251 protein-coding genes, 9 tRNA genes, 1 rRNA gene, 2 pseudogenes and 1 CRISPR repeat array (1 of these 264 cut by a window edge) are annotated in these 230,686 nt (G+C 40.8%); of the genes and pseudogenes, 154 read left to right on the top strand and 109 right to left on the bottom strand.

What is annotated here, in order from left to right; all coding sequences use genetic code 11:
- The 4 genes in view from metG to QW284_01300 are tightly spaced (at most 44 nt apart) and all read right to left on the bottom strand, a layout consistent with a single transcriptional unit that may run on beyond the window.
- Window positions 1–150, bottom strand: the 5' portion of a protein-coding gene (metG, locus tag QW284_01315; protein MEM0338313.1) for a methionine--tRNA ligase subunit beta. It extends 201 nt beyond the left edge of the window; the window shows 150 of its 351 coding nt (coding positions 1–150); the start codon lies at window positions 148–150; the stop codon falls past the left edge of the window.
- A gap of 44 nt (window positions 151–194) precedes the next feature.
- Complete coding sequence (locus tag QW284_01310; protein MEM0338312.1) at window positions 195–932, bottom strand: hypothetical protein; 738 nt, start codon at window positions 930–932, stop codon at window positions 195–197.
- A 13-nt stretch (window positions 933–945) separates the two neighbouring features.
- Entirely contained in the window at window positions 946–1,509 is a 564-nt protein-coding gene (locus QW284_01305) for a hypothetical protein (protein ID MEM0338311.1), read from the bottom strand.
- A gap of 18 nt (window positions 1,510–1,527) precedes the next feature.
- The gene (locus QW284_01300) at window positions 1,528–3,600 is read right to left on the bottom strand and encodes a phosphoadenosine phosphosulfate reductase family protein (GenBank protein MEM0338310.1); all 2,073 of its coding nucleotides are present in this window, start codon (window positions 3,598–3,600) and stop codon (window positions 1,528–1,530) included.
- A 128-nt stretch (window positions 3,601–3,728) separates the two neighbouring features.
- On the opposite strand from QW284_01300, the gene QW284_01295 reads away from it, so the two are divergent.
- On the top strand, window positions 3,729–4,550 hold the full coding sequence (locus tag QW284_01295; protein ID MEM0338309.1) for a class I SAM-dependent methyltransferase: 822 nt from the start codon (window positions 3,729–3,731) through the stop codon (window positions 4,548–4,550).
- A 121-nt stretch (window positions 4,551–4,671) separates the two neighbouring features.
- Entirely contained in the window at window positions 4,672–5,799 is a 1,128-nt protein-coding gene (locus QW284_01290) for a GTP-binding protein (protein ID MEM0338308.1), read from the top strand.
- Here the strand turns inward: QW284_01290 and QW284_01285 are convergent.
- Complete coding sequence (locus tag QW284_01285) at window positions 5,730–6,149, bottom strand: hypothetical protein (GenBank protein MEM0338307.1); 420 nt, start codon at window positions 6,147–6,149, stop codon at window positions 5,730–5,732. The genes QW284_01290 and QW284_01285 overlap by 70 nt on opposite strands.
- Before the next feature lie 175 nt (window positions 6,150–6,324).
- Between QW284_01285 and QW284_01280 the strand changes: the two genes are divergently transcribed.
- Window positions 6,325–6,437, top strand: a tRNA-Pro gene (locus QW284_01280).
- A 6-nt stretch (window positions 6,438–6,443) separates the two neighbouring features.
- Here QW284_01280 and QW284_01275 read toward each other — a convergent pair.
- Window positions 6,444–7,439 (bottom strand): hypothetical protein, encoded by a 996-nt coding sequence (locus QW284_01275; protein ID MEM0338306.1) that lies wholly within the window; start codon window positions 7,437–7,439, stop codon window positions 6,444–6,446.
- Window positions 7,440–7,520: 81 nt separating this feature from the next.
- Between QW284_01275 and QW284_01270 the strand changes: the two genes are divergently transcribed.
- Both QW284_01270 and QW284_01265 read left to right on the top strand, forming a co-directional pair.
- Window positions 7,521–8,048: transfer RNA gene (locus tag QW284_01270), tRNA-Asp, on the top strand.
- A 91-nt stretch (window positions 8,049–8,139) separates the two neighbouring features.
- Complete coding sequence (locus tag QW284_01265) at window positions 8,140–8,934, top strand: hypothetical protein (GenBank protein MEM0338305.1); 795 nt, start codon at window positions 8,140–8,142, stop codon at window positions 8,932–8,934.
- A gap of 121 nt (window positions 8,935–9,055) precedes the next feature.
- On the opposite strand, the gene QW284_01260 is transcribed toward QW284_01265, so the two are convergent.
- Window positions 9,056–9,946: a cation diffusion facilitator family transporter gene (locus QW284_01260; GenBank protein ID MEM0338304.1), complete on the bottom strand. Its 891-nt coding sequence runs from the start codon at window positions 9,944–9,946 to the stop codon at window positions 9,056–9,058.
- A 169-nt stretch (window positions 9,947–10,115) separates the two neighbouring features.
- Between QW284_01260 and QW284_01255 the strand changes: the two genes are divergently transcribed.
- From QW284_01255 to QW284_01245, 3 genes are all read left to right on the top strand, one after another.
- Entirely contained in the window at window positions 10,116–11,324 is a 1,209-nt protein-coding gene (locus QW284_01255) for an FprA family A-type flavoprotein (protein ID MEM0338303.1), read from the top strand.
- Window positions 11,325–11,440: 116 nt separating this feature from the next.
- Window positions 11,441–11,761, top strand: coding sequence for a hypothetical protein (locus QW284_01250; protein ID MEM0338302.1), 321 nt, complete (start codon window positions 11,441–11,443; stop codon window positions 11,759–11,761).
- Complete coding sequence (locus tag QW284_01245; protein MEM0338301.1) at window positions 11,754–12,209, top strand: Lrp/AsnC family transcriptional regulator; 456 nt, start codon at window positions 11,754–11,756, stop codon at window positions 12,207–12,209. The genes QW284_01250 and QW284_01245 overlap by 8 nt, the downstream gene beginning before the upstream one ends.
- Here the strand turns inward: QW284_01245 and QW284_01240 are convergent.
- The 4 genes from QW284_01240 to QW284_01225 form a co-directional block, all read right to left on the bottom strand.
- Window positions 12,206–12,778: a hypothetical protein gene (locus tag QW284_01240; GenBank protein ID MEM0338300.1), complete on the bottom strand. Its 573-nt coding sequence runs from the start codon at window positions 12,776–12,778 to the stop codon at window positions 12,206–12,208. The genes QW284_01245 and QW284_01240 overlap by 4 nt on opposite strands.
- Before the next feature lie 57 nt (window positions 12,779–12,835).
- A complete protein-coding gene (locus QW284_01235; GenBank protein MEM0338299.1) occupies window positions 12,836–15,943 on the bottom strand; it encodes a DEAD/DEAH box helicase in 3,108 nt (1,035 codons plus the stop codon).
- Between the two features lie 62 nt (window positions 15,944–16,005).
- Window positions 16,006–16,455: an Lrp/AsnC family transcriptional regulator gene (locus QW284_01230; protein ID MEM0338298.1), complete on the bottom strand. Its 450-nt coding sequence runs from the start codon at window positions 16,453–16,455 to the stop codon at window positions 16,006–16,008.
- A gap of 221 nt (window positions 16,456–16,676) precedes the next feature.
- The gene (locus QW284_01225) at window positions 16,677–16,994 is read right to left on the bottom strand and encodes a hypothetical protein (GenBank protein ID MEM0338297.1); all 318 of its coding nucleotides are present in this window, start codon (window positions 16,992–16,994) and stop codon (window positions 16,677–16,679) included.
- A gap of 73 nt (window positions 16,995–17,067) precedes the next feature.
- On the opposite strand from QW284_01225, the gene QW284_01220 reads away from it, so the two are divergent.
- A complete protein-coding gene (locus tag QW284_01220; GenBank protein ID MEM0338296.1) occupies window positions 17,068–17,403 on the top strand; it encodes a hypothetical protein in 336 nt (111 codons plus the stop codon).
- 10 nt (window positions 17,404–17,413) lie between these two features.
- Entirely contained in the window at window positions 17,414–17,818 is a 405-nt protein-coding gene (locus tag QW284_01215) for a hypothetical protein (protein MEM0338295.1), read from the top strand.
- Here QW284_01215 and QW284_01210 read toward each other — a convergent pair.
- Entirely contained in the window at window positions 17,813–19,360 is a 1,548-nt protein-coding gene (locus tag QW284_01210; GenBank protein MEM0338294.1) for an SLC13 family permease, read from the bottom strand. The genes QW284_01215 and QW284_01210 overlap by 6 nt on opposite strands.
- Window positions 19,361–19,467: 107 nt before the next feature.
- On the opposite strand from QW284_01210, the gene QW284_01205 reads away from it, so the two are divergent.
- The 3 genes from QW284_01205 (at window position 19,468) to QW284_01195 (ending at window position 22,900) form a co-directional block, all read left to right on the top strand.
- The gene (locus tag QW284_01205) at window positions 19,468–21,642 is read left to right on the top strand and encodes a DEAD/DEAH box helicase (protein ID MEM0338293.1); all 2,175 of its coding nucleotides are present in this window, start codon (window positions 19,468–19,470) and stop codon (window positions 21,640–21,642) included.
- A gap of 87 nt (window positions 21,643–21,729) precedes the next feature.
- Window positions 21,730–22,665, top strand: coding sequence for a DUF362 domain-containing protein (locus tag QW284_01200; GenBank protein MEM0338292.1), 936 nt, complete (start codon window positions 21,730–21,732; stop codon window positions 22,663–22,665).
- Window positions 22,666–22,669: 4 nt separating this feature from the next.
- Entirely contained in the window at window positions 22,670–22,900 is a 231-nt protein-coding gene (locus tag QW284_01195; GenBank protein ID MEM0338291.1) for a 4Fe-4S binding protein, read from the top strand.
- A 62-nt stretch (window positions 22,901–22,962) separates the two neighbouring features.
- Here QW284_01195 and QW284_01190 read toward each other — a convergent pair whose 3' ends face one another.
- The gene (locus QW284_01190; protein ID MEM0338290.1) at window positions 22,963–23,253 is read right to left on the bottom strand and encodes a hypothetical protein; all 291 of its coding nucleotides are present in this window, start codon (window positions 23,251–23,253) and stop codon (window positions 22,963–22,965) included.
- 165 nt (window positions 23,254–23,418) lie between these two features.
- Here QW284_01190 and QW284_01185 point away from each other — a divergent pair, with 165 nt between their 5' ends.
- From QW284_01185 to hisI, 9 genes are read left to right on the top strand one after another with little or no spacing between them, the layout of a single operon-like run.
- Complete coding sequence (locus QW284_01185) at window positions 23,419–24,432, top strand: aminotransferase class I/II-fold pyridoxal phosphate-dependent enzyme (protein ID MEM0338289.1); 1,014 nt, start codon at window positions 23,419–23,421, stop codon at window positions 24,430–24,432.
- A complete protein-coding gene (gene hisG, locus QW284_01180; GenBank protein MEM0338288.1) occupies window positions 24,429–25,295 on the top strand; it encodes an ATP phosphoribosyltransferase in 867 nt (288 codons plus the stop codon). Before QW284_01185 ends, hisG begins: the two co-directional genes overlap by 4 nt.
- Window positions 25,292–25,987, top strand: coding sequence for a 1-(5-phosphoribosyl)-5-((5-phosphoribosylamino)methylideneamino)imidazole-4-carboxamide isomerase (hisA, locus tag QW284_01175; GenBank protein MEM0338287.1), 696 nt, complete (start codon window positions 25,292–25,294; stop codon window positions 25,985–25,987). Before hisG ends, hisA begins: the two co-directional genes overlap by 4 nt.
- The gene (gene hisBd / locus QW284_01170) at window positions 25,980–26,564 is read left to right on the top strand and encodes an imidazoleglycerol-phosphate dehydratase (GenBank protein ID MEM0338286.1); all 585 of its coding nucleotides are present in this window, start codon (window positions 25,980–25,982) and stop codon (window positions 26,562–26,564) included. Before hisA ends, hisBd begins: the two co-directional genes overlap by 8 nt.
- Window positions 26,561–27,313 carry an imidazole glycerol phosphate synthase subunit HisF gene (hisF, locus tag QW284_01165; GenBank protein ID MEM0338285.1) on the top strand — a complete coding sequence of 251 codons (753 nt, stop codon included), beginning with the start codon at window positions 26,561–26,563 and terminating at the stop codon, window positions 27,311–27,313. Before hisBd ends, hisF begins: the two co-directional genes overlap by 4 nt.
- A complete protein-coding gene (gene hisD / locus QW284_01160; protein MEM0338284.1) occupies window positions 27,310–28,518 on the top strand; it encodes a histidinol dehydrogenase in 1,209 nt (402 codons plus the stop codon). The genes hisF and hisD overlap by 4 nt, the downstream gene beginning before the upstream one ends.
- Window positions 28,502–28,786, top strand: a complete 285-nt coding sequence (gene hisE / locus QW284_01155; GenBank protein ID MEM0338283.1) for a phosphoribosyl-ATP diphosphatase — start codon at window positions 28,502–28,504, stop codon at window positions 28,784–28,786. Before hisD ends, hisE begins: the two co-directional genes overlap by 17 nt.
- A complete protein-coding gene (hisH, locus tag QW284_01150) occupies window positions 28,783–29,391 on the top strand; it encodes an imidazole glycerol phosphate synthase subunit HisH (GenBank protein ID MEM0338282.1) in 609 nt (202 codons plus the stop codon). Before hisE ends, hisH begins: the two co-directional genes overlap by 4 nt.
- Entirely contained in the window at window positions 29,388–29,744 is a 357-nt protein-coding gene (hisI, locus tag QW284_01145) for a phosphoribosyl-AMP cyclohydrolase (GenBank protein MEM0338281.1), read from the top strand. Before hisH ends, hisI begins: the two co-directional genes overlap by 4 nt.
- 5 nt (window positions 29,745–29,749) lie before the next feature.
- Here hisI and QW284_01140 read toward each other — a convergent pair whose 3' ends face one another.
- A complete protein-coding gene (locus QW284_01140; protein MEM0338280.1) occupies window positions 29,750–30,766 on the bottom strand; it encodes an isocitrate/isopropylmalate dehydrogenase family protein in 1,017 nt (338 codons plus the stop codon).
- A gap of 3 nt (window positions 30,767–30,769) precedes the next feature.
- Window positions 30,770–31,948, bottom strand: a complete 1,179-nt coding sequence (locus tag QW284_01135) for a 2-isopropylmalate synthase (protein MEM0338279.1) — start codon at window positions 31,946–31,948, stop codon at window positions 30,770–30,772.
- 276 nt (window positions 31,949–32,224) lie between these two features.
- Here QW284_01135 and QW284_01130 point away from each other — a divergent pair, with 276 nt between their 5' ends.
- The 5 genes and pseudogenes from QW284_01130 (at window position 32,225) to ilvD (ending at window position 38,572) form a co-directional block, all read left to right on the top strand.
- Complete coding sequence (locus QW284_01130) at window positions 32,225–33,955, top strand: acetolactate synthase large subunit (protein MEM0338278.1); 1,731 nt, start codon at window positions 32,225–32,227, stop codon at window positions 33,953–33,955.
- On the top strand, window positions 33,933–34,289 hold the full coding sequence (locus tag QW284_01125; protein ID MEM0338277.1) for a hypothetical protein: 357 nt from the start codon (window positions 33,933–33,935) through the stop codon (window positions 34,287–34,289). The genes QW284_01130 and QW284_01125 overlap by 23 nt, the downstream gene beginning before the upstream one ends.
- Window positions 34,282–35,271, top strand: coding sequence for a ketol-acid reductoisomerase (gene ilvC, locus QW284_01120; GenBank protein MEM0338276.1), 990 nt, complete (start codon window positions 34,282–34,284; stop codon window positions 35,269–35,271). The genes QW284_01125 and ilvC overlap by 8 nt, the downstream gene beginning before the upstream one ends.
- A gap of 105 nt (window positions 35,272–35,376) precedes the next feature.
- Window positions 35,377–36,924: pseudogene (gene cimA, locus QW284_01115) on the top strand (citramalate synthase).
- The gene (gene ilvD / locus QW284_01110) at window positions 36,914–38,572 is read left to right on the top strand and encodes a dihydroxy-acid dehydratase (protein MEM0338275.1); all 1,659 of its coding nucleotides are present in this window, start codon (window positions 36,914–36,916) and stop codon (window positions 38,570–38,572) included. The pseudogene cimA and the gene ilvD overlap by 11 nt, the downstream one beginning before the upstream one ends.
- On the opposite strand, the gene QW284_01105 is transcribed toward ilvD, so the two are convergent.
- Window positions 38,562–39,200: a hypothetical protein gene (locus tag QW284_01105; GenBank protein MEM0338274.1), complete on the bottom strand. Its 639-nt coding sequence runs from the start codon at window positions 39,198–39,200 to the stop codon at window positions 38,562–38,564. The two genes, ilvD and QW284_01105, sit on opposite strands and share 11 nt — an antisense overlap.
- Before the next feature lie 98 nt (window positions 39,201–39,298).
- On the opposite strand from QW284_01105, the gene QW284_01100 reads away from it, so the two are divergent.
- The gene (locus tag QW284_01100) at window positions 39,299–40,153 is read left to right on the top strand and encodes a D-aminoacyl-tRNA deacylase (protein ID MEM0338273.1); all 855 of its coding nucleotides are present in this window, start codon (window positions 39,299–39,301) and stop codon (window positions 40,151–40,153) included.
- A 3-nt stretch (window positions 40,154–40,156) separates the two neighbouring features.
- On the opposite strand, the gene QW284_01095 is transcribed toward QW284_01100, so the two are convergent.
- Window positions 40,157–41,437, bottom strand: a complete 1,281-nt coding sequence (locus QW284_01095) for an MBL fold metallo-hydrolase (protein MEM0338272.1) — start codon at window positions 41,435–41,437, stop codon at window positions 40,157–40,159.
- Between the two features lie 99 nt (window positions 41,438–41,536).
- Here QW284_01095 and QW284_01090 point away from each other — a divergent pair, with 99 nt between their 5' ends.
- The gene (locus QW284_01090) at window positions 41,537–41,944 is read left to right on the top strand and encodes a nascent polypeptide-associated complex protein (protein MEM0338271.1); all 408 of its coding nucleotides are present in this window, start codon (window positions 41,537–41,539) and stop codon (window positions 41,942–41,944) included.
- Here QW284_01090 and QW284_01085 read toward each other — a convergent pair.
- On the bottom strand, window positions 41,941–42,276 hold the full coding sequence (locus tag QW284_01085; GenBank protein MEM0338270.1) for a hypothetical protein: 336 nt from the start codon (window positions 42,274–42,276) through the stop codon (window positions 41,941–41,943). The two genes, QW284_01090 and QW284_01085, sit on opposite strands and share 4 nt — an antisense overlap.
- A gap of 50 nt (window positions 42,277–42,326) precedes the next feature.
- Here QW284_01085 and QW284_01080 point away from each other — a divergent pair, with 50 nt between their 5' ends.
- The 4 genes from QW284_01080 to QW284_01065 all read left to right on the top strand — a co-directional run bounded on the left by QW284_01080 (window position 42,327) and on the right by QW284_01065 (window position 45,691).
- On the top strand, window positions 42,327–42,911 hold the full coding sequence (locus QW284_01080; GenBank protein MEM0338269.1) for a stage II sporulation protein M: 585 nt from the start codon (window positions 42,327–42,329) through the stop codon (window positions 42,909–42,911).
- Window positions 42,912–42,913: 2 nt separating this feature from the next.
- Window positions 42,914–43,741, top strand: coding sequence for an SAM-dependent chlorinase/fluorinase (locus tag QW284_01075; protein ID MEM0338268.1), 828 nt, complete (start codon window positions 42,914–42,916; stop codon window positions 43,739–43,741).
- A gap of 252 nt (window positions 43,742–43,993) precedes the next feature.
- On the top strand, window positions 43,994–44,485 hold the full coding sequence (locus QW284_01070) for a GIY-YIG nuclease family protein (GenBank protein MEM0338267.1): 492 nt from the start codon (window positions 43,994–43,996) through the stop codon (window positions 44,483–44,485).
- Window positions 44,486–44,683: 198 nt separating this feature from the next.
- Entirely contained in the window at window positions 44,684–45,691 is a 1,008-nt protein-coding gene (locus QW284_01065) for an ATP-binding protein (protein MEM0338266.1), read from the top strand.
- Window positions 45,692–45,743: 52 nt separating this feature from the next.
- Here the strand turns inward: QW284_01065 and QW284_01060 are convergent, their stop codons facing one another.
- Window positions 45,744–46,928 carry a hypothetical protein gene (locus QW284_01060; GenBank protein ID MEM0338265.1) on the bottom strand — a complete coding sequence of 395 codons (1,185 nt, stop codon included), beginning with the start codon at window positions 46,926–46,928 and terminating at the stop codon, window positions 45,744–45,746.
- 13 nt (window positions 46,929–46,941) lie between these two features.
- Here QW284_01060 and QW284_01055 point away from each other — a divergent pair, with 13 nt between their 5' ends.
- The 3 genes from QW284_01055 to QW284_01045 all read left to right on the top strand — a co-directional run bounded on the left by QW284_01055 (window position 46,942) and on the right by QW284_01045 (window position 49,949).
- Window positions 46,942–47,493 (top strand): HEPN domain-containing protein, encoded by a 552-nt coding sequence (locus tag QW284_01055; GenBank protein MEM0338264.1) that lies wholly within the window; start codon window positions 46,942–46,944, stop codon window positions 47,491–47,493.
- Entirely contained in the window at window positions 47,490–47,837 is a 348-nt protein-coding gene (locus QW284_01050) for a nucleotidyltransferase domain-containing protein (protein ID MEM0338263.1), read from the top strand. Before QW284_01055 ends, QW284_01050 begins: the two co-directional genes overlap by 4 nt.
- A 1,845-nt stretch (window positions 47,838–49,682) precedes the next feature.
- Window positions 49,683–49,949 carry a uroporphyrinogen decarboxylase family protein gene (locus QW284_01045; protein ID MEM0338262.1) on the top strand — a complete coding sequence of 89 codons (267 nt, stop codon included), beginning with the start codon at window positions 49,683–49,685 and terminating at the stop codon, window positions 49,947–49,949.
- 116 nt (window positions 49,950–50,065) lie between these two features.
- Here the strand turns inward: QW284_01045 and QW284_01040 are convergent, their stop codons facing one another.
- The 5 genes from QW284_01040 to QW284_01020 form a co-directional block, all read right to left on the bottom strand.
- Window positions 50,066–51,289 carry an MFS transporter gene (locus QW284_01040; protein MEM0338261.1) on the bottom strand — a complete coding sequence of 408 codons (1,224 nt, stop codon included), beginning with the start codon at window positions 51,287–51,289 and terminating at the stop codon, window positions 50,066–50,068.
- A gap of 769 nt (window positions 51,290–52,058) precedes the next feature.
- Window positions 52,059–52,352 (bottom strand): hypothetical protein, encoded by a 294-nt coding sequence (locus QW284_01035; protein ID MEM0338260.1) that lies wholly within the window; start codon window positions 52,350–52,352, stop codon window positions 52,059–52,061.
- A 102-nt stretch (window positions 52,353–52,454) separates the two neighbouring features.
- A complete protein-coding gene (locus QW284_01030; GenBank protein MEM0338259.1) occupies window positions 52,455–53,138 on the bottom strand; it encodes a hypothetical protein in 684 nt (227 codons plus the stop codon).
- Window positions 53,139–53,328: 190 nt separating this feature from the next.
- Window positions 53,329–53,709: an ATPase domain-containing protein gene (locus QW284_01025; protein MEM0338258.1), complete on the bottom strand. Its 381-nt coding sequence runs from the start codon at window positions 53,707–53,709 to the stop codon at window positions 53,329–53,331.
- Window positions 53,699–53,836 carry a hypothetical protein gene (locus QW284_01020; protein ID MEM0338257.1) on the bottom strand — a complete coding sequence of 46 codons (138 nt, stop codon included), beginning with the start codon at window positions 53,834–53,836 and terminating at the stop codon, window positions 53,699–53,701. Before QW284_01020 ends, QW284_01025 begins: the two co-directional genes overlap by 11 nt.
- A 168-nt stretch (window positions 53,837–54,004) precedes the next feature.
- Between QW284_01020 and QW284_01015 the strand changes: the two genes are divergently transcribed.
- Window positions 54,005–54,415, top strand: coding sequence for a hypothetical protein (locus QW284_01015; GenBank protein MEM0338256.1), 411 nt, complete (start codon window positions 54,005–54,007; stop codon window positions 54,413–54,415).
- A 410-nt stretch (window positions 54,416–54,825) separates the two neighbouring features.
- Here the strand turns inward: QW284_01015 and QW284_01010 are convergent, their stop codons facing one another.
- The 4 genes from QW284_01010 to QW284_00995 all read right to left on the bottom strand — a co-directional run bounded on the left by QW284_01010 (window position 54,826) and on the right by QW284_00995 (window position 57,294).
- Window positions 54,826–55,665, bottom strand: coding sequence for a hypothetical protein (locus QW284_01010; GenBank protein ID MEM0338255.1), 840 nt, complete (start codon window positions 55,663–55,665; stop codon window positions 54,826–54,828).
- Between the two features lie 566 nt (window positions 55,666–56,231).
- Window positions 56,232–56,432, bottom strand: a complete 201-nt coding sequence (locus QW284_01005) for a hypothetical protein (GenBank protein MEM0338254.1) — start codon at window positions 56,430–56,432, stop codon at window positions 56,232–56,234.
- Window positions 56,433–56,578: 146 nt separating this feature from the next.
- A complete protein-coding gene (locus QW284_01000) occupies window positions 56,579–56,932 on the bottom strand; it encodes a nucleotidyltransferase domain-containing protein (GenBank protein MEM0338253.1) in 354 nt (117 codons plus the stop codon).
- Window positions 56,908–57,294, bottom strand: a complete 387-nt coding sequence (locus QW284_00995) for a HEPN domain-containing protein (GenBank protein MEM0338252.1) — start codon at window positions 57,292–57,294, stop codon at window positions 56,908–56,910. The genes QW284_01000 and QW284_00995 overlap by 25 nt, the downstream gene beginning before the upstream one ends.
- Before the next feature lie 587 nt (window positions 57,295–57,881).
- Here QW284_00995 and QW284_00990 point away from each other — a divergent pair.
- On the top strand, window positions 57,882–58,007 hold the full coding sequence (locus QW284_00990; GenBank protein MEM0338251.1) for a hypothetical protein: 126 nt from the start codon (window positions 57,882–57,884) through the stop codon (window positions 58,005–58,007).
- Window positions 58,008–58,263: 256 nt separating this feature from the next.
- Window positions 58,264–58,461 (top strand): PIN domain-containing protein, encoded by a 198-nt coding sequence (locus QW284_00985; GenBank protein MEM0338250.1) that lies wholly within the window; start codon window positions 58,264–58,266, stop codon window positions 58,459–58,461.
- A 607-nt stretch (window positions 58,462–59,068) separates the two neighbouring features.
- Here the strand turns inward: QW284_00985 and QW284_00980 are convergent.
- The 5 genes from QW284_00980 to radA all read right to left on the bottom strand — a co-directional run bounded on the left by QW284_00980 (window position 59,069) and on the right by radA (window position 62,429).
- Window positions 59,069–59,143, bottom strand: a tRNA-Arg gene (locus QW284_00980).
- 124 nt (window positions 59,144–59,267) lie between these two features.
- On the bottom strand, window positions 59,268–59,900 hold the full coding sequence (locus QW284_00975; protein MEM0338249.1) for a mechanosensitive ion channel: 633 nt from the start codon (window positions 59,898–59,900) through the stop codon (window positions 59,268–59,270).
- Window positions 59,901–60,074: 174 nt separating this feature from the next.
- On the bottom strand, window positions 60,075–60,575 hold the full coding sequence (locus QW284_00970) for an HIT domain-containing protein (protein ID MEM0338248.1): 501 nt from the start codon (window positions 60,573–60,575) through the stop codon (window positions 60,075–60,077).
- Window positions 60,576–60,653: 78 nt separating this feature from the next.
- Window positions 60,654–61,406, bottom strand: coding sequence for a hypothetical protein (locus QW284_00965; protein ID MEM0338247.1), 753 nt, complete (start codon window positions 61,404–61,406; stop codon window positions 60,654–60,656).
- A gap of 66 nt (window positions 61,407–61,472) precedes the next feature.
- Window positions 61,473–62,429 carry a DNA repair and recombination protein RadA gene (gene radA / locus QW284_00960; GenBank protein MEM0338246.1) on the bottom strand — a complete coding sequence of 319 codons (957 nt, stop codon included), beginning with the start codon at window positions 62,427–62,429 and terminating at the stop codon, window positions 61,473–61,475.
- Between the two features lie 156 nt (window positions 62,430–62,585).
- Between radA and QW284_00955 the strand changes: the two genes are divergently transcribed.
- The 3 genes from QW284_00955 (at window position 62,586) to QW284_00945 (ending at window position 66,266) form a co-directional block, all read left to right on the top strand.
- Complete coding sequence (locus tag QW284_00955; protein MEM0338245.1) at window positions 62,586–64,448, top strand: threonine--tRNA ligase; 1,863 nt, start codon at window positions 62,586–62,588, stop codon at window positions 64,446–64,448.
- 98 nt (window positions 64,449–64,546) lie between these two features.
- Window positions 64,547–65,563, top strand: coding sequence for a mevalonate kinase (gene mvk, locus QW284_00950; protein MEM0338244.1), 1,017 nt, complete (start codon window positions 64,547–64,549; stop codon window positions 65,561–65,563).
- Window positions 65,564–65,567: 4 nt separating this feature from the next.
- Window positions 65,568–66,266: a restriction endonuclease gene (locus QW284_00945; protein MEM0338243.1), complete on the top strand. Its 699-nt coding sequence runs from the start codon at window positions 65,568–65,570 to the stop codon at window positions 66,264–66,266.
- 3 nt (window positions 66,267–66,269) lie between these two features.
- Here QW284_00945 and amrB read toward each other — a convergent pair whose 3' ends face one another.
- The 5 genes from amrB to QW284_00920 all read right to left on the bottom strand — a co-directional run bounded on the left by amrB (window position 66,270) and on the right by QW284_00920 (window position 70,402).
- Window positions 66,270–67,178, bottom strand: coding sequence for an AmmeMemoRadiSam system protein B (amrB, locus tag QW284_00940; GenBank protein ID MEM0338242.1), 909 nt, complete (start codon window positions 67,176–67,178; stop codon window positions 66,270–66,272).
- Between the two features lie 17 nt (window positions 67,179–67,195).
- Complete coding sequence (locus tag QW284_00935; GenBank protein ID MEM0338241.1) at window positions 67,196–68,011, bottom strand: aldo/keto reductase; 816 nt, start codon at window positions 68,009–68,011, stop codon at window positions 67,196–67,198.
- 37 nt (window positions 68,012–68,048) lie between these two features.
- Window positions 68,049–68,294, bottom strand: a complete 246-nt coding sequence (locus QW284_00930) for a hypothetical protein (protein MEM0338240.1) — start codon at window positions 68,292–68,294, stop codon at window positions 68,049–68,051.
- Window positions 68,295–68,299: 5 nt separating this feature from the next.
- Window positions 68,300–69,190: a hypothetical protein gene (locus QW284_00925; protein ID MEM0338239.1), complete on the bottom strand. Its 891-nt coding sequence runs from the start codon at window positions 69,188–69,190 to the stop codon at window positions 68,300–68,302.
- A gap of 195 nt (window positions 69,191–69,385) precedes the next feature.
- Window positions 69,386–70,402: a hypothetical protein gene (locus tag QW284_00920; protein MEM0338238.1), complete on the bottom strand. Its 1,017-nt coding sequence runs from the start codon at window positions 70,400–70,402 to the stop codon at window positions 69,386–69,388.
- A gap of 64 nt (window positions 70,403–70,466) precedes the next feature.
- Between QW284_00920 and QW284_00915 the strand changes: the two genes are divergently transcribed.
- Window positions 70,467–70,820, top strand: a complete 354-nt coding sequence (locus tag QW284_00915; GenBank protein MEM0338237.1) for a hypothetical protein — start codon at window positions 70,467–70,469, stop codon at window positions 70,818–70,820.
- A gap of 160 nt (window positions 70,821–70,980) precedes the next feature.
- On the top strand, window positions 70,981–71,514 hold the full coding sequence (locus tag QW284_00910) for a cob(I)yrinic acid a,c-diamide adenosyltransferase (GenBank protein ID MEM0338236.1): 534 nt from the start codon (window positions 70,981–70,983) through the stop codon (window positions 71,512–71,514).
- A 50-nt stretch (window positions 71,515–71,564) separates the two neighbouring features.
- On the opposite strand, the gene QW284_00905 is transcribed toward QW284_00910, so the two are convergent.
- The 4 genes from QW284_00905 to QW284_00890 form a co-directional block, all read right to left on the bottom strand.
- Window positions 71,565–72,398, bottom strand: a complete 834-nt coding sequence (locus tag QW284_00905) for a geranylgeranylglycerol-phosphate geranylgeranyltransferase (GenBank protein MEM0338235.1) — start codon at window positions 72,396–72,398, stop codon at window positions 71,565–71,567.
- A 75-nt stretch (window positions 72,399–72,473) separates the two neighbouring features.
- Window positions 72,474–73,826 carry an NAD(P)/FAD-dependent oxidoreductase gene (locus tag QW284_00900; GenBank protein ID MEM0338234.1) on the bottom strand — a complete coding sequence of 451 codons (1,353 nt, stop codon included), beginning with the start codon at window positions 73,824–73,826 and terminating at the stop codon, window positions 72,474–72,476.
- Between the two features lie 85 nt (window positions 73,827–73,911).
- Entirely contained in the window at window positions 73,912–74,946 is a 1,035-nt protein-coding gene (locus tag QW284_00895) for an RsmB/NOP family class I SAM-dependent RNA methyltransferase (GenBank protein MEM0338233.1), read from the bottom strand.
- 121 nt (window positions 74,947–75,067) lie between these two features.
- A complete protein-coding gene (locus QW284_00890; GenBank protein ID MEM0338232.1) occupies window positions 75,068–76,675 on the bottom strand; it encodes a CTP synthase in 1,608 nt (535 codons plus the stop codon).
- A 286-nt stretch (window positions 76,676–76,961) separates the two neighbouring features.
- On the opposite strand from QW284_00890, the gene QW284_00885 reads away from it, so the two are divergent.
- Entirely contained in the window at window positions 76,962–77,252 is a 291-nt protein-coding gene (locus QW284_00885; protein ID MEM0338231.1) for a hypothetical protein, read from the top strand.
- A 27-nt stretch (window positions 77,253–77,279) separates the two neighbouring features.
- Here the strand turns inward: QW284_00885 and QW284_00880 are convergent, their stop codons facing one another.
- Together QW284_00880 and QW284_00875 are read right to left on the bottom strand one after the other, a co-directional pair.
- A complete protein-coding gene (locus tag QW284_00880; protein ID MEM0338230.1) occupies window positions 77,280–78,716 on the bottom strand; it encodes an ATP-binding protein in 1,437 nt (478 codons plus the stop codon).
- A 53-nt stretch (window positions 78,717–78,769) separates the two neighbouring features.
- A complete protein-coding gene (locus QW284_00875; GenBank protein ID MEM0338229.1) occupies window positions 78,770–79,030 on the bottom strand; it encodes an RNA repair domain-containing protein in 261 nt (86 codons plus the stop codon).
- 192 nt (window positions 79,031–79,222) lie between these two features.
- Between QW284_00875 and QW284_00870 the strand changes: the two genes are divergently transcribed.
- Together QW284_00870 and QW284_00865 are read left to right on the top strand one after the other, a co-directional pair.
- A complete protein-coding gene (locus tag QW284_00870) occupies window positions 79,223–81,193 on the top strand; it encodes an aldehyde ferredoxin oxidoreductase N-terminal domain-containing protein (GenBank protein ID MEM0338228.1) in 1,971 nt (656 codons plus the stop codon).
- 155 nt (window positions 81,194–81,348) lie between these two features.
- On the top strand, window positions 81,349–81,771 hold the full coding sequence (locus QW284_00865) for an ArsR family transcriptional regulator (GenBank protein MEM0338227.1): 423 nt from the start codon (window positions 81,349–81,351) through the stop codon (window positions 81,769–81,771).
- Window positions 81,772–81,806: 35 nt separating this feature from the next.
- Here QW284_00865 and QW284_00860 read toward each other — a convergent pair whose 3' ends face one another.
- Window positions 81,807–81,989: a chromatin protein Cren7 gene (locus QW284_00860; protein MEM0338226.1), complete on the bottom strand. Its 183-nt coding sequence runs from the start codon at window positions 81,987–81,989 to the stop codon at window positions 81,807–81,809.
- A 99-nt stretch (window positions 81,990–82,088) separates the two neighbouring features.
- Here QW284_00860 and thpR point away from each other — a divergent pair, with 99 nt between their 5' ends.
- Both thpR and cca read left to right on the top strand, forming a co-directional pair.
- Window positions 82,089–82,667 carry an RNA 2',3'-cyclic phosphodiesterase gene (gene thpR / locus QW284_00855; protein MEM0338225.1) on the top strand — a complete coding sequence of 193 codons (579 nt, stop codon included), beginning with the start codon at window positions 82,089–82,091 and terminating at the stop codon, window positions 82,665–82,667.
- A 19-nt stretch (window positions 82,668–82,686) separates the two neighbouring features.
- Entirely contained in the window at window positions 82,687–84,075 is a 1,389-nt protein-coding gene (gene cca / locus QW284_00850) for a CCA tRNA nucleotidyltransferase (protein MEM0338224.1), read from the top strand.
- A 27-nt stretch (window positions 84,076–84,102) separates the two neighbouring features.
- On the opposite strand, the gene QW284_00845 is transcribed toward cca, so the two are convergent.
- The 5 genes from QW284_00845 to QW284_00825 all read right to left on the bottom strand — a co-directional run bounded on the left by QW284_00845 (window position 84,103) and on the right by QW284_00825 (window position 87,634).
- The gene (locus tag QW284_00845) at window positions 84,103–84,294 is read right to left on the bottom strand and encodes a hypothetical protein (GenBank protein MEM0338223.1); all 192 of its coding nucleotides are present in this window, start codon (window positions 84,292–84,294) and stop codon (window positions 84,103–84,105) included.
- A gap of 219 nt (window positions 84,295–84,513) precedes the next feature.
- Window positions 84,514–84,609 (bottom strand) — tRNA-Pro (locus tag QW284_00840).
- Between the two features lie 57 nt (window positions 84,610–84,666).
- Window positions 84,667–84,933, bottom strand: a complete 267-nt coding sequence (locus QW284_00835; GenBank protein MEM0338222.1) for a hypothetical protein — start codon at window positions 84,931–84,933, stop codon at window positions 84,667–84,669.
- A 124-nt stretch (window positions 84,934–85,057) separates the two neighbouring features.
- Window positions 85,058–87,124 carry a minichromosome maintenance protein MCM gene (locus QW284_00830; GenBank protein MEM0338221.1) on the bottom strand — a complete coding sequence of 689 codons (2,067 nt, stop codon included), beginning with the start codon at window positions 87,122–87,124 and terminating at the stop codon, window positions 85,058–85,060.
- 6 nt (window positions 87,125–87,130) lie between these two features.
- Window positions 87,131–87,634 carry a hypothetical protein gene (locus QW284_00825; GenBank protein ID MEM0338220.1) on the bottom strand — a complete coding sequence of 168 codons (504 nt, stop codon included), beginning with the start codon at window positions 87,632–87,634 and terminating at the stop codon, window positions 87,131–87,133.
- A gap of 190 nt (window positions 87,635–87,824) precedes the next feature.
- Here QW284_00825 and QW284_00820 point away from each other — a divergent pair, with 190 nt between their 5' ends.
- On the top strand, window positions 87,825–88,796 hold the full coding sequence (locus tag QW284_00820; GenBank protein MEM0338219.1) for a replication factor C small subunit: 972 nt from the start codon (window positions 87,825–87,827) through the stop codon (window positions 88,794–88,796).
- A gap of 26 nt (window positions 88,797–88,822) precedes the next feature.
- A complete protein-coding gene (locus tag QW284_00815; GenBank protein ID MEM0338218.1) occupies window positions 88,823–90,244 on the top strand; it encodes a replication factor C large subunit in 1,422 nt (473 codons plus the stop codon).
- A gap of 22 nt (window positions 90,245–90,266) precedes the next feature.
- On the opposite strand, the gene QW284_00810 is transcribed toward QW284_00815, so the two are convergent.
- Both QW284_00810 and QW284_00805 read right to left on the bottom strand, forming a co-directional pair.
- Window positions 90,267–90,566, bottom strand: a complete 300-nt coding sequence (locus QW284_00810) for a hypothetical protein (GenBank protein ID MEM0338217.1) — start codon at window positions 90,564–90,566, stop codon at window positions 90,267–90,269.
- A 41-nt stretch (window positions 90,567–90,607) separates the two neighbouring features.
- Window positions 90,608–91,849, bottom strand: coding sequence for an ORC1-type DNA replication protein (locus QW284_00805; GenBank protein ID MEM0338216.1), 1,242 nt, complete (start codon window positions 91,847–91,849; stop codon window positions 90,608–90,610).
- A 348-nt stretch (window positions 91,850–92,197) separates the two neighbouring features.
- Between QW284_00805 and psmA the strand changes: the two genes are divergently transcribed.
- The 13 genes from psmA to QW284_00740 all read left to right on the top strand — a co-directional run bounded on the left by psmA (window position 92,198) and on the right by QW284_00740 (window position 102,971).
- Complete coding sequence (gene psmA, locus QW284_00800) at window positions 92,198–92,929, top strand: archaeal proteasome endopeptidase complex subunit alpha (protein ID MEM0338215.1); 732 nt, start codon at window positions 92,198–92,200, stop codon at window positions 92,927–92,929.
- Complete coding sequence (locus tag QW284_00795; GenBank protein MEM0338214.1) at window positions 92,926–93,624, top strand: ribosome assembly factor SBDS; 699 nt, start codon at window positions 92,926–92,928, stop codon at window positions 93,622–93,624. Before psmA ends, QW284_00795 begins: the two co-directional genes overlap by 4 nt.
- Complete coding sequence (gene rrp4 / locus QW284_00790; GenBank protein MEM0338213.1) at window positions 93,614–94,357, top strand: exosome complex RNA-binding protein Rrp4; 744 nt, start codon at window positions 93,614–93,616, stop codon at window positions 94,355–94,357. Before QW284_00795 ends, rrp4 begins: the two co-directional genes overlap by 11 nt.
- A complete protein-coding gene (gene rrp41, locus QW284_00785; GenBank protein MEM0338212.1) occupies window positions 94,347–95,072 on the top strand; it encodes an exosome complex exonuclease Rrp41 in 726 nt (241 codons plus the stop codon). The genes rrp4 and rrp41 overlap by 11 nt, the downstream gene beginning before the upstream one ends.
- Before the next feature lie 15 nt (window positions 95,073–95,087).
- Window positions 95,088–95,915 (top strand): exosome complex protein Rrp42, encoded by an 828-nt coding sequence (gene rrp42 / locus QW284_00780; GenBank protein ID MEM0338211.1) that lies wholly within the window; start codon window positions 95,088–95,090, stop codon window positions 95,913–95,915.
- Between the two features lie 81 nt (window positions 95,916–95,996).
- On the top strand, window positions 95,997–96,227 hold the full coding sequence (locus QW284_00775; GenBank protein MEM0338210.1) for a 50S ribosomal protein L37ae: 231 nt from the start codon (window positions 95,997–95,999) through the stop codon (window positions 96,225–96,227).
- 35 nt (window positions 96,228–96,262) lie between these two features.
- Complete coding sequence (locus QW284_00770; GenBank protein MEM0338209.1) at window positions 96,263–96,817, top strand: hypothetical protein; 555 nt, start codon at window positions 96,263–96,265, stop codon at window positions 96,815–96,817.
- Between the two features lie 735 nt (window positions 96,818–97,552).
- Window positions 97,553–97,912 carry a prefoldin subunit beta gene (locus QW284_00765; protein MEM0338208.1) on the top strand — a complete coding sequence of 120 codons (360 nt, stop codon included), beginning with the start codon at window positions 97,553–97,555 and terminating at the stop codon, window positions 97,910–97,912.
- A 43-nt stretch (window positions 97,913–97,955) separates the two neighbouring features.
- Window positions 97,956–98,306, top strand: a complete 351-nt coding sequence (locus tag QW284_00760) for a DUF3194 domain-containing protein (GenBank protein ID MEM0338207.1) — start codon at window positions 97,956–97,958, stop codon at window positions 98,304–98,306.
- Window positions 98,254–99,315, top strand: coding sequence for a DHH family phosphoesterase (locus tag QW284_00755; protein ID MEM0338206.1), 1,062 nt, complete (start codon window positions 98,254–98,256; stop codon window positions 99,313–99,315). Before QW284_00760 ends, QW284_00755 begins: the two co-directional genes overlap by 53 nt.
- A gap of 11 nt (window positions 99,316–99,326) precedes the next feature.
- Window positions 99,327–100,049 (top strand): ERCC4 domain-containing protein, encoded by a 723-nt coding sequence (locus QW284_00750; protein MEM0338205.1) that lies wholly within the window; start codon window positions 99,327–99,329, stop codon window positions 100,047–100,049.
- A 114-nt stretch (window positions 100,050–100,163) separates the two neighbouring features.
- Complete coding sequence (locus tag QW284_00745) at window positions 100,164–102,380, top strand: elongation factor EF-2 (protein ID MEM0338204.1); 2,217 nt, start codon at window positions 100,164–100,166, stop codon at window positions 102,378–102,380.
- 496 nt (window positions 102,381–102,876) lie between these two features.
- Window positions 102,877–102,971, top strand: a tRNA-Lys gene (locus QW284_00740).
- A 13-nt stretch (window positions 102,972–102,984) separates the two neighbouring features.
- Here QW284_00740 and QW284_00735 read toward each other — a convergent pair.
- The 3 genes from QW284_00735 to QW284_00725 all read right to left on the bottom strand — a co-directional run bounded on the left by QW284_00735 (window position 102,985) and on the right by QW284_00725 (window position 105,710).
- Window positions 102,985–104,292, bottom strand: coding sequence for a hydroxymethylglutaryl-CoA reductase, degradative (locus tag QW284_00735; GenBank protein ID MEM0338203.1), 1,308 nt, complete (start codon window positions 104,290–104,292; stop codon window positions 102,985–102,987).
- 88 nt (window positions 104,293–104,380) lie between these two features.
- Entirely contained in the window at window positions 104,381–105,022 is a 642-nt protein-coding gene (locus QW284_00730) for a DUF4443 domain-containing protein (protein MEM0338202.1), read from the bottom strand.
- 217 nt (window positions 105,023–105,239) lie between these two features.
- Window positions 105,240–105,710 (bottom strand): hypothetical protein, encoded by a 471-nt coding sequence (locus QW284_00725; GenBank protein ID MEM0338201.1) that lies wholly within the window; start codon window positions 105,708–105,710, stop codon window positions 105,240–105,242.
- Between the two features lie 136 nt (window positions 105,711–105,846).
- On the opposite strand from QW284_00725, the gene QW284_00720 reads away from it, so the two are divergent.
- Together QW284_00720 and QW284_00715 are read left to right on the top strand one after the other, a co-directional pair.
- Window positions 105,847–106,746, top strand: coding sequence for an RIO1 family regulatory kinase/ATPase (locus QW284_00720; GenBank protein ID MEM0338200.1), 900 nt, complete (start codon window positions 105,847–105,849; stop codon window positions 106,744–106,746).
- Window positions 106,747–107,366: 620 nt separating this feature from the next.
- The gene (locus QW284_00715; GenBank protein MEM0338199.1) at window positions 107,367–109,352 is read left to right on the top strand and encodes a DUF460 domain-containing protein; all 1,986 of its coding nucleotides are present in this window, start codon (window positions 107,367–107,369) and stop codon (window positions 109,350–109,352) included.
- Between the two features lie 8 nt (window positions 109,353–109,360).
- Here QW284_00715 and QW284_00710 read toward each other — a convergent pair whose 3' ends face one another.
- Both QW284_00710 and QW284_00705 read right to left on the bottom strand, forming a co-directional pair.
- Complete coding sequence (locus QW284_00710; GenBank protein MEM0338198.1) at window positions 109,361–110,575, bottom strand: methionine adenosyltransferase; 1,215 nt, start codon at window positions 110,573–110,575, stop codon at window positions 109,361–109,363.
- A 256-nt stretch (window positions 110,576–110,831) separates the two neighbouring features.
- A complete protein-coding gene (locus tag QW284_00705) occupies window positions 110,832–111,116 on the bottom strand; it encodes a U6 snRNA-associated Sm-like protein LSm6 (protein ID MEM0338197.1) in 285 nt (94 codons plus the stop codon).
- Window positions 111,117–111,206: 90 nt separating this feature from the next.
- On the opposite strand from QW284_00705, the gene QW284_00700 reads away from it, so the two are divergent.
- The 3 genes from QW284_00700 to QW284_00690 all read left to right on the top strand — a co-directional run bounded on the left by QW284_00700 (window position 111,207) and on the right by QW284_00690 (window position 114,540).
- Window positions 111,207–111,857: an SAM-dependent methyltransferase gene (locus tag QW284_00700; GenBank protein ID MEM0338196.1), complete on the top strand. Its 651-nt coding sequence runs from the start codon at window positions 111,207–111,209 to the stop codon at window positions 111,855–111,857.
- A gap of 233 nt (window positions 111,858–112,090) precedes the next feature.
- Complete coding sequence (rqcH, locus tag QW284_00695; GenBank protein ID MEM0338195.1) at window positions 112,091–114,154, top strand: ribosome rescue protein RqcH; 2,064 nt, start codon at window positions 112,091–112,093, stop codon at window positions 114,152–114,154.
- The gene (locus QW284_00690) at window positions 114,133–114,540 is read left to right on the top strand and encodes a CBS domain-containing protein (GenBank protein MEM0338194.1); all 408 of its coding nucleotides are present in this window, start codon (window positions 114,133–114,135) and stop codon (window positions 114,538–114,540) included. Before rqcH ends, QW284_00690 begins: the two co-directional genes overlap by 22 nt.
- Window positions 114,541–114,604: 64 nt before the next feature.
- On the opposite strand, the gene QW284_00685 is transcribed toward QW284_00690, so the two are convergent.
- The 4 genes from QW284_00685 to QW284_00670 all read right to left on the bottom strand — a co-directional run bounded on the left by QW284_00685 (window position 114,605) and on the right by QW284_00670 (window position 119,196).
- Window positions 114,605–115,741: an ATP-binding protein gene (locus tag QW284_00685; protein MEM0338193.1), complete on the bottom strand. Its 1,137-nt coding sequence runs from the start codon at window positions 115,739–115,741 to the stop codon at window positions 114,605–114,607.
- 41 nt (window positions 115,742–115,782) lie between these two features.
- A complete protein-coding gene (locus tag QW284_00680; GenBank protein MEM0338192.1) occupies window positions 115,783–116,661 on the bottom strand; it encodes a hypothetical protein in 879 nt (292 codons plus the stop codon).
- A gap of 18 nt (window positions 116,662–116,679) precedes the next feature.
- The gene (locus tag QW284_00675; protein MEM0338191.1) at window positions 116,680–117,390 is read right to left on the bottom strand and encodes a CdvA-like protein; all 711 of its coding nucleotides are present in this window, start codon (window positions 117,388–117,390) and stop codon (window positions 116,680–116,682) included.
- A gap of 96 nt (window positions 117,391–117,486) precedes the next feature.
- A complete protein-coding gene (locus QW284_00670) occupies window positions 117,487–119,196 on the bottom strand; it encodes a DUF2070 family protein (GenBank protein ID MEM0338190.1) in 1,710 nt (569 codons plus the stop codon).
- Between the two features lie 75 nt (window positions 119,197–119,271).
- On the opposite strand from QW284_00670, the gene QW284_00665 reads away from it, so the two are divergent.
- Window positions 119,272–119,586, top strand: coding sequence for a hypothetical protein (locus tag QW284_00665; protein ID MEM0338189.1), 315 nt, complete (start codon window positions 119,272–119,274; stop codon window positions 119,584–119,586).
- Between the two features lie 34 nt (window positions 119,587–119,620).
- Here QW284_00665 and QW284_00660 read toward each other — a convergent pair whose 3' ends face one another.
- Entirely contained in the window at window positions 119,621–120,583 is a 963-nt protein-coding gene (locus QW284_00660) for a KaiC domain-containing protein (GenBank protein MEM0338188.1), read from the bottom strand.
- Between the two features lie 92 nt (window positions 120,584–120,675).
- Here QW284_00660 and QW284_00655 point away from each other — a divergent pair, with 92 nt between their 5' ends.
- On the top strand, window positions 120,676–121,437 hold the full coding sequence (locus tag QW284_00655) for a DUF434 domain-containing protein (GenBank protein MEM0338187.1): 762 nt from the start codon (window positions 120,676–120,678) through the stop codon (window positions 121,435–121,437).
- 114 nt (window positions 121,438–121,551) lie between these two features.
- On the opposite strand, the gene QW284_00650 is transcribed toward QW284_00655, so the two are convergent.
- Entirely contained in the window at window positions 121,552–122,037 is a 486-nt protein-coding gene (locus QW284_00650) for a hypothetical protein (GenBank protein ID MEM0338186.1), read from the bottom strand.
- Between the two features lie 52 nt (window positions 122,038–122,089).
- Window positions 122,090–122,163 (bottom strand) — tRNA-Ile (locus QW284_00645).
- Between the two features lie 130 nt (window positions 122,164–122,293).
- Between QW284_00645 and QW284_00640 the strand changes: the two genes are divergently transcribed.
- Window positions 122,294–123,067: a PAC2 family protein gene (locus QW284_00640; GenBank protein MEM0338185.1), complete on the top strand. Its 774-nt coding sequence runs from the start codon at window positions 122,294–122,296 to the stop codon at window positions 123,065–123,067.
- A 13-nt stretch (window positions 123,068–123,080) separates the two neighbouring features.
- On the opposite strand, the gene QW284_00635 is transcribed toward QW284_00640, so the two are convergent.
- Window positions 123,081–124,079 (bottom strand): bifunctional phosphoglucose/phosphomannose isomerase, encoded by a 999-nt coding sequence (locus QW284_00635; GenBank protein MEM0338184.1) that lies wholly within the window; start codon window positions 124,077–124,079, stop codon window positions 123,081–123,083.
- Between the two features lie 239 nt (window positions 124,080–124,318).
- Here QW284_00635 and QW284_00630 point away from each other — a divergent pair, with 239 nt between their 5' ends.
- The 5 genes from QW284_00630 (at window position 124,319) to QW284_00610 (ending at window position 128,543) form a co-directional block, all read left to right on the top strand.
- The gene (locus tag QW284_00630) at window positions 124,319–124,528 is read left to right on the top strand and encodes a 5'-nucleotidase (protein ID MEM0338183.1); all 210 of its coding nucleotides are present in this window, start codon (window positions 124,319–124,321) and stop codon (window positions 124,526–124,528) included.
- 279 nt (window positions 124,529–124,807) lie between these two features.
- On the top strand, window positions 124,808–125,500 hold the full coding sequence (locus tag QW284_00625) for a hypothetical protein (protein MEM0338182.1): 693 nt from the start codon (window positions 124,808–124,810) through the stop codon (window positions 125,498–125,500).
- Between the two features lie 162 nt (window positions 125,501–125,662).
- Window positions 125,663–127,024 (top strand): HD domain-containing protein, encoded by a 1,362-nt coding sequence (locus QW284_00620; protein ID MEM0338181.1) that lies wholly within the window; start codon window positions 125,663–125,665, stop codon window positions 127,022–127,024.
- Window positions 127,025–127,366: 342 nt separating this feature from the next.
- Window positions 127,367–127,855 carry a ferritin gene (locus QW284_00615; GenBank protein MEM0338180.1) on the top strand — a complete coding sequence of 163 codons (489 nt, stop codon included), beginning with the start codon at window positions 127,367–127,369 and terminating at the stop codon, window positions 127,853–127,855.
- Between the two features lie 325 nt (window positions 127,856–128,180).
- A complete protein-coding gene (locus tag QW284_00610) occupies window positions 128,181–128,543 on the top strand; it encodes a hypothetical protein (protein MEM0338179.1) in 363 nt (120 codons plus the stop codon).
- A 3-nt stretch (window positions 128,544–128,546) separates the two neighbouring features.
- Here the strand turns inward: QW284_00610 and QW284_00605 are convergent, their stop codons facing one another.
- Genes QW284_00605 through QW284_00595 form a run of 3 tightly spaced genes read right to left on the bottom strand, consistent with a single transcriptional unit; the run spans window position 128,547 to window position 130,348 of the window.
- On the bottom strand, window positions 128,547–128,801 hold the full coding sequence (locus QW284_00605) for a hypothetical protein (protein ID MEM0338178.1): 255 nt from the start codon (window positions 128,799–128,801) through the stop codon (window positions 128,547–128,549).
- Entirely contained in the window at window positions 128,782–128,994 is a 213-nt protein-coding gene (locus QW284_00600; protein ID MEM0338177.1) for a hypothetical protein, read from the bottom strand. Before QW284_00600 ends, QW284_00605 begins: the two co-directional genes overlap by 20 nt.
- A 4-nt stretch (window positions 128,995–128,998) precedes the next feature.
- Window positions 128,999–130,348 (bottom strand): acetyl ornithine aminotransferase family protein, encoded by a 1,350-nt coding sequence (locus QW284_00595; GenBank protein MEM0338176.1) that lies wholly within the window; start codon window positions 130,346–130,348, stop codon window positions 128,999–129,001.
- 90 nt (window positions 130,349–130,438) lie between these two features.
- Between QW284_00595 and QW284_00590 the strand changes: the two genes are divergently transcribed.
- The gene (locus tag QW284_00590) at window positions 130,439–131,149 is read left to right on the top strand and encodes a DUF2258 domain-containing protein (GenBank protein MEM0338175.1); all 711 of its coding nucleotides are present in this window, start codon (window positions 130,439–130,441) and stop codon (window positions 131,147–131,149) included.
- Window positions 131,150–131,173: 24 nt separating this feature from the next.
- Here QW284_00590 and QW284_00585 read toward each other — a convergent pair whose 3' ends face one another.
- The 3 genes from QW284_00585 to lysS all read right to left on the bottom strand — a co-directional run bounded on the left by QW284_00585 (window position 131,174) and on the right by lysS (window position 134,938).
- The gene (locus QW284_00585; GenBank protein MEM0338174.1) at window positions 131,174–132,412 is read right to left on the bottom strand and encodes an NfeD family protein; all 1,239 of its coding nucleotides are present in this window, start codon (window positions 132,410–132,412) and stop codon (window positions 131,174–131,176) included.
- A gap of 102 nt (window positions 132,413–132,514) precedes the next feature.
- Window positions 132,515–133,324: an SPFH domain-containing protein gene (locus tag QW284_00580; protein MEM0338173.1), complete on the bottom strand. Its 810-nt coding sequence runs from the start codon at window positions 133,322–133,324 to the stop codon at window positions 132,515–132,517.
- Between the two features lie 63 nt (window positions 133,325–133,387).
- Complete coding sequence (gene lysS / locus QW284_00575) at window positions 133,388–134,938, bottom strand: lysine--tRNA ligase (protein ID MEM0338172.1); 1,551 nt, start codon at window positions 134,936–134,938, stop codon at window positions 133,388–133,390.
- Between the two features lie 468 nt (window positions 134,939–135,406).
- Between lysS and QW284_00570 the strand changes: the two genes are divergently transcribed.
- Window positions 135,407–135,979 (top strand): class I SAM-dependent methyltransferase, encoded by a 573-nt coding sequence (locus tag QW284_00570; protein ID MEM0338171.1) that lies wholly within the window; start codon window positions 135,407–135,409, stop codon window positions 135,977–135,979.
- 85 nt (window positions 135,980–136,064) lie between these two features.
- Here the strand turns inward: QW284_00570 and QW284_00565 are convergent, their stop codons facing one another.
- The gene (locus QW284_00565) at window positions 136,065–136,268 is read right to left on the bottom strand and encodes a DUF5622 domain-containing protein (protein MEM0338170.1); all 204 of its coding nucleotides are present in this window, start codon (window positions 136,266–136,268) and stop codon (window positions 136,065–136,067) included.
- A gap of 117 nt (window positions 136,269–136,385) precedes the next feature.
- Here QW284_00565 and udg point away from each other — a divergent pair, with 117 nt between their 5' ends.
- The gene (gene udg / locus QW284_00560) at window positions 136,386–137,057 is read left to right on the top strand and encodes a type-4 uracil-DNA glycosylase (GenBank protein ID MEM0338169.1); all 672 of its coding nucleotides are present in this window, start codon (window positions 136,386–136,388) and stop codon (window positions 137,055–137,057) included.
- Here the strand turns inward: udg and QW284_00555 are convergent.
- The gene (locus tag QW284_00555; protein MEM0338168.1) at window positions 137,037–138,530 is read right to left on the bottom strand and encodes a S16 family serine protease; all 1,494 of its coding nucleotides are present in this window, start codon (window positions 138,528–138,530) and stop codon (window positions 137,037–137,039) included. The two genes, udg and QW284_00555, sit on opposite strands and share 21 nt — an antisense overlap.
- A 205-nt stretch (window positions 138,531–138,735) precedes the next feature.
- Between QW284_00555 and QW284_00550 the strand changes: the two genes are divergently transcribed.
- Both QW284_00550 and QW284_00545 read left to right on the top strand, forming a co-directional pair.
- Window positions 138,736–139,305, top strand: coding sequence for a hypothetical protein (locus QW284_00550; protein MEM0338167.1), 570 nt, complete (start codon window positions 138,736–138,738; stop codon window positions 139,303–139,305).
- Window positions 139,306–139,317: 12 nt separating this feature from the next.
- Complete coding sequence (locus QW284_00545) at window positions 139,318–139,914, top strand: YkgJ family cysteine cluster protein (protein MEM0338166.1); 597 nt, start codon at window positions 139,318–139,320, stop codon at window positions 139,912–139,914.
- 153 nt (window positions 139,915–140,067) lie between these two features.
- Here QW284_00545 and QW284_00540 read toward each other — a convergent pair whose 3' ends face one another.
- A complete protein-coding gene (locus QW284_00540; GenBank protein ID MEM0338165.1) occupies window positions 140,068–140,484 on the bottom strand; it encodes a hypothetical protein in 417 nt (138 codons plus the stop codon).
- A gap of 115 nt (window positions 140,485–140,599) precedes the next feature.
- Here QW284_00540 and QW284_00535 point away from each other — a divergent pair, with 115 nt between their 5' ends.
- The gene (locus tag QW284_00535) at window positions 140,600–141,544 is read left to right on the top strand and encodes a radical SAM protein (GenBank protein ID MEM0338164.1); all 945 of its coding nucleotides are present in this window, start codon (window positions 140,600–140,602) and stop codon (window positions 141,542–141,544) included.
- Here the strand turns inward: QW284_00535 and QW284_00530 are convergent.
- The 3 genes from QW284_00530 to QW284_00520 all read right to left on the bottom strand — a co-directional run bounded on the left by QW284_00530 (window position 141,528) and on the right by QW284_00520 (window position 143,039).
- Window positions 141,528–141,941 carry a ribbon-helix-helix domain-containing protein gene (locus QW284_00530; GenBank protein MEM0338163.1) on the bottom strand — a complete coding sequence of 138 codons (414 nt, stop codon included), beginning with the start codon at window positions 141,939–141,941 and terminating at the stop codon, window positions 141,528–141,530. The two genes, QW284_00535 and QW284_00530, sit on opposite strands and share 17 nt — an antisense overlap.
- Window positions 141,942–141,990: 49 nt before the next feature.
- On the bottom strand, window positions 141,991–142,923 hold the full coding sequence (locus QW284_00525; protein ID MEM0338162.1) for a cation transporter: 933 nt from the start codon (window positions 142,921–142,923) through the stop codon (window positions 141,991–141,993).
- A gap of 31 nt (window positions 142,924–142,954) precedes the next feature.
- Window positions 142,955–143,039, bottom strand: a tRNA-Leu gene (locus QW284_00520).
- Window positions 143,040–143,155: 116 nt separating this feature from the next.
- Here QW284_00520 and QW284_00515 point away from each other — a divergent pair.
- Window positions 143,156–143,698, top strand: coding sequence for a THUMP domain-containing protein (locus tag QW284_00515; GenBank protein ID MEM0338161.1), 543 nt, complete (start codon window positions 143,156–143,158; stop codon window positions 143,696–143,698).
- A gap of 113 nt (window positions 143,699–143,811) precedes the next feature.
- On the opposite strand, the gene QW284_00510 is transcribed toward QW284_00515, so the two are convergent.
- Window positions 143,812–144,354, bottom strand: coding sequence for a PUA domain-containing protein (locus QW284_00510; protein MEM0338160.1), 543 nt, complete (start codon window positions 144,352–144,354; stop codon window positions 143,812–143,814).
- Window positions 144,355–144,423: 69 nt separating this feature from the next.
- On the opposite strand from QW284_00510, the gene QW284_00505 reads away from it, so the two are divergent.
- The 6 genes from QW284_00505 (at window position 144,424) to QW284_00480 (ending at window position 149,805) form a co-directional block, all read left to right on the top strand.
- Window positions 144,424–145,593, top strand: coding sequence for an amidohydrolase family protein (locus QW284_00505; protein ID MEM0338159.1), 1,170 nt, complete (start codon window positions 144,424–144,426; stop codon window positions 145,591–145,593).
- 1 nt (window position 145,594) lies between these two features.
- A tRNA-Arg gene (locus tag QW284_00500) sits at window positions 145,595–145,672 on the top strand.
- 548 nt (window positions 145,673–146,220) lie between these two features.
- The gene (locus QW284_00495; GenBank protein MEM0338158.1) at window positions 146,221–146,367 is read left to right on the top strand and encodes a hypothetical protein; all 147 of its coding nucleotides are present in this window, start codon (window positions 146,221–146,223) and stop codon (window positions 146,365–146,367) included.
- Between the two features lie 586 nt (window positions 146,368–146,953).
- A complete protein-coding gene (locus QW284_00490; protein MEM0338157.1) occupies window positions 146,954–147,709 on the top strand; it encodes an ABC transporter ATP-binding protein in 756 nt (251 codons plus the stop codon).
- The gene (locus QW284_00485) at window positions 147,693–149,129 is read left to right on the top strand and encodes a hypothetical protein (protein MEM0338156.1); all 1,437 of its coding nucleotides are present in this window, start codon (window positions 147,693–147,695) and stop codon (window positions 149,127–149,129) included. The genes QW284_00490 and QW284_00485 overlap by 17 nt, the downstream gene beginning before the upstream one ends.
- 481 nt (window positions 149,130–149,610) lie before the next feature.
- Complete coding sequence (locus QW284_00480) at window positions 149,611–149,805, top strand: hypothetical protein (GenBank protein MEM0338155.1); 195 nt, start codon at window positions 149,611–149,613, stop codon at window positions 149,803–149,805.
- 118 nt (window positions 149,806–149,923) lie between these two features.
- Here QW284_00480 and QW284_00475 read toward each other — a convergent pair whose 3' ends face one another.
- Entirely contained in the window at window positions 149,924–150,118 is a 195-nt protein-coding gene (locus tag QW284_00475) for a hypothetical protein (GenBank protein ID MEM0338154.1), read from the bottom strand.
- A gap of 398 nt (window positions 150,119–150,516) precedes the next feature.
- On the opposite strand from QW284_00475, the gene QW284_00470 reads away from it, so the two are divergent.
- The 7 genes from QW284_00470 (at window position 150,517) to QW284_00440 (ending at window position 152,888) form a co-directional block, all read left to right on the top strand.
- On the top strand, window positions 150,517–150,657 hold the full coding sequence (locus QW284_00470; protein MEM0338153.1) for a hypothetical protein: 141 nt from the start codon (window positions 150,517–150,519) through the stop codon (window positions 150,655–150,657).
- A 44-nt stretch (window positions 150,658–150,701) separates the two neighbouring features.
- The gene (locus QW284_00465; protein ID MEM0338152.1) at window positions 150,702–150,920 is read left to right on the top strand and encodes a hypothetical protein; all 219 of its coding nucleotides are present in this window, start codon (window positions 150,702–150,704) and stop codon (window positions 150,918–150,920) included.
- Entirely contained in the window at window positions 150,845–151,057 is a 213-nt protein-coding gene (locus QW284_00460; GenBank protein ID MEM0338151.1) for a hypothetical protein, read from the top strand. Before QW284_00465 ends, QW284_00460 begins: the two co-directional genes overlap by 76 nt.
- Before the next feature lie 332 nt (window positions 151,058–151,389).
- The gene (locus QW284_00455) at window positions 151,390–151,533 is read left to right on the top strand and encodes a hypothetical protein (GenBank protein MEM0338150.1); all 144 of its coding nucleotides are present in this window, start codon (window positions 151,390–151,392) and stop codon (window positions 151,531–151,533) included.
- Window positions 151,511–151,747 (top strand): hypothetical protein, encoded by a 237-nt coding sequence (locus QW284_00450; protein ID MEM0338149.1) that lies wholly within the window; start codon window positions 151,511–151,513, stop codon window positions 151,745–151,747. The genes QW284_00455 and QW284_00450 overlap by 23 nt, the downstream gene beginning before the upstream one ends.
- Before the next feature lie 62 nt (window positions 151,748–151,809).
- The gene (locus tag QW284_00445; GenBank protein MEM0338148.1) at window positions 151,810–152,610 is read left to right on the top strand and encodes a hypothetical protein; all 801 of its coding nucleotides are present in this window, start codon (window positions 151,810–151,812) and stop codon (window positions 152,608–152,610) included.
- Between the two features lie 41 nt (window positions 152,611–152,651).
- The gene (locus QW284_00440; GenBank protein MEM0338147.1) at window positions 152,652–152,888 is read left to right on the top strand and encodes a hypothetical protein; all 237 of its coding nucleotides are present in this window, start codon (window positions 152,652–152,654) and stop codon (window positions 152,886–152,888) included.
- A 164-nt stretch (window positions 152,889–153,052) separates the two neighbouring features.
- Here QW284_00440 and QW284_00435 read toward each other — a convergent pair whose 3' ends face one another.
- Both QW284_00435 and QW284_00430 read right to left on the bottom strand, forming a co-directional pair.
- Complete coding sequence (locus QW284_00435) at window positions 153,053–153,868, bottom strand: radical SAM protein (protein MEM0338146.1); 816 nt, start codon at window positions 153,866–153,868, stop codon at window positions 153,053–153,055.
- Between the two features lie 43 nt (window positions 153,869–153,911).
- Window positions 153,912–154,709, bottom strand: a complete 798-nt coding sequence (locus QW284_00430; protein ID MEM0338145.1) for an ABC transporter substrate-binding protein — start codon at window positions 154,707–154,709, stop codon at window positions 153,912–153,914.
- Between the two features lie 140 nt (window positions 154,710–154,849).
- Between QW284_00430 and QW284_00425 the strand changes: the two genes are divergently transcribed.
- From QW284_00425 to QW284_00365, 13 genes are all read left to right on the top strand, one after another.
- Window positions 154,850–156,031: an ABC transporter substrate-binding protein gene (locus QW284_00425; GenBank protein ID MEM0338144.1), complete on the top strand. Its 1,182-nt coding sequence runs from the start codon at window positions 154,850–154,852 to the stop codon at window positions 156,029–156,031.
- A 2-nt stretch (window positions 156,032–156,033) separates the two neighbouring features.
- Window positions 156,034–157,065, top strand: coding sequence for an iron ABC transporter permease (locus QW284_00420; GenBank protein MEM0338143.1), 1,032 nt, complete (start codon window positions 156,034–156,036; stop codon window positions 157,063–157,065).
- Window positions 157,062–157,874, top strand: coding sequence for an ABC transporter ATP-binding protein (locus QW284_00415; protein MEM0338142.1), 813 nt, complete (start codon window positions 157,062–157,064; stop codon window positions 157,872–157,874). Before QW284_00420 ends, QW284_00415 begins: the two co-directional genes overlap by 4 nt.
- Before the next feature lie 37 nt (window positions 157,875–157,911).
- On the top strand, window positions 157,912–158,988 hold the full coding sequence (locus QW284_00410) for a TIGR00303 family protein (GenBank protein MEM0338141.1): 1,077 nt from the start codon (window positions 157,912–157,914) through the stop codon (window positions 158,986–158,988).
- A gap of 2 nt (window positions 158,989–158,990) precedes the next feature.
- A complete protein-coding gene (locus tag QW284_00405) occupies window positions 158,991–160,094 on the top strand; it encodes an adenosylcobinamide amidohydrolase (protein MEM0338140.1) in 1,104 nt (367 codons plus the stop codon).
- Window positions 160,069–160,665, top strand: coding sequence for an NTP transferase domain-containing protein (locus tag QW284_00400; protein ID MEM0338139.1), 597 nt, complete (start codon window positions 160,069–160,071; stop codon window positions 160,663–160,665). Before QW284_00405 ends, QW284_00400 begins: the two co-directional genes overlap by 26 nt.
- The gene (locus QW284_00395) at window positions 160,614–161,672 is read left to right on the top strand and encodes an aminotransferase class I/II-fold pyridoxal phosphate-dependent enzyme (GenBank protein MEM0338138.1); all 1,059 of its coding nucleotides are present in this window, start codon (window positions 160,614–160,616) and stop codon (window positions 161,670–161,672) included. The genes QW284_00400 and QW284_00395 overlap by 52 nt, the downstream gene beginning before the upstream one ends.
- The gene (locus QW284_00390) at window positions 161,665–162,456 is read left to right on the top strand and encodes an adenosylcobinamide-GDP ribazoletransferase (protein ID MEM0338137.1); all 792 of its coding nucleotides are present in this window, start codon (window positions 161,665–161,667) and stop codon (window positions 162,454–162,456) included. The genes QW284_00395 and QW284_00390 overlap by 8 nt, the downstream gene beginning before the upstream one ends.
- Window positions 162,447–163,433 carry a cobalamin biosynthesis protein gene (locus tag QW284_00385; GenBank protein MEM0338136.1) on the top strand — a complete coding sequence of 329 codons (987 nt, stop codon included), beginning with the start codon at window positions 162,447–162,449 and terminating at the stop codon, window positions 163,431–163,433. Before QW284_00390 ends, QW284_00385 begins: the two co-directional genes overlap by 10 nt.
- Before the next feature lie 5 nt (window positions 163,434–163,438).
- A complete protein-coding gene (locus tag QW284_00380; GenBank protein ID MEM0338135.1) occupies window positions 163,439–164,077 on the top strand; it encodes a ParB N-terminal domain-containing protein in 639 nt (212 codons plus the stop codon).
- A 24-nt stretch (window positions 164,078–164,101) separates the two neighbouring features.
- On the top strand, window positions 164,102–164,719 hold the full coding sequence (locus QW284_00375) for an ATPase (protein ID MEM0338134.1): 618 nt from the start codon (window positions 164,102–164,104) through the stop codon (window positions 164,717–164,719).
- Between the two features lie 11 nt (window positions 164,720–164,730).
- Window positions 164,731–165,489 carry an asparagine synthase-related protein gene (locus tag QW284_00370; GenBank protein ID MEM0338133.1) on the top strand — a complete coding sequence of 253 codons (759 nt, stop codon included), beginning with the start codon at window positions 164,731–164,733 and terminating at the stop codon, window positions 165,487–165,489.
- A 150-nt stretch (window positions 165,490–165,639) separates the two neighbouring features.
- Window positions 165,640–167,859: a beta-glucosidase gene (locus tag QW284_00365; protein ID MEM0338132.1), complete on the top strand. Its 2,220-nt coding sequence runs from the start codon at window positions 165,640–165,642 to the stop codon at window positions 167,857–167,859.
- Here QW284_00365 and QW284_00360 read toward each other — a convergent pair.
- A complete protein-coding gene (locus QW284_00360; GenBank protein MEM0338131.1) occupies window positions 167,856–169,142 on the bottom strand; it encodes a tRNA (N(6)-L-threonylcarbamoyladenosine(37)-C(2))-methylthiotransferase in 1,287 nt (428 codons plus the stop codon). The genes QW284_00365 and QW284_00360 overlap by 4 nt on opposite strands.
- 209 nt (window positions 169,143–169,351) lie before the next feature.
- On the opposite strand from QW284_00360, the gene QW284_00355 reads away from it, so the two are divergent.
- The 7 genes from QW284_00355 (at window position 169,352) to QW284_00325 (ending at window position 174,082) form a co-directional block, all read left to right on the top strand.
- The gene (locus QW284_00355) at window positions 169,352–170,293 is read left to right on the top strand and encodes a hypothetical protein (GenBank protein MEM0338130.1); all 942 of its coding nucleotides are present in this window, start codon (window positions 169,352–169,354) and stop codon (window positions 170,291–170,293) included.
- A 98-nt stretch (window positions 170,294–170,391) separates the two neighbouring features.
- Window positions 170,392–170,826, top strand: a complete 435-nt coding sequence (locus QW284_00350) for a translation initiation factor IF-2 subunit beta (protein MEM0338129.1) — start codon at window positions 170,392–170,394, stop codon at window positions 170,824–170,826.
- An 11-nt stretch (window positions 170,827–170,837) separates the two neighbouring features.
- Complete coding sequence (locus QW284_00345) at window positions 170,838–171,149, top strand: DUF424 family protein (protein ID MEM0338128.1); 312 nt, start codon at window positions 170,838–170,840, stop codon at window positions 171,147–171,149.
- Window positions 171,146–172,003 carry an NMD3-related protein gene (locus tag QW284_00340; protein ID MEM0338127.1) on the top strand — a complete coding sequence of 286 codons (858 nt, stop codon included), beginning with the start codon at window positions 171,146–171,148 and terminating at the stop codon, window positions 172,001–172,003. The genes QW284_00345 and QW284_00340 overlap by 4 nt, the downstream gene beginning before the upstream one ends.
- A gap of 64 nt (window positions 172,004–172,067) precedes the next feature.
- Complete coding sequence (locus tag QW284_00335) at window positions 172,068–172,388, top strand: translation initiation factor aIF-1A (GenBank protein ID MEM0338126.1); 321 nt, start codon at window positions 172,068–172,070, stop codon at window positions 172,386–172,388.
- A gap of 117 nt (window positions 172,389–172,505) precedes the next feature.
- On the top strand, window positions 172,506–173,342 hold the full coding sequence (locus QW284_00330; GenBank protein ID MEM0338125.1) for a serine protein kinase RIO: 837 nt from the start codon (window positions 172,506–172,508) through the stop codon (window positions 173,340–173,342).
- A 104-nt stretch (window positions 173,343–173,446) separates the two neighbouring features.
- Window positions 173,447–174,082, top strand: a complete 636-nt coding sequence (locus tag QW284_00325; GenBank protein ID MEM0338124.1) for a KH domain-containing protein — start codon at window positions 173,447–173,449, stop codon at window positions 174,080–174,082.
- A 21-nt stretch (window positions 174,083–174,103) separates the two neighbouring features.
- Here the strand turns inward: QW284_00325 and QW284_00320 are convergent, their stop codons facing one another.
- From QW284_00320 to QW284_00310, 3 genes are all read right to left on the bottom strand, one after another.
- The gene (locus QW284_00320; GenBank protein ID MEM0338123.1) at window positions 174,104–174,481 is read right to left on the bottom strand and encodes a hypothetical protein; all 378 of its coding nucleotides are present in this window, start codon (window positions 174,479–174,481) and stop codon (window positions 174,104–174,106) included.
- A 582-nt stretch (window positions 174,482–175,063) separates the two neighbouring features.
- Window positions 175,064–176,452, bottom strand: a complete 1,389-nt coding sequence (locus QW284_00315; GenBank protein ID MEM0338122.1) for an ATPase domain-containing protein — start codon at window positions 176,450–176,452, stop codon at window positions 175,064–175,066.
- A gap of 163 nt (window positions 176,453–176,615) precedes the next feature.
- Entirely contained in the window at window positions 176,616–177,320 is a 705-nt protein-coding gene (locus tag QW284_00310) for a hypothetical protein (protein ID MEM0338121.1), read from the bottom strand.
- Between the two features lie 229 nt (window positions 177,321–177,549).
- Here QW284_00310 and QW284_00305 point away from each other — a divergent pair, with 229 nt between their 5' ends.
- From QW284_00305 to QW284_00270, 8 genes and pseudogenes are all read left to right on the top strand, one after another.
- Complete coding sequence (locus QW284_00305; protein ID MEM0338120.1) at window positions 177,550–177,861, top strand: hypothetical protein; 312 nt, start codon at window positions 177,550–177,552, stop codon at window positions 177,859–177,861.
- A gap of 74 nt (window positions 177,862–177,935) precedes the next feature.
- On the top strand, window positions 177,936–178,103 hold the full coding sequence (locus QW284_00300) for a hypothetical protein (protein ID MEM0338119.1): 168 nt from the start codon (window positions 177,936–177,938) through the stop codon (window positions 178,101–178,103).
- Window positions 178,087–179,220, top strand: coding sequence for a signal peptidase I (locus QW284_00295; protein MEM0338118.1), 1,134 nt, complete (start codon window positions 178,087–178,089; stop codon window positions 179,218–179,220). Before QW284_00300 ends, QW284_00295 begins: the two co-directional genes overlap by 17 nt.
- Window positions 179,190–181,958: a hypothetical protein gene (locus QW284_00290; GenBank protein MEM0338117.1), complete on the top strand. Its 2,769-nt coding sequence runs from the start codon at window positions 179,190–179,192 to the stop codon at window positions 181,956–181,958. The genes QW284_00295 and QW284_00290 overlap by 31 nt, the downstream gene beginning before the upstream one ends.
- 387 nt (window positions 181,959–182,345) lie before the next feature.
- Window positions 182,346–183,197 carry a TIM barrel protein gene (locus QW284_00285; protein MEM0338116.1) on the top strand — a complete coding sequence of 284 codons (852 nt, stop codon included), beginning with the start codon at window positions 182,346–182,348 and terminating at the stop codon, window positions 183,195–183,197.
- Between the two features lie 21 nt (window positions 183,198–183,218).
- Window positions 183,219–183,291, top strand: a tRNA-Arg gene (locus tag QW284_00280).
- Window positions 183,292–183,479: 188 nt separating this feature from the next.
- Window positions 183,480–183,650, top strand: a complete 171-nt coding sequence (locus QW284_00275; GenBank protein ID MEM0338115.1) for a hypothetical protein — start codon at window positions 183,480–183,482, stop codon at window positions 183,648–183,650.
- A 68-nt stretch (window positions 183,651–183,718) separates the two neighbouring features.
- A pseudogene (locus QW284_00270) lies at window positions 183,719–184,063 on the top strand (type II toxin-antitoxin system VapC family toxin).
- Between the two features lie 187 nt (window positions 184,064–184,250).
- Here QW284_00270 and QW284_00265 read toward each other — a convergent pair.
- The 11 genes from QW284_00265 to QW284_00215 form a co-directional block, all read right to left on the bottom strand.
- Window positions 184,251–184,544, bottom strand: a complete 294-nt coding sequence (locus QW284_00265; protein ID MEM0338114.1) for an AbrB/MazE/SpoVT family DNA-binding domain-containing protein — start codon at window positions 184,542–184,544, stop codon at window positions 184,251–184,253.
- A gap of 184 nt (window positions 184,545–184,728) precedes the next feature.
- The gene (locus tag QW284_00260; protein MEM0338113.1) at window positions 184,729–185,688 is read right to left on the bottom strand and encodes an ABC transporter ATP-binding protein; all 960 of its coding nucleotides are present in this window, start codon (window positions 185,686–185,688) and stop codon (window positions 184,729–184,731) included.
- Complete coding sequence (locus QW284_00255) at window positions 185,685–186,650, bottom strand: ABC transporter ATP-binding protein (GenBank protein MEM0338112.1); 966 nt, start codon at window positions 186,648–186,650, stop codon at window positions 185,685–185,687. Before QW284_00255 ends, QW284_00260 begins: the two co-directional genes overlap by 4 nt.
- A complete protein-coding gene (locus QW284_00250) occupies window positions 186,647–187,531 on the bottom strand; it encodes an ABC transporter permease (protein ID MEM0338111.1) in 885 nt (294 codons plus the stop codon). The genes QW284_00255 and QW284_00250 overlap by 4 nt, the downstream gene beginning before the upstream one ends.
- The gene (locus QW284_00245; GenBank protein MEM0338110.1) at window positions 187,528–188,550 is read right to left on the bottom strand and encodes an ABC transporter permease; all 1,023 of its coding nucleotides are present in this window, start codon (window positions 188,548–188,550) and stop codon (window positions 187,528–187,530) included. The genes QW284_00250 and QW284_00245 overlap by 4 nt, the downstream gene beginning before the upstream one ends.
- Before the next feature lie 11 nt (window positions 188,551–188,561).
- A complete protein-coding gene (locus tag QW284_00240; protein ID MEM0338109.1) occupies window positions 188,562–190,202 on the bottom strand; it encodes an ABC transporter substrate-binding protein in 1,641 nt (546 codons plus the stop codon).
- A 182-nt stretch (window positions 190,203–190,384) separates the two neighbouring features.
- Window positions 190,385–191,431, bottom strand: coding sequence for a hypothetical protein (locus QW284_00235; GenBank protein MEM0338108.1), 1,047 nt, complete (start codon window positions 191,429–191,431; stop codon window positions 190,385–190,387).
- A 397-nt stretch (window positions 191,432–191,828) separates the two neighbouring features.
- Window positions 191,829–192,521 (bottom strand): aspartate/glutamate racemase family protein, encoded by a 693-nt coding sequence (locus QW284_00230; GenBank protein MEM0338107.1) that lies wholly within the window; start codon window positions 192,519–192,521, stop codon window positions 191,829–191,831.
- Window positions 192,518–193,624 carry a DUF917 domain-containing protein gene (locus QW284_00225; GenBank protein MEM0338106.1) on the bottom strand — a complete coding sequence of 369 codons (1,107 nt, stop codon included), beginning with the start codon at window positions 193,622–193,624 and terminating at the stop codon, window positions 192,518–192,520. The genes QW284_00230 and QW284_00225 overlap by 4 nt, the downstream gene beginning before the upstream one ends.
- Before the next feature lie 356 nt (window positions 193,625–193,980).
- Complete coding sequence (locus QW284_00220) at window positions 193,981–194,154, bottom strand: hypothetical protein (protein MEM0338105.1); 174 nt, start codon at window positions 194,152–194,154, stop codon at window positions 193,981–193,983.
- On the bottom strand, window positions 194,147–194,284 hold the full coding sequence (locus QW284_00215; GenBank protein ID MEM0338104.1) for a hypothetical protein: 138 nt from the start codon (window positions 194,282–194,284) through the stop codon (window positions 194,147–194,149). The genes QW284_00220 and QW284_00215 overlap by 8 nt, the downstream gene beginning before the upstream one ends.
- A 243-nt stretch (window positions 194,285–194,527) precedes the next feature.
- On the opposite strand from QW284_00215, the gene QW284_00210 reads away from it, so the two are divergent.
- Together QW284_00210 and QW284_00205 are read left to right on the top strand one after the other, a co-directional pair.
- The gene (locus QW284_00210; GenBank protein MEM0338103.1) at window positions 194,528–194,758 is read left to right on the top strand and encodes a CopG family transcriptional regulator; all 231 of its coding nucleotides are present in this window, start codon (window positions 194,528–194,530) and stop codon (window positions 194,756–194,758) included.
- On the top strand, window positions 194,745–195,155 hold the full coding sequence (locus tag QW284_00205) for a type II toxin-antitoxin system VapC family toxin (protein ID MEM0338102.1): 411 nt from the start codon (window positions 194,745–194,747) through the stop codon (window positions 195,153–195,155). Before QW284_00210 ends, QW284_00205 begins: the two co-directional genes overlap by 14 nt.
- Before the next feature lie 408 nt (window positions 195,156–195,563).
- Here the strand turns inward: QW284_00205 and QW284_00200 are convergent, their stop codons facing one another.
- The 4 genes from QW284_00200 to QW284_00185 all read right to left on the bottom strand — a co-directional run bounded on the left by QW284_00200 (window position 195,564) and on the right by QW284_00185 (window position 197,420).
- The gene (locus QW284_00200) at window positions 195,564–195,794 is read right to left on the bottom strand and encodes a hypothetical protein (GenBank protein ID MEM0338101.1); all 231 of its coding nucleotides are present in this window, start codon (window positions 195,792–195,794) and stop codon (window positions 195,564–195,566) included.
- Between the two features lie 20 nt (window positions 195,795–195,814).
- On the bottom strand, window positions 195,815–196,027 hold the full coding sequence (locus QW284_00195) for a hypothetical protein (GenBank protein MEM0338100.1): 213 nt from the start codon (window positions 196,025–196,027) through the stop codon (window positions 195,815–195,817).
- A complete protein-coding gene (locus tag QW284_00190) occupies window positions 196,024–196,203 on the bottom strand; it encodes an ATP-binding protein (GenBank protein ID MEM0338099.1) in 180 nt (59 codons plus the stop codon). The genes QW284_00195 and QW284_00190 overlap by 4 nt, the downstream gene beginning before the upstream one ends.
- A 200-nt stretch (window positions 196,204–196,403) precedes the next feature.
- Window positions 196,404–197,420, bottom strand: a complete 1,017-nt coding sequence (locus QW284_00185) for a hypothetical protein (GenBank protein MEM0338098.1) — start codon at window positions 197,418–197,420, stop codon at window positions 196,404–196,406.
- A 120-nt stretch (window positions 197,421–197,540) separates the two neighbouring features.
- Here QW284_00185 and QW284_00180 point away from each other — a divergent pair, with 120 nt between their 5' ends.
- Window positions 197,541–198,218, top strand: coding sequence for an ASCH domain-containing protein (locus tag QW284_00180; protein MEM0338097.1), 678 nt, complete (start codon window positions 197,541–197,543; stop codon window positions 198,216–198,218).
- 2 nt (window positions 198,219–198,220) lie between these two features.
- Here the strand turns inward: QW284_00180 and QW284_00175 are convergent, their stop codons facing one another.
- From QW284_00175 to QW284_00165, 3 genes are all read right to left on the bottom strand, one after another.
- Window positions 198,221–199,261 (bottom strand): phosphate uptake regulator PhoU, encoded by a 1,041-nt coding sequence (locus QW284_00175; protein ID MEM0338096.1) that lies wholly within the window; start codon window positions 199,259–199,261, stop codon window positions 198,221–198,223.
- A gap of 356 nt (window positions 199,262–199,617) precedes the next feature.
- Entirely contained in the window at window positions 199,618–200,244 is a 627-nt protein-coding gene (locus QW284_00170; GenBank protein MEM0338095.1) for a DUF973 family protein, read from the bottom strand.
- A 97-nt stretch (window positions 200,245–200,341) separates the two neighbouring features.
- A complete protein-coding gene (locus QW284_00165; GenBank protein ID MEM0338094.1) occupies window positions 200,342–200,644 on the bottom strand; it encodes a DUF2283 domain-containing protein in 303 nt (100 codons plus the stop codon).
- 35 nt (window positions 200,645–200,679) lie between these two features.
- Between QW284_00165 and QW284_00160 the strand changes: the two genes are divergently transcribed.
- Both QW284_00160 and QW284_00155 read left to right on the top strand, forming a co-directional pair.
- Window positions 200,680–201,108, top strand: coding sequence for a single-stranded DNA-binding protein (locus QW284_00160; protein MEM0338093.1), 429 nt, complete (start codon window positions 200,680–200,682; stop codon window positions 201,106–201,108).
- Between the two features lie 6 nt (window positions 201,109–201,114).
- Window positions 201,115–201,417, top strand: a complete 303-nt coding sequence (locus tag QW284_00155; protein ID MEM0338092.1) for a PqqD family protein — start codon at window positions 201,115–201,117, stop codon at window positions 201,415–201,417.
- Window positions 201,418–201,460: 43 nt separating this feature from the next.
- Here QW284_00155 and QW284_00150 read toward each other — a convergent pair whose 3' ends face one another.
- Window positions 201,461–202,237: a hypothetical protein gene (locus QW284_00150; GenBank protein ID MEM0338091.1), complete on the bottom strand. Its 777-nt coding sequence runs from the start codon at window positions 202,235–202,237 to the stop codon at window positions 201,461–201,463.
- Window positions 202,238–202,335: 98 nt separating this feature from the next.
- On the opposite strand from QW284_00150, the gene spt4 reads away from it, so the two are divergent.
- From spt4 to QW284_00105, 9 genes are all read left to right on the top strand, one after another.
- Entirely contained in the window at window positions 202,336–202,548 is a 213-nt protein-coding gene (spt4, locus tag QW284_00145) for a transcription elongation factor subunit Spt4 (GenBank protein MEM0338090.1), read from the top strand.
- An 11-nt stretch (window positions 202,549–202,559) separates the two neighbouring features.
- On the top strand, window positions 202,560–202,898 hold the full coding sequence (locus tag QW284_00140) for a hypothetical protein (protein MEM0338089.1): 339 nt from the start codon (window positions 202,560–202,562) through the stop codon (window positions 202,896–202,898).
- A 23-nt stretch (window positions 202,899–202,921) separates the two neighbouring features.
- Window positions 202,922–203,110, top strand: coding sequence for a 30S ribosomal protein S27ae (locus QW284_00135; protein MEM0338088.1), 189 nt, complete (start codon window positions 202,922–202,924; stop codon window positions 203,108–203,110).
- The gene (gene kae1, locus QW284_00130) at window positions 203,107–204,111 is read left to right on the top strand and encodes a KEOPS complex N(6)-L-threonylcarbamoyladenine synthase Kae1 (GenBank protein ID MEM0338087.1); all 1,005 of its coding nucleotides are present in this window, start codon (window positions 203,107–203,109) and stop codon (window positions 204,109–204,111) included. The genes QW284_00135 and kae1 overlap by 4 nt, the downstream gene beginning before the upstream one ends.
- A complete protein-coding gene (locus tag QW284_00125; protein ID MEM0338086.1) occupies window positions 204,102–204,857 on the top strand; it encodes a Kae1-associated kinase Bud32 in 756 nt (251 codons plus the stop codon). The genes kae1 and QW284_00125 overlap by 10 nt, the downstream gene beginning before the upstream one ends.
- A gap of 79 nt (window positions 204,858–204,936) precedes the next feature.
- Complete coding sequence (locus QW284_00120) at window positions 204,937–205,512, top strand: XTP/dITP diphosphatase (GenBank protein ID MEM0338085.1); 576 nt, start codon at window positions 204,937–204,939, stop codon at window positions 205,510–205,512.
- Between the two features lie 130 nt (window positions 205,513–205,642).
- Window positions 205,643–206,242: a 30S ribosomal protein S15 gene (locus tag QW284_00115; GenBank protein ID MEM0338084.1), complete on the top strand. Its 600-nt coding sequence runs from the start codon at window positions 205,643–205,645 to the stop codon at window positions 206,240–206,242.
- Window positions 206,243–206,337: 95 nt separating this feature from the next.
- Window positions 206,338–207,495 (top strand): hypothetical protein, encoded by a 1,158-nt coding sequence (locus QW284_00110; GenBank protein ID MEM0338083.1) that lies wholly within the window; start codon window positions 206,338–206,340, stop codon window positions 207,493–207,495.
- A complete protein-coding gene (locus tag QW284_00105) occupies window positions 207,492–207,755 on the top strand; it encodes a KEOPS complex subunit Pcc1 (protein ID MEM0338082.1) in 264 nt (87 codons plus the stop codon). The genes QW284_00110 and QW284_00105 overlap by 4 nt, the downstream gene beginning before the upstream one ends.
- Window positions 207,756–207,817: 62 nt before the next feature.
- Here the strand turns inward: QW284_00105 and QW284_00100 are convergent, their stop codons facing one another.
- Window positions 207,818–208,717, bottom strand: coding sequence for a cysteine synthase family protein (locus QW284_00100; GenBank protein MEM0338081.1), 900 nt, complete (start codon window positions 208,715–208,717; stop codon window positions 207,818–207,820).
- 68 nt (window positions 208,718–208,785) lie between these two features.
- Here QW284_00100 and tmk point away from each other — a divergent pair, with 68 nt between their 5' ends.
- On the top strand, window positions 208,786–209,379 hold the full coding sequence (gene tmk / locus QW284_00095; protein ID MEM0338080.1) for a dTMP kinase: 594 nt from the start codon (window positions 208,786–208,788) through the stop codon (window positions 209,377–209,379).
- A gap of 29 nt (window positions 209,380–209,408) precedes the next feature.
- On the opposite strand, the gene rrf is transcribed toward tmk, so the two are convergent.
- From rrf to map, 4 genes are all read right to left on the bottom strand, one after another.
- Window positions 209,409–209,527: ribosomal RNA gene (gene rrf, locus QW284_00090) — 5S ribosomal RNA — on the bottom strand.
- A 26-nt stretch (window positions 209,528–209,553) separates the two neighbouring features.
- Window positions 209,554–209,868, bottom strand: coding sequence for a hypothetical protein (locus QW284_00085; protein ID MEM0338079.1), 315 nt, complete (start codon window positions 209,866–209,868; stop codon window positions 209,554–209,556).
- A gap of 1 nt (window position 209,869) precedes the next feature.
- Window positions 209,870–210,964 (bottom strand): DUF1512 domain-containing protein, encoded by a 1,095-nt coding sequence (locus tag QW284_00080; GenBank protein ID MEM0338078.1) that lies wholly within the window; start codon window positions 210,962–210,964, stop codon window positions 209,870–209,872.
- Between the two features lie 96 nt (window positions 210,965–211,060).
- Window positions 211,061–211,990, bottom strand: a complete 930-nt coding sequence (map, locus tag QW284_00075; GenBank protein ID MEM0338077.1) for a type II methionyl aminopeptidase — start codon at window positions 211,988–211,990, stop codon at window positions 211,061–211,063.
- 94 nt (window positions 211,991–212,084) lie between these two features.
- Here map and QW284_00070 point away from each other — a divergent pair, with 94 nt between their 5' ends.
- The 14 genes from QW284_00070 to QW284_00005 all read left to right on the top strand — a co-directional run bounded on the left by QW284_00070 (window position 212,085) and on the right by QW284_00005 (window position 227,081).
- Window positions 212,085–212,780, top strand: a complete 696-nt coding sequence (locus tag QW284_00070) for a metal-dependent hydrolase (GenBank protein ID MEM0338076.1) — start codon at window positions 212,085–212,087, stop codon at window positions 212,778–212,780.
- Between the two features lie 14 nt (window positions 212,781–212,794).
- Window positions 212,795–213,643, top strand: a complete 849-nt coding sequence (locus tag QW284_00065; GenBank protein ID MEM0338075.1) for a radical SAM protein — start codon at window positions 212,795–212,797, stop codon at window positions 213,641–213,643.
- Entirely contained in the window at window positions 213,591–213,830 is a 240-nt protein-coding gene (locus QW284_00060) for a hypothetical protein (protein ID MEM0338074.1), read from the top strand. Before QW284_00065 ends, QW284_00060 begins: the two co-directional genes overlap by 53 nt.
- Window positions 213,831–215,195: 1,365 nt before the next feature.
- Window positions 215,196–215,732, top strand: a complete 537-nt coding sequence (locus QW284_00055) for a hypothetical protein (protein MEM0338073.1) — start codon at window positions 215,196–215,198, stop codon at window positions 215,730–215,732.
- A 348-nt stretch (window positions 215,733–216,080) separates the two neighbouring features.
- Window positions 216,081–216,539 (top strand): hypothetical protein, encoded by a 459-nt coding sequence (locus QW284_00050; GenBank protein ID MEM0338072.1) that lies wholly within the window; start codon window positions 216,081–216,083, stop codon window positions 216,537–216,539.
- Between the two features lie 21 nt (window positions 216,540–216,560).
- A complete protein-coding gene (locus tag QW284_00045) occupies window positions 216,561–217,517 on the top strand; it encodes an RAMP superfamily CRISPR-associated protein (protein MEM0338071.1) in 957 nt (318 codons plus the stop codon).
- A 2-nt stretch (window positions 217,518–217,519) separates the two neighbouring features.
- Entirely contained in the window at window positions 217,520–218,431 is a 912-nt protein-coding gene (csx7, locus tag QW284_00040) for a CRISPR-associated RAMP protein Csx7 (protein MEM0338070.1), read from the top strand.
- Entirely contained in the window at window positions 218,419–219,435 is a 1,017-nt protein-coding gene (locus tag QW284_00035) for an RAMP superfamily CRISPR-associated protein (GenBank protein MEM0338069.1), read from the top strand. The genes csx7 and QW284_00035 overlap by 13 nt, the downstream gene beginning before the upstream one ends.
- Entirely contained in the window at window positions 219,432–219,740 is a 309-nt protein-coding gene (locus QW284_00030) for a hypothetical protein (GenBank protein MEM0338068.1), read from the top strand. The genes QW284_00035 and QW284_00030 overlap by 4 nt, the downstream gene beginning before the upstream one ends.
- A 12-nt stretch (window positions 219,741–219,752) precedes the next feature.
- A complete protein-coding gene (locus tag QW284_00025) occupies window positions 219,753–222,575 on the top strand; it encodes an HD domain-containing protein (GenBank protein ID MEM0338067.1) in 2,823 nt (940 codons plus the stop codon).
- A gap of 4 nt (window positions 222,576–222,579) precedes the next feature.
- The gene (locus QW284_00020) at window positions 222,580–223,284 is read left to right on the top strand and encodes a hypothetical protein (protein ID MEM0338066.1); all 705 of its coding nucleotides are present in this window, start codon (window positions 222,580–222,582) and stop codon (window positions 223,282–223,284) included.
- Window positions 223,285–223,293: 9 nt separating this feature from the next.
- A complete protein-coding gene (locus QW284_00015) occupies window positions 223,294–224,487 on the top strand; it encodes a hypothetical protein (GenBank protein MEM0338065.1) in 1,194 nt (397 codons plus the stop codon).
- 1 nt (window position 224,488) lies between these two features.
- Window positions 224,489–225,451: an RAMP superfamily CRISPR-associated protein gene (locus tag QW284_00010; protein MEM0338064.1), complete on the top strand. Its 963-nt coding sequence runs from the start codon at window positions 224,489–224,491 to the stop codon at window positions 225,449–225,451.
- Between the two features lie 43 nt (window positions 225,452–225,494).
- Window positions 225,495–227,081, top strand: coding sequence for a TM1812 family CRISPR-associated protein (locus QW284_00005; GenBank protein MEM0338063.1), 1,587 nt, complete (start codon window positions 225,495–225,497; stop codon window positions 227,079–227,081).
- 2,017 nt (window positions 227,082–229,098) lie between these two features.
- Window positions 229,099–230,585: direct repeats of the CRISPR family, unit length 25 nt; unit sequence CTTTCTACTCCCTTATGGGAGTTTC.
- Between the last annotated feature and the right edge of the window lie 101 nt (window positions 230,586–230,686).

The raw sequence follows: 230,686 nt of genomic DNA, 5'->3' as shown, positions 1-230,686 counted from the left end.
GGTTTCTGAACCTATGTCGACCAATAGTCTTAGTAACTTCTTAGCTCCAGGTACTTTCTCTGCATACTTCACAACACCTACTCTAAGATCGATTTTCTTGAAATATTCTATATCAACTAGTTCCTGTTGTGAAGATGTTTTATCGCTCATAACTCTTCACACATTTCGATATTAGCTAAAGGAGATTTAAAAACTTAGGTCAAGAAAAATCCTTTTAAAGCGGAGAATGCAAGTGTTGTTACCAATGGGATAGTCAGATTATCCTCGGGGCTAAGCATTTCTATAACTACAGATATTGCAGAAATCAGAATCGATATGAAAGCATTTCTTGTTAAGAGAACCAAGATGGAGGCAAATACGAGAAATGCTATAGCATAGGACTTTATACTATGCTTAAACAATTTTCTGCCCCTTCTGTCAAGTATTGTTACAATAGAGGTAATGCTATCTGTTATTGCTAATGCCAGTATCCCTATATAGACATCGACTCCCCATAGAACATAACTTAGAAATATTGACAACAAAGCAAATGTTATGCTAACATAGCCATATCTTTTTTCATAATCTCTTTCAATTTTGTCAATAAAACTGATCAAATGATCTTCATATCTACTAAAAATCCCATCTAACTCTTTGGCAAGCTCACTCAATGGGGTGTTTGCTTGCGATGAGGATATATATTCTAAAATCTTTTTTCTATAGTCCCTAAACATATTGAGCAATATCATACGTATATAAGGCATTTTTATTTGAATAGTATTGATGAACGCTGATACAAAAAGAAGTATAGAATATGTTAATAGTGTTGGATCTACACCGCAAAACATGTTGCTAACTAGACTCTTATAAGGAGTAGAAAGAGGTAACAACAACAAAAGTGTAAATATTGTGTGTAGGATTTTTCTTACAACCTCAGATTGAATTGAGTTCATCAACACCATCTCGCTAATCCGTAAGTTCGAACTCTATGTACTCATAGCCACTAGTTTTCATTCCTTTCCAACCATATATAACTAAGACATTGTCTCCTACAATATCCCACTTCTCTCCTCCTTCTCCAAATCTTACTTTCAGAATCTTTGAACTTGGTGGAAAAACCCAGTAAGCCACGTAGTCATACTCTGCTGTTTCACTTTCATATATATTTTCATATATGTTCAACCCTTTTCTTATAGGAGCTCGAAACCTTACCAAGAAAACTATGTATGGGTTTTTCCTATTCTTCCTAAACCCAATATCTATCATAATAACCCTTGGGGAAACCTTCACATTATTTACCTTAACAGTCTCAGCATCTAGAAACTGCTGCATATTCGTTAAAAGCTTTGTAATCTCTTCGTCAAAGAGCTCTTGGCTTTTCACTATAGTGTCGTAGTATCCCAGAGGATCGTTATAGTCAAATACAATGTAGTAGGATATGTAATTGAGAGATACATAAAAAAATCCTTGAGCATATAAGGGTTCTACCCTCTTGCTCGCCTCCTCCAAAAATTTTTGAGATGGTCTCATAGGATCTTACCTTGTATCCTATGAGAAAAACTCTTGTAGTGAAGTTGGTAGGGCATAATCCTGTCTATTCTTGTTGATATTGCTTGACATAGACATTGATGAGGCATTTAGGCCTGTCTTAACGAAACTCTTAATCTTTTTGAGTACCACATTGTGATGTTCTCTGCTTGATCTTCTCCAAGCCTCGGCATCATTAAATATTAGAGGCGCAACAACATGTTCAACAAAAACCTCTGCAACGGGGCAGTTATACAAACAGAGTTTACATCTTATGCACTTGTTCTTGTTTTTGACCACTGGGGCGGGTCTGCCATCCATTTCTATTACTTGTATTGCATGGGTAGGGCAATTAGCTTCACAAGATCTGCATCCTGCACAAATCCTCCATCTATACAATAGCTTCAGCAAATCTATGAGCTTCTCTATGCTTTTCTCATTGCTGAATTCAAATATAATCTTGTTATTATAAACCTTGGTCTTTCCATCAAGCCATTCAATAGTTATACCATCTTTATCAGTATAAACATTTACTGGATTTATCACTGTGTATTGATACTCAATAGAACGACTATCTATGGACTCGTCAAAGCTTATTACTATTTTGTTTTCATCTCTTTTAATGTTGGATATTCTCGGGTTTAACATGTTGTTAAAAGACCTCCTCCAATTATCTATTCTATCTTCTACCTTTAATCTCTTAGCCATTAGGGTTCTATATCTTGCGGGTGCGTTCCATCTCCACAATCCATACTCTATCCACTCCTTTGGTAAATCTAGCCTCCGTCTCCAATACTCCAATACCTCAAGCCATTTCGTCCAAAGATCTGGATGGGTCTGGGAAACAAGCTCTAGTTCAGCTAGTGTTGATGCAGGACACATAAAGCACCCTATTCTTTCATATCCCATGAAGTAGAGTGGATTGGCATAGAGCTTCTTTCTGTAAATATAGAGCCAGACCTCAAACTGAGACCAGTCATTTATAGGTGATAAGTTGAGCATTTGCGGTGCCCATCTCAGTCTCCATAGCATTGGACTTCGTGCCCTATCAATGGATTCAAAAGCTCTTTGACCAACAATGTTTAGGGCTCCACTAGACCAAAAACTTTTGACTACCCTGGCAAGTGGTGCAAGCTTGCATATTTTGCAACACCATCTATAATCACGTCCCGGAACACCAAAATTGTATACAGCGCTCCAAAACTTGTTCTCTGCTGTTGCCTCAACTAATTTTAGGCCAAGGTCTTCAGCAACTCTATGTACTGTTTCATATGTTTCTGGAAGTTCAATTCCAGTATTGTTAAACAATACAATAGGTTCGAGTCCAAGGCTTACAGTCAAATGTAATGCTACCATGCTATCCTTTCCACCGCTAAAAGAAGCTACAACAGGTTTGCCCATTTTTTCGACAATTAATGCAATGACTTTTTTAGATCGAGCCTCAACTATGTTTAGATGTTCTTCATTTACCTTCATAACATCATTTAGGGTGGACTTTGCCTCAAAGCCATTGAATACCTTTCCCTCCCCCCACCAACTATGTACTATCAGCTTTCCTTTCCCCTTAGAATAGCCCAACCCCACTACATCGCCGTTTCTTCTCATCAGCAAGACCTGTTTGTATTTCTCGATATCCTTATCAATGCGAATAACATCTAAGGGATTATACCTCGCCTTATCTACAACAACTTTTTCAACGATATCGGAATCTCTGTCTAGAACTCGCAGTGCACCTACCTTGGAAAGTCTGAATCTCCATGTTCGAAGAAACGGTTCAAAATAGAGTCGACCTATTTGAACACCATCAACATAAACCTCCTTCATCTCATCATAATATGGGGCCTTGTTCAACAACATAATAGAGTTTCCTAGGAGAATTTCAATTCCTTTTTCAGTATGGAATTCATTTTTATAGGCTTTCCGAAGCAATATATAGTCTCTATCGAATGCCAGTCTCGCATCTCCAGGATCTGAAAGAGATATTCTTATAGCTCTTGACTTGCATATGGGACAGACAGGCTCTAGAAGAGGCACATTACAGTTGGGACACCAATAAAATTTTTTGGTTTTTGGCCAAAAAATTCTCCTTCCCATAGTTCACCATCTTTTAGGCTTTCTATAATGCTGATAATGTATACCCAGCTTGGCTCCTTTACGATTCTCGCTAAATACATACTTTTATTAGGCTTTTAAATCTAGCATTAACTATTGGGTAGAACTCATTGAGATTAAACAGTGACGAGATGATATACAAGTATTTCGTTGAGAAGGGAGAGCTTTTTAGACTTGTAATGGATTCGAGGCCGATGATGCTGAGGGGTAGGAGAATAGCTAAGGGCATAGCTAAACAGCTGTATATGCTTGGTTTTGACAAGGGTAAGATACTTGATGTAGGCTGTGGAACAGGCAGAATATCTCTTCCACTTGCTGAAATGGGCTTTGATGTAATCGGCATTGATATATCACCTGTATATGTTGATATAGCTAATAAAAGAGCTAGTGAAAAGGGCTTAAAAGACAAGGCGATTTTTTTGCTTTGTGATGCTAGGGAGCTTAGCAAATGCGTGGGGAAATATAAACCATTCGCATCAATAATATTTGTGTGGTCCTCAGTATTAGGATACTATGACGAGGAAACAGATGCTAGAATATTTTCAATGACGTACGAAGTGTCGTCAGATAAAGCAGTGCTTATAATTGCTGATGCTATAAACAAGGAGTACTTGTCCATATCTCAATATGTCCTTGGAATTGCAAAAAGAGCTTTGGAGTACGACAATATTGTGGTGATTGAAAAGACTTTGTATAACCCTGCAACAGGTAATGTTCTTATAAAGCAAGATTTCTATAGAAGAGATGGAAACAATCTCGTATTCTTGGGGAACTCCCATTTTGAGCTACATGTTTATAGTCTTGATGAATTGGTGAGACTAGCTAATAAAGCTGGGTGGTGTCTCTACAAGGTTCTGGTTGACTTGTCTGGCGAAGCGGGATATTCTCCACTTAACTCAACAAACATTATATTCTCGAAATGCAAGCAATAAACTAATTTAGCTTTTCAGGGCATATAACCTATACATATAGAAGAGGAGCCGATGATGAAAGAGCTCCGCGGAGAGGATTTAGTGACATAACCACGACCTCTGATCATGGTGCTAAGGAGAAATGGAGAATGAAGCTTTAAGGTGTTTATCAGACTATATACGCATTGAACCATTGTCGCTTGATTCAATTAAGAAGAGGATTTTAGAAATCTATGTAGAGGATGTTACCATACCAAGATCCATTGCAATGATATCGCCAGAGAAAAGAAGGGCATTCCGATACATGCTAAAGTCTGAGAGAGTTTTTCAATTTGCGGCAACAACGCTTGGCAAAATAGCTAGGCTACCTCCAAAAGAGAGCCTCGATCCTTTCTATGCCGAGTTACTTGATATAGCTACACAAGGACACTACGATGAATTGAGAAAACAGGCTTCAGTCACCGTAAAAATAATCTCTAGTATGTGGAAGGATTACCGTGAAAAGATTTTGAACAGTGGCTCAAACGCAAAGAAAATATCGCAAGAGTTTGTCGGTAGGGTTATCTCTGTTATAAAGAGAAAATTCAGGTTGATTAACATAACAAAAGGCATATCCTATGTTGCCAGAAACACCCCTTGCATAGACTTCAGTAAACCCCTAATAATAGTTGCTGGAATGCCGCAAGTCGGGAAATCAACCTTTGTCAATGTTGTCTCCACAGCAAAGCCTCTTATTTCGCCATATCCCTTCACAACAAAAAACGTTATAATGGGTCATATAAAGCTCGGGGAGCTGGTTATACAAGTTATGGACACGCCAGGCATTTTAGATAGACCTTTGGAGGAGATGAACGAAATTGAGAAGAGAGCTGTGGCAGCGTTAAGGAATCTAAAAGCTGTTGTACTATACTTTATGGATCCCTCTCTAGACTCTTATTACACTTTTGAACAGCAATTAACAGTCTTGACCACTATTGAAAGTTTGGTTGGGAAGGATAGGATAATTGTTGTATTTAACAAAATTGATAAGGTTGATAAACAGTTATTGGAGAAGCGTAGAAAGATTATAGAGGACATGGGGTATAGCAGAGTGATTGAGATTAGCGCTCTTCACAAAATAAATGTGTGGTCAGCCGTAAGAGCAGCTTTAAAGGTATTTGATTCTTTATTTGGCACAAATTATTTGGAACTGCTAACGCTCTACTCCTCCTCAACTACCTCGATATTTGATGATTCCTCATCTTCTTCAACTTCTTCAACCTCCATGTGAATCTCCTCAGCAACGGGTTCAGAGACTTCAGCAGCTTCTGCTGGTTTAGGTTGGGCAGGTTTGATTGTTCCTGAGTAGACCATGTCTAGCAGTTTTGAATAAATCCAGAATTCATCGGCTATAGATGGTATTGTATCAAACTGATACTCAAACCTACATGATGAACATCTTACATAGGCACTTTTCCTTCCACTACTTTTATCTTGCTTAATCTCTATTGAGAGGCCGTGCGGATCTCCACACACAGGGCATTGCTGTAGACTTTGATAAGCCCTAGTCTTCCTAGCTTCTTGCATGAGCTTTTTCATGACCGCAGTTGTTCTACGCCATTTGCTTCTCCTTTTTGCCAATTGTCTCATCCTCCAATTCTCAGTTAAGTAGCTAATAGAGGTAAAACAATATTTATATTTTAATGATACATAGATTATCGATATTAACAAAAGCCGAGGTGTTGGCATACATCTAGGTAGCGTTAGTGCGTTTATGATGAAAACACTTTTATTGCCATTTTAATATAATATAGTTGGGCCCGTAGTCTAGCTTGGCTAGGATGCGGGGTACACGGAACTATCCGTGCCCGACTCGGGACCTATAGGCGGAGATCCCCGTGGTCCCGGGTTCGAATCCCGGCGGGCCCATTAAAACTATCCAACTTCCATTAGGATTTTTCTAAGAATTGTTAGAAGCGAGTTGTAGTCGATATCGTTTCTTAGCCTAGCTATTGCCAGTCTTTCATGTCCTGTGACGTCTTCGGCATAGCCCTGTTTATATAGGCTCATCGATATTGCAAATGCCTTATCGTCTCTAGTCTTTATTGCCACCAACTTTTTCTCTTCATTATAAACAATTGTTGGGCTTTTCAATAGTCGGTATAATGATGATACTATAGCTGAGAATCTGCATTGCCTTGGCAGAGACTTTATTCTTGCAACTCGATAATTAAATACCCTACTAGAGCCTACAGCAAGCTCTTCAGCAATTTCCTTCTCATTGCATAGAGGCTTACTTTTATCTATATAGGCATTTATGTAATCATTTATCTGGAAAGGTATCGCCACATAGGGTAGAGGCGAACTAATCCATCTAACAAACTTTTCCCACAAATCCTTGTTTCTGGTAGCCGATATATACTTTGTTATCTCGACAAGCAATTTAATCAACTTCTTGTTCTCATATCTTTTGCCACCCTCAATGACGGAAACGACATTGACAAAGCTTTCTATTCTTGGTGTAAGCCTGACCCCAATAGATCTCAGAAATGTGTAGACAATTAGTGCTACTGGCGATTTTCCAACAATAAGTTCGTTAACCTTTTTTTCAATGTCCTTATAGTGGATATGTGTAGATAGGTGATGATCAACATAAACAACGTAACTATTCAAATTCTTTAAATGTGCTAAGAACTTATCAACATTTACGTTAAAGGCTATATCGAGAATAACCACATAGTTTTTGTTTTGAGATTTAAAGCTACCCATATTACTTAGGAGAGAAAGAATCGTTTTTGGTGTTGATGGATATGTGTATACCTTTGCCTTGGACTTAATAGGATAGAGACCAGCTGTTTCCTGGGAATAAATTATCTCAGCTGCAGACACAATCCCATCAGCATCCCAGTCAGAAACTACAATAACACTCATAGACCTTAACCAAAGACGGCTTTAATTCAAAATCTTTTCAATAAAAACTTTTAAGCTTAAAACAATAACAATAAAGTTAGTGCCGCGGTAGTATAGCCCGGCTATTATGCGGGCCTGTCATATGCCCCCTCCCCGCCGCCCTCTTCATTATTTGTTGCTGGACTTATAGTAGCTGAAGGGAGTTTTGGTAAACAAAAGTATAAAAATCAAGGTAGGTTTACGTTCACCAATACTGATCCACAGATAATCAAGATAGTTTACGATTTTCTTATAAACGAGTTAGGGATACCGCGTAATAAGATTTATTTATATAACGTTCAACCTCGAAGTAGCTCAAATCGCCGTTCCTGATATAGTGGAATTCTGGCATAGAAAAATAGGTGTTGATTATGATCATATCAAGATATATCCATATAGGAGAAAGGTGAAAAAGATAAGACGTAGAAATATATTCGGAATTTGTCAGATAAGGATAAATGACAAGGATATTAGAAGCAAGATAGAAACATTTATAAGCGCTGTAAGAAAAAATTTAGATTTAGAAAACAAGGCGGGGAGGGGACATATAGAAAGCCCGTGACCCGGGTTCAAATCCCGGCCGCGGCGCCAAATTATTAATTTATATATTCAGTTGCTGGCATATCCATATTTCGGATCTAAACTAGTTTCGATCTTTTGTAGCATGCTAAAGGGCTTAAACATGTATGTGGGCAAATACATAAGGTTGCATAGGATATTGAATCCTGATACAGAAAAAGCTCTTATAGTGGCGCTTGATCATGGAGGCTATGGAATGGTTGAGGGGCTTGAGGATATTTTTGGTATTGTGAAAGCAGTTGTTAGAGGGGGTGCCGATGCACTAATTCTTCAACTGGGTATCATCAAAAGGGTCTATAAGGAAATTGCTGGCAGGGTAGGGATTATAGCTAGGGTTACAGCTCTTTCACTATTTAATAGGGATAGGGGGCTAATCGAAGCACATACCTATGGCGTTGAAACAGCTGCTTCTTTTGGTGCTGATGCTGTTATAGCATCCTTATATGTTGGTGGAAAATATGAGTCAACAAGCATTGAGGCTGTGAGCAGGATTTGTGACTCAGCTGATAGATGTGGGATCCCATGTGTGGTAGAAGTTTTTCCATCTTTAGATAGGTTCAAGAGTTTTGATGATCCAGAGGGTGTGCTAAGGGCTGTGAGAATTGCTATAGAACTTGGTGCTGATATGGTTAAAGCGTATCTGCCTCCAGACACAAAGTTTATGATGGAAGTGGTTAGGGCATCGGCAAATACCCCTATTGTCTTAGCCGGAGGAGAAGCAGCATCTCCAATTGATGTTTTAAGGTTGGCGAAAATAGCTGTGGAAGCTGGGTTGTCTGGGATAGCATTTGGTAGAAAAATCTTTAAGTCGAAAGACCCTGAGAAGTTGGTTAAGGCGCTTAGAGAGATTATACATAGGGGTGCAAGTGTAGAGGATACCGCAAAGATGTTACAATAGTGTTATAATAGGGAGCTGTTTGGGGTTATTCCTCATTTATCTACATTTAATTGTTGTGATCATAGCTATGACATATACAATCTTCTATATGGAATAGAGGGTTTTGTCTAGATCTATAGCACTATCTCAAACCTTTTATTTCCTCTATTATCTTTCTGTATGTTGGAGGCTCCTTTCTTTTGGACACAAATTCTATGACTACATGTTTTGCTCTTGGAACAGCTTTTCTAATTTTCATCTCTATTTGTCTGTTGAAGGCCTCTATATCCTTTATCTTGGTGTCTTCTCCTACCTCAACTTCGAGAATAACCAGATACTCATCTTCTGTTAGCATAACGGCTCTCAATTCATTAACATCTAACACCCCTGGAACAGATAAAGCAGCATTGACCATTTTTAGCATCTCTTCTTTAGGTGGCGCCCTACCTATCAGCATTAGATAGTACCTATAACCAACCGCTATGGAGGACATCAAAACAATTATAGTTATAATAAAGCTTCCAATTGAATCAATAATAGGATTTGCTGTAGCAATGGATATGAAAGCTATCAGATTACCACTTATATCAGCAAAGCCATCCAGTAAGGTAACGGCTGTTGCAATGTCAAAGCCTTTCCTTGCTTTGAATATGAACATAATGTTAGAACTATTCAGTATTAAAGCTATTAGAACAAGTGTTATTGATCTGGGATTAGAATTTATTGCTCTATGGCTTGTGAAAGCATAGATAGAGTTTATGAATGATGTTGCAAATAGAAAACCACCTATAATGGATACAGATATTAAGCCAATGACGTAAAGAGCTCTGCTCATCCCAAAAGGATATGCAATAGTATTTTTCTTTCTATTAGCAATAATCACACCAAAAATTATCAACCCCAGTCCAATTGTATCGCCACAATCATTTATTATATCAGCTATAAGGGAAGCTGAGTTCGTGCCAATAAAACCAATTACTTTTAGGATCAATGTCGCAGCATTGATAACAAATGAGGCATATATATGGTGCATTTCTTCAGAGTACACCTTTATGACAAAATAGTTTGTTGGGATTATAAACTTGTATCTGATTTAAATTTGTTGGAGATTGAGAAGTATGGCACTAGGTGATACATTTTTATATATGGCGTGCTTAATTGTTAGTGTCTGAAAATCTTTTAATAATCTTTGGGGTAGATCCATGGTTAAAATCTACAGTAACAAGATTAAGGACAACATCATTTTACTTCAACTTCAAGATGATGAGACATGGTATTTTGAATCATTGTGGGAGATACCAGAGGGAGTTACATACAATGCCTATCTAATATTGGAGCAAAATGCGACAATACTTGTTGATGGCTGGAAGTATAGCTATGGTGAAATGTTTTTAGAGGAGTTAAGAAAATTTGTCGATTTAAAAGACATCGAATATCTTATTGTACATCATATGGAGCCTGATCATAGCGGCTCGCTAAAGCAATTAATACCCCATTTAAGCAATAAAGCGAAGATCGTTGGACATCCGCTTACAAGGGATTTGATAAAGAGTTTCTATGGTGTCGACGTAAACTTTTATCCCATTGCATCTGAAACGGAGATGAAGGTTGGTAATAGCACAATAAAGTTTTACCATGTTCCATGGCTTCACTGGCCCGAGACCATAGTTAGCCTATATAACAATGAGGTGTTATTCACATGTGATGCTTTTGGATCATTCGGAATACCATCCTCTATATTCTTCGATGATATGCCAAGAGAAGAGCAGGAAAGGTTTTTATGGTATGCACAAAAGTATTTTGCAGATATAATTGGTCATTACATAGACTGGGTCGCTAAAGCAATGCAGAAACTTGGAGAGGTTATCGAAAGGACAAAAATTGTTGCACCAGCACATGGACCTTTGTGGAGAAATGCTCAAAAAATAGTTGAGCTATATGAATCTTGGTCAAGCAGAAAAGGTGTTAAAGGAAAGCTTGTGGTTGTGTACACATCGATGTACGGCTTCATAAAAGAGATGATCGATACTATTGTTAGCGAAGCCTCAAAACTCTTCAATACAATTAGAATTTATAAGTTCACAGATGTACACAGAGATCTTGTAAGTGATATGCTTGGGGATCTTCTGGATGCAGAAGCAGTGGTATTAGCTACAGCGACATATGATGCAGATGTGTTTCCCTATGCGAAGTATTTAATAGAGCTTTTAATAGCCAAGACCCCAAAGAATAAAAAAGTTCTTGTAGCATCTAATTATGGTTGGGGGGCTGTAGCAGGAAAGAAGATTGCAACTGTTCTGCAGTCAGCGGGATTCAAAGTAGTGGATGTTATAGAATTTAGAAGTGGTAGATTGCTAGACAATATAGAGAGATTGAGAGAAGGTGTTGAAAAACTAGCCCAAGAGCTCTAAACAATTTTTCTCAAAACATCTGGCTTATAGCATCTTATTTGAGACAAAATATAGGCAATGTATTCAAATTGAAAAAGTCTAAAAGCAAGATAAGAAAAAATATTTGGAGGCTAAAAATGATTCAAAATAATAAATTTAGAATAGGTAATAAGGATCTAGACAATTTACTGAAAGAAGCTATAGAGATATATAATAGTTATAGAGGAAAAGAGTCTAATGCTAAAGTACTGAAGATAGAAGGGGATGAGGTGTGGGTTGCATTTGAAGGTCATTTTTGCTATACATGTGGCGTAAATGACTGGATTGAGGACTTTGCATATGTGCTTAAAGACCTGGGTATAGAAGCACATCTAGATAAAATTTTAGAGCCAGAGCAATATGACGAGCCGCGGAGAATTGGGATATTCAAAGTCAGGGGTGTTGAGAGAAATGGGTGAGGAGCTTGATGAGAAAGATAAGAAGATAATTGAGCGGCTATCCGAAAATGCTAGGATAACCTATACAGAGCTTGCAAAGGAGATTGGATTAAGCGATGTGGCTGTTATTAAGAGGGTTAAAAAGCTTGAGAATAGAGTTATAAAGAGATATACAATAGTTGTTGACCCTCGAAGTCTAGGGTTCAGAGTAATCTCTTTAACAGGAATTGATGTGGATCCTGACAAGTTGTTTAGTGTAATCGAGAATATCAAAAGTAGATACTATGTAAAGGGTCTGTGGCTAACAACAGGTGACCACCCATTAATGACCATTATATGGGCTAGAGATGAAGAGGAGATGGCTAAGATACATAAAGAGATAGGAGAATTAGATGGAGTGAAAAGGGTTTGCCCAGCCATAGTGCTGAAGACTATAAAAGACATAGAGAAGGGGTTCTACATAGATTAGTCCTTCTTCTCGCCCAGCGTCAAAGCCTTTAATATCTGCATTATGAGATCTTCTAGGGACTTGCCACTCTCTTTCGATATTGGTGGGGATACTTTTTCTCCTCTCATAGCCTTGAGCGCTCTTTCAACGAATTTTTCGAGAATGAGCTTAAGTTCGAACTCATACATTACTCCCTCATACTTCTCCTGATATTTAATGGCATTACTGTCGTCAGCATATAGAACAATTGTTGTTGGCGATGCATGAACATCGAATTTCTTAAATGATTCAGCAGCTGCAGAGGATTTGCATTCTCTCGCAAACCATTCACAGAATACTATAACAAATTTAGTGTCCTTATCCTTCTCCTTGGCCCATTTTTCAACAAATGGATACCAAATTTCATCATATCTTTTGCATGCAGAGCATCTCGCATTGTCAAAATATATAACATATACACCCTTTCCAAGTGGTTCAAAGGCATTTCCATCACTTCTTAGGAGTTCCCATGCTTCAGTTTCAGGATTGTAAAGATATATTCCATGCCGTGAAGAGCTGTCAAGACGCTTGAATGAGACTGTTCTACTCAATAACTTCACCTATAGTGATATACAAGACTACTATTTGTAAAGCCTAATAAATTTTAGTTATAATGGGGGAGGATTAATTGAAGAGATGACTAGATGTGTTAAATAAACAATTTTTGCCCTCGCCATAACAAAATCCTTTAACTTATCCATAGAGATTCCTAACAGATTCTCGTCTTTCCCTTCATGTAGAGTTTTATACGCCTCTAGAAACTTTGAGGTAGAATCTTGGAAAGCAGGATCTTCGATACTAAGGCTTTCAGCTATGGTCAGCAACGATGGGGCGTCAATACCTAGCTTAGTTATCTCTTGCCTCACCTCAATAGCATTTTCCTTGACTATGGTGGCCAACCTCTTCAAGTTTGCCATCTTTAGTTCATTGCTTAGAGTCTCCTTATCATAGACTATTAATTTAAAGTCGGAGTAGTATATTGCCTCCTCAATTCTCTCTTCAAATTCCCTCAGAGACTTAGGTGGAGGGGTAAATGGATACTTTATATATATATCAGCAGCAACATTCTCCTCTTCTCCATCAAAGTATGCCAACCCTGTCAATACCTTTGGCAATGGCTCTTCCTCTAAAACAAGGGAGAGAGCCTCTAAAGAAATGTATCTAAGTGCCTTACTTGGCTTTGAAACAATAATCCTTCTTCCACCAAACATGGCCCTCATTTTATTCTTCAATGTGATATAGTCAACTATCCTCATAGCAACATCTCTTAACACAGTAAAATCTATTCCCAGATTAATCAAATCACTGTATGCTATTTCATCTAGTTGTGAGAGAAGTACAATATCAAGATCATCTGGCTTGTATCCCTCCAAAGCTTTCCTAACGCCAATCCAATCAATGTTTTCCAAAAGCCCGGCCGCCTCAGGCTCGTGAAGAGAGAAGAATTTCTTCTCACCAATCTTCTCAACGCTATACATAATAGTTTCAAATGGTATTCCAAACACTTTTCTAAGAACTATCATGAGAAATGCTAAACCCATTCTAAGTAATGTTGAATCCTCTCTGTCGTCAACGTCAAAGAGCATGCCATAGGTGAAATCTCTATATTCTCCAAATGTGCTAACAGGAACATATATAACCTTCCTATCATAAGTTACAAAGTATCTATCACCTGCTCTAGCAATTCTCGGCTTACTTGATATTAAATGCCATAGAACCCTATTAGGAATTTTCTTCAGCTCTCCAAACCCACTTCTAGGTGTGTATACAATTGCTAGGACATAGCTATGTAGCTTACCCCTTGCTATATCTCTTAGAAATGATGCCTCCTCTCCCCACCTCATCTTAATATATTTGTACTCCTCAAAAGCCTCTGCTAATGCATCGTGAGAAAATATGTTTATCTTTGATAATGGTTTTTCAACAACGCTTCTCACAATCCTTGAGCTCTTACCACTATCAATCCTGATAACCATAGCATCTTCAGATGGGTCTAGACAACCTATCTGAAATCTTTCAACAAGGTCGCAATGTCCTATAGGCTCGAGAGGCCTTATAGAGCCCTCTCCATGCTCCAAATACCTTTTGATTCCATATGGTGGTCCAAACTCGTAGAAGTTTATTCTCTCCCAAATCCATTGAGCTCTTCTAATGCTCACAGAATTGTCTTTCCTAATGACACCAATACTTGCCAAGGTTTCATATTCTTCTTTTGTAAGTTCTGATTTGTACCAAGGCGAAAGGATTTTTGCAATACCTTTAAATAATGCGATGTATTTGTTTCTAGGATTTATAACAGTTTTTTCTAGGGGTAGTGAAAGCCATTTCTCGAATGCTTGGAATCCTTTAGAGAGTAGCTCCCAGTCCCATCGCGAAGATGGTATTACAATGGTCTCTGTAAATGGTATTTCTCTGCGTCTTCCTTTTCTACCCTCTCTCTGGAGATATTCCCTGACATTCTCTGGCAGACCTATGTGCACAACCCTAACTATTGTCCCTATGTCTATCCCTTGCATAAGTGTTCTTGGGCTTACAACGATTTTTATCTCTCCCCTTCTTGCCTTATCTTCAATGGTTTTTCTTAGATCCTTTGATATTAGGTGGTGGTGTGCCGCAACCTTATCCCCTATGCTCTCTCTTAGGGTTTTTGCTATCTCTTCTGCTCTTGCAATGCTTTTTGCGAAGACAAGTGTAACGCCATGGTCTGTAGAGTACTTTGATAAGATCTCATATATGTTTAGAGAGATAGAGGGGGTCTGTATGCCAAGTGCCTCAAGGAATTGAAGGACCTTGTACGCGTTCTTTTTGAAGAAATCGAAGTCCTCTAACGCCCTAACGATATCCTCTGGAACCTCTTTTTTCGTAATAATGTTTTTTACCTCTCTTAGCTTATTCCAAGCACTATATAGATCCTTTCCTAAGATTATGTAAAGTCTATTTTCAACTCTAAACGGTTTTCCTTCTACAATGCTACAGACTCTTCCGGTTTTCTCCCTAAGATATGTACACATCTCATCAGGATTAGCTAACGTGGCTGTTAAAACAACTATCTGCGGTTTTTCATCACTTGTTTCTGCAAGAATTTCAATAAGAGCAAGGAGTAATGCTATACCTCTGGGGGTATAGAAATCAAGCTCATCAAATATAATCATGTTAACCTTTTTAAATAGGCTATAGAGAAGTGAGGACTGGGGTCTAACCAAATATTTTTTTAGTTCATGAAAGAGAAAAGCAGGGTTTGTAATAACTATATCAGCTTCGCCAACAGCTTTTCTAACGCCTTGAACACCAAATCTTTTTGTCATCTCATCTCTGTTAACTGCATCAAGTTGCACCGCTTTTGCACCAATTGCTTTGCAGTAAATAGATATTCTATTGATCTGGTCGTTTGCAAGAGCAAGTGTTGGGTAAACAGCTATTGTCTTGAATTTGCCCTCTTTAAATCTCTTATAGAAGTATAGAAACCATGCCTCTGTCTTGCCAGAGCCTGTTCCAGAAATAAGGACTAGGTTTTCTCCCCTCATTAGAGATTCTAGTGCTTTATATTGATGCTCATAGAGAGGCTTATCTGCAAGCCAAATACCATGTTCTTTGAACTCAGGTACAACATCCTTAAAAGCTATGTGTGTTATCGGTGGTTCGAGAGAAGGTTCAACCTCTTTTATGTAGTCATATCCAAGGTCGTGAAGGAATCTTTCACTGTCAATAATATTCATAATTATCACCATGAAAATCAGTGAGGATTCATGACATCATCTATCAGAGCCCACCACACTCATCACTTAAAATACTCTATGTTTTTCTCATCTTTAATAGCTTTAAATATAACGCTGGTCACACTCTCTTTGATGTATGGGTTCTTCAAGATTCGTTTAATGAATGAATTTAGATCATTAACATCTTTGAATAATGCTAGAATGGCTATGTCGTACTCTCCAGTTACGTCATAGACCCCTCTAACCCTCGACTCTTTGGCTAATTCACGCTCGACATCTTCTATGTGTGCTCCATCAACTTTAAGTAGTATAAGCGCCATAAGATTATATCCAAGCTTTGAATAGTCTATAGAAGCCTCACAACGTTTTATCAATCCTACATCGTAGAGTCTCCTAACCCTTTTCAAAACAAGCGATGGTGATTTTCCAACAGCTTTTGCAATATCTCTAACACTTCTACTACAATCTTCTATAAGCATATTTATAATTGCTTTATCCAAGTCATCTAGCACAATGCTCAAATTCATTCACCACCCTGTAAAGGCTTCAGATGTTTTCAAGTTCAAGCTTAGTAAAAGTTTGTATGACTCGACACATGAAACTCTCTTCTGATAAGTAAAGACCATGGTTAGGTAGATCGCTGGGCACTGAAAGTCTCTTCACCTATCGAATCATTTATGCTACGTAGCATCTGGTGTTACAACAAAGCGACTATGTAAATTGGCATGACACCCTACTCAAGTTCGCTTCTCAAAATGTTCTTCTTAACCAAATTTGATACAAGCCTCCAGAATCTAGACTCATTTAAGGCAGATGTGTCAAAACCATGTTCCTCTAAATACTGTTTTACGCTGTCGAAGAGCGCATCAATGTTGAATCTGTTGATAACACCCCCTGTCACAGTTTTTATAGCTTCCACTACATCTTCATTACTTGGATACTTTCCCTTTTTACTGGATTTACGTCCTCGAATACTTTCTTCGTACTCTTCAATCTCTTTCAGCATATCGCTAGGAACTTCAAACATCTTTTTATTTATATCATCTGACATGGTCTCATATAATTTGTTTATCAAAAGGCTTTATATCTTTATACAAAACTGTTTTTCACAGGATGAGATGTTTATGATTGTTGATGATAACGTTATTTCGAGATACCAAGCTTATGTAATCTATGGGAAGAATGTCAATGAGATATTGCGAAGAATAGCGAATTACCTAAACGGATGCAATAATATTGTTAGTGACATTGAATTGAAGAAGTATTTCGACAATATATGTGGTAATAGCTCTCCCAGCTATGTGGAGGTAAATGATGTGAAAACATTGAACGAGTTAATAATAAGGACAGAAATTAACAAAGGTATTGTTTTGAGGGCTGAATCGCCGAGAGAAGATGTTTATGCAATAACATTTATACCTATTAACCAGAGAAACAAGGAGGTAGCTAGTGGTAAATGAGGTGAATGTATTGCCTAATCTAGGTTTTAGAATAGATAGTGTGAGGGCAGAGAGATACAGTTTAGAGCCTGTTCCACAGCTAAACATAAACATGAATATAATGTTTGGGAAGCCAGAGAAAAGAGACAATAACTACATGTTTGGCTTTGTGATAAAAATCGATTGCAACCCTCCAGTAGCATCCATAGATTTGAAGGGAGTTGTAATGGTCTCGCCTATAAATGCTGACGAGGCTAAAATGCTCAGCGAAGAGTTTCAGAAGGGCAGTATACCATACCCGCTGATAGCGGCCGTCTACAGCTATACCCTACCAATAATCTCGCTACTTTCGAGAGAAATGGGGTTGCCACCACCAGTACAGCCACCGCAACAACAGCAACAGACGCAGCAAAAAGCTGTAGATTATCACTTATAGCACATAGCTAATTATATAGAGCCATGCAAGCGCAATCAAAATTTGAAGTGTTGTTGTGATCAAGGCTATCTTGAGCCACTTTCCCCACGAAATCTTGATTTTTCTCTTTTCGGCTAGGGAAACAGCAATTATATTGGCTGTGGATCCCACGGGTGTGTAGTTTCCTCCGAAAACACCTCCAAAAAGTAATGCGAAGTATATTGAACTATTGACAAGTCCTATGCTATTGAAGGTCATTGCTATAGGTGTAAAAGCTACTATGACAGACAGATTATCAAGTATAGAGCTGAGTAGACTTGATGAAAACAGCATTATGGATAAAAGCGCTATTGGGGCAGTGCTTAAACGTGAGAAAGCATAGGCGAGCTTGGCCATCACACCAGTGTATGTAAGCATGTAGCCAAACATAAACAGGAATATGAAGAAGAGTAGAGAAGGCCATTCGACAGACCTTTCAACAAACTTTGAAACTTCACTTAATGGGATAGCAGTTATCAAGGTTACTACTATGTATATATACGGAATAAAGGATAGAAAGGCATGTGGTTCGATATATGTCTTGAAAATGTTTGTCAAGGCCTCAACAATAAAATCGTTTAAAGCAACTGTTAATATAAATAGACTTAGTATTATCAAACCTAGAAGAACCCTCTTAGGCATGTGATTCGCAACATTGTTGCTACTCAACTCTATTCTATGGCGTGTTATATAAGCCTCTATTCTATGTTTCGATTTCTCCAATCTCTTTCTCAATTCCCTCACTATAGATTTTTCGACAAGCATTATAGCTATTAACAGCACCACAAGATCTATGATGGCAAGCGGAAAAGAATTTCTGATGAATTGTGTGACACTCATATCTGTTCTGAATAGGAGGTAAACACCAATAGGATTGCCTATAGGTAGTGCAACACTGCCTGTGTTTGTAGCCAATACAGATAGTATTATTAGTGGTGTGACATCTAGATGGATTATCGCACCTATTTCAAGTATAAGCATGGTAACATATATTATGCTTGTTACCTCACCTAAAACAGCAGATAGAATGAATGCCATAAGCGAGATTAGAACCAATAAAATAACAGTGTTGCTCCTAGAGACCTCCACAATCCTTAGAGCCAAGTATCGAAAGACTCCAAGCTCTCTTAAAATTCCGCTTAGAACCATAGACCCAATCAAAAACAGTATGAGATCCCATGAAACAGCGTTTATTAGGTACTGCGGCGGGACTATACCAAGAATTAGCAGGGGCATGGCCGCAAGTATGGCCGCTCCTGTTCGCCACTCCATACTGATAACAGTCAATGCTATCACTAAAAAGAATAGAGCTAAGGTTAAACTCTGTGATATAATACTATGCATTGAGTTGAGCTCGTCTATACATAGAGCATCGTTAGATACATTCAAGTTTCTTTCGCTACACCATTCCTTAGCTATTTCAGAACCGATTTGATCATATCCTACATAAATAAAATACATAAGTGCAAAAGATGTTACGAGCAATGCTATTAACACGATAACAATCTTATACATTGTTCTCATATGCCATACCTGCACCGGTATAATGGTTTGGTATTCTGCTAGCTTTTGAAGAGTACAGCTAATAAGCTTATCAAAAATATATTTATAGGCATTAAAAGGGGCTTGTTTTGAGTTCATCGATGTTAGATGATTATAGAATTGTGCTTAGGGATATTATAATTGATGGTTTGAAGGAGAAGGGATACTCAAGTTTCACACCTCCCCAGATAGAGGCCTTGAAAACGGGGTTCCTAAGAGGAGGTAACATTGTTGTGTGTGCTCCTACGGCAAGCGGTAAGACGTTGATTGGCGAGATAGCTCTTGTGAATGCCTTTTTGAATGGTTTTAAAGGTATATATACAACGCCTTTGAAGGCCCTTGCTTACGAGAAATATAATGAGTTTTCCTTCTGGGAGAAATACGGTGCAAAAGTAGCTATATCGATGGGGGATTATGAGGTTACTGAAGAGGAGGTGAAGAGGCTTGGTCAATACAACATAATTGTCACGACATATGAGAGGCTAGACTCTATTTTGAGGAGGAGACCGCCTTGGATAAAGAATGTGGGTTTGATTGTCATTGACGAGCTTCATATGCTTGGTGATGAAAGTAGGGGGCATATAGTCGAGATGATAGCGACTAGGGCTAAGATCCTGGGTATTCAAGTGATAGGGCTTTCAGCAACTATTGGAAATCCTGAAGAGCTTGCATCATGGTTAAATGCCAAGCTGGTTAAATCATCTTGGAGACCAGTGAAGCTATATGAAGTGCCAACATACAAAACAAGTGATGGTTCTTTCATAATGTTTTTTCCAAGGGAATTGAACAGCAATGGATCTCCTGTGATTGTAGATGATGTTACGCGATATTGGATTGAGAGAGCCATTAAGGAGGGGTTCAACGTTTTAGAATTCAAGTACTCGAGGAAAGGTGTTGAAGAGTTGGCTGAACAATACAAGGATGTTGTATGCAGTTGCTTGAATAATGATGATAAGAAGAGGCTGGAATTGCTAGTCCAGGAAATGAGAACGGAACTTCCAGATTTTGAATATGAGAAGCTTGAGCATCTAATAAGATGTGGCGTTTCTTATCATCATGCTGGTTTAACTCCCGAGGCAAGGAGGGTTATTGAGAAAGCTTTTAGAGATAGGATAATTAAGTACCTATCCGCAACGCCAACACTTGCAATGGGGGTTAACCTACCAGCACGTGTTGTGATAATAAACTCCTATTACTATAGCGGGGGTGGGAGAGAGAAGATAAGTGTTTTAGAATACAAACAGCTTGCTGGGAGGGCTGGGAGGCCCCAGTACGACCCCTACGGAATTGTTATCGTGGCTAAGGATATTAGAAATGCTAGGGAGGCTGAGTACTACATAAGAAGCGTTCCAGAGCCTATAACCTCTACATTGCTAAGCGAATCGGCTTTGAGAAGACATGTCCTAGCTGTTATAGCCTCTGGAGAGGCCAGCACGTTGAATGACATAATGGTTTTCTTCTCCAATACCTTTGCCGCTATGAAGATGGGCAGGGATGTCCTCAGTAAGAAGATATCTAAGATTTTAGAGTTGTTAGAGGAGCTCAATATGGTTAGAAGCAGAAGGATTGCAAATACCAGCTTATATGAGGCAACCAAGTTAGGGACTGTGACCTCAATGCTCTATATAGACCCGTTAACAGCGGCAATAATAGTTGAGGGACTTAGAAGAGCTGAGAAGGTCTCAGAGCTTTACTACCTCTCGCTAATTGGTATGACACCAGACTTTAGCGACGTTAACGTTGGAAGGGGTGCAAGAAAAGCCTACTATGACTTGATAGAAAGCTATGCCATATCTAAGCAATTGCCTGATGAGGAGCTAGAGCAGATGTTTGCAGATCGTAAGATAGATTGGGTGAGGGGTGCTATGATAGGGCTTATACTGACTGATTGGGTGAATGAGGTTCCAGAAAGGAGGATAATCGAGAAATATGGTATAGAGGCAGGGGATCTAAGGGTAATTAAAGAAAATGGGGAGTGGCTAACATACTCAGCTGCTGTAATAGCGAACACACTTAATATGCAATCACACTCGAAAGAGCTTTTCAAGTTAGTTGAGAGGGTTGAACAGGGCGTAAAGGAAGATGCTCTAGAGCTTGTCAAAATACGATATGTTGGCAGGGTAAGGGCAAGGATCATGATAAACAATGGTATTAGAAATATTGAAGATGTTATAAATAAAGAGCATCTTGTGGTTAGGCTGTTTGGCGATGGATGGGGGAAGAAAATAGTTGAAGAAGCGAGGAAGATGAGAAATAGAGGTTAGAGAAATTCATAGACCAAAAATTTATAAGAGCAAATCCAAAACTGTTTGTTCCAAGCAATTACAATTACAATATTATGGTGATAAATCATGGCAAGATCAAAGGTATTGTTTGCCAAGGCACAGCTAGATAGACTTGATAAAGCAGCTTCACTGCCATATAGATTCATGAACTTGCTAGAGGCTAGCACACTAAAAAACATGATTCAACCAGGATACATAGTAGCTATAAAGATTCATGTAGGTGATATGGATCATGGCGGGTATAGAACAATTAGACCGATATTTGTGAGGATATTGGTTGACTATGTTAAAAAGCTTGGTGGAATACCATTCATTACAGATACGTGGGGATTAAAGCATATCTTAGTTGGTCTAGAGAATGGCTACAACTATGAGACTCTAGGAGCAATTGCATTGCCTGTTTCCGGTATAAAGGAAACAGATCTGATAAAGGTTCGTGTACCAAATCCTTTGAGGGTGCCAGAGATAGAGGTTGGCTCAGCTGTTTACTACGCAGATGTGCTGATAAACTTTGCACATTCGAAGGGGCATCCATCATCTGGTTACGGAGGAGCCATAAAGAATATTGCTATGGGGTGCACAGGTCCCAACACAAGATCGGCTATACACAATCTGGAGAAGGAGGATCAGATTGGCAGAGCATTCCAAGAAGGCTTAGCTGATGCAGTTCATGGAGTGGTCTTAAACAAACCGAACAAGGTTTTTCACATTAACTATGTGCTTGATGTCCAGCCAACATGTGATTGTGCACCTTGGTCCGATATCCCGATAGTCCCAGATATAGGGATATTAGCGTCAGAGGATATTGTGGCACTAGAGAAAGCAACACTCGATTTAATAAATAACGCTCCTGTTGTACCAGGATCAATAGGAGAGAAAGCTGGCTTAAAGCCGGGGGACAACAAATTCCTTGTGATACACGGCAAAGATCCGTACATCCAAGTAGAAGCTGCCTATAAAAAAGGCCTTGGAAACATAGAATACGAGATTGTTGAGGTATAGGCGGTTGCCAGGCTACAAGGTACAGGTAGACACATCAAAATGCATTGGGTGTGCCCAGTGTTATGCGGCATGCCCCAACAAGGTATTTGCAATCATAAACAAAAAATCTGTGCCTGTAAACCCAGATGCCTGTGTTGGATGTAGAGCATGTATAGTTAAATGCCCGACAAACGCCATTACCATTGTTCCTCGTGATATATATGCACATTATGCAAGGTTCTACAAGAGCACATAAAACTATTTGATAATATTAGCTATAATTTAAAAAACAGGATCTTGAGAAGAGGTGAGGATAATTCAAGTTTTTCTCCTGATTTTCCTGGGCTTTAAGCTTAGTGCAATCTTCTTTTTCAACAAATCCTCAAAATCTTGATCAGCATCCTTATAATCCTGACCAGCATCATCTCCCTCTATAAGCAGTTTCTTCTCAATAGCAAATTCATATAAATATCTATGGTCTATATCCCTTAGGGATATAATATCGTTGTCTACACCCCTTAGCCTAAGCCACTCCACAAATTGTTCAAGCATGTTGTTAGCAAGTATAATATCTATTAATTCTTCACGTGTTAGTTCTTTAGAAGACATTTTCTCACAGAAATGTATAACCTTTCTAAAAATATATACTTTTATTCTAATCAAAACTGATATGGTGATAAGCTTTTAAATTGCGGCAAATACTATTGGTTAGAAAGTTGATTGAAGGGATCTTAGATTGCATATATAGATGTAATTGGAAGGCTAAAAAAGAGGGTGCTAGAATCTCAAAACTATAGATATGAGGAGGCTGGAGAGCCTTACAGAATGCATCTAAATGAGTGTTTATATAATCCTCCTGAACACATTATAAAAGCTGTTATGTCTACATTAAGTCAATGTAATTACTATCCAAATTTACACATGTTTAATCGGTTTAGGCTCTTGCTAGCAGAGTACAATAAAGTAAGCATTGACAATGTGTATCCATTTCTAGGTGCCGATAACGCTTTGAGAACGCTTTTCATGGCTCTTGCAGACCCTGGCGACACAATACTTTCTGTTAAGCCCACCTTCAGTATGATAGAGGTTTATGCCAGGTTTATGGGTCTAGACATGGTGACAGTACCTCTGCAGGAAAATGATGATGAATGGACAGTCGACATGAATCTTCTAATTGAACTGGCAAAGAATGCACACCTGGTTGTGCTTGTGGATCCAAACAATCCAACTGGAAGCGCTATTATAAAAGGGGATAGAAAAATCCTAGAGGCTATAGCACTAAACACAAAGGGTTTTGTAATAGTTGATGAGACATACTATGAGTTTAGCGGATATAGTGTAGCTAGATATGTAAACGAGTATCCAAATGTTATTGTTGTGCGAAGCATGAGCAAAGCATTTTGCCTAGCTGGCTTCAGGCTAGGCTATATAATAGCAGACAAGAGTGTTATAGATAGTGTTACAAAGGTTTTAACACCATTCGACATACCAACACCGTCTCTTGCAGCTGGCATAGCAGCTCTCGAGAATTTGGATTACCACTTAAAAATAATTGAGAAGATTAAGCAGCTTCGAGATTACTTGTATTCGGAGTTGAAGAGCATGGGCTTCAAGGTTTATAGAAGCTATGCAAACTTCCTGCTAATAAGGGATGATAGAAGGCTTGATAGCCATCTAAAAAAGTTTGGCATAGCAATTAAGAGGATTGCACAAGACCTATACAGAGTTAGCATAGGAAACGAAGACTCGGTTAAACTCTTCATAGAGTCGCTGAGGGAGCTTGCATGAGAATAGCCATTCCAAATAAGGGAAGGCTACAGCAACCTGCAATTGAATTGCTTAATGCCGCAGGAATCAAATTGTTGTCAGCTGATGAAAGGGCGTTGATTGTGCCAACGAATTGGAAGAACGTTGAGATTATAATGGTGAGACCAGAGGACATTCCATACATTATCGAGGGTGGCGGAGCCTCAATAGGTATAACAGGGCATGACTATGTTGTTGAAAGTGGTGTTGAAGTTGATGAGGTTTTAGAGTTAGATTTTGGAAAAGCAAAGATAGTGTTTGCGGTTCCACGGAGCTGGGGTGTGGAGAGTGTGGAGGATATTGTTAAAAGTGGTAGAGAAATTAGAATAGCGACAAAATACTATAACATTGCATTAAGATATGCAAATTCAAAGAATTTGAAAGCTAGGATAGTTAAAATAAGTGGTGCGGCAGAGGTTATGCCATATCTTGGAGCTGCTGATGCTGTTATAGATGTTATGAGTACTGGCACCACATTGAGAATACATGGTTTGGAGCCTATAGATGTTGTTCTAGAGACTCAGGCGGTTGTTATTGCTAGGAGAGACTGGAAGTCAAGTAAAGATGCCGATATGATTAAACTCGTTGTAACATTGTTCAGAGGGGTTATAGAGGGTAAGAACAAGAAGATGCTATTCATGAACGTTCCTGATGAGAGCTTGGACAAGGTTTTGAGGGTCTTGCCTGCAATGCTTGCACCAGCTGTTACGCGGTTGAGCAAGGGTAATGTGTGGGAGGTTATAACTGTTGTTAACGAGGATGAGATTCCAGAGGTTGTGTCAAAGGTGCTAGATCTTGGTGCTAGGGATATAGTGGTAGTAGACATTGAAAAGGTGATTAGATGATAGTCATGCCAAGCATTGATTTGAGTGGTGGTAGTGCTGTTAAAAGAGTTAGAGGTGTTAGGGGAACTGGTCTCTTTCTTGGAGATCCATTAAAAATCGCTACTAAGCTGTATGAAGCGGGCTATGAATATCTGCATGTTGTTGATCTCGATGCAGCAGAAGGTGCGGGCTCTAATGAACCTATTGTAAAGGGGTTATGTGGCATAGGTTTTAAGTGGATTCAGGTTGGAGGTGGTGTAAGGTCTGTAGATAAAGCATCAACTCTTTTGTCGTATGGGGCTTCAGCTGTGGTTGTGTCAACAATTTTCTTTACCGCTAGAAAAGAATTTGAAAGAATACTAGAGGCTGTGGGAGGAGATAAAGTGATTATAGCCTTGGATTATGACAACAGCTATATCGTGAGAATAGGTGGATGGAGTAGAGAGGCTATGAAGCTAGGTGATGCATTGAACGAGATCAGGAATTATGATGTTAGAGGAGTTTTATTTACATACATAGAGAATGAGGGTAGTGAAAAAGGTGTTGATATGAGGCTAGGAGAATTTGTAGGCTATGTGAAGGGGTTAAAGGAATATGCAGGTGGTGTTTCAACGATACACGATCTACAGACTCTGAAGAGTTTTGGCATAGACTATACCATTGTTGGTATGGCCTTGTATAATGGCAGGTTATGGGGTGTGAAAGTTGTCTAGAGAGTGTAGAGAGTATAGAGAAACCAGAGAGACTAAAATAGCTGTTGAGTTTAATCTAGATGAACCAGGAGATATTGAGATTTCAACACCTATACCATTCTTCAACCATATGCTTGAAACAATGTTCCTCTACATGAACTCTAGAGCAAAGGTTTATGCCGAGGAAAAGAAGAGTGTTGACGATCATCACATTGTAGAGGACTCTGCAATTGTAATTGGGGGTGCGCTAGAAAAGTGCTTAGGTGATAGAGTGGGTATAAAGAGGTTTTCCCACCAGATCGTGCCAATGGATGACGCACTAGTTCTTATAGCTGTTGACATCTCTGGTAGGGGTGGGGCATTTATAGATCTAAGCTTCTCGAGAGAGGCTATAGGCGGGCTTTCCCTTGAGAATGTTCAGCACTTTATAGATTCGCTAGCTAAGAGGGCTGGTATAACAATTCATGTTGTCAAGCTAAGGGGTTTCAATGATCATCACGTCGTTGAAGCCGTTTTCAAAGGTCTTGGAATGGCGTTATATGACTCGACAAGAATTGTTGGGTCTGGTGTAAGGAGTTTGAAGGGTGTTTTAAGGTGATTAAGAGGATAATTCCATGTCTAGATGTTAAAAATGGTAGAGTTGTTAAAGGAGTTAACTTCGTCAATCTAAGAGATAAGGGCGATCCTGTAGAGCTTGCTGCTAGATATGAGGAGGAGGGTGCAGACGAAATAGTCTTCTTAGATATTTCAGCTTCTCTCGAGAATAGAGCAACGCTGTTTAGAGTTGTTAGAGACACGGCAAGCGTGGTATCCATACCATTGACAGTTGGAGGAGGCATAAGATCGCTTGACGACATTTCAAGTGCTCTCTCAAGCGGTGCCGATAAGGTGAGTATCAATACAGCTGCTGTTGAAAACCCGGATTTGATTAAAGTGGCTAGTGATGAGTTCGGTTCTCAGTCGATTGTTGTAGCAATAGATGCGAAAAAGATTGGGGGCAGATATATAGTTTTTGTGAAGTCAGCTACCGTTGATACTGGTCTAGATGCGATAGAATGGGCTAAGACTGTGGAGAGGCTTGGAGCAGGCGAAATACTCTTAACAAGTATAGACAGGGATGGAACTCGTATCGGCTATGAAATAGAGTTGACTAGGAGGGTTTCAGAAGCCGTCTCAATACCTGTCATAGCTAGTGGTGGGGCTGGGAGCATGGAGCACTTCTACGAGGTTTTAACAGCAGGCAAAGCTGATGCAGCTTTAGCCGCTGGCGTTTTTCACGATGGTGTTATAAGGATTATGGATCTTAAGAGATATCTCTATGAGAGAGGTGTTGAGGTGAGAATATGACAGTTGTACACGGTCTCCCACAGCAAAACCAGTACAGTATTAGTAGTGTGCTGAACTACGTTAAACAGATAATTGATGATGTTAGGAACAGAGGTGATAAAGCATTAATAGAATATACGAAGAGGTTTGACGGTATAGATATCGATACTGTAGAGCTTACCCCCAGTCTTAGAAGCAAATGTCTAGAGGAACTTAAAAATGATGTCAGAAGAGCCATAGACACATTATATGATCTCCTCATGCGTTTCTATCAAGAGTTTAAGCCAAAAGATTTCCAAATACAATTAAGCGGGGTTAGAATGGGTATTATATGGAAGCCAATTGAAAGCATTGGTGTATATGTGCCAGGCGGGAGAAAGTCATATCCATCAACGCTTCTGATGGCTGGTGTTCCGGCAAAGGTGGCAGGGGTAAGTAGAATAGCGGTGGCGTCGCCACCAAATAAAACCGGCTGTATAGATCCTGCAACTATATATGTGTCTCAGCTGATAGGTGTAGAGAATATATACAGGGTTGGTGGTGCACAAATAATAGCGGCATTAGCATATGGTACAGAAAGTGTGAGGAAGGTCGATAAAATTGTTGGCCCTGGAAACATATATGTACAAGCCGCAAAAGCTCTTGTTAGAGACGTTGTCGAGATTGATGGTGTTGAGGGGCCAACAGAACTTGTTGTCATTGCCGATGAGTCCGCAGACCCGAAGTTGGTTGCCATGGATATGGCAGCTCAGGCAGAACATGGTATGGATAGTCCAGTTGTTCTATTGACAACCTCGAGTAGGGTTGCCCAAGCTGTTGAGGAGCTGGTCAGAGATCTTAAAGGCAGCTTCTACATATACGTTGCCAACTCAATTGATGAAGCTATGAAAATAGCTAACGAGTTTGCTCCAGAACATCTATCAATCCATGTAAGAGACGCTGACAAGCTTCTAAATAGAATTCGAAATGCCGGGGCAGTCTCATACAACTACTCACCACCAGCCCTAATAGATTATATTGGGCCAAACCACATTCTGCCGACAAATAAATGGGCAAGGGTTAGAGGAGCTCTAACAGTTTACGACTTTCTAAAGCCAGTTGCAGTTCTATTCGATGATAGGGAGATTGATAAGAATGTTTTAGAGGCTGTTGAAACATTAGCTAGATATGAGGGCTTTGAACTGCATGCAAAAAGTGTTGTGATGAGGCATGTGCGAAACATTTGAAAGGCTATATAAGATTGTGCTAGATAGGTTAGAGAAGAGGCCTGTGGGAAGCTACACAGTCGAGCTTGCATCTAAGGGCAGGGGATATGTGGCTAGAAAACTTGGTGAAGAGGCTGTGGAGGTTGTAGTAGCATCTTTATATGAGGATAGAAAGAGGTTGGTAGAGGAGTTGGCTGACTTGGTCTACCATATGATGGTGCTTATGGCTGTAAACAATGTCTCTCTAGAAGATGTTTGTGCAGAACTTGAGAAGAGGATGAAGAAATGAAGGCTCTTGTTATTAATTACGGTGTTGGAAATCTCTATAGCATTTCCAATGCATTGAGGAGAACAGGATTCGAGGTATTTGTGGATGTAGAGCCCAGAAGAAATGTTGATCTAATTGTTTTTCCAGGTGTTGGAAACTTCAAAGCTGTTTCAAGGTATATCATAAAATATTCAGATGTTCTAAACGATATGAAGAAAAGCGGCATGGCATTTCTTGGCATATGCATAGGTATGCAGATAATGTTTGAATATAGCATGGAGGGTGGGGTGCCTAGCAAAGGTCTCGGATGGTTCAGAGGCTATGTAGATAGGGTTCCCACAAAACTAAAGTTGCCTCGTATTGGGTGGGACAAGATCAGGTTTGTTGGAAATGATAAATGTAGATTATTCCAAGGTGTTGACGGTAAATACATGTATTTCATGCATAGCTATATGGCTCACACTAATGAAGTTGATAGCATATGCTTTATAAGTGAGTATGGCGATGTCAAAATCCCGTCAATGCTACTTAAAGATAGGGTAATAGCTGTTCAGTTCCATCCAGAGAAAAGCCATTTAAACGGGGCTGAGTTTCTCAAAACAGTGTTTAACTGGTTGAGAACGTGAGGCTCAGCACCGAAGAGGCGGAAAAGATAGCTAGCAGGCTGAGGTTTAGACACGAGGACAATACTGTAGTAGCTGTTATACAGGATTACAAAACAAAGGAGGTGTTGTCGGTAGGCTTCATGAATAAAGAGGCTTTGATAAAAACACTTACAACAGGCTATCTCCACCTATGGTCAACCTCTAGAAAAAAGCTTTGGCTGAAAGGGGAGACCAGCGGAAACCTCCAGATTGTTGTTGACGTCAAAGTTGATTGTGATGAAGATGCGGTACTAGTATTGGTGAAGCCGATGGGACCCATGTGCCATACAGGCAATTTTAGTTGTTTCTATAGGAGATACAATGAGATTCTTTGAATGGTTTAAAGCCTCGAAATAACAGCTTCTGTAAATTCTGCTGTTGTTGCACTACCTCCAAGATCGGGTGTGAGGATTTTTCCATCAGCTAATGTAGCTTCAATTGCTTTTTCGAGGGCCTTTCCAGCCTCTACATAGCTCCTACTATTGCTCCTTTCCCCAAGCCATTTAAGCATCCACGCAGCAGATAACATCATTGCAGTTGGGTTTGCGATTCCCTTGCCAGCTATATCGAATGCCGCGCCATGTATTGGCTCGAACATAGCTTTTTCGTCTCCTATGTTAGCAGATGCTGCAAGGCCGATGCTGCCAGATACATATGCAGCTAAATCGCTTAGGATATCCCCATATAGATTTGTTGTTACAATTACATCGAATCTCTCAGGTTTTCTAACAATATCCATTACAGCTGCATCAATATACATCTCATCTATTTCAATATCCGGAAACTCCCTTCTTCCAACGTCATAAACAGTTGACTTGAACAAGCCATCTGTAACCGTTAAAACATTTGCTTTATGGACAACAGTAACTTTCTTTCTCCTACCCTTGGCTATTTCAAATGCCTTTCTAGCAATTCTCTGAGAGGCTTTTCGACTTATAACACGAATGGCTATAGAGACATCTTCTGGTAATACATACTCGGCTCTTACGTAAACGTCTTCTGTATTTTCCCTAACTATAACAAGATCTATATTTGGTTTCAAAGCCTTTACACCGGGTAGAGCCTTCGAAGGTCTTATATTGGCGTAGAGATCCAAACCTCTTCTAATCTTGACAACAACATCGCCTGCAGACTCTCCTACAGGACCCTTTAAAATGGCGTCACAACCCTTTATTGTTTTCCAAGACTCTTCCGGAACAGCAACCCCATACTTTCTAACAGCGTTATCTCCTGCCTCAACCTTTACAAACTCTATTTCAAGTCTGTATTTGGCAACAAGTTTTGCCAAGACCTTGAAAGTAGCATCGATTATCTCAGGACCTATACCATCTCCCTCTATAACCGCTACCCTAAACACTTGTTAAACCCCATACTCCTCTTTTACAAGCTTTATCACTGTATCCCAGGAGATTTTAACTCCTTGGTCTGCCAAACTCTTCACCCTATCCAAGATCCTTTTGACAGCATCTTCTCTAGGCTCTAAACCCATTTGCTTGATGACATATTCTATCGCATGTCTCCCACTATGCTTGCCTATAACAATTCTCCTCTCAGCACCAACAGCAGAGGGGTCTATAGGCTCATATGTTAGAGGGTGGCTTAAAACGCCATGAACATGAATTCCCGACTCGTGTGCAAACGCGTTTGCCCCTACAATGGCTTTGTTTGGCGGTATAACCAATCCAAAGTGATTAGCCACGATCTTTGCTACCTTATTTATTTTACTGAAGTCTATTCTAAGCTTGTAGCCATATAGAAATGCTAATGCAGATGCCACCTCTTCTAATGCAGCATTTCCAGCTCTTTCACCTACTCCAAGCATTGTGACGTGGACCTGGTCAGCCCCATTTTCAATGGCTGTCACACTGTTTGCAACAGCCATACCAAAATCGTCATGACAGTGGACACTCAGTATATAGTTTCCCTTGACATTAGATCTGATGTATGATACTAGAAACGCCATATAACTTGGATACGCAACGCCAACTGTGTCTGCAATGTCTATTCTATCCGCTCCAGCATCAACAACAGCTTGAAACACCTTCGCCAAGAACTGTACATCGGACCTGGTCGCATCTTCAGCACTAAACTCTACTACCAGTCCATGACTCTTAGCATATTCAACAGCTGAAACAGCTCTCTCGATAACCTGGTCAGGGGTCATCTTAAGCTTGTATCTCATATGGAGATCAGAGGTGGCAATGAATGTGTGAACAGCCGGAGCCTCAGCCTCTATGACCTTATCTATATCCTGCTTATTTGCTCTTGCAAGTGCTATAACCTCAGAGCCTCTAACTTCTTTAGCTATCATCTTTACCGCTTTGAACTCTCCTTCGCTAGTAATTGGAAAGCCTGCCTCTATCGAATCCACACCCAACTCATTTAGAGCCAAAGCTATTTCAATTTTTTGATGTACTGTCAGAGAAATTCCAGGCATCTGCTCTCCGTCTCTCAATGTGGTGTCTAGCAGTCTAACAACTCTATTTTCAGCTCTTTTTCGGATGTAGTCTAAACTGTTTTGAGTTGGAGCAATAAGCACACCTCCCAATATTTCTATTTAGCTATAATAAAAGAGGAATGAGAGGGTATATAAGCTATTATGCACCATTAAACCTGTTTAAGTAGCTAAAAGATTTAAAAACCTGCTCATACAAAAATAGCTAGATACACAATTTGCGTGAGGTGAAGGTGATGGAACTCCAAGTCAGCTGAGTGGAGAAAAGACTTATGAAAAATATTATAAAAACGCAGAATTCCAAGTAAGCATGTTAACAGTAGGACAAGGCTCAATCAAGATTCTAATAAGGTGATTTCTATGAAGGGTTCAAAGCTTCTAGCTGAGACTCTGAAGAGAGAGGGAGTAAAGGTAATCTTTGGAATACCAGGACTATCCAATATGGCATTCTATGATGCATTGGTAGAGTATGTGGCCAACAATGACATAAGAGTTATTCTTATGAGGCATGAGCAGGGGGCAGCGCATGCAGCAGATGGGTTTGCAAGAGCATCTGGAAGACCAGGATTTTGTACAGCAACATCGGGTCCAGGTGCGTTAAATCTTGTAACAGGTCTTGCAACAGCATATTGGGATAATTCACCAGTTATTGCAATTACTGGTCAAGTACCTCGATCAGCTTTGGGTAAGCTATCGTTTCAAGAGGCTGATATACCAGGTGTTGTAGCCAATATAACGAAGTTTGTTGTTCAAGTGAGAAACGCTGAGGATATACCTAAATGGGTTAGAAACGCCATCCGTATAGCGTTAACCGGAAGATCAGGTCCTGTTGTCGTGGATATTCCAAGAGATCTATTTAATGAAGAGGTTGATGAAAATAAAATAGAATGGTTCGATGGCACATCGTTTAACGGCTATAGAGAGTTTCCAGAGGTTATAGACCCTGAAAAGGTTAAAAAAGCGGCGAGGCTATTGATCGAAGCTGAAAGACCTTTAATGCTTGTTGGGGCAGGGGCCGTTTGGTCACCTGCAACAGAGGAGATAATCGCTTTGGCTGAAATGCTTAGAATGCCCATAGTCTCAACGTTGCTAGGCAAATCAGCTATACCCAATGACTACCCACTGTACATAGGTATGATGGGCTATTACGGAAGGGCGGAAGCAAATAAAGCGTTTATGGATGCTGATGTGGTTCTGGTTGTTGGTGCTAGGTTAAGCGACAGAACCATTCCGAATATCAGAGATGTTATAGACACTAAAAAGAAGTTGATACTGATCAACATCGACCCTACAGACATCTACAAGCTATCTTCCTATCTACCTGTAGAATCATATATTGTAGCCGATGTTAGAAAGGGTCTAAGAGAACTCATAAAAGCTGTGAGCATGTTGGGCTCCCAAAAAGATAGAAGTGAATGGCTGAGAAAGGTTATAGAATACAAAGAGTACTACTCGCAGATATACTATCGTGATGATGGAAAGGGTTTGAAGCCATGGAAGATAATGAAGACAATTAGAAACATTTTGCCTAGAGACGCCATAGTCACAACAGGTGTGGGCTCTCATCAGATGTGGGCCGGGGTCTTCTGGGAAGTATTTGAACCGAGAACATTCTTAACATCTGGCGGGATGGGTACAATGGGATTCGGCTTACCAGCAGCCATCGGTGCTAAGGTTGCTAGGCCGGATAAAATTGTTGTTGACCTAGATGGAGATGGCTCGTTCTTAATGACGATGAACAATCTTGGCACAGCTGTCGACGAAAACATACCCGTAATAGCTGTTGTGTTCGATAATAGAACGCTTGGCTTAGTTAGACAAGTTCAAGACCTCTTCTTCAATAAGAGGATAATAGCTGTGGACATAGGGCCTGCAACAGATTTTGTAAAGCTTGCACAAGGCTTTGGAGCGCTAGGCTTTGATGCCCAGTCATATGAAGATCTTGAGATAGCTTTGAAAAATGCTATTAGAGAGAATATGCCTGCGGTTATCAGGGTTCCTGTTCAAAGGGACGAAAAAGCTCTTCCAACACTTCCTCCAGGTGGTAGCTTCAGAGAGATGATAGTCAATGAGCCAGGGGGAAGCGACTAGACAACTAATTAAAATAGTTGGGTATTACGTGGATGCAAGCCTCATAGAAAGGGTCGTAGCGAATCTTAGAAAGCTTCTCATAGATATCGACTGGATCTATGGGCGGAGAATAAATGAGGAGGGCCTCTATGAGATCTATCTCATGGTTAGAAAGAACCCCAATCTCTATGCAGCTATTCTAAATCTTAGCAAGACTGTTGGAATTGAAAAGGTTGTTGTATTTGATGGAGAGTATGATGAGAGAAAGCTTGATGAAGATAATAAAACTTTTATTGTTTACGTTCCAAAATCTGGAAAAGTCAAAGAATATTCGTGGGGTGTTGTAAATGGCTAAAATGTATCGAGATGAAAATGTTGATATAAGCTATGTGAAAAACAAGAAAATTGCTATACTTGGCTATGGGAGTCAGGGGAGGGCATGGGCACTCAACTTAAGGGATTCTGGACTTGATGTTGTCGTCGGTTTGGAGAGGCAGGGTGAGAGCTGGAAGAAGGCTGAGGAAGATGGGTTCAAACCTATACATACAAGGGATGCTGTCAAAGATGCCGATATTATAGTGTTTCTAGTTCCCGACATGGTTCAGAAGAGTCTTTGGCTCAACAGTGTAAAGCCGTATATGAAGAAGTCTGCTGACATGGTCTTTGCTCACGGGTTTAACATACACTATAAACTGATTGAGCCGCCCAAAGACTCTGATGTCTACATGATTGCTCCGAAAGCCCCTGGGCCAATGGTTAGAAAAGCTTTCGAATCAGGCTATGGAGTTCCAGCTCTTGTAGCCGTATATCAAGATGTTAGCGGATACGCTATGAAAAAAGCCCTAGCTATTGCAAAAGGACTTGGATGTACGAGAGCAGGTGTAATTGAGACGACGTTTGCCGAGGAGACAGAAACAGATCTCTTTGGGGAGCAGGTCATCCTCGTTGGAGGCATCACAGAGCTCATAAAAGCTTCGTTCGAGACTCTAGTCAAAAACGGCTATCAACCTGAGGTAGCATATTTTGAAGTTTTAAACGAGTTGAAACTGATAGTCGATCTAATTTATGAAGGTGGTCTAGTCCACATGCTGAAGGCTGTTTCCGATACTGCAAAGTATGGTGGGATAACTGTTGGCAAAATGGTTATAGACGACCATGTGAAGGCAAATATGGTAAAGGCTCTTGAGAGGATAAAGAATGGGGAGTTTGCAAAGGAATGGATAGAAGAATACGAAAGGGGTATGCCAACAGTTCGCAGAGAACTTGAAGAACTGAGAAACAGTTTAATTGAAAGAGTTGGGGATGAGATAAGAAAAATGATCTTTAAAAAAGTTTAAAAGCCCCTAACATAATATCATACTATTTAAACACTTAAAAAACGTAAAATTTTGTATGGTGAGCGTGGGTGAATGGTGGTTTAGAAATCCGAGGTTGAGGTACTAGATACAACACTCAGAGATGGTGCTCAAGCAGCAGGTGTATCTATTTCGCTAGAAGATAAGATAAGAATTGCTTTAGCCCTTGATGACCTAGGCTTTGACTATATAGAGGGTGGGTGGCCAGGCTCCAATCCAAAGGATGAGGAGTTCTTCAAAGAGATAAAAAAATATGGATTGAGAAACTCTAGAATAGCAGCTTTTGGCAGTACACGTAGAAAGGATGTTCCTGTTTCGCAAGATAAGAGTGTTGAGGCTATAATAAAAGCCGATGTCGATACAGCCGTCATTTTTGGCAAGTCATGGACTCTTCATGTGTTTGAGGTTCTGAGGGCTAGTAAGGAAGAGAATCTGGATATGATTTACGATACTATAGACTATCTGAAGAGACATGGAATAGAGGTTATATTTGATGCTGAACACTTTTTCCAGGGGTTCAAAGAGGATCCAGAATATGCAATGAGCGTGCTTAAGGTAGCTGAAGAAGCTGGTGCTAGGGTGTTAGTCCTTGCCGATACCAATGGGGGTATGATGCCGTGGGATGTCTACGACATTGTAAAGCATGTTATTAGAAATGTGAAAACTGTTGTCGGTGTTCATATGCACAACGATTCGGGGTGCGCTGTTGCAAATACGCTGATAGCTGTATACGCTGGTGCTAGACATGTTCAAGGCACTATCAACGGCATTGGAGAGAGGACAGGTAATGCAGATCTGATCCAGATAATCCCATCTATTCGATATAAGCTGGGTCTACACATACTTAAAAATGATGATAGCCTGAAGAGGCTTAGAGAGCTCTCTCAGCTTGTCTATAGAATAACTGGCATTTCTCCCAATCCATATCAGCCCTATGTAGGGGAGTTCGCATTTGCACATAAAGCTGGGGTCCACGTTGACGCTGTTTTGAAGAACCCGAGAGCATATGAGCACATAGATCCTGGGCTTGTGGGCAACACAAGAAAATTTATTGTTTCAGAGCTTAGTGGGGCCGCCAACATTGTTGCTCTCCTTAAGGAATTTGGAATAGAGGTTGACAAGAGGGATGAACGGATAAAGAGGATTATCACAAGGATCAAAGACCTTGAAAAGCAGGGCTACACATTCGATAAGGCATCGGCATCAGCACTTCTAATAGCTCTTAAAGAGCTTGGCTATAAAAGCGATGGTATTAACAAAATCAGTTGGACAATATTCTCAAGCTCTGCTGGAACCTCGATAGGCATAGCTGATGTTGATAATGTTGTGGGTAAGGCTGTTGATGTGGATCCTGTGAAAGCTCTGGTTAGCGCGTTATTCGATGTGTTGAAGAGGATTTATGCCATAGATGATGAGCTTAGGATGAATATGGAGATCATGCTTATCCAAGACAAAATGTTTAGAGTTACAATAAACTTTAGCAACAGTCTATACACATGGTCTACCCAAGCACTTTCACTAAACATATTCGACGCTATTGCAAAAGCATTTATAGACGGTATAGAATACTATAGTGTTTTAAAGACCATAAAACATGGTAAGCCGTGGTCAGGTGGGACTGGCCATGAGAAGTAGGATAACTGTTGAAGGCATTGAAAGAACGCCACATAGATGTTTATACAAGGCTCTTGGGCTAACAGACGAGGAGCTTTCCAAACCTATCATAGGCATTGCAAACTCTTGGAATGAGGTGATACCGGGCCACAAGCACTTGAGGGAGATAGCAGAAGCTGTAAAAACTGGTGTTAGGATCGCTGGTGGAACACCCCTGGAATTCAATACTATTGGACTTTGTGACGGTATTGCAATGGGACATGAAGGTATGAAGTATTCTCTCCCATCCAGAGAACTTATAGCCGATTCTGTTGAGATTATGGCAAAGGCTTACCAATTCGATGGCCTTGTCTTGATAGCTTCATGCGACAAGATCATACCTGGTATGCTAATGGCTGCAGCCAGACTTGACATACCGGCTATATTCATTTCCGGAGGCCCTATGCTTGCTGGAAGATATAGGGGTAGAGATGTTGATTTGCATGATGTATTTGAAGCTGTTGGCTCTTATAAAAGCGGTAAAATCTCGTATAACGATCTTATCGAGTTGGAGAATGTTGCATGTCCTGGGGTAGGATCTTGTGCTGGAATGTTCACGGCAAATACTTTGAATATTCTCTCAGAGGCTATGGGAATATCTCTACCAGGGAACGGAACAGCACCCGCTGTTTCGGCAGAGAGAATTAGAATAGCTAAATATACTGGGATGATGATTGTAGAGCTGGTCAAGAGAGGGGTAACAGCGAGGAGGATATTGACTAGAGAGGCATTCTTAGACGCTATAGTAGTTGACATGGCTCTCGGAGGCTCAACAAACACTGTGTTGCATTTAATGGCCATAGCGAATGAGGCAGGGGTTGAGCTATCTTTAGAGGACTTTGATGAGATTAGCGAGAAAACACCAACAATTGCCAAGCTAAGTCCTGCAGGGCCATATCATGTACAAGATCTTCACGAGGCTGGGGGAGTTCCAGTAGTTATGAAGGAGCTTTCCAAGAAGGGTCTCATACACCTAGATAGATTAACAGTTTCCTTAAAAACGGTTAGAGAAATAATAGCATCCGCCATCAACAGAAGAGAAGATGTTGTGAGACCTGTTGAGAATCCGTATATGAGTAGAGGAGGGATAATGATATTGAAGGGCAGTTTAGCGCCGAAGGGTGCTGTGATAAAGATCTCTGCAGTGCCAGAAGATCTTTACCTCTTTGAAGGTACTGCAAAGGTGTTTAACTGTGAAGAGGATGCTGTTAAAGCTATATTGAATGGTGATATATCTAAAGGAGATGTTGTTGTGATCAGATATGAGGGTCCAAAGGGAGGGCCTGGAATGAGAGAAATGCTAACAGCAACATCTGTACTTGTTGGAATGGGCCTCGACAGGGATGTAGCTCTCGTTACTGATGGAAGATTCTCTGGCGCTACAAGAGGTATTGCAGTCGGACATGTGTCTCCAGAAGCAGCTGAGGGTGGGCCCATAGGAGTTGTTGAGAATGGGGATAGAATAAGAATTGATTTGAAGAACAAGAGAATAGATTTATTGATAACAGAGGATGAGCTTAGAGAAAGACTATCCAGATTTAGACCCATAGAGAAGAAGCTTAGTGGCTACCTATCAAGATATTCAATGCTTGTAACCTCGGCAAATACAGGTGCTATATTCAAATACTGAACCCGGTTATAGACTCGTAGAATAAAAGAAGATTTTTTGTCGCCGTTGGCAGAAGCTCATACACTTCTCTTGTATGTAAATCGAATAGATATATCTTGTATATTGGTGAGATAAAGTCTAGGTCTTTTACATTCGGCACTTCATCATATAGACCATATTTGGTTAGAATCCTATTGACAGCATCTTTTGTCGGGGAATCTATTACCTCCGACGGTATCATGGGTACAAGACCAATCGGATATGCAAATGCTGCAAATGCTATTCTATTCCTCGATATCTTAATAATTTTTCTGATATGCGAAGAGATTATTGATTTACTCCACTCACCAATACTATCTAGGGGTAGTGTATAATACATTATTTCTATGCATATGTCAACAGAGTCTTTCTTGGCATAAACATCGCACTTCATATCACCTACAGTAGACTCTATGTCACATGAGAAACCCTTTTCAACAAGATATTTGCATAGCAGAATCTCGGCCAGTAGATGGGTTAGAGAAACTCCCTTATCTCTAAGCATCCTCATAGCCTTTGCAACATAGGCACTCTCAGGCGGTATTCCAAGTTTTGATGCATAGCGCAATAAAATCGATAGAGAGTCGCTGACAATGTCCTGATAGTTCATAGAGTAGGCATCAGCCTCAAAGCACTGATCAAGAGGTTTTACACAGTAGTCTATCAGTTTTTAAACCTATGTCTATTTGTCTATAGAGTGTGTGGCTAATGAAAATAGCTATAATATATTCGCTCAGCGATTTAGCAGCTATCGGTATAGTAGAGAAGCTTATTGAAAATGCTATGTGTACCGATCTTGGTAGAGGGGTATATGGAGCCAAAGTGTCTAAGCAATGTGTTTTAGGCAATGTTGAAGCTCTTTTCCTAGGCTTCAATGATGAGATAGTATACCTAAATAGTCTAGAGAGTCTAAAAGGCTTCGACATGTTTATTGCTCCATCACGTCATCAATCGGAGGCCAGGATCCCAAGTCTGACTGTCCATGTGACGGGAAACCCCTGGAGGAGAAGCGATTTTGGCGGTGAGCCAATGACGCTATCGCTTTCCAACCCAGTTCTAATGTGGCTTATACTACAAGACCTCTACAAAGCTAAGAACAGCCACAACACACTCTCAAAGTTCTCGGTAAGCTATGAGGTTACACACCATGGTCCAACAGTTAGAGGCACACCAATAACGTTTGTTGAGATTGGCAGTAGCGAGAATGAATGGAGAGATGTTGTGGCGCAGGAGATTGTTGCAAAAGCTATTGGAAATAATATTAAGGTGTTCTATTCCTTAAAGGATAAGCCTCCATGTAGAATAGCCATAGGATTTGGAGGCTCTCACTATGCACCACTATTCACCAGAAGAGCGTTGGAAAAAGGCGAGTGTTATGGGCATATGATTCCAAATTATGCTATAAAGGAGCTTAGTGTAGAAGACTTGAAACTCGTTGCGGAAATGGCTATTGAGATGACGCCTAATGCACAGCTTGTTGTTATCGAGAAGATGAGGAGTGAGATGAAGAACGCCATCATAGCTGCTGCCAAGAGCCATGGTCTAGAATACGTTGTTGTGTAGCGTTTAGAGCTCGAGCACTAGGTTATCACCTGTTTTAGGCACCTCAAAATCTATTCCAGTAGCCTCCTTTATTCTATAGCCAAGTGTGTAAGCAGAGTCTTCTCCTCCATGTACCAGAACAACCTTCTTCAAGTTCTTGATGCTCTTGACAATCTCAACTAGATTAGATGACCCAGCATGGCTTGAGAAATCAAACCAGAAAACCTTTGCCTTTACCCTCGGACCCCCATCCTCGAGAACACCTTCCGTCAAAAGTTTTCTGCCAGGTGTTTGTGGTGCTTGGTAGCTAACAAGAATTATGGCGTTCTTCGGATTGCTGTAAAGCCTCTTAACATAGTATTGTGCCGGGCCACCCTTTAGCATCCCCGCTGGCGTCACAATTATGCTGCCATTCTCTTTGCATATCTGCTTCCTCATATCAGAACCTTTAACAGCTGTGAATATTCTCATAGCTTTTTCTAGGAGTTGATACTGATTCACATACTCTTTGAATTGCAGAAACAGCTCTAGAATATCTCTTGCCATCCCATCATAGTAAACATTTGAATGTGGCATCCTATCTGCAAGAATAGCCAGAATCTCTTGTGCTCTGCCAAGCGAGAATGCCGGTATGAGCACTATCCCACCATCTTCAACAACACTTTTCACAGTCTCTATGAATAGCTCCTCTACTCTGTCCCTAGAAGGATGGTCGTATAGACCATAAGTAGACTCCATGATAAGTAGATCAGCTTCTAAACCACTTAGCTGAGCACCTTTGGTCACTCTAGTGTCAATTGTATTAACATCTCCTGTATACAGCACCGAGCCCCCATCTTTGAACTCCACCCTAAACATTGCACTTCCAGGGATGTGACCAGCATTAAAGACCTTGACCAAGGCGCTGTCTATCTCTATGGTATCGCCATAGGAAACGCTTTTTATGTTGTTTATCATTGTATCTAGCTCCAGATACTCGAATGGCAAATAATATCCAGAGAGCCTAAGCATATCAGCAATCATTATTTTACTTAGTAGAGCTGTTAAAAGAGTTGAGTAGATAGCGGGAGTCGACGATACATAGAATATTGGTGCAGCACCAACATGGTCTAGGTGGGCATGCGAAATAAATATAGCCCTGATTTTATTTGGCTGTATGGGCAGGGGCATAACCGGCTTGTCATCCAAATCAAAGTTTATTCCATAGTCAAAGAGAAGATACTGATTGTCAGAATCTCTTTTAACAGCTATAGCAGCTCTACCAACCTCTCTACCACTCCCAAGTACCAGTAGCTCTAGCCTCATGATGTTCTTACCGCCATCACAGTAGATTTAGATGTGGCTAAAGCAGTTAAACAAAATTATTTTACTCTCACAATATTTAAGTATTATGAGGAGAGAAAAATGTTTCCAGTCAATCCAAGGGAGCTCCAAAAGCAGTTGAAGCAACTCAAGAGAATGGGTATAAAGATAGACCAGATACAAAATGCTCAAAGAGCTGTTATAGAGTTGCAGGATAAGAGGATTGTTATAGAAGATCCAGAGGTTATGGTAATGGAGTTTAGCGGACAGAAAATGTTTTACATAGCTGGCAAGGCTAGGGAGGAGCAATTGCCACAAGCAGCAAACCAGGTAGTGGGCCAGGGCACAAACCAGCAAGCTATAGTAAATATTTCGAGCGAAGATGTTCAATTTGTTGCTGAGTACCTTGGCATCGGGGCTGAGGAGGCTAGGAAACTCCTTGTTGAGGCTGGTGGCGACATTGCAAAGGCTATTGAGATAGGCCAGACAAGATTTAGAAAGAAAAGTTAGCACATCTCTAACTTACCTTCTATCCTATGCCAAGACTCTTCAACACATCTACAAATAATTTGGAGAATTTCGATGACCTCCTCATTGCTTACAGAGGAATATTGAGCATACAAGAGTTTGTTACCTGCCTTGCGCAACTTCGCCAAATTTTCTCTACCACAATTATCAGCTATATCATCTTCGATTTTGCATATCTGTATTAGTTTGTCAAGTTCTATCACTATATATCTCCATATATAGTAAAATGCCTTTTCGCCGATACCAATCTTATCAAGGTTTTTAAGGCAAAAGTCCTTGAATATCCTCATCTTTTCTTTGTATGTGCAAGCCATGATAGCATATAAACCTTTTGAATGCTTTTAACAGTCAATGAGTGTGTGACATGGGTATTTTAAGTCATTTTGCAAATGACTTGCCTATAATTGGAGCGGTTTTGGTGACCACAATAATCTTCTTCTCTATAGCTGTCCTCTTCATAGATGTTCCTCCACAGCTTGTAGATGTGCTAAGGGATGAGATAAAGAGGATGGAGGGCATAGCCAGTGCTAGTAGCTTGGGGGAAATCACATTAGCTATATTTAGTAACAATGCACAAGTTAATGTCATGCTTGCTATACCTATTCTAAACATTATTGTATATCCTATGATGTTGCTATCAACTGCATGGGCTCTTAGAATAGCTGTGGAGATGCAACTAACCACTGTGGGCATTGGTGGTGTAGATCTCTTTACAGCTCTTGCTACAGCCCTTGCAATACTCCTTATTTCTCCTCATACATACATCGAGTTTCTATCCTATTCAATAACGTTTGTAGCCTCGTCAAAGCTAATGATATACATGTTCAAGAGAAATATTGATAAGGAGAGGGTTAAGTACTACCTCTTCCTAGTAGCCGTATCCATGGCAATATTGTTTATAGCAGCGCTTATAGAGGGGCTTGAAAGAGAGCTCTTTGTTGGTGCATAAAATTGAGGAGGCCATGTGGAGTAATAGTCTTGATGACAGACTTCGGATATGAGGATCCATATGTAGCTGCTATGAAGGGCGTTGCCCTAGATATTTGCCCCCATGTAAGAGTTGTTGATATAACACACTCTATTCCGAGCTTTGACATAGACCATGCCGCTCTAACCCTCTTTATGGCGTACAAGTATTACCCAGCTGGAACGATATTTGTCGTTGTTGTAGATCCGGGTGTTGGTAGCCCCAGAAGACCTCTACTCATAGTAACCAGAAACTACTACTTTATTGGCCCAGACAACGGCGTTTTAGTTCTAGCGGCTAGAGATGATGGTATAGAGGCTGTCTTTGCTCTTGAAAACGATTTGTATTTCAGAAAACCTGTTTCAAGTTCATTCCACGGAAGAGACATATTCACACCCGTTGCCTCATGGTTAGCATGCGGCACACCTCCAAATTCTTTTGGCTCTCCACAACCAGTTGATAGCTTAAAAGAACCTGGAATAGCAATGAAAATGAAGAAAATAGATGAGAGATGCCTGGAATTGGAGGCGATATACATAGACAAGTTTGGCAATGTAATGCTGTCAGCGTTCTTCGACGACTTGTCTAAGGCTCTTGGCCTAAGCTTGGGGGACACAGTATCGATTTTCATAGGTAATAGGAGATTTGAGGCTAGGGTAGAGAAAGTGTTTTCCGTAGTTAAAGAGGGTGAGATTGTGCTATATAAAAACAGTTTTCATCTAGCCGAACTGGCGGTGAACAAAGGATCTGCGAAGAACGTTCTTGGAATTGGAAAAAGAGATGCTATCAGAATATGCAAAACAGTGGCATGAGCTAGAGCAGTAGTTTTGTGGGTAGAATGCCGGGGGTGACCCGCTCCGTGCGCATCACATCCCCGGGACATCGGGGGCTTTGCACGGGCAACCGGGGCAACCATAATTATTGTTTTCAGAGTATAAAAGTTTTTCAGTAAGGGATGGAGCTCTTCACCTATCCGATTTGAAGTCACTCATCATCTAATATGTATAAAACATTTTCTCTGCTAATATAGCTTCAACATTGCCAAAATCTTTGGTGTGAGGATAGTGAGCGATCTGAGTGCTCCTGGAATCTACATCCTAGTTATCAATGTCTCAAAGCGCATCTGCCTAGATATAAAGTCTCTCAACAGACCTTGCATAGACTCTGGTCTCTACGGATATGTCGGCTCTGCCAGAGGCTCTGGAGGCATTAGAGCAAGGCTGGAGCACCATCTTAGAAGAGATAAAAAGAGGCTCTGGTGGCACATAGACTACCTAACAACGAAGCAGGAGGTAGTACCCCTTCTGACGATCTATGCCAATACATTGGATGATGTGGAAAGAATATTCGCGGAAACACTCATTGACATAGGATGCTGGCAGGTTGCAGTTCCACGCTTTGGTTCAACAGATAAGAAGACCCCTTCACATTTACTGAAATGCGTTTGCAGTGAAACACAATGTATAGAACACGTCCTAAAATCATTCGAACTTCTTGGCCTACAACCAGCCATTCTACAAATTAGTAGCACAGTTCATGTAGGACATATTAAATGATTATTATTTGCTAATAAGCTATAACATACAAAGCATTGTGAGAAGGCTTTTGATTTATTCAAAGAACTTCTTGAAGAGGTTGAGCTACTCTTAGAAGCTGCGAGCTTGAGGCTCTTGGCACCCATAGAAATACTTTATAAATTTGTGTAGTATTTAAAGTTATGGAGTATAGGAGTAGTGCAAAGCGGTTTTGCAGTCATGAGGAGGATTAAGCTTCCCTTTGCCGGCTTGACAATCGATTTTGTTGATAGGGAGTCGGCTTTGAAAAGAGTTTTTGAGTGGGCTGAAAGGGGTACTTACCCTGTTCAAGTTGTTTTTGGTCCCGAGGGTTGTGGTAAAACTGCTTGGCTTAGACAATCAGCAGAGCTTTTAAAGGATATGGGCTTTGATGTCATATACTTTAACCCTGTTGAGAGAGATGTTCTTGTTGAGCTTGGGCTCCATGATCTAAAGAGGGATTTTCTGAGATTAGTTGAGGAGCTTAGCAGACAGCATATGGTTGCAAATATTGCTTGGAGCGTAATAGACTTTGCCAGAAGAGCTGTCGAGCATGGGTCAAAGAGAATGGCTATCCTAGTAGATGATATTTTTCAGGATATAGGGATAAGTAAATCGGCCACATATGTAAAAGGGCTTCTCGGTTTGCTTGAACACCCTCCTAGAGAATATGAGAGAATTGTGTCAGTTGTTGCTACTAGCGAGGGCATTTCAAGAAGGGAGATAGGCAAACACGACTGGGCAGATCTGAAACCAATGTGGAATATGGGGAGGGACGGCTTTGAACAGCTCTATAACCTGTTGCCAGATCCAAAACCGGACTTCGAATATATTTGGAGAATGACAGGAGGAAACCCAAGATATCTAGAGCAGTTATACAAAGCCAATTGGATTATCGATAAGGTTGTTGAGAAAATTGTTGAGGGAAAAAACATAACCCCTAGTTTTGTGGCTAAATGGAAGAGGTTACTTGAAAAAGCGGTTGAGGATCCCGATGTTTTGTGGGAGCCAGATACCCCCCAAGAGCTTGTTGATGAACTTATTGAGAGGAATTTAATAGTATACCTGCTGTCTAAGAGAGATCCATGGTTTTGGGTGGACACTCCACCGCCTGAGAAGGATCTTGAGCTTGGCATTGGCAGATATGTAGCTTGGCAAACACCTCTTCACAGAGAAGCAGTTAGAAAGGTATTGGAGATATATAATTGAGTAGGCATTAAAACTCTTGGAGTCGCCGAGGACAGCCATCGGCAATTGTTGCCTAGTGTTTGAACCATGTATCGAGGGTCTTTGTCTTCTTTTCGTATATGAATTCTATGGCTTTTTCTATGATTGGCTGCGGTATGGAGGTCTTCTTTACTATGAATTCTTTTAGCTCTTGTTCTGAGGGGCTTGTGAGTATTGGTCCTTTGTTCAAGGCGTGTGCAACTGTTTGTCTTATTTGCCAGTTTCCAACGGGGTATATATATTGTGGTAGTATCTCTCTTAGGATAGATACTCTAGCCTGTCTGCCAATTTTATGGAGATATTCTAGAACGCTTGTTCTGGCTGCTATGTATCCCCCGTCCATGTCTGTGAACTTGCCTGGGACAACCTCTCTAATCTCTAGATAGTCTATTGCGTTGCTCGGGTTGTAGACGGCTTTTGGATGCCAGACCTCTATCCACTGTGCTTTGTATGGTCCTGGCGATAGAACAACTATGTATTTGTTGTATAGATACTCTGAGTAAAACACCATGGTCTCGGACACCGTTTGGCAGCTTCTTATACGCTCAAGCAGCATATTGCCTATAGCTGTGTCGACAGCTGTTATAGCCCATCTTGTTGGCACCAACTTTCTAGACGATTTCCTGCCTAGAAACCCTATTGACAGTGCTCTAACAATTGTGTAGAACTCTACCCCAGACCTGTAGAGCTCTGCGATAGCCTCTGAAGCCTTAGCATCGTCGAATATAATCTCCTCTAGCTTCCTAGGCATTTTGGCAGAGCCAACAATGTTTATAGTCTCCACCTGTAGCTTTGGACCCATTGGAGGGAGGAGATAGTCGAAGCTGACAACAGGGCTAAGCCTCTTCCTAACCCTAGCCTCGGCATCAACAGGCCTCGAAGACACTACAGCAAGCCCTATCTCACTATCGTAAAGCCTGTTAACATCTGTTACCAAAACCCTTGGCAAAGTGAGCATAGCCAGACCGCTTCTAAGCTCAACAATATCCTCTAGACCAAGCCTAAGATGCCACGACTGGGGGTCATCATAAAACTTGGCCTCATCCCCATAGACATCTGGTGGAACACCAACATACACCGTGACATGCGGATAGCCAAACTCCCCCACAACAGCAGTCGGCGGGGTGGATCCGCCCAACATATTGCTTTCCAACTTCTTTGCAATAGAAACCCTCTTAGAATAAGCAGACAGAAGAGGACACCTAGACAATCCACACAAAAGCTTGTGCCCCTTGCAAACAATACAAAGCCTAGCACTAACCCTGTTCCACATCACACAGCACAAAAATAAGTTGCCCTACACAGCTAAAAAACTGAGAGGAGAAAACTTATCAACATCGCTTATAGTGCTACCTATATATACAGGCGGTTTGTGGGTCAAGTCTATGCATAGACTGGAGGTGGAGATTCTTAAGAAGAGATCATCAATGTTTCTAGAGGAGGCTAGGCACGCTCTGGATAGAGGTTTCTATGATCTAGTATGTTTTTTATCCGAGCAATCCCTACAACTCTATCTAAAGGCTTTATTGCTGGAGCTTGTGGGCGATTATCCTAGAACCCATAGTATTAGACATCTATTGGGCGAGCTAAACAGGGTTCTAAAATCTCGAGAACTAGAAGATTTTGTTGTAGCAAATAGGGCCAGGCTCTTGGCTCTCGAAGACGCATATCTGATGTCTAGATACTATATTAGAGAGTATGAGAAGGAGGATGCAGAGGATATGATAAGGCTTGTCGAGGAGGTGCTATCTCTACTCAAAAAGATTCTGGGTGGCAGGCAATGAACATATTTATGGATACCTCAGCAAAACGTGCTAAACTGGTAAGCGAGTGGAGGTTATGGGCCTCTAGAATAGCTAGGGTAGTCAAGGAGGTTATCCCAGATGCGGAGGTCTATGTCATTGGAAGTGTGGCTAGAGGCGATAATGTTGGTGGAAGCGATGTAGATATACTGATAGTGTCTGAATACGCTCCGAAAAAACCTATAGAGATAGCCAAGCTAAAAGCCTTCATAGAGGAGATACTGAACTTGCCATACTACCACCCATTCGAGATACATATTTTAGGACCAGAGGAGGCCAAGCGACACATAGAAAAATCAGGTGGATACGTACTGAAAATAGCTTAGAGATAATCAAACGCAATAATCTCATATTAATAAAGAGAGAATTATGTTAAACATGATTAGATACAGATTTAACCTAACCTCTTTTAAGAAAAAACCCGATACAACATCACGATAAGATACTCCAACGGATCTCAAAACATTTTCTAAGGGTATATTAGGTTCAGATACTCAAGGCTTAAATGATGTTGAGGAAGAGATCTTAACACACGATTGGATAGAAAAGTCCTTCACAGTATTTTTATAGTTCGTCATAAAAAGGATCGGCTTAGAAGCTAGAAGGTTAAACACCTAGCTGAAAAGTAGACTGCTACATGTACATGCCTTATGTCCAGTAAATGTGTAAAGATACGATGTTCAAGCACTAGTTTTTTGGTACAAGGTACGTAGAACTTGGGGTAACAAATCTTATTGTTGAGTATAAAAGTTGTCAAACCCAATCTATTTAGTTATAGCAACTCAATATAACTTCTGCAATGTAATATAGAAGATGTACATGGAGCATAGTACAAGATCATACCTAACAAGCCTATTTTAGCAGCAGTATCACTCTTACTATTGCTAGAAAGAAGGCAAATAATCGAACTATCACGCCAACTTGGTAACCTCTAGCACCACTTAGCAAAGATAATTATAGCCTTTAAGGAAACGAATCAACAATAAATGTGGTATTACAGCTGGAATCCGAATACAAGTTATCAGCTTCAATGGCTAGGATGTCTATTAATTTATATTTCACTAAGCAATAAGGTACCAAGACCCATATTAGTTTTGTGACTTTGTTCTACACTTTTTCGTAAATCAATAAGAGTTTGTGATAAATGGTATTTCATAGACTGTGATTAACTATCATTTAGTTACATTTAGATTTATTGGTAATATATAAAAGCAGTGATAGAGTTACTAGTATCAGGCTATAGACGGCAAAACCTATTATTGGGGTACGCCATGAGTCAGCTAATATGTTAAGCCATTGATTTAGGAGCTCTCTGTCGCCAGGATCATCAATTAACCCGCCTAATACATCTCTTGACATAGATACTAGGACAGCCTGCTTCATAAATAGGTATACTGAACCCAGTAACCCAGTCACTCCCATGATTAGTCCGACAAGGCTTATTAATTTAGTGAACTTTGGCACAATCAATCCCATAACATCTTTTTGTGAAAGGGGTAAATAATTATTATGGAGAATCGCCAGGGGATCTCAGGAGGTGAACCAGTTGGTTTGTTGTAGACAGTTTAGTGAGAATTGTAGAGAAACTTTCTATGAATCCAGAACATGCTGATTGTAATACCCTTAGATAATAATGCATCGAAGTTGCTTAAAGATATACTATAAAAGCATTTAATTATTGACTAATCTAAAAGAGTTGCTTGTTGAAAGGGGAAGATCAAAGTAAAAATACTACAGGCTAAGAGATATTTAGTTTAATGCTTGGAATGCCCGTACTACCTTTTGTAGTCTGGAAAGAATTTACAAAAGTGTATCGAACTCCTTTCGCGCTAATGTTAAAGGGATAAGGTTTCTAGATGGCCAGGTTTAGAGCTACATCCAGATTTACATCCTCAGTACATCGGCGGTAAGTTTATGGAGGTTGAAGAGTATAAGATACTTGCCGAAGACTCTATAGGGTTTATGTCTGAGGTTATAGTTCCGAGAATGTTCGAAGCGCTATCAAAACCAAATTCGGCGGAAGCATATGCATCGCTAATAAAATTAGGATATGATATGGCCGATTTCAACAAGGTTATGATGGATATAGAAACGCTATCCCATCAGTGTTTTCGAAGGCGATTTCACGAGATTCACTCACTACCTACTCGAGCTACCCAAGAGCAGCATATTTGCTTAGTTTGAAAGAGCAGATCTTAGAAAAAGTTAGAAAGATTCTAGGAGATCACATTCCTATAGGTGGCGGAATATCGCCGGCACTATATATCCACGGAACTAAGGAGAAGGTTTACGAGAAGGTATGCAAACTTTTAAACGATGTTAAGGAACCCAGGGTATTTATGTTCATGGGCACAGGAGCACCTATACCCTACGAAGCAAGAATAGAGAACATCAAGGCGGCGGTAGATGCTGTCATAAAGTGTGGTAAATACGAGTAGCACGCAATTAACATCGAATTAATTTATTCATTTCCATGTTCAAAACCTGGATACGCCATCGCTATGTATAGGTTTTGATAGTTAAAAGCAACCCTTATTTAGCGGTAAACCCATATTTACCCATTGAAGCTTCCCATGCGTCGATTCATCGAGCACGCCCTTCTATATATGGTGTACGTAGGTATTAACCCTATAACAACCGTAATCGCTATAAACACCGGGAATACTGCTTGAAACCCACCCACAACATCCCTGATAATACCGGTAGCTAGAGTTCCTACGAATACTGCTGTAGCATAGCCTGTCATTAGCAACGGCCAGCTTAGTGAGAACCTCTCCTGCGAAGTTATTCTTCTTGCCTCTGTTGGTGCTATAACCAGCCATCCCCCTAAGCTTAAGTATATTATTGGTGAAGCTAATAGGAATACAACTTGAGATGGGTACAACCATAAAGCTGTGAGTGCAAGTATTGCTGAAGCGTAGTTTATGCTTGCTGCAAATAGGAATCCCTTCAAATCTATTACCTTACCATAGAGTACTCTACCCACCCCATTGAATACAGAGAAAATAGCTATAGTATATCCCATAACCTGTGGGTCAATTGAAGCCAATTCTACACCTATTTGCTTCACGTAACCTACATACGCTAACGGTGTAAAAAGCCCTGCAAAGTACAACACCCATATTATCCAAAAACACCCCCTAGATAGAACAACACGTAGAGATTCTCCTAGATTTTCTTGTTTTTGAATTTCCCTGCTAGCAGGGTTCATCTTTGTTAGATATGCTAAAGTAAGGGCTGCTACCAGAAATGCTATTCCAACAATTCTTATACCAGTACTGAAACCGTAGACTCTAAACAGATACTCAAATAGCGGAGCTGCAACAAGCGATGCTATTCCAAAACCTGCCCTAGCTATACCAATAGCTAAACCAGGTTTATCAGGTACCCACGAAGCTGCTATAGGAAGAGTCATGCTATCCATTAAAGCAACTCCTACCCCCGCAACAAAGAATAGCGCTGAAAACAAAGACACATTCTTGTCAATAAAACTTGCGCCTATCAACCCTAATCCAAAGAAAAGTGCTCCTAAAAACAGAGGAACTTTCTCCGATCTAAATCTTTTTTCAAGAACTCCGCCTAATAACATTAAATAACCATAAGCGCATAGATAAGCAAAATAAGGTATACCAGCTTCGGTTGCTGAAACCCCCCACTGCTTCTGCAATTCATAGCCAATAATGCTGTAAGAGTAGATAGTACCCCCTAAGAATGTTATGAAAAAGCACAGTATAGGGTAAACCCACCTAGTAGTACTACCATATCTGGCTGTGGCCATTTGACATCCCGGATACACAATACAAATTGGGGGGGGGGATAAAAAAGACTTCTATAAAGAAATCCCTCGAAAAATTATCAATGCTTATATAAAATTAGTTGCTAGGACAATAAGCAGAATAGGTAAATCCCATTAAGTTTCCGAAGCTTAACATCCCACCTTTATGTTGATGAAGGAAAATCCGATGAAACCAAAATCAACGAACTAATTGTTTTACCCCATAACTATAAAGACTGTCAATTGTGAAGAACTATATTAGCTAATGCTATCTCGGCTCAGCATGGATATAGATTTTCGAATTTCTCTTCAACAACTTCAGCAAAGTGATTTGCTAACCTAAAAATTTGTAGTTTATGCAACTTGTTTTATGTAACCGTCTTCATATACTTCGTAGCAACATAATTCTGGTATTACTGCTACGCATAGCATATTCTTAACCTTAGGTTTTCGATGTTAGCTACCTCTATAGATCCCTTATCTTTTCCATCAATATTTCCACCGATTGTTTTTCGCCATTCTACTGAACATGTTCTTTATAGGGGGCAGCTACTACCTTTACTACTCTGAGTTTTATCATATTTGCTCATCCGATTGTAGGTATACCTTTATTATACTTAATAAAACTTATGCTATTGTAGGTTAACCTGAGTATACTGAGTATACCTTCCATAGACTTTCCTATATAGTTTAACCTCCAAAGATAAAGCGTTTATCCACCTAGAGGAATTTTATTAAAGCTCTGCTGCACTTCAGATTCGATTCGCCGATTCTATGCATAGATTGATTTAATTCTTAGCTTTACAAGCACAAAATTATCCTCGGCAAAGTAATCAAGTTTGGTTATCTCTGCTTTTACCCCCATATCTCTAAGAATATAGACATAGTCTTCTATCCAGTCGATAACACCACATGTAACACAAAAATGCCCTGAAAACCTCATGATATTATAATCACCTTCTATACCTACTATAGATGCTATTGCCTCTGGAGCTCTATACCTATTATACACTTCTACCGCTTTATCTAACAATCTTCTAGCTTCAGCTCCTTCCGCTACGTTCATCTTAATTCCTATTTAATTTAACCTGATCACAAAATTTATATGTTCTCTATAAGACAAAACATTAATCTCTTACCTAAGCGTCAGCATTGGCAGGAAATAAAGTTACGTATTGCCTATTTGCTTTCGTTCTTTAACTAATTGTATAAGTTTTTCGTTATTTTCTTTAAATCGCTTAAAACTGAGCGTAATCCCGGATAATGTATAGAATTTTTCTATAGCTACAATATAGTTGCTACATACGGTATCAGCGCACTTGATGGTTATAACGTGGCTAGATATAGCTTTGTTTATATTGCTGAGCAAAGGATCTATGAAGCTACCTATCCTAAAGACATCTACACCTTTTCCTCTTAGTTCGTAAACTAGGTTACTGAGCATTCTTATGTACCCCTTAGGATCCTCTGCAGCCGTCGACCAGGAAACCGCGACATTGTGTATGTAGAGAGCTGTTGGTTTAATGTCATCAACTAGGGATACTAAGTATGATGTGAGTTCAGTTGGGCTATAAGTTGATGGATTAATTGTTCTAAAAGCAACCCTTTTAAAATATCTCATATCTTTATCAGCTCTATAGGTTTCAGCATCTCCATCAAACCTACGGTTAAACTTGTTGGATAGATACTGTAATCGATGAAGAGAACGCTGGGTTTTGTTCACCATGTGTATCAGTAGGGAGAAAACTGTTGGAGGCCAAGGAGATGTTTTCGAAGGACATTCAAAATACATGGTCATTGGCAGAAACTCTCCTTCAACTATGTACACGTCTTTATCCCTAAAAACAGGCATCCTCCTACTTAATACCGGGGAGCAATAGGTTTCAAGGTTTCGAATTACTACACCTTTACCACTTATTATCGAGAAGTATATCTCTGATACCGTTAATGGTTTTCCCCAATCTTCCTAACTTCCATTATTCTATCAATTAAGCCTCTCCCAACCCTATGCTTTAGTATAAGAACTGCATCAGCAGCAAATTCTATTCAGCCTTATTAACGTATTCCTCTCCCAAAGGTATTTCGGATACTAGAACAACAGCTCCATTGATGGTTTTCTGTAACTCACAGAAGAAATTCTGTAGGTAACCCCGTGCAGCTATGTTGTTCTCTATAGCTTCAAGCAAAGGAGTTACAGAGTCTATAACCACTACCCGTGGATTGTACTCTAAAACAAGCTTGGATAGGTTATTCAATATTAGCTGAATTTCGTTGCTTGATGCTACTACAAGTATCTTAACGAATAGAAGTAGTTTCTTTTCGTCGTAAACCCTAAAATCTATACCAACACCTTCGAGTTGTTTAAATAACCTCTCTTTATCTTCCTGGAAAGATACGTAGAGACACCTAGCGTTATTCTCCATAGTGTACAAACATATCGAAAAGGCAAAAAGTTGTTTTACCAGCACCAGGGTACCCAGCAATTAATATGAGCTTAGGTTCGTAAATAAAATCGCCGAGCATATCAACCAAGTATTCTATTGATTTCAAAGATACCGCCTATTACATATCTTCGCTAATATAGCTTTAGAGCAAAAGATAAAAAATCTATATAGATCTAGAGGAACAACATGGGATAAATGGTTTCAGGGATCCAACCTTTGTAGATATATTTTTGGGAAGCTTATTTTAGTGGTTTGGTCGTGATAAAAGGTGAATATGATCTTGCTTGCTATAGTACTATTTATTGCAATGATTTTGGTTATAGGGTTAGCGGTATTTCCATTGGTACATGTATCGAGCAACACTGTAGCTTTAACTCAAACGATTACCAGATATTCAATGATCATCATCTTCAGTACTTTTACGGAAATAGTTGTTATCACCAAAACTACAGCTGTTAAGGTGCAAAATGGGTATGCATCTTCAATGGTAATAACAAGCGCAGAGTTACACAGGGATGAAGGTTTTGGTTTATGCATCGCTAAGATGACGAACAAAGTATTTCCTCTATTAGCAGATACCCCGGAGCTTCGATACAGAGGCTATAGAAATAAAACTGATGTCGATTTTATGGGTGTTAGAGCTATAGGGGTGATTTTCTTGAATTGGGATAGCTGGGTCGCATAATACCCTTAGACATGGGGTATACTGCTTGGAGATAAGCTAGGGATATGAGGTGTAATTTAGATTGGCAACAAATTAGTGTATGTACCTGTTAAAGTGAAGCCAACAAACTTCAGCATAGTTAAAGGTAGTCAACCCTTACCAAAACTTAGGAGCTAAAATAGTTGCCTTTATAGAGTACGATAGGCATTCAAATACTTCTAGAACCTTTTAAATCCACATATGCAACAATCTTGGTCAAAACATTTACACCAATTCAGCATCTAAATTATGACTTTAAATATGTCGCGCTTTGCCAAGCTAAAATATGTCAAGCAACATCAAATATATTCCGATATACAGAACCGATTAGGCTAGTACTAGTATAAATTAAGAGTGTTGATAAAAACGGGGGCAGAATCTGTGTAGTTGTATCAGAATCTGTACACATCTACTCCTTTCTGCTTAGCATATTCCTCAACTTCTCTGCCAATCAATGTCGCTGCCAGAATCCCGACAACATTTTTGTTTGGATATCTAGTCTTGACAACGTCTACCTTAGCTATAAGCGACCCGACATCGCTGTGTCTCGGCCTAACCTTGACCTCTACTACATAGACAGTCTTATCTGTCTCGATAAACAAGTCTATGTCAAGGTTATCAACTCTGTGATTCCTTATCCTATGCAACACCTTCTCTCCTCTAGCGCTAAGCTCCTCAACCAGATCCTCGTACAGATATCTAGCAATAGAAGCCTCTGTTAAAGCCCCCAAAGCAAGCTCAATATTGCTAACTCTATGCTCTAGAGACTCGACTCTGCTAACTAGCTCCATAATCACCTTCGTATGCTCTTCTAACCTCCGCTCAATTACTTCAAATCTCTTGTATGCCTCCTCCCACCTCCTGTTATTTTCCTCCCACCTCCTATTATTTTCTTCCCATCTTCTGTTGTTCTCTTCCCACCTCTTTTCCTCTAGCTCAATGAATTTGTTGAGATCCTCTCTAAGCCTCTTTAATTCGTTTTCTACTGCTTCAAATCTCTTGTATGCCTCCTCCCACCTCCTGTTATTTTCCTCCCATTTCCTCTCTTGCTCCTTAACAAAAATGAGAAAGTCTTCTCTAAGTCTCTTCAACTCCTCCTCATGCCTGTCAAGCCTCTTCAAAATCTCCCCATAGCCAATAAGCCCAGCAACAGCTAAGCGAAACTCCTCATCCTCTCTCAAAAGCTTGAGAATCTCCTTCTTTAGATACTCAACATCTACTATGCTATCCATCTTACATCAACTAAACTACATCTTTGTTTATATAAGATGCAACGCAATCTATATAGTTTTAATAGAGAGCTTAATATTTTTGTAGCTATACCATGCATGTCCGCTGCAAGCACAGCTGTGGATTCAGCTGTTCTTCTATCATCGTTTAAACCTGGTATTACTAGCATCATAGAAAACCCATGTCTTAATGCCTGTCTTACCTAGCCTCCTCGCAGTGCTTCTGCACGTGCTCTTGGCGATGAGCTGAGGGCTTAATGGGCTTTGCTACTGAGTAATCAAGCGTTGTAATTATGAATCCCACGTCTACCATGCTCTTGTACTTTGAGAGCAGGTCTACGTCTCTGAGTACTAGGGGTTCTTTGTTCGAATGCTAACGGGAAAGCCGTTCTTCAGTACTACTTCAAGGCTCTTCTGGGCAATCTGTAGACCGCTTCTACTAGTTGGTATGCATCTGTTATCGTGTCAATACCAACAACACCTGGCCCCAGCTTCTTGGCTTCTTCTTCGAGAACAGAGTGCTCTTCGGGTTTTCTAACATCGAAAACCTGGTAGTCAGTTATGAGCGTTCACCTGTACCTCAGTATGTCCTCTATTCTCGTATTGCTCCACAGCTCAAGGTAGTCGTATATGCTTGTATCACCTACTACAGGAGGTGACAAAGGGCCTGCACGAACATAGGGTAACCCATCCTCCCAACAAACACTAATGGAGATGATAAACCTCAATAATGTTCGAAGAGTGCGCTTTCTCCAAGATAACTGCGACACAAGCTCTAGTTATTACTGGGCAGCAGGTCAGCTCGCAAACCCTCTTCCACGGCACAGAACACAGAGCTTTGGATCTACGTGCAAAGCCTAATCACATCACTAGAACTCTCTAAACTCAATTCAAACTAGCATGGTTTTAAGCTTAGCTAGTATATTCTCAAGGCTTCCTTTCTCAGCTCTGCTATCCATAAGCTCCTCTCGCTACCCCACTCACTTGGAGCGTACACTCTGTACTCTATCTCCCCAGGAACCTCCAAGAGCGCTTCCGAGAAAAGCCTCAGTCTCTCAAGCTGGTTTAAGTTTTCAACTCCCCTGACAACCAAGACTACATCTATGTCACTATCTGCTCTAAAGTCTCCGCGAGCTCTGGAACCCACAATGTATGCTCCAACAAGTTCAAAGCCATACTTCCTACATATAGTTGCAGCTTTTTCTGCAAACTCCCTAGCTCTCCTGAGAGCTTCTTCCTGAGATTTCATTGCAGATACTGCTTTACCCATTCCAAGACCCTCCTAGCCCTAGATAGTAGCTCTAGTGCTTTATCCCTAGTGTAGAGCTGATAAGGTGGTGCATTAGCAGCATTTGGATATCTAGAGATGATGTAGTGTGGATTAAGCTCTCTTAGGTCATCTAATATAGGCTCAACGGCTATATCCAGCTCTTCGCGCACCCTTCTTGCAAGCTCTATTAAGCTGTGTCCTCTAGCTGGGTATCCTCTACTCAAGAGCAGTGCTTTCAAAGCTTTTTCAGCAGCTTGGTGAGACCAAAAGGCTGCTGCATCGTAGTCTTCGGTACTTATGGCATTTTCGGCTTTGCGGAGATCCTTAGAGGCTTGCTCAAACCACCACTTGTATTCAGACATAAGTGTCCCTAACCAGCGCTCAAATAATTGCACAGGTATCAGCAGCTAATAAGCGCAGTACACTTAAAGCTGCAGTAAGCTAAATATATCATGTTGAAGCCACGTTGCCAACTACTTGCACAAACATTAGCAGCAGTGTCTGTCACTATGCGCGTTTTACGTAGCTTGGGTAATAAGGCTCTAACAATTACGAATCCTGAGGTTAGTGATTACTTGTAGTCGCTGTAAAGGAAGTGTCTCTTTCACTATGCTAACGCCTAGAGCCTGCCAAACCCTACCCCTATCTAGCTTCTTAACAACATACCCTAAAATCCTGTGCCTATCATGCTCAAATCTGAAGAATAACACCAGTTACTCGGAGAGACCGCTAAAACAATATCTAGAGGTCTTATCAAAAACAATAAGATAGGGGCTTACATAAGCTTTAATCAACTGATGAAAATTGGCAGGCCCGCTGGGATCACCGGCTCTCCGGCTTGGAAGGCTTGAACTCATACTAATTTGTTGTATGAAACCATACTTTGAAATCTGCAACAATGAGAACGGTGTATTGAAGCCTTTAAAACCTATAGAAGAGCTTAAGGAAGATGGGGGATGTTCAAGTAAGAATTGAAAAGAGTCTTAGAGAGAAGTTAAAAGACCTTATTGGCATCTTAGGCAGATCTAGCGAGGGGGAGCTAGAGAGGTACCTAGAGGAGGTATGGCTTCCTTGATTTTCTTAGACACTAATATACTTTATCATATCCTCCACAATACTCCTAAGACTGGCCAAGTCCTAACTTTACTAGAAGAAAACCACGAAGACTATGTTATTGATATGGTTATTCATAACGAGATTATCTATACATCAACAATGCATTCCCTAGAGCATAAGCATGGTATATAAAGGAATATACTCAGTATCAGTAAAGAAGTGGATAAAGAAATATGGATATCCAGAAGAAGTTATCAGTGCGGTGAGAGAATTTAATTAGAAGGTTAAATATAAGGATAATACCAAGCATCTATACCGGACAGGAGCTTTACGAGATAGTAATAGTATTAAGGTATAGACTTCTGCCAAGTGATGCAACAACAGTACTAACATGTAAACACTATGGTATAGATACTATTCTTACCTTAGATGAAGACTTTAAGAGAGTTCCATGGCTTAAGGTTATTCCATAAGTGAGCTGATTCCGCCCTTACAATCATCATTCTAATCCTAAATTATTCGCTATCAAGCGCATATTGAAAATGTATTATGGGAACATGTATTGCATATGCGAATGGATATATTACTAAAGGTATACTAGGCTAGGCTACGTGACTATTTTTATCTTAGTAGCTACATTACAGGGCTTCGCGATGGTTTCTGTGAATATTTTGTTCGAGAAAAATTAACCAGAGGATACACTATATGGTCTTCCACCATAACCCACAGATTTGCGAACTTCATGTTCGATTTTGCAAGATTCTCACAAGTTAAACCATAGTTCCAAATAGCATAAGTTGTATCACTTATACTGTACTTTAACACGATCTTTGAAGAAACCCTTACTCCAATAATTCTAAAGGCACTTCCCAGCACTTAAAGGCAAGACGCGTTGTTCATGAGAAGAAGCTCAGCCTTCTAGTTGACTTCTTCAATGATTCTAGACCTCCCATATATCAATAAATAGTGGAAATATTTTTACTTCAAATCAGCGTCATGGTTACTGAATACAGCGGCTGTACTCATATTCACAATTTATACTCATAAACGTTAGCTATGAGTAACGTTATGAGAGTATAGCGGGCCCGCCGGGATTTGAACCCGGGTCCACCGGCTCCGGAGGCCGGCACCCTGTCCTGGCTGGGCTACGGGCCCTTAGTGATTTATCCTAGTTTTACTTGTTTTGTGGGTTATTTCAGTGTTGTGTTTTCTATGAAGTGGATTTTAGTTGTTCTGATGGAGAATGGGTTTGAGGATTAGAAGATTAAAAAATGTTTTGTTATTGTTTTGGTTGTTGTTTTGGCTTTAGATATATTTTGCTTCCTACTATTGAATTGTTTGGTATTAGAACCTTTGTTCCATCTGCTTTGATTACTGTTGTGAATAGTGTTGCAACATCGTCTACTACACCATCTTCACCGGCTATGACGACAGCATCACCTATTCTGAAGGGTCTTGAGATTAGTAGGAAGAGTCCTGCAATTGCTTGTCCGAGTACCTGCTGAGATGCAAAGCCTATTACCATGCCTAGGAAGCCTCCTAGTGCTACCCCAGCCGCTCCCCCGGCAACACCACCAGCTATTGCTGCAACCATTGCGCCAACGCCAATAATTCTAACAACGTTTCTAATAGCGGCCGCCGTCGGATGATCGTATTTTGCTCTTGTTGACCAGTAGAAGAATGTTGCTACACCGTTTACTATCATATAGCCGAATGCAAGTGCTAGCAGGATCTGTACATAGACCTCGTAATCGGCAACAGCTATTCCGTATCTTGGTAATAGTCCGGTCATCAGGTAGTGGGCGAGGGCTGAGACTAGTACGTAGAGTACTACATAGAGCACAACACTTACTAATGCCGCTGAAGTCTTCTTAACAATTTCGCTAGTTGATAGCTGTTGTGTCTGGGCCACAGCTATACACCGTTATAATATCCCATGCATATCCTTATAAATTTTTTATAAAGAGGCTCAAATACTTTGGATCAGATAAGAATTTTAATCAATGAACTGTTAGAAGAGGTTGGACGAAAATGCAGTTAACTATAGATGATGTTATGTAGCAAATCTGATGTGTGATGATGGGCTCTAATCTGAGGATACATCCTCTAAGCAACTTCTAATTTTCTTCCAGCTTACGTTGAGGTCTTCTGGAATGACCTTGGTATTTGCTATAACAGGCATGAAGTTTGTGTCTCCGTTCCACCTAGGAACTATGTGTATGTGTAGATGCCCCTCTATACCTGCTCCAGCAGCCCTCCCAATGTTAGCTCCAATATTAAAGCCATGTGGATTATAACACTTTCTAAGAGCCTTTAAAACAATTGACACAGTTTTTGCAAGATCGAGCAACTCATCGTCGGAAAGCATCTCAAGACTTGGTACATGCTTTATTGGGGCAACCATCACATGCCCATTGTTATAAGGATACTTGTTGAGAAGAGCTATGCTATGCTTGGATCTGTAAACAACATAGTTGGCCAAGTCATCTTGGTTTACAGCTTTACAAAATATGCACTCACCACTATATTGCTGTACCACATAGGATTCTCTCCAAGGAGCCCACAAAACCATTCTTCCACTAAACACTACCTGTAGCCACCCTAAGCCAAACTATTTTTCAGTTTGCAACAATAGTCAAAGCAACTATTAAAGCTTTATCACAAATCAAGCAATAGATAGATAAAACAGAACATACATCGCTATATAGATTGTTGCTGAAATGGACAGGAAGGAAACCATTGGTATCCCCCACGAAACAACAATTATAGTGTCTTTGGGTAGCACCCCTAACTCCTTTTTCCAATCAGCATCATCCTCATATATATCAAAAGTAACTCTGTCAACAACCCCCGGAACATAGACAGGGTAATAGAACCTCTTCCTCATATATTCATCAACAGTCATAAACCTGTTGAACACCATATAAAAAACCTTTTTATGGATGGGAATTCTCATCTCCTTAATGCTCCTATATACAAACAGATTGTGTATAACATTCCTTATAATGATGAATAGCATGATCATAGAATATATTGCTAGAAGCCATAGAACAGGTGGAAACAAGTTGAATAGAAAAACACATCTATTTCCAAGCACAACACTCTTAGCTATAGCAAGTCTGTTGAATGGGTATAAAGCAACAAATGTTGATATAGCCATGAAGTCTGCACCACCAAGCAAGTTCACAACAAAAACCAGAATAGCTATTGTTAAAACAAAAAATACTGCAATGCCTATTTGGAACAGCAGAATTGTTTTATCGTAGGCTTGGAAGGTAATGTAGAAGAAATTGAAGATTATACCCACAACTATTGGTGCTATCCATATCCTTGGATCAACTTCTCTATTCCTCCAATCAAAAACGCCTGCAACAACAAAGGTTAGTATTGCGATAGAAGCTATGACGATTTCCTCCAAAATACCTGTCTGCAATGTTAGATCTCACACTATACATGATCTTATATGGGTCTTGGCCAAAGCGATTTATTCTGGGTCTCTCACACCAACCTCAGTTATTGCGAAAACAGCTTCGCTCTCTGGTAGGTGGGGTGCATCAACTATTCTAGCTATTCTTCTATTGCCCCTACTCTTCTTCAGCTGGACTCTGATTCCAGGCGCATGATATAGCACATGGCCTCCTATAGCAGTTGTTGGATCTCCATAGAATACATCTGGTCTTGCCATAACCTGGTTGGTTATAACAACAGCAACATCGAATAGCTCTGCCAACGACATTAACTGATGCAGATGTCTATTGAGTTTTTGCTGTCTAACAGCAAGGTTTTCTCGGCCTGGATACTCAGCTCTGAAGTGACCTGTTACGGAGTCTACAACTACAAGCCCAATGTCCTCTTTTGGTATCAAATCCTTCAGCTCTTCAACAACAGCCATTTGGTGGTCGCTGTTAACAGCTCTGACATAGAGTATGTTCTCCATGGTCTTATCCGGGTCAAGGCCAAGCCCTCTGGCCATAGCCTCTATTCTCTCCCATCTGAACGTCCCCTCAGTATCTATATATATAGCCTTTTTACCTAAGCCGCCTTTCTCAAGCGGTAGCTGCACATTCACTGCTAGCTGGTGGCACAACTGGGTTTTGCCACTTCCAAACTCTCCGAAGAACTCTGTTATTGTCTTCACCTCCACACCCCCACCGAGTAGATTATCTAGATTCTTGCTTCCAGTGGTTATCTTCGGTAGGCTCATTCTCTCTTTCTTTATCTCTAAAGCAGTTTTGAATCCAAGTCCAAGAGCTGCTCTAGCCTGGGAGACCAGCTTCTGTATTGTTGGAAGGGGTATGGCAAGGTTTTGGCTAAGCTCTTGCGGGTTAGCAGCTGCCAAGGCCTCTACGGTGGTTATCCCCATTTCCTGAAGCTTTTTCAGTATGGTCGATGATATGCCAAGCTCCTCTAGGCTCTTCACCTTCTTCTCTTCTGTTACCACTATTTTCACCCAAATTTCTGAGTTTTATACATTCGAAAAAAGCTAATATATTGTTAGAGTCTAGCCCGAAACAGAATCTCCAAAAAACCTTATATTGAGTCTAGAAGAGTTGCTTAAGCTAGCATACACCCACCTAAACAATGTGGTGCAACATACTTGCGTCTACTGCTTATACACGCTAAGGATTTTTGGTTCAAAGCAAAAGAAAAAGCTGTTGAAAACGCCGATGAGTTGTCGGATGATATTGCAGAGAAGCATCTTGAAAATGTTCTCGTTGTGTTTACAAGTGTTGAAGAAGGTGACGAGAAAAACATTGAAGTAGTTGTTGAAAAGGCTGCAAACGAAATCTTAAACGTTTACAAGAATGTTAATGCACAAGCTATTCTTGTCTATCCATATGCACATCTATCACAATCTCTAGCTCCACCTGGGGCCGCAAAAAAGATTCTAAATGCCTTAGCAGATAGGCTTAGATCGTCCATTGGAGTTGAAAAAGTTTATAGAGCGGCCTTTGGCTGGTACAAGGAGTTTAAGCTTCACTGCTATGGCCATCCCCTAAGCGAGTTGTCAAAGACAATAAAACCTGTTGAAGAGGGTGCTAGGAGGACTATAGAGAAAAAATATTATATTCTAACACCTGATGGTAAACTTGTAAAGCCTGAGGAGTACGAATTCAAAGACGATGAATTCAAAGTTCTTGTTGAGAAAGAGGTTTTTAGAAAAGAGGCTGAGGGTGGCCAGGGCAGGGTATATCAATACCTCAAGAAATTTGGTTTTGAATGGGAGGAGCTATCGGATAGAGGTCACATGAGGTTTGAACCACATGCAACTGTGATATTCGAGGCTGTATCTCAGTACTCATGGAAAACCGCAAGCAGTCTCGGTATACCGGTCTTCAGAGTTAAGGGAACAAACATGTTTAGTCTAGTGGCGGAGCCTGTGAGGCAACATGCTGAGTTGTTTGGCGAGAGAATGTACGAGGTCAGAATGGATACAGACAGATTCATTCTAAGATTTGCTGCATGCTATCAGCAGTTCTCCATATTAAAAGACTGGGTTCTAAGCTATAAAGACTTGCCGCTGGGCATGTTTGAAGTGGCTGACAGCTACAGATATGAGCAAAGCGGTGAGCTGGTACTAGGATTCAGATTGAGAAGATTTCACATGCCAGATCTGCACATATTGACCAAAGATCTTGAGGAGGCAAAGAAAATAGCTCTTCTAGTGAGGAGCAAGATCGTTGAGGAGGCAAAGAAGATTGGAAGGGAGTATCTAGCGATATATAACATCACAGAGGATTTCCTCAAAACAAACTTTGACTACATTGTGGAGCTAGTCAAAAGCGAGGGCAGGCCGGTTCTGGTAACAGTATATCCAGCAGGGATGTACTACTGGGTCATAAATGTTGAGTATGTGATTATCGACGAGCTTAACAGACCAAGAGAAATAGCCACGTGGCAAATAGATGTTGGAAATGCGAAGAGATTCAACATCAAATACGTTGATGAGAATGGAAATGAGAAGTATCCTGTTATAATACACACAGCCATCATAGGATCTGTAGAGAGATATATATACATGGTTTTCGATACCATAGCAAAGAAGGAGAAGGAGGGTGTACCTCCAACACTACCACTCTGGCTTTCACCAATACAAGTAAGGGTAATCCCCGTGTCAAAAGAGTATCTGGAGTATGCCACACAGATTGCACAAAAACTGTTGTCATATGGTATCAGGGTAGACGTCGACGACAGAGATGAGAGCCTTGGTAAAAAGATTCGTGATGCAGGGGTTGAGTGGATACCATATGTGATTGTAGTTGGTGAAAGAGAAGTGAGTACGGGTACAGTGAATGTCAGAATAAGAGCTACAGGAGTCCAAAAGAGCATGAATGTAGAAGAGCTTATTAAAATGCTTGAGAAGGAATTAGAAGGATACCCAAAAATAGACATGGCCATGCCTATATATGTGAGTAAGAGACCGTCGCTAAGCTATCTACAGCCAGTGAAATCACAATGATGATCTGTTGCCCACACTGATGCGATGATGTTATGAACCTCCTCTGACATGATCAAAACCGGCTTTAACCCAAATCGACTGGTGCAAAACATTTGAAAATGCTTATCAAAGTGCCGCTGAAGGCAACATTGTTTGGCGAGCATGCTGTAGTCTATGGAAAGCCTGCAATAGCATTTACACTACCATTACACATTCTTGTCGAGGCTATGGATGTTCATGAGCAGAAAATTGTTGTAGAATTCAACAATGTGTTGCTACCCATAAGAAAAATAGAGTTTAACAGAGAAGACAATCTTTTTAGCAAAACTGAGGTAGACAACGATGTTGCAAAAAGATTTGTCAGCTATATTGCAACAGCTATTGGATTGTGCGAGGATGAGGTTAAACCAGGTAGAAGAAGAGGCTTTATAATGTACCTAAAGAGCCCTGTTCCAACAGGTGTAGGGTTAGGAACATCAGCAGCAGTATCTGTTGCAACAACTACATTATGTCTGTCAACATATCTTTCAACAACAGAGGTTGAGAAAAGCCTTATAGCAAAGCTTTCATGGAGAACAGAGCAAATTGTTCAAGGAGCGGCAAGCCCAATGGATACCTATACCATAACTTTTGGTGGCATTAGGTATATAGATCCTGCTACCCCCAAGGCAGAGCCTCTGTCAACACCAATAAAAATGAATCTTATTGTTGGATATACGCCAAAAAAGTCGACAACAGCTGTTCTAGTATCAAATGTGAAGAAACTTTTAAAGAGTTCTATAAGTGCAAACAAGATTATAGATGCCATTGGCGATATTGTTGAAGAGGCTCGGAGTAGTATTCTACAAGGAGATGCGGAGAGAATTGGAGTTCTTATGAACCTAAACCACGGGCTTCTAGATTCGCTAGGCGTTGTCAGCCTAGAACATCATACAATAGTAAACACCCTTAGAGGTGCTGGAGCGCTGGGAGCAAAGACATCTGGTGCTGGTGGTGGAGGTGCGTTTATAGCTCTTGCAAGAGATGAGGAACATGCAAACATATTGAAAAGAGTTGCAGAGGCTTTGGGCGCCACAATAGTTGCTATGGGCATCGAATCAACTGGGGTAGAGGTTGTAGAGAAAAGGGAAATGTGATAAGATGACAAGCTACATAACAGTTGGTGATGTGCTAGAACACTTGTTTAGATACAAGGCACTTGAACCAGAGTTTGTAAAGCTTTTGAAGCCCATTGACAGAAATCTTGTAGAGGAGATTTTTGTAGATGGTTTGAAAAGAGGATGCATAGCTATTAGCGATAGTCGAATCAGCTTAGTGAATCCACTTGAACTTCTCTTACTGATAGAAGAAAAAATGGTTGTAGATGTTATGAGATTCGCCAGCTATATAGAGTGGAAGGAATTTGAAGATTATATAGCAGCAAGGCTAAAGTCTGCTGGACTTGATTACGTATCTGGCTATACACATAAAAGAATATCGCAATTCCAAATAGATGTACTAGCCCTTGATATGGTTAAGAAAATGGGGTACATTATCGAGTGTAAGCATTGGAGGCGCCGCATCGGGCAATCCTCTGTCTCTAAGATTGTTAGAGAGCATATGACTAGAATAGACAAGCTGGTGAAATACTGTGAGTGGGTGGCATCTGAGGTTCCCGCAATCCGCAAAACAAAGCTTTTTATACCCATAGTAATAACACTTTATACCTCATCAACATGGGTTTTTGAGGGGGTTCCAATTGTTTCTGTGAGGTTTTTAAATGATTTTCTATCCAATATAGATGTTTATATTGATTCTCTAGAACTAAAAAGAATTGATAATAGATGCTACATAAAGTAATCCTTATTTGTAGAACAATATTGATGCATATCCAACAACAACATCTTCATCTTCTGTAACATCGGCTGAGTGATAATACTTCAACAGCTTTGCCTTTCCATTTAACAGCTTTGTATACTCCATAGCAATAGCTATTGCCCCAAACCCGCATACAGTTGCGTTGTATTCTTCTATCAATTTGAGGAACCTTCTTGTATCAAGCTCTATTATAGCGTCTATGAACTTCCTATCCAATTCTCTGACATTTTGAGATATATTTGAATTGAAAAGAACATAGCCATATATAGAGCCGTGGTGTGTGAAATCGGATGACGCTATAACTATAACATCTCTTTTTAGATCATCTACAACTCTTTTCAACGCCTCAGCAAAATCTCTGGCCTCTTGATAAATAAGATCCTTTACGACGATAGGCACAATTCTGAACTTGTCCCCGTATACATACTGTAAGAATGGGAGTTGAACCTCTAATGAATGTTCTCTAGTATGTGCAAGTGCATCATCATCTAGAGGTGGGTACTCCTTCTTCAATTTATTGATGAACTCGACATCGATATTCACACCTCCAAGTGGCGTTGCCCATGTAGTGTAATAAGTTGAAGTTGTTATCGTCTTTCCAAAACCAGTATGATTTGTTCCAAGAAGGATCACAGTTTCTACAGCTGGTTTATTTTCGGCGAGCTCCTTGTAGAACCATGCAGCACAAGAAGCCGAATAGCTATAGCCAGCATGTGGTACAACACCACCAATTATTGTTAATTCACCTTGCTTTTTGCTCGGAAGAGCCCCTGGACCAAATCTAGTGTTTGTGAAAGCTCTTTCCAATTCTTTTACAAGCTGGCCTTTATTGAATGGATAAAAACCCCATGCAGCGGCTTGAGGCTCTCTAACAGTATCTCTATCTCCGTTCAAATCTCATCACTCTATCACTATATTGACCTTAGAACACTTAAATCTTCTTCTTTCAACATGGTTCTGGGGGCCGTGGTATTCTCGACTACATGATCTATATTCTCACTTTTTACAAGAGCAATAACATTTGGGTTTGAAATAACATAGCTTATGGCGATTTGGGCCCCAGTTGCATTGTACTTGCTCGCAATATGCATAACCACTGGGTGTCGGATTGCTTGACCTCTGTCAAGAGCTGAACAGGCTAGCACAGCCATGTTGTTTTCTATGGCAAATGGCAGCACATCTTTTTCTATGCGCTTGTCTATCACATTATATCTGCTTTGAATCAAAGAAATTTCATATTTCTTTGGCATGTTCAAAACTCTGGCAATTTGCTTGACTTTAAAACCGCTTACCCCAATAAACTTAGCATAGCCTCTCTCAATAGCTCTCTCTAAAGATGTTAGTTGTGTCTCCAACGGTATTGCATCTTCGTACCAGCCAATCATTAAGGCGTCAACATAAGAGGTGTTCATTTTTTGAAGAAACTTACTGAACTTTGCCTCGAAACTATCTGGATCAGCTAAAATTAGTGGTGAGATTCTAAATACTATGAAAACATCGTCTCTTTTAATCTTAGCGAGAAATCTTCCAAAATAGTCTAAGGCTAGCCCATTTGCATATGTCTCTGAGACTTCAAATACGTTTATGCCATATTCAACAGCTTTTAACAGGGCTTTCTCAGCATTTATGAAATCCCTTATATTAAGAGTTCCAAAACCTATTGGAGAGACCTTCACACCCGTTTTTCCAAGAACTTTTCTAAGATCTACGTTGACCTGGCTGGACATATCTAATCACGATGCAAATCATCGCTATAAAAGTGTTTTACCCCCCGCTAGCAAATGGGAATAACTCAATTGTTTGACAATCTTCAGGGACTTTATCATCCGGGTAGAGCTGTTTGTTATTGCACATCACCATAATTTCATCTCCATTCATTTCAGATACACTCGCCATCTGGAGAAATTTGTTAACAAGCTGGGAAACAGTTGAGTCCTCATCTAGCAAAATCTCCAAATATCTGTTTTGCAGATCTTTGAACCCAATAAGTTTTACAATAACCTTTTTCATAATTTCTAAAACCTCGCTTGGCTGAGGATCTCCTCTATATAGCTTATAAATCTGTGTATTGGATCTGGTTCTAGTTTCTCTGCAAGAGGCTCTGTAATTGGTCTTGCATTTGCTAGTATAACAATCATATCACCTCCATATATGCTAAACAGCTTTTGCAGAGCCCTCTTCTCACCATCATCTACATATTTTTGTATTTGTATAGGCATGACAACTCCTATGGCTGGCTTCTTAACCCTGCTTTTAATTATCTCCATAATATTAGCTGACATACCCTTTTTAGCCACGCCTTCAATATCTATTGCGATACCGATATTGTCTGACTCGTTTAGGATTTTCTCAATCAATTTTTCGGTTTTTCGCAAGTCTTTCACGTACAACAATACATTGTTGCAAACATCTGATAAGAACAGGTATGACTCTATCATATACATGTCCTTGTATCCATATAGAAGCTCACCATTTTCATTGACGATTCTATCTAGTATCGTGTCAACAAGGAAAACAATCTCGGGTTTCATCTTGCACAAATAGTTTAAAATATTCCTGACATAGAATACAAATGCTGATGTAAGTCCCGGCTCCTGCAAAACAACCTTATCTTCGTAGAGTATTCTATACGCAAACTCGAGGAAACTCGGCACAACGAATCCAATATGAGGATATGGACTTGTTTGTAGATACCCTATCTGCGGATTAGAATCTACAAGTTTCTCAATAGCTTCGATATCTATGCGATAGCCATCTCCACAAGATTTGATGAGGCCGTCCCTAAGCAACTGCTCCATATAATACTCTACAACATCTTTCACAAGAGGCTCCAAAAAGATTATATTTTTTGAATTGTCTAGGCTATCAAGCATTTCTCGAAGTCCTATATAAGCCATGGGAATCATTATAATCACCGTGACAAGCAGTTCAGAGGCTTGGCCTAGTCTGTTATAAATCAATCCAAGAGATAAGATGTTTTATAGTATTTAAAAACGTTTTAGGCTATACAAATTTGCGTTGAAGCAATGGCGTGAAATATTAAGGTTTTGTGATGAGGCGCTCAGCTCTGATAACATGATGATTTTGAACCTCACTGAGTACTATGAGATCAGCGTTATCTTGGGTTTGGAGCTCATTACAATGCTTTTTATTATGCTCGATAGCCAGATTCTATAGTTGTGTGTAGCCCCAAGCTCAGCAATGGATTTATGTGGCGACACAACTTTGATCTCCTTTACCCGAACACCCTTGATTTTATTTATCACCTGTGTAATAACATGTTGCGTTGGTTTAAAAAACCAGATATACGCTAGCTTTCTGTTCGTCTCTTCAAAGGATATGTGAGAACTCCAAAACTCTATGAACAGCGTGTCGATGTCGCCATTTTCTTTGCTATCCTTTGGAAAATGTTCTTCGAAAAAATTGTATTCCGAGTCATAAGAGTAGTGTGCAGTTTTGGAAGGATCCAAACATGTGATAGGGCTACAGTCTCCATTTTGAAAATAGCTTTTATCTATTTTATGAGGGGTTATAACCATGCTCTCAACAGATTTAATATCGTGTAGCAAACCTTTGAATAGCCTATAATTTGTGAATTGAACTATGTACTTTTCTCTACATTTATTAATATTCATTAAAGAGTTGAAGTCAAGCAATATTATAATGGGTATGTAATTTATCAGCAATGGCCACTGGTCAACAGGGTCATAGTATACAGCAAATCTTATCGGTATTTCACTAACTTTGAGACATTTACTCAAGACTCTAAAGATTTTTGTTATCCATGTACTAGAATCAAAAGCTAGACAGTCTATACAATGAGGGTCTGTAGGTAGAGGCCTTTTACCAACAACCATAATTTGGTTTGTGATGAGCTTTAAACCATATTTTCTTGCAAGAAATGGTGCTACGCCAATTAATGGTGTAGCTAAACACTTCTCCATTTTTAATGATGATAGTGATTCAATGTATTTTCTAAGCAAGAAACAGAGTCTTTGTACGTCGTCGATGTTGACAACCTCTAATGCTCTAATGTGCTCAGAAAAATTTCCTTCTCTAGAGATGGTGTACAAAAAAGCAATGGTAGAACTTGTAATAAGATATTTGCTTAGAGACATTTAACCCCCAGATACCTAAACAAAAATATAACATGTATTTTTGTTTCCACTGCAGTGTTGCGATATGGACGATTACGAGATAGAAATTCCACGATATTTCTTCGAGATCTCTCCTATAAAGCTTCTCTGGCTAGACCTGATAGAGAAATGGATCTACCTTGAACTAGAGATTGAGTGTCCTGCATGTTTCAAGAAAAACTCCTACACAGTTATGGCAATGGTTAACGAAATCGATTTGATAAAGCATTGGAAGTGCAACTACTGTGGGTATGGCATAGGAGATTTGCTCTATAGATATGTAAACGAAGAAATCAGCTACTTGGATAAATACCTAGGGTCAACGCTGAAAAATAGACATAGCTACGACGTAAACATGGAGACTTCGCAAATTGCCTTATATACTATGTTTAGCATATGATGTATAGATGATGACAGAGTTAAAAATAATTGTATGTAACCATAGTTGCTAAAGTACTATATACAGTAGTCTAGGAGATAATAAACAATATCGTTTTCACTATAGAAATGTTTATAAAGTATGGATTTTAGCAATAAAGTCGCTACTTAGGCGAATTGGCATGGTTTTTAAATATGCTCACAGAGGAGATGATGGCTATACAGATGTTATTGGTCAGCGTATTTCCAAGGACTCGCCGGTGATAGAATTCATAGGTGAACTAGATGAGCTTGTTTCATTAATGGGTGTGGTAAAGGCATATTTGAGTGAATCCAAAGTTCTTGATATAGTTGATTTGCTGGATAGGATCCAGAGAAAGCTCATGTTTATAGCAGGTTATGTGGCTTCTATGGGCAGAATGGCTTCTCCGATAGATGATAATGATTTAGCCTCGATTGAGAAGCTGATAAACGATTTTTCCAATAGGGTTGTTCTTCCATCAAAATTTGTTGTTCCAGGTTCGTCTCTTAGCTCAGCGCTTATACATTTTCTAAGGGCTGTTTGCAGAAGGGTTGAGCGCAGAGCTGTTAAACTACTTAGAGATGGGATGCTCGATAAAACAACGTATATGTATCTAAATAGATTATCAGATCTACTCTATATGCTAGGACTTTACATAAATGTTGTCAGCAATGTGAAAGAGGATCTACTATAAAAACCCTTCCAATTAGCAAAGCCTTGACTCTCTCTGCTAGAGGTTTTAAGCTATATGTTGTGAAAAAGAAATGCAAAAAGTCCAGCAAAAGCAGCAATCTTTAGAATGCGGGTTGATTTTAGTGCATCAGCAGATTTAAGAGTTTTTGCATTTAGAATTGAATATATGATAATAGCATCGACAATGAGCGCTAGTAACGTGTATACAATGCTGTAACTGAGTATGGCTATGGGTAGCAAGCTTACAGCAAGCAGAATGCCGTAGATCAGTGCCGAGGCTTTGAAGGCTACTGCAACTCCATATGCGGTTGCCAAGGTCTTTATACCAAATCTTTTATCTCCCTCAACATCTTCTATACCCTTTAGAAACTCTCTGCCCAAGTTGAACAAGAAGGCGTAGGTGGCTGCTAGAACAACATGGATATTTACAGAGCTGAATAGAGAGCCATATACTATGCTTAATGCAGTTAAAAATGCGATCGATATGTTGCCTGCCAGAAGAACACGTTTGAGATTATAGGAATAGAGGTAAACAAGTACTATTGCAAGAAGAGCCACAATTCCTGAGAAATATGAAGATGATAGTGCTATGGCAAAACCTATTAAGAAAAACGTTAATGCGGCTACATATGCCTCAAAAGGCTTTATTAATCCAGATGGTATTGGTCTCCAAGGTTTATTAATAGCGTCAACCTCTCTATCAAAGTAATCATTTATTATATTACCTCCGCCACCAATGAAAAACGCTGTGAGAAATGTCTTGGCAGCTTCATAGACATTCGTGCCTCCGCCAACAATGTAGCCCACAGTAGCAGCTATTCCAAGCGCTATGCTGTTTCCAATTCTTATTATGCTTAACCATGCCTTAATGCTCTTGAGATTCATCTAGACATGAACACCTATGGGTATATCATTAAAATATGGTGTAGTGAGACAAAATGAGATAGATGAGATATGATATCACATCTTTTCTGTTAGCCACTTTCTATACTCATCGAAAAGCCTCTGCTCTTCTGCCAACCAGTTAATGTATCCACTTGGCGACGATGGGTAATTAAGGTAGAGCTCCTTTGCCCTATCCATAAACTGTTTTAGCCTATACAGTTTTGCTAGAAATGATGGTCTCGACGCTAACGTTAAAAAGCTCTTCACTCTATTTATGATAGAGATGCTTAAATCGCCTTTAGAACCCATGTCATATACCTCAGAACCGTTAACAAGATTCGATCTAAATACAAAATTCAGGTCGCTATTACTCATTCTCTGAAGGAACATCCTTAGAATGTCTAATGAGGCCTGCTTTGCTCCATAAACCTTATGGAATTTGATGTGATAGCTCCAAAGGTTTTCCATAGTTGCATCGCCTTTATCCAACGCCTCAGTAATTGCTTCAGCTACCGTCTTGGCGCTTAGCATTGCCGAGCCTATCCCACCGCCATGCACAGGATTGGCAGTTGCAGCTGCATCACCTATAACCACAAACCCATTCCACACCATACACGGTATTGGTCTTCTTGTTGGGACAAGGCCACCTCCGCTATGAATAACCTCTGATACTCTATTTCCAAGCTTATTCATGATGTATTTGACATACTGTGTTCTCGGATTTGGTGCGCCCTCCTTCCACTGAACTCCAAGCCCTATATTGTAGACACCCCCTCCCTTTGGGAACAGCCACCAATAGCCTCCAGGTGCAACATCAACATTCAAGTATATATATGCATATTTGTTGTCCAGATCAATATCTCCCACAACAACCTCTCTATATGTAATATTATAATCTTCTTTAGGTATTTCCACAGACACCCACCACTCGCGTGGCAGGCTCCTCCTAACAGCAGAGGCAACGCCTGTTGCATCAATTACAACCTTTGCCTCGAACTCCTTTTCAAATCCATTTTTATCCTTCGCCACAATCCCATCAACTTTTGAGCCACTAACTATTGGCTTGACAAAGAAGTGTTCTAGATACGCTTCAACTCCATTGTTTATAGCCATCCTATATAGTTTCAACCCAAAGTTTTTCCTGTTGATGGAGTAACCTCTTCCCTCAACAAAAATTTTATGTTGCTCATCTGGAGAGAATAGCACAACACCATCATACTCATGATCTTTATCAAAACCTGGCACAGGCGGCTCAAGCCCCAGTTCAATAAAGTGGTGCTCGCCGATAGCATCTCCACAAACCTTGTCTCCAACGTTTTTCTCATCCTTCATCTCAATTAGTGCAACCTTCAAGCTCTTTTTGGCAAGAGCATAAGATGCATAAAGGCCTCCAACACCACCGCCAACAACAACAACATCGAACTTCATACCATGTCGCCATATATTCCATACTATTCAAAGTATTATACAATCTTTCCAATTCCAAGTATATAAATCTTATCTTGAATTTGACTCATTTTTTAACAAGAGAGCAGACGAAGTAACCCTCCATGCCATGTCTATGAGGCCAAATTCTAACACATCTTGTAACCCTATCATCAAATACCAAATTAGAGAATCTTGCTATACCATTTGACCATATATTTAAGCGTGGAATCTCAATATCTATCTCACTATTAAGTTGCAGAACCTTTGTAATAACATACTCGTTTTCCTCTGGTGCAATACTGCATGTAGTATAAACTATCCTACCACCTTTTTTAACAAGCTTTGTAGCAGCATAGAGAAGCTCTATCTCCCTTTTGACAAGCTGGGCCAGAGCCCGTTGAGAAGTCTTAGTCTTTCTACTAGGATCGAACATTATGCCCCCCTCTGCACTACAAGGAGCATCTAGAAGGATGTAGTCAAATTTCTCTAAACCAATTTTCCTAGGAAGTTCAAAGCCATCCTCATTTATTATAACATAAGATTTGAACCCCATTCTAACAAAGTGTGAAAGCATTGAAATGCTTCTTCTCCTCGAAATGTCATTAGCTATGAGAAGCCCCTCATCTTCCATCAGCAGTAAAATATGGATTGCTTTTCCGCCAGGTGCTGCACACATATCGAGTACAGTTGAACCTTTTTCCGGGTTCAACATAAGTGGTGGTATTAGTGATGCAGGATCCCTATACACATAGTAATAACCTTTTAGATATTCGTGTGTAGATCCGATAGAAGGTGATTCTGGTGCAGAATCTATATAGAAGCAGTAGTCGCACCATTCAAGGTTTTTCACGCTAAAACCCAGATTTTCAAGATTTTTTATCAGTTTGTCGCAGTCATACTTCAGATAATTGCATAATATTGTAGGTCTTTTCTTGAATTTCTCGAAAGACTCAACCAACTTTAGAGCCTCTTCATATCCAAGCATTGATATATATCTTTCGATCATGTATGGTGCATAACCATATTTTTTAGCTATGAATAACGAGTTTTCTGATATCTTATCTATACGAATCTCGTCAAGTATTTCTTCAGCACTAAGATTGGTATCTTCCAATGTCAAGACTGATCCACCTATATCATTGATTCAGCCGCGGGTTCACCGATCATTGCATAGAGGCTCACACCTTGTAAGTTTCATCACCAAGATGGTCGATGAATTCAAAATTTTTGGCAGATCAGAATTATCTTTCAACAGCTATTTTACTTATAAAATAATGGTATAGTGGCGATGGTGCTAGTGGCCTACTTTTAAATTCAGGATGTGCTTGCGTCCCAATGAATAAAGAGTTGCTGTTGAGTTCCATAAACTCTACAATACTTTCATCGTCTAGACTAACACCACTAACTACGAATCCTGCTGTCTCGAGCTTGTCCAAGAACTTTATGTTTACTCCATATCTATGTCTATGTCTCTCCAGGACAACCTCTTTTTTGTATGCCTTATAAACCTTTCTATTCTTATATAATTTTATACTTATAGCTCCAAGTCTCATAGAGCCGCCCAGGGCGTTCACATTTCTTTGTGATGGTAGTAAGTCTATTACTGGATAAGGCGTTGAAGAATCTAGTTCAGTGCTATTTGCATTGGACAATCCAGCAACATGCCTAGCCACCTCTATTACCATAAGCTGAAAGCCAAAGCATATTCCCAATGTCGGTATTCCTCTCTCTCTAAGAAATCTAATGGCTGTTATCTTACCTTCAGCTCCTCTTTTCCCAAAACCTGGCAGTATCACAGCTCCATCAACATTTTCAAGCTCTTTTGATATATCTATTGACCCATTCTCGATATCTGTAGACTCAATCCATTTGAATACTGGTCTAAAACCTTCATATGCAGAGGCATGTTTAATTGCTTCAACAATACTTATGTAGCTGTCCCTAAGTTTTGTATATTTTCCTATCATAGCAATCCTGATGGGTTTTGATGCCTTTGACAATTTGTCTAAGAAGTTTAGCCATGGCGTCAAATCAGGTTCTTTAGGTTCTAACAAGAGTTTGGACGCTAAAATTCTATGGGCGTTCTGACGCATTAAAACTATTGGAACCTCATATATATTATCAACGTCATAATTTGAAATAACAGCCTCAGGAGGGACGTTACCAAACAGGGCTATTTTTGCCTTAGCCTCTTCAGTTAACGGTTTTTCGCATCTAGCAACTATTATATCAGGTTGAATTCCTATTCTCCTCAACTCCTGAACGCTATGTTGAATAGGCTTTGTCTTTTGCTCGCCAGTTGTCTTAAGTGTTGGGACTAGACCAACATGAATAAACGCTACGTTGTTTGCCCCCTCCTCTAACTTCATCTGTCTCGCCGCTTCAAGAAAAGGCAAGCCCTCAATATCTCCCACAGTCCCACCAATCTCCACAAAAACAATATCGGCACTATACTCTCTTCCAGTCTCCTTGATTCTCTGCTTTATCTCATTAGTAACATGTGGAATTATCTGAACAGTTGCTCCCAGATATTCTCCTTTTCTTTCCTTCAATATAACTGAATAATATATTTGACCAGCAGTGATATTATTTTTCTTACTCAAATCTCTATTCAAAAATCTTTCATAATGACCAATGTCAAGGTCTGTCTCCCCTCCATCATCTGTCACAAAGACCTCTCCATGAGCATACGGATTCATGGTTCCAGCATCAACATTTAGATATGGATCTATCTTAATGATCGTCGTGTTATGGCCCATAGATTGAAAGAGCATTGCTAGAGATGCTGTCGTCACACCTTTTCCAACGCTACTCAGTACCCCACCAGTCACAAATACATACTTTGTCATAGGCCTGACACATAGTTTCAAGCTAAAAACAGTTTTTGAGCTTTTTAGAAAGAGAGCGTGGTAACTGAAACTAATGTCTTCAATTCATGTATAGGAAGAACCTTTGCTTCACTAGAAGCAGTAACACAAGTTGTTTGTAAGCTACAAAACTAATGTGTATAGGTAATACAAGGATATTACATATATATTGTAATACTCTCAACAATCTCATGTAATATCTGATTATATCTCCTCCCATCTTATAAGTTCAAAACTTTCAACATATATCTATGGTGCCTTTAGTAAAATGAACTCAACAAGTGTTGTCTTAATTTCAACACTACTCCTAATTATAGCATCCCTCATAATATCACTTAACAATTACATCAGATTTAAGGAGTCAAATCGCAAAGAAGAAGCAATTATGGCTTCAATAGTAGGTGGTGAAAGTAGTTATATTAAAAAGGGGTATGCATATAGTGTTGATGTTGGAGATGCAATGGTTTTTGTTGCTGTTATTGAGAAAAAGCCTAGCAACTCGATATTGAATGTTCTACCCCAAGAAATTCAAGTCAAAGTTAAGGATGTTTTTGAATAAAATTGGCATATAAGCGAATTCAAGTTATTATATTTCATATTCTTTTGGTATATAGGATATCACAACATTCGACATTTTTGATGCATAGCTTTCAATATTGTCTTGAATCAATCTTCTCTCGCTATAGTTTATATGGAACTTCTTCAAAGCCCATCCAATTGAATCTTCGGTTATAACACCCTTTCCTTTACTTGCAGCAATTCTGATTAGTGAATCGAGTTCTGCAGCATTAAACCATTTTGTTCTAGATACAATATCGTTGATAAGTCCATCATTTGCTATCTTAACATTATACATTCTACATAGGTTCAATATTATACTTTCCCTCATTTTTTTGTCGGGATAACCCATGAATATGGCTATATCTAGTCTTCCAGGCCTTATTAATGCAGGATCCATTACTTCTGGTGTATTTGTTGTCATTATGACAAGCGGTCTCTGCCTTTCCTGCAGTATATTAAGCCAAATATTCATTTCAGCTATAAAAGCCTCGTGTATGGCATTGAATCTGCTGACAAGAAAATCTGCATCATCAATTAATACAACTATATCTTTTCTCTTTCTTAGTGAAGAGAATATTGATGAAAGAATTTTTTCTGTCATGCCATACCACATCGATCTATATACACCTGGGTTTATCCTCACAACCTTTTTCCCAAGCGCATTTGCTAGGGCTTCTGCTGTAACGCTTTTACCAACACCTGGAGGACCGACTATTATAATTCCGTGGGGGGCGTAATCAGCATGCACAATTATTGGATCTATAATGAGCGTATGAAGATCTTCTCTAATTCTTTCTGGCAGATCATTGACATTCCATGTTGGTGTACTGATTGGTATGGTTAACGAGGAGTCTTTTCCATAGTCTTCTCTAAGCCTAATTTTTATAACGTTATCTGTATTAAGAGTTAATATAATTGTGTATATGTTACTAAATTGAAGATGTTTTATAAGCTCCCTGTAATGTTTCTTTCCATGCTTGTTAAGAAAACTAATGCTTTTATTCAGTACTACATCAACATCAATATTCTTATTAGATATAATGATAGCTATATTGTTTGAGTTTTGCTTTATGTAATTAAATACATCATTTGCAAGAGTCTGTTTGTATATGACTGATAGAGCTAATATATCATCGTCAATTATCATCGATATTAGCACTAGATCCAAATCCATTAACTTCATCTCAGATACTATATGCAGAACCAATTGTTTGAAATTTACTGCTATAGATTTTAGAGCCCGCTGATAATTCTCCTTATCCTTGAAAACTATTAGTTTTTTTTGAGTACCCCTATATAGAATTGATACAATCTTTGTTGCAAGAGCTAATGTTGTCTCATCGCCATCACCGAGAATAGTCTGGGCAATCACAAACCCTGCCAGATCATTTGGCAGTAATTTGTCCATAGCTTCAACTACTGCTCTTGCCCCTCTTCTAATATTATTGCTCATCAGCTCCATACAAAAACAGCCACATTCAAAAACTATGTTGCAGAATCTTAAAAATCTTAGAGTTAGCTTTTCGACTTTCTGGTGTTCCTTTCAAAAATAATCTTATCATCTTTAACAATCTTAATAATTCTATGAAGTGGTATTGCATGCTCTTCTCTTAGTGCATCTGTTACGTAGATATAACTATTATCCACTCTAGTAACTTTAGATAAAGATATTCTCTTAAATCCTGAAACCTCAACTCTATCAACTATAATAATGTAATATTTGCTAACATCTTTTTCGCTCCATAAAATTTTATTAACAACATCTTTTATCTTCAAATGTCATCTCCTTAAGATAAATATACATAAATCCAGTTGAATAGATAAAATATTTTCATTAAATTATTATCGATAGATAAAATCTCTATAAGATATATTATTAAAACTGTTTTAGTTTGATAATATGACTTTGATTTAAAGCAATTTAAGCTAGGCTTCAAACAAAGCTATGTATAGAAACTGGTGTAGAAATTGTTTAGATACAGATTGTTAAGAATAGACGTGTCAAGTAGTAAGTGGTCTTTGCATGAATATAATCTTGGAGATGTTTTAGGTCCAATAGACGTTGCCCTAAAGATTCATGAAGAGATGTCTACATGGAGCAAAGACGTTTTAGATCCAAGCAACGCTGTTATTATAGGAACTGGCCCCTTTGCTGGAAGCAAGTTGTTTGGTACTCACAGAATTGTTGCTGTATTTAGAAGCCCCGAAAGCAAAACAATACATGTATCTGAAATGGGTGGAGCTGGCTATAGATTCATTGGATGCGGGGTTAATGCTATATCTATCGAGGGTAAAAGTGATGAACCCGCTATCATATTTGTTAAAGGAGATGAAAAAGGGGTTGCAGAGGTAAACATAAGAAAAATTCCATTGAGTAAATTAGAAGAGATATACAAGGGATATGATGGCTATATAGGTGCCTATGCCCTAGAGAAATATCTTATAGACACCTTCTGGGATGAGATATCATCTATGAAGGCAAGGCCAATAGTTGTTGGGCCAGCAGCCTTCAAAACTGTCTATGGAGCTATGGTCTCAATTGATGTAGACTTTATTAAAAAGAGATTTGTAGAGGGTGCTGAGGAATTTGCTGCCAGAGGTGGTGGAGGATCAGTTTTAGCACAGGCACACAATGTTGTGGCTATTGTTGCAGGAGGATCTTATAAACCGCAATTACCTAAGCAACTGACAGAGGTTACCGAGCTCTATTCAACGATGAAGGCGCTACTGGCAAAAGATTTTATACAGTCTGTTAATGAGGCTACGGTCAAATATCGATATGATTCGAGCATAGGTGCAGGAGGAACATTTGGTGTGAATTATCCGCATTACAGAGAGTTGCTACCTCTATTCAACTTTAACAGTATTTATCTTCACAAATCTGTGAGAAAGAAGCTTGTCGACCTCATCCTCGAAAACTTCTGGAAACCAGTGAAGACAGAGTCCTTTGACCTGGCAAAGACTTGGGCCACATGTGGAGAGCCGTGCCCAGTCTCATGCAAGAAGATATGGAGAGGAAAGAAACTAGACTATGAACCAACAAATGCCCTAGGGCCATCCATAGGAGTATTCAGGATTGAGTTAACAAGGAATTTGGTTGACTTGGCAGATCAGCTAGGCTTTGATGCCATTGGTATAGGGCATGTGGTTGCATGGCTACTAGAAGCTGTCTACAAAGGTCTTTTAAAGCCGGAGGAGGTGGGCCTCGATAGAAAGCCTAATATGGATCCAATGCTTATGAACATAGATGAATGGACGGTAAATGCATACCTAGCTGAAAAGATTTTGAGAGGGTTAGTAGAGGGTTCAACAGATGTTTTGAAGATTGTTGCAAAGGGTGTTAGATTTGCATGCAAGCAACTAGATATGATGTTTAGTGATAGGGTAAAGAGAATTGGGCTTAGATTCGAGGATCTCGTAGCCTATCAGCCATATGGTGAGAACGGGTATATGACGCCAAACTATTACTGGACACCTGGCTTTCTCTTGCCACTAGCTGTAACAGGGAAATATTGGACAAACTATACATCAACATTTACAGAGCCTGAAGAATTTGCCAAAGTTGTAGCTACAAGAGCTGTAAAAGAATTGGAGATCTCAAATGCCGGTTTATGCAGATTTCACAGAGGGTGGGCTGAGAAGGTATTGCCAAAGCTATACGAATTACTAGGTGTGAAGATAGATCTAGACCAGTATAGCAAGATTCTATACCAAAAAATAGCTATGTATGCCACAAAAGCAAGTGCAAAACCGAGGCTTATTGAAGGTGAGAGAGCGAAGGATATTATTGCAACTCTTGCTACAGAATTTAATGTAGAGGAATGGAACAAGAAATTTGCAAGCAACAAAGATGATGCAGTTAGAGAATGGATCTTAAGAGTAGCAAAATCAATAGTAGCGCAACTCGGACTTTCTGAAGATTGGTATAAGGATATTTAAAGCCTTTATAAATATGATTAATTAGCTAACAGGGCTAAAGGGTTAATTCAAGATCTTTTTATCATTTCAAGGCAAAATGTTTTAAATCTGTGTAAAAGAATTAATAAAAATAAGTGGATACGACATTCAGTTACTTGTTGGTGGTGTATTCAATAATGGGAACAGATACTAATGAAAAAGAAGTTGGTGTAGCTAAAGTTAGAAGAGGTATATGGATTGAAGGAGACATTATGTATGTAGCTGGAGAAGAATTTATTGAGAAGGTGGCAAGCGCTTTGGCATCTCTAACGAGGTTGAGAATAATTGGATTGGCTTTCAAGGGGGATATGGGAATAGAGGATCTGGCTGACAAACTAGGTCAAAGCAAAGCTAATATAAGTACACATGTAAAACGATTAGAAGAGGTGAATATTGTTAGAGCTGTCTACTTACCTGGCCATAGAGGTGTGAAGAAGATAGCTAAACCAGCTGTTAAGGAGATAAGAATATTACTATCAGAGCTAGGGGAAGAGGTTGAGGAGAGAATCAAAGAAGCACCCTTACCTCCTGAAGAGGTTGAAGGAGAATTCAAAGAATGATACACTACCTAAAATGCAAACATGTCATATCCTTTTTAGCATATGTAGTTATCCGGCAACAAAGCTCTGAATATCTGACCTGTTTTAGGGCTCTTGAAAAGACCTATTTTAATTATTTTTCCTGTATGGTTTCTAATCACATAGACCTTTTCAGGTATTAGTATAACCTCTAAATGAGATGTTGGATCTTTAACTTTTACCTGTAGCGAGCATGGCATAGCTCTTCAACCTTATAAGGCTCATACAAATCTGAATGTATTTGTGGTGTATATAAGCTTTAATTCCTTTTAATATTGAATTATTCATGGGCAAAGTAAATGAGCAGTTTAAGAGCTTTTATAGCAGTAGAGATAGAGAGCCCAGATACTTTAAATAATATTGTTAGGTGGAAAAAGCAGTTAGAGACTCTTGGAATAGATGCAAAGTTTGTTGAGGATGAGAATATACATCTAACAATTAGATTTCTTGGCGAGATATCTGTATCTTCTCTTGAACAAATTAAGGAATTGCTTAATAATATTCCCAAGATGTTTAAACCCTTTGAGATTAAGATTGCTGGCTTTGGTGCATTTCCAAATGTTTATAGACCAAGGGTTCTCTGGGTAGGGATCGTAGAGGGATTTGAGACCCTAGTTAGCATCAGAAAATATATTGATTCAGAAATAGTTAAAAAAGGCTTAAAAGATGTACATAAAGATCAACATGAATTCTCGCCACATATAACAATTGCTAGGTTAAAAAGCTATAGAGGCGTTGAAAAGCTACAGAAATACTTCAATGAGTACAGAGATTATGTCTTCGGAACATCAATCATTACACAAATCAAAATCAAAAGAAGCATTCTTACACCTAGAGGACCCATATACTCTGATATTCACATAGCAAGACTATTGTAGACAAAATGGGATTTCAATAGTGGAGGAAATATTTAACAAAATCCTTGCTCGGATAAAGCCTGACGAGAGAATAAGAAATACTGTGCTCAGAATATATGACGAACTTCAGAGTATTATCCACAAATGCTTTGAACAAAAAGGTCTAGAGCACTTTGAAGTTACACTACAGGGTTCTGTGGCAAAGGATACATTTCTTAGAGATGATGTAGATATAGATATTTTCATATTATTTAATCCAAGTCACTATACAGTTGACTGGATAAACAAGAATTTTGTTGAGGTGGTTTCACAATGCTTGCAGGAAAAAGGGTATAGCATAGTTGTAGAGTATGCCTCTCATCCGTACATTATAACTCATGTTGATGGCTATGAGATAAACATTGTACCCGCATTTAAAATTTCGAAACCAAGTGAAATAATTTCGGCAGTCGATAGAACACCATTTCATACTGAATACGTCAAGGCAAAATTGTGTGAGGAATGCAAAGATGAGGTTAGGCTCCTAAAATATTTTCTCAAAGTGTGGAATATGTATGGAGCAGAAATAAAGACACGAGGATTCTCCGGCTATTTAACAGAGTTGTTAATAATAAAATACGGTTCTTTTATCAATACACTGAAAGCATCATTATCATGGAGGGCTTACAAGACGTGTATAGATATAGAGGGCTATTACGTTGATGAGAAAGAATGTAGAAATAGATTTAGAAACGATGTTTTAGTTATTGTAGACCCTGTTGATGCGAATAGAAATGTTGCATCAGCGCTCTCTCTAAAAAACTTCGCAATGTTTAAACTACTTGCTAGACTTTTTCTAGAGAACCCATCTGAAAACTTTTTTGAGATGAAGATAGATGAGGTATCTGAGGAATATAATCAGAAAATATTAAGGAATAGAATATTTGATGAAGGACTATGTTACATAGCAATAAAATTTGATGTTACCAAGAAAATTCCAGATGTTGTATGGGGGCAAATCAGAAGGATTCATAATTCGATTAGAAATACCCTAAATGAATATGGCTTCAGATGCACATATATTGATTCGTGGGTTGACCCAGCGTTATCCAAGGCCATAACCATTGTAGAACTTTACGAATGTAGAGAATATGAATATCATATTGGACCCCCAGCTTACGATCCGAATGCAGTAGATTTTCTAATAAAGAATAGACATGCTGTAATTGGTCCTTGGATTGACGAAAATGGAAGACTTGTATGTATAAGAAAAAGAAGGAAGAACCCCGAGGACATTGTAAAGGAGGTTTTAGAGCAAATATCTCCTTCATCATTAAGAATAGCTGAAATTACAAGGGTTTTATCAATACACGATGTGAGCATTGATGAAGATAAATCATATATGATGTGGCTCAAAAGATTTTTAGAAAGAAAAATTTTAAATTATTAAATATGATGACAATTAATTAACTAGATGCTATTTTCTTGTAGAAATCATTATATCAATTAGGTCGATACTGTTACGTAATTCCTTACCACATCTTGGACATTTATTACCTATCCTAACCTTTAATTCCGATAATGAAGGAACCCCATAGTAATCTTGGCCTGCTCTCACAAATTTATATAGAGTTTCCCCACAGTTTGCACATTTATATACAACAGGCATTTTAATCAAGCCTCTTTGTGCAAAAGTATTGGTATGATGAATATTTGAACTATTACTATGGTAATACCACAAAGGCTCCTAGTAATACATTAAATGGGGGTTTACTGGCCTTGCTCGGAAATTATTAATCAAAAACTTTTTAAGTATATAATTATAAAAAGTTGTTTTACCATTTCATTCTTTTCAAACACATTAGTAATTTTAAGTAAATTGGTTTAGTGGGGCCGCCGGGATTTGAACCCGGGACCACCAGCGATCTGGGATACGGGGACTGCTCCCCAGGCTGGCATCCTAGCCAGGCTAGACGACGGCCCCTACGGTACACATTTTACTTTTAAGAAATAGTTTTTGGGGTTTTAATAAGCTATATAGCTAAATCTTTATGACCTTTATCTCATTAGCATCTTCACATTTTTCCATCTCACGTTTCCACAGTATTGAAGGTGTCCAAGCAATCCATGCTGGAACCTTCTTAACAAATTCGTATGCTTCTGTCCATCCATCCAAACCAAGCTCTTCTGCAAGTTTCTCTAGACTCATTTCAGTTCGCACGTAGACATTCAAAACTTTTATAACCTTCTCATCAAGCTCTATTTCTTTTTCCCCAACTTTAATAACATATTTTCTACAAACAGACATTCCTTACTACCTTATATCTATATGCTGAGCTCATGTATGTTTACTTGAAAATTTGTTGTGCGGGATTATAAGCTTTGTGCGATTATCATGCTATCATCATTTGTTAGGCCGTTGTATTTTAAAGCTATATGACAGGTGCGTAGCAACCATCTTTTGCTTCGTATATCAAACCCTCTCTTCTCATTCTTATTAACACTTCTTCAACGAGTTTATCCTCGATGTCCTCTTCCCTAGCTTTTGCAACTATGGCCTTCACTTTTGCACATCCCTCCTCTTTTGCGAGAGCCCTTATTATATTTTCTATAATCAGCATCTTCTCTCTTTGTGATTTTGGTTTGCCAGTCATAATAACATCAATATCTATTTCGCCACTTTCAACATCGATACCAACACTTTCTAACATGCTCTTCATGAGCCTTATTGCTTCTGCTGCATCCTCTTCTGTAACAACTGGTTTAAGAGCCATTTTTGCATGCGCCTCAGCTAAACGTATTAAAGCCTCTAGTTGTCTAGCTGTTATTGATATAGGTGAATCTGGTGTTTCTAGGCTCTTCCTTCTCATTTCTACAAAGAATTCTTCAAGCATTTTTCTAGCTTCTTCACTTAGAACAGGCCTTACATATTTTCTTGCGTAGGCAATATACTTTCTAATAATCTCAACATCTAGTAATGGTTTTACCATATCTTCTGCAGCATGCACCTCTGCTATGTGCCTAGCAAGCCTAGCATCTCTTTCAGCATTTGGCACATCTCTTATGACAAATATTAAATCAAATCTTGATAGTATTGTTGGAGGCAGGTTAACATTTTCCGCAATCGACCTATTTATTAGATATCTGCCATATCTTGGGTTCCCAGCTGCCAAAACAGATGTTCTTGCATTTAATCTGGCCACTATACCGGCTTTCGCTATTGATATTGTTTGCTGCTCCATGGCCTCATGAATAGCCACTCTATCTTCTTCCCTCATCTTATCAATTTCGTCTATGCATGCGATTCCCCCGTCAGCTAGAACGAGTGCCCCTGCCTCTAAGTAGTATTCGCCAGTTTGTTTATCCCTTACAACAGCAGCTGTTAGACCTGCTGCTGTAGCACCTTTACCTGTTGTGTATATGGCTCTAGGAGCTATGCGTGCAACATACTGAAGTAACTGAGATTTTGCGGTACCTGGATCACCTATCATCAGTACATGGATGTCGCCACGTATTCTTGTGCCATCTGGTAGGGTTTTAGGTATTCCACCAAACAGTAGGAGTGCTATAGCCTCTTTTATATCCCAGAGCCCATAGATTGCAGGTGCTATAGACGCTATGATCTTTCTCCTTATCAAAGGATCTTTTGCGAGCTCTCTTATCTTCTCCTCATCTTCCCTAGTGATCTCTATTTCCTCAAGCATTCTCTGAGACACAATAATATTGTTCGCTTCAATATATGCATCGTACAAGCTTTTCGCTTTTTTACCTCCAGATCCCCTAAGTTTTAGAATGCCAACGACAACGACTCTATCACCAGGTCTCGTAACATCAACTAGATTATCAAATACATCAACCTCTATAGATCTAGGCATTCTACCTGCTGGTATCTCCTCTGGTTTCTCTTGTATTGCCAGTCTTTGAAAGTCTCTAAACCTAGACTTTTCTTCAAGAAGTTTCCAATTGCCAGTTGATCTATGGCAATAGGGGCACTGAACAGGTTTTTCAATAGCATCTCCGACAACAGGCACTATAACCTCATTACCACAATCATGCTGGAAAACAGCCTCAACAATTTTTTGCTTCGGAGGCGACGCCCTCACAACTATGCCTTCAACAGCAATTAGATTGTTTATTAAATTACTTCTTATATCACGTATTTTAAATGTTATCGGCAAGTTCTTGAATCGCGGCACAATCTCATATATCTTATCAAGATACTCTGGGGCCTCGTATGCAACAATACTTTTTAGTACCTCAGAGAATCTTTTTATGGCATTTTCAGGATCCTTTACTATCTTCTCCGCGAGCCTTGGATTATAGCTCATAATGTCGCTGAAGTCTATCTCTACATCATATCTGTTTTCAAGAATCATTCTTCTAATGAGTTCTCTATACTTCGCCTTTCCCTCAACTTTATAGCTTCTTATAAACTCCTCAATTACATGGGCGATATCAAATACCATAGCTGTTGTGGTGTCTGGGATCTGTTCGCTCATATTAAATCACCTAATTAAAGCATATTTCTTTAGCCATGTTAACATTATTTTTTGTATAAGCATTGAAAGAAGCTTCTCTTCAATGGTAAGCGATTTTGATATTGTATCAAGGCCTTGGAATTGTATTGCTCTTACTATGTATGATAGTCTCATATTCGAAATTTCATTGAAGTCCTCCTTAACCCTATCAATAATCCTCAACAACTCTATATCAGTTTCTTTCTTAGCTTTTTCTCCAAGTTTATTTATTGTAGCAATAGTATTTATATAGAAGAAGTCATCTAGCTTATTTAGTGTCACTCTTTGTTGTGTATGGGAAAACCTTATTTTAGTTAGTTCTTGGGGACTATAGGGCTTCTCAAGTATTTCAACAAACCCCTTTTCCTCAAGAATTTGAGCAATCCATCTAGGAATCTTTTCCTCAGATCCTTTTTGCAGTGCAGATCCAAGCAGTGGGTTGTAGGGAACACTTCTTAGAACCATTACCTTGACTGGCGTTGAATAGTACATTATGTCTAGCAGCGAAAACTCTGTTGCGATGGTTTAGCACCAGTTAGTAACTATATGTGCTTATCTAATTTATAATCTGTTCAGCTTTAGGATTTGCAAAACATGTGAAAATACGTGCCTTGGGTAAGAGACAAAAAGTATTAGTATTCTTAAAGCATTAAAAATAATTTGGTGTGTAGGTGAAGGCTGGTTGAGCACAAAAATTGCTGAACTGCTGTGGGTTGAGAAGTATAGACCAAAGTCATTAAAGGAGATGGTTAATCAAGAAGAAATTGTTAGGAGGCTCATGAAATTTGTTGAAGAGAAGAATATGCCTCATCTACTCTTTGCGGGCCCTCCCGGTACTGGAAAGACCACTGCAGCTTTGGCTCTAGCTCACGATTTGTATGGAGAGGATTGGAGAAGATACGTCTTAGAACTTAATGCAAGCGATGAAAGAGGGATTACTGTTATAAGAAGCAAAGTCAAGGAATTTGCGAGAAGCAAGGTGACAGGCGAGGTGCCATTCAAGATTGTCATACTTGATGAGGCTGATAACATGACTGCTGATGCTCAGCAGGCTTTGAGGAGAATTATGGAGATGTATGTAGAGACAACGCGTTTCATATTAATAGCAAACTATGCAAGTAAAATAATTGATCCGATACAATCACGATGTGCATCGTTTAGATTTATACAACTTAAAAAAGACGATGTTGTAGGTAGACTAAAGTGGATATGCGCGCAAGAGAATGTGATGTGCCATGATGATGGCTTAGAAGCTGTGTATGAGATTAGCGGAGGTGATTTAAGAAAAGCGATAAACATCCTACAAGCAGCGGCAACTCTAGGCGAGGTCACAATAGCCAATGTTTATAAAGTTGTTGGACTAGCCCATCCAAAAGAGATAAGAGAAATTCTGAATTTAGCTCTATCAGGTAAATTTATTGAGGCTAGAGACAAGTTGAGGGAACTCATGGTGACATACGGTCTCAGTGGGGTAGATGTTTTGAAGCAGATGCATAGAGAGCTTTTTTCAGCTGATCTGAAGATACCTGAAGATGTAAGGGTTATGATAGCTGATTACATAGGCGAAATACACTTTAGAATTGTTGAGGGAGCTGACGACGAAATACAGTTGACAGCTTTGCTTGCTAGACTTAGCTTACTTGGGAGAAGGTAGATGAGGAAATCACAGGGTTGAAGAGTTTGTCTCAAGAAAGAGATAGAATACCTTGGATCATAAAGTATAGGCCTAAGAAAGTAGATGATGTTGTTGATCAAGAGGAGGCAAAAGAAAAGATTTTGGAATGGTTTAAGAAATGGCCTAATGTGCAGAAAAAGGCTTTGCTGCTATATGGACCTCCAGGCTGTGGCAAAACATCACTTGTAGAGGCAATAGCAAATGAGTTTGGATATGAGCTTCTTGAAATGAATGCAAGTGATTTTAGAAGAAAAGAGGATATAGAAAGAATTGCAGTTAGATCCTCAACAATACAAAGCCTTTTTAGTTCTGGAAAAAAGAAAATTATACTCTTAGATGAAGTTGATGGAATAGCTGCAAAGGAGGATGCAGGTGCTCTTGATGCTATTAAGCATTTGGTTGAAATAACTAAAGCACCCATCGTAATGACAGCTAATAATCCATGGGATCAAAAACTGAGGCCTTTACGTGAGTTAGCTGAGTTTGTCCAGTTTAGGAAATTGGATAAAAGGGATTTGACTAAGCTTCTTCTGCGAATATGCTCAGCAGAGAATTTGAGATGTGATGAAAAAGCCTTGGAATACATTGTAGAGAGGGCAGAGGGTGATGCAAGGGCAGCTATAAACGATCTTCAAGCTGTTGGTGAAGGCTTTGGAGAAGTGAGTCTTGAAAGAGCCAAGGCTCTGCTTAGACCAAGAGACAAGGAGAGAGATCCATTTGAAACACTTAGAATGATATTTTCTGCAACATATGCTTGGCAAGCGAAAAATGCGTTGAATCAATCCCAGCTGGATTATGAACAGCTGAGGCTCTGGCTCGAAGAAAACATTCCTTTACAATACACTAATTTAAATGATGTAGCAAGGGCATACGAATTTCTGAGCAAGGCTGATGTATATCTTGGAAGAATTGTTAAATCAGGAGACTGGGATCTGCTAACCTATAGCATAGACCTTATGACATCAGGTATAGCCTTAGCTGCTAGGAATAATTCCAAAGACAAATTCAGATGGGTTAAATACAACTTCCCACAAAGAATATTAATGTTATCTAAATTAAAAGAGAGTAGAGATGTAAGAGAGGATCTAGCGAAAATAGTTTCTCAAAACCTTCATATATCGACTTCGACAGCAAAAAGTGATGTAATACCAATACTAAAAGCGATATTCTTGACAAACCCAGACTATGCCGCTAGAATTGCCATTGGTTTGGGGCTATCCGAGAAGATGATTGAGTTACTAGCAGGATCCAATAAGGCAAATATAATGAGTTATTATAGGAAATACAAAGAACTTATGGAGAAAGAAGCCAAGAAGGAGTTAGAGTCCATGGTGTATGATGAGGGGGGCAAACACAAGAAATCAAAACCAAAGCCTGAGGGTAAAAAAGAGAAGAGGGATCTACTATCTTTTTCAAAAAAGAGTTGACAACAGTCAACAGCATTAAATATCATTTATATAAAATATTGAGAATGGTTTTCACATACTCGTTATCTTCATTCAATTTTATCAATCTTACCCTACCCATTTTAATCTCGTTAACCATATCAAAAGATTTCATTAATTCAATACATCGCATAACATAGTTATAGTTGCTGTTAAGTTTTGATATTAGGGATGTTATGTTAATCGTTTTTGCATCTGTTATACTTAGAATTGCTATAATGTTCCATACACATGGCTTTCCAAGTATATCAATCTTCTTTTTGATTTTCTCGGGTAATATTGGGAATCTTTGGAATAATTCCATTGGCTGCAAGTCCCCGTAAGCCAGCAAGGGTATTTATAGTGTTAGCTGTTTGTTTCGCCCTCTACAATTCTCCTATCTATTAATTCATCTAATCTTTTTTCGAAGGGGTCTAGAGGTATAGGCAATGATATTAGTGTTGTTCTTCCTCTTAGACCCTTGCTAGATGTTCTTGCATTTATTATTCCCATGTTCTTCAACGACCTTATATACTCGTAGACTTGGGTATGCTTCCTAGGTTTAACGTTATATAGTTGACACAAATACCTATACTCTTCTTCCACATCACCCATTTTTACATAGGCCTCGCTACTACTCCTCAATTTCCTTACAATAGCTTTTAATACCATTAATTCGTGTAGATGGAGGAATTGAAGATTATCAGATATTTCAACAAGCAGCTCCTCATTTATCTCGCCAATGGCTTTTCTAACATGCTCTATAGTAACTTTTTGCGAGCCTTCGTAATCTGCTGCAATACCTGCTCTTAAAAGTATTTCTATAGCGGCTCTAGCATTTCCTTTTCCTCCCCTGTCATAGCCTTCAGAATCGGCTATAAACTTCAGTATACTATCATCAACTGTATTCTCGTAGAATGCCAAGTCTCTTCTTTGTTTTAGAATATCAAATAGTTCACTTGCTTTATAGGGTTCAAACTTAATTATGTGCTTAGTTATATAACTCTCTGTAGCAGGATCCAAGACCCCTAATACATCAAGGTTCCTTGTAATGAATATGTAGTGGAGTCTCTTCTCAACTTCGGGATATTCATCATATAGTCTCACTAAAAAGTATATCGCATCATTTCCTGCAACACGTACAAAGTAACCAAATTCATCTAGAGCTACAACTGCATACATATCATTCTTCTTCATATGGTTCAGAATAATCAGCATCATTTCCCTTGGTGACAACCCTCTAAATGGTATAGCTAAACTAAAGGCGGCAGCAATACTCTGTACAACGCCATATAAGGTTCTAGCACTATGACAATTCACATGAATATACCTCAACTTGATGTCCTTCTTTTCAGCAATTCTAGTTAGTTCTCTACCAAATACATAGGATGTAACTGTTTTACCAACACCAACATCTCCTACTAGAAGAGCCGTTATTGAAACTGTGCCAGGTGATGTAATAGCAGGTCTAAAAAGCTCTGCAAGCATAGCTAGTTGGTGCTCCCTATGGGGGAGCTGGTCAGGGATGTAAGATCTGTCTAGAACACTTCTATTTTTGAATACTGAGACTCTGTTTATAACACTTTCGACAATGTTATTGATACTCATAATTACTTACACCACTGTCTGATATAATTATTTGACGGGTTGTATAAAAATATTGTGGTTTGCTTAATGTTGAACATATCCGAAACTTTCAAGCAAGATACAATGCCTATGTAAACTAATTATGTATGTAGCTAATGCAATATGTTAATCGTGTATAAACAGTTATTAATGCTTATTATATCGACTAGGCATCTATATATCTACGTAAAGTATGTGATGATGAATCCCCCGACTGCTCTTAGGTTGATAAATACTAATGATAGAAAGGACTACCCACTGAAGGCCCAAAATTAATTTTTTAACTCAGTTTTCTTATCATATTGTAAAGAAATTTGGTGAGATATAATCATGTCATTCATGCCTGCGGCAATGGGTTACGATAGAGCATTAACAATATTTTCGCCTGATGGAAAGCTCTACCAAGTCGAGTACGCTGCTGAGGCTGTCAGAAGAGGTTGGACATCACTAGGTATAAAGTCAGAGTATGGAGTTGTATTAATAGCTGAAAAAAGAAGAGTTGCACCGCTTCACAATGTAATGGATCTTGAAAAGGTTTTTATAGTCGATTCTCACATTGGGGCCACGTTCTCTGGGCTTGGACATGATGGAAGGGTCTTGATAGATTATGCAAGACTTTTAGCAGTAAGGCATAGACTAACATTTGATGAGCCAATAGATGTTGAACTTTTAGCTAGAACGATATGCGATATAAAACAGGCATATACGCAGCAAGGTGGTGTGAGACCTTTTGGGGTTTCCATAATATTTGGTGGGATTGATAGAAAGGGTATAGAACTCATCAAGACTGAGCCGAGTGGGCTGTATTTCAAGTACTATGGTGTTGCAGCAGGGGCGGGAGAGCAAACAGTTGCAAGCTATCTAGAAAAACACTATAACGCTAAGCTAAGTGTTGAGGAAATGATCATTCTGGGGCTAAGAGCATTGCGAGCGTCTCTTGAAGAGCCTTTAAAGGTTGAGAGGGTAGAGATTGGTGTAGCTGACATAAACTCAAAGACTTTTAGAAAACTTGGTCCAGAGGAAGTGCAAAGTTTTCTAGAAAAAGCGGGTGTAACTACGTGAGCAAAAAGGAATATGTGATTGCAAGGCTTGTTGTGAATGGAAAGAGATTTGAGGTTCTTGTAGACCCTGAAAAAGCTTATAGATTTAAAGAAGGGGAGAAAATAAGTATTGAGGAGGTCGTTGTAGGAGATTACATATATAAGGATGCAAAAAAAGGATTGAAAGCATCCCCATCAGAGCTTCAAGAGGTTTTCGGTACCGAGGATGTGTATAAAATATCTACTGAGATAGTTAAACATGGAGAACTTCAGCTAACAACAGAGCAGAGAAGAAAGCTATTGGAGATGAAAAGAAAACAGATAGTTTACCATATAGCCAAGTCAGCAATAGACCCAAAAACTAAGACCCCAATACCCCCCTCACGTATTGAAAAAGCCATGGAAGAGGCAAGGGTTAGTGTTGACCTCTATAAATCTGTTGAGGAGCAGGTTCCCGAAATAGTAAAGGCAATATCCAAGATTATTCCCATAAGAATTGCTAAGGCTCTTGTAGAAGTTTCTGTTCCAGCTGAATATGCCTCAAAAGTAGCTGGACAGATTATGAAGCTAGGAGAGGTTAAGAAGAGCAACTGGCTAGCAGATGGGTCTCTCATAGTCCAACTTGAAATACCTGCTGGTATGCAAAGCGAGCTTATAGACAAGGTAAACGAGCTTACAAAGGGTAGCGCATCTGTTAAGGTGCTTAATGTTGTCTAGCTCTATTCAGAGGACAATTAGGCTTCCAGGGGATCAGATAGTCTTAGACAAGAATGTTTCTGTTGAAGGCACGGGTATTGGAGTTTCACTATATAAATTGAATGAAAGCACATACATTGTTACAACAATATCTTTACAGGACATCGAAGAGAATGAAAAAAAGAAGATAAGGATAATTCCTTTGAAAGGGCGTTACATGCCAAAAGAGGGGGATATCGTAATAGGAATTGTATATGATGTAACCCTATCATCATGGCTAATCGATATAAAATCACCGTATCTAGCCACGTTAAATGCATCAGACTACATAGGAAAGCCCTTTAATCCTGCAACAGATAATATTCGAAAATATCTTGATGTAGGGGATGTCATCATAGCTAAAGTCGCTCAATTCGACAGAACAAGGCAACCAGTACTAACTGTTCAGGATAAAGGACTTGGTAAGGTTATTAATGGCTCTCTTGTCGAGATAGAGCCGAGTAAGATCGGTAGGGTTATAGGAAAGAAGAGGTCTATGTTATCAATGCTCATGGAACAAACAAAATGTGATTTTGTTGTTGGGGTGAATGGTAGGGTGTTGCTTAGATGCCCTGATGCAGAGTTAGAATATATCGCAATACTAGCTCTAAAGAAAATTGAGGTCGAGGCTCATACCGCAGGCTTGACTGAGAGAATAAAAGAGTTTATTATAAATGAGAAAGTAAAGAGAGGGTTGATAAAGTATGAAAGCTAATAAACCTCAGCTAATTATTGAAGGAAAAAGAATAGATGGTAGAGCGCCGTCAGATCTAAGACCGATAAAAATGGAGGTAGGAGTTCTAAGGAATGCTGACGGATCTGCAATAGTTGAAATAGGCAACACAAAGGTTCTAGCAGCTGTCTATGGACCTCGCGAGGTTGTTCCAAGGCATGAGGAGCAGGTTGATAGGGCTACAATAAGATGCCGATACAGGATGCTCTCATTTTCGACAATGGGCGAGAGAAAAAGTCCTGCGCCTAGTAGACGTGAAATAGAGCTTTCAAAAGTCATTAGAGAGGCCTTGGAACCCGCAATAATCAGTTCCCAATTCCCCAGAACAGCCATTGACATCTTTGTCGAGGTTCTAAATGCTGAAGGGGGTACTCGAACAGCAGGGATAACAGCAGCCTCTCTTGCTCTAGCAGATGCCGGGATACCTATGCTAGATCTTGTGGCTGCTGTTGCGGTGGGGAAAGTTGATGGGGTTATTGTTTTAGATCTAAATGAGGTTGAGGACATGTATGGCGAAGCAGACATGCCTGTTGCCGCTATGCCCTCAATCGGGAAAATAACCATGATTCAGCTAAATGGCGTTTTAACACCAGATGAATTCAAAAAAGCCTTGAAATTAGCTCTTGATGGTATAAACAAAATTTACAATTTGCAGAAAGAGACTTTGAAAAAGAAGTATGTTGAGGTGGAGGAGTAAAAAGGTGAGGTAAGCATGTCATCAACGCCTGAGACACCGATTATTCCAAAGATAAAGATGAATGCGATATTAAATGTGTTAGCAAAGGGCAATCATATTGATAAGAGGCCTTTGCTAAGCTATAGACAAATCGATGTTGCGAAGAATGTTTCTCCAAATGCAGATTCTTCTGTACTTGTTAAACTTGGCTATACGCAAATCTTGGCGGGGGTAAAGCTAGAGGTTGGTCAGCCGTTTCCAGATAATCCAGAGGAGGGTGTGCTGATAGTAAACGCGGAATACATTCCTGCGGCCTCACCCACTTTTGAACCAGGGCCGCCGGATGAAAATGCAATTGAACTTGCGAGAGTCATTGACAGGTCTATTAGAGAGCCAAAAGCCGTGGCACTCAATAAACTAGCTCTAATCCCTGGAAGAAAGGCATGGATCATATGGCTCGATATATACGTTCTAGATCACGATGGCAATCTTATCGATGCTGCTATGATTGCATCGATTCTTGCGCTTGCAAATACCAAAATACCTTACTATGAGGTTGACCAAGCAAGTGGTAACGTGAAAATTGATAGAAGCAAAGCTATTGGGCTACTACCAATGAATAAGCTTGTAGCTACTGTTACTGTATACAAGATAGGCGATGTATTAGTAGTTGATCCAACAGCTGAGGAGGAAGCACTTGCTAGTGCGAGTTTAGCTATAGCTGTAGGTGAGGATGGCAATATTGTTGGTATGCAGAAAAGGGGTTTGGGAGCATTCACAGAAAAAGAGTTGGAGCAGGCAATAGAAATTTCTCTTAATAAAGGAAAAGAATTGATAGAAACAATCAGAAAATTCATAACATAACTGCAGAATGAATGCTTTTATTTTCTCGGCAAAAACATTTTACTAAGAATATCAAATCAAGAGTATAGGTGCAAAGACAACATGGGTAGACTAAAAGTTGTTGGCATAGCAGGGAGATTTGGTGCTAGATATGGTTCAAGCTTGAGAAAGAAGTGGAAAGAGGTTATGGAAAGAAGATACGCAGAGTATCAGTGCCCGTATTGTGGAGCAACAACAACGTTTAGAAGAATAGCCTTTGGTATTTGGGAATGCCCCAAATGTAATAGCAAATGGGCTGGTGCTGCATATACCCCCTGGACAATAGAAAAATAAAGAATAACATTCATGCTCAAGGCACATACAATATAATGAGAAACACAAAGACTTTAATAACATCATCTCATAGACCAACAAGAAACACCAGACGATTCATTAAGGTGCTGTCTAGAATAGTACCAAATGCAATAAAAGTTAACAGAGGAAAGCTAACTTTCAAGCAGCTTGCTCTCCAAGCTATGGATATCAATGCAGACAATATACTGATTGTTAGGAATAAAAAAGGTAATCCAGGTTTTATAGATGTGTACAAAGTAGTTGCCTCAACAACGGAATTGTCAAAGTTATGCACATTAAGAATTTGCGGTTATTTCATAGACGATTCGTATAAGGGCTTACACCAAGTAAAAGCTTCCATACTTAAGAGAGGTAATATTCTACTAGAATCAGAGATTCCACCTGACCTGTTAGAATGTATCCTCAAGGCATTCAATATTAGTACATTTCAAAACATGCAAAAAATGTATGGAAATAACATATGTGTTAGTATAGAACCATTTAAAGCCAGAGATAGAACAGGTGTAAAAGTAGCTTTCATCAATTGTAACAACAATTCAATGTATGCATCAATCAGCGTATGTTTTTAAACCTAATGATCCGGGTTAATCAAAAGGTTATTTATACTTGATTAGAGAACATCGCAAGCAACAAATGTTTATGGAAATGTATTCAAAATAATGTATAGCAAAATCAAGTTAATGCAATTAAAAGGTCTTTTTAAGATATGAAGAAATACTCACAATTTCTTTTTCCCTATGATAATCATTGATGTTTTATAAACCAATTGGAGCTTGAACCATTACGAATGAATTTTGGGTGAGCAAATCAATATAGAGGTCTGGGCAAGGCTCTAACCTCCTTAGCAACTTCGCATATAGAGGGTATGTTTTCAAATAAGCATGGAAGAGGTCAGAACATAATGAGATGAGGTGATTCAAAAATTAATTATTTTTTAATAAATTGCAAATAAAATTTTGGCGGTGCATAAACTTGGTTTTCAGTACAAAAGCCAAGTTGATAATAAAACCTGAAAATAATTGCGATATTGTGAAGATACTTTATAATAGCATTTTCGCAGAGGTAGTTAGCCCTGCAAATATGGGCAGAATAAAGTCATTGATACAAATTGATGACTCTTGCTCCCTATATTTGGAGGTGAATGCTGATACTCTAAGTCACGCCCGGGCATTTGTGAATTCAATTCTGTATTTGATAAATGCTTCAATTGAAACTTTGAATATGCTCGAGAATTATAGATCGTAAAATTAATATATTCGAGCTATCAAAATTGGTATTACAAAAAATGTTAGGTGGTGCTTGAATTGGCTGAGACCTTGCCACCTGAGATACAACAACAAGTTGTTAAATATCAACAACTACAAGCTCAGTTAAATCAATTGCTAGCAGAGAAAAGTGTTATAGAGCAAGAACTTAGAGAGGTTAACAGAGCATTGGATGTTTTAAAGAATGTGTCAGACAATGTTGAAATGTATAGAAGTACTGGTCATCTGCTAATAAAAATTAGCAAGGCTGATGCAGAAAAGGAGCTGAATGAAAGGAAAGAGTTATTAGAATTGAGGCTAAAGACTCTTAATAGACAGGAGGCACTAATTAGGCAACAATTGAGTGAAGTACAGTCAAGGTTACAACAGTACGCTTCGTCACTTTACAAAAAACAGTAGCCCAAATATTTAGAGGCAATTAATTTTGTAATCGAGGCTAAAGATGAGAAAAGTAAAGTTACTTAATTTAGACCTAAACAAAATTGATTTCGAAGCATTATCGGAGCTTGCTATTACCATAGAAAATACCATTATTAATTACCTGAATACTGTATTAAGGTCTAGAGCAACAGATTATAACATCACAGTAGGCGTTGAACTTAATGATGTGCTAACGATTTCTATTGACATAGATACAAAGGCATATTTTATTAGTAAGCCAAGTCTAGAAGCAATATTAGATACAGCAACGAGGAAAGCTTTCGATGCAGCAGAGCAGTTTTTATCTAGGTTTAGATGTCATGAGGAAGATTATAGAGGATGCAAGGAGAGTTGCCATAATAACACATGTTAATGCTGATCCCGATGCACTTTCATCTGCTTGTGCACTATATAAATTGATCTATAGTCTCAATAATAATGCTTTCGTAGAGATTCTAGTGCCGGAGGGGATAGGACTTGAGTGTAAGCGTATTTACAAGCTTTGCCAAAGAATGAATACAATAATTGATGTGATTAAGAGACATCACCAACTAGAGAATAAAGAGCCATGCGATACCTGTATAATAGTGGATACGGCTTCATGGGAGCAGCTCAGAATAATCAAAAACTATGTTTTTCAGTGTAACAACATAATTGTTATTGACCATCATCAATATCAAGATATTCAAGTCTTAGATAAAAGCAAGAAGATATTGTTTTTTGGGGATGAACAATACTATAGTTCGACTGCAGAAATAGTTTTCGAAATGATTGTGAACTATAACCAAAGACTTGGTAACCTAAATGAACTTGCTACGATTCTTTTAGCAGGAATTTTGTGGGATACAAAGAGGTTTCAAAGGATAGCTAAAAATACTTTTCGTGTTGTAGCCAAGATGATTGATCTAGGGGCAGATTACGAAGAGGCTATGAAGCTTATAGCCGTTGAGAAACCACCATCAAATAGAATTGCAAGGATAAAGTGTATACTTAGGCATAGAGGCTTCAAGATAAGGATAAAGAATAGCGAGGTCTTTATTGCCATATCTAATGTCGGGGCATATGAATCAGATTGTGCATCGAGTCTGATATCAATAGGCTATGATATATCATTTGTTGTAACTGAAGATGAAGATCTAAAAGCGACAAGAGTTGTGTATAGGGGTAGAGATGAAGTTGTGAATGCATTAGATATTGATATCTATAACAACATTCTGAAAAAGTTAGTAGATGTTTATGGTGGTGGTGGGGGAGGGCATAAGGTGGCTGGTGGTGCTGTATTAAGAACATATAATGTTAAGCATGTGATTGAGCAGCTCATTAAGGTATTAAATAGCATAAGCGAGATAGGTATTCTAGAATTCGTTGAAGAGCGCAGCTGAGGTGGATGCAAATGGTTGTGGTATATGTTGATGAGCGGGAAAGGGGTTCGAGGGTACCTCAAATTCTGCTTAGCAAAGGCGTTACAGTTATGTTCAAATTTCTTTCTGTTGGTGATTATGTAATTTCTAATAGCATTGGCATAGAAAGAAAAACTGCTTCAGATTTTATAAGATCCTTAGTCGATGGAAGGCTATTTGACCAAGCTACAAGGCTTGTGAATGAGTTTGAGAAAGCCATCATGATAATAGAGGGCAGTCTGAAAGAGGCTGCAAAGCTATCCAATATCAGGAGAGGTGCTATTATTGGTGCATATATAACATTAGCTCTTGACGTCGGTATAATAACGCTTAGCTCTAGAGATGAGGAAGAAACAGCTGAGATAATTAAGAGAATTGCAGCAAGACAGGGGAAATCAAAGAATGCAATGATAAGCGTTAAAAAACCCTCTCAAAAACCCTTATCTTCTGATATAATGGAATGGCAATTATATATATTACAAGCATTTCCACATGTAGGCCCTAAAATAGCTGTGAGAATATTGGAGAAATTTGGATCCATATATAACTTTTGCACAGCATCGCCATCTGATTTAATGAAGATTGAGGGACTTAGCGAAAAAAGAGCTACCGAGATATACCAAGTGATACATGCTCTATACAAAGGTTTTAAGGATCAGAAGAAGGAACAGGGAAAATCAATTATGGACTATTTTTCAGAGAGTAAAACCAGTTAACCTACGGTGTAAAGCTTAATAAGTTCTGGCCAGCTATATTTAATGATATCAGGATATAAAAAATTAATAAGCCTTAGAATACATAAAGACTTGGATAGTGTAGGGTAATAAAAAATGAGGTTTGTGAAAAGCGTTGACCAAATATTAAAGATAATGAATAATCCAGAGCAGATTAGGAATGTGGGTATAATTGCGCATGTGGATCATGGAAAAACAACGACAACAGATAGCCTGCTAGCAGCAGCTGGGTTAATATCTCCTAGACTAGCTGGCCAACTTCTTGCAATGGACTTTCTGGATATTGAGCAAAAGAGGCAGATGACTGTCAAAGCTGCTAACATAAGCTTGTACCACGAATTTGAGGGAAGGCCCTACGTTATAAACCTAGTTGATACACCTGGTCATGTCGATTTCACTGGAAAGGTCACTAGAAGCCTTAGAATGATTGATGGAGCAATAGTTGTTGTCGATGCTGTAGAGGGGGTTATGACACAGACAGAGACAGTTCTTAGACAAGCATTAGAGGAGAGGGTAAGACCGTTGCTATTCATCAATAAGGTAGATAGATTGATAAAAGAGTTGAGAATGAAGCCAGATGATATTAAACAGAGGTTTGTAGAGATCATAAAGGAGGTAAACAATCTGATTGAGACATATGCAGAGCCTGAATTCAAAAAGAAGTGGATTTTAGATCCTGCACAAGGCATGGTGGCTTTTGGAAGCGCAAAAGATGCAATAGGGCTCACAGTTCCATTAAGCAAGAAGAAGGGTGTGAAAATAGATGATTTGATAGAGGTTTATTCAAGGGGAGATAAAGAAGGGTTGGAGGAACTCAAAAAGAAGATTCCACTTCACGAAGCACTTCTAGATATGGTTGTAAAATTTGTTCCTAATCCGAGAGAGGCGCAGGCATATAGAATACCGAAGATTTGGAGAGGAGATATAAACACCGATATTGGAAAGGCTATGATGACAGCTGATCCTGATGGCCCTGTAATATTCTTTGTTTGTGACATGCGTTGGGATCCACATGCAGGTTTTGTAGCAACCGGGAGGGTATTTTCAGGCACTATATACAATGGCCAAGAGCTCTATCTAATAAATGGTAGACTCGTTCAAAAGGTTCTGCAAGTAGGCATATACATGGGACCATATAGAGAGGTTGTTGATAGAATCCCAGCAGGCAACGTAGCTGCTGTACTAGGGCTTGATCAAGCGAGAGCAGGTGAAACTGTTGTTGACATAAAATTGAAAGATACCATGACACCTTTTGAGAGAATGAGGTACATATCAGAGCCTGTTGTCACAATGGCTGTCGAGCCTAAAAAGACAAGCGATTTAACAAAGCTCATCGATGCGCTAAAGAAGATGAGTATAGAGGATCCAAATCTTATTGTTAAAATAAATGAGGAGACAGGGGAATACTTGATTTCAGGTATGGGACATTTGCACCTTGAAATAGTGTTGACGCTCCTAAAAGAGAGATTTGGGTTAGATGTTGACACATCATCCCCAACAATAGTTTACAGAGAAACTGCTAGGGAGAAAAGCAAAGTTTTCGAGGGCAAGTCTCCAAATAAGCATAACAGGTTCTACATAAGCATAGAGCCATTAAATGAAGAGACTATAAAGCTTATACAAGAAGGTGTTATTACAGAGGATATGGATCCGCACAAAAGAGCTAGGATACTGAGGGATCAGGCTGGCTGGGATCATGATGAAGCGAGAAGGATATGGGCCATTGACGAAAACATAGATGTGTTTATCGACATGACATCAGGAATACAGTATCTTAGAGAAGTTAGAGATACTATTATACAAGGATTCAGATTAGCTATGAAAGAAGGGCCATTGGCAATGGAGCCTGTAAGGGGATTAAAAGTTATTCTACACGATGCTGTAATTCACGAAGACCCTGCACACAGAGGACCTGCGCAAATATATCCAGCAGTTAGAAACCCGATATATGCAGCTATATTAACATCAAGACCAACTCTACTAGAGCCTCTCCAGAAAATAGAGATAAAATTCCCAATGGATTATCTAGGGCCAATATCATCGGTTATAACAAAGAGAAGAGGCAGAATAATAAATGTTACCCACATGGTAGGCAACTTAGTTAAAATGTTGGCAGAAGTACCAGTTGCAGAATCGGCTGATCTAGCAAACGAGCTTAGAAGTGCAAGCGCTGGAAAAGCATTTTGGGGCACGGAGTTCAGTCGCTGGGCACCTGTACCAGACTCTATGTTACTCGATACTGTAAAGAAAATTAGACAGAGAAAGGGTCTAAAGCCAGAGCCTCCAAGCCCAGATGAATTCATATCACTATAGTGTCGTAGTAGCATGGGCAAAAATAGAATATTGTATTTTAGCAATGGAATCAAAAACATTGCTGAAGTATAATATTCTTGCACTCTCATAAAAAGCTTAGAGCAATAGAGTTAATTTTTCTCTGGCCGCTATTTCACAATGCATGAAAACCAAATTTAGGAAGTTTGTCCTATGAGTAGAGTTCATTAATATTGGTGGAAGTTGTCAAGCAAATCGGGTATAGTCAGCAACGGAGATACTATTAGAGAACTCAAAGCAATAGTTGTGCTGTAGAACTTGTTGAGGAAAATGCTAAGCAGCATGATCTCGATAATTAGGGTAAAAGGCCAAGGCACATAATATACCATGATAGTTTCAGGGAATGCTAAACACTATACCTTACCTTTATGTTTTTTAAGCATCAAAATTAGATGATAACTGTTAAAAATATTCTCAGTCGGTGAAAAGCTTAAAATTGCATTCGTGTAAGTATTTTTACAGCAAACCGATATGTGATGGGCCCGTAGCTCAGCCAGGTAGAGCGGCGGGCTCTTAACCCGTAGACCAAATGCTGGGCGGAGGTCCCGGGTTCGAATCCCGGCGGGCCCGCCACATTTAATTCACTTTAAGGATTTGCATTAGTGTTTGAGCTTCTATATTTCTCAACAAGTTCCCTTGCTTTATCGAATGTTATCTTACCCTCTCTTATCATTTCCTCTGCAACAAGTTCTATAAGTTCTCCTTGGGCTCCTGCCGCGATGGCCAAGTTTCTGGCATGGAGTTTCATATGCCCAGCTTGAATACCTGTAGTAACGAGTGCTCTTAGTGCGGCAAAGTTTTGTGCTAGACCAACGGCCGCCATGATTTCTGCCAACTCTTTTGCTGATCTAATTCCAAGGATCTTCAAGGCTATTTGAGCTATTGGATGGGTTTTCACAGAACCACCTATTGTACCAACTTGTAAAGGTATTTCTAAAACGCCTACGAGATAGCCTTGCGAATCTATGTCCCATGTACTAAGAGGCTTGTATATACCGTCTCTTGCAGCATAAGCATGGGCTCCAGCTTCAATTGCTCTGTGGTCTTGTGCGATTGCAAGGGCAACAGCTATTATCCCATTCATTATCCCTTTGTTGTGTGTTACAGCTCTGAAAACGTCTGCCTCAGCAATAGCGCTTGCATCAACTATTTTCTCTGCAACTTCTCTTCCACCGATTTTGTCCACATCTATTCTTACCCATGCCCTTGCAAGCCTGTAAATTGCATAGTTAGATACTATTTTCAGTCTTGCCTCTCCACCCGTGAGCTTTTCAAGATATGGTGCCACAGCTTCAGCCATTGTATTAACAGTGTTAGCACCCATAGCATCAACTACGTCAACCAGCAAGTGGACAACAACTACGGGACCTCTTCTAGTTTCAATGACCCTTACATTAACATCTTTAGCACCTCCACCGATACTCACAAGGGTTTTGTTGGTGGAATTGGCGAGTTCAAGTATTTCATCTTTTCTTCGCATAATCTCCATTGCTATAGTGCGTGGCGATGAAACTTTCATTAGATGTATCTGCCCTATCATCAACTGTTTGTCAGAGAGAGCCCTTATACCATCACCATCATTAGCTTCTCGAAGCATTCTAGCGGCGTTGCTTGCTGCAGCAACAACGCTTGGCTCTTCGATAACCATCGGAATCAGATAGTCCTTTCCATTAATCCTAAAGTTAGTGGCAATGGCAAAGGGATATGACATAGCACCCACAACATTCTCTATCATGGTATCGGCCAGCTTAGCTCCAAGGTTTCCAAAATTTCTCAGTAAATCGATTTCATCTTTGGTTAAACCGGCCCAGCTAGCAACAATATTTAATCTTTCATCTAGGGTAAGGTTATAAAAACCTGATATCCTGGATGTTCCTCTATGGCCTGAGCTCAATTAGATTTCACCAGGGTTGTAGTAAAATCTTCCATAGATTTAACTATTTATGCTAACAATAACTTAGTAGGCTCAATTCTTGATTACTCTACATGGGGATGTCTAAGAATATATCGATTATTGTGTTTAGTAATGCTTTTTCTGCAGTTAAAGGATCATCTGAGAACGAAACTATTAATGCATCTCCGATCCTAAGAGATAAGAATTCCTTGAGACATTTTAGAGTATGATATTTACTTTCATTCAAAGACTTGTCGGGGGGTATATATGTGAAATCCTCGACAAAAATTATTAATGCGGCCCTTGCTCCATAACCGACTAGTCTATCTCTAATAGCTACGATTCCATATTTATTAACCAACTCAATACCATTTTCTATTACAGCAATCCAAGAATAAGAACCTAGCTTCAAGTCTTTTGCTATAATCGACGAAACATTTTCTATTTTGCGAATAACCTTTCTTACTTTTGTAACAATGTTTTTGCCTTTCTCTGTAAGAAGACAGCCACCAACATTATCAATATTTATTAAATCATATTCTTTAAGCCTCTTAATCAAAGTTCGAGTAGAAGCAATACCTATACCTAACATCTTAGATAGTAGATTTCTACCCATAGGCTCTTTTTCATAAAGTAAGAGCAAGGCTTTTAGTACATGAGCAGGCTCGAAAAGGGGTTTAACACCTCTCCGACCAGAGGCAACATCATAGAAGATACTTTTTACACTCATTCTAATCCTCACAATATAGTCAATTATTTTCCACATTATTAAAAATTTATGAAATACTACAGATGACAGTTAGCATCGGCATCTCACGCATTATGCTCTTTAATGCTCTCAAATTAACTATGTGAATAGCATGAAGGTATTTGGTAGAAAGTTAAACATTTATATGTTAAAATTGTATAGATTAAGCTGAAATTGTTCAATGATGATGAAAAATAGTTCATGTGTTAAAAGCATTTTTAAGATTTTCATCGTATATTAATGAAAGCTTGGATAATTGCCTTAGTGTATTGTTTATGAAAGCATCTATAGATTCTAGTGAGACTCCGTTTTGTCTTGCAAAATCTTTTACTATGTTTTCGACAACCTGATAGTTCTTATAAGACTCATTGAGTTTTTTCCACGGTATCCCAGCTAATGCCTTGGCTATTTTCTCATCATATGGTAGATAACCTTTTAGCATAAGAAAAGCTATTATGGGATAGCCTATATACCCCCTAAATTTTGTACCATTATCATCGCTATAGACAAGCCCCTTCTTTACATCCACATAAATGTGGTATTCCCTACTACCATCAGATGATGATACAACAGCTTTGTTATCGTCAATTTCTCTAATCCTTCTATCTGCTAAACAACCCAAGGCCTCCAAAATCTTTATTCTTGGGGGAAGCTTGAGCTTGCTAGGCATATATCTGGGGTCCCAAACGGAGATTTTGTCTAACAAACTTAAAAGTACGTTAGACTAATCTAATAGTGATGAAGAGTCCCGCGCTCTCGACATAATTGGATGAAGAGAATCGCGGCCGCCACGGATCAGCATACTCTTGGGGTGTTGTTGGACGAAGCTGGGTGTAATATGTAAAAGTCTCGTTGAAGAAGATTACATCTTGTTAGATATTTTTGTTCGCTACATAAAGAAATTTGAGTTTATACCCATGGAATTAATTGTAAACAAGTTCGATAGAAAATTTACACAAAAAGAGATAGTGGCTAGGATCCAGAAACTCAGCAAAATGAAGCTTATCGAGCGTCACCCAACACTTGAAGCCTATAGACTTAGATTCCTAGGCTTGGACTGTCTTGCAATACACAGGCTCGTTCTAAAGAATGTTCTTAGCGCATTTGGCGATAAAATTGGCGAGGGTAAGGAGAGCGAGCTTTACCAAGCAATATCAACCAGCAATTCTCTTGTTGCAGTAAAATTTCATAAAATTGGAAAAGAGTTTAGGAACGTGTCTAAAGTAAGGTCGTATGGCGAAAATTTCGGCGGCTCTACTTGGATGGTGAAAAGCATTGTGTCTGGCCGTAGAGAGGCTGAGGCGTTGGGCATACTAAATAAATTCAATATTCAAGGAATCCCTAAGTTCTATGGCAACGCTCTTCACAGTGTCGTAATAGAGTATATAAATGGTGTAAATCTGTTTGAGGTAAAAGATCTTGAAGATCCTGCTGAGATATTTTATCAAATAGTTGATATAGTAAAAAACGCTTACTGGAAAGCAGGCCTCGTTCACGGTGATTTAAGTGAATATAACGTAATTGTTGATATAGAGAGTGGGAAAAGCTATATAATAGATTGGCCACAGTATGTCGCAACAGTGGATCCCAGATCTCTAGAAGTCTTGAGGAGAGACTTGCAACACATAATATCTTTCTTCAAGAAAAAGTTTAGATTAACCATTGAACTAGATGAAGTACTCAAATATGTTCTAGAGACCTGGTAAGTTCGTGAAAGTGTCAAGAGTTTATTATGTGATTGGGTTTGTCGTGGGTGTTGTTGGGAGATTTCTGTCTCCGGGTTTTTGCAAAAGATTATAAGCTTATCAGTAATAATCTGGTATGGGATGTGGGGAAGCTGATGAGCGATGAGCGGTTGCGAGATAGGGATGAGGCTCTCCGAACCCCTCTGCCTTCGTTGATGGGAGTCTGGCGGAGGGGTGAGGGAGGCTAACTGATGAGACCAGGCTCCCGCAAGCGGGGGTAGAGGAAACCGTGAGGGATGAAGACCCACATAAAGGTCAGACCTCTAGAGAAAGGGTTATAGCCGACAGAGACGCTATTGGGCAATGAACATCTATCTACGTACCCTCAAAGCGCACGCCCCACGTCATGGGTCGTGGGGCACCCACCCAATGATGGATGAAACCAGATCGAAGGGTGGGTTTTCAAAGAATGAGCCGATGACACACCATATAAAAACATATACAAATACATAAAGAGGTGAACCCAGTTTTATCTTGCCTAGTATTATTCAAGTTTTTAAACTCTTAATGAAAATATTGTGTATAGATGGTTAGGATCCTTGTAGCATAGAGAAAAATAATAAGCTAATCGAAGTGTTATTATGAAGGTAATGGGCATAGATATCGTCAAGGGAAGCCCATTATCAAGAACAAATCCACCCATATATGCAGTAGTGGTAATTGATGAAGACAACAATATAGTTTATGAATCTGTTGAAACGCCATTAAAAGGTTTGATTAGAATTGCGTGGGACTATAAAGTAGATAGAATCGGTATTGACAATATTTTTGAAATAGCTCCAATGAGGAAAGAACTAGCTAGAATTCTCGAACTCTTTCCACCAACTACAACAATATATCAGGTTACCTTGGAGGAGAGCAAATTCATTGATTTGTCTAAGCAAGTGCTAAAACTTGGTCTAAATTTATCAACAAAGCCAAAACCTCTTCAAACCGCCTACCTCTGTGCTCTTCTAGCATTAAATGGCATTGGCACGGTAATTAGAGGTGTTGGCACACGAACAAAGATAGTCATTTCGAGAACTAGATCACCTGGATCAGGTGGTAGTAGAGCAAACATTTTTGCACGAGCAGTGAGGACCGCTATTTTCACTGCGATGAAGGAGGTTAGGAAGAAGCTTGACGAAGCTCAGATAGTATATGATATAGTCTTGAGAAGAGGAAAAGGGGGGTTAGACAACGCTATAATTATAGTCTATGCAGATGCTTCAACTGTACGTAGGTTTGTAAAGCCCTTCCATGGAAATGATATAAGGATTGTTATAAAACCTGAGTATACAACAATAGAGTTTGAAAACGAAGGCTATAGCAAAAGGTATGTAATAGTAGGTGTTGACCCTGGGATTGAAACTGGTATAGCTATGATAGACCTGTCGCTTAAAACCTGCTATACCTATTCATCTAGAGAACTTGACAAGGTGGCTGTGGTAAGCAAGGTATACTCAATCGGTACGCCGGTTCTCATAGCAACAGACAAGAATCCGCCTCCAGACACTGTCAAAAAAATTTCTTCGATTCTTGGGCTACCCCTTTACATACCCAATAAATCTCTGAGTGTTGAGGAAAAGGAGTATCTGATTAGCTGGGCTATGAAACGTGGTCTAAATGTAGAGATTAGAACTTCGCATGAGAGGGATGCACTTGCTGCTGCACTGAAGGCGTATAAATCTTTTGAGAAAAAGTTTATAGAGGTTGAGAGAAAGATTATTGAGTTGGGGCTGGATGTAGAAATAGATGACATTAAGCTACAGTTGCTGCGGGGCAAGACAATCAATGAAGCTATTGAGTACGCCATTGAGGAACACCTTAAAAATGCTTACTATGCAACCCTTAACCAGGATGCTGTAATACCATCTCAAAATGCATATAGCAACTGTGTTGATAGGGTTAAGATAGTTGAAGAGAAGTTAAATGAACTTCAAAAGGAGAAAGAGATTCTCAGAAGGCGTGTAATAGAGTTGGAAAATAGATTAAGTGAAATAGAATTTGAGAACAGGTTCAAGACAAGTGAGAAGCTAGAGCCGGAGATTGTAAGGGATAGAATGGTTAATGAGTTCAAAGAGAAACTAAAACAGATGCAAGCATATATAGAGTCTCTTGAAAAAGAGCGTGAGAAGTTAAATGAGTCTAGGAAAGCGTTTGAAGAAATCTTAATGGGTATTGCAAATAATAGGCTTATCATTATTCCCATTGCTAAGAGCTTCAGCGAAGAATATCAGATAACTGTGGACGGGATCTATGTAATGTACATGGATAGAGATATTATAGACTTGTCTAAGCTAAAAAGCATTAAAAGACCAGCGATATTAATAATGAAGACATGTCCACAATCATTTTCAACAGACATTTTGGATCTGGAGCTCGGAATTGTCTGTGAAAATATAGCACCAGTTTTAGCCACAGATAATGTGGTGGTTTTCGACAAAAAGCTTCTGCAGGAAGCTGTAAGAAATGCTTATAACAAGTTGGAAGACTATTTAAATAAAAAACGGGAGAAGGAATATCTAGATCCTAAAAAGCTTGTTGATATCATTAAAGAGTATAGGCTGGGCTTATTAAAGAGTTGATTATCTATTCAAAATAGACCAATCTTATTCTCTATTATATAATTCGATATCTTCTCAATGTTTTCAAGAACCTCATTAACAATGCCCTTTACCTCACTGGTCATATTCACCGTTAGTTTATCTTCTGGAAAGATCTTTATATCAACTATTAATGGATCGTTTATTGGTCTTCCAATCTGGCTTAACATACTGACATAAACTTCTCTAACACCCTTTACTTCTTCATAAATTTTATTTGCTATGATTGTCGATGCAACATTATAGATCTTGCCAACATGGCTAATAGGATTCTTGCCAGCAGTTGCCTCTAGGCTCATAGGTCTCATTGGAGTTATTAATCCATTTACTCTGTTGCCTCTTCCGGTTGCACCATCATCACCGTGTTCAGCAGACGTTCCTGTAACTGTCAAATAAAGTATTCCTTCCTCCGGTTTGTCAGCTGCATTTATGAATACCTCAATATCGTAACCATGCACCTTCTTTGCTAGATAGTCAAGTACTTTCTCTTTTATCTCCTCTTTTAATGCTAAGTACTCTTCCTTATCTCTTACAAACCTGGAGATCATGGCGACAGCTATTGTTAGCGTTATCTTTTTATTTATTCTGAGCCCCATTACCTTAACATCTTCACCTACAACTGGCAATACATTTTTGAGGTTCTGTGAATTCAAGAACCTCTCAACATCATATACAATCCTTTCAAGTGTTGATAATGGTGCATATCCCACACCGAAGCTCGTGTCATTAGCTAGGGGGACCTTCTTCAGCCCATATTCAAAAAGTCCTACTAGATCAGCACTTCCCTGACCAATTTTATAATCTACAATAACATGGTCTTCTGGATCCAGAAATCTGAAGTTTTCTTTAATCCAATTTCTGGCAGCTCTCATTACGATTGTTCCAACTGGTATAAATTCTAATCCATCCTTTGTTTTCACATATGTTGTTGCTCTTCCCGACACAATTATATATATTGGTTGTAAGACTTCACCTCCCCCAAAAACAGGATGCGCTTGACCTCCTACCACAAGAACTTTATCTACATTATGGTGCAAAACCAGGCCAAACCTTTTTAAATAGTATTTGCTAAGCTCTCTACTTACAGCTTCTCCTACACTATCTGCTACATAGTCTGGGTGACCTACACCCTTTCTCTCCACAATTTCAACATTTAGATTCTCTATACCTATCCATCTATGTTCTGATACCTCTACATTTATCATTGCCCTTCCCACAGCTTTTAAATATCCTGAACCTTATATCTTTTATGTATCTTATGTATTATCTAAACTTTTATTCGATGCTGTCTACCTAATGGTCTTGCTAAGTTTTTCAGCCTTAGTGAATACCTTGAGGCATTGGTCAAAATATCTGCATAGCTTACAATCAATGTTGTCCAATGAAAATTCAAAGTTTATTGGACATGAATTAGGTAGCTTCACATTTTTTCCTGTTTTTCTATAGCTTTTCATGGTATTCTCACGATGATATTGCTTGCCTAAGCTTTGCTTCGGTATAGTCAACGCATATGTATAGGATTTGGCTTCCCCTAATCAATATTCTACCATATTTTGCTATAACCTCTTCTCCCCCATCTCTATACTCTGTTGCATCCTCTAATACAACATTCATTGTCGGATCTGTCATAACAAGCTTTCCAACAAACTCCGTATTTTCCTTAACTTTCACAAGCACTGTTTTGTTCATAGATCCTCTTAGTAGCTTCATAGGAGTTATCGAAGGTTTTTGCTGTGCTGTTGCCATTCAGATTCATCCCGCTCTAACTCTATTTCGCTTTAATCACAATTTAAAAATTTTTGTTTTAAGCTTTATAAGAATGTTGGTATGTGGGCAATGCAGATTGTGATAGAGCATCTCGAACCCTGTATAAGTAAATGGCTTTTTAAGGAATACGAATTTGTGTCAAATCTCTTTGGAGGTAGAGTTATTTTCACAAACATAAAAAATGATAAAGATGCGCAATTACTAAAACCACTTGGAAAAGTATATAGAGAATCAGCAACGACGCTATTTAGCAATAATACAAATGTTATTGTTCTAGATCCTGTTGCAAAAGAAGCTCTTACAACTAATGATTTACGAGACAGCAAATACGTTATTATAGGAGGTATAATGGGGTCTCACCCACCATCTGGAAGAACAAGAAAGCTAATTACATCGAAACTTCCGCTAGCCAAGGTTAGAAACATCGGAAAACATCAATATACTATTGGTGGGGCAGCTTATATTGTTAAGCTTATAGAGAATGGGAAAAAGCTTGAGGAGATAAAATATGTGTTTGGCTTGAAAATAAACAAGAAACTTGGGCATGACATAGAGCTAGAGATAGAGTTGCCTTATGCTTTTCCTATTGACGATGTTGGTAATATAGTCTTGCCACAAGACTACATAGCTATTGTAGCAGAGTTTTCCCCTGTATACGAAGCCAGGATTTTAGCTGGCGATGACAATATTTGTAAGTATGAAGATGACAAAGTATATTGAAAAACCCCTTAAATAGAGTTCAAATCTTTTGTTTACTCCAAGCCCTTTAATTATGGCTATGGTTGGTAGGTATAGGAGTATTACTAAGGTCCATGTAAAATATGGAGCAATGGAACCTAATAAACCTGTTAAGGCAATCTCATAATATATATGTAATGAGAATATAGTTACAATAGTGGATGCTATCAAGCCATAAAGACCCCTAATAAGCAATATCTTCAGGTGGAGTGGCAATGCCTCAACAGGATGCTGCATCAATACAAAAACACCAGAAAAATTCTATGAGCTGGCTAGATATAAGTGTATGGATTAATGAGCAGAAAAGCCGTATTGAAAATGCTTATATCGATAACATATACATATATTCAAAGAATCTAGCCATTTTAAAGCTTAGAAGAGGAGGAGAAATAAAGCCATGGTATCTCATTATTGAACCTGGCAAGAGGATATCTTTATCTGATTCAAAGGTAGATGTAGACCATTCAAAGAATTTGACTAGCGTGTGGAGAACACATATAAGAGACTGTAAAATTATTTCAGTGGATCAGCATGATAGAGAAAGAATAATTGTTATGAAAATTGCCTGTGGGGAGGAAGAGAGAAGACTTATTATAGAACTACTACCGCGAGGCACAGTTGTTCTTACAGATTCTGATTATAGTGTGGTTATAGCGTTGGAATATAAGAGAATGAAGGACAGAATCATAGTGCCAAAATCAAAATACGTATTTCCACCCAAACAATGGCAAGACAACATAGAAATTACAAAAATTCTGGAGGGATTAAGAGAATCTGATGAGAAAAAACGAAACGTAATTTCCTATATTGTAAAAACATTTGGATTTCCTCCAGAAGTCGTTGAGGCAGGTGCATTTTTATGTGAAAAAAGTGTGGATAATAAAGATGAATCCATTGAAGGTATTATAAAATGCATTATCGATAACACAAAAAGTATTATCGATCAAGCTATAAAAAAACCAACCCCTTGTATAGTATATGTAAATAATATTCCATTAGGGTTCTACCCCTTCGTTCCACCCCAGTTTACCACCAGCAATATCTATAAGGTTGAGGTGAGTCAAAGTTTTAATGATACAATAAATAGATTCTTCATATATAATATTGAAAATCTTATTAAAGATACTAAAATAAAGCCGATCATGGATAGAATTGAAAAGTTAAGACATACATTACAAGAGATGAATTCGATATTGAAGACATACGAAGATAAAAAAGACTTTATTAGCAAGATTGTGTCTATTATTGAGGAGAATTATCCAGAAATAGAGAGTTTGCATCAATGTGTTCAGACAGTCGTCAAACAATATGGCTGGAAGCAAATAAGTAAGTGTAGTAATAGAATTGTTGGATATGATCAGAGCAAGGGGCTATACTATATAGATATTGGCGGAATTCGCATTGAGTTGAATGTGAGAAAACCATTGGTGTCGTTATACAATGAGTATAGAAAGGCTCTAAGTGACGTGTCTGAAAGCATAGAAAGGACGATCACAGAAATGCAGAGAATAGAAGGAGAAATCAAGAGGCTGAGTGAAGAAACCGTTGCTGAAGAGAAGAGCATAAAGTTTTCGATTTCTAGAAAGATGGAATGGTTTGAAAAATTCCATTGGACTATAACACCATCCGGTTTTTTAATTCTGGGTGGAAGAGATGCAAGTCAGAATATATATCTCATTAAAAAGCTTCTGAAGGATAGTGACATTGTAATGCATGCGGATATACACGGGGGTAGCGCAGTAATAATTAAAACTGATAATAGGCAAGTCGATGAGGAGACGCTAAGAGAAGCTGCTGTTTTGGCAGCATCCTATAGTAAAGCATGGAAGCTAGGCCTTCATACAATTAATGTTTTTTGGGTTCTAGGTTCTCAAGTGTCTTTATCACCACCATCTGGTGAATATCTTCCACGTGGAGGATTCATGGTGTATGGCAAAAAGAATTTTATAGATAATGTGGAGCTTAGAATAGCCATTGGAATAGAAATCTTAGAAACTGATGAAGGTCGATGTATAGCTAGGATAATTGTTGGCTCAGAGGCTACAGTTTCAAAGAAAGGTATTTGGTACATGGTTTTACAACCAGGCGATCTAAGAATCGAGGAGGTTGTTGAGAAGTTTAGATCTGAATTGAAAAGGAGTGGTTTAGATGTGGTCGCAAAAGCTATTGATCTAAATGAGCTGAGATCAAAAATACCTGGTAGGAGCAAAATAGTTAAAATGGCTATAAATGAAAATGCTAGAGAGGTGCTGAAAAAATGCTTAGAGCATCTGACATAATGGTACCTAACCCAATTTGTGTGAAGGTAGATGCAACAGTACATGATGCGATAAAGATGATGGAAAGATATAACATTGCTTCGCTAATAGTTGTTGACGAGAATGACGTTGTTTTTGGTGTTGTAACAGCAAAGGATATTGTAATAAAGGTTTTTGCCAAGGGATTAGACCCTAAATCAACTAAAATTACTCAAATACTTTCCCGGCCAGTCACAATTGTAGAACCTAATACACCTCTTAAAGATGTCATAAATCTCATGATTGGCACGGGACACGGTCATATACCAGTTGTCAACAATGCCGGAAAGGTCATGGGAATAGTCACGATCGATGATGTACTTAAATATGTTCCAGAGTTGCTTGAGTACATAGAGATAAAGGGTTAGTTGGTATGCTCAATATAAGAATTTCTGACATGCTATTATTTATTGATGGTAAACAGTTTTGCATCTAGGCTACAGCGCCGAAATTCTTGCCCCATTCTTCATAAAGCTTTAGTAACTCTGGAGAGATGCTGGGTTTTCTGCGTTGAAGAACCTCTACAAAATCTTGCATGGTTATCGGCCTTGGATTGTCGTTCATGTTATTGGATCTAAACAACTCTCTTACAGTCCTGAGATAAGCTTCTAAAACAATGTCTCTTATATCGCTGGCCGAGTATCCCTCTGTTTTTTCTGCTAACTGGTCGAGGTTTACATCTGGGGCAAGCTTAAAGAATTTGGTGTAATACTCGAACAAGCTTTTTCTAGCCTCTTTATTTGGTGGTGGTATATATATCCTCTTCTGGAATCTTCTTAAAAAACCTATGTCAAGCTTCCATGGTTTGTTGGATGCTGCAATCACGTATATGAAGTACTTCTTACCCTTATCTCCTAGTCCATCCAATTCCTTTAGAAACTGATTCCTAACCCTAGCCTCACCACCAATTTCATTTTCATAGACTCCAAGAAGGCTATCAGCCTCATCTATGAATATTATAACAGGCTTTGATGTTCCAACCTTTCTAGCGTATTTGAATATTGCAGCAACCCTTTTCTCAGCCTCACCTAACCACTTTGACATTAAGCCAGCTGCATCAATTTGCATAAACACTCCATCTATTTCATTGGCTACAGCAGCAGCCAACAACGTTTTTCCACAGCCTGGTGGCCCATATAAGAGTATGTTTCGAGGCCAGCCAAGAGGGAATAGATCTGGTCTTTTTGATGGATAAACAATAGAATCTATTATAGCTTGCTTAGCCAAGTCTAGCCCTATAACATCCTCGAACTTGACAGAGGGTTTTTCTATCAGCACATAGTCTTTCACAACATCCTCTTCCGACTCCTCTTTATCGCCACCTATAGATACAGAAATCTTAGACTCTTCTTCTAGCTCCTTTGCTTTATTAATATAGCTTTCGGCAAGGCTTTTATATATATGAATCATTGGATCATTTTTATAGTTGTTCACTATCATCATTATTATTTCAGCTGCCTTCTTATAGTTTTTTGAAGCATCTATTCTATTTCCAACTCTCTCATTTAACATAGCTTCATGGACATATTTTCTAGCTAATGCTTCTAAATATTCACGCCCTCCACTCATATTTCATCAGCCTAAATCGATAATGAGGAAAAACTTTGACATTACATAACTATTCTTATTAAACCTTTTTGTTCAAGGCGCTTCAAAATGGCTATAACATCATCTTTTGAAATACCAAAAATGCGTGCGCATTCATCTACTCTTATCATGCCTCTATGAGAAATAATGTAATTGTATATTTGATATTCTATCCCACTATCAATACCATGTGATATCACCTGCTTTTGATAAACAAACGATGTTGGCACTGTTGCAACGGCCATGGATCCTCTCTCTATTAGTTCTGACTGCTTTATGATGTCCTGGTTCGCCATCTGATTAATAACATTCTCTAGCTGTACTGGTATAGGAGCTAGCGTGTTTTTCATTTTCTCTTCAGCTTGTCTCTCTATCTCTTTAAATATCTCCTCAACCTCCTTGGTTTTCGTGACTACACTAACATTAAATTCTGGTGTTTGGGTCTGGGCAACGATGGCATTTACATTGGTCACGATAGTGTCAAGCGTTGAAGCTAGTTCCGGCATTGTATTAGAGAACATAGATTTAAGCTCGTTTAAAACACCTAAAGTTGTCGATAGTACTCTGACATCGTTAACTATGTTCATAGTTTTCATGCGCTCTAATAGTCTCTCTATGGCCAGCAAGGCTATTTGAACAAATTTCATAAGTCTTCTAACTTCAGCTATCTCAGCAGCATATATTGATGCTCTATCTCTGTCATTTATGTTCAATGCTTTGACAGCATTTGTTAGCAGCTCATCATCTCTATCCTTAAGTCTTTTCTTAATCTCTTCTAACTTTATTTTCAAATCATTTAGTGATGAGACTATGTATACCAGAGCCCCTTTTTGGGGGTCGCGTCGCGATGAGATGCTGAGGAGCTTGGTGAAGTGATCTAGTATTCCAGCGGGCATAGCCATGAAAATCACTGACTATAATTAGCTCACAACTTTTACCGCTATTGGGGTTGCAGAGGCTTGTGTTGGAGTACTTTGGGCGGGTGTTACAATTGTTTGTTGTTCTTCGAATCCAGATACAATAGAAGTGAGATCTTGCTCTAACTTCTCAATTAAGCCAATGTGTTTGTCCAAGTCTTTTCTTTCATCTATGGCAGCCTGTCTTGCAAATCTCATGAAATCTGCTGAAACTTTAAAGCCATTTTCAGGTATCTCTCCAGCCGTATAGCTAACCATTAGATGCGTCATAGCCTTTTCTATATGAATCACGAAGTTCTCCAAATCACTTATTCTTTTACGTAGCATCTCCTTAACATTCTTAGCCTCTATCTTGACACGTTCAATCTCTTTAGTGAACTTTTCTCTAAGCTCTTTATAGGCATGTACAGCAATCTGGTTCTTTTTATACAGCTCCTCCATAGCCTTGAATCTCTTCTTAATCACATCAAGTTTTCGTTCAACTTTTTTTGCTTCGATGAGCCACTCTGGAAGCACCTTTAATCCGTCTATTCCATGTTCTAGCCTATCAGCAGGCAAGGTCTCATATATCATGTCATTTGTCATTATCTCAACAGCTGTTACCTTACCATCAAAATCACTGTAAACACTAACCAAAACACCAATTTTTCTTCCATATACATCCGTTATGGTTTGACCAATATTTGAAGCAACATTCTCTATTGTTATACTCATAATTCTAACCTCGGTAATATGACTTAACAAAGTAAATTTATATAAGGTCTCACATACGTAAACACTCAATTATTTCTATAATAGTAACGATTACTGCTAAACGTAGAAAAGTATTAAAATTGTTATTGCAAGCCATGCTGAGTAGAGTACAGGTAGTGATGTTTTTAGATACTTTAGAAGTAATGAGCCAATATCCGTTGCTATGTTTAGCAACTCAAAAATTTTATTGCCAGCAACCTTAACTCTAAATACATACCTTGTGTATTTGCATGAAGCAGGCTTTAAATCGTGTAGAGAAGACTCTAAAGCTCTTTTTATAGACTCTATGAGAGAATTGTTAACATCAATGCTATGGTAAGGTGCATCAAATGTGATACCAGCACAACTATGATCGTCAAGAGTCACGATCTCAGCATCTTTATACCCATTTTCCAAGGCCACTTTTCTTAGGTTCTCTCTAACACCTATTTTGGCGTTGTTTCCGTATAGATATATAATAGAGTATAAATTTTCATTGCATTTAATTGTCAGCACCTTTACCTTGTTTCTACACACACCCTTAACATAATCCCTTATACGTGACTCTCCATAGCCGACTAAAAGTTCTTCGCAAACTCTGCTTCTCCTAGAGATGCCGGCTTTGATCAAGGAATCAAAGGATGAAACATTGGTATCTCTCTTACCCTCCACATTATGGGCGTCAACAACAATGGCATCTCTAAAACCATATAATTTAGCTATGTCTTCAGCAATTGGCTGAAGCTCGTAAGGCATGTCATCACCTCCTATCGCAACAGGTGTTATTATCAACATTGATGTTGTGTCGGTTTGCAAAACCATTGCCTCGCGAAAACCGTTGAAAACGCGAAACGGCTCATATACGAGCTCTGTTGGCATATCCCTTCTCTCCTTTGATAACCTTAGAGAAAGCTCGGAAGCTAGCAATGTTCCATAAGATCTCTTAGTTAAGTCGAGCTCATGGGAGCCCGCACCATGGAATACAAAAACCTTGAATCCCTTACTCTCTAGCGAGGATTCTATATCATAGGGTAAAAGAGTACTTCCAATAGTTCTATAGGGACCAAAATGAATTGTTGGCGTAATTAGAGCTATAGCATCAGATCCTCTGTCGAACAATAGCACCTTTGTTTGTGCATCGAATTCCACACCAATGTTGTCAAGAGCCTCTTCCAAGTCACCTCCATCTCCAGAAAGCATAAATTTTAACCATGCATTCGCTATTCTAAGCACGTTATAGCCTTTATGCCTTTTCAACGATCTTATAATTGTGAGTGAAGCAAGTTGTAGCAAAACAACTAAGGAATACCTCACCGACAAGAATTTTAGACCCTCATTATTTACATAAGAAAACATGGTCTCTATAGCTAGAGGCATAGCTGTTGTATATGCTATGCCGTTAAACAATCCAGCTAAGTGTACAAAAACAATTGAGCCAATTAATGGTATAACAGCATATGATATTCCATAGAGTCTGATGTATGAAGAGGCGAATTCGAGGGGTATACCAAGACTAGTTGTTATAACCATAGCATTTATTATTTGCCTCATCTTCATGTATCTAACTATAACCTTCATTGAGATAGATAATAGAACCGTTGAGATAATGTGAAGAAGCATTATCATAGAGATAAATATCAAATTAATTGAGCGGTTAATTATGGAGGGATATACATCAGCTATTACAAGTAATGCAAAGAAGATTATGTAAGCTATATAATATTTTCTTGCAATAGACGTTGGGACTCTTAAAAACCTATAATACTTTAACGTCAACCCATCAAACATCAATGTTTCACATCTTGACAAAAATAAAGATAAGGATATAAAAAGCTACCCACCAACTCAATAATGTGAAGAGTGATGCAATTGCTGGATATAAATCATGTGAGAAATCTACTTGTGCAAAAAGGGTTTGAGAAAGTTTATTTAATTGAAAAAGAGCATAACTGTCTTCTCTTTCTCGGAGAAATCAAGGGATCACATGTAATAATTGGAATATATCGAGGATCTAAAACAATATATGCAAAAATTGTGAATATACAGCACGTTTTAGAGCCGTATTGGAAATGCGATTACTTAGATTACATACCCTATGGACTATACGCATTTTCAAATGGTATTGAAGAACTTGTGGACAAGATACTTATGAAGATAAATAGGGTTTTGAAGCTGTGAAATCGCCAGCTAATAACTAAATATATTTTGTATTTTATTTAGTGAAAGGCGTTATCGAGAACCCCTTCCCCGGTACTATATCTACTTTGAATGCATTTTTTGCATGGTTTGTCATTCTCATTTTCTTTATTATCATATATCTTCTAACCTCTTTTGAGCTTTCCACATCATCCATCCATAGATGGAAAACTCCGTCTGCTATGTGTTCTAAGCCAAAACCAAATGTAGACTTTGTTGTCATTGCATATTGGCTTACTAGATAAGCTGTTACATTCTCTCTGTGAGTAGATATCTTAAGGTCGTAACTATATCTCCTAGCCATAGCTGGTTTGTCTGCCCAGAAGGCACTCATAGAGTCTATAACTAGTCTAACATGTCTAGCAGGTGTTTTTCCACCACCCTCTTTCAAAACACCAAGTATTTTGTAGGCCTCTTGAATAGCCGCTACAAGTGTCTGTATGTCTAGGGCAGCAAACCTCCTCTTTCTAGCACTTTCAGCATCTGTTGGAATGGTCTCGCTCATCTGCCTAGCTATTTTGAGCAAGCCAAATATGTCAACAACAACTATATTTGGTGTTTCGGAGGGTTCTCTAGGGCTGGAGATATCGTATATTCTATAGCTCTCAAAGTCCATGCCAAACATCTTAGCCTGTCTAATAACATCCCTGAATTCAGCCTCTGTAGTCACATAGACAACTGGGTCGCCAGCCAATATACCCGCCCAAGCAAAATGCATACAGAGAATAGATTTTCCAGTTCCAGGCTCACCAGTTATAGCAACCCAAGATCCTTTCGGAATGCCGCCTTCTAAAGCCCTGTCAAGCTCGGAAATACCTGTTGAAATCCTTGTCACGCCCGCAATCCTGGTCTCTCTTCTTGCTTCTGCCCCAACCTCTTTTCTACTGATTTTACCTTTTTCTAACTCCTCTAACTCTTTCTCTATTTCTAGGAGTTCATCTTCGCTTATACTTACATCACTTTCCTTTTCATGTGGCATAACATAAGCACAAAAGTATTTGTAGTTTATTGAAATTATTAAGGTTGCGCATCATTAGAAATCATACTATATTTTTATCGAGGAAACGCAACATGGTTGTAGATAATAGTGGAATTGAAGGTAATAGAAAAAGGGTAAGACTAAGTATAATTTTCGATGCGGCCCATGATTATAGATTCCTGCTTTCTAGAGGATACTCCCTATCGCAGGCTTTGAATATTGTTTCTCAACACTATCTGCTAAATGAGTATGAGAAGTTATTGCTCTTCAGATGTGTTCATAGCTTTAAATATATTCATGAAACTACTAGAAAGCTTGTCTGCTCAGTTAAAGAGAATTTAGGCAATAGCACCCTCGTGATCGACTTCTACAATATAATACTAACCATTTTAACAATGATTAAATCAGAGGATATATACCTATGTGACGACTGTCTTGTTAGAGACTTGAGAGGATCCAAAATAAGGGATAGCGAAAGAGTATTATTGAATAGGGTATTCAATATAATTGCTGATATACTGACAAATTACAGGGGTGTTTTTGCAGAAATAGTTATCGTTGCAGATAAAAATGTTAGTCACAGCCTAGATGATGTAAGAGAATTTTCAAATACTTTACACAATACCTTTAAAGAGGCTAGGGTAACCTTTATTTTATCTCCTACACCTGACTCAAAAACAGTATCAATGGCTACAAGCAGTGTTATCGCATCGACGGATTCAGTAATAATAGAGAATTCATGTAGAATACTCCCATTAACCACTTTAGCGCTTCAGAATATAGGGCTAAAACCAGCAATAGACTTTCCAAACATATTTGGCTATACATGCCATTATTGTAATAGCGCATTATAAGCAATACCGATTTCTAATATCATTTCTCATTAAAGAACGAAGGTTGCAAGCTCAAGTATTAAAGCTAGTAAGGCTAACATATCGCAAGGTTGGAGGAGGCATGAAGATATGTAGCTATAGATTTTTGGAAATATCTGTAGATTGTGATGAAGTTCGATTCTTGGAGAAACCCAATGCTCCATATATTAGTAATATAAATCCTATGGTTAGTGGTATGCTTATGCTTAACGCTGCAAAGTTGTCACATCGGCTGGCATCAGAACATGGTATGTATATAAAGGATGGTGGTATAATGATGTGTTTTTGCAATGCTAGATAATTTAATTCAAAATATAGCCCAGCTACATAAGAGTAGAAACTCACAACAAAAATTATCAAAACAGTTAACGCGTCTCTTATTCTTATGCTAGTCACAAATTCCCTTACAATTAGCATTACTAATGTTGTGTAAAAGCTTGCAACTGCAACTACCCTTGGATTTTCAACAAAACTGTTCTCAAATTTTATTGGGATAATCATAGATAGAAAGTATATTGTTATAAGTGGTATCGACAATATTGTAGCAACAATATACCTGATATTTTTTATAATGAACTTCATTGCTATTGCACTGCAAATACTGTGGTGTAAGTTCTGGAACTATTTTTGTAGATGGGCCCGCGGGGATTTGAACCCCGGACCACCCGGTTATGAGCCGGGCGCTCTACCTGGCTGAGCTACGGGCCCCATAGCTTTTCATTATTGCTCTAGGTTTATATGTTTTTCTTCGCTTATTTTCATAACCTCCTAAAAATTAATTAACTGAGAACTGCTATAGCCTTTGGCGATACAATCTATATTGTGTTGGGGTTGATTTATGTGGAAATTTGTTAAACATCATAATGATATTGATTTTAAGAAGAGTATAGTGGTTGTTGGTTTTCCTGGTATGGGTCTCGTTGGAAAAACTGTTGCAACGCAGTTAATAGATTCTTTAGATGCCAAGCTCTTTGCATCTATCTATGGAACTAGCTTCCCCGCTCAACTAATTGTTGATTCTGGTGGTGTTGGTGATATTAACAAGGTTCTAATATATACCTCTAGGGTGGGCGATCTCGGGATTTTCATTGTGACTGGGGATTCTCAGCCCATTAATGATTCTGAACAGCATATGCTAAGCTACTACATTCTTAGTAAGCTTAAGAAATACAATGTTGTAGAGGTTATAGCAGCAGCTGCTTTTGTATCTGATGTTGTTGTCACCGATAGGAGGGTGTTTATTGTAGGAAGCAATGAGAAGGTTGCAAAGAAGTATATTGAGAAGGGTGCTGTGGCGCTTAATGAGGGGGTTATAAGTGGATTGAATGGAATAATTGTGGGATGGTCAAAGGTGTTTGGAATTGATGGTGTTTGTGTGCTTGGAGAGACTTGGAGAAGCATTGTTGAGCTAAACTACATAGATTACACAGCTGCCAAGCTAATTATAGATTTGCTAAATGGCGTATGGGGCCTTGGGGTAGACACAAGAGATCTTGATGCAAAAGGCAGGGGTGTGGAGAAGGAGGTGGAGCTTGTGCTAAAAAGCTTTGCCCAACAAAAAGAAGAGAGCATGAAAGAAGGGGAGAAAAGGCCTTATTATTACATAACCTAAGTTTGCTATAACTCTATCCTAGAATATTTTTCAATATATCTTCTCGATACTTTTTGAGAAACTCCTTATATTTGACTATACTTCTTGTCTGTAGAGGGTCAAAGCCTAGCTTTTCTGCAATTCTAATACTTGCTATACCTGCTACAAGAGAGCCGAAGAGGAGTCTCTCAATAATGTTTCCACTGAGTCGGAGATAGTATATAGTGAATCCAATATCCTTCAAGTAGTCGGCATAGAAATTAAGCAACATTTTCTCGTACCCCACATCAGAGTCTATAACTATTGCTTTATCATCTGCATGGAACCTCTCCCAGCCAACTATATCATTGTGAAACAGCTCAGGTATTATCTCGATTTTTACAGGCATCTTCGCATTTTCATTAAGCTCATTCTTAAACCTTATAGCGAGTGAAGAATATTTGTTTGTAGCTACAATCAAAGGTATTTTGGAATTCTCCAAAAAGTCTGCAAGTTCATCTCCAATCTTCTTTGCATGATCAGTATTTCTCAAAATGCTTATAGAAGATTTTAAAGTATCTTGTGTCACAATCTCTATCCCACAAGAGCTAAGAAGCTTGATAGAGGCCACCAGCATGAGAGGCATAGCCGACCGTGGCGCAAGCCCAGATCTCACAACAATGTGGGGCAAGCTAAACCTTCTCGCAATATCCACAAGTTCGCCACCTGATGCAACAACACCTACTGGAATCCCTCTCTTCAACAATTGTAATGTTGCAGCAACAGTTTCTAGGGTATTGCCCGAGTAGCTTATTGACAACACAAATGTATTGTTATCAACGAAACCTTTTGGCACATAGAAATCCTTAAATGTAAGTAGCGGAATGGTTGAATAGTTTTGTGCTATAACACTAAGAAAGTCTCCCACTATGCCACTTCCACCCATGCCCACAACAACAATTCTCTTCACATCCCTAAACTCTTTAGCGTTGATAACATTGCTCTTCAAAACCTCTTCAACCATTTTATACCAGTCAAGATATTGGTTAAGCATAAGATCACCGCACAACATGCAAAGGAATGCCTAGACATAAAAAGCTTTTCAAGCCAACAAATTTGACAGGACAACTAATATGATATTATGATTAAAAACTGTTCACAAACCGAGATAATCACAGTTTATCTATTCTCAACCAACAATAGAGGGTAATAAACTTATAAACCATTATCCTCGCCTAAAAGAAACAGTCCTCAGCTATAGTAGCTGTTTTAAAGAGAATTGGTGAGATAGAGATGCCTATATTCGTAGCAAATGAACAAGAGTTTTTGGAAATAGCGAAAAGAGCCGAGGAATGCAGAGTTAAGAGAATACCCAAAAAGAATATCGCCAAGATTAAGGCAAGAACCAAAAAATATCTATACACATATAAATTGGAACTTCAGAACGTAGATGCACTATTAGAAAAACTGAAGAGCGTATGCAAAAACATTGTCGAGATTTAAAACACTGGTATAATAATTCAACTCGTTTTTTATAAACCGTGTAAATTGGTACTGGAACAGAGGCTAAGAGTCTAGATATTTGGATAGTGATGTATCTTAAACCCCATCTGAACACCATTGTGATGATGGCTGGCGCTTCTGATTCTCGACTAGCTATCATTGAATAGTATTTAGATGTTTCTAACAAATTCTTTTGATGCTGCTCAAGTTAAGTGCTATAAAAACTTTTTAACTCTTCAAACGGAAAGGTTATGTGTAAATACTACAGGTTTATTTAAAATGAAACATGAAATCATAGACCACGAGCTCATCGGAGTAATGGCCTCAACAGCCTATGAAGCTCCCTCCATAGTCAACTTCAGTGAAATACCTTTTGTGAACAGCTTTGTAGTTAGAAAGGCCATTGACATGTATATGGATGAAGCAATAAAGTTTGTATATGACGATATTAAACTGAAGCCCATATCATATGAAGTCCTAGCTGAGGACGCCTATGCACTTTGCAATAATGGGCTGTTAATGTACATTGGAAGATTTGCAGAGGGGATGATACCAAGCAATAAGCTATACAGGCAATTCAAAGATGTGTGCAGAGGTAGAATATTCTTACACACACATCCAGTGCCAATCCCAATACCATCCCCAGAAGATATTGTTTCAGCACATCAAATAGGTTATGAAGTAGAATGTGTAATTAGCAAAATTTCGAGTGATAGAGCAATCTTAACGTGTTTAAAGCCGTTGAATGGCTGGAATAATGTGCTAGAGGATTATAAAGAGGTAGAGAAGATGATACTAAGCATCTCTCGATTTGTTGTAGCAGGAGATAGAAACACAATTACATTTTTGCCTTTTCCAACAGTAGAAGAAGTTGAAGAACTGATTAAATATTACAGAAAACAGCTTAGCAATTCAGCTATCTCGATTCATGTGAATATAGATCTCGCGAACAAGGTCTATAGCATAGAATAGTTTGTAGCAACCCACAAAAACTGCCAAATGTTTTCAGACATATGCAACAACCCAAAGCATTTAACGATGCAATATTGTATTATTTTTAGGGTTCTTCATATAAGTGTATTAATTGCTTTAACGCTAAATCTAGCGTGATATTGACGTTGAAGGTATGTGTACATGGATCTTGGAAAATATAAGATAGTTAAAGATCCTGTACACGGATATATAAAGATCTACGAGCATGAGCTTAGCATCATCGATGTGTTTGTATATCAAAGACTTAGAAAAATAAAACAGCTTTCAGTTGCCGATTTTGTCTACCCTGGCGCAACACACACAAGGTTTAGTCACAGTCTTGGGGTGGCGCATGTTATTGAAACTCTTGTTAGAGATGTTATGAGGAAGTATAGAGTTGGTCGGGGTGATTTGGAGAGGTACGTTGTTGTGATGAGGCTTTTGGCAATATTGCACGACATTGGACACGGTCCCTACAGTCATTCTTTCGAAGAATTCGTCTTGTTTTCAAGGGGGGTGACACATGAGGATATGGGAGCTAAAATAGTTTTGCAAGAACCCCAAATAGTGTCGGCCATAGAGAAAATTGTTTCTGAGTATGGATACAGGTTAAGCGATGTTGCAACAGCGTTGAAATGTGAGAATAGGGATTGCTGGCCTTTTAAAGGGGTGATCTATGATGCTGGTTCTGAAAAGGCTTTGTTCTACATGTTGAAGGGTGCGTATAGCGCAGATATCATAGACTATCTCCTTAGAGATTCTTACTATACTGGTGCTAGGTATGGTGGGAATATTGATTGGCAGAGAATATCCTATTATCTAGGCATTCTAGGAGATGATATGATAATTGACTATAGAGCACTCGATGCCGTTGAGCTTCTAATGCTTGCAAGAGTGTACATGTTTTCCACTGTCTACTATCACAAAACTGTTAGAGCTGCAAACAGATTTCTAGGGGATATCATGTCCATAATCCAGGATAGAAAGATAATAGACTTTGACAATGCCATAAAAGACATTAATGAATACATAAAACTAAACGACGAGAGCATTCTATATAACCCAGCTGTATTCGGTCTAGAAGAGGTGAGGGATTTCCTATCGAGGAAAATCCCATACAAAGTAGTAACAGAGCATAGAATACCCTTGTCAAACACTAAAAACACTGTGGGGCTTGTGGAAAACATAGACAAGAGCAAGAGTGTCATAGAGACAATATTAGAGGAGAAAGCGAGGGACAGGGGCATAGAAATAGAGAAGAACAAACACTTCTTTATAGACACACCTAAGCTATCTCTAAATCCAATGCTTGGATCAGAAGACATAATGATTATGCTCGAAGGAGGACAAATAACAAGGAAAAGCATATTCGACTTCACATGGTTCAACATACCAAGATTCGCAGTACTAATCAGATTATATGTAAGGAGAGAGCTAAAAGAAAAAGTCGCCATCCTAAGGGATATATTCAACGAGACATTGAATCTCGAAGAGATAAAGAGAGTGATAGAACAGCATAGATGAGTGTGGGGTTCAAGTCTCATATGAGTTCATATTGGTTGTTGTCATCCCCTCATCTCTTTTTCCCTGCATCCCACTTGGGTTCTCATTGAGCTTGAGAGCATTCGGAGAACTCACAAAATCACAAAGCTCCATGAGGTGCAGGTTAAGCTAATGAACCTGCACCAAGGGTCAACTTCTCTCACGGAATTAAAACTGTTGAAAAGTAATTGAAGGTGTCGTGAAAGGGAAAAACGCTTTAGCAGGTTTTGGTTGTCTGGTCATGGTCTCTATGACCGTGGCTTAGTCAAGAGAGTCATATTTAAATATATTCTGTGATATAATGGTTATAGTTGGTGAAGCAATGTGCTTGACAGAGAGATTTTAGAAGTACTTAACAGGCAACTTAATCAGGAGCTTCAGAACGCATATCTCTATCTCTCTATAGCTAGTTATTTCGATGAGATGAGCCTCAGCGGCTTTGCTCACTACTTCAAGATCCAGGCTCGAGAAGAGCTTGAGCATGCAATGAAGATCTATAGCCATATCATTGATAGAGGTGGTAGGGTGGAGCTATTTGATGTGCCAAAGCCAAAATCTGGCTGGGGTAGCATTTTAGAAGCTATTGAGGAGTTCTATAGAGCGGAAACAGAAAATACCAAGAGGATATGGAATTTGGCAGAACTAGCGAGGAATAAAGGGGATAAAGCAACAGAGTCATTTCTGAAGTGGTTTATAGATGAACAAGTTGAGGAAGAGAAAAATGCAGCCGATCTACTAGCAAAGGTAAAGCTAGTTAAAGATTCTCCTGCAGTACTACTTGCACTAGACAACATGCTTGCTCAAAGAAAGTAATGTAGAAAACATCTTTATTTTTATACCCTCCACTATGGTGACAATACCTATTTTTGTATGTGGATTTTAGGCAGACTTTGGAATGTTTTGAAGTTGTCATTATTTGTCAAAGCTTTTTAATGTTTCTACAATGGTCTTCATTATGTAGCAGTTTGATATAATCAATGTAGCTCTACCTCCACACCTTGGCTCATAGACTACCCTAGATTTTGTGATATCGATATAGCATATCAATGATTAATTCATTTGTCATGGTTTTGTTTATTGTAATGAGTCTCTCGATTTTTAATCTATTTATTAGACAATTTTTATGATGGTGTATTATATGTCACAAAATGTTTCAGATGTAAATCTCTTGGCCGAGTTTGTGCCATACCAAAATGTTGCTGAGATTAGGCAGAAGGTAGAGGAATTAAGGCGTAACATGGATGGTCTAAATATCGTAGCACAACAGGTAAAGAATTTTGCGTATGTTGGTAACTTGATTGGACGTTGGAAGATGTTGACATGTAAGATGAATACAAATGGTGTTTGCATGGGTTGGAGAATGCCGAAAGAAGTTGCTGATGAAGTTAAGAAGAATCTTGGTGAGGGTGTTATAGTTGAGAGAGATGGCGTATCGAGATTCAATGTTAGTTCAGCACTTTATGTCTGTGCATTGTGCCCTATTTATTCGCCGAGGACATAGATTTTATAGCATATCCTCTATTCTTTTTCTGCTTCTCTCTTCGACTTCTTTAAGTCGATTCTCAAACTCTTTCACTGTTGCTGAAACAGCTTTCTCAAGATCTTTTTGATCTAGATATAGAATCATGCTTTTGAAGAATTTCAGAGCACATGTTTTTGAATGAAAATAGAGCTCTTTCCCACCTACAACAATTCTCACTCCTTGTCCATCATGAAATACCCTTCCACATACCATACATCTAAGTTTTTTTGTCGTCATCTTGCATCACCTTCTCTAGATATCTGTCCAGCTCTAGATTTTTGATCATTTGCTCAACCTTTGTAGCAGCCTCTTCTAAATTGTTTGCTGTGACATTAAAGTATATCTTTGTTCCCTTGATTCTGAATCTGAATCTTGTTCCAGGAATACCTTCATATCTATATGTTTCAACTAGTTCAACCTCTATCTTCATAAAATTACCCTGTAGCATTTTTTATAGCTGTATCTAGGATTTCTAAACCGGCTAAAGCCTCTTCTTCAGATATTATCAATGGTGGGGCTATTCTTATACTGCTCTTTCCACATCCAAGGAGTGCAAGACCATTCTTAAGAGCCTCGTATAGAACCCTGTTCCTAGTTTTGACATCATGTTCTTTGGTCTTTCTATCCTTGACAAATTCGATGCCCCAGGCAAGTCCAATCCCCCTTACATCGCCAACAGCAGGGTATTTCTCTTTTAGCATTGATAATTCTTCTCTAAATAGTCTCTCAAGTTTATGAACATTAGGCAGATACTTTCCCACAAGTTCAATCGTTTTGAGTGCCACCATGGAGGCTAGGGCATGGCCGCCAAAAGTATTGCTGTGAGCACCTGGCTTAAAATCTAGCTCGGATCTAAATATTGTTGCTCCAATTGGTATAACCCCACCGCCCAAAGCCTTGGCCAAGGCTATGATGTCTGGGATTGTGTTGAAGTTCTCTATTGCAAACATTTTACCTGTTCTGCCTAGGCCCATCTGAACCTCGTCATCTACAAGCATTATCCCATAGTTTTTAGCTAGTTTTGATAGCTCTGCAAAGAAGTTCTTAGGTGGTACAACGTATCCTCCCTCACCTTGTATAGGCTCGAAAAATATGCCTGCAACCTCATCTGAAGATACAATGTGTTGGAATATCCAATAGTCTATATAGTCGATAACTCTATTGATGAGCTCATCTGGATGTTCATAACCATCTATCCCCCAGGGGTTTCTATATGGATTTGGAAATGGGACATGAATAACCCCCTCAACCATGGGCATATAGCCTTTTCTCTGTATTGTTTTCGAAGCTGTTAGGCTAAGCGACCCCATTGTCCTTCCATGAAACGCTCCTATGAAGGCTATGAAATACTTCCTATTTGTAGAATGCCTTAAAAGCTTCATAGCAGCCTCTATAGCCTCTGTTCCACTATTGCAGAAAAATACCTTCTTCTTAAAATTGCCAGGAGATATCGAAACAAGTTTCTCTGCTAAAGCAACCTGATATGGATTGTAGAAATCAGTTCCAGCGGCATGGGCAAGCTTATCCAACATTTCAACAACAACTTTCTTAATCTCTGGATGTGTCGGATAACCCAGATTAGAAACGGATATAGACGATGAAAAATCTAGATACTTGTTACCATCAACATCGTAAAGCCAAACCCCTTCACCACGCTCAATGACTAACGGCAGACTTTCTGGGTCATGTGTTGTTGTTGCAATGAGATTGCTATGCATTTCGATGATCTTTTTTGCTTTTGGTCCAGGAGGCTCAACAACTATTTCTGGTTTGTTTAGCTTCATCATTACACCCATTTATATGGGCTACTCTCTATGCACATAAATCAGATAAGTTTTTGAGTTTTTTACTAAAAAATGTTACTGGGTGAGACTGTGGCTAGGTTAAGCTCTGGGTTTGTAATAGCTGGTGCATATGCTGATAAGATTAGGAGGACAATGTTTGCTCAGCTCAGGGACTATATAAGAAGGGATAAGGAGTGGGGGCAGAAGATAGCGTTTGCAGTAGCCCAATTAAATAGATTGCTATATTCAGTATTTGTTGAGCAGCTCAAGATTGATAAAGGTGATGTTGTTAGGGTTAGAGTCGAATATGAAATAGATGAGTCAAATAAAAATATTGTATGGAAGTGGGATACACTATCTGTAGAGGTTTTCAGAAGAATTTCCCAGGAGCAAGTAGATTCTATTGTAAAGCAGTTAGTGTCGAAGGCATCTGAAGTAGCTTTAGCAGCTGTGGCCTACGATGTGGTAAAACTTGGCGAGACATTCGATGGTGATGTAGTTTTCGCAATAAAACTTGCTGAAAGGGATGTAGGAGCAGCAATTTTAACACCTGTTAATGATTCTCTTGCAGTTTTGAAGAGGGGAGCAGTGATAGAGCCAACCCCGGCGATATTTGAGAAAGTAAGGCTTGATATACAGCCTGGGAAAACAATTGAGGAATCCCTAAAGACAACATTGTCAACGGTTATGCAGACGGCTAGGCATGTAAGCTACGATGAAGCATTAAAAATAATGAATGCAATTAGAGAAAGAATTGCTGTTGCACCAGTGCCTAAGGTTGAGGAAGAAGAGGAGGAGTAAAAAGCTCAAATTCCTCAACTACACCTACTTCTTTTTCTTAACTATTAAAACAAAACCTTTTCTATCAACTACAATAACCTCTTCGCCTGGTTCTATGACCTCATCACTTTCAGCAAACCAGTACTCGCCCTCAAATATAACCCTACCTCTCTTACCTGGCTCTATACGCTCAATAACCTTAGCCACATTATTCAAAATCTTAATTACAGCTTTTTTTCTTCTTCTGTTTGACTCCACTGCTTTGTATAATATGAATGAGAAGAAGCCTGCTAAGCCACCGCTGAGTATTATTGCAAATGTTCTGATACTCTCTATAAAACTAGGCGCTATTTGTGTAGCTGGGGAAATTGGCATCAGCAAGACACCAAATAGTAGAGATATTATTCCCCCAACCCCTAGTAGGCCATGTGTTGGGAACATAAACTCTAGTGCGATGAGCAGAGAGCCAAGAGCTATAAGCATTACTGAAACAATGTTTATGTTTATTGAGCCTCCAAGCAATGCAAGTAATAGAAACACTATTGTGATTGGCAAAATATCTATTCTACCAGAAAGAAGTGCTATGAATGTTCCGAAGAATCCTAGAAACCACAGAATTGAATTTACTGTAGAATCTCTCAGATAGCCATATATTTGTATGTATAGGGGTGGAGAAAACTCGTCTAATCCCGCTATATTTATCGTGTAATTAATTTTGGTTCCATCATACTCTACTGTTACTACCCTACCATTAACCTTCGCTATGAAATCGTTTAAATCATTTGCAACAATATCAACAACCTTTTCTTTAACAGCCTCTTCACCCTTTAAAACCAGGTTCTTTGTAATAAACATTACAACAGCTGTTGAGTTCCTGCCCCTAGCATCAGCATACCTCGTGGCCATGGCTACAATACTGTTTATTATCTTGCTCTCATTGATAAACTCATACTGACCTGTAACAGGGTTTATTGTTATTGGTTGTGCAGCACCTATAACACCATATGGCGATATGCCCACCACATGCATGGGTTGCACAATTATGCTTGCGGCACTCATTGCCTTGTCGGCTATGTATCCCAAAACAGGGGTTTTAGCATTTAAAAAAACATTAGCGATGTTGATCATCGAGTCCATGTAACCGCCATAACTATCAACCACAACTACTAGTGGCACGTTTCGCTGTTCAGCAAGCGACAAAGCCTCTTTGACATAAAGCTCTGTTGGAATATCTATTGTTTCCATTGATCCTTGTATTCTTATTAGAATGGCATTTGATCGCATTTGAGAGTATACCACGCTACTTTGTATGAGCGTTATGGTGAATGAGAATATCAAGAGAGTAAAAATGATTGTTTTAGGAATGTCTACGAGTTTCATGGTTTCCTACTCTTTACCAGTTGTTTCACTAGGTTTCACTCTTCCTATGGCTAGCGATGATGCAATAGCTTCCGCAACGGTTCTAGAGACACCACTCTCAGTAATGATTATAACGTTCTTCTCTTTTGCAATATCAACATATGTCTGAAGCTCCCTAAGTCTAAGAGCTACAGGATGCTGCTCATAGGTTAAGGCCGCTTCAAGCAATATTTTTGCTGCTGCCCTTTCAGCCTCTGCTTCAATAATTCTTGCTCTTCTAATCCTCTCGGCCTCTGCTTGGTAGGCCATAGCTCTTATCATACCCTCTGGCAATTCGACAGCTTTCAGAGTAACCATAGAAACTTTGACTCCCCATGGCTCGGTAATCTCATCAATTATGCTCTGAACCCTCTTGTTAATCTCTTCACGGTGGGCCAGTATATCATCTAGTTCTAGCTGTCCCACAACATCTCTTATTGTTGTTTGTGCAAGCATTGCGATAGCATAGTTATAGTCCCTTACTTTCATAACAGCTCTTTCAGGGTCTAGAACTCTGTAATATACTACGGCATCTATTCTAACGGTTACATTATCTCTTGTGATAACATCCTGTTTAGGAACGTCGACTGTGTTTATCCTTGTATCAACGATTAACCCTCTATCTATGAATGGCACTAAGAAAACTAGGCCAGGTCCCCTGATCCCAATATATTTTCCCAGTCTGAGAACAATCATTCTCTCCCATTCTCTCACAATCCTAATGGATTTTGAGAGTATTATTGCTATTATCATGATTAGAAGGAATATTCCAAAGATTTCAGCAGGTCCTATGGGCATTCTAGTCACCTCCTTATGTCTAGAGTTAATTATTTTTCCAGTATATTAACCTCAATGCTACAACTAGATTTTATCGAGTTTGAGCTTATCTATGTAGTAATTCAAAACATCGTTGTATTGCTCTGCAATTGTCTTGAAATCGTCTTGTTCAACTATGGTGAAGGGTATAACATCCTTTATCGATGGAAGGCCGTGAAGAATCATAACAAGTCTATATATGCCTATTCCAACCCCTGCGGTAGGAGGCATACCATGTTCTAGAGCTCTAACATAGTCTTTGTCCATTGGGTGATGCTCTATCTCTCCAAACTTTTCTCTGCTCTTTATCCTCAGCTCCTCTTCTTTTTTGAAGAAGTAGTACTGTACTATAGGATTATTGAGCTCGCTATAACCGTTTCCAACTTCAAGACCATTTATAAAAATCTCAAATCTTTCAGCATATTCCGGATTCTCTCTTGAAGGCCTAGCAAGGGGGGATACATCTCTAGGAAACATTGTTATAAATGTTGGTTGCACTATCTTTGGCTCTGCAACCTTCTCGAAGATCTTTTCTATAATCTTTCCCCTTCTCGGATCATCAATTTTTATATCTAAGCTCTTAGCAATCTCTATCAATTCGCTGTAGTCCTTTCCCTTTATCTTTATGCCACCAAATTTTTCTATGGCATCTTCTATTGTTATTCTAGTCCATGGCGGGTTAAAGTCAAGGGCAATTTTTTCTTCTCCCCTGCTTACCTCAACTTTATAATCACCATAAACAGTCCTTACAGCATTGGAAATCATTTCCTCTACAAGCTTCATCATATCTAGCCAATCTGAGAAGGCTTGGTATATCTCTATCTGCACGAATTCTGGGTAGTGCTGGGCATCTATATCCTCATTTCTAAAGCAAACCGCAATTTCGTATACCTTGAAGAAGTTGGCTACAACAGCTCTCTTCAAATATGTCTCTGGCGCTATACTTAGATAAACATCCCTATCAAGGGCATACATCCTTGTTATAAATGGTCTTGCCAGTGCTCCTCCATATACTGCTTGTAGCTTTGGTGTATGAATCTCTACAAAGCCTCTTGCATCAAGGAAGTCTCTGAATGCTTTCTCTATTCTATACATGGAGATTATAGCTTTCCTAACATCATCATTTAGCATCATATCTAGATATCTCATTCTATATCGTTTCTCAGAATCTGCTAAACCATGCCATTTCTCAGGAAAGTCCCTCCATGTAATAGCCAAAATTTTGAATTCTTCAACGAGCAGTGATAGTTCTCCTCGAAGAGTTTTAATAGGCCTTCCTCTAACACCCACTATGTCACCAACGTTAAGCAATTCAACCAATTTCCACATTGCATCGCCTAGAACATCTTGTCTAAAAACTATTTGCAGTCGCGCTGTACCATCATCTAGTACAGCAAAAACTATCTTGCCATGTCTCCTAATCCCCATAATTCTTCCAGCAACCGAAAATCTATCCTTTGCCTCTCCACCTTTCTCTAGATAGCTATATTTGGTTCTTATATCACTAAGCGTTGTTGTAACATCATATCGATATTCTGTAAGATACGGATCTACCCCAGCTTCAACAAATCGCCAAAACCTGTGCATAGTAGACATTGACAACGCCTCAAACCAACTTCTAGCAGCTTCTGCATAGCCGTAGCTGGTTTTTGTTGATTTTTAATTATGTCTAGTTACTTTTAAACACAAAGCTTATAAGTTTGTGTTCTAATAAATTGTCTTGGCGATGTCCTATGAAGGTATTTATCCACCAGATTTGCAGGTGGATGCCTGAGGGCGCATGCTATGGCTGAGAGCACTCCAAGCGTATGCGGGGGAGCGTGGGTCTCCCCAAAGAGCTCCCCCAATGAACAATGAAACCAGAGGAAGGGGGAGAACGAGAGATGAGGGGATGAAGCGAAGAAATCAAAAATATTCAAAAGCAATTAAAAACATCGTTCAGACCAGAACCCTCAGAATTAGGTGTAGAAGTTAAAAACTCAGCTGGATTGCTCTTCATCATAGCTCAGCGAAGAGCGCTTTCAGCATATAAGATCTAATCAATAAATCAAAGGAAAGACTAATATGTCTATAGTGCCATGGATTCCATCTCCCAGAGCTCCAATAGAGTATTTGAAGTATGGACTGGGTGTAAATAGTAGTGATACTGTTTTAGATCTTGGGTGTGGAGATGGGAGAGTGCTTCTAGAGTTTGCCAAGGCAGGTGCCCACACAATATGTATTGAGGTTAATAGAATTCTATGCAACGTAGCACAACTAATATTTAAGGTTCATGGAATGGAGAACAAAATAGATGTTATATGCAAAGATTTTTTCACAGTAGACCTAGCTAATATAAAGCCAAAACCAACAATAGTGTATGCATACCTATATCCATCAACTTTAGAAGCTCTTTCAACTAAGTTGGAAGATGGGTTAGATCCTTGCACCATTATAGCAACACTTGATTTTCCCGTAAGGGGCTGGAGCCCAGTATTCGTTAAGCATATAATCGATGAGTATGACCACAATAGAACTGTGTGGATCTATGTTAATGGGTTTTCGAATCCAAAAGCAAGGCTACTCACAGAATTTGAGGTTAGTTTAGCGGATTTATCCAATTACTGTGCCTGCCGAAGAAAGCTATTCTTATTGTAACTATTCCAAGTTTTCAAAACATGTTCAGTTTATCGACCCTTCGTCACTACTCCGACAACGTCGACCTCATCATCAACTTTATTATCTAAACTTCATATAGTTTTGTCTTTAAAGCATCTGGTAGCTGACTCTCACTAATAATGGTTGCAGTGCTTGGCGGTTTATTAACTTTGGGACCCACAATAATATATTTTGTTTCATCCTCTTGTCTACTCTTCAGCACCCTCACCTTTACATAGATACCATCACTTCTCTCTACATACACATATTTTTTGTGTTTTAATCCCATACTGCATCACCGCATCTAAAGACATGGTTTATCGTTGCAAAGCTTTATTAGCTTTAATTAGGTATGAGATGGGAGAAATAATAAGCTGTTGCTAAGTACTGCACAAGCACTTGGGGGGTGCAAATAACGAATAGTAATCAACTGTATTTAACTTGGGAATCGCTGGAAGAGGAAATTAAGAATTGTGCTAGATGTCCTCTGCATAGGAGTAGACGCAATCCAGTTCCAGGAGAGGGAAGTAAGAATTCTAGTGTAATGTTTGTTGGTGAGGCACCTGGTGCAACAGAAGATGAGATGGGAAGACCATTTGTTGGAGCGGCAGGAAAGCTTTTAACGATGGTTATGGAGAGCCATGGCATGAGGAGAGAGGATGTGTATATAACTAACGTTGTGAAATGTAGACCCCCTGGAAATAGAGAGCCTAGAGAGGATGAAATAAATGCTTGTAACATATTCCTAAAGTCTCAAATACTTCTATTGAAACCAAGGATAATTGTTACACTAGGTAATATAGCTGGGAAGACGATTTTTTCTATGGCCAATCGTGAATGGGGTGGAATAATGAAGATGAGAGGGAAGAGGTACGAACTGCAAATCCTGGGTATGAAGATATGTGCAATACCCACGATACATCCAGCAGCTGCATTATACAACCCACAATTGAGATCTTTATTCGAAAACGATATGAAATTCATAAAGAGTGTCGTTGATGAGATTATTAGTGGTGAGACAAGGGAAGCTAAGGCAGAGAAACCAAAGCCGAAGACTCTACTTGACTACCTCAAATAGTTTTTTAATGGCTACAATTAATATTATACATAAGAATATGCTCTCGTAGAGAACAACGCCAAGAAGATTCCCTGGAAACGTATTCGAAGAGACCCCACTTGAAGTGACCAGATTAAATATGTTGCTTGCTACATCTAAAACCATGCTTGTGACACCTGCTTCTAGCGTGGCAATGGATAGCAAATATATGCTACTAACGTCATCTACATCCATAGAATATTGGTAATATAGATATGGCACAAGAATAAGATTTTCGCCAAGGACATTCTGGTATACCTTAAGCAAATTCTCCAGAGAGTTTTTGATATACTGTTTCGAGGTGTTTGAGAGCCTAGAGTATTGAGATGATCTCATGTTCGCTATGCCATCAAGTGACAGAATTGTGTAATTTTTGTCAAATTCTACAATACTGCTCATAGTATTTAAAACCCTTGTCAATGCGTTTTCAATGTTGTTAAAACTGTAGAGACTTCCAGATGATGATGAGTTAACCAGTTTTGTCAATGCCAGCCAGTGCAAAGCGGTTACAACCCTTCCATAGGCGCTTGCAATGGTAGCTGGATCTGAGAATGAGCTCTCATTAGCTGTGTTGAGATAGTATCTGGCTAGAGTAGCTCTATTGATTGCTATTATAAGAAATGGGACGGTTTCAGCCTTAACGCTTCTCACTTCATTCAATGTTTTAGAAATATTGTGTAGACCATTTTCACATAGTAAGACATATCTATTTAGAGCTTCTCCTTTTTCTCTAGCTAGATACTCTTCTAGTACTGTTGTGAAAGTCGAGTATGCAATGCTTGCAGCAGCATACCAATGGCCCCTATTAATAGCTTTTAATATGTTATTCTCCTTGTTTTTTACATATTCATATACAGACGTGTCGCCCAGGTTGTTGGCAATTCTGATAGCTTCGTTAATGAAGTAACTTGTAACGTTCTCGAAATAGCTATTTACAATATCAAGAAGAGTTTTATTGACATAGAATTCAGCATTTCTAACATTTCTGTTGCATATATCAAGAATTGTTGCAATTGGTATTACGGTATTAGTAGCGTTAACATCATTTATTAGCGGTACATAAATCTTCTTTATCCCTGCACTAATTGCAGCTCCTATTTTCTTGTTTAAACCTGCTACAGCATCGATAAAGCCATCTATTGACACCACCCCAGTTGCACTCAAAGATGTATTCCCATAGTTGTTGAGAATACTGTAAAGAGCTATTGCAAATGCTAGAGAGGCGCTAGAACCTTTGGCGCTTCCAACATTCTGCATATACACTTCAACCTCACCTAAATCAGCTTCGCAGATTTTGTTTAGTACATAGCCAGCAACTATAAATGAATTGAATAGACTCTCATCATATTCTGTACCAACTATGGATACCCTAAATGATTTTGAGGGTATTAAACATATCTTTACAGGTATGGCCTCCCCAGTATTTGTCCTCTCAGAAATTCCAAGAAAATACATGTATATGCATCGTGTTTTATTCTCATTAACGGTATTAAAGTACTGAGAATTAGATGATGTCATTAGTAAAAACAGTATGAACACGACAATCATTGTATGCATAGATTCCACGTATATTACCATATCGACTTAAAAGCAAATAAAGTTTCAAAACAATATTGTTATTCGATGATGACGTGGGCAGCCAATGACTTGTGTGAATGGGATGAAGAGCCCATATGCTCAATCTGATGTTCTATGCTTAAGACAGGGCTCATGTTGTGTTACGTTAGATGATGTTTCGAGAATTGTCGATACAATTACAAGAATTGTTTACATAATTAAATCGCCTAGACTAGGAGATGATTGGATATTTCAGGAGATGAAAACTATAAGGAATGTAGCACTAAATATTCGTAGCTCTTTGGATTCATTTACAAAGAACATTCATAGAATAGCTGTTGATGACTCCAATAAAGAATTGCTTATTCATACAGCAACAAATATTCTTAATAGATTTGTTGAATTGAGAAACAGGTTAAGTGTACTGATAGACCATGTCAAAAATGTTGGCAACGATGGAAAAATACTAACTGAGCTGTCAAATCTGCTTAGCAATGTTAACTCCATAGCTATAAAGCTTGTTATAGTATTTCTTTCTCTTTCAACGAAGATTAAGTGGAGCAAAGAGCTTATAGGACCATTTTCAGCAGCTATGGCATCAAGCATTTTGGCAACGCTTTTAGATATGGATCGGCAGGTGGCACAGGCCATAGATGAGTGCTTGTATTTGTGATGGGTGATCCAAATGAATTTTGATGCAAAACAAATTCATTTCATTACGAAAAAGGCTTTAAAGGATGACATGGAGGCAGCTGAAATTATAATAGAATTTCTATCTGATTTGGAAATTAAAGAGGCTATTGCAACAGCTTATCTAATAGTATATCAAATTGCCATGAATGTATTTTTAGATTTGGGGGAGGAATGCAAAAAGTGTGGTGGTACATGCTGTAAAACAGGATCGGCAATAGAATTAATGGATTTCGATATAAATGAGTTAATTGAAAGCGGAGCGGATATAGCTAAGTTAGTGAAATTGAACAGAAAATACTATATTCCAAGGCCTTGTCCTTTTCAAGATGGCTGGAAATGCGCCATACATAAAAGTAAACCATATTCATGTCTATCCTATCCCTTTGCTGTAGAAGATATTCAGAAGGATATTATAGCTTCTTGGTTTCCACCCAATCCACTAAAACCATTTATACCAGATTTCTGTGTGGCTGGGAAAAAGGCGTGGTACTACATAGAATCTGCCATACACAATTTTAAAAATAAATATGGGAGGACACCAACACCACAAGAACTACTACAATATCTTCGCAACCATAAACAATTCTAGTAGTTTTGAATTATACTAAATAACAACATTCTTATTCTTAGAATATGAAAAGCATTAATAATGTGCTCGACCTCTGTATCTACTTAAAACCTAAAAACATTTATTTCTTCAAGCGGTTTCTGTATACCACATAACAAAGTTTTATAAAAACTTTTATCTTCTTGCTCTTTTAGCTGTTTTGGGTTGTGTCGGAGGTGGTGTAACCTCTCTTTCTCTACGTGTCTTTAGACCTATCACGTAGCCCACTAAAATTGCTATGATTATGAATATCATTGATAGTGCTATTGCTAAGTGTGGCTCCAACCCCATAACCACTGTCACAAGGCTTGTAGTGGTATAGGAAAAGAAAACTGGAATTGTGGTTGTTGCAAATATTGTTGTTGGACTCGTTTCTGTAATGGTTATCGTTGTCACATTTATGTTTTGTGTAATTGTAGTGGTGTTTGTCGTCGCCCGTGTTGTAGTTGTTGTTACTTGTTCTATTGTTTCAGCATACATTTTATCTTGGATTGCCGATGCAAGAACTATTATGATTGTTAGCACCAATATTAGCAGCATCTTTTCCTTCATGATTAATCACATAGTAATAGCTGTATAATGGGTAAGGTATAAAAACATTCATAGACTAAAGGAAGAGAGGCTATAGATTATAGGGATTTTATGGGGCTTGACCTTGGCTCTAGATATGCCAAGGATTTTCCCAAGACAATCAATGCTTAAAGTGCTAAAGCCTTTTGACCCCTGGAGATCACCACTATGCACATGCCCGATGAAGTGGGTTTTTCATCCGTATACAGGGTGTTCCCATGCTTGTTTATATTGTTATGCAGCAAATTATATACCCAGACATTTAAATCCAAGACCTAAAAAAGATCTTTTAGTTTTCCTAGAAAGAGATTTGAGTAAAATGCCAAAAGATAGTCTAGTGGAGCTATCGACTAGTAGCGATCCATATACCTGGCCTGAGAGGGAGCGAGGTCTTACACGCATAGCTTTACAAAAGCTTTTGGATGCTGGTATGAGGGTTCTAATAACAACTAAAAGCAACCTTGTTGTTCGCGACATTGATCTTCTGCAACGTTATAGGGATAGGGTTGCTGTAGCTATAACTATAACTACATTGGATGACCGAATAGCGAGGATCATAGAACCTGGAGCCCCCACATCTTCTGAAAGGCTAGAGGCTGTAAGGATTCTAGCCGCCAATGGTATTAGTGTTATTGTTAGACTAGACCCTATAATACCGTTTATAAACGACTCTTACGAGAATATAAAAAGTGTTGTTGATGCTGTAGCATCTGCGGGGGCTGTTCAGATAACCTCCTCCACATATAAGGCCAAGCCAATAGATTTTAAGAAGATTTTAAATGTTGTCAGAATGCTATATGGTGATAGGATTGCAAATGAATTTAAGTATATGTATTTCGGTGCTACTGCAAATGTTGTACAAGGCTATAGATATTTGGATGAGAGGTTAAGACTTTCATATATGAAAATCGTGAAAGAGATTTCCTATAACAATGGACTAGTTTTTGCAACATGTAGAGAGGGTTTTGGTGCACTTCACACCCCTGGCTTTACATGCGATGGATCAGCATTTGCATATAGAGATGTTATTGCATTGACATGAGTACTGGTCTAACCAGCATAACGCCTTTTATACTATGTATACTGCCTAGCAACTCTTTTACTCTCTCGTTAGAGCCTCTTATAGCTATTATGAGCAAGCATCTGTTCTTGTCTAAGTGAACATGCATAGTTGAAACTATTATATCTAGGAACCTATGCTGAATTTCAGTAAGTTCCTTATCGCTATCTCCTATTTCATGGTTGTAGAGGATGTTAATTGATCCAACAACTTCTTTGGCTGTGCTCCACCTATTTTCTAATATGAAGAGTCTTAGAGCTTCTTGGAGAAGCTTAGACCTGTTATCTATGTTAAGAACATTCATCAGCTCTTCTAGCTCTTGAACAAGCTCTGGCGGTACATATACACCAAACTTTGTCTTCTTACCCTTAGACTCCATAGCATGCTCCATAAAAGTACACTTTTACTAGCTTAACTGCTCTTTCTTTCTACCTTTTTCTAGATTTAATCTTTTTAATGCTTTTGTATTTTTCTGTATCTGGACGGAATATCACATCGACGTGGTATATCATTTCGCTAACACCTCTGCAAAGCCTTATTATCCTTGTTCTAAGCCTGTTAAGCTCTATTAGTGTTGTACTAGGATCTACATAGAGATCTACTGTAACTATGTAGAACGAGCCTATTTTTCTAACATCAATGTTTTTTATCCTTACATTCTCCAAACCGGATATCTCAGACATTATATCGTATTTAAGTTCCTTATCTCCTTCCACACCAATAATAGACTTTACAGAGTCTTCAATCACATTGACTATGCTGTGCAAAGCAAAGAAAAGACCTGCAACAATTGTTAACAACTCTACTGATGGGCTCCTAGTCAGAGCTGTAGCAACAACACCAGCAGATGATATAGCAGATGCAACTATATCTATTAGTGCATGGATATACTCAGACTTGAGAATCTCTAGCCTCGACTTCACATACTCTTTCTTAAGGACTAGAAAAGCATACAATGTTAGGAATCCCCCTGCTAAAGTCACAAGGGATAGAAGAGGATTTAATGTTGTAACCCTTGTATTGCTACTATTTAAAATAACATTATTGACATAGTCTACAAAGCTCATTATGTATACAGAGATAATGGATATAGATGTTATTAGGATAAGGAAAGACTCTAGGTATAGAATCCCCCATGAAAACCTTTTCAAAGTTTTGCTAGCAAGATACAGAGCAATCATTGTCATAAACTCGAGTGATGCATCTATAGCCCAGTGGACAAAATCTGTATAGAGTATCATAGAACCAGTGGAATAAGCAAATAGAAATTCCACTATCATACCAACAAGCGATAATATTAAGACAACTCTAATGACTCTATAGCCCTCTCTCAGCCTAGCTGAAATTTCACGCAACGACATTTAACATCACCAAAAATTGAAGAGGATTTAGTGCGGGGGGTGGGATTCGAACCCACGCAGGCCTACGCCAGCGGGTCTTAAGCCCGCCCCCTTTGACCTAGCTCGGGCACCCCCGCACACAAAGCCCTATTTCAACTATATTATCTTTATTTAGTGTTTAGGTTATTAACTTTTATAGTTGCTAAGCAACACAAACTCTAATGATGATGATACACGAGCGTGATGATAATCTGTGATTGGTGTCAAGAGTGCTGATCTAAAGGCTATTGCGACAACAGATATCGATATAGAACATGAAGCATGTGAAGACATTGAAAATGCGCTGGCATTCTTCTTTACTGGTGTCAGATGTGAACCTATTGAAAGAAGTGGAATTGTTCTGGTCTATGCTGAGAAAGACTATGATCCTCTTCAGATTGTCAGAAATTTGGTTAGAAGCAATATTAGATGTTATTGGGCCATCCCCATATACACCACGTGCAAAACCTCATATGAGGATATAACGAAATGCGTACTGGAGTTTCTGCTACTCTCTAACATCCCCAAGCCTATCAAGCTTATTTTTAAATGTAGAAAGAGGGGGTGGTCTATAGACTCATGCTCAAAACTATTAAGGTATTTGGGGCAGATAATCGAGGCATTGGATATAGCCGAAATCGAATTCAAGAAGCCAGAGTATGTTGTGCGCCTTGAGATATTGGGTGAGTTAACAGGGATAAGCTTTTACAGCATCGAGTCTGAAAAAGAATTCAGAGTTGCTAGGCAGGCTATATAGAAAGAAGGTTTCTACGGCATGGTATTGGGAAGCTAGGGCCGGTGGACATTGGAGCTTGGTTAATGAGATTGAAGACTAATTAAATGTTTTATTTTGAAGAGGCTGGCAATGGGTCAACTACTAGACAAGGTCTTTGCTATCTGTAGAGAGGCTCTCCATATATCATCGTCTATGTGGCTCACATTCTTGATTGCCTTGCCTTTGGCTCCTGGCACAATCTGTGTAGAGTCCATCAATGCATAACCAACAACCAAGAAGTACTTTTCTGAAGGATCTAAGACGCCTACAATAGAGTTTTGGGTGAAGTCCTTCAGAATCTTTCTAATGCCTGGTATCATAACATCGGCCCCATTCTTAAGGTGATTCACAGCCCCTTCGTCGACAACGACTGCGGGGACTATAGCAATTTTTTTCGTATTGTACATTACGTTGATTGCATACAGTGTTGGCATGTAGAATGATATTTTTTGTGTCTTGAACAAAGCTGGTGTGGCTCCAAACACAACGATCTCGAACTTCTCTTCCACAACCTTCTTAACATCATTTTCAAACTCTTTTAGATAGGCTATGAACTGGGGGTCTATCTCAGCTCTTTTTTGAAGCTCCTCTAAAATGCTTCTAATCTCTTTCTTTGATATGAACTGTGCTCTCAGCATCTATCAGCACCTTTTTACCTCTTTTGCAAATTGCTGTATGTGATTTATAAATTGTTGTAGTTGGTGGATATGGACATAGTTGTAAAGAGATGTAGATATGTTGTAAAATCTTTTAAGCCTCTCCATATCGTTGAGAACAGCAGTATAGTTATCGATGGAGAGACCATTTCTTGTGTGGGCGAATGCAAGGATATCCACGGCTATGAAATTCTAGAGTGTGGAGACTCCATAGCAATGCCAGGTTTTGTGAGCAGCCACACACATGTACTGCCAAGCAATGTTGATGGCAATGTCGACGATGTGGTTAGAGAGGCTTTAGCCACGTTACTCAAACACGGCTTTACAGCAATTCACATAGCCGATGAGCAACATGCTGATCTGCTTTGTGATAAAGCAAATGAAATGGGTTTGAGGATTTCTATAGGACCTTTAATCAGCTCTGAAGACGATCTGAAAAAACTTTATATGGCCAAGAACCTGAGGAGAGGATTGTGCATACCAGCAATAAACATAAGGTTAACAGAGAACACAAACAACAATGTTCTGAGCCTCGTCAACGATTTTGCCTCTAGAAACAACATAAACATACAGGTTGTGATGCCGCAGAAAATATCGGATGTGCTGGCATATTACAAGAAGAAAGGTGAGTGGATAGTCAAACACCTAGCCAAAACAGGGCTTTTAACAAAGCGGACATGTTTAGCTCACTTCTCATGGGCCACAACATGGGAGATAGAAGAGCTTATGCAAAGCGAGGCAAACATCTCTATAGTGCCATATACAGACTCTATGGCTGGCATCCTAGGCTCTGTGCATCCACAGCTATTCAAGTTAAAGCGGATTAGCATAGGGATAGACGACATCTGGAAAAGAATAGGAACATCGATATTATACGACATTATAGCGCTGCAAACAGTCTACTCAGCAAAGACATGGGGGCTCTACCCACAGACAGAAGATGTGCTACACTACTCCACAAGAGGTGGAGCCCAAGCACTAAACATCGATGCAGGCATCATAGAAATTGGTAAACAGGCAGACATAGCAATATTCGAGATAAACAGACATGAGGTCCAAAGAGACATGGTAAGCACCATACTGAACTCTATACACATAGCAAAATACACAATAGTTAACGGAAAAATAGCGTGCAACACAGCGAATAACAGAATTGGAGAAGCAAAACTAAAAAACCCTCCAAAAACAAAAGAGGTATCAACAGCCACCACAAAAACATAAAGGGCCCGTAGCTCAGCCAGGAGAGAGCGCCGGCCTTCTAAGCCGGTGGTCCGGGGTTCAAATCCCCGCGGGCCCGCCACAGAATAGCCACCTCTTTCAATGCCTCCACATTAAAAGCTTGGCGAGGACGCTAGGTACAAGATTTTGAGGTATGTTGTTGAGAGGTACAAGGGTAAGAAGGTTCTAGGTTCTTGAGGAGACCGGGCTGAGCAGGATCACCTTATGGAGGCCCGTCGAGAGGAAGTTGCCCGTCAGACCTGAGTACGTCAAGCCCGTGAAGCTCCTGACCCAGGAGGAATTTGAGAGGTCTAAATCGCTGGGCATACTCATAGAGGGGTGGCAAAGTAGACTACAGCTTAGCTCTGGAAACCACAATATTTTACTCAATTATAGTGTACTGATTAAACGTAAAGCTTATACTAGGAGGAGTTTAGCTTAGTAGGTGTTGGTGAGAGCCAAGGGTTTTGGGTGTGAAGGTTGCCTAGCGTTGTTAATGTTATCAGCTTTGCTGGCGGTGTTCTTTTTATATAGTATCAAGTGTGTTTAACTGTATTATGGGGGGTGGAGAAATTTTGTTATGGGCAGGGCTATTGAGGTAGTGAAATTATTGTTATTGCTGTTTTCGGGGTGTTTTCAGCTCTCGAATTTGCGGTAAAGCTTTTTGGTATAGAGGCTTTCGACGTGGCTGTACCTGTTACAATATTTGCTATAGGCATAGCGCTGCTTACAATGACCATAGCAAAACCATCTGAGAGGAAGCAGGAAATAGACTAAACAGCTGCGAAAGCAACTTATTGTACGTCTTAGGAACTTTGATTGTATAGCAGTTCTAACCAGACTCCAAATCCCGGTCGTCACGCCAAACAATTGAATTCTTCTCCACAAAAACAATTTAACTGGATTGCATGACTTCACCTCTATTTTGGCGGACTAGGAAATTATAGCTGTTGAGAGGAGTCTAAAGCTTCTTATGAAACATTTTGTATATAAATGAATTTCTATAAGAGTTAAAAACGTATCAGTAATGAAGTATATGAAGTCATTAAGGATAGTTATTTACAGGTATATAAGTTTGGATAGCGTAAGAGTAGAAAACCATATGTGTAAAATCAGTAGAGCTACCAGAACCACGTACAGCTAAGTTATAGATATAAGAGAAATCTTTACAACAATCTGTTCTGCCGGTGTCACAAAGAGTAGTTAACTCAAGAGTTATTCAGCTGGTCTCGAGTATGAGGATTTCGTATATGTATGTGTCATTCTAGGCACTAGAAACTCGTGGATGGGGAATCTTCGTATACAAATTGATTAGAGAGAAAAGATTTTTAGCTTACTCCTTATAGATGGTCTAGGTGTCTTGGTGTACAAAGATTCATCGGTGATTGTTGCTAAGGGTTTAGTGAAGAAGTTTGGTGATATGGTTGCAGTGAATGGGTTGTCTTTTTCTGTTCGCCGCGGAAGTGTTTACTGTTTAGTGGGTCCTAACGGTGCTGGAAAGACTACTACTCTAAGGCTTGTTGTTGGTTTGCTTAAGCCTGATGCTGGGTGGGTTTTCATTGAGGGCTTCGATGTTCATTCTAATAGGGTTGAGGCTCTGAGGAGAGTTGGTTACGTACCTGACTATCCTAACCTCCCGAGCTACTTGACTCCTCTCGAGTTCATTTATTATGTTGCGGCTTTACGCGGCTTTAAGAGAGAAGATGTTGAAGATGATGTCAAGTACTATATCGACTTGTTTAATATGGCAGAGGATGCTAAGAAACCTATAAGGGCTTTGTCTCGTGGAGGTCTGCAGAAGACCGCTATTATTGCTGCACTAATAGTTAAGCCTAGAGTTCTGGTCATGGACGAGCCCTTAACAAACATAGAGATCGATACGCAGATAATCTTTAAGAACGTTGTGAAGAAGCTGATGCGTGACGGCGTTTCCTTCCTCATTTCCAGTCACATGCTCTCACTGATTGAGGGCGTCTGCACAGATGTCGGCGTAATCGATAGGGGTAAGATGGTGGCTGAGGGTAGTATGGAGTCTATCATGAAGTTAGCTGGGGAGAGAGCCAGCTTCGAGGAGGTCTACATGAAGATTTTGGGGAGGGACATTGAGAGAGGTACTTAAAATAGCTAAGGTAGTCTTCCTCAACCAGTTCACGTCTTTATGGAGGCAGTATAGACCAGGAAAACTCTATAAGAAACCTGGGCCTATCTTAGTGGCAATCATTTACGGTGCGTTACTCCTCAACTTGATTTACATAATCCAGAGGAATCTACAGGAGTCTCCGATTGAATTACTTAATCCCCGCTTGCCCGAGGGTTGGCTACCCAACCTCATCACTGATATCGTGTCGGCCATCATTCTCTTGTTTTCTCTCTATGCGTATTTTATGCGCAAGAACATAGCGACTATACCGCCGGACTTCGAGTTTCTCCTATACCAGCCGTTGCGTCCCGGAGATATCTATGCTGGATTAGTTCTCGGGGTGTTCGCGTTCAGCCTGATTTCGCTACTTCCAATGTTGTTGCTGCTTCTTATTCCTCCCTTGGCAGTGTATCGTATTTCATGGTTTGGATTTCTGCTAATCTACTTATTCGCTCATATGCTACTGGTACTAGACCCTCTATTCTTTATCTCTTCGAGAATCTTACGTAGGTTAGGTCACCTCGGCACAGCGTCTGCGCTTATCCAGGCTTACTTAGCGTTTGGTGTAGCACACTCACTCTTTATTTCATACTCGCTTGGCCAGCCAAGCATCTCGCCTTTCTTAAGTTACCCTGTTAAGGGCTTATACTTAGTTGTCCTGAGGCTCTACGAGTTTGTTGGTTACTTAAGCTTCTTTATCTACTTTGTTGTGGCGTTCTCCATATGCTTGCTTGTCACTTCATCGCTTGGTAGAATGATTGAGGTGACCGACTTAGCGAGCTTCAGAGACGTTTACGAGTTAAGGCTTTCGAGAGAACTTAAAAAAGTTTTGAAGAGAGAAGGCTTAGTTAGCTGGGTTTCCCCTGCAGAAGCTTTGAGGCGTGTCGTGCTAGAGTTTACCGTCTATAATCCCCGACTACTTCTTAGGAAGTATACTCCCGTATTTGTATTGGTGCTTATTGTAGGCTTCGCTGTTAGGAGCTTTTTGCACAACCCTGACTTAAATACGCAGTTCTACTTGATTTCCTTCACTGCTAGTGCGGGAATTATGGGTTACGTGGGCTTTGTTAGGGAGTTGCTAGCTAACGACTTAAAGCACTTGTGGGTTTATAGAGTATACCTGATAGACTTAAGCCCCTTAAGCAAGATCTTAATAGTGAAGTACGCTATTGCATCTCTCTTACCGATGTTCATCTTGACCGGCTTAATAGCTTCGCTTAGTGCTAATTTCATTGCGTTCGTTGCCCCCCTCATAGTGTTGCCTGTGTGTATTTTCTCAATATTCATAACCTTATTAATCGCTGCGACCCTACTTAAGAGGGCTAAGCACCACGAGCCTGCTTCAGAGATTTACATGCGTGGCGGCTTACCTCTCATAGACCCTATCTCTCAGCAGTAATAACTTACCTAAGCCTAGCAATCTGCTCCTTCATGACTGTCTCAAGTCAGGTAAGCCACTTGTATGTGGTGGTAGCCTTGGCAGTTTCTCTAGCAGCTTCCTATGTGGAGTACATAATATTCTCTAGGATACTGGCTAGGGTGTACGCTAAGTGCGATGTTAATGTTTGACTTCATGACTGTCACGCCCGGGAAAGCATTGGTGGTACGGGAGAATATAAGACCTTGAACCTCCTCAGAGGGAGGCATAGAGTATACTACGTTGTCTACAGGACTACGCTGGAATCTAGTGCCAGGCTCAAGCACGTCCCAGAGATGATGGAGACCTTGAGGCCCAATGTCAAGAGACAATCTATACTCGGTGCAGATGATCCGAGGCTCGCAGAAGAGTCTAGAAAAATCCGTTGCAACACGGTCTTCGCTAACTTGCAAGAAGTTTTATAGTCTGTCACCATTAATTTAGTGGTGTGGGTGGTAGAAGAGTGTACCACAGAAAGTACAGAGATGCCACAATGTTCATCATCATGCTGTTGGGAGGGATAGTGGGCGGCATTGTCGTTAACACTATTCTCCAAGAATCTGTGCAGAGGCTCTTGGTCTTTATAGGTGGCTGGGCGATAGGTGTGGTTATTGCGTGGTCTATCTTTAGGAAGAAGAAAGTTTTTTCCACACCATAACACAAACCGTTTTCCCCACTTCATCTTCTGAAGTGTTTTGCCCCTAAATAGCTGTGCATCATTGTCAGGCTATTCTAATGAGATCAAAGTATTTTGAGAGAGTTCGGCGTATATAGCTTCAATCTCTACCACCTCCTATTCCAGAAAATAAAATCATTGTAAAGCGTCTAAGCCCTCCAAACCAATAAGTATGTCGCATGTTCTCAGTCTCTTCCTCAAGAGCCCCTCTGATAATAATGTAACTAGGTCTAATACCATATCTATCCAAAAGCTTCTTCGGTCTTCCAGCGTTTTGTTGAGATAATAGTTGCATAAGCTCATCTGGCTACCCATGCTAGATATAAGAGGCAGCTACATAGCGCAAGCTTGTTACAGGATATTGGAGGAGCTGGTTTACATGTCTATTAAGCTGTTAGGTGCCTAGGATGCTTAATGGCCTGTTTAGAAGTACTCCACGTTTGTATACCATTAGATATAGCAGTAGAGCTGGCAATATAGGTGCTAGGCGTCTTGTCGTTTATTTTACTGGTATCACGGAGACTCTCTTAGAGACATGAACTTTCTATCGCGTTCAAAGCCTATCACAATAGTTTCTGCCCCTCTCTCGACAGCTACATCGATTAGACTGTAGCTAGCCTTTAGATAGCACTACTATGATTTTATTTAAGGTTTATAAGTTCTGCCCCAGAACATAGTTTCTGGGGCAGAACTGTGCTGTTTGATCCTAGGCCCAAGACTAGTAGAAGTGAGCTTTTTGGGAGGGATCGCGAGCTCGAGTTGCTTCATGCTAATGTAGACGTACCTATTATAATTATTTCTGGTATTAGGAGGTTGGCAAGACTTCCCTCCTGAATGTTTTTCTCAATGAGGTTAGCATTCCTAGTGTTGTAATTGATTTGAGGGATTTGCGTGTCAACTATGGCTTGCGTGATTTGTATAATCTGCTTTCGAAAGCATTTTCATCGAGACTTGACAGACTCTACGATGTCCTCAAGTCGATATCGGGTATAAGTATTAGGGGTGTTGAGGTAGAGATCAAGTGGAGGGGCAGGGGCTCCCTCACACTTTCATCGCTTTTCGACGCTCTCAACAGGAGGAGAATCATAATAGCTTAGCTTTTGATGAGGCTCAAAAGCTTAGAGGGCCTCGCTCAAAAGAGTTCCTAAAGGCCGGCTTCAAAGAGCTGGGAATAGATATTGAGGCAGGGGTTCTGGAGAAGGCCGTCGAGGAATTCGATGGCATACCAGGCTAGCTAACATTTTTCGGCAACGAGTATGCCAGAGGAAATAGAGATATAGACAGGATAAAGATGCTGGCCATAGACATAGCTCTAGAGGTCTGACTTTTTATGTGGGTCTTCATCCCTCATTGCTTCCTCTGCCCCCGCTTGCGGAAGCCTGGTCTCATCAGTTAGCCTCCCTCACTCCTCTGCCAGGCTCCCATCGGCGAATGTAGAGGGGTTTGGGGTGCTTCATCCTTATCTCTCAACTGCTCATCGCTCGTCGGCTTCCCCACATCCCATATACTAATTGGTACTGATAAGCTTATAAGTTTTTGAGTAAATTGTTTTTGTGGTGTACTGCTGTGGAGCAATATGTTTTTCATGCTAGGGTTAGTAGGTGTAGTGAGAGGAAGTTGTGTATATACATACCCAAGGGTGTTGAGGATAAGGTGCTCCACCTGCATGGGCATGAGGTGATAGTGGTTGTCATCAAGCCCGACTCCTAGGATACTAACAGACGACGAAGCTGTCGAGCAGTTCAAATACGTCACGATAAACGGCAGGCTTGTTCCCGAGAGGGCAGAGGACTTCATGAAGCTGTGTCTACTTGGATACCGCTTTAGACAAGCTGTTAAGCATGGAATAAACCTAGTGCTTAGAGAGGTGCCGATGAGAGAGGCATACAAAGAGCTTGCAAAGATTCTACCAAGCAGTATCTAGGAGAGACAGCATACAAGTATGCCACGCTGTTAACTGAGGGAACAAAAGAAAGCAAGGTAGAATTGAGAAAGATTTGGATAGCATCTAGAGGGGGAGTAAGCTGGAGGGGAAACCTAAACATAAAGCTTGTCTCAACAGATAAGGCACTAGTTAGATACTACAATGGAGAGTGGCTAGAGTTTAGAGCGAGGTTTGGGAAGAGGTACCTACCACTAGTCGAGGAACTTATTCAGCTAGCTAACGCTAGGAAGGAGAGCTATGGGGCAACAATATCTTTTAGAAATGGAAAGGTATATATCCACCTAGAGGCACCTCTATGGCTATACCTCAAACACTTTGGGATACCTAAACCCCCTGGCTATGGTCTTGTAGCTGGTCTTGACTTCAACAGCGACAGAGTCAACGTCGTTGTTATAGATGCTAATGCCAGCATAGTCGCTATGAAGACCTTCTGGTACAGCGAGGTTAATTCCCACGGTTTTCCCAGAGAGAAGGCTGGGTGGCTAAGGTTGAATGCACTAAGCAAAGCCTTGAAGTGGTGTAGAAGAATAGGTGTAGACTATGCGGTCTTCGAGGACTTAACAAAGATAAAGTTTAGGAGGTTTACAGAGAGCTCTTATGCCAACCGCAAAATTGCTAGCTTTGCGAAGAGAAAGTTGATTATGCATGGCGTTCTCAAGGCTCTGAAACTAGGGCTCACAATCGTACTAGTGAACCCTGCTGGAACAAGCAGCAGTGCAACACATAGACAGATAATGAAGGAAAAGGGATTGGACAAACACACAGCAAGCGCATTCATAATAGCGTACAGAGGGCTTAAGAAACTAAAAGAACAGACATATACAACAAGACCTCCAACATAAAATCTCAACACTTTCACAAAGATATAGTGTTTCTAGAAGAGTTGCAAAACAGTGTGAGAGAAAGGGGGAAGAGATATGCATATGTCCTCAGAGGAATAGCCGAGGGAATCAAAACATGGGGTGGCTTGAAGAGATATGTTGAAGAAAAGGAAGGGACAGTGATATCATCGAGCATACTCCACAATATATTGAAAAACCTTGAGGACATGAGCATAATCCACAACTACCAGTTCCTAGACCCCATATACCGAGAGGCATCGCTAAGATTACGCATATAATTCTTTTTCCAAAGTAGTGGACAATATCTGTAATGCACGTCTATATAGTCTAACAGCCAAAATAGTCACGGTCTTTCTCACCTATTGGTTTTAGATGATTAGAGCTGTGCTGCTCATTAGTGGAACGGTTTGCTGGGTATATCAAGGCTTTGTGAGATGGGTTTCTAGCGGGTTTGATTGGGAGAGGGATAGAGGACCAGGGTATTTCCTAGCTTTCTAGATGTGTGGAACTCTGGATACGATGACCTGACTACAACTATGTGCAGATATTTCCTAGCTTTTCCATATGCCTCTAACAAGCTTTCTTTGCTGGGTCTGCTCCACGGTGTTTGGGGCACGGGTATGTATTCATCTATTATGAGGGGTATCCCGGGGTCTTTACTAGCTATGTACATAGCCAGTCTCTCGATGTCGTCAACATCGTTGAATTGTGGAATGAGTATGGTCTCTACAACGACATTGAATTGTTTGTTGAGCAACACCTCAAAGTTTCTCAATACCTTGTCTAGGTCTCCGCCACCTGTATAGAACCTGTATTTTGTTTTGTCTATGCTTTTTATGCTTAGCTCTACCAGGGTCTTTGGAGGTATGCAGTTCAACACCTTGTCTAATTCGTAGCCATTTGTGAGAATCGAGATGTCGAGCCCCAGCCCATTGGCAATATTGATAATGTGGCAGAAGCTCGGATCTGCAGTTGGCTCTCCCCCTCCAAAAACAACCCTTCTAAGACCAAGCACATCCACAGCCCTCTTCAAAATATCCTCTAGCTGACCAAGACTCAAGGTTTTGACGGTTGCCTTAGCATCCATCAACTGATCTATGTTCTCGACGTGATGATCCCAAAGATACCTCTTTCTAATACAGCCTAGGCAGTTGAGGTTGCATCCAAGGAATTGTATGTACGCGGACTTGTCATGGTCGTAGAATGTTATGTGGTAGACCCTTGTCATGATATTCTTGCTACTGCTTGTCGAATCCATATCCATAGCCCAGTTACATCATCCACTTCATTACCTTCCACTTCTAGCGCAAGTATTGTCTTAACGTCTTTGATAACCAATCTATTGTCGATATAAATGAGGGCCCAAAGTGTGCTAGATTAACATCTCTAGTCTCTTTAACTAGTAGAATCCTGTTGTACTTGAACGCATCTGATCCTGATAGCGGCAATCTAATCTCTTTGTATTTATCAACTGTTAGGGATTCCCATGGTGGCTCTATATTCACGAGTATCAAGTCTGGGTTCTTCGCCACGATATCCTCGTCTCTAGGGTTGAAGAACTCCTTTGGCGTGTTGTGGAATATGTTCTCTCCACCGGCTATCCAAATACCGTCGTCTATGAATGTCAGTGCACCTCCTGTCGAATATGTTTTGTCGGGCCACAGATACTCGACATATACCCTTGGCCTCCTTCCCCCAACAAATCTACTATATATCTCCACAACCTTGGCTAGAAGCTCCTCCACCAACCTCCTAGACTTGTAGTATCTACCAACAATTGAACCCACATCAAGAACTATATGCGATATTATAGCACTGACATTGGTTGGCAAAGGCATTAAATATGCATTGAACCCAGCAGACTTAACATCGTTGAAGATCCTGTCGTGTACCCTAGACTGAAGGAAGACTATATCGGGGTTGAGATCCCTAAGCTTCTTGATAGGCACATGGAGATACGTTCCTGCAATCTCCTTTCTCACTGGATTATTCAAGTACATTCTGCACCAAGGTGTTACACCAACTATCTCATCCTCAAGCCCCAAGAGCACAAGGGTTTCGGTAACAGCTGGAGACAAACTAACGATTCTCAGTTGCAACACCAAATGGTTAGGCTAGCCACATAACTTTATAAGTCTTTTGTTTTTAGCTAAAATGAAGCTTAGTATAGTGATCTTTGCAGGTTTCCAACAAAGCTTTTTAACTGTATGCATGAGCTCTATATGGCTAGGGTGACCATATGCAAACAAAATACATAGCCTTGATTGCAATAGCATTGATAATAGGTATTGCAATAGGATATGTACCAAACATCATATTCCCAAAAACAGCAACAACCATCACTATAACCTCAACATCCCCTATCTACACCTCTATAATAAAACCAACAACGCTAATATTTACCACCTCAGCCACACTACCAATAACAATTGTTAACACACTGCAATTGACATGGCCTAGAAAAATTGTTGATGCATTGGGAAGAGAAATAACATTTAATGAACCTCCAAAGAGGGTTGTTTCAACGATTCCTAGCATAACAGAAGAGCTATTTGCTATAGGAGTTGGTGATAGGATTGTTGGAGTGGACTCCTACTCTAATTACCCACCAGAGGTTCTAAAACTAATTAATCAAAGCAAAATCACGGTTGTTGGAGGTCCGTGGACACTAGATGTAGAGAAGATAGTTTCTCTAAAACCTGATGTAGTCTTTATGTGTAGAGGCGATACACCTCAGGAAACGGTGTTTAGAGCAAAGATTGAGGAGGCTAGGATAAAGACATTCTTCCTTATATGTGATGCTGCAAGAAGTCAATATGATATCTATGCAGATCTGATGATACTTGGACAGATATTTGGTGTTGAATCAGAGGCTGAGGAACTCGTTAATGAGATACAACAGAAGATAGATTCAATAGCAAATAAGCTTGTTAATGTGTCGAAGCCTAGGGTTTTGCAGTTGGCGGGACCACCATCATGGGGTTTGTGGAGTGCTGGCGGAAATACATTCATAGGCTGGCTCATAGATGTTGCTGGCGGAAGTAATATTGCATCCGGTTATAGTGGATGGCCACAACTAAGTTACGAGTACATACTATCTGAAGATCCTCAGATAATAATCATTACAGCAATGGGAATGGATCCAAAAGCAATTTACGAAGACGTTGCCAAAACACCTCTTGTCAATACATCGGCTTGGAAGAATGGTAGGGTGTATCTAGTGACTGGTGAGGCTAACGATGCTCTCAGTAGACCTGGGCCAAGAATTGCAGAGGCTCTGGAGATACTTGCAAAGCTCATACATCCAGAAATATTTGGAGAAATCCAAAGAGCGGACATAATCAATATAGCTACTATGAAATTTGATGCTGTGGAATACAATATTGAGATTCAGCAACAAGCTCTAGTAGAGGCTATTTAGAGATGGCCTTAGAGCTATACAAAAAGAAAACCAAACACTTTTTAATATCTCTATCAATGCTTATAGCCATATCCATAGTTGTGGCGCTGATTTCTTTGTCTATAGGACCATCAATGCTTGATCCCAGAGAGGTTTTCAAAGTCGTTTTTCTTAGGATTAAATCGGATGAGAGTATACGTGTAATTGCGATGCTAAGAGTTTCTAGGACTGTAGCCTCGTATGTTTGCGGCATTGCGCTCTCCCTAGCAGGTCTTCTAATGCAAACCATTACCAGAAACCCTCTTGCAGATCCATACATATTTGGATTATCTTCATCAGCCCTAACAGCAATTGCAATAGCAGCTCTGATCTCTCCATCGATTACTGTATACAAGTACAATCTTGTTGTAATAGCTTTTGCAGGTGCGATAATTGGTTATCTAGCGACAGTGACTCTCGCTAAGCTTGCTGGTGGCGATAGCCTAGCCCTGGTTTTGGCCGGTATAGCTGTAGCCTCTCTTTTTTCTGGCCTTTCCCATGTCCTGCTTTACATGGTTCAAAACATTATTAGAACGCCTTATGTATACTTCTTAATGGGATCTGCTGCTACAGTAACTCAAAGAGATTTGGGTCTAATGACGTACCCAATTATAGCTTTGATAATAGTAGCAATAGTCTTCTTTAAGCCGCTGAATACATATCTATATGGAGATGAATATGCGAAACAGCTAGGATTTAACCCAAGACTTGTAGCGCTTATTGCAACAGGTATAGCAGCCCTGTCAACAGCTATAATAATAGCCTTTATAGGTATAGTCGGTTTTGTGGGTCTTGCAGCACCCCATATTGCAAGGTTTTTTGTAGGCTCTGATCACAAATTCTCCATACCAATAGCAGTACTTGTTGGTGGTAGTATGACGGTGCTTGCTGATATAGTTGTTAGACTGGTTTCCATGTATAGTGGTGCCGTTGGTGAATTACCCCTTGGTGTAATAACATCGATTATTGGAGCCCCCTTTCTTGCATATCTAATTGTTAAGAGGATGAGACAATGAAGATAGTTGTTGAAGATGTTGAGGTTTGGTACAACTCTGCAAAGGCTTTGGATAGAGTAACTCTATCCATATCCTCTGGCGAGTTAGCATTTGTTATAGGCCCCAACGGAGCAGGTAAAACAACTCTTCTAAAGACTATAGCATCTATTGTCAAACCTAAAAAAGGTGTTGTTTATATCGATGGAAAGGCTGTTTCAAGTCTATCGCCAAAAGATATAAGCAGAATTCTCTCCTATGTAGACCCACACATATCTAGATCCATACCATCAACAGTTCTAGAGTTTCTCCTAACAGCTAGATACCCACATCAAAACATGCTGAGCTTTTCAATATCAGCCAAAGATCTTGAGATGGTTGAAAAGATTTCGGAGCAGCTGAACATAAAACAATTCCTTGATAGGAGACTAGACCAGCTTAGCAGTGGCGAGCTACAGAGGATTTTAATTGCAAGAGCCCTTGTCCAAGAACCCAAGGTTCTGCTCCTAGACGAGCCCTCAGCTTTCCTGGACTTGAGGTATAGGCTAGAGGTTCTAGACTATGTGAAATCCGTTGTAAAGAGGAGTAGCATTGTAGCTATTGTAGCCATACACGACATTTACCTAGCTTCTCTATATGCAGACAAAATAATAGTAATGAACGGAGGTTCGGTGGTTGTCTGTGGAACTCCTGAGGAGGTTCTAAAGAAAGATGTTCTTGAGAAGGTTTACGGTGTTAGAATAGCTATTGTAAATGTTGATGGTAGGAAGATTGTCGTTCCCTTAGAGCCTCTCGAAAAAGAGTTTAGATATGAGGTGAAAGGCGACAACTAACGAGGTGTATATAGCCGAGATCCTTTGTGTGATGTATATGGTTAGAGGGGCCAAGGTTGTACAAGGGTCATTGGAAGGCATCTCCGCTTCCCAAGGATCTTCAATTGCGCTATACGTTATAGGATCCACAATGACCTCGACAATTCCGAACATATCGCTAGCAGGCTCCATGATTATCGCTACGCTGTTCACACCTGCTCTCGATGTGGAGTATCTCTATTTCGGGAAGCCCATATCTGTAGAAGCTATACCAACAACCCCCACAGGCATACCAACGCCAGCTATAATAACGAGAACAGCATTACAGCTTTCTCAAACACCTTTCATGGTTGTTGATGCAGGCTCTTATGTAAAGCCTAAAATACCTTTGATAAGCCTTTCGAGTGGTTGTGTTGGTGGGAGAATAGATAAAGAGAATGCACTACCCCATGGAACATCGAGAAGAATATTCGATGAGGCGGCGCTGATAGGTAGAACAATAGGCTCTATAGCCAATGTGGTGCTAATTGGGGAGAGCATTCCAAGTGGAACAACAACCGCTCTATCCATTCTGCAAGGGCTTGGATACAACGCCTACAACATTGTCAGCAGCTCTGCAAAAGAGAATCCGCTTGCAATTAAAAAAGCTGTTGTTGAAGAGGCTCTGAAGAGGCTTGGACAATCTGAAGACCCCTTCAAAGTAAATGATGTTGTTGGAGACCCTGTCCACATATCCATAGCCGGTCTAGCCCTTGGGGCACTGAAATCCAGAGCAACTGTGATCCTCGCTGGGGGAACCCAAATGCTCGCAACACTCGCTTTGATGAAAGCCGTAGAGCCTGGATTTGATGAGCAGAGACTTGTTTTAGCCACCACAAAATGGATATACAGTGACAAGGGAATTGAAATGCTTAAGTTCATAAAGATGGTGGCGCCAAATACAACCTTCGCCTATGTTGAGCTAGACTTCACCGATGCCCCATTCAGCGGGCTTAAAGCATATGAAGATGGATTTGTTAAAGAGGGTGTTGGGGCTGGAGGCACATCGCTTTTAGCTCTTCTAAAAGGTGTTAACATCGATGAGCTTAAGCATAGTGTGTATAGAGAGTATAAGAGAATTGTGAAGATGGGATAGCCATGGCTAAGACTTTTATGAAGAACAGTGATACCCTGGTCATTGATCTGGAGAATGAATACAAGGTCTTATCGACTGCTGGATGTCCAAAGATATACAAGGATGTTAGATATATAGTGTTTAGAAGAGTTCCAAAGGATTTTGAATATGTTGATCTAGACGGTTACTGCAAGAACATTGCAAAATCTATTGGCATAGACTATGAAAAGACTACAATATTCCTTACAGCAGTTGATGTAAGGAGTTATGGGCATGCAACTCACATGTTTAGAGATGTTGTGGCAGAGGCCTATGTGACCTTCGGAGTCGACAAGCCATCGTGCATAGAGGCGAGCAACTCGAGCAAAACAATAGGGGTTGGCACCATAAATATTGCTGTCATTGTCAATAAGCCTCTTGATGAAGTTGGTCTACTAGATCTCTACAGGCTGGTGTCTGAGGTAAAGGGGTTGGTAATGGGTTTGGCAGGTCCAATGTGTTTAACATCCCCCTCGATAGGAACAGCATCTGATGCAACAATGGTTGCAGCTGCCTGGGGTAATGAAAGATTCAGTGGTATAGCAACCGATGTCGGTCTCTCAGCTGCTATAGCTACTCTAAAAGCTTTGTCGAAGTTCCTGGTAGGCACAAACTGCATCAAATATTTTGTGAATAGCATTGGGTTGCAATCGCTCGACGAGATACTGGAGATGGCGTTAAAGGCCTACAGCAAAGCTCCGATACCAATGCTTAGCTCGAGTGAGGTGGAGAAGATTCTTAGGAGAGAATTTGAAGATGTTTTCAAAGACCCAAATATCTGCATGGTTGTGAGGGGCGCTAGATTGGTCGAGATGCTGATGGCGCTAAATCTCTTTCCAGGTATTAGCGAGGAGGAGTATAGGGCTGACACGCCCAAAATTATAGCTGATGAGCTTATAGGCAAAGCAATTGCAGAGTACATAAATGGGTTCAAAGGGCTTCTAGCATACTATTGGATAGAAAGGCTGAAAGAGGAGGGAATCCTTGTGAAGCTAGGGAGTCTACCACCTATGACAGACGATATCGTTGCAGCAGTTATTGGGGGCATTCTTAGCAGAGTCTATGACAGGTACCTGCATAGCCATTGACTTAGACAGGTTTTGCGGGATCTCAATGGATATTGTGATCATGGCTGGTGGCAGGGGCTCTAGACTAGGAGGAATCAAAAAATATTTTCTTGAGATTTGCAATAGAAAGCTAATCGATGTCTCATTAGATGTAGCTCTAAATCTTGGCGTCAATGGAAGGGTTATTGTGTGTACCAGAAGCGAGGATGTTCCCTTACTCAAATCTCTGAAGAAAGTCGATGTTGTTGCATGTCCAGGGGCAGACTACGTCACTGACCTGGCATATATACTGGGGAAAGCTAGTTTTCCAGTGCTTGTCTTACCAGCTGACATGCCTTTCCTAACGGTTGATGTGGTCAAGAGCTTTCTGGTCAAAGCATCAAACTCTAGAGCTGATGTGGTGACACTAGCTGTCTGTAAAGATAGTGTGTGTAGAGAGTCTGGGATATCGCTTTTCAGGAGATCTGAAGGCTCTTGGGAAAACATATATTTCGAGGAATCGAAAGAGCTTAGAGATATAGACACTGTAGAGGATTTACTGTGGGCGGAAAGCCAATGCGGATCCACGGAGGAGACAGAGGAGCTAGAATAGACTTCAGCTCTAATCTAAACCCGCTTGGCCCGCCAAAAATAGTTTTAGATGTTCTAGCATCATGCCTTAGCCAAAGGGTTTTGGAGAAGTACCCCGACTACACATACAGGGATTTGAAGAGGTCTTTGGCAAGGTTTTACCGTTGCAAAGAAGGGTTTGTGGTTCCAACTGCGGGTGCTGGTGAGGCTATAAACCTTGTTGTGATTGCCTCGAAGGCGAAGAGGATATATGTTTTGGAGCCTTCTTACGGCGAATACGAGGACCTTTCAAATGTTCTTGGCTTAGAGTACAGACCCATATTCTATAGGAAAACATTAGATGGGTTCTACATAGACTTCTCTGACTTGCATAAACCCTGTAGCGATAGAGATGGGTTGATAGTGATAACGAATCCTAGCAACCCCCTCGGGCTATACATCGACAGAGACAAGCTATTCAACTACCTATCCAACTGTAGTGCTAGGAGCCTTGTCGACGAGGCCTATACAGAGCTTTGCAGTAGATGCCCCATCGAAATAGGGGATGAAATACCGCAAAACGTTGTTGTTGTTAGATCGCTAACGAAATGGCTTTCACTTCCAGGTCTAAGACTGGGCCTCCTATATATAACTGACATGGATTTTCTGAGGATGGTAGAGGCTTTGAGACAGCCATGGAATGTAAACAGCTTGGCGGAGTGCTTGGGCAGAAGCATTTCTGAGTATGAACAGGAGCTGAAGAGCTTTATCCACAAGTCTAGAGAGTATATAGATGGTGAGAGGGAGAGACTCAAAAAGATGCTTGCATCACTTGGAGCAAAGGTTTTTGAAAGCACCACAAACTTTCTCCTAGTTGAGATAGACAGCGGAGAACAAATAGTTGAGAAGCTTAGGGAGATGGGCCTGGCTCTGAGGAGTTGCAGTAGCTTCAAGGGCCTGAGCCCCAACTTCATTAGAATAGCTGTTAGAAGCCCTAGAGAAAACAACGAACTTGTCGAAGCACTAAGGAATGTGATGGGAGTTGGCTAAAAGGTTAAGGGATTTCCTATCCCTACTAGCTTTTCTAACCCTGTTGCCAATTCCACAAAGATATCTGGGGGTAGAAGCGGCCTTCGGATCCCTCTACATGCTCCCCATAGTAGGCTTTATCAGAGGGCTTTTCGCTGTCACACCAATGTTGCTCTCGGCCTTGCTTCACAACAACGCACCTTATGTAGAGGCGTTTTCTGTGGTGGCAATGCACTACATTATACAGGGGTTTATACATGCAGATGGGTTCATAGACTTCTCTGAGGCTGTCCTAGCCCATAGATTTGGTGTTGATGCCAGCAAGGTTGTTAAGGATAGGTTCAGAGGTTCTTACGCCATAGCAGCGTTTGTGCTGTTTGCATTATGGCTCTACTCCACAATGCTACAAGTTATCCACCTCTCAGCAGACTTGTGGATAGCAACAAAGATTGTTCTAGTTGCCGAGACATGGTCTCCCACATCAATGGCTGTTGTGGCATATGTATGCAGAGAGCCTCCAGATGGGCTGGGGAAGCTCTTTAAAAAGGGGTTGAGGATATCTGATATAGTTGGCGCTTTTCTTGCATCAGTTTTGATAACATATGCAACCTTCCTATCTATTCAAACAGGTAGCACAACCTCTATTCTAGTGTTGCTAGCACTAGCCATCTCTGCATATACAACAAGTGTTTTGGGTATGAAAACCCTTGGCTATGCCAATGGGGATGTCCTTGGATTTGCAAACGAGTTGAGCTATGCAACCATACTAACAACACTTGCTCTTGGTGTTGCCCTATGGCTCTAGACTTTCTCCTCCCCCGGAGCTATCAAGAGTTTATAGCAATACTTTTTCTAGCCCTAGCCCTAGACTTTGCATATCCGAGACACGAGGGAGTTCTGTACTATATACACCCCGTCCACACATCATACACAATGGCTTTAAAGCTACATAGATCATCTCCAAGAACAAGGATGTGGGGTATTATCATATGGTTTGCTGTTGTTGTGAGCCACATAACGCTATACTCTTTGGCACTATACATAGCGAATCTGTTTAGCAGAGTTGCATGGGTTATTCTCTCGGCATATATACTCAAGGTCTCTACATCGTTTAAACTGCTATACAACCACGTCAGAAACGTCTATATGTGTTTATACAAAGGGGATTTGGCATGCGCAAGAACAGAGGTCTCAAAAATTGTTAGAAGAGATGTTAAAAACCTTGGCGAAGGACATGTAGCGTCAGCAGCAATAGAATCGCTTTTCGAGAGCCTCGTCGACGGCTTTGCATCTCCACTCCTATACTACCTCCTCTTCGGACCTATAGGAGCACTCACACAGAGAATAGCCAATACCCTCGACTCTGCACTTGGATACAAAGACGAGGAATTCAGAGATGTGGGCTGGTTCTCGGCAAAAACAGACACAGCCATAAACTTCGTTCCTGCGAGACTGGAGGCCCTGCTCATAATATTGCTATCTCCAATTGGGAAAGGGTCTATGAGAAGAAGCTGGGATACATACAGAAGATATAGAAGAGCTACCGAAAGCATTAATGCGGGTCACCCTCTGTCAGCTGTGTCAGGCTATTTAGGTGTTAGGCTTGAGAAGATAGGGGCATATGTCATAGGGAGAGAGTTTACTCTTCCAACAGGAAGAGACATTGAGAGAGCTCTCAGGTTTGCGATTCTAAATGCGGTTACATATGTATTGATTATAAACGCATTATCGATAACTATATATTTGGCTAGGCAGACCATATGTTGTGTAGCAAATTGGTGAAAACATTGGGTAGCCCAAAGATTGAGCTAATCCCCATAGATATGCTCATCCCCCATGAGGATGCGGAGAAGCAGAGGCTTCTAAACGTTTTGGGAAAACTTTTGATGACAAGGACTCTCAAAAAGCCTGTTATAGTTGATGCAAAAAGATACATAATTATCGATGGGCATCATAGAGTCAATGCCATGAAAATTCTTGGGGCAAAGCACATACCTGCGGTGCTAGCCGATTACAGCTCTGACATATCTGACGTTGGTGGGTGGATGTATGTAGCATCTAGGGGGTATAGAGATCAAAAACTTTTGGAAAAAGCGATTAGGGAAGCCGAGTACTCTGCTAAGAGAGGGGATGGCATACTAATTTTTAAGATAGGTGATGAGGTGGTTAAGGCAAGGGTTGATAGAATAGATTTTTATCTGGCCATTAAAGAGCTAGGGCTTTACAACATATTCAACTCATTGACCAAGACTTCTATCAACCTCAAGATCTGCTTAACCCACGACATCTGCTTGGCCCCTCCAAAGCTTGTGGTAGACGACATATACAGGATTGCCTCCAAGAACATATTGCTACCTCCGAGAACGACATGTCATAAGACAGCCCTTAAGAATGTTGCTATGGAGTTCAAATTGAGGAATCTATAGAAATCAAGGTGCCTAGCATTGCATGTGGCTTTTCTTTCTGGTGGCAAAGACTCTTACTACGCTGTTTACCGTTCTGCTATCCGGATTGACATGGGGCTTGTGCTTGTGTACGACTTTCCTAGACCGAGCCCCCACCTAGTCAATTTAGGGAAGACCGTTGAGACAATTCTTTTGATGGGAGTGCCAGCAGCTGTTGTTAGGCTTGACAAGGGTAGGGAATTTGTAGAGACTGTGGATTTTCTTAGGAGTGTGGGTGCAGACGCTATCATAGCTGGCGATGTTTATATCGATGATCATCTCAAGTATATGGAGAGGCTTGCTAAAGAGGTTGGCGCCACTCTTATTGAGCCTCTTTGGGGTGTGGACCCAGAGGATCTTCTCTATAAGGAGATTGAAGCCGGGCTAAAACCTTTGGTTATAGGATGTGTAGAAGGCTTGGGCAAATGGCTTGGCACGGTACTGAATCAAGACAATGTTTATGCATTTGCCGAGAATGCCAAGAGTATAGGTGTCGACCCCCTAGGGGAAAAAGGGGAGTACCACACAATAGTTTTATCAGGTCCTTTGCACAAGGCAGGCCTAAGCTATAAGATTGTTGATATGGAGAACCACAATGGGTACAAGATATTGAGGCTGATATGATGAGGGTGTCAATGCCCTGTACAATATACGGCGAAATTCTATTCAATGCGATTAGGGGTGCAATCGAGAAAAAGAAATGTGATTGCATTGCTTTAAGTGGTGGGATAGACACAACAGTAGTGTTTATAGCGGCTCTCTCAGTTGGTGTTAAGCCGAGGGGCTACATAGCAATATACAAAAATGGTTTGCCGAGGGACATTATATATGCTGAGCACCTGGCAAAGATCTTTAATATAGAGATTAGATATGTCTTCATAGACAAGCAGAAAGAAGGGGAGGCAGTCCAAGACATTGTTAAATGCATTGGCAAAGAGAATATAGATTCACATGGCGATGGAGGGTGCATAGAGATAAGAAACGACCTAGTGTTCTACTCCGTGCTTAGAAAAGCCTTTGAAGATGATTGCAAATGCATTTACACTGGAAGTGGCGGAGACGAAATATTCGCTGGCTACACCTTCCTCCTGAATCTGGCAAGCAACGAACTCGAAGAATACATCAGAAAGCTTGCAAATGGGAGATACCCAGAAATCGAAATAGCTAAATGCATAGGCATAGATGCTGTAGCTCCTTTTCTAGATGAAACCGTTTCAAATATAGCACTCCAAATACCTCTGCAATGCCTAAGATCAGAGGCTATGAAGGGCAAAGAAATACTCAGAGAAGTTCTTTCCGCGATAAAACTTCAGTTTATCGCGGAAAGAATGAAAACACCTGCCGAAAGCGGAGCTGGCACAACTGCTTTTTGCAAATCTGTTTACGATACCTAAAGAAGAGATGTTGTTCAACATCTCTTTAATATTTCTGCGAATTTTTGTCATAGCATTCAGCAATCTTGGCGCTAGTTCAACAAGATTTGGTTACATAAAAACTTAAATATATTATATTGGGATAGGATAACACGGGTAACGGGGATTTGTATGAGTGTAGAAGAGTATTTGAAGAAGCTAAGCGTTGAGGAGAAGATTTCTTTAATTGTGGGAGCAGGCTTTTCACGAATTGTATTCGGCGCTGCTGGAGAGACTAGAGCTATTGATCGCTTGGGTATACCATCTATTGTCCTAAGCGATGGCCCTGCCGGTGTAAGGATTCATCCTGTTAGGGTTGGGGTTGAAGAGACTTTCTATGCTACTGCATTTCCAAATGAAATCCTACTTTCATCCACATGGAATATAGAGGTCGTTGAAAGGGTGGGCAAGGCTATTGGGGAGGAAGCTAAGGAGTATGGTGTCGATGTAATGCTTGCGCCTGGCCTAAATATGCATAGAATTCCGTTGTGTGGCAGAAACTTTGAGTACTTTTCTGAGGATCCCCTACTAGCTGGAGAAATGGCTGCAGCCTATGTCAGAGGCGTTCAAGCAGTTGGTGTCGGCGCAACTCTGAAGCATTTTGTTGGAAATGATCAGGAAACTGGCAGAATGTATATAGATGTTATTGCTTCTGAAAGGACTCTGAGGGAGATATATCTAAGAGCTTTTGAAATAGCTATTGAGAAATCTAGGCCATGGGCCATAATGGCCGCTTACAATAAACTTAATGGAAAGTACTGTACACAAAATGAATGGCTCTTGACAAAGGTTCTCAGAGTGGATTGGGGATACAAAGGTCTTGTCATGACTGACTGGGGAGCTGGGGACAACCCTGTCGAGCAAATAAAGGCAGGCATAGATCTTATAATGCCAGGGGGAGACAAGATTGTTGAAGCTATTGTAGAAGCTTATAGAAGGGGGGAAATAAGCGAAGAAATCATAAATGCAAGAGCCTCCAAAGTTCTCGAGATAGTACTCAAAAGTCTGAAGTTCAAAGGCTATAAATACTCCAATAAACCCAATCTTGATGAACATGCGAAAATAGCTTATGAGGCAGCTGTAGAAGGCTTTGTTCTTCTCAAAAACAACGGTGCTTTGCCAATATCGCTAGATAAGAGGGTTGCGGTATTTGGTAAGGGCTCGTACCAAACTATTAGAGGTGGTCTAGGAAGTGGTTTCACACATCCACGTTATGTAGTGACTATAGTTGATGGGCTTAGGGAAAGAGGTGTGAAAATAGATGAAAAGCTAGACAAGATTTACAGAGGATTGTTGCTCCGTTTCTTCGAATTTGGTGAAATAACATCACTATTTAGACAATACAGAGAATCAGCATTGAAAACAGGCAATCATGGAGCTATACAATGGTTGCTATCAGACTTCGTAGATACTATGATAGAATATTTCAGAACCATGAACATACAAGAGAACTTCTTTGACGATGCAACATTAGATGATATTGCAAAGAACAATGACATTGCATTAATAACAATAACTAGAATCTCTAGCGAAGGCTTTGATAGATATCCTGCGAAGGGAGACTTCTATCTAAGAGACGATGAACACAATCTTATAGAGAGGGTTTCAAAGGCATTTCACAAGTGTGGTAAGAAAGTTGTTGTTGTGCTAAATATTCCAAGCCCAATTGAAATTGCCAGCTGGAGAGACTTGGTAGACGCAATACTGGTTATATGGATGCCTGGTCAAGAGGCTGGGAGAGCCGTTGCAGATGTACTACTAGGCAGAGTTTCCCCCAGTGGCAAGCTACCTTTGACGTGGCCGAAGGAGCTATATGAAAACCCTGCTATGAGGGCTTTTCCAGGTGAGCCTAGAGAGGATCCGAAGAGAGTGGTTTACGAGGAGGGGATATATGTAGGTTACAGATACTATGATACATTTGCTGTTGAGCCTGCATATGAGTTTGGCTATGGGCTGAGTTACACGAAATTCAAATATGAAGATATTAATGTGGAATTTGATGGCAATACGATAACTGTTAGTTTCAAGGTTAAGAATATTGGGGGTTGCCCAGGTAAGGAGGTTGTACAGGTATATGTACGCGCTCCCAGAGGCAGAATTGAGAAGCCATTTCAAGAGCTCAAGGGATTCCATAAAACGAGAGCTCTCAACCCTGGTGAGGAGGAATATGTGATGATAAAGATACCACTAAAATATTTAGCGAGTTTTGATGGCGGTAAATGGATCGTTGAGAGGGGGTTATACGAAATAAGGGTAGGCGCATCATCAAGAGATATAAGGCTTGTTAAGACAATAGAGATTGATAAAGACCTGTGTTATGCCACTAACTGGAGCCCCATACAGTGTAGCTAAATAGCCTGAATAAGCCTCCCCCTTAAGTCAAAGAATGTAGCCCCATTTATTTCCACAATGCCTTTTTTACCTAGATGCTCCACACCAACATCCAACACAACCGGCCTATAATTGAATAATCTTCCAATTGCTCTATTCCTTACCTTATCAACCTCTGTTATTACAACAGTAGCTCTAGAACCTATATAATCCATGTTTATATTCAGCGCTGTTTCCTCGTAAACCTTCTCTATATAGCTACTCCTACTCTTCTTAACAGGATCTGGTATTTGGGGCATTAGCGATGATTTTGTGAATGGTCTTGGGGAGTATCTTGCTATGTGGACTCTGTCTATGCCGTATTCGACAATAAGTTTCACGCTTTCCATAAACGCTTTTTCATCTTCTCCTGGGTGTCCAACTATAATGTCTGTTGCTATGTGCACACCCTCTATCTTTCTCCTAACCTCTGTAACAATGTTTATGAAGTCCTCAACACTGTACTTTCTATTCATAAGTTCTAGGACTCTGTTATCACCACTTTGCACAGGTATGTGAAGGTGTTTATATACATTGGGGCTCTTGAGAATGTCTATAACCCTATCCAAATAGTTTATCAAGTGCCTTGGGTTTAGCTGCCCAATTCTAATCATGTAGTCTCCTTCGATGGTCAGCAAAGATTCTAGAAGATCTGGCAAAGCGTATCTCCCATAAAGGTCATAGCCATAGACGCTGAGATCCTGTGCAGTAATCTCTATCTCTATAGCACCCCTCCTCAAAACATCCTTGAACACCTCAACAATCTTCTCTATGGGAACACTCCTCAGATGGGGTCTAGCAACCTTCACCACACAAAAAGAGCACTCATCCAAACAACCCTCTGCAACAGGTATAGTCGCAATAACTCCATCCACAATTCTAGGCAATACAACAAAGCTTTTGAACTCATCGAAAAGAACTTGGGGCTCTGAAGACTCGACAGCCTCGACAATTCTGTTAACACTTTGCGGAACTACTATAGAAGCAGATGGGATAATCCTCCTTACCTTAGCAGGCAACACCCTAGCCAAACAACCAGCAACAACAACCTTCTTATTAAGCTTCTTGAGATACTCCATCCTAGAGAACATCCTAGATTCTGTATCATATCTAACAACACACGTATTCAAGATAACCACATCAGCATCCTCAACACGGTCCACAACCTCATAGCCACTCTCCATCAAAATAGTCTTCATAATAGCGGAGTCAGCTCTATTCAACGCACATCCATAGGTCTCTATATAAATTCTCTTAACAGCCATACAAAACAAAACCCTCTAAACAACAACAGCCAGATATATATCCACGTCTACCTCATATAAAATCTAACTAAAGCTATAAAGATTTTCCACAAGACAACATTACAAAAAGCCACAGAAAGATAGCAATAAGACAGTGTATTCAATGTCTAGAATATGTCTTCAGACTAGTACGTGTATTAGTGGCACAATAAGTGCTGAGGCTTGAGATTATGTCACTTGCAAAATCTAAAAACATAGTTTTCATTTTTATAGCTCTCTTTGTGATAATCTCCATAATATTTTTCATAATATTTTTAGTTAATAATCCATTTGAGTCTCAGAATATCATCGATGTGTTGACAAGAACCTGTACTAAATACGTTAAGAATATCGAGGAGGTCTTGCTTTGGGATGGCAGAGTACTTATCTACAATTCTACTACCTATGCTGAGGGGCTGATTCGAAAGGAAATTGTATATTATATAGGCAAAGAATATGTTATTCCAGTGGCAAATGGATCCCATGTAATTGTCTATGTAGGTAGCGTTGGTAGTTATCCACTGTTTTCAAAAGGTAGCTTTATACACATCAATTACATTGCTATTTACTCTAGAGAGAATGTTGTAAAACCTCAGGTTATATATGAATATTTCTATGCAGAGGAATATCCTATTCCAACTGATAGACGTTTCTACTACCCAATTGCAGAAGAGAATCAGATGATATCTCTCATAGCTAGACTCCCAGCATTTCTACCACATTTCTGGATAGATGATCTTGTTAACAAGAAGACTATAGCCATATCAAATATAACCATGCCTTCGCCTCGAGGCATATCTAGGGAGTCTATTGAGATGAGCTTTATCAAGGAAATTAGCATTGGCAATAGAACCTTTTGGCTAGTTAAGTATGTGTTTCCTAGAGAGAGAAGCGAAGTTTATGTATGTGTTGATGCTGAGATGAGGCTTCCGATAACAAGAATGTTCGTTAGTGATGTAGGTCAGAAATCAATCGAATATCTAGTAGGCATTACATCTCTAGATCAGGTTCCAGAAGAGCTACTCTCAAAGCTGGAGAGGACTATATATGTAAACATATTAACGAATAGAAGTATAGAGTTACCGAAGCCCAGGGTCCCCATCTCCTCCCCGAATACTGATTACAGTGCTTGATAGTGTAAATGCTGGTTGTTGTTTCTCGTGGTTTTCAACACCCCATATTTTGTTATAAGCTCTTCTACTCGTAGATAGTTTTGAGGTGTGTTGATAGTATGCAAGGTGGCGATGAGGTAAAGATATTGTATGATTATGAGAAGCTTTTGGATATGGTGTATGAGAGGTTGCCTAAGAGGGTTGGTGGTAGGGCGTATGATATACCCTCTTTGGAGGTTGACTATGTTGGCGATCATACTGTTGTTAAGAATTTTGGTTTTGCCTGTGAGAGGATTAGGAGAGAGCCTAGGATTGTTATGAGGTTTTTGCTGAAGGAGCTTGCTATGCCGGGGTCTCTCAATCCTGACAATAGCTTGGTTATATATAAGAGGGTTTCTGCAAAATCTATTCAAGGTCTCTATACAAGGTTTTTGGAGAGCTATGTTAGGTGCTCTACATGTGGTAGCTACGATACTGAGCTTGTTAGAGAGGGGAAGGTGTGGTTTATCAGATGTCTTGCATGTGGAGCTATAACCTATGTTAAGCCTGTTTAGAGGAGTTTCTTATGAGTCTATACTTTATGAAGATCCATAGTGTAGGCGGGAAGAAGATTGTTGCTGTTTGTGATGAGGAGATCCTTGGCATGGTGTTTAGAGAAGGTGATGTGGTTCTAGATATTTCGCCTAGGTTCTACGGCGGTAAGAAGGCAGATCTAGAGGAGGTTATGAACGAGATCATGGATGCGGATATAGTTGTTTTGTCTGGTAAGAGAATAGTTGAAGAGCTTGATAGAAGAGGCGCTGTGATTAAAGACCACGCCTTGAGGGTAGGCGATCAGCTACATATACAGATAGTTAGAGAGGTTCTGGAGATTTGAAGAGATTTTGCGTTAAATGCGGTGTTGAGGAGTCTCCGACAACTCCTATAATAAATGGTCTCTGCCCAAGGTGCTACATAGAGGTTAGGGGGCTGGTCGAGAAAATAGATAGAATAGAGATTGGCTTTTGTCGCTCTTGTGGTGCAGTTGACATTCACGGCAGGTGGGTTAATGTTGGTAGCTATTCAGAGCTCTCAGATCTTGTAGAGGACTATATACTTGACATGCTCAAACCATCCCAAGACTTTCTACTAGATGATGTTAGAGTGGGTTTCAAGCCATATGAAGACTCTATGGCTATTATAACACTATTTGGGAAGCTTGGCAATGCCAGGATAGAGCATAAAATGGGCGTTAAAATGATTTGGCATCCAACCCTATGCCCGAACTGTAGGAGAATTGTTGGAGGAGGGCATAAGGCTGTTGTCCAGATAAGGTATGTTAATGAGGACGAAGAGGTAGAGAAATTTATAGATAGCATTAATAGCGAGTTTGGCAAGTTCATCAAAGACATTAAACCTGTTAAAAATGGTTATGACATCAGCTTAGTGGATGCTGGGATAGCCAAGAAAATTGCTGAAATGGCTCGAAGAAAGTGGTTTGGTGTAAGAGTTGTTGAAACCTTTGGAGATGTTAAAAGACTGACCAGCGGGGAGAAAACAGCTAGGCTCTACATATCAATCAGGATACTAAATTTCAAGCCAGGAGACTACATAGTTGTTGATGGAAAGCCCTACACCGTAGAGTCATTCGATGGTCTGTGGCTCAAGCTGAGGAGTCAGGAAGGCGATTTGACAGCTATTCACATAGATTATGTTGCGAGAAATTTCTCGAAATACAGAGCTGAAAAGTGAGAAGGGCTTAGATTTATAAGCTCTAGAGAATCCCAGAAATAGATTGTAAAGGTGGTGAGAAGCTATAGCAAAAGACAAGAAGGTTGAGAGTGTACCAAAGGATCTTACGTTGCCTACTGAAGGCCAGGTTCTATGCGTTGTTGAGGAGCTTGTGGGAGCAGATTTCCTGAAGGTTAGATGTGTCGATGGTGTTTCACGGGTTTGTAGAATACCTGGGAAATATAGGAGAAGGGTTTGGTTCTCTGGAGGAGATGTGGTACTTGTTCAGCCATGGGACTTTCAACAAAACAAAGGAGACATTGTATATAAGTACAGTAAGGATGAGGTCAGGAAACTGGTTGGCATGGGTCTAATAACAAAAGAGTTTATAGAGGGAGCAATCTGACACATACAGTGCTCAAAAAATTAGAACACATTGCCTTTACTTCAATATTTGTAGGATATGTTTCTCTAAACAGCAAAACGATTTGCCACTATATATACAGTTATGGCGATACATTCTATGGGTAAAGATATTGAGAAGAAGATTGATAGAGAGATCGGTAAGAGGATTAGAGAGCCTAGAATAAAGGATAGCGATCTATTTGAAACTGTTGAAGAGGTTTTCGATAGGTCAACAGTTCTAGCTATTCTAGAGCTGAGAAACAGGGGTTGCATAGACAAGTTAAAGGGGGTTGTATCATCAGGTAAAGAGGCTAGGGTTTACTGGGCAAAGGATAAGAATGGCAGGGATCTAGCTGTGAAGATATACCTAACCTCTTCAGCCGAGTTTAGGAAGAGTATATGGAAGTATATAAAGGGTGATCAAAGATTTGAGTGGATAACCTCTCTCCCAACACATAAACTCATGGCTATATGGGCTAGAAAAGAATTCACAAACCTGATGAAGATGTATAGAGCCGGTGTTTCCGTTCCACAGCCACTGTGTGTACATAGAAATGTGTTGGTCATGGAGTTTATAGGGGCTGAAGGTGCTAGAGCACCCCTACTTAAAGAGGCTGTCGAGCTTGGGGAGGTGAGCAACGATGAAGCTAAAAAAATCTTTACAGAAATTTTAAGAAACATCCATAGGATGTACTGGCTTGCAGGGCTTGTCCATGCTGACCTGAGTGAGTACAATATTATGATATACAATAATAAGGTTTATATAATTGATGTTAGTCAGGCTGTAGGTATATCACATCCAAATGCTCACATGTTTCTCTATAGAGACATCATAAACATTGTAAAGTTTTTTAGAGATGAACTTGGCTTGGAAACAGCATCGCCTGAGAAAATATACAATTATATAATATCCAATAAAACAATTAATGATGTAGAGGAGCACTTGGATGAGTGAATAGTGGAGCTTATTAAACTGTTAACACAAGTAAAAGCTGATCAGCTATAGACCAATCTCCAAACTGTGGGATGGAGGCCATGGAGACAGAGGATAAGAGTAGCATGGAGGGCAATGACAACAAGCCAAAGATTGGCGTGGTTCAAGGCTATCTCATACCAGGGGTTACAAGACTCTATGTGAGGATCCCGCTTGAAAGAATTGGTGTATTGATAGGCCGAAATGGCGAGATTCTGAAGAGGCTCATGGAGCAGACGAGGACTAGGATAAGCGTTGATGAGGTTAATGGAACCACTATAATAGAGCCTCAGTCCCCACAGACAAAGGTTCTAGACCTTATGAAGGCTAGGGACATTGTGCTTGCCATAGGCTATGGATTCTCACCTGAAAGAGCATTTAGGCTTCTCAACGAGGATCAGATACTTGTTGTAATAGATTTGAAGCAGTATGTGAAGCCAACTGAGAACCACTTGACGAGGGTGAAGGGGAGGCTGATAGGTGAAGAGGGTAAGGCGAGAAAGAATCTAGAGGAGATGACGGGAACAGACATATCCATATATGACGATTACGTTGCTATAATAGGCGACTACGAGAGTGTCAACATTGCTAGAGAGGCGGTTCTAATGCTCATAGAGGGAAGGCAGCACTCGACAGTATACAAATACGTAGACAAGGCGATGAGGCAAGTTAGAAGATCGAGAATGGTGACCCTATGGGAAAAAGAATATATACCAAAATAAATTTTCAGCTGTTTACCATGCTCAGCTCAGCATTGTTTTGAGTTTGTCTATCAACTGTTCAACATTATCCACATCTATTAAAGCCCTCAGGAAAGTATAGCCTATGCTTGTATCAAGCTCATAGAAAGGCTCTGTAGATGCTTTGGCCACCAATTCTAGAAAGCTTCTGTAAGCAGTAGCATATCTATCTACCTCGCTTGGCTCAAGTATCTTTGGAATCTCAATACTTAGCGATATTGTGAACCTACCCCCCTTCTCCACAATCTCTACCACAACATCATCTTTATGTATCCTCACACTTTCCTCAGCCTCAAATCTTATATTCATACATTTTAGCAGCTCTTTAACCTTCTCTATCCATTCAGAGTACCCACTTTGACTAATCTCCTCATAAATCATTTTCTCACACAAAAACCATCATCCTTTCCAAACAATTAAAAACTTATTTTTGGCCCTAACCACCATAGTGTTCACCGCCTAGCACTGCTCCTAGCTATTTCTGAATACCTTTATAGCATTATCCCTCCACAAAGCCTGGAATACAATGTACTTCGAAGATGAAGGCTTGACCAAGGTAACCACATCAATTAAATCCCCAAACCGCAGAAATTCTGAATTTCATTAGAGTATTACCACAAAACTAAGCCATGCAACTAGACACTATAGTATGTATTTGAAGTGTTTTGGAGCATATTCTTTGGCTCGAAAAATGCCCTGGAAAAGTGTCGTAATAGGTGTTGTCTATTCTATGGAGACAAGTGTTTAGATTGTTTGAGCTCAGCTATATGTGCATGTTCAGGAAGGTTGTTGCGGTGGGTAAGAGAATAGAGTTCGATAGATCAAGAGATATATGGCTGTTCATGAAGAGCCTGAGTCACATTTAAAGAGAGAACTGCTGATGGAGGAGCTTTATCTTCCATGTGAAGCAAAGCTATTATAGTAACAATGCAAAACCGTTTCAGTATGTAGCTTAGTTGAGTTTTAGGTATTTTCATAAACTTTCTTTTTAATGATGCTAGCAATCTCTTCAAAGCATTTATATAGATCTTCTTCCGTTAGTATAGCAGGTTTTTCTCCTCTTCTCCAAATATACACATTGTATCTATATTTCTTGCCAGCCTCCTCTAGATGGAATTTCATGATAACATCTGAAAGCATTGCATTAACATTATATACCTCATCATTTACTGAAGCACCGATCCTCACAACAAGTTTATTTATTTTCTTTAAATAGTTGAGTTGGTTATATAAGCCCCCAATATACTCTCTCCTGTGTTTTGACGCGACAACCTCTGTTCCGTGGAAAGCAACTATATCTGCATCGGATGGAATCATGTAGAGCTCTTTTATTGCAAGCTCTTCGATGCTGTATGCAAATGGATTTATACTATTTATTAGAATGTGTTTGTCTATAATTTTGGTAGCAACACTTTCATCTAATCCTAATTGCTTTAAACCTCTACGTATGAGGTCTTTTGTTGTATCTGGTGGGTATAGATAGGAGATTACATGTATTTTTAAATTGTTTATAACAGCTATGCATAGCAGTATTGGAACGTATAAAATTGGTCTTGCATCTGGCGGATAAGAGATGTACATTACCATGCCTTTGTGTAAATGTCCAACAACACTCTTTAGCGACGAGCAAACAACATCTATTTCGGGCCCTTCTCTAGGAATCTCCTCTAGAATTGGTGGAACATATAGCTCTATTCCCTTGTTCTCAACAATTGAAAAAGGTATTTCAGCTATTGAGATTGGGGAGCCACGCGCTTTTCTAATCTCAATTTTTCTTGTGAGCAAGCTCTCATCTATTCTATGCTTTAAAATGAGTATTGCATCAGCTACAAACTCTATCGACCCAAGCTCGAGATGCTCTTTTTCAAATGGCAACTCTGCAATTAGTATCAGCAAGCCATTCAATGTTTTTGGTATTTGGTAGAAGTAGTTGTATAGCCAAGCCCTCTTCGCATGGCTACCTTCAACTGCTTGTAGAAGTGGATTTATAGAGTCTATGACGACAACCTTGAAGTCCTCAGTTGAGATTATAGAACTAATCTCATTTACAATACTTTCGATATCTGATGCTATCGGAAAGTTGGTGTGTTTTATGAAACCCTTTTTCTCAAGCTCGTAGAAATCCATTCCAAGGCTCTTCATAATCTCGAAGAACTTCTCCCTACTCTCTTGCTGAGATATATACAAGCATTTCCTACCCCTCAAAGCATTTGCATAGCAGATAGTAGCAGCAAGAGTTGTTTTACCAGCTCCGGGATGCCCAGCCACAACAATCATTGATGGAAACTTTAATGAGCTTCCCAAAAGCTTGTCCAAGTCTTTAATGCCAAAGGTAAATGCCTCACTATGCATAACCACATAACCTCCAAAACTAGGCTAAGTGCATTCTGCACACCACTCTTTATAAACATTATAGTCGGCTGTAAATACCTGTTTATAACACATTTTAAGATAGGTCAATTCATGTTATGCTGTTAAGCTATTGCAGAAAACAACAGGGTATTATTACCTAAAATCATCTCGAAGACTTTGCCAGAAGATTCTTAAAGACTTTGCCAAGCTCTTCAGGATTCTCAAACAGAAGCTGTGCAAGCTTCTGAGGTTTTTCTCCAACCCCTAGAAGCTCTGCGATAGTCTCCATAATCTTTTCGGCAACCCCCTCCACAACTCGCCATTCTACAGACACCTCTAGAAGCACCTTCCTAGCAGTTGCAGGCTCTTCTAAAAGCGTCTTTAAAAAGTCTTTCCCAGAGAGCTTCGTGCACAAGAAGTCTAGATAGCTGTAAATACCCGGGTAGACCTTCACAACCCTATTTCTAACAACCTCCCTAAAGCTATAGGGCTTCACATGCTTTTGAAGCTTGATCTTCTTAGCTAAAGCATTAAACAGTTTCTGGTCTAGATACAGAACCCCCGAATCCCAATCGACGAAAGCAATCCTAGAGAAAGCATCTATAACAGCAGGCTTAGAAGCCTTCAAAAGATCTAGAGAATCCTTCAAAAACCCCTTTCTAACGCCCCTCGCTATCAAAAGCGATAGATAGAGTATAACAGCTGCCACAACACTCTTCCTCCTACCACTAAACCAAGTAGGGAAAACCTCAGCAACACCCTCCAAAACAGCGCCACAAACACCAGAAATAGCATACCTAGAGCAAACAGGCTCTAACTCACCCTTAACACCAGCCAACACATCAGCAAGCCAAACAGCATCGCTCAAAACAAACACACCTAGGCAATGACTAACACTACTGGGGTTAAGCTATATAAGCCAAGAAAGCTTAAAAGCGTTTGCCTACTCAAAGTCGTCATGGTTAGCAAAGCCTCTATGTTTATACATACCGTATATAGTTATATAGGAAAGATTTATAAAGTCTGACTGTATATAAAGACTAATGAAGAAAAGGTGAAGCATATGAACAAACCTGTTACTAGCAACAACAATACTATTGGCAGCGGCATTCATAGCGGCCAGCGTCTTCGCCTACTACCCACTACAGCTAACAGTACAACCAGTATCACCACCACTAGTCTTTGCAGCCGGCACCAATGCTAATCAGCCAGACCTAGGAGCAAACACCATCTCTGTTACTGTTGAACAAAACAGCACAAGTGCCACCATAACAATCCACCCAACATACCACACAACATATTATAAGGATGTCATTAGAATATCGAACACCGATACCAGGGTATACAACGTCTGGCTTGTTCTAGACCAAGTGACAAATACCTTGCCCACAGGCCCTAAGTGTATCTAATTGTCAACGCAACCAGAAACTTAATACCAGGGGGTGCGGAACTGAAAACAGCAAATATTAGTTCAGTTGATTTATTGTCACAGAGCACAGACACCCCAATACTGCTTGGCACGCTTGGAGGCGGCAAACACTGGGAAATCGACTTCTTGGTCTACATACCGGAGGGCACCAAGATAACAGGTACTTCAGCTACCTTCAGCATGCACATAGTCTACACACCATCTGATGAGACGCCGCCATAGAGCAGGTGGTCGATGTGAACCCTATAAAAACAAAAGGTTTTTTTATAGAAAGGTTATCCCTACCCTCTCCCACATATCCAATGCCATTATAGTTATCTTCTTTGCCCTGTTTCTATTCGCCTTCTTGTCTAGGGCAAACATTCTGAACCTGTTTGGGAGCTTCATAGTCTATTCTGGTAGTATGGAGCCCTCTATACACAGGTGGGACTTGGTTGTCTCTGTCCGAGGAAGCTTCTCCAAAGGCGATGTCGTTGTCTACTGCATCAACCCAAGCTTCTGCGTTGTCCACAGGGTAATAGGCTTCTGCCCCGAGAGCAGGTGTGTTATAACCAAGGGCGATGCCAACCCTGCTGCAGACCCGCCTGTCTCCCCCAACCAGGTTAGGGGCGTTGTTGTTGCCACCATCCCACGCCTTGTCTGGTTGCCGCTGTTCCTGTTCTCAACAGGCTTTGCAGTAGCATCTATAGCTAGGACAAGGGTTGTTGGGATCAGCTCTGCCCTGACCTACGCAACGATAATACTGTTTATAATGCTTGTCTACGGACTTGCCCAGCCAGCCCCAAGCTACACAAGGCTCTATCCGCCAGCCCTATACCTGTCTAGCGCAGACTTCGACTCCAAGAGCTGTACCGTAGCCATTAAGTACACAGGAGACTTCGCTATATCAGATGCGTCTATGTATGTAGACGGCGTTTTGGTGCAGACAGTATACAACTCAACCCATGTGATAGGCTATCCACCTCCAAAAATGGTTGAAGAGGTTTTTGAGGGAAGTGGCAACCTGAACGCATCTGTTATAGCAACGCTAAATAACGTTGGCAGGCTCTACGGAAGCTACAGAATCAGGGTATACGGCGACAGCCCAATTCTTAGAGCTGTAAACGGCTCTCTAGCAATATACAACCCAAACTGCTTTCCGATGAAATTCAACATATCCTTCCAGTATGCCTATGGGGTTGGCGGGAACTGGAGATATGCAAACACATCTGCTGTTGTAAACAGCTTTGAGACAGTCTATGTAGAGCCCCCAGAGGGCAGCAGGTTTGTCTATGCCCGTGTAGAGTATCTTGTGTGGGGTGAGAGGAGGTGGCAAGTGCTGACAGTGAGATACGGATAGACCTAGACGCTGTTCTGGGGAGGTTCGTCTCCAAAAGGATGAGAGCAGTCATAGCCTTGGCTGGGCTTGCAAACGCATTAACCGCTATACTGTATCTAGTGGCTCTTCTCTACCCGCAGATGTTTGTCGAGGGCTTTGTAAGGGGCTACATATCGCTCACAGGCTACTCAATGACCAATACCCTCAATGGGAACGGCATCTACATGCCGAATATAGACGCTGTCAAAACAGTTTCCCTAGCAACAGTGGTGTACGCATTTGCGCTTCTGGCAATGTCGGCAGCATCCACAGCACTAGTATATAAGAGGAGGTATGTGACAGCATCTGCACTAGCCTACGGAGTCTCCCTATCACTCGAAATAGTGTCCGGCGTCCTAAGATATCTCACACAAGCGTTCTCAGCAGACGCATCAACAATACTCACAATAGCCAGAAACGGCAACACCATAAGGCTCGCAACAACGGCTGGAATCATAGAGTATCCGGGGATAGAGACACTGAAAACAGTGGCGTATAGAATGGTCTTCGAAACACCATACACACTGCTAATACCCCTAACAGTAGCCGTAGCACTATCGCTAGCCGCAATAGTCTGGACAATATACCTGTATGGAAAATATGTTGAGCCAGCGACAGCAGTAGAGAAAAGGGTGTGGACTAAGATAAAGAGTGTAAAGAAGCTGCTCACAACACAGACACCAATAGCAGTAGCTCTGATACTGATTTTAGCAGTTGCATCTGCAGGCACATTCGTCTACAGCCCAATGCAACTATCCACAGCGACTGTGACACCGCCTATAAAATTCCAGCAGCCCCCAGCAACATACTGCATAGCGCTGACGAGAATAGGTAGAGGGGCGATATATTATACAGACTTCGAGGCTCTGCCCAGCAACTGGGCAATAATCAACGGCTCTCTCGGAGCAAGGGGGTTCATAGGGCCCGGGGGATACTGGGGGCTTGTAAACTACGGTTATAAAGGGAGGGGCTTAAGGGGGTTCCCCCTGCTGTGGCAGGTGAGAGAGCAAAAAACGTACTCGAACTCTAACTGGAACCCTGATGTTAGGTTCATCCCCCAGGCTACTAACGCTATCAGGATTGATAGCTACACGGCTGGAACTTCGTCACTTGGAGATGGTTATTTAATGATGATTATGCCTATTGAATTAATTAATGAAACGGTAATTAGAAACAGATTCAATGTATACTACACGTTTTCTAATAGAATAGTTGGTTTCATAGGTATAGTGAATAAACCTATTGACAGAAGAAATGATACTTACTTCGCCACATACAATGACTGGGCACCACCGTGGCAGAAATACAATGAAATCTACTACAGGCTATACACGGTGTACATGCCAACATCTGGCACAAGATCTTTCGATATCACTAATACAACAGTCCTGCAAGGCTATGGTCCTTACGTGACTTTCTCCTACGTACTAACTGATTACTGGACTAGACAGTCTCTGTACTTCGATGTATTCTACGTACTCCTCAGAACAACCGATAACCAGGTCATATCGAACTTCACCTTCCCTTACAACACTTACACTATCATCATGGAGAGAAGCGGTACGTATAATGATTACGGGTATCTAAAGTTCGGCTTCCCAGGTTTCACAGCACTCTACCTGAATGAAGATCTGAGCTCCTATAACAGCTTGTGGCTCTCCACGAAGATTAACAATAGGAATGGGATTGGCTGGGGCTCGATTCTCTTGATAGATTCGAGCAAGAGCAGATTCTATGCGATAGTAGTAAACACGAGTGGCTACCTCACCGCTCTGAGAAACTCTGGGGCTTCGTGGGTTACTATCAGTAGCTCGCAGATTAGAGGCTACGCAAACAATGCCTGGTACGCCCTCTACATCAACTACACTAGAAGCGGGGGAGTCAATTACGTAACTGCGTATTTATACGATGCCAGCGGAAACCTAGTCTCTCAACTGCGCTTCTCAGACTCTACTTTTCAGCCCATCTACGTTGGTCTAGGGAGCTACGCGTCTAACCTGCTGTACGTAGACGTCATCTACGACGACTTCATAGTTTCTACATCAGACCCCAGGACTATAGCCATTCAGAATGTTCCTGTGGGCTATAGTGTTGGGTTGTGGGATAACCTTGGAAACCTAGTGGGTTCTGTCACATCTGCTAGTGGCACTGTTACATTCAATGTTGTCACAGACGCTGTGGTTGGCACCGGCACCGATGGTAGGATTGTAGTGAGGTTTCCCGATGGAACGCCATGCCTCGTCTACACCTCTGGAGATGCTATACTTGGCGGCGACACATACAGCTTGTTGACAGGCACTCTCTCATGGTCTCCGGGAGCAAACTACACCAGCGTAGCTGTCTCAGCAACAATATCGAGCTCTTCAGCAAGTATAACAGGCTTTATAGTCTCGTCCATATACAACAGCGACTCCAAGCCATACTACGCCAGGCTTCTGCTATCTAGCTACACCGGCTCTGCATATCTAACAGCAAACATCACGATACGCAACTCGACCTACACCAGCCAGCCAATCAGAATTGTTGGCGGGGCTCCAACAACAGCATCAACTGACTGGGTGAGGATAGCCCCAAGCACAAGAGGCAACATCAGCTTCTCAGGATACTTCACAGCAGCTGGACAGTCTGGAACTGTGTACATGCTTCTACAGTACTGCACACAGCCAGGCGGAGAAGGGGTCTGCGTCTACCACCCCATAAAAATAACTGTGTCTTCATAGAAATTGCTAAAGTGGTTGCCCGTGCCCATTTGGCTACGGACATAGAGTTATCTCATCTGCTTCCCCCAGCTCACCTACAGCTCCACAGCTTGTGAGCCAAAGCTATCGGCTCCAACATCTCTTATATAGGTGCTACTGATATATGGGTACTTAGATGGTTTTTTATGGCCCATAGGTATCATAGTCTCACAGCCAAAGATATTGCCAAACAGCTGCAGTAGCTAAAGAATTCTAGATTCTGTTATCAAGTCAACAATTTGTAGTTAGATTAGCAAAGTTTTGGTTTGTTTCTCTTCATAGCATTTTCTTATGTGTTGTACTGTTTTTCAGGGTTGTATAGTTTTTATATAGTGTTTTACGTATAGTTGTTTGTTGTGTGGTGGTTTTATGCCTATTCAGGTTGCGAAGCTCTATTTTGGTACTGCTGGTATACCCAATTCGACTCCTAGGAAGTCTACGCCTAATGGTGTTAGGAGGGTTTGGGAGCTTGGCTTAGACGCTATGGAGATAGAGTTTGTTAGGGGTGTTAGAATGGGTGATGAAATGGCTGCTGAGGTTAGGGAGCTCGCCTCTAGCCTTGGGGTTCTTCTAACTGTTCATGCACCATACTACATAAATCTAAACTCTAGTGAGGCTCAAAAGGTTGAGGCGAGTATAAACAGGGTTTTGGAGAGTGCTAGAGTGGGTTTCAAGGCTGGTGCATGGAGTGTTGTATTCCATAGTGGCTACTATGGTTCGTCGCCAAGCGAAGAAGCCTATAGAAATGTTAGAGAGGCTCTGAAAAGAATTGTTAAGACCCTTAGAGACGAGGGTATAGATATTTGGCTAAGACCAGAGCTAATGGGGGGTGTAGCAGAGATAGGGTCTCTAGAAGAGGTTGTGAGGCTAGCCGAAGAAATTGGAGACCTGGTGCTACCCTGCATAGACTTTGCGCACTTGCATGCAAGAACAAATGGGAGATACAACACATACGAGGAATTCAAAGAGGTTCTAAACACAATCGAGCAGAGACTTGGGAAAGAGGCCCTCCAAAACATGCATATACACATAAGTGGAATAGAATACGGGGAAAAGGGAGAGATAAAACATCTAAACCTAAGAGAATCAGACTTCAACTACCAAGACCTTGCAAAAACATTAAAGGAATACAATGTTAGAGGAGTTGTAATAAGTGAATCACCAAACCTAGAAGAAGATGCAACACTCTTCAAACAAGCCTATGAAAAAATAAAAACCTAGACGAAACACATACACAGATGGGCCCGTAGCTCAGCCAGGACAGAGCGCCGGCCTCCTAAGCCGGAGATCCCGGGTTCAAATCCCGGCCGCCGCACAACCCTCCCATCAACTGATGGCAAGGAATTCATGTTGGTTTGATAATGTGCTTGCAATTGATTTTCTCTTGGGATAGGCGTCATCGCCTGTGAATATTTAAAAACTTGTATAAGCTAGGTTTTACATGGTGTATACACACTATCTGACGTAGTATCAGTAAGGGGTTCGAAAGAGCTTAAGGAGAAGATGAAGAGGTATCGGGTTGATTGGAGTAAGGAGATTATGGAGTTCATTGAAGAGCGTATTAAAGCACTTGAACTTCTAGAGCTACTCAATAGCATTGAGAAGAATATAGAAAGAAGAAAGACTAGAGTAGATTCTGCAATGCTAATCAGGGAGTCTAGAGAGGAGAGATGATAGTGCTGGACTCACCGTTTATAGTAAAACTTGTGCTTGAATAAGAAGGCTCTGGGGAGGCGCGCAGATTAACGCGTTTATGGGTTAATAGAGGGAAGGTATTAGCAACAATAGACATTGCTCTTCCTGAAGCCTTAAACGCCATATGGAAACATTGCCTAAAGGTGGGTGATCTAAGTCGCGAAGAAGCTGTTAGTAGCGTAGAGGACCTCTTAAACCTGTGGTCAAAGCTAAGGGTTTATTCCTCGAAGGAGGTAGCTGAACAGGCATTTAAACTCGCACTAGAGGAGAACATCACAGTATACGACGCTCTTTACGTGCAGCTGACCAAATCCATGCGAGCAAGGCTTGTATCATTCGATGAAAAACTAAACAGAGTGGCAACAAGACATGGTGTAGCAACATACCCTTAGACCCGGGGGCTGCCACCCATGTTCAATTACAAGTGAGGCTAGTTCGCTTTGACCAATTCTGTCATAGAAGTGGGAATGCCTGCCAAGACTAGAAAGCTAATGCATAGTTAAAACAACACTTCTCATATACTTCAACAATACACGATCAAAACTCTTGACACATCTATCAACATTTACTCGATGTAGTCTAATAGGTATGACAGGTCCTGATGGCATTGGGGAGTAGTATCTTGTTGCTAGCTCGAGAGCTTTTCTTGCTCATGGAGGTTCTCCTCCCGACCTCTTCGGACAGTATCCTATCTATCTTCTTACCGTAGAGAGCAAGCCACGCAGCATCTCTCACAGGCTCTATCACAATTCTATCCCCCATAACCATGATTCTAATCCTCTGATCCTCACCAATCTTCACAGCCTCAGCAATAGCCTTAGGTATAACAACTACCCTCTTCCTGCCAACCTTGGTCTCTACAACCAAGCTCATAACCTCTACCAATACACATATAGCTTAGCATCCAATTTAAGATTTAACAGATTTAACCAAGTGGTAGAGATCTCTCTACACCTGCAAGGTTTATTATTAAGAGCCTCAGCATATGTGAATTCACATCCTAACTACCTAAGAGTTAGGGTTATAGATGATCAGCGCTATATTTTCAGCACACAATCTATGAATAGAGCCAGCATGCTACAAGCCTGCCTTGTTTACTAAGTAGTGGAGGTCTTTTCTCAAAGCATAGTCTACTCGAATAGGGGCATCTGTGTGCTAGTTTACACCCTGCAACATCTCTATAAAATTCCTCCTCTCTAAGGAGATTTTTGCTAATAGAATCCATGGATCCTGAAAAGGGGTCTGGTATTGAAGCAATTAATGCTTGAGTATAGGGATGCAATGGTTTACTGAAGATTTCTCCTGTGCTTCCAACCTCCATTACATTACCACGGTAGAGGACAACCACCTTCTTAACGAGGTAGCCCACTATAGACAAGTCATGGGTTACAAGAAGATATGTTACATTAACTTTGCTACTTAGCTCCTGTAGTAAATTAAGTATTTGTGCCTGTATAGAAACATCGAGAGCTGAAGTAGGCTCATCTAGTAGTATTAGCCTTGGATTCAGTGAAACAGCTCTTGCTATGGCGACACGCTGAGCTTGTCCACCACTTAGACCTGCTGGATACTGATTTAAAATAGCTGGGGGCAAGCCAACGAGTTCCAGCAGCTCATTAATGCGTTCTTTAATCTCGTTATTATTAAGTCCCAGGTGTTTCTTCAAAGGCTCTGCTAGAATATCATAGATTTTCATCCTTGGGTTAAACGACTGAAGGGGGTTTTGGAAAACCGCTTGAACATTTCTACGATACCATGACTCCTCAGTATTGGAGAGAGCAAATATGTCTTTACCCTCAAAAAGAACTCTACCACCAGTTGGCTTCTCAAGCTTTAGTATAACCCGCAGTATAGTAGACTTCCCAGAGCCTGTTTCACCTACAAGAGCCGTGCTTTCATTCCACCCTACGGAGAAGGAGACCCCATCAACAGCTTTCACATAGCCTACTACACGACCAAATAAACCTCTCTTAATGGGGAAGTAAACGTAGAGGTTCTCTACACTCAATAGACTCATCTAGACCCCTCATAGAGGTGACAGTAAATAACTCTATCCTCGAGGACGACTCGGGGTGGGGGCATATCAGCGCATTTCGGGATTGCATGGTTGCACCTATTGTAGAAGGGGCATCCATTGTAATCCTCTCGCGGATCTGGCAAGAATCCGGGAATTGGGGTCAGCTTTTCTCCAGTCATCCTCGGTATAGCTTTCATCAACCCTTTTGTATATGGATGTAGCGGGTTTATCATCAAGTTTTTTGTGGAACCTTCTTCGACAACAATGCCTGCATACATTACTACGGTTCTATCACATGCGTATGATGCTACACCAAAGTTGTGTGTGATCATCAGTAACGTTAGACCATATTCCTCCTTGAGAGTTTTTATTAGATTGAGTATTTCAGCTTGTGTTGTTACATCAAGATTTGTCGTAGGCTCGTCTGCAATTAGTAGTTTAGGCCTTTTGGCTAAGGCAAGCGCTATTGACGCTCTTTGTAGCATACCGCCTGATAACTCGTGAGGATAGGAGTTGAGCACTCGATCTACTTCAATGAGCCTTGCAATTCTGAGTGCTTCTCGTGCAATCTTGAGTGCCTCCTCTTGGGACACTTTCAAGACCTCTGTCAATACATCAATAAACTGTTGCTTAATCGTAAAAAACGGGCTAAACGATGTAGCCGGGTCTTGGAATATCATTCCAATCTCTCTCCTTATTTTTGTCCTGATCTCTGCACTAATGTTCTTTGATAAATCAATGCCATCGTAGAGAATACTTCCCCTCTCTACACTAGCGTTTCGCGGCAGAATCATTGCTATAGCTTGTGCTAGAGTAGATTTACCTGAACCCGATTCCCCTATGACACATAGTGATTCTCCATACTGAATATCGAGGTTGACACCTCTGAGCGCTTTTATCACACAACCAAATGTATAATAGTTTACTACAAGATCTCTCACCGAAATGAGTGAGGTGTTCATTGTTTCACCGCTTTGACTTTAACCATCATGTTCCGCACTCTCGGATCCATAAATTCTTTTAGTGCATCACCAAATAGGTTAAATCCAAGCACAGTTATTAGTATGGCTAGTCCAGGGAAGAACGAAATCCACCAAGCTCTACTTATATACTGCCATCCTTCACTAACTAAAAAACCCCATTCGGGTGTTGGAGGCGGGATACCCACACCTAGGAAGCTAAGCGCAGAGGCCTCTAGTATAGCTGATCCTATATCTAGTGTAGCTTGTGTTACTAGCGGAGTTAGAATATTGGGGAATATGTGTTTAAACACTATGACCAGCGGGTTCAACCCTATGATTCTAGCTGCATCGACATATGCAAGTGACTTAACTGAAGTTACTTGAATGTAAACTAGTCTGGTGTACCATGGCCACCAAGACAGTGCTAATGCAATTATAGTATTGGTTATTCCTCTCCCAAGGACGGAGGCAAATGCTATGGCGAGTAATAGTGGGGGGAATGCTAGGAAAATATCAGCAAGTCTCATTAATGCTGTACCTAGTTTACCACCGAAGTAACCTGCTATGAGACCTATGGGCACCCCTATGGCGAGCGAGAGTAGAACTACTGAGGCTCCAATGGTTAGAGAGAAGCGTGTGCCAAGTAGCAACCTATTAGCCAAGTCTCTGCCAAGGGCGTCTGTGCCTAGCGGATGCTCTGGTGATGGAGGTGTAAACGCCTTATCAGGATTATATGCTACTCCCCAGGCTTCACTTGGACGTGTCAATATGTAAGGGGCAATAACCCCTGTAATAGTAAACGTAACCACTACTATGAATCCTACTAGATACACCTTTTTATAGAGTATGAATCTAAGGAACTCTTTGGCCCATTGTCTCATAATTTCACCCTAGGGTCTATCCATGCGTGAATCAAGTCTACTACGAGATTTATGGTAGAGTAGAGTATTGCGACAAATACTATTGAGCCCAGAATTGCTGGGTAGTCGTAGCTTAAAAGAGCCATGCCTGCGTAATATCCTATTCCAGGCCACACATAGACTAGCTCGATCATGAATGCTCCAATAATGGTATATCCAAAGCTGAGGCCTAGTGACGTGATGACAGGCGAGATCACACTCCTCAATACGTATTTGTAAACAAGGGTTTTCTGGTTAATACCATTTGCGTCTAAGAACCTCACGTAATTTTCATTCAGAGCCTCAATAGCGAGAGACCTAACCATACGAATAGTGAGGCTGAGTGGGTATAGCGATAGCGTGATGGCTGGCAACACCAACCTCTTAGCTACGTCGATAAATACCAGTAAATTACCTTGTATCAGCGAGTCGATGAGGTAAAAGCCTGTTATTGGCTTAAAGCCTGTCATAATGGCGAGCGCTGTATCAACTCGTTTTCCAGCGGGCAGTACGCCGAGCCATATAGCGAAAACTAGTTGAAATACCAGCGCAACCCAGAAAACAGGGGCTGAAGCCCCTATTATAGCCATAATGCGGATTGCATCGTCAACGAGGCTACCTATTTTTAATGCCGAGTAGAAGCCCAAGAAGATTCCTATGATCACTGCGATGGCGAAGCCCACTATAACCAGCTCCAATGTGGCTGGGAGAGCAGATAGTATGTCCTGTAGTACCGGTTGTTTAGTCCTCCATGAGATGCCCCAATTACCCGAAAAGAAATCCTTGAGGTAATAAAAAAGCTGTACATGTATGGGCTCATCCAGGTGAAGTTCTTTTCTCGCTTTTTCAATAGCCTCTAGTGGTGCATGAGGACCGACCCATAGCACTTCAGGTCTAGCTGGTATGACTCGGGTTAGAATAAAGGTAACTATGAGGACGCCAAAGACGACAAGCACAAGTAAAAAAATTCTCTTTATTATATATTCATATGTTACTGGCATGCTTGCACCAATTACGCTTCTACAACTAGCATCTGAGCAAACACTACTGTGGGGTAGCTTGGGTTAATGGCATTTTCAAGGTTTTTAATTTTTGCAGCAGCTACTCTAATATCTGTAGCGTCCCATAGTGGAACAGCTGGCACATCCTCGTAGAGTATTCTCTGAGCCTCATAGTAAAGCTTTAGTGCCTTATCTGGGTCTGAACCTTCAAGTGAATAGGCCTCCATTATGAGCTTGTTGAATGTTTGGTTCTCATAGTAACACAAGTTAAATGCTTTGCTATCACTATGGAACATGTTGTAGAGATATGTTATTGGCGATAGTACATCAGGCCACCAATAGAATATTAAAAGGTCTTGTGCTTCCTCAGGTGATTCCCATCCTTTTTGAGCTAGAGCCCATTGTTCCTCCCATGACATTGGCCTTATCTCTACTTCTATGCCTATCTTGGCAAGAGATGCTTTAATTACCTCCGCGGTCCTCGCCTCATAGATATCTCCAGCTGTATAAACGAGTATTAGCTTTCTAGGTATGCCATTTGGATACCCCGCCTCGGCCAACAATCTCTTCGCTAATTCAAGGTCATATCTGTATGTTAAGTTATCGAAGTGGCCCCATAAGCCGTAGGGTATAGGGCCGCTAGACACTCTTGCGAGTCCACCACGTGCAAGTTTCACTATGTCCTCGTAAGGTATGGCATGTGCTATAGCTCTCCTCACAAGTACATTGTCAAGCGGCGGCTTCTTAGTATTAACTAACATTAAGAGGTTCTGGAAACTTGGTTTACGCACGACAACGTAATTATGGTCTTTCTCGAAATCATCAATGTCTTCTATTGGGACATACTGCGCTATTTGTATCTCACCTGCTCTGAGCATTCTACTCTGCGTGGCAGCATCCTTTATGATTTTTATTATGAATAAGTCGGGTGCTTTATCTAGGGAAGACTTCCGTGGATAGTTGGGGTCTTTCCACCCCCACCAATCACTCCATTTCTCTAGCACTACCTCGAACTCAGGATCCCATTTAATTAGCTTATAGGGGCCACTCCCACACTCATTTCCTCTATTAAACCACTCTGAAACCTTAGAATCAGTAGCATTTGTAGCTCCAGCGTACTTCACTACATTGGGGCAGAAGATATAAGCCGAATAAGGTGATGCTGCGATCTTGAGCAGAGGAGCAGGATACTTTAGATAAAACCTCACAGTATATTCGTTCACTACTTCTATTCTATCAACAGGGTCCCATATATAAGCTGCTCCACTTCCAAGCGCGATTGTCCTATTTATGCTGAAAGCTACGGCCTCAGCATTTATTGGTGAACCATCGTGAAATTTTGCACCTTTCCTAATGTAAAATGTCCAAACAGTTCCATTTTCACTACTCTCCCATCTCTCAGCCAACCCTGGGATAAACTCGTTCTTGAAAGGATCATACCAGACAAGCGTCTCGTACACTAGCGGTAGCCACATAATAGAGTTCGAGAATTCAGTGCTTGGTTCAGCTGTAGTCATTTCCGAGAGAGACGCATATACAACAACCTTTTTCGATGGTGCTAGAGGTACTCGTGTTAAAAATACAGCCACAACAACTGCTATTATTACTACCACTGCTATGACTGGATAAAGCCACTTGGGTATAGCTTTCATTTCTCTAATCCCTTGGGATAAAAACATCTATAAACTTTACATTTTCATTTTTGACTGTTTATATAAATTTTACGTTTTTATCGTATTTATACTTTATACTTTCATTTTTGTCTGCTTTACATTCTTGGGGTGTCTTCTCTATACAGCTCCTTAAGCAAAGCTGAGAGAAAAAGGATTGTTATTTACTTGCCACGTAATCTCATAGCCATGCCTAAGAGGTCTGGGTGAACATACTCGCCATTCTTTATTATTACCTCTCCATCACATTCGACCGTGGGGTTTAAGCAAACCCCATCTGTGTGGGATGATGCTGGACCTAGCTTCCCCTTAAACGTTGAGGACTGTGAACCAATGCCCCATTCAATAACACCCCATACTCGCTCATCCTCTAATATGTTACCTGATAGCTTAGCCCCTGGGTTACATCCATAGGATATGTGAGCTATGTTAAACATTCTCTCGTCGTTAAACGACTTTAACCATTTTTCAAATACCCTTGCCTCATATCCGCCTTCAATTCTCTTAACTCTGCCCTCAGAAATGTGAAGTTTTATTGGAGACTTTAATATCCCTAGTTCCTCGGGTGGCCATACCGACCCATCGAAAACTATCACACCGTTAATACTGTCTTCGATGGGCGCCCAGTCTACTTGGCCAAAAAGCATATACTCTCCTGGCCCATTAACCTCACCTTCTACAAGCACAGGTCTCCTAGGATCATTCTCGAACTCTACATCCATGCCACTTGGACTCTTCATTTTCATTCTCTTACACCTTTTCGTAATAGCCGCTAGCTTTCGCTGAAACTCGTACATAGCATTGAGGTCAACTCTTCCAATGGTTCTAACCATCATATCGCTATACATTCCCACTAGACAGATATACTTGACTCTACCTGTCTCCATAGCCTTCCAATAGGGTGTTGAGTAAAGCAACCAGTTTCTATTGTATTCTATCCACACATCTGCCTCCCTTAACACAGCCGTTAAAGCCTTGACTGGTAGGTACTTGTCAGCAGCCATTCCCACGCCTACAGGGGTTTGATGAAGAAAGATCACAGGCTTGGCACCTATAAGCATAGCGGCCTCTGCTGTAGCAAGAGCCACATTCCAGTCGCCAGCCGTATCTATAGTTATCACCACCTCATCTTCTCTAGAGACCTTTAATACATCACGTACCAGCTTGTAAGCTGCTTCAAGGAGCTCAAAGTCGAGATGTCTTATGGTCATGTACCTCCCCAACTAAATTAAAGTTCTCAACTAGTTAAAACTTTATGTATCGAGAAAATGAGAACTAGAAAAATTTGTTGCTTCTTTGATTTTTGTGTAGGTTAATAATCGATTAAAGCTTGTAAAACACCATATTATAGATGACAATATATAATGCAAAAAGTTTGATACGTTATCAAATACTTTGGGAAAAGCGTTTTCTAAATACTTCTCAACTTCGTAGACTCGAGTTAAGTATAGATGGTATGTTAATAGGTTCTATTTAAAGAATTTAGGGCTTCATCCAAGCAGATTCCGTCTTTGGTCAAGTCCATCACATTACAGTAGCATATGTTGCCTAGCTATTCGTGTGAAGATTTTCAAATAAAAATTAGTGGGGTTAAGAGTTGGCTCTCATTTATAAGAGTTGATGTTGCATGTTGACTTGTCTGGCCAACTTAATTAGGCTCTCTATGGCAATTGCACTCGCTTTAACCGGGTCAATCACTGGAGCATCTATTAGACTTAGACTTTGTATCTTCTCTGCATATCCCCCGAATCCAGTACATCCTAACACAAAGGTTATCCAGCGCTCCTTTGATGCGATAGGTTTAGTGGCTTCAAGTAACATATTTAGTGTCTTTTCCTTGTCTTTATCTATGTCCTCTACACCAAGTGGTACGCCAATTACGTCTGCTACCACATTCTCGAAACCTAAGCTCTTTACCCTGTTCCAAATCAAGTTAAGGGCATGTTTCTCGGCTCCAACAGTCACTATATAGATTGGGCGACCGTAAAGTCTTGCAAGAGTTAGAGATGCTTCTCCTGCGCCAATCACTAAATTACCTGTTTTAAGCCTTAGTTCATCGACTCCAGGGTCGAGGAAGCAGTTTACTATTATCCCATCATATGTGTTAACAAGTTTTGTACCTATTTCTACGACAAGGTGAGAAGCCTCTTCGTAGGACTCCTGCGATTCTACTGTTCTAGGGCCTCTAGGTAGAGAGATGACCTCCACCACAGTATTGGGTGAAAGAAACCTTTTATACAGGTTTCTATCATTCTCGTTCCAAGTTGAGTGTCCAACGGGGTTTATTACAAGGATTTTCATGTAAGGCCACGCTCTTTTACCAACTCCTCGACAGGTATATAGTCATAGTTGAATCCGAAGTGCCTTGGGCCAAATAATTCAAGTCCTCGTGGTGTTCTCCAGACACTAGGTGCTTTAGCGGCTATGCCGTTGACCACCATACCTTCTTTCAGCTCAGTATTGGTTATAGGTGTTCCATCGTCCATTACCAGCATGAATAAGTCGGGGGGCATAACCAGGGGTTCATTGTCTATCCAGACCATTATGTGCTCGTTCATTATCCACGACTTCAAAACCCTTCCCGAGAACAAACCAACTCCTCTTACAATGGCCTCGCCTTTCAAGAACCCACCTTCATTTCGCCAAGTATACCTCTCGACAACTCCTTTGAAGACTGCCCAGCCCTCTAGTACTTCAGCTATTGCTTTAACTGGGTCTCTTCCCTCAGCTCTCGCTTTTAATACCTCTTCGCCAAGCCTAATACACTTTGAGATAGTTCCTCTCACCACTGCTTTCTCTGCTTCATGTCTCTTCATTGGTGTATCAACAACGGCTACATATCTGCCACTAAGTACTGATAGATATCTAGCTATCGCCTCGTAGTCGTCTATATCAGCATACCCTCTCATGATCACCACGTTGCCTGTCTCCGACACCAGGACAGAGGGGTGCATTGGTATATTGAATATGTGGACTGTGCACTGGTGTAGTTCTGGGGCAGCCCTCCCCAAAAGGTCTCCATCTATAGCTGGTATACCAATCTCTGCCGCAATCTTTAGTGCTATAGGCGTGTTTTCGCCGCCGAGCTCACTAGCGACTACACCAGCTATTTTAGCACCCAGCTCTTTTTCCATAATTTCAAAAGCTTTCTCAATAGCGTTAATTATTTTAATCTGCTTCTTAGGCGCCAGACCAGGGGCTATGGAACCAACATAGTATGGAACCACTACAACACTATCCTCTGGTAGCTCTCCCAAATCCACTATGTCAATGCGTTTACCTGCTTCTAGCACCCTCTTCAGCATTGCTAAGCCCTCTCCAGGGTTTCCCCCACCACCGGTCCCTAGGATTGTTGCGCCAAGTACAAGTTTTTCGGCTTGACTAATAGTAGATATGGACAACAAATGACTTCACCTATGCACTAGTAATAGTATTGATTAAGTTTGTATTCTTAAATATTATTTTGATGCAATAACTTATGCTACTACAATTTATAAATGCAGATATAACAATGTATATTGTTTTAAGGCTGGTTGAGCTGTTTTAACCTTACTCTACATAGTCATTTCTGGATGTAGCCCTTATTCCACGTGGGGGCTCTACAATTATTTCTGTGACGAATCCTTTTAAACTCCTCTTTGATGCACATTAACGTCTCAATATCCACAAAAATCTTTGTCCTAAGCTCCTTGAAACACCCTTTGATTTCTTAGGACATTATTAACACCAAGACTCTGCCTAGCAATATTCACTATCTTCTTCATGAGCTATCTTGGTACAAGTTCATCGATATACTCTCGAATATTTCTCTTAGACTTAAAGACTTAACCACTTCTGCCACAACCTTGAATATTGAAGTAGTATTCATGCTTTTACATTCTGCTCTTTTAAACATTATTACTCTCCTACCTATTATGTTGTTGTTACTAAGCATGTATAGTCACAATCAATATTCTTTTCACTACGTCTCTTAGCAGTTCTTCTAATATCCCTAATGTCTCTTCAAGACCTTTGATATCTCTTCTGAATTTCCTCAACTCATATCCTGTGTTAATAAATTTCAAAGAGTAGTCTCAAATCTCTTGACTTTAAACATTCTTTTAGCTAGTAGAGCTCCGATAAATTCGTTATTAGCTTTGTGAACAGTTTTATCTATGCTGTGAAAACACAATGCAAAATAAAAATGGGCGCAGACTTTGCAGTGTTATGGTTTTCCATTTTGATGTAGCTATAGTATAGCTCGGTATTGTCTGTATACGAGTAGAGTTTATAATTCGTAGTACGTATAATATATTTTGTTGTGTATTATGAGTGTTGTTATAAGTATTCGTGTACCGAAGAAGCTTAAGGAGCAGATGGATATGTTAAAAGGATATGTTGATTGGGGTGAGGAGATCAGGAAATTTATTGAGAGGCGTGTTGAGGAGCTTCGCAGGGTTTATGTACTGGAAGAGGTTCGCAAGGTGATTGAGCAGCTTCCCGAGGTTCCCAGGGGCACGGTAACTAGGTATTTGAGGGAGGATCGTGATAGTAATTGACGCCTCTGCGTTAGCAAAATATCTTCTGAGAGAGGAGGGTTGGAGAGTGGTCGAGAGCTATTTGCTACAGCCTGTGTATTCTGTAGACCATGTGGTCAAAGAGGTGGCCAACGCTATATGGAAACATGCGGTGCTACATAGATACATTTCCAATGATATGGCCCTAGCTATTTTCAGCCAACTCAAAAAGCTTATAGACGAGAAGATAATAATTATCGAGCCTCAGGAGAGGTACATAGACAAGGCATTCAGTATAGCGCTAGACAACAGCATATCTGTCTACGACGCTCTATACATAGCCCAAGCACTAGAGAACAGAAGAGAGCTACTCACAAGCGATAGCAGACAAGCGAATATCGCCAACAAACTTGGAATCAAAACAATTTTAATTGAATAACATTGTGGTAGCGGATTTGAGTTGACGAACAAAAGATTTTTGCTTATGATCGCAATCTAAGAGAAGTGCTAGGCCTATAAATATGAGGAGGGTTAAAGAGCTTAGACGATATGGTTGCCTATTATCTTCAAGATGTTGTTAATGAACTATGTAAAGCCATTAAAACGAGAATCTGGGAAAAAAGAAGCGAAAATATTAGCTCAGGCAAAGCACCCATTACCGCTACCCAATTAATTCTTCCTATTATCAAAATTTTTTGGTTTAGCTATAATCTTTTTAATAATCTCATTGAACTATATCTTAAAACTTTCAAGGCTTACCAAACATGAGTATGGAACGGCTTCATGTTAAAGACACTCAGAATATGTTAAAAATATATTAAAAAGTTGGATTTCGAATATTTTACATTTACATTGGGTAAACTATATACACATTATTGTTGTTTATGTAGCCCAGCAGAGTCTTATAGTATTCTTGCACACATCTATCGCCACTGTTCAAAGCATTTATTGCCTCGTTAACGACATTTCCTATAGTAGTGAATTGCCCGTTATAGTAAATTGCTGTGCTACTGCTTATATAGCTGTGTTCGAGGTTTAGTAGAGTCGCTATCAACTGCCGCTTTAATGCTGTCGCCATATCGCCATAGACTGGTGAAACTAGGTAGTCGGCAAGCTCTGGGGGGCTTTAAAGCTTGTTCCCAGCATACTGTTTATGTAGCTAACATCCTCATCTGTGACCCTAGTCTTCCATGTACCCGTCTTCTTATCATAGTTAGACCAGCTCCAACACGAAACCGAAGTTATTACCCGGTAAGTCTTATCAGTCTCTACATAAACCTCGTAGGACGTTGTCGTTGTACTAACTATCATATTGCACAGCTACTGCATGTAGGCATTTCAACAACAACCTTGTAAAACTCCTTCAAAAGCCTTGTTTCGCCGCTTTCCTCGGGGCCGTAGAGATGTAGAATAAGGTAGAAACCTTTTTCGGCATAGGCCATGAGTTTATCGAGCTCCTCAACCCTGTCAACAAATCTGATCTCCATAAATATGCAAACCCGTTGCAATTTGATTATATGGCGAGCCAGTATATAACATCTTTGGCACTCGAAAGCACCAAGCTACTTTTCTATTGCAGCCACATGAGATTAGAATTTGATGAAAGGGAGAGGTGCCAGGGTTAGTGTTGAAACTTTAGAAATCAACATGAGTAACTTTTGGGCTTTGCGACCAAGCCACTGCAACTCTAGGTTGGTAAAGTTGGGAGTGATTGCAATGCATAATCTCTTTTTCTCTTCTTTAATACTTTTAGGGTAAGCAGGGTTGTTGCAGCGCTGATTCCTAGACCCACTAGTATCAAGGTTGTGAAGCCATAATCGACTTTCTTGTGTATCGAAAACTTTTCTGGGTAATTGCTGAAGAGTGCTAGGGCTGTGATTGCTGTTGTTTCCACGTTTGGGTCTCCCCTTGGTGTCAGGTCACCGTTGTAGTGCGTCACCACACCGCCGTCAACTATAAACCTATTGATGTTGTCTTCAATCCACTCAACTATTTCATCTCTTTGTCCTAGCGCCCTCATCAGGAAGTAGTATAGAGATAGCTTGTACGTCTCAAACAACCCGCTTTTGCTGTACGCTATATCCCCAAATCCAATGCCGAGCCACATCCCCTTCACATGCTCCTTGTATCTCTGGATCTGCTCAAGGTTCTTGTTCTTCAACTCTTGCAGAGATGCCAATATGGCTAGATCTGCATAGTCTAGCCAGTCTGGCAATACCGAGCCGCTTACAACGTCAGCGTATATATAGATTGCCTCACCTGTAACAGCTTTTTTAGAGCCAAGCGATAATCTCGACACTGTTTGGGGAGGAACAGAAATGTCTTTGAATAGCAGTATCCTAAGCCTGTTCCCATCGTCGTACAGAGTAGTGTTGTAGTGCGATAGAAAGGCCTCCACCATAGGTGCAATTCTGCTGCCACACATTCTAAGCACCTCAACTGCTAGCCAATTCGTATTCAAATAGCACACATCGGCCTCCACCTTCGGCGACTCCCTCAGGCATCCCATGCCATTCCCAAAGTCAACAAAAAGAGACTCGAGAAAGAGGCACATCTTCTGTAGTGTAGTATTCGCAACACCCCCTGCTTTTGTGACGCCATAAAAAGCACCTTCAAATGCTTCATCTATATATGCTATGGAAGCCACAAATACTAGAACCAGTATTGAGGCCACGAAAACCAAAGATAATGTCCTGATCCACATTTTTCGCGCCACAGATACAGAGACTAAGCACATCCCTAGGAAACCGTGTTGCACGGAAAAGAGTGAAGCGATTAAAAGTATTTAGGTGTTGCTGAAAGCGTGGTAGATGGGTGATTTTTTTTGACTATTTATCTGAGAGGGCATATAATGGTTAAGAAAGAGTTTGCCGATCTTATATTGAGTGGGCTGAAGACTACTACGATAAGGCTTGGCAGGGTTGTGCCCAAGTCTAAGGAGGTTATTATTCATAGTGGTGGTAGGCCTGTTGCAAAGGCTGTTATAGAGGGTGTTGAGTATAAGAGGGTTGGGGAGCTCAGTGACGAGGATGCCAAGAGGGACGGCTATCAAAGCATCGATGAACTTATAAAGTCTTTGGAGAGGATATACAAGACCAGGATATCTGATAGCGATATTGTGACGATAATTAGGTTTAGGGTTGTGAAGAAATTCAACGAGATAGACACAGACGATGTTTATCTGGGGCTCGAGCCCATAGACATTGCGAGGCTTGCCCATAGATATATATTCGATGAGCTTTCAGAAAAAGATAGGAGGATAGTGGAGGAACTGCTGAAGAGTAAGAGCATAAGAACTGTTGCTATAAAGATGTTTGGGTCTCTCAACAAGAGGTGGATCGTCAGAAAAACCCTTAGAAAGTGTTTAGCGAAGCTGGTGAAAAAAGGTGTGATAAGAGTTGATGAGGCTAACCTCAAGAAGCTAGCAGAGGTTTCGGGTTTTTGGAGAAGGGTTTATTTGGATTATGCGAAAAATCATGGAAACAAAAATGGTTTTATCTAGATTTATGAGAGTTTTATAACGTTCTCTTTCTTGCTCATAACAATGTCGAAGGCTACTTCTGCAGCTGCCTGCAGGTTGAAGCATAGTAGCATAAGTTTTTCGAAGAAGGATTTCATCTTCAGATAGTCCTCTAATGACTTGTACTTTGGTATTACATCAGCTTCTACACTACTGATAAACTTTGTTGCTTCAGCTGCTAAATCAGCTGCTCTACTCGCTATTGAGAGGTCCTGGCTTGTTATAGCCTGCAAAATCATATCTATTGTATAGTTTAGGTGTAGCTTCATCTCCTCTAGCTTATCCCCAACAACTTCTCTAACAACATCTATCAACACTGTTTTCTCGCTTAGTATTTGCGCGGCTTGGGCAAGGGCATCCCCTACATCCTCCAATGTCTTTATCAACACTCTATACTCTGTTAGAAACTGGGATGTGTTCAGCATGTTTAGGGCATAGACATATCTTATGGCAAGTGCATGCACTCTATCCATCTCAAATTCTAGTTCTGTGATCTCCTTCAAGTGATCTACTAAACCGCTTTTAATAGATGTTATTAGGTACTCCAACATACTCTTTATTGTTGAGGTCATTCTACCGACAAGCCCATCGATACTATACCTCTCTGTATCAACAAAGTTCTGGATTATTATAGTGTTTCTGGTTTGATCAATTATCTCAGCACCTATCAGCATTCTAACCATTGTTCTGATACTACCCATTATGTGTGGCGGTATAGAGCTGTCCTCATATTCGATAACTATTCTGTCATAGCCTACTATATACGAGGTGTATAATGCTCTCTGTATCAATTCTTCGCTAGTATTTTTAGATAAAATTATTTTTATCTCCTTCTCCTTGGTCCTCTTCTCAGCGAGCTTCTGCGGAACAACAACCAGAGAGCCATCGTTTTTCACCTCGAGAACCACAAGGTCAGAGGGCTTTAGATCAACTGCTTTGACCCATTCAGAAGGAAGCGATATCATGAGTGTTGATTTTCCGAATCTCTGAACCTTTCTTGTTTCAACAATTTTTTGCATGCTCATAAATCTCTATACCACTAATCTACTTTGTTTAATCAGCTTAAAACTGTTTTTATACAATAATACACGGCCTTTAAAAATCTATTTTTTACATCTAAACACCGCCACATCGACATTTACTCGCCTTAGTGGGCACCTTAGAGAGGTGTACAATGCAAGGTTATTGTGTTGAAGCGATTAAGGAGCGGGCTTAGCAGTAATAAGTTTGGATTCATGCATATTTTTCTTTTGTGATCTTCGTCTATAAAGCCAAGGTTCATCAGCTCGAATGCTCCCTTAGCTGCTGGAACCAGTAGATATTGGAATACTATACTTTCAATGGTTTACACTGAAGAAAAAAATGGAAAGTCTGTACTTGTCTAGACTAGGGAAGGCGATGTGGCAGGGGCTGGTGTCGGAGCTGGTGCTGCTCTCATTCTCTTGTTTATACTATCACCCAGGGCCACATATAGCAGTATCCAGCCTATGAAGCCTAAGATTGGCAAGAATATTGACAATATGAATAGTATGCCTGCCACCAGATACAACAAGTTTTTCTCAAGATCATTTAGTTTTAAGCACATTATCAGCATACCGATATCGCCTAGTATCAGCAGCAAATAGCCTATGATGATCAAGGCTATGCCTATTAAGGCTAATACGAGAGGTAATCCCACAAGCATTAGAATCAGGCCCCAGAAAAAGCCTATGTAAATTAGTGTCGAAGCTGTTGAGAAGTCAGGGTTTATAGAGGCCAGTTTCCTCACACCCAGCAGGAACTTGCCCCACAGACCTATCAACGCTACTATAGCGCCTATTAAAAAGACAATTATGATACCGATCAAAGCACCGATAATTGACGCCAATCTTCCGACAAAAATCGTTGTTAGTAAGCCGAATATCACCGAAGCCAATCCTATACCAATCAAAATCCATGCTATGAACAGATATAGTGTCCCCTCACGCATACTCTTGTAGGCTTCAACATAGGGGTCTGCACTACCCAAATCTGTCCACCTAGCATATCTTCTCCCCAGAAATATTTAAATTTTAAGAGATTGTTGTCTAGACATGTTCTTGGAAAAACCCTCAAAATTGTGGCAACTACTCCTGAACCATTTTTCCGATGTCCTGGATCTCGATTTCGATTATTCTATTGTCTTTTATTCTAACGACAATGTTGTTTTCTAGAAGTAGTGCTTTGTCGGCTTCTCCCTCATCTATGATTATGTGGAGGGAGTCGGAGGCTCTGTCATATATTATCTTCGCTTTTTCAAGTTCTCTTAGACTTATTGTGTATATTTCCTCGCTACTCAATTTTCTCACAATGGTTTGAAAGCCTTGGTATGGGAAAATATGTCTTTCTATAAACATCAAGTCATCTGTGCTTATAAGCTCTGTAAGCAAAGTAGGTTCAACCACGAAATCCGAGCTCGATTTGAATGTCAAATCCCGAATCTGTAACAAAAATAAAGGATTTAAAACCAGGAATGGAAGGAATAACAACTGACGTAAGAGTTCTGGAGAACTATGGTACAAGAACTATAGAGACAAAAGCAGGTATGAGAACACTTGGCGAATATCTTGTTGGCGACGACACTGGAAGGGTAAAGCTTGTTATATGGGGTCAAAAAGCATCATCTCTAAATGTTGGAGATGCTGTAGAGATAAAGAATGCTTGGGTCACTTCATTCAGGGGAGAGGTTCAGCTTAATGCAGGAAAGAATAGCGAGCTTTCAAAGTTAAACGACGACGCTGTTCCATCTGCTGATCAAATTCCAGAGGAGATGCCTAAGGCAGAGGGCGGGGCAGCCCCATCGAGACCTAGATACAGCAGAGGGCCAAGAGGAAGAGGAAGGGGAAGAAGGTGAATTAAAATGGCGGAGAACCAGCCACAGCAACACCCAAGATGGAACGAGGTCTATAGAAAGAAAGGAACAGAAGTAGGAATTGATAAAGGAGACTTCATTGTCGCTGTTGACGAAGAAAAGGCATATGCATTAGCGCCTGCAGTATACTATGTTTGGAACATGTGCGATGGGGAGACAACCATAGGTAAAATTGTTGAGAGTCTTGCTGACGCCATCCAAGAAGATATAGACACAGAAACACTGTACAATGCAGTTACAGATATTATTGATAAGCTAGTTGAAGTAAATCTGCTTGAGAAAGTATCGTAGAGATTCCAAATCAAATAAATTATCCTCCAAATAACAAAGTTTTTTATCCGGATAATCTGGCTTGGTATAGCATAGATTTGGGGTCATCAGATCTTCTCATATATCCGCAAAGTAGTGTGAGCATATATAGCATATCTCCTAAGTCACTGATTTCATAGAATGTGGTTATATATCCCTCGCCCAATCCATATAGTACCGGCTCTCCATTGCCAAGCATTATTAACTCGTTGAGGTAGATAGCAAGTCTTGGCTCTATTCGAAATCTAGTATACCTTACATCTGCACTTTCATATTCTATTCTAATGTTGAAACCCTTTGCCAAATAGAAGAACAGCGCTTCTTTGGGAACTATTTTCACATTTCCTCTGTAAGAGACGTCATGTTTTATAGTCTCAGCCACACCTCCCTCGGCAAGTTCTCGAATATTTTCCTCATCGAGACTATCCTCGAAACATATATGCGCTATTCCAATCTTTTCATCAAAATCTATGTTGATTCCGAGTTGCTTAGCCCTCTGGCTACATAACCCAGTTTTCGTATATGGGATCAGAATTTTTGTATCGACCCAAGCTATTTCAGCGACCTCGTGATAGTGTTGAAAGGGGATATCAACACCTTTACCACATATTATTGCAGATCCTGGCGCTAGTGACAGTCTTCTTTTAACGCCATTAAATATTGTTGTTATGATGAAGGGCTCTGTTGCAATGTGGACTGGGATTTCGTGAGCCCATCTAAAGAGCTGTTTAGCATAGTTTATAAGATTCTCTTCGACTCCATTCCTAGAATCTATCGCTATGCAGCCCTCGTTTATCTTCAAAGTGCTTCACCATTTGAGCACAAAAATTCATTAATTTTTAAACAACATTTTAAATAATGCTAGTAAACCAAGTAGATTCCAGTAGTGGTGGTGAGTAATTGTCTAAAAAGCCCTCCAAGGCCTTCAAAGCATGTATAAGATGTAAGGCGCTTGTCCCAGCAGAGACAGAGACATGCCCTGTTTGCGGATCAAAGGAGTTTTCAACCGAGTGGAGCGGGGTTGTAATTGTCCTCGACCCTGAGAAGTCTATGGTAGCAAAGCTTTTAGGTATAAAAACCCCAGGGAGATATGCTATAAAGGTTGGCGCTTGACGGTGTAAAAAATGAGTGGTGTGAAACTGGGACAGGCAGGAAAAACAATTAAGGTTAGCGATGATCTCTCTGTAACCGTGGTTAGAGAAGCTGAGAACAAATTGTTGTCGAGGATTGAGGTGGAGCTGTATTTGGAGCACATAACAAGGGGCACTCCATCGAGAAAAGAAATACAGAAAATACTATCATCAATATATGGTGCTCCCGAGGATAGTATAATAGTGAAGAGGATATTGTCTGAGTATGGCAGGGGAAGCTCCAAGGCCCATGTACACATATACCTCGATAAAAATATTATTAGGTCTGTAGAGCCAAGATATATGCTTAAAAGAGCTGGGCTAGAGAGCTAAACTAGCAAGGGGGTGTAAACAGATTGGCGGAAAAAACAAAGAGATTTAGATCACAGCTCTATGAATACGACTATAAGACAGGGACGATAAAGCTTAGGAACAGGCTCTGCCCTAGATGCGGCTCGGTAATGGCTTTTCACAAAGCTGGCAAGCCTAGGTGGCACTGCGGAAAATGCAACTATACCATATTTGTTGAGGAAAGGAAAAAGTGATTGTTGTTGGCATAGAGTCTTCTGCACACACATTTGGTGTTGGAATAGTTACTGATGACAATGAAAATGATTTTATATTGGCGGATGAGCGTATCCAGTATATACCGAAGCGTGGGGGGATACACCCAAGAGAGTCATCCAGGTTTCTCGCAGAGAAGGGCCCACAGATACTGAAAAACGCTTTTATAAAATCATCGATAGAGCCGAAAAAAATCGATGCTGTGGCCGTTGCTCTCGGCCCTGGACTAGGCCCTTGCCTAAGGGTGGGCGCAACAATTGCAAGAACACTCTCAGCTTACCTAAACAAGCCACTGGTTTCTGTAAACCATGCAGTGGCACATGTTGAGATAGGCTCTAAGTTAACTGGGCTAAAAGACCCTGTAACTGTGTATCTATCTGGTGGAAACACAGCTGTTATAGCATATGTTGATAAAAGGTATAGGATTTTTGGGGAGACACTCGATATTGCGTTGGGGAATCTTCTAGACACCTTTGCTAGAGAGGTTGGTCTTGGACCACCATATGTGGTTGGCGGGATGCATGTTGTTGATAAATGTGCTGAAAGTGGGAAGAGGATACTACCCGATTTCCCCTATGTTGTCAAGGGGCAGGACATGGCATTCTCAGGCTTATTCACAGCCTCTCTCAGAGCATATAGGAAAGGCGTTGACCTAAATGATATATGTCTAACCCTCCGCGAGATCGCATACAATAGCGTATTGGAGGTGTCTGCAAGATGCTTAATGCATACAAAGAAGAAGGAGATAATGCTTGTTGGCGGTGTTGCTGCAAGCCCTATACTAAGAGAGAAGTTTGTTGAGATGGCTAAAATCTATGGGGCTTCAGTAGGTGTTGTACCACCACAGTATGCTGTTGACAACGGTGTTATGATAGCGTGGACAGGTCTACTTGGCTACAAAGCTGGGTTAACAATAGATTTGAAGTCTGCTGTTGTTAGGCAGAGATGGAGAATAGATGAGGTTGAGATCCCATGGAGATAGAGCTTCCAGAGACCATAAAAGAAATGCTTGGCGAAGACTATGCAATTATCCATAGAGATGGTATTGCCATTGGCAAGGTGCTTGACTCTGTAGAGCTGCTTTCGATGGGGGCAGAGGCATACATATTCAAAGCAAAGTTTATGGGTGTAGATGCTATAATTAAGTGGAGGTTTCCAAAGCCCTACATGCCGAAGGAGCTAGACATGCAGTTGAGGAGGTATAGAACAGAGCTAGAAGCTAAGATAATTTGGAAAGCACTTTCAATAGGTGTCAAAGCTCCGACACCCCTCTTCACAGATCTTAAGGAGTGCTTCCTCATAATGACCTATGTGAACGGCGAGAATTTTAGAGATGTTGTTGGGATTATAGATGATGAGAAGCTATGCAGTTTAACAAGAACTATAGGTTTTTATGCAGGGATTTTGCACAAAAACAACATTGTCCACGGGGATTTGACAACAAGTAATGCAATAGTCGGTAAAGATGCTGTATACATTATAGATTTTGGTCTTTCCACAATTTCTAAGAGAATTGAGGATAAGGCCATCGATATACACATATTCTTTAGATCTGTGGAGAGTGCGCATAGCAGATTTGAGGAACTTATGAAAAGATGTTTTGTTGATGGATATAGAGATGCTGTTGGCGAGGATACAGCAAACAAGGTTTTGAATGCTGTGAAAAATATTCGGTTGAGGGGTAGATACATTGCTGAAAGGAAGCTGAAAAGCGAGTGGGTTTTATAGCTTTATCTTCTTCCGCAAGTTGCCTAGACCAAAACCTTTTAAGCAACAAATATTATGTGAATCACTGGGGTTTGCATCGATGGAGATATTTTTCGCGACAAACAACATGAATAAGGTGAGAGAGGCCGAGGCTATTCTAAGGAGTTTTGGGATAAGGATTATACCTGTAAATGTTAAGAAGATTGAGATTCAGCACGATTCTCTAGAGGAGATAGCAAGATACGCTGCTAAAATTGCTTATAAGGAGCTTGGGAAGCCTGTTGTTGTCGAAGACTCAGGGCTTTTCATAGATTCTCTAAATGGGTTTCCAGGTCCCTATAGCAACTATGTTTATAAAACCATTGGTTTGAGGGGGGTGCTCAAGCTTCTAGAGGATTATAGGGAGATTGAGCTTAGAAAGGCAAGGTTTATAGCTGTAGTGGTGCTAGCTCTTTCAGAGGATGAGGTTAAGGTGTTTAGAGGTGTGGTAGAGGGGTTTATAGCATTCGAGATAAGGGGTGATAAAGGCTTTGGCTATGACCCAATATTCATACCTATGGGGGCTGCAAAAACCTTTGCCGAGATGGATCTAGAGGAAAAGGGGCTCTATTCCCATAGAGGCAAAGCATTTAGAGAGCTTGGCGCATGGTTACATAGGTCGATGCATGGCAGGTAACAACATTGTTTTTGCCGCCTGTGAATGATGATGCTTTTTGTTCATATCCCAAGATTTAATTATAAAAATTTATAAGAGTGTGTTGTTCATATCTATAGAAGAATAATGCATTATAATGTGTGAATATGGTATGGCTGGTAAAAGGAGAGATAAGGGAGAGTCGCATTCAACTAGGCCTGCAAGACTTGGCCCCCCAAAATGGGTTAGATATTCACAGGATGAGATTGAGGCTATTGTAGTTGAGCTAGCTAGGATGGGGTACACCCCATCTATGATAGGGGTTATCCTGAGAGACCAGTATGGGATTCCACTAGTCAAATCAGTTACAGGTATGAAACTTACAAAGATTCTTGAGAAACATGGTGTTGCACTGCCCATACCAGAGGATCTGCTTAGACTAATGGCCAAGGCAGTGAATCTGAGGAGGCATCTATCTGAACAGCCAAAGGATTTCACGAGTAAGAGGGGGTTAATAGAGACAGAGTCTAAGATAAGAGCATTGATAAGATACTATAAGCGTGTGGGCAAACTACCCCCAGATTTCGAATATGATCCTGAGAGAGCAAGGCTCCTTGTCTCTCAGTATCTTGGCGCAGTACTGCAGCAGGGCATGGCACAATCCCCTAGCCAGGCACCTGCCGGTACAGTAACACAACCAGCAACCACAGCTCAAGAGAGTCAGCAACAACCATCGCAACAACAGCCAGAGTCTTCCGAGGCACAGCAGTAGCAATTCTGATGCTGTTTCATCTTATTTTCGCTTCTTAAAGTATTTCTTTTAAAGTATTTAATAGTTTTTGTCTCTTCTATAAAATGGTGTGTGCTGTGGCTAGGCAATTCAAGGAGCTTGTGGCTCTGGTTAAACAGGTTAAGGGGGTCTACATCGTCTATGCCCCCACAATCGACAGCATCTTCTCGGCATCTCTTCTTCTAAGATTTTTCAAAGAATATGAAGCAGACATTATGTTAGCCCCATATTATTCAGCGTCTAAACCCAGTGGCGATGGTATTACCATCGGAGTTGGGGTGATGCAAAGAAGCCCCTTGCCGGGAACGAGATATGTTTCAATAGACGATTTTCTGGAGAGGGATGTAAGCATAGTGCAGTCCACATCTATACATCTCGTGAGGAATATCAAAAACTATTGGATTGTTCCAAAGACCATCGAAGCATTGTCCATGTCGGCCATGCTATCGATTGCCCGCTCTACACTCTATGATGAAAATGTTGTGGAGATTCATAAGGCTGTGTTGGAGGAGGCGGTGTCAAAGGATTTGTGGGAGTATACACAGAGTCTTAGACTCTTTGGCTATCCAAGAATAGATGCTGCCCAAGCTCTTGCAAAAACTTTGGAGCCCTATATCGTGGGGGTCTCGCTAGACGATAAAGCTGGTTCAGAGATTGTGAGCAAGGTTTTAGCCGCTAAGGAGAAGGATATTGTGAAGGGTGTTGCCGAGGAGGTTGAGAAAATAGTTTCTAGCTATGGAAGAGGCGCTCCAAGTGTTATAGGGCCAAAAATAATTGTTAAAAATGTTGAGGGTGTTGTAGATTTGTACGAGACTGTCTATGCACTCTCGTTCTACCTTGATCTTAAGGGGGCTGAGGCACCTCTCTACATAACCTTGGAGCCTAGGATAGTGGGCTATGCTGTGGCTAGGATGTATTCAACTCTAAAGCAATTCAAAAACTTTATAGACAATCTGATAAAGGGGCTGGCAATAAAAAGGTTTATTGTCAAGGGCATCAGAATAGGGGTTGTCGACATATCGACAGAGCCTAGTGTACCACCTCTCTACACATTGTACAGAATCTTGAAGGGTGTTGGGCTGGCAGAGGATATAACGGTTTTCACAAACGGCAAAGAGTATCTACTGCCCCTGCAACTAGTTGAGGCTAGGTGGCCACTGGAAAAGGAGCTGAATATAGATAGAAACTATATTGTGTTGCCAAATATTCAAAGCGTTGGTGATGTCATAAAATGATGTTGGAGCTAAGCATAGAGATAGTGATGAGCGATGAAAACATGTGTAGATCTGTTCTAAACGCGGTTGAGCCAGACAACAAAACAGCTCCAAGCTCTATAACCATCGATGTTACATGCCAGGGCAACGTTATGAAGATACTAGTTAGAGGCTCAAATACGAAGATCCTAACGTTTAGAAATACTGTAGATGATCTTCTAGAACATGTATCCATAGCCATGAAAACGGTTAACGAGGTTCATAGTGCTAGCACCTCTTGATCTAAACCAGCTTGATGGAAAGAGCTAGTAGCATATCGTTTCTTCACATAGGTTTGGAACGACTATTGAATCTCCTCTACGTATCTAAATATAGAGTCGGCAATTATTGTAACTATCTTGGAGTTCCTTGGAAGCTCTCTAGAAACCTTTATAGCCCCAGCTATGTTGGCACCTGAGGATATCCCTGCCAATATGCCCTCTTCTTTCGCTAGGTGAAGCGCCATTTCAAGCGCCTCGCTATAGGAAACCTCGATTACCCTGTCTATCACTGTCTTGTCTAGGAGTGGTGGAACATCTTTGTGTAGCAACCCCTCTATCCTATCCTCCCCAACACCTCCAGCAAGCTTCGACCCCCTCGGGGTTACAGCCACTATCTTCACATCCCGTTTCCTCTCCTTTAGGAACCTGCCGACACCTGTTATAGTACCCCCTGTCCCAACACCCATGACAAAAGCGTCTATATCGCCATTCATCTGCTCCCAAATCTCTCTGGCAGTCGTTTCGTAGTGCGCCAATGCGTTGTCGGGGTTTGCATACTGGTTTAGGAAAACAGTGTTTCTCTCTCTCGCAACCCTCTCAGCAATTCTTATGTAGTAGCTCTCCGAGGCTGGATCCTCATCGCCGAATATTATCTCGGCGCCTAGAAACTCTAGTATCTTGACCTTTGCCTTGCTAGTCGACTTGGGGATCACTATAACTGGTTTTAGTCCAAGCCTCCTAGCTACGAATGTCACGGAAATAGCTGTGTTGCCGCTAGACGCCTCGACAATATAATTGCCTGGTTTTAGCCCAAACCTCTTTATGGCCCCTCTCACCATGTACAGCGCTATCCTATCTTTGTGGCTGCCAGTAGGATTGAAATACTCTAGCTTTGCAAATAGTCTACAGCCATTCTCGAGTCCCACACTCTTAATCTCTATCACTGGGGTGCCTCCAATAAGTTCCAGAATATCTGACACCATTTAGACACCGGCAAACACTGAAGAACTTATATTCTGTAGCAAAGCCATAAAAGTTTTTGTGCATAGCCATGCTAATAGTTTTTGAGGGTATTGACGCAGCCGGCAAATCTACTATGAGCAGAATGGTTGTAGAGCATATCCGGAGAAAAGGGCTTGAAGCAACCTTATTCTCATACCCCAACTACACCTCGATATATGGATCCATAATAAAACTCTTTCTAGAATCCAAAATAAGATTGACACACCAAGAACTTTTCTTCCTATACATACTAGACATGTATAGAGAGAAGCCCAAAGTCGAAAAAGCGCTTTCAAGCGGATACACCGTTATAATGGATAGGTACTACACCTCCACAATAGCATATCAATGCTCCCTCGGATTCGACTACGAAATGGCGAGGAAAATCATAGAGTATCTCGATATGCCAAAGCCAGACACAATAATCTATCTCGATATAGAGCCTAGAAAAGCTGTAGAGAGAAAAGCAAAGCAAAAGAATCTCGACGTATTTGAAAAAGACATTGAGTTTCTGGAGAAGGTCAGAAAAATGTACTGGAGGCTAATAGGCGAGGGATACCCAACAAAGAACTGGATTGTTGTAGACGCGAGCAAGGGCATTAATGAGGTGTTCAGCTACATTATTGAGAGACTACAGCTATAGGGTTGATATGCAGGAATTAGGCGGCGACCCGATCCCAGCTTGGGTGGGCTGCGGCCCCTCTCGGAAGCCACAGCCACACCCAACGCGGCTGGCTTAACTTCCGGGATCTGACGAGTCCGGGTGTTGCCCAGCCGCTATGGCCGGGTCGGGTCGCCGATTATCTATCTATAATTGCTAGGGTTTAAAAGATTTTTGTGTCTTTTCCTGTGGAACAGCATATATCTTTGTTACTATTACTGGCGAACCGCATTTTGGGCAGTTTCCATCTACCTTCCCTATGAAATCCCCTTCTCTAAACTCTCTCTCGATTGTGTAGTCGTTTTGCTGGCATATGGCAACAGTCATTATTTTGAAGCTTATTTTCTCATTTCCTAAGAATTGTTTTCTTCTTTTTGAGTAGTCGAGTGATGAGATTACTAGGTATATCAGTAGACCTGCCATTATAATTGCAAGTATTATTGTTAGGACATCTGTCTGCATTGTGATCATGTTAGTATACACCAACGCTGTTTCCAATACCCACAACGATTACATTGTCTCCGGGTTTTGTTCTATTCCTTATAATCTCTAGAACTTTTTGATAGGCTTTTTCAACTCCATCGGAAATCTCTTTTGTCATTGGGTTTATCGCCTCGTCGTTACCCATTTTAATTATTACAGCGTCTAGTGGTGCGCCACACTTTACAGCTGTTCTCTCAATCTCTATTTTTTCTGGCCCGACATCGCCTATTGCTGCTCCAGAGCCTTCTGCAACTAGACCTGTTGGCTCTCCCTCGAGCTTTAGTGCTGCATCTACTGTTATGATTCTAGCCACCTTGTTCTCTAGCATCTCAGCAATTTTTGCAACAGCTTTTCCGGGTCTTCCAACTGTTGCTCCAGGCCCCTTTGCTTTTATCACATAGACTTTTCTGCCATCTATTTCAGTGATTGAGTATACTGTGTCTTCCTCAATATCTATTCTGGGCGCTAGCCCAGCAAGCTTGTAGGCGACCATGGCGCCTGCCGAGTCTCCTATTGGAACACCTTTTATGAATGTGTCAACAGCTCTCACATAGGGCATAAGCTCTCTTAGCAGCTGTGGGAGGAGTAGGTATAGCTGCATTAGAAGAACCCAGTTCTCATACTTCTTCCCAAGCAGGTAGTAGTGTCTCAAAACCTTGAATACTGTGTAGAGGGCTGAGGCAACTGCTAGCGAGACTGCTATGTTGTTCAGCATGTGTCTGCCTATGTTCGGCATGGAGTTTTGCAGATCCTTTTTGAATTTGTCTTCGTTGGCTGTTATTATGTGGTCAAGCCTCTTTATAATGTCTGTCGGCTCTATGGAGACAGGTTCTATAGCGAAGTAGTTTTCTAGCGAGTTTCCTATTATTGTATCTATGTTGCCTACGCCCAGTTTGGATAGGTATGTCTTCACCTTGGATATGCTCTCTTTGACAAGGCCCTCAACAACTGTTAGCCTTGCTGCAACACCTTTTTCGTATCTCAGAAACTGTGTTTTTTGTGGGAGGTCCGTGAAGAAGTATAGCATGAATACGAGCCAGAAGAGTATGGATATTATATTGTTCCAGTCGTTGCCGATCTGCATGTTTGTTACCATGTATAGCGTGTATCATCACCTTCTTTAGTTATATCCAGAAAACAGTTTTTGTGGATATAAAACTTTTTGTTTATAATAACAAGCTTAGGTGGGCTGCATCAGGCACTCTGTTGTAACTATCTTCTCCCCCTTGTCTGTGAATAGTATTGTGTGCTCGAATTGTGCCACCACACCCCCGCTCCTCTCGACCAGGACTGGATAAGCTATGGCTAGACCGCTTTGGACAAAGGCTTTCACAGCCTTTTCGAGGAGCTCGAGGCTAAACCTATTTGTGTACCACCTCAGTGCGAAGGGCAGTGTCTTTCTGTCATCGTATATGGTGTTGAAGACTGTTTGAAGCTCTTGGCCAAGCTTCGAAAGCTTCTTGGGGTTTGGCCTTAGCGCGTATATCAGCGTCTTTCTACCTTCTGTAACATATCCATCTCCGCTTGTTGCGAAGGGCTCTATAGCATATGCCCTCCCCGCCTTGAAGGAGCCGAGAACAAGCCTGTCTCTGTAGTTTGGGATTACCTCGCCCGCATGTATAGAGAACCTGTCTAGGCTATGCCCACTCAGATTGTATATTGGCTTGAATCCATAGCTTTTTATAACAGATTCGACTATGTGGCCAACCTCGCTGAACTTTGTCCCTATGTTGGCCGCCTCAACGGCTTTCTCCAGAGCTGTTTTAGCTGCTTCGCAAAGCATGTTGTATCTGTCGTCGAGTGCTACTGTAATGGCTGTGTCTGCTATGTAGCCATTCACATGAACGCCTATATCTATCTTCACGACAGCCCCCTCAGGAACTGTGAGAGTGTCTCCAGCCTCTGGCGTGTAGTGGGCCGCCACATCGTTTATAGATATGTTTACTGGGAATGCTGGCTCCCCACCCATCTCAGCAATCCTCTTCTCGATCTGCTCAGCAATTTCTATCACCTTCGCCCCCGGTCTAACAATCTTTGTGGAGTCTCTAAGGATTTTGCATGCTATTTGACCTGCCTTGACATAGCTCTCGATCTCCTCCTGCCCCATCATAGATCTTCGCACACCTGCGAGCTGTCTGTAGCTAGAAACCTTTTTAGCAAACCTTTTTTACTGTTTGAGCAGAAAGCTTTTTGAGGTGGTTTGATTGGCTTTGATTAGGTGGCTTGGCCACGCAGCCTTTGTTGTAGAGGTTGGTGGCTACAGGTTTTTGGTCGACCCCTGGATAACAAACCCCCTGTCTCCCTATAGAAGCGTCGAGTCCTTTGCTAGAGACTACCAAGAGATAGACTTTATTGTTGTCACCCACGGTCATGGGGACCACGTGGGAGAGGCTGAGGAGCTTCTAAAGAGGTATAAGAAGGCTAGGATAGTAGCTGTATATGAGCTCGCCGAGGAGATAGCTAGAAAGGCCGGGGCTGTCGACAGGTCTGTCCCAGCCAATATAGGCGGCTATATAAGGCTTGGCCCAGAGATTGGGGCTGTCCTAACACCGGCCTTCCACAGCTCCTCAACAGGCTCTCCAACAGGTGTTGTCATTTTGGGTGAGGGCAAGTCGTTTTACCATGCCGGGGACACAGGGGTCTTCGGGGACATGAGGCTTATCCACGAGCTCTACAAACCTGTTGTGGCTATGCTTCCAATAGGAGGGCACTTCACTATGGGTGTTGAGGAGGCTGTGAAGGCAGTTGAGCTCCTCAGACCCTCTATAGCTATACCAATGCATTACAACACATTCGATGTGATATCAGCTGACCCAAACAGGTTTGCGGCCCTGGTTAGGGAGAGGGTCCCCGGCGTAGATGTGAGGATCCTAAAGCCGGGCGAGTCCATAAGGGTATAGCCAAAGGAGTTTACATGGATACGAAGCTCGGCACTGGCTACAACCCCATAGAGCTCTCGAAAGCAGTTGAGAAGCTTGTCTCAGTGGATGTTGGAGGGGCTGTGGCGAGAAAGTACTTTGGGCTTGCGCCAACCAGGTTCTACGGAGGCTCTGCAACAGGCTATGCAACAGGCTGCAACCTTAGATGTGTATACTGCTGGAGTCTAGCCAGAAACGCTAGGGCTGTCGGGGACTACCACAAACCTGTTGATGTCGCAAGAAAGTTGGTTGGGATGGCCAGTCAAAACGGCTATAGATTTGCTAGGCTGAGTGGGGGAGAGCCGACAATAGCCTTTGAACACCTCCTGCAGCTGCTAGACCACCTAAACATGTTTAGAGACATTTGGAGGGGGATGTTCATACTAGAGACAAACGGGGTTCTGATAGGCTATGACAAGAGGTTGGCAGAGGCGCTGAGCAGATACAGGTTTGTTGTGGCCAGGGTGTCGATAAAGGGCTGCAGCGAGGAGGAGTTCCACACGATAACGGGGGCTGAGAAGAGCTTCTTCAACACACAGATACAAGCGGTAAAAAACCTGTTGGACAGCGGCATAGAGACGAGAGTCGCAATAACAATAAGCTTCTGCAAAAAAGAGACGCTTGCAAAACTCCTCGAGAGGCTGGCGACAATAGACACAAGGCTTGTGGACAGCATGGAGATAGAGTATGTAAAGCTCTATCCAGCAGTCCAGAAAAGGCTATGCAAAAAGGGCTTGGCACCATGGATAGCGATAAGACCCCCAGACAAGATAGTAGACCAGGAGAAGCTCTATGAGCTCTGCAGAGAAGAGCCTCAGAGAAGCCATAGCGAAGGTAATAGCTAGAAACCCAAGCGGAATAACATTCGAAGAGCTTAGAGACCAGCTAGAAACAGAAGAGCAGATATACATAGACGGCATAGAGCTGAGAAAAACTGTAGCCGAAATGATAAGACAGGGCACAATATGCAAAGAACCATCACCACAAAGAAAAAAGATGCTACTAAAACCATGCAGCAACACCAAACAATAAACACATAGACCCAAGAACACAGAACACACAAAACAATAGAGTTTTAAGTTTTTCATTTCTTTCCATATTCGTTACATACAGTGCTGGGTTTGCAAAGATATTTAAGGGCTTTAAAAGTTTTTATGGTTTCATAGCAAAGTTCTCTGTGTACACAATTTTGTCAACTCTTTCTAGAGTTTTCCCATGGGAGACATTGTAATAGCTGTATTGCAGCTATGGTCTCTTCAGATCATTGATAGTCGAAGATTATTACATGGTGATTAACGCTAATCTGCTTAAAAGCTTTTATACCCCATTCAATCAGAAATGTATTGAACTGCTTCGAATCCGCAAATGGAGACTCTCATCCAAGAGAACCAAGCACAGAATCCGATAAATGGAATTGAAAGGCAAAAGCCGTTGAAAAAGGTGATAGGATGAGATAGCCGAGATTGAATCCGATAAATGGAGTTGGAAGTTGCTATTAGACTTTTACCATGTTATACTAGAAATTAGTGTGGGGTGTGGTATGGTTTGGACTGTGGCACAGTCTTTTTCAAACTGTTTTTGTGGGTTGGGGGTCAGTGAGGCAGGGTTTCATCAGTTTTCAGATACCAGAAACCTCATCACCGTCTTGCAGATTCGTTTGTACAATCCTTAATCAAATGACTAATATTTTTAACGCAAGTTGGTTAGCAGCTTCAATTTTGCTAGAGACGGGATATGCAGAAGCTGTGGCTATTTGGCCTATGCTATGATAGAGTTTATAAGTGGGTTAGAAAAGGATGTGGTATAGGTGTTCAAATACGGCAGACCAAAGCGAAAGGCTGTCGTAGCTTAGGCTCAGGGTAGAGAAGCTCATAAGGGACATCGAGGAGACCCTGCTGCCAATAGTCGAAAGAGTTGACAGGGAAAAGGCAGAGCTACTCAAATACTACCTGAAAGAGGCAAAAGAAGACCTGCCGACAATCACAAAGATATCGCTGATAGACCGAATGCTGACAGTCGCTGCAACAGCACTCGGAGAAGACATCGACAAAATGACCTCCCCAGACCTCAGACCACCCCCAGACCTGCCAGAAGACTAAAAACAATTTTTCTTTTGATTTCACGGTTGTGAGACTATGAAGAGAGGGTGAAGATCCTCTAGCCCTGACAGTGTTTGGACACCCTGTCTGCAATTTGTTGAGGCCTCATAGCAGGGTAGAAAGGTGGGAGATAGCTATATAAACGAGTCTTGGCTTTCTCTTCGAACAGCTGTTTGGGGGTGAAGGTGGTGAGCTACTACTTTGTTGTAAAACGAAATCCTAAATTGTGTTATGGTTTATGTAGATCAGTTATTGGTTGTGTGGGGCGCTAGGCTTGTTGATGTTGTGGCGGTTGGTTTTGAGTAGTGTAGCCAGCAGCAATTCTCTTTTGACGTACTGCAATGTTTATGCTGTTTGTGTAGAGAGCTACGGCAACATCTATGCTGTTTCGCAGTGTAGCAGTATCGAGCAGTGCATTGAATGCATTGTCGAAATGATTTTGACAGGAGCTGAGGTGAGATACGCCGCTCTATTGGATGTAGAGAGCTCCGAGCTCGTAGAAATAGATATGGGGTTTCGAATCCCCAAAGTCTCTAGGAAATCCGACGACTATCTAAATGCCGAGGAGCTCGAGATCACATGCAAAGACATTAGACTGTGTGTAGAGATAGCAAAAATGTTCAAACACGTTAAATACATGAAAATAGCTAGCGTCAAAGACAATCCCAAGACAATTCTACACATAGATAGAAGCCACTATAAAGACTATGTAGAGACAATAAAACAGCTAAGAAAAATCCAAATAAAAAACATTTCACAGGGAATATGCACACCAACAATAAACATAGAAATACCACAGCATAGAGCAGCTATACCAATAAAAATAAACCTCTAGAAATAGCTCTTATCATAAATCTTTCAATACTTTCAGCTGAAACCTAGAAAGCGTTAACTACCTCAATATGCGCTGTTCGTAGCCAATAACCTACCTTTTTAACATAGTGCACCATGCCTCTCCCTAGAACAGCTGATGTGTGATGCTCCAAAGTATTGTATACAGAAGATGGTGCCATTATGTTACTGATTCGCCGTGGTTTTTCCATGATATTCAAGCACGTCCACATCCTCAAGCCAAAGTTGGTGCTCTAATTGCTAAGATTAAAATGGATTTTACATGAAGAGGGTTTAACACAACAGCAAAGTTTTTATATGTGTGCATAAGCAATAGATACAGGCGGGCGCTTTGTCCTATACGGCTCCCACGCCCCCCAGTAATGTGCTAGATGAGCTTGCATTAGCAGCTGTTGCTGCAAGGGTCAACCCTATTAAATGTGAAAATGGGAAATGCGATTATCTTGATCGATCACAAATTAACAAGCTTATAGAGCTTAATGAAACTGTTGATGGTTTTACACTACTACTCTATCTGGTTCGTCAAATGAGTCGAAAAGAATGGGAACGTGTTAGCGGTACTAGATTGTATCGGGTACTCAATAATCTCATCTCTAATGTTAGGGATATAAAGGAACAGCAAAAGGTGCTGAGGATTGCTCTCAGCTATTTTAAGTGGTTCTTTGAGTGTTGGGAACTTAATCCGCAAAATGATCTGCGAAAGCAATATAGCAACTATTTGCGCAACCCCAACATGCAAGCACCTCAAGGATTTGCACAAACTTATCTCAAAACCCTCTTACGTATTTAATCATGCGAGAAGGTTGGAATCTTGAGTGGCGAGATTCAGAAGGTTGTGGAAGGACTTCGTGTACTAGGCATCGATCACGATGTTCTGAAGTCGATTACTGTTATAGAAGGTGAAGCTGTTAATGAAACACCGCTTCGCATTGGTAAAGGCCGTGGTGGGTTAGGTGAAGTAGATCTTCCTGTGCTGAGGGATCCTAGAGGTGTGCCATACATTCCTGCATCTACCATCAAAGGTGCTACTAGGTCTCTGTTAGAGGCTGTGGCTAGAGCCGGTAACTACAAGGTGTGTGAACTATTCAACGATGCAACATGCTCTTTTGCAGTTGAATTCCTTAACTATGTGTATCAAGTGGCGCAAAAATCTAGAAGCTTCGATGAATTGAAGAAGACACTTCTTGATAAACAAAGCCGGGGGGTTATTGCTGAAATAGCTTCCCGTAGGCGCATAAGAGATGCAGAAGCTGTGGTCAGCAACATTATGTCTAGTATAGTGCAGGTGTCGTCTGTAGATAATCTGTTGTCTGTGTTGAAGCAGTATAGCCCATGTATAATATGCAGGGTCTTCGGCAACCAAGCCCTCGCCTCTAAGGCCATATTCTTCGATGTGTATCCGGTGAAAGATCAGGAGGTTAAGCTAGCTACACGCGCACGAGTAGCAATAGACCGGTTTAGAGAGGCTGCTAGAAGTGGTGCGCTATTTGAATATGAATTCATACCCCCTGGATACAGGTGGCGCTTCAGAGCAGAGCTAAAGAATATAGACATCACTGCATGTGATAGCGATGTCTGTAAACTTCTGAGAACATATCTAAAGATGTTTGCATCTCAAGGTATAATGTTTGGTGGTATGAAGAGCGTTGGACACGGGGTTCTGAGGCTAGACCCCGAGAAAACCCGTGTTGTAGTCTATGTTGTGAAAGACCTTTCCCTAGTTGAGGAGAAGAACATTACACTAAGAGAATTGATTTCGAGGTGGTGAAAGTGAGTGTAGCTGCCAAGGCTTTTGAATGGTTTGGACTTCACAAGCTGGTTAGAAGGGTGGTGTTTGAGGGCACTATAACAAATATTGAGCCGCTCAGGGTCGGAGCTGGTCGTGCTGCAGCTACTTTCGAGCCTGTAGACCTGGTGGTTGTCAAGATAACCACGGCTGACGGCAAAAGCATCCCCTATATCCCTGGCTCGTCACTGAAAGGGGTTTTCAGAAGCTATGTTGTTAAATTGATGAGGAGTGCAGGGCTTGCTGTTTGTGGTGGTGTGCCCGGGGATACATGTCTCAAAGGAGATGAGTTTGAGGAGCTTGAAAAGCATAGGGCTTCTTATGAGAGCCTTGCGGAGAACATAGCTAATGCGTTACCTAAGCCTATATGCTTGGCATGCCTAATGTTTGGCTCCCCTGGCCTAGTCTCGCACATCAGGTTCTATGACAGCTACCCCACTGATGGGTACAGACTTGGCTATAGAACTATGGTTGCAATCGATAGGAGGACTGGTGTGGCAAAACCCAGGGCTCTGTTCAGTGTTGAGTATGTGGAGCCTGGCGCCAAGTTTGGTTTCAGAGTAGAGTTTGTTAATCTACCTAACTATGCAATTGGCGTTGTTGCAGAGTCCCTACTGGATATGCACATGGGTCTTCTGAAGATTGGAGGCCTCAAGACACGGGGCTTTGGCTGGGTCAAAATCGAGAATCTGAAAGTTTATGGCTATGACTATAGAGGGGGTGCGGAACTTAAAGACTCTATACCGGCTCTCGATCCGTTGGACGTGGATGTAAAGGTGGTGGAGAGCAGCTGGCTGGAGATGCTCAAGAACTTTGCCAATGCTTGGAGAGGTGCATTGCAGAAGCTTAGGAAGGTGTCTGAAAGTGGTTGGAGGTGGAGCTCATGTCTAGCATAGCTGTGACCAGAAAGGCTTTTACTGTAAGAGATATAGAGGTGGAGGGGACACTCAGCGGCGTTATCGAGGCTGAGATAGAGGCTCTTTCATATATCCATGTGTCTATGGGTAGGGAGAGGCTGGAGCGTCTAATCGACATTAAAACAGCTGCTAGCCTGCTAAATACTGTTGAAGAAGCTCTCATTAAAGGTGATATAAAAGCGTTGCAGAGGGTTTCATCGTATGTTGCTCTCGACTATATAGACAACGTTGTTTATGGAGATAGTGTGTGTATACCGGGCTCCACAATAAAGGGTCTCTTAAGGGCTAGGCTAGAGCTATGCCCTGCCAAAGATGGCTCGGCCATATCTTGTATGCGAAGCGATGTCAAGCCAATTTCATCACCTCCACCACCAGGCGCCCACGGCTGGAGACATGCAAGAATCTGGAAAGCAGTTTCAGAGAATCGAGGCCCATATTGCAATCCTATAGAGACGCAAGACTATACAATATGTGTTGTCTGCGACATCTTTGGGGCTCCAGGGGTTGTGGGCAGGGTTATGCCAAGCAACTTCTGCTGTAGTCTAGAAGCTTACGAGAAGAGGGATCTGCCATACGGGGAAAAGGTCTATGCAATAAAGCCGGGCACCAGACTCAAAGGCTCAATCATGTTCTCTGCACTCAAGCTTGAGGAGATAGGGGCGCTGCTCATATCAATGGGCATAGCTAAGGGCAGCTCCATTGGCATACCGGTGCTCATCGGCAAACACAAATATGCGTATCCCGACATGGGCAAAGCGAGATTCATGGTTGTAGCGCTCAAAGCTCCACTTCGATTCGCCGAGACCCTCGCTAAGTGGGGGCTGAACTGCAGTGTCGAGCACATCGAAATTATTTGCAGAGAAAAGGAGTTGCAGAAACTCATTGACATGGCCATTGACGAGACCCTCACCAGGTACCCCCAGCTATCGCAACTACACGGATTTTCAGAAGCTGATGTGAAAGACAAGGTGGTTGCGAAGTGAGTTTCGAGGGGGAGCTCCTAGGTAAGAAGGCCTTCATAGTCTTTTACGACGACGACCTATCGTCTAGAGGCCAAGTTGTCTGCACCGTGGACAACAATGTGATTAGCGATGTGAAGAGGAGTAAGCTAGCCATAGTAGTGACGAAAGAGAGATCGGACAAGGGTAGAGAGGTGTGCATATACCACGTTATATCTGGGGGCAACCGGGTCGGCAGATATGATGTGGAATGCCCGTATGTCTTCGACAGCCAATCTGTTCTAAGGAGAGACTATAGGTCAGCAGAGAACCTATCGACCAAACTGTGAAGGTGTGAATAGATGAGCGATTACATAGTTGTGACACACCAGTCTCCTCTCATCGATGAGACTGGACAGCAGACCTACATAACTAGTGTGAGTCTGGAGAAGCTCTCGAACTATGGGAAAAAGCTGCTTGGATTAGTTGAGTCTGCTGTCAACGCTGTCTCAACGCTCTTCCAAGGTGTGGAACAGGCGTTTAGGATTTGCAGAGACTTGCAGGGGGTAGACCTAGCGATATGCTTGCTTGAGAGGCTCGCCGACGCTATATCGATAGCCTTTCGCAGATACTTCGTAACCCCGCTGACACCCCCGGTACAGCTTCAGGGAGTGGTCGGCGCTGTGACACCGTCTCCACAAGACCTGCTCTACGCATGGATTATGGGTAGAGACACAGCTGTTATGCGGGAGATACTGGGTGAAGGCAGGAGTTTGAGGGGATTAGCCAAAGAGTTTGATTACGAGAAGGTTGCTGGGACCATCAACGAGTTTGTGAAGCACTTCGGAGAAATTGTGGCTCCACCGCAGGACATGAAAGAGGCTCTCGAGAGGCTCGACCTCTTATTGAATTTGCCTTCAGATACTAGGCCTGGGTGTAGCATATCTAAGCTAATCCCGCACACCATTGCCACAACAGGACTGGCTGTAGCAATGTATGTCAACAAATATTGGGATTCCCTCCAGAAGAACTCTAAGCAACATAGACTGGAGCTGGCTTTGCTTAGACTAGCTGCGCTTCTACACGATATAGGCAAGCCCGCTAGCTGGGTTGAGATCTACAGAGATAGGGTTTATGTAAGCCATGCTGCGAAGTCTGTTGAGCTAATCGAGAAGAGCAGGCTCAAAGACTTCTTGTCTGGGCTGGGCTTGGACGAGGTCTACAAAGCTCTTTGTGAGCTCATAGAGAAGCATCACGATGTAGAGAAGTTGCCAAGCTCATTTAAGCTAGATGGTTTGGGATTGGAGGTGAAAGTAAAGGAGCTAGGAGAGATTCTAAGCAAAGCTGACCAGAGGTCTTCGAATATCGATAGGCTTAGCAAGTACTTCGCATCTATTGTACATGACACCCTCGCCAAATATGCTGAAGGGCGTGGGCTAAAGGTTGAGGATCTTTTTGCAGGGACAGGGCCCAAGATATGGGATGCCTGGCTCTCTATGCCTAACGACCTGTACAGCAGTGTTGTAAAGAAGATAGCTGAGAGCCTCAAAGCCCGGCTGATACCCTCTGACCTCCTCGAGGATCCTGGGTCAAGCATAGAGGAGGTCAAGCTGCTGGTAGTTGATGTGGCAGGGATTCAGAGTTTCATAAAGAGGGAGTCGCTTAGAATACTAACAGCTACAAGCTTTGTGATAGACGCCTGCACAGTATATGCCATCCCCAGAGCGATAATCGAGAAGCTCGGTCTCTCGCTAGACGCTATAGTCTATGCAGGCGGGGGCTTTGTAATAGCCTTTGCCCCGTCGCGCACCACAGATGTTGAGAAGGTTGCTGAGTACGTTAAGAGCCTAGTTGGCTTCGACATCAATTTGACCTATGCTTTATCGGAGCTTAAATCCAGTTGGGGCTGGTCCATTAGAAGAGGTGTTGCCGAACTTGCAGCAAGAAAAGAGCTTCGCAGGACAATGAGAAGATTGACTGAGACGGGGTATGAGGTGCTATGCGAGTACTGTAGACGGAGGCCGGCTACAGAGAATCTCAACGGCGAGTATGTGTGTTCCGAGTGCAGAAGTCTGCACGACCTTGGCACAGGCATGTATATAAGAACGAAGCTTGGGTACCTAGCCTCCCTAGGCTATAGAGAGGCTAGAGACATAATCGAGAAGAACAGGGTTAAGGAGGTGTATCAATACCTCATCTCCTGGCTCTCAGGAGTTGAGCTAGATAGGCTTGGTGTTGAGCAGCGCAAGATTGCTATAGTTAAAGTTGATGGAAATGCCGCTGGGCAGTACATGGCGTCGGCACTAAACATTGCTGAGGCTATGTGCAGAAGCATTAGAATAGATATGGGTTTGAAGCTGGGGTTCCTAACAGCGCTTCAAAGGCTCAGGAACAGTATTGGCAATATCGACGAGTTCGACAAGATTGCTACCAGGGTTTTCGCAGGTACCCTATATGCTGGTGGAGACGATATGCTTGCTATATGGCCCTCCAGCGTAGCTCTGCCGCTGGCTCTGGCCACAGCCGAGGCCTTCTGGAGATTGAATGGCGGCGAGCTCACCCTGTCTATAGCTATAGCAGCTGCCAAGCCCAAACACAACATATGGAATGTCCTCGACGCAGCTGAATACCTGCTCAAGAGGTGCAAGTCTAGATTCCGAGAAGAGAGGGTGTTTAAGCTGGGCCCGAAGCTCGTTGCCACAGTATCTTTCATCAAAAGCGAGTGGCAGCTCTTCGAGACAGAGGTTGCACAGCTCTTCAAAAAGTACTCTGCCACCGGCTATAGACTGAGTCAACAGCCTTTCGTAGTAACTGTTCAGAGGGGTGTGGGTATGGGCTGCGACGACATGCTAACAGTTCTCGATGCGCTTCTAAGCCAAGGAATTGGGAAGAGAGTCGATGACCTGGGCACAGCTACGGAGATCCTTATACAGCTAGCCAGCAAAGAGGATCTGAAGAATGTTCTGCGGGACATAGAGTCATTGGTACAGGAAGCCATGACCATAGTCCATGACCACGGGGCTAACAACCTCGTCCTAGGTCTATACCTAGCTAGAGAGTCTAACCGCGTTGAGGAGAGGAGCAGAGGTGTTTACCAGGGAATGGCAAGACTATCGCTTCTCTGCAAAGATATGCCACCTCTATTCGACATCTACAACCTTGTTGAAATAGTCATTGGGGGTTGATGCAATGGCTCGTCTCAGAATATGTTATTTGCTCAAGCTTGAGGGTGGTGGGCTGTGGGGCAGTGGCAAAGGGCTTCTCGAAGCAAATGTTGTTACAACAGCCTGTAGGCATGCACGAGGAGGCGAGGTTCTCTGCATACCGCACACCTACATCAAGGGGGTTCTGAGGAGAGCAGCTGAGGAGGTTTTTGACCACCTCACTAGAGTAGGCATTGTGCAGAGCAGAGACATCATATTGAAGGTATTTGGGCCCCTAACACCATTTAGCGACAAAGTTGCTGTAGTGCCGTCGCCAACCATGTTCGGCCCTCTCTACCCAGTTAAAGATGTGGAGTCGGCTAAGGCACTGGCAAACGATGAGCCAATGGCCTATCTGTTCAAGGACAGCACTCTACTGTCTCCAAGTACCTATATCGAGCCCCATGTGAGGCTAGACGACAGATGTGCTAGAGCTGCCAAAGGAGCTTTGTTCAAAGAGCTTAGGGTTGCCCCAGCAACCCTGTTCTATGGGGAGATAATGTACGAGTCAGCCGATTTCAGCGAACTTACTGATGTGGCTAGGCTACTAACCATAGCGATAGCTATGCTACGCTACAAGTATGTGGGTAGAAGGTCGTCGGCAAAGAGCTACATCTTAAAGATTGAGCCCCCGGACATTGCAGAAGATGAGAATGTAAAATACGTGCTCTCCGTTACCCAGGTTTCTTAGGAGGTGGATATGGAGATAGGGTTATATAGGTATAGACTAGAGCTGTTGACGCCTGCCATCGTGACCTCCGCCCAGGGCTACAGAGGCATGAGCTACACCACCGTATCCAAATACATATTGGGCTCGGTGGTTAGAGGCGCTCTATTCTCACAGCTTCTAAGCGAAAACGCTATAACAAGTGCAGACGCTCACCGCGAGTCTCTAAATCCAAGCCACAGTGTGACCCCGGCTCTACATGTGCCCCGCGAAAAAGCCGATACAGCTATACCAATCAAAGACGTGGCATTTGCACATGCACTCACATTTATGTTCAAGCACGCGACTGGATCCCCCAGGGTGCTGAGCTTCGGCATAGACAGGCTCCTACAATACATTGAAACAGGGAAATATGGCGTGGAAGAAGCTCTGAAGGAGCTGATATTTAATGTCACACTCATCACAGATGTAAAGGCATTCAAAAACGCTGTTAGCAACCCAATTGAGGTGCTAAAGTCCTCTACGGAGATGAAAAGTGCCTGTGGAAACACAATAGTTAGGGATGCTGGTGGATGGGTGGTATCGGAGCCGAGCACAAGTATCTACGTAGAGACAGCTGTTGATAGAGCCCGCAGAAGCGCGGCTTCGGGGGCTCTCTATGCATACGAGTACATAGAGCCTGGCAACATGTTTGTAGGGCTTATAGCGACTCAAAGTGGTTCGCCTATAGCTGACGCGCTCAAATCCTATGATAAGAGTTGCCTAGTTGTTAGAGTTGGCAGAGGTGGTGGGCGAGGATTCGGGATATCGAGACTATGCATAGAGAGTATAGACCAATCAAAAGTCATTGACCCATTTGACCTAGACAACAAACTATATGTACTCTACGCAGCGTCACCAATGCTAAACATAGATGGTGTGCCAGGACCTGTGGTGACAGGCGACGAAATAACTGTGAAGGTCTTTGGATCAACAGCTGCTGTGATAAAGATTCGCGCTGTTATCGGCAGACACACAACAAAGTATTATGGGTGGTCTTATAGAACTGGGCTACCAAAGTTGCCTGTGGAGGTTAATAGCCCTGGAACCCTGGCTGTGGCTGAGATACTGCGTGTGTACAACCATGAGCTTCTAGCCTATACAGTAGCGACAGGATTCAACAGCTTATCGTCTCAGGGATTCAACTTCGCCAAGCTCATTAGACAAGATTTTGTAGAGGTGGTGTAAAGTGATAGACGCCAACATTGTTGGTAATAGGCTGAGAGAGTTTATTGAGCGAGAGAAAAAGCTGAACACTGTGCTCTACCTAAAGCTGGTGTTCAAGCCCCTTAACAGTCTTGGGCTAGTGCATATAGCCTCAGAGAGGGGGGCGGCATACACCCCCGTATTCAGAGTTGGCGGCGAGATCTACATACCTGCATCGAGTTTCATAGGGGCTCTCAGATCAGCTGCAGAATCCATTGCCAAGGTGTCTCTCAACGCATTTGGAGACATAGCCGACAGGATCTTCGCTGAGGCACACTGCGAACCTGAGGAAGATATAATCAGACATATATGTTCTCCCCGCGGAGATGAGTACCTAAGCCTCGTCAAGAACTTAGTCAAGGTATTAACCAGTAACAGAGATCTCTACAGGCATTTCTTAACCGATGATGCCGCTACAGAGATTTCGAATATAATGGGGGGTGTTGATAGCCTCGACAAAATGCCTAGAGAGCTAGAGCCAGTGCTCTCAGCTCTGTGCCCGATATGCAGGCTCTTCGGAGGCCCTGGTCTAGGATCCAAGATATCTGTGCTTAGGGTAGAGCCACACATAGTTTCTACGCATACTGTTACCCATGTATCTATCTCTCGCCAGAGCTCTACAGCAATGCCCCAACGGCTATACACACGAGAGTACGCAGCATTAGACTCTCTATCGATAGATATAACCATAAAGAATGTTGTAAGAGGTGGCCCAGAACTTAGAATACTTAGAGCTGTGCTAGAATATCTAAACAAGGTGGGGATATCTATTGGAGGTGCAAAGTCCATAGGTGTTGGCAAGCTTTTCCTAGATCTTGAAAACAGTAGAGGGATATACATAGATCTGAATACCATTAACGACAAAACAAAACTACTTGATGCGCTGATAAATATCGAGAACCTAGCTCAGAAACCTCTTGGCGAACTGCTTAAAGAGTTCGCCTAGTCGCGATAGCGCCATGACGAATATCAATGTACTGGTAATTGGTTTGTGGGGCTACCCTGGTGGGTGGCACAGAGCTAGATACATCCCTGTGGTGCCCAATGACAAGAGGTGTGTGGGTAAGCCTAGTTGTTGGGTGCCGGGGGAGGGTATAGATTCCTACTCAACGACTATTGTTGAAGCGGTTGCCTTGAAGAGGCTGGGCTTCGAGCCGCATCTGAGGATCTATGGCCTGGACACGCTTGCAACCCCGCCGAGGCCCAGCTCGGGTAAGCAACCAGGTAAGGCTGTTGAGGGCGATCCAAGGGCTAAGCTCGTTGAGGAGGTGGGCAGGCGTGTCGAGGGATCTCTGTGTAGTGACCATATCGAGTACAATGATGTTGTGGAGGTGGCTAGGTGGGTTCTAGAGAGATTCACAGACATGTACACTAAGGAGGTAGGTGAGCAGCTTGCTGCAAGCGTTAGTGTGCTTCCAGGTATTGGTGTGTACAGGGCATGTTCTAACCTTAGGAGGTTTGTCTATAGGGGGTCGCCGCTCAACACATATGCCGCGTTGTTAATCGATTTAGCAGATGCTCTCAATTGTGTAGACCCAGACCTGGTGGTGCTAGACATAAGCCATGGTGTAAACTACCTTCCGGTGCTTGGCAGAGAGGCTGTTCACAAGTCCATAAGGCTTTATAGTGCGCTGAGGGGGAAGAAAGTGGTGGTAGCTGTTGTGAATAGCGATCCGGTACAAGAGCCAGGCCAGTCCTCACACATCCACCTAGTCGAGCTTAGAACGTATGAGGAGAAGCCGCTGGAGCTCTTCGAGTCAACAGTCAGCGACCTTTCCATGGAGGAGTTAAAGCCGAGAGCGCTCGAGAGGGTTGAGCCGCCGAAGGAGATTCAGGAGCTGAGCAAGCTCATCGACTACACCTCCAAAAGCTACACAGACTTGGTGAACGCTCTTACAAGGGCGTCTAGCTATGGACTCGTTCTATACATATTAACGAGGATGGCCGGCTTAGACCTGGGAGAGCTCGAGAGGGATATATCCAGCCTCGAGGGCAAGGTCAAGGACGCTCTATACTCTAGGAGTGTGAGGCTAGAGGGAGACTCGGTTACAGTTGAGCACAAGTATGCAGTAACCCCAGGGGTTGTGGACCTGCTCTCAGCTCTGAGATTGCTGAAGAGGCTAAGGGAGGCCATCAAGCTCGACTTCAAAGCTGGGGAGGGCTGGGTTGAGCTAGAGCTGTTGGAGAAGCTGGGTGGGGAGCTGGGGCTCAGTAGAATAGCATCGAAGATCCTCATGTACGAAGTGCAAGACATTGAAAAGCATGTGAATGCCCTCGAGACGCTGGGAGTAGACCTGTCCAAGCCACTAGTCTACAACACCATAATCCAAGTCCTCAATATGAGCCTTGAAGATGCCATAGCGAGGGAGAAGCTGAGAGAAGTACTCATGGAAGCAGAGCACAAAGCGAGAAGCAGGCCCGAGCAGAGATGCCAAGCCAACGAGAGACACTTCTATGCGCACGCCGGGTTGGAAAGAAATATTGTAGAGGTAAAGAAGCAGAACGAGAAGATCTACATACGCTATATACCAGCATGTCTAGAACTCGTCAACGAGATAATTGCGAAAGGCGACTAAGGCCATAGCGACGCAGACTTCAGCAAACTCAGTATAAGCCCTCAATAACACGTTGCAGAAGGAGAGTTGAATGCCCTTGTCTACCATGAGTCAAACTCTAAGCATTTCTGTCTTTCAATTCCATTTATCGGATTCTGTGCTTGGTTCTCTTGGATGAGAGTCTCCATTTGTGGATTCGAAGCAGTTCAATACATTTCTGATTGAATGGGGTATAAAAGCTTTTAAGCAGATTAGCGTTAATCGCCATGCGATTGCCATAGAACATCAATGATCTGAAGAGACCATAGCTACAATACAGCTATTGCAATGAACACCATAAAGAGTTTTGAGAAGGAGTTGACAAAATTGTGTACACAGAGATTGTTCTCACGAAGTGATAAAAGCTTTTAAAGCCCTTAAATATCTTTGCAAACCCAGCACTGTATGTACAGAATATAGAAAGAAATGAAAAGCTTAAAACTCTATTCTTTGTTGTGGTATGTAAAATTGTGTTGTTTTGTGGTGTGGGGTGTGTTGGGGTGTGGGTCTACAGCGTCTCATGGGATGTATATTGTTTTTGTTGGGATTGCTGTTGTTTGGTGTGGCATTGTGATGCTATGCAATGTATGTTGATGCAGTGAATTGTTTTGTAGATGGTGGATGGGATGCAATGGGTTTTGAGGTTGTTGCTGGGGTGGTTCCCTGGTTTTGGTAGGTGATTGTGGGGTGCTGGGGCTAGTACTACGTAACAGCAGATGTGCTTGGACTATCTTTGTTTATGCTCTGCCCACTGCTTTGTTGGTGATAGTTGGTCTCTTGCTTGGTTTGCTTAGCTTATTGGGGTCGCCGGTCTTAGCACAGTCCTCTGCAACATTGTGTAGTGCGATGGTGGTGGCAGGTTGTAGCATTTCTTGTTTGTCTTGCTGGAGACCCTGGTCACAGCTCTAGCTAGTTGGAGCCGCTATCGCATCTACTAGACAGAGACGGAATCTGGGTTCCTTGCGGGGCTCGGTTGTTCCACTTCGTCGAGTTGCTTCATCAGACTCTATGAGCGAGTTCATGTGTAGAGTTTATGTGTGGTCTATGTGATCGGGGTTTGCGAACAAGATTTGTCAGCAGACTTTATAGACTGGACTAGCATAGTACTATATTCTGGGGCGGCGTCACGGTTCTGGTCTACATCACAGCTCAGCTGGTAGGGCTATCATCATCTGCCGCCCCGCCTGCTCTGTTTGTCAGATGGCTTATATACATGGCTTTTCATCGTTTGATGTGGGGTTCAAGAAGCGGGGTAGGCTGGCTGATTAACCAAAACTTTTGCTGGGCTCCCCATGTCTTTGCAGAGAAAGTATTTGACTGGGTCTCTAACGGCTAGAGCTGCAATCATTGACTGCCCAGTTTGAAGCGGGCTGAGCTGAAATTGTCTATGTGGAAACCCCGTTTCTGCCAACAGCTCAAATTGTGACAGCTATGTGCAACGGGTTTTTCAACTGCGAAAGAATTGACAGCTATTACATATTAGCTCTATTCGCCTTCCACAACTCAGACGATTTTGAGTTGGGTAGTCCGGGTAGCGACAGCAACAATGATGTCAGGCTCTACGAGATTGGACACACCTAGGTTTCTGAAGATAGAGACGTGTTTGCCCATCTCACAGCTGTGAAAATATAGATTTGATGGTTACATCTATCGTCTCAACACTTTCTCATGAGTCTCACAACAAAAATGGGGTTGAGGCCAAAGAGGAGTTAAACGATATTATAGAGAATCTTACGAATCTGGGAAAAGGGGCTAGAGAGGAATGAGGACAGGCCAGCAACGTTGCTAGAAGCTAGCTATTTTGCAGCAATTGCTTTAGACGCCTATCAACCGTCGTAGCTCAGAACCTTTCCTTCTAACATTTAAGGGAAAGTCTTCGTCTGCTCAACCCCCTCTTCATTTCTTGGCATGCACCCCTTTAGTAAGGAGTCGACCATCTCCCCATATCTCTCTATTATGGGGCTCACATTCATTTCTTGCATTTCGTAGTCTCCATCAACTTTCTACTCCCTTATGGGAGTTTCCTTGAGAGTATATTCGGCTCAACTTTTGCACCATATGTGCAAATCTTTCTACTCCCTTATGGGAGTTTCATGTTATATCAAATGTTGTGTGGAAGATGGAGATAGACTATGAAGACTTTCTACTCCCTTATGGGAGTTTCGGATTGCATTTCTCAACGTATCAATGGTTCTTGCCCCACATGCTTTCTACTCCCTTATGGGAGTTTCGGAAAATCTACTTCAGCTCAAACGACCCACCAAAAATACTTGAAACCTTTCTACTCCCTTATGGGAGTTTCACGAGATATATATAATCATTCCGAAGCAGGTTCCAGAGCGTGGAACTTTCTACTCCCTTATGGGAGTTTCTCTTGGATAACTCTGAAATGCTGGAGCAGTTTCTGAAGTGGTGCATCTTTCTACTCCCTTATGGGAGTTTCCACCGTTCTCACCCCCCACATTATCGCCTCCGAAGACCGCGAAAACTTTCTACTCCCTTATGGGAGTTTCTTTTATCCTTAACCCTTATCTCTGTTACCCACACATCGTGCTTACTTTCTACTCCCTTATGGGAGTTTCGAATGGTTATGTTTAGTTTTGGTATCCAAGTTACAGTGGTGTACATTCTTTCTACTCCCTTATGGGAGTTTCAATACCGCTTTGCACTTGCACTAGCATTTTTCATTGGTCTGTTTACAGCTTTCTACTCCCTTATGGGAGTTTCAGTTACAAAAGAGTTTAGGGATATGGTTAAACAGTATGCTGAACTTTCTACTCCCTTATGGGAGTTTCCTGTCTTCGATAGAGTTGCTGGGGCTTGCATGCGCCATTAAAACTTTCTACTCCCTTATGGGAGTTTCGATATATGGACGCTCACTTTTTGCCCGAGTCGTGTAGAGAGTTCTTTCTACTCCCTTATGGGAGTTTCAAACAATTTAGCTTTAGAGCAAAGGTGATGGTATGATATTTCTTTCTACTCCCTTATGGGAGTTTCTGTTGTTGTGAAGCGGTCTGTGGAAGAGGTCTTTAATGTTGAAGACTTTCTACTCCCTTATGGGAGTTTCAACTGAGGTTTATGAGTTAGACCTGTGGTTGTATGAGACTTTCTACTCCCTTATGGGAGTTTCAAATAAGAATCGACAGAAAGGTGTACACTGTGCTAGTTCCAGATTACACTTTCTACTCCCTTATGGGAGTTTCACATTGCTGAAATGATCCTAAAACTTGCTAAAGTGAAAAAGACTTTCTACTCCCTTATGGGAGTTTCATGGGATATATATCCGATGATCATCGTTTTGGACTCCAGCTAGTCTCTTTCTACTCCCTTATGGGAGTTTCAGAATGATTGTCATTGTGAATGATAGTGGGCGTGATATTTTCATCTTTCTACTCCCTTATGGGAGTTTCATGGTTTCAAAGGCTATGTTAGTCAATTGTGTATGGATATGGCATTAGACACTTTCTACTCCCTTATGGGAGTTTCATGGTTTCAAAGGCTATGTTAGTCAATTGTGTATGGATATGGCATTAGACACTTTCTACTCCCTTATGGGAGTTTCATGGTTTCAAAGGCTATGTTAGTCA

Source organism: Ignisphaera sp., from assembly GCA_038735125.1.
Taxonomy (GTDB): Archaea; Thermoproteota; Thermoprotei_A; order Sulfolobales; family Ignisphaeraceae; genus Ignisphaera.
The sequence above is the reverse complement of the archived record's forward strand: the minus strand, read 5'-3'. Positions and strand labels throughout refer to the sequence as shown.

Coding starts and splice junctions, on each gene's coding strand:
- QW284_00265 (MEM0338114.1), bottom strand. CDS start 184,544: ATGAGCTTGGTTGTAGAGACCAAGGTTGGCAGGAAGAGGGTAGTTGTT.
- QW284_00190 (MEM0338099.1), bottom strand. CDS start 196,203: ATGGAGATCAGATTTGTTGACAGGGTTGAGGAGCTCGATAAACTCATG.
- QW284_00385 (MEM0338136.1), top strand. CDS start 162,447: ATGGCTCTAGACTTTCTCCTCCCCCGGAGCTATCAAGAGTTTATAGCA.
- QW284_00915 (MEM0338237.1), top strand. CDS start 70,467: ATGGACGATTACGAGATAGAAATTCCACGATATTTCTTCGAGATCTCT.
- QW284_01080 (MEM0338269.1), top strand. CDS start 42,327: ATGGGTATTTTAAGTCATTTTGCAAATGACTTGCCTATAATTGGAGCG.
- QW284_00935 (MEM0338241.1), bottom strand. CDS start 68,011: ATGTCCAGCCAGGTCAACGTAGATCTTAGAAAAGTTCTTGGAAAAACG.
- QW284_00320 (MEM0338123.1), bottom strand. CDS start 174,481: ATGATTTATGAGGAGATTAGTCAAAGTGGGTACTCTGAATGGATAGAG.
- QW284_01265 (MEM0338305.1), top strand. CDS start 8,140: ATGTATGTGGGCAAATACATAAGGTTGCATAGGATATTGAATCCTGAT.
- QW284_01190 (MEM0338290.1), bottom strand. CDS start 23,253: ATGTCTTCTAAAGAACTAACACGTGAAGAATTAATAGATATTATACTT.
- QW284_00425 (MEM0338144.1), top strand. CDS start 154,850: ATGCAAACAAAATACATAGCCTTGATTGCAATAGCATTGATAATAGGT.
- QW284_00260 (MEM0338113.1), bottom strand. CDS start 185,688: ATGAGTCTATTGAGTGTAGAGAACCTCTACGTTTACTTCCCCATTAAG.
- QW284_01125 (MEM0338277.1), top strand. CDS start 33,933: ATGAGCCAGGGGGAAGCGACTAGACAACTAATTAAAATAGTTGGGTAT.
- QW284_00905 (MEM0338235.1), bottom strand. CDS start 72,398: ATGAATCTCAAGAGCATTAAGGCATGGTTAAGCATAATAAGAATTGGA.
- QW284_00555 (MEM0338168.1), bottom strand. CDS start 138,530: ATGTATTTTCTTGGAATTTCTGAGAGGACAAATACTGGGGAGGCCATA.
- QW284_00630 (MEM0338183.1), top strand. CDS start 124,319: ATGCCTATATTCGTAGCAAATGAACAAGAGTTTTTGGAAATAGCGAAA.
- QW284_00535 (MEM0338164.1), top strand. CDS start 140,600: ATGCCAAGGATTTTCCCAAGACAATCAATGCTTAAAGTGCTAAAGCCT.
- QW284_00435 (MEM0338146.1), bottom strand. CDS start 153,868: ATGGATTCGACAAGCAGTAGCAAGAATATCATGACAAGGGTCTACCAC.
- QW284_01050 (MEM0338263.1), top strand. CDS start 47,490: ATGAACATATTTATGGATACCTCAGCAAAACGTGCTAAACTGGTAAGC.
- QW284_01255 (MEM0338303.1), top strand. CDS start 10,116: ATGGTTAAAATCTACAGTAACAAGATTAAGGACAACATCATTTTACTT.
- QW284_00115 (MEM0338084.1), top strand. CDS start 205,643: ATGGCTGGTAAAAGGAGAGATAAGGGAGAGTCGCATTCAACTAGGCCT.
- QW284_00845 (MEM0338223.1), bottom strand. CDS start 84,294: ATGCCTGTTGTATATAAATGTGCAAACTGTGGGGAAACTCTATATAAA.
- QW284_00600 (MEM0338177.1), bottom strand. CDS start 128,994: ATGAAGATAGAGGTTGAACTAGTTGAAACATATAGATATGAAGGTATT.
- QW284_00325 (MEM0338124.1), top strand. CDS start 173,447: ATGGAGGGCAATGACAACAAGCCAAAGATTGGCGTGGTTCAAGGCTAT.
- psmA (MEM0338215.1), top strand. CDS start 92,198: ATGTCATTCATGCCTGCGGCAATGGGTTACGATAGAGCATTAACAATA.
- QW284_01235 (MEM0338299.1), bottom strand. CDS start 15,943: ATGAATATTATTGACAGTGAAAGATTCCTTCACGACCTTGGATATGAC.
- QW284_00665 (MEM0338189.1), top strand. CDS start 119,272: ATGCAATTGCTGGATATAAATCATGTGAGAAATCTACTTGTGCAAAAA.
- QW284_00995 (MEM0338252.1), bottom strand. CDS start 57,294: ATGTCTGAATACAAGTGGTGGTTTGAGCAAGCCTCTAAGGATCTCCGC.
- QW284_00185 (MEM0338098.1), bottom strand. CDS start 197,420: ATGTGGATCAGGACATTATCTTTGGTTTTCGTGGCCTCAATACTGGTT.
- QW284_00690 (MEM0338194.1), top strand. CDS start 114,133: ATGCTTAGAGCATCTGACATAATGGTACCTAACCCAATTTGTGTGAAG.
- QW284_00830 (MEM0338221.1), bottom strand. CDS start 87,124: ATGAGCGAACAGATCCCAGACACCACAACAGCTATGGTATTTGATATC.
- QW284_00065 (MEM0338075.1), top strand. CDS start 212,795: ATGGATACGAAGCTCGGCACTGGCTACAACCCCATAGAGCTCTCGAAA.
- QW284_00925 (MEM0338239.1), bottom strand. CDS start 69,190: ATGATTCCCATGGCTTATATAGGACTTCGAGAAATGCTTGATAGCCTA.
- QW284_01040 (MEM0338261.1), bottom strand. CDS start 51,289: ATGGCCACAGCCAGATATGGTAGTACTACTAGGTGGGTTTACCCTATA.
- QW284_00125 (MEM0338086.1), top strand. CDS start 204,102: ATGGAGATAGAGCTTCCAGAGACCATAAAAGAAATGCTTGGCGAAGAC.
- QW284_01225 (MEM0338297.1), bottom strand. CDS start 16,994: ATGTCAGATGATATAAATAAAAAGATGTTTGAAGTTCCTAGCGATATG.
- QW284_01130 (MEM0338278.1), top strand. CDS start 32,225: ATGAAGGGTTCAAAGCTTCTAGCTGAGACTCTGAAGAGAGAGGGAGTA.
- QW284_00805 (MEM0338216.1), bottom strand. CDS start 91,849: ATGAGTATCAATAACATTGTCGAAAGTGTTATAAACAGAGTCTCAGTA.
- QW284_01275 (MEM0338306.1), bottom strand. CDS start 7,439: ATGAGTGTTATTGTAGTTTCTGACTGGGATGCTGATGGGATTGTGTCT.
- QW284_00945 (MEM0338243.1), top strand. CDS start 65,568: ATGACAAGCTACATAACAGTTGGTGATGTGCTAGAACACTTGTTTAGA.
- ilvD (MEM0338275.1), top strand. CDS start 36,914: ATGAGAAGTAGGATAACTGTTGAAGGCATTGAAAGAACGCCACATAGA.
- QW284_01035 (MEM0338260.1), bottom strand. CDS start 52,352: ATGAACGTAGCGGAAGGAGCTGAAGCTAGAAGATTGTTAGATAAAGCG.
- QW284_00990 (MEM0338251.1), top strand. CDS start 57,882: ATGGGGGATGTTCAAGTAAGAATTGAAAAGAGTCTTAGAGAGAAGTTA.
- QW284_00315 (MEM0338122.1), bottom strand. CDS start 176,452: ATGCATAGTGAGGCATTTACCTTTGGCATTAAAGACTTGGACAAGCTT.
- QW284_00355 (MEM0338130.1), top strand. CDS start 169,352: ATGTCACTTGCAAAATCTAAAAACATAGTTTTCATTTTTATAGCTCTC.
- QW284_01065 (MEM0338266.1), top strand. CDS start 44,684: ATGAGGAGGATTAAGCTTCCCTTTGCCGGCTTGACAATCGATTTTGTT.
- QW284_00570 (MEM0338171.1), top strand. CDS start 135,407: ATGTCTATAGTGCCATGGATTCCATCTCCCAGAGCTCCAATAGAGTAT.
- QW284_00235 (MEM0338108.1), bottom strand. CDS start 191,431: ATGACCATAAGACATCTCGACTTTGAGCTCCTTGAAGCAGCTTACAAG.
- QW284_01000 (MEM0338253.1), bottom strand. CDS start 56,932: ATGGGTAAAGCAGTATCTGCAATGAAATCTCAGGAAGAAGCTCTCAGG.
- QW284_01090 (MEM0338271.1), top strand. CDS start 41,537: ATGTTTCCAGTCAATCCAAGGGAGCTCCAAAAGCAGTTGAAGCAACTC.
- QW284_00240 (MEM0338109.1), bottom strand. CDS start 190,202: ATGAAAGCTATACCCAAGTGGCTTTATCCAGTCATAGCAGTGGTAGTA.
- QW284_00565 (MEM0338170.1), bottom strand. CDS start 136,268: ATGGGATTAAAACACAAAAAATATGTGTATGTAGAGAGAAGTGATGGT.
- map (MEM0338077.1), bottom strand. CDS start 211,990: ATGATGGGGCAGGAGGAGATCGAGAGCTATGTCAAGGCAGGTCAAATA.
- QW284_00405 (MEM0338140.1), top strand. CDS start 158,991: ATGGCTAAGACTTTTATGAAGAACAGTGATACCCTGGTCATTGATCTG.
- QW284_00620 (MEM0338181.1), top strand. CDS start 125,663: ATGGATCTTGGAAAATATAAGATAGTTAAAGATCCTGTACACGGATAT.
- QW284_00540 (MEM0338165.1), bottom strand. CDS start 140,484: ATGAAGGAAAAGATGCTGCTAATATTGGTGCTAACAATCATAATAGTT.
- QW284_00220 (MEM0338105.1), bottom strand. CDS start 194,154: ATGCTTAGTAACAACAACATAATAGGTAGGAGAGTAATAATGTTTAAA.
- QW284_01245 (MEM0338301.1), top strand. CDS start 11,754: ATGGGTGAGGAGCTTGATGAGAAAGATAAGAAGATAATTGAGCGGCTA.
- QW284_00625 (MEM0338182.1), top strand. CDS start 124,808: ATGAAACATGAAATCATAGACCACGAGCTCATCGGAGTAATGGCCTCA.
- QW284_00885 (MEM0338231.1), top strand. CDS start 76,962: ATGAACTCAACAAGTGTTGTCTTAATTTCAACACTACTCCTAATTATA.
- QW284_00085 (MEM0338079.1), bottom strand. CDS start 209,868: ATGATCACAATGCAGACAGATGTCCTAACAATAATACTTGCAATTATA.
- QW284_00025 (MEM0338067.1), top strand. CDS start 219,753: ATGAGCGATTACATAGTTGTGACACACCAGTCTCCTCTCATCGATGAG.
- QW284_00155 (MEM0338092.1), top strand. CDS start 201,115: ATGGCGGAGAACCAGCCACAGCAACACCCAAGATGGAACGAGGTCTAT.
- QW284_00545 (MEM0338166.1), top strand. CDS start 139,318: ATGAATTTTGATGCAAAACAAATTCATTTCATTACGAAAAAGGCTTTA.
- QW284_01260 (MEM0338304.1), bottom strand. CDS start 9,946: ATGCACCATATATATGCCTCATTTGTTATCAATGCTGCGACATTGATC.
- QW284_00675 (MEM0338191.1), bottom strand. CDS start 117,390: ATGAGTATAACAATAGAGAATGTTGCTTCAAATATTGGTCAAACCATA.
- QW284_00865 (MEM0338227.1), top strand. CDS start 81,349: ATGGGAACAGATACTAATGAAAAAGAAGTTGGTGTAGCTAAAGTTAGA.
- QW284_00475 (MEM0338154.1), bottom strand. CDS start 150,118: ATGCAACTATTATCTCAACAAAACGCTGGAAGACCGAAGAAGCTTTTG.
- QW284_00635 (MEM0338184.1), bottom strand. CDS start 124,079: ATGCTTAACCAATATCTTGACTGGTATAAAATGGTTGAAGAGGTTTTG.
- QW284_00755 (MEM0338206.1), top strand. CDS start 98,254: ATGAGGAAGATTATAGAGGATGCAAGGAGAGTTGCCATAATAACACAT.
- QW284_01300 (MEM0338310.1), bottom strand. CDS start 3,600: ATGGGAAGGAGAATTTTTTGGCCAAAAACCAAAAAATTTTATTGGTGT.
- QW284_00245 (MEM0338110.1), bottom strand. CDS start 188,550: ATGCCAGTAACATATGAATATATAATAAAGAGAATTTTTTTACTTGTG.
- QW284_00825 (MEM0338220.1), bottom strand. CDS start 87,634: ATGTACTATTCAACGCCAGTCAAGGTAATGGTTCTAAGAAGTGTTCCC.
- QW284_01200 (MEM0338292.1), top strand. CDS start 21,730: ATGGCAAGATCAAAGGTATTGTTTGCCAAGGCACAGCTAGATAGACTT.
- QW284_00715 (MEM0338199.1), top strand. CDS start 107,367: ATGAAGGTAATGGGCATAGATATCGTCAAGGGAAGCCCATTATCAAGA.
- hisD (MEM0338284.1), top strand. CDS start 27,310: ATGACAGTTGTACACGGTCTCCCACAGCAAAACCAGTACAGTATTAGT.
- tmk (MEM0338080.1), top strand. CDS start 208,786: ATGCTAATAGTTTTTGAGGGTATTGACGCAGCCGGCAAATCTACTATG.
- QW284_00770 (MEM0338209.1), top strand. CDS start 96,263: ATGAGAAACACAAAGACTTTAATAACATCATCTCATAGACCAACAAGA.
- lysS (MEM0338172.1), bottom strand. CDS start 134,938: ATGTCTACTATGCACAGGTTTTGGCGATTTGTTGAAGCTGGGGTAGAT.
- QW284_00015 (MEM0338065.1), top strand. CDS start 223,294: ATGGAGATAGGGTTATATAGGTATAGACTAGAGCTGTTGACGCCTGCC.
- QW284_00530 (MEM0338163.1), bottom strand. CDS start 141,941: ATGGAGTCTAAGGGTAAGAAGACAAAGTTTGGTGTATATGTACCGCCA.
- QW284_01210 (MEM0338294.1), bottom strand. CDS start 19,360: ATGAGAACAATGTATAAGATTGTTATCGTGTTAATAGCATTGCTCGTA.
- QW284_00710 (MEM0338198.1), bottom strand. CDS start 110,575: ATGATAAATGTAGAGGTATCAGAACATAGATGGATAGGTATAGAGAAT.
- QW284_00210 (MEM0338103.1), top strand. CDS start 194,528: ATGAGTGTTGTTATAAGTATTCGTGTACCGAAGAAGCTTAAGGAGCAG.
- QW284_00330 (MEM0338125.1), top strand. CDS start 172,506: ATGGGTAAAGATATTGAGAAGAAGATTGATAGAGAGATCGGTAAGAGG.
- QW284_00745 (MEM0338204.1), top strand. CDS start 100,164: ATGAGGTTTGTGAAAAGCGTTGACCAAATATTAAAGATAATGAATAAT.
- QW284_01290 (MEM0338308.1), top strand. CDS start 4,672: ATGGAGAATGAAGCTTTAAGGTGTTTATCAGACTATATACGCATTGAA.
- QW284_00365 (MEM0338132.1), top strand. CDS start 165,640: ATGAGTGTAGAAGAGTATTTGAAGAAGCTAAGCGTTGAGGAGAAGATT.
- QW284_00175 (MEM0338096.1), bottom strand. CDS start 199,261: ATGAGCATGCAAAAAATTGTTGAAACAAGAAAGGTTCAGAGATTCGGA.
- QW284_00360 (MEM0338131.1), bottom strand. CDS start 169,142: ATGGCTGTTAAGAGAATTTATATAGAGACCTATGGATGTGCGTTGAAT.
- rrp41 (MEM0338212.1), top strand. CDS start 94,347: ATGAAAGCTAATAAACCTCAGCTAATTATTGAAGGAAAAAGAATAGAT.
- QW284_00160 (MEM0338093.1), top strand. CDS start 200,680: ATGTCAAATCCCGAATCTGTAACAAAAATAAAGGATTTAAAACCAGGA.
- QW284_00700 (MEM0338196.1), top strand. CDS start 111,207: ATGCAGATTGTGATAGAGCATCTCGAACCCTGTATAAGTAAATGGCTT.
- QW284_00525 (MEM0338162.1), bottom strand. CDS start 142,923: ATGTCGTTGCGTGAAATTTCAGCTAGGCTGAGAGAGGGCTATAGAGTC.
- QW284_00370 (MEM0338133.1), top strand. CDS start 164,731: ATGCCCTGTACAATATACGGCGAAATTCTATTCAATGCGATTAGGGGT.
- QW284_01250 (MEM0338302.1), top strand. CDS start 11,441: ATGATTCAAAATAATAAATTTAGAATAGGTAATAAGGATCTAGACAAT.
- QW284_00860 (MEM0338226.1), bottom strand. CDS start 81,989: ATGCCATGCTCGCTACAGGTAAAAGTTAAAGATCCAACATCTCATTTA.
- QW284_00275 (MEM0338115.1), top strand. CDS start 183,480: ATGAAGAGGTATCGGGTTGATTGGAGTAAGGAGATTATGGAGTTCATT.
- QW284_00020 (MEM0338066.1), top strand. CDS start 222,580: ATGGCTCGTCTCAGAATATGTTATTTGCTCAAGCTTGAGGGTGGTGGG.
- QW284_00680 (MEM0338192.1), bottom strand. CDS start 116,661: ATGGCTATGCCCGCTGGAATACTAGATCACTTCACCAAGCTCCTCAGC.
- QW284_00505 (MEM0338159.1), top strand. CDS start 144,424: ATGGACATAGTTGTAAAGAGATGTAGATATGTTGTAAAATCTTTTAAG.
- QW284_00060 (MEM0338074.1), top strand. CDS start 213,591: ATGAGCTCTGCAGAGAAGAGCCTCAGAGAAGCCATAGCGAAGGTAATA.
- QW284_00670 (MEM0338190.1), bottom strand. CDS start 119,196: ATGTTTGATGGGTTGACGTTAAAGTATTATAGGTTTTTAAGAGTCCCA.
- QW284_00920 (MEM0338238.1), bottom strand. CDS start 70,402: ATGTCTCTAAGCAAATATCTTATTACAAGTTCTACCATTGCTTTTTTG.
- QW284_00685 (MEM0338193.1), bottom strand. CDS start 115,741: ATGAGTGGAGGGCGTGAATATTTAGAAGCATTAGCTAGAAAATATGTC.
- QW284_00640 (MEM0338185.1), top strand. CDS start 122,294: ATGTGGAAATTTGTTAAACATCATAATGATATTGATTTTAAGAAGAGT.
- hisG (MEM0338288.1), top strand. CDS start 24,429: ATGAGAATAGCCATTCCAAATAAGGGAAGGCTACAGCAACCTGCAATT.
- QW284_01095 (MEM0338272.1), bottom strand. CDS start 41,437: ATGAGGCTAGAGCTACTGGTACTTGGGAGTGGTAGAGAGGTTGGTAGA.
- QW284_00810 (MEM0338217.1), bottom strand. CDS start 90,566: ATGGAATTATTCCAAAGATTCCCAATATTACCCGAGAAAATCAAAAAG.
- QW284_00610 (MEM0338179.1), top strand. CDS start 128,181: ATGTCACAAAATGTTTCAGATGTAAATCTCTTGGCCGAGTTTGTGCCA.
- QW284_00775 (MEM0338210.1), top strand. CDS start 95,997: ATGGGTAGACTAAAAGTTGTTGGCATAGCAGGGAGATTTGGTGCTAGA.
- QW284_00195 (MEM0338100.1), bottom strand. CDS start 196,027: ATGATAGTTAGTACAACGACAACGTCCTACGAGGTTTATGTAGAGACT.
- QW284_00120 (MEM0338085.1), top strand. CDS start 204,937: ATGGAGATATTTTTCGCGACAAACAACATGAATAAGGTGAGAGAGGCC.
- QW284_00585 (MEM0338174.1), bottom strand. CDS start 132,412: ATGCGATCAAATGCCATTCTAATAAGAATACAAGGATCAATGGAAACA.
- QW284_01105 (MEM0338274.1), bottom strand. CDS start 39,200: ATGAACTATCAGGACATTGTCAGCGACTCTCTATCGATTTTATTGCGC.
- thpR (MEM0338225.1), top strand. CDS start 82,089: ATGAGCAGTTTAAGAGCTTTTATAGCAGTAGAGATAGAGAGCCCAGAT.
- hisA (MEM0338287.1), top strand. CDS start 25,292: ATGATAGTCATGCCAAGCATTGATTTGAGTGGTGGTAGTGCTGTTAAA.
- QW284_00285 (MEM0338116.1), top strand. CDS start 182,346: ATGCCTATTCAGGTTGCGAAGCTCTATTTTGGTACTGCTGGTATACCC.
- QW284_00400 (MEM0338139.1), top strand. CDS start 160,069: ATGACAGGTACCTGCATAGCCATTGACTTAGACAGGTTTTGCGGGATC.
- QW284_01310 (MEM0338312.1), bottom strand. CDS start 932: ATGAACTCAATTCAATCTGAGGTTGTAAGAAAAATCCTACACACAATA.
- ilvC (MEM0338276.1), top strand. CDS start 34,282: ATGGCTAAAATGTATCGAGATGAAAATGTTGATATAAGCTATGTGAAA.
- QW284_00890 (MEM0338232.1), bottom strand. CDS start 76,675: ATGACAAAGTATGTATTTGTGACTGGTGGGGTACTGAGTAGCGTTGGA.
- QW284_01305 (MEM0338311.1), bottom strand. CDS start 1,509: ATGAGACCATCTCAAAAATTTTTGGAGGAGGCGAGCAAGAGGGTAGAA.
- QW284_00930 (MEM0338240.1), bottom strand. CDS start 68,294: ATGAAAAAGGTTATTGTAAAACTTATTGGGTTCAAAGATCTGCAAAAC.
- QW284_00230 (MEM0338107.1), bottom strand. CDS start 192,521: ATGAAAATCCTTGTAATAAACCCCGTTGGACACTCAACTTGGAACGAG.
- QW284_01010 (MEM0338255.1), bottom strand. CDS start 55,665: ATGGATAGCATAGTAGATGTTGAGTATCTAAAGAAGGAGATTCTCAAG.
- QW284_01030 (MEM0338259.1), bottom strand. CDS start 53,138: ATGCCTGTTTTTAGGGATAAAGACGTGTACATAGTTGAAGGAGAGTTT.
- QW284_00105 (MEM0338082.1), top strand. CDS start 207,492: ATGATGTTGGAGCTAAGCATAGAGATAGTGATGAGCGATGAAAACATG.
- QW284_00100 (MEM0338081.1), bottom strand. CDS start 208,717: ATGGTGTCAGATATTCTGGAACTTATTGGAGGCACCCCAGTGATAGAG.
- rrp42 (MEM0338211.1), top strand. CDS start 95,088: ATGTCATCAACGCCTGAGACACCGATTATTCCAAAGATAAAGATGAAT.
- QW284_00650 (MEM0338186.1), bottom strand. CDS start 122,037: ATGAAGTTCATTATAAAAAATATCAGGTATATTGTTGCTACAATATTG.
- QW284_00725 (MEM0338201.1), bottom strand. CDS start 105,710: ATGCCTAGCAAGCTCAAGCTTCCCCCAAGAATAAAGATTTTGGAGGCC.
- QW284_00750 (MEM0338205.1), top strand. CDS start 99,327: ATGGTTGTGGTATATGTTGATGAGCGGGAAAGGGGTTCGAGGGTACCT.
- QW284_00035 (MEM0338069.1), top strand. CDS start 218,419: ATGTCTAGCATAGCTGTGACCAGAAAGGCTTTTACTGTAAGAGATATA.
- QW284_01220 (MEM0338296.1), top strand. CDS start 17,068: ATGATTGTTGATGATAACGTTATTTCGAGATACCAAGCTTATGTAATC.
- rrp4 (MEM0338213.1), top strand. CDS start 93,614: ATGTTGTCTAGCTCTATTCAGAGGACAATTAGGCTTCCAGGGGATCAG.
- QW284_00605 (MEM0338178.1), bottom strand. CDS start 128,801: ATGACGACAAAAAAACTTAGATGTATGGTATGTGGAAGGGTATTTCAT.
- QW284_01085 (MEM0338270.1), bottom strand. CDS start 42,276: ATGGCTTGCACATACAAAGAAAAGATGAGGATATTCAAGGACTTTTGC.
- QW284_01015 (MEM0338256.1), top strand. CDS start 54,005: ATGATCTTGCTTGCTATAGTACTATTTATTGCAATGATTTTGGTTATA.
- QW284_00415 (MEM0338142.1), top strand. CDS start 157,062: ATGAAGATAGTTGTTGAAGATGTTGAGGTTTGGTACAACTCTGCAAAG.
- QW284_00900 (MEM0338234.1), bottom strand. CDS start 73,826: ATGAAGTTCGATGTTGTTGTTGTTGGCGGTGGTGTTGGAGGCCTTTAT.
- QW284_00250 (MEM0338111.1), bottom strand. CDS start 187,531: ATGAGACAATGGGCCAAAGAGTTCCTTAGATTCATACTCTATAAAAAG.
- QW284_00295 (MEM0338118.1), top strand. CDS start 178,087: ATGAGACGCCGCCATAGAGCAGGTGGTCGATGTGAACCCTATAAAAAC.
- hisE (MEM0338283.1), top strand. CDS start 28,502: ATGTGCGAAACATTTGAAAGGCTATATAAGATTGTGCTAGATAGGTTA.
- QW284_00835 (MEM0338222.1), bottom strand. CDS start 84,933: ATGTCTGTTTGTAGAAAATATGTTATTAAAGTTGGGGAAAAAGAAATA.
- QW284_01025 (MEM0338258.1), bottom strand. CDS start 53,709: ATGGAGAATAACGCTAGGTGTCTCTACGTATCTTTCCAGGAAGATAAA.
- QW284_00730 (MEM0338202.1), bottom strand. CDS start 105,022: ATGAGTGTAAAAAGTATCTTCTATGATGTTGCCTCTGGTCGGAGAGGT.
- QW284_00350 (MEM0338129.1), top strand. CDS start 170,392: ATGCAAGGTGGCGATGAGGTAAAGATATTGTATGATTATGAGAAGCTT.
- QW284_00910 (MEM0338236.1), top strand. CDS start 70,981: ATGGTTTTTAAATATGCTCACAGAGGAGATGATGGCTATACAGATGTT.
- QW284_00410 (MEM0338141.1), top strand. CDS start 157,912: ATGGTTAGAGGGGCCAAGGTTGTACAAGGGTCATTGGAAGGCATCTCC.
- QW284_00140 (MEM0338089.1), top strand. CDS start 202,560: ATGAGTGGTGTGAAACTGGGACAGGCAGGAAAAACAATTAAGGTTAGC.
- QW284_00580 (MEM0338173.1), bottom strand. CDS start 133,324: ATGCCCATAGGACCTGCTGAAATCTTTGGAATATTCCTTCTAATCATG.
- QW284_00705 (MEM0338197.1), bottom strand. CDS start 111,116: ATGGCAACAGCACAGCAAAAACCTTCGATAACTCCTATGAAGCTACTA.
- QW284_00200 (MEM0338101.1), bottom strand. CDS start 195,794: ATGGCGACAGCATTAAAGCGGCAGTTGATAGCGACTCTACTAAACCTC.
- QW284_00510 (MEM0338160.1), bottom strand. CDS start 144,354: ATGCTGAGAGCACAGTTCATATCAAAGAAAGAGATTAGAAGCATTTTA.
- QW284_00660 (MEM0338188.1), bottom strand. CDS start 120,583: ATGCCACATGAAAAGGAAAGTGATGTAAGTATAAGCGAAGATGAACTC.
- QW284_00255 (MEM0338112.1), bottom strand. CDS start 186,650: ATGAACACCTCACTCATTTCGGTGAGAGATCTTGTAGTAAACTATTAT.
- QW284_00655 (MEM0338187.1), top strand. CDS start 120,676: ATGGTTGTAGATAATAGTGGAATTGAAGGTAATAGAAAAAGGGTAAGA.
- mvk (MEM0338244.1), top strand. CDS start 64,547: ATGCTTATCAAAGTGCCGCTGAAGGCAACATTGTTTGGCGAGCATGCT.
- hisH (MEM0338282.1), top strand. CDS start 28,783: ATGAAGGCTCTTGTTATTAATTACGGTGTTGGAAATCTCTATAGCATT.
- rqcH (MEM0338195.1), top strand. CDS start 112,091: ATGCCTCAACAGGATGCTGCATCAATACAAAAACACCAGAAAAATTCT.
- QW284_00880 (MEM0338230.1), bottom strand. CDS start 78,716: ATGGAGCTGATGAGCAATAATATTAGAAGAGGGGCAAGAGCAGTAGTT.
- QW284_00420 (MEM0338143.1), top strand. CDS start 156,034: ATGGCCTTAGAGCTATACAAAAAGAAAACCAAACACTTTTTAATATCT.
- QW284_00760 (MEM0338207.1), top strand. CDS start 97,956: ATGAGAAAAGTAAAGTTACTTAATTTAGACCTAAACAAAATTGATTTC.
- QW284_01100 (MEM0338273.1), top strand. CDS start 39,299: ATGAAAATAGCTATAATATATTCGCTCAGCGATTTAGCAGCTATCGGT.
- QW284_00550 (MEM0338167.1), top strand. CDS start 138,736: ATGAAGAGCCCATATGCTCAATCTGATGTTCTATGCTTAAGACAGGGC.
- QW284_00345 (MEM0338128.1), top strand. CDS start 170,838: ATGAGTCTATACTTTATGAAGATCCATAGTGTAGGCGGGAAGAAGATT.
- QW284_00595 (MEM0338176.1), bottom strand. CDS start 130,348: ATGAAGCTAAACAAACCAGAAATAGTTGTTGAGCCTCCTGGACCAAAA.
- QW284_00080 (MEM0338078.1), bottom strand. CDS start 210,964: ATGCAGATCGGCAACGACTGGAACAATATAATATCCATACTCTTCTGG.